Here is a 170,035-nt window from a genome sequence, read left to right on the forward strand (position 1 = left end):
TCACCCTGACACCACCATCTCCTTGCGCCTCAAGCTCAAGCGCGCCGGGTGGAACGATGCCTTTCTTTTTGAGCTCCTCGGCCACATGCGATAGCCCTGCCCTTGAGGGGGTGGGTCGGTTCGCATGAAATGCGAACCGGGGCGGGGCGACAGACCATCCTGTGAGCAGGTGCTGGCAAGGTTCGTATCCCGGCGAGAGTCTTCGTGCGGCTCACCCCACCCCGCCCGCGCTTCGCGCGAGCGACCCTCCCCCACCAGGGGAGGGTGACAGCCGAGTGCTCGCCCTACCGCTTCTTCCTATTCGCAAACGCGTTGAACGCAGCAATCGCCTCTTCCGACTTGAGCCGCTCGCCGAACAAATGGGCTTCCTGGTCGATGCGGCGGGTCAACTCCTCCGGCGGGGCGCGCAGCAGTCTGCGCGAGGTCGCGACCGCCTCGGCCGGCAGCCGGGAGATCTCGCGCGCCACCTTGCGCGCCTCGACCTCGGTGTGTCCGGGCGAGACCACGGTGTTGACGAAGCCTGCGGCATGCGCCTCCGCGGCGGAAAAAGTCCGTCCCATCACCAGCATCGCGAAGGCGCGCTGGTAGCCCATCGTGTTCGGCACCAGCAGGCTGGCCGCGCCGACCGGGACGAGCCCGAGATCGATGTAGGGCGCGGAGAAGGTCGCAGCGTTCGAGGCGAGCACATAGTCGCAGTGGAACAACATCACGGTGCCCATGCCGATCGAGACGCCGTCCACGGCCGCGATGATCGGCTTGGCATTGAGGGCGAGCGAATAGAGAAACTTGGCCCCGTTCGACAGCATTTCGGGGTGCGAGGCGTCGGCCTTCAGGAAATCCTCGATGTCGTCGCCGGCAGTGAACACGCCGGAGCCACCGGTGATGATCATGCAGCGGATATCAGGGTTGTTCTGCGCGGTGTCGATCGCGCGGCTCATCTCCTGATACATGTCCTGCGTGATCGCGTTCTTCTTGCTCGGACGACGCAGGGTGATCACGCGCGTTCCACGCTCTTCGGTGACGACGATATTGCCATTCGGCATGAGAGCCCCCTGCGGTCGCCGCGGCGCTTGCCTTTGGCGTGTCTCACGAAAGGTCAGCCTACATCATCTTGCAGGCGTGCCAATGCGCTGCTCAAGCTTTTCGATCCCGATCTTGTGTCGTCAGCACAGGCCGCCGGCCGCATCGTCACGCGCTGTCGCGCGTTGCAACATTGGGCTACAATGGTTCACTTGAAAAACTGCTGGTTGTGGGACATGATCGCGCCTGGTGCCGTTTCCTTTGACTGATTGCTCGATCGATGATTGTCGCAGCGGCTGTCGCTGACCGGCAGCATCGGCTTCCGTTCCGCGATGCTGACCGCCACGCTCGCGATAATGGGGCTGGTGTTGCGGGTGGTCGTGACGTTCATCGGTCGGCCCGCCGGGACCTCGCTGGCATCGGCGGGACATCCGTCCGGTGACGATGCGGCCGTACCGAGCCACTCGCGAACTAAGGGAAGGTCCTCGTCAAAAACGCGGTGCCGTCCCGACGAAGGCCGGGACACATTGGTTGTGGGGTAGGCAGCCGCCGCCTTATCCCAGCAGCACCGCATCCGCCGCCGCAACCGATTCCGCGCTCTCCGTCACCGTGCGCTCGAGCGAAGGCGCCTGCACGGTGATGTTCTCGGCGAAGAAGCGGGCGAGCGAGACGTAACGTGCGGCGTCCGTGATGCCGTCGGCCTTGGCGGCGAGCGCTTCGGAGGCCAGCATGCAGCCGCCGAGCGTGGCGCCGAACTGCTGCAAATAGGGCGTAGCTCCCGCGAGCGCCTCGTTCGGTGCGGACGCAACCCGCTCCAAAAGCCATTTGCTGGTGCGCGTCAGCGCCTCCAGCGCCTCGCGCAGCTTGGTGGCCGTGGTGCCGAAGGCGGGATCGTTGGAAGCCTCGACCTGGCTGACGGTGGCCGAGAGCTCGTCGAGCAGCGCCCATACCGACGCGCCGCCATTGGCCGCGAGCTTGCGCGTGACGAGGTCGATCGCCTGGATGCCGTTGGTGCCTTCGTAGATCGCGGTGATGCGGGCATCGCGATAATGCTGCGCCGCGCCGGTCTCCTCGATGAAGCCCATGCCGCCATGGACCTGCACGCCGAGATAGGCGACCTCGTTGCCGATGTCGGTGGAATAACCCTTGGCGATCGGCGTCAGCAGCGCCGCGCGTGCGGCCGCATCGGCCCGCACCTTCGCGTCCTTGGCGCGGATGGAAACGTCGATCGCGACGGCGGTCGCATAGCAGATGGTTCGCGCCGCGGCGGTCTGCACCCGCATCCGCATCAGCATGCGCTTGACGTCGGGATGGACGAAGATCGCATCCGCGCCGTCGCCCTTGCTGCCGACGGCGCGGCCTTGCTTGCGCTCCTGGGCGTAGGACAGCGCCTGCTGGTAGGCGCGATCGGCGACCCCGACGCCCTCCAGGCCGACGCCGAGGCGGGCCTGGTTCATCATCGTGAACATGCAGCGCATGCCCTGGTTCTCTTCGCCGATCAGGAACCCGATCGCCCCGCCGTGATCGCCCATGGTCATGGTGCAGGTCGGCGAAGCATGGATGCCGAGCTTGTGCTCGACGCCGCTCGCATAGATGTCGTTGCGCTGCCCCAGCGAACCGTCTTCGTTGACCATGAACTTCGGCACGAGAAACAGCGAGATCCCCTTGGTGCCGGCGGGCGCGTCAGGCAGGCGCGCCAACACGAAATGCACGATGTTGTCGGTCATGTCGTGCTCGCCATAGGTGATGAAGATCTTCGTCCCCTTGATGCGATAGGTGCCGTCGGCCTGCCGCTCGGCGCGGGTGCGCAGCGCGCCGACGTCAGAGCCGGCCTGCGGCTCGGTGAGCTGCATCGTGCCGGTCCATTCGCCGGAGACGAGCTTCTCGAGATAGATCTTTTTCAGCTCGTCGCTGCCATGCGCCTCCAGCGCCTCGATCGCGGAGGCCGTCAGCAGCGGGCAGAGGCCGAAGGCGACGTTGGCGGCGCTCCAGATCTCGGTGCAGGCGGCGTTGATCGCGATCGGCAGGCCCTGGCCGCCGAAATCTTCGGGGCCGGACACTGCGTTCCAGCCGCCCTCGGTCCAACGCTTGTAGGCGTCAGGCCACCCCGGCGCGGTCGTGACCTTGCCGCCCTCGAGCTTGATGCCGTGCTCGTCGCCGATCTTGTTGAGCGGCGCCAGCACGTCGGATGCGAACTTCCCCGCTTCCTCCAGCACGGCCGCGGCAATGTCGGCGTCGAAATCGCCATAATGGCCGGCCTCCACGGCGGCCTTGAGGCCCGCGCCATGGTTGAGCGACAGCAGCATGTCAGAGATCGGCGCGCGGTAGGTCATGGCTCACTCCCGTGGACAAATATTGGTGCCGTATTCCCATGAAACGGGGGCGGTCTCAATGGCGGGAACGGATGGCGCTGGCCGGCGGGGGGCCCCGGCGGTTGTCGGGCCTCATAATAGAGTAGAGCGAGACGCGGATCCTTCGGCCGGTCTTCCCAGGCCGCGGTATTTTGCCCCTCCAGGCGGTTGAAATGCCGCCCCGCTCCCTATAGACCGGCTGCGACCCCGAGGGAATCTGCGGTAGCCAGTTCTTCCGCCCGCCCCCGGTCGCCAGTTGGGGCGTAGCCAAGCGGTAAGGCAGCGGATTTTGATTCCGCCATTCGGAGGTTCGATCCCTCCCGCCCCAGCCAGAAGCTCCGCTTGATTCGATCCTGCCCCGCTGCGCTGAATCAACCAGCGGCGAACCGGTGTTCGGCAAGTCCCTGCGCGATGCCGTGAATGGCGAGCAGATGGCCGGCTTCGGACTCTCGGTCCAATTGCATGGGATCGAGGAATTTTCTTGCGGTGGTGACGAACATGGTCGTCAGGTCACGGCCGCCGAAGCAGACGCATGTCGGATTGGTCACGGGGAGGGGAATGATCGTGTCGATCCGGCCGTCCGGCCGATAGCGCACGATCCGGCCGCCGGAGAAGAACGCGGTCCAGACCCCGCCATCGACGTCGACGCAGGCGCCGTCCGGTCGCTCTTTCGAGGCGGTATAGTCTGCGAACAGTCTTCTGTTGCCGATCACGCCATCATCGAGGTCGAAGTCGAACTGCCAGGTGCAGTATCGCCGCGTATCGGTGAAGTAGAGCGTGCGATTGTCGGGCGAAAACGCAATTCCGTTGCTGACGATGACCTCCGCGAACATCGGCGTGGCTGTACTGCCGTCGACGCGATAAAGCGAGCCGTTCGGCCGGTGCAGATCATTGTCCATCGTCCCGATCCACAGGCGGCCCCGCGCATCGACCCGTCCGTCGTTGAGCCGATTGTCGCGCCCCGTCTCGATTTCGCAGAAGCGGCTCGATTCCCGGCTTGCAGCATCGTAGCGAAACAGCCCCAGATCCTGCGCGAGGATGTGTGAGCCGTCCGACACCAGCGCCTGGCTTCCGAGAAACCGGCCATCGTGGCGAGTTGTCCGGTGAGCGCCAGTCGACGGATCGAACGATTGATGAAGCCGGCGGTCGATATCGATCCACCACAGCTTGTTTAAGCGGCTGCACCACAAGGGCGTCTCGCCCAGCACGTCGCCTGCCGGCACTGCGGTTTGAACCTTGTCGGCAGCGATGATCCTCGCCGTCACCGCGCACTCCTTCAGCGCAGCGAGCTGTTGGCGAGCGCATCGGCAACGCAGTTGTTGACATGCGCGCAGAGCACCTTCTGCGCCGTCTCGGCGTCGCGCCTCAGCGCGCATTCGAGCAGTGCCCTGTGCTGCTCGGCCGGCTCGGCGCCACGATAGCGGAAAGCCACCATCTGGTAGCGGAAGTATTTGTCGAAGACGAGGCTATGCGTTTCCATCAGCAGGCGCGACCCGCAATTCGAGATCAGCGCCTGGTGAAACTCGCCATCATAGCGCTTCCATTGCTCCGGCTCGCCGATCCCCGAGTCCATCAGCCGCTCCGTCGAGGCGAGCTTGTGATGGGCCGAGACGACGCGCCCCTCCCATTCGACGTCGGCGCTGGCGAAAGAGACCGCCATGGCGTGCGACTCCAGCAGCAGCCGCAAGCCGGCGAGCTCGCGCAGATTATCGGCGGACACCCCGGCAACTTCGAAGCCGCGCTTGCCTTCTGCGGCCACGAAGCCTTCCGCCGCCAGCCGGCTCAGGATCTCGCGCAGCGTGCTGACGCTCACGCCATAGCTCTCGCGCAACGCTTCGAGCCTGAGCCGATGGGCTGGCTTGAGCCGTCCGAAAACGATGTCAGCTCGGATTCTGCGATAGCAGTCCTCGCCGATCGCCGATTCCTCTTTGTCAATCAAGGGCATCGTCTGGTCTCCCGTCGTAGTATATGATAATCTAAAATTCATATGATGAAAACGATTTCCTCCTTTGACTCCGATAATACCCTATGTTTATGCTCGCCAAAAGGCGCGGCCTCAGACCGCGGCGTGATCGAGGGAGGTGGGCATGCAGAGGAAAATGCTGGGCTGGGCCGTCATCGCGGTGGGGGCAGTTCTCGCCGTGCTACCTGCGGCTGCGCAGGTGCAGGAGCGGACGATCCGCTGGGGGCACCTCAACAACACCGACCACCCCGTCAGCCTCAGCGTGCAGAAATTTGCCGAGGTCCTGGCCGCCAAGAGCGGGGGCAAGCTGAAGATCCGCGAATTTGCCGCGTCCCAACTCGGAAACGAATTGCAGCAGCAATCGGCGGTCCGGGGCGGCACCCAGGAAATCTTCTCGGCGTCGACCACCTCGCTCGCCAGCGTCGTCAAGGATCTTGGCCTGTTCGATTTCCCCTTCAGCGTCGCCAACTTCGACCAGGCGACCGCGCTTGCCGATGGACCGTTCGGCAAGACGATGATGGACCTCCTGCCAGGGAAGGACCTGATCGCGCTCGGCTATTGGGGCCTGGGCTTCCGCAACGTCACCAACAGCAGAGGGCCGGTGGCGAAGCTCGAAGATCTCGCCGGCCTGAAGCTGCGTGTGATTCCGAACCCGGTCTATTTGGAGACCTTCAAGGCCTTCAAGGCCAACCCGGTGCCGATGGCGTTCGGCGAGCTCTACACCGCCCTCGAGAATAAGACGGTCGACGGCCAGGAAAATCCCTACAGCGTCATCCTGTCCAACAAATTCTACGAGGTGCAGAAATACGTCTCGGCGACCAACCACACCTTCACCCAGAACATCATCATCGTGAGCAAGAAGTTCTGGGACAAGCTGTCGCCCGAGGAGCAGAAGATGTTCCGCGACACCTACGCGGAGACGGTCCAGTATCAGCGCGAGCAGACCAAACTCGCCGCCGATCGGGCGCTCGGCGAGCTGAAGGCCAAGGGCATGCAGTTCAACGAGATCGCGCCGGCGGAATATGCGCGGATGCAGGAGGCGGTGAAGCCCGTCATCGAGAAGTTCTCCAGCGAATACGATCCCGACAAGGTGAAGCTCTTCAACGCCGAGCTCGCGCGCATTCGCAGCACCATCAAGTGACGGGACGGTAGATAAGGCGAATGGCAAAGATCCTCAACGCTTATTGCGACGTGTTGAAGGCGGCGGTCGCCGTTTGCCTTGCTGCGATGGTGGTGCTCGTGTTCAGCAACGTGGTGCTGCGCTACATCTTCAATTCGGGTATCGCGGTATCCGAGGAGCTGTCGCGCTGGCTCCTGGTCTGGCTGACCTTTCTCGGGGCCATCGTTGCACTGCGCCAGCACGCACATCTCGGCGTCGATACGCTCGTGCGTGCGCTGCCGCCGCGAGGCAGGATGCTCTGCTTCGTGGTCAGCTACCTCCTGATGCTCTATGCCGATTGGCTGCTGACGCTCGGAAGCTGGAAGCAAGCCGTTCTGACCTTCGGCGACACCGCGCCGGCGTCGGGTATCTCGGTCGGGCTTTTCTTCTACTCATCCGGGCTCGTCTTCGGCGTCTCGGCGGCCGCCATCCTCGCTTACGACCTCTTCCAGGTCGTCATCGGCGCGGCGAGCGGCGAGGACCTTATTGCTGTGAAGGAAAGCGACGGGCACAGCTGAGCTCCGCAAGCCCTGTTCTCGGCCGGATTGCACCATGACGATTGTCGTCTTCACAGTCTCGCTCCTCGGCGCCATGGCGCTGGGCATGCCGATCGCGTTTGCCCTGATCGTCTGCGGCATCGCCTTGATGCACTTCCTCGACATATTCGACTCCCAGATCGTCGCGCAGAACATCATCAACGGCGCTGACAGTTTCCCGCTGATGGCGGTACCGTTCTTCATGCTTGCCGGCGAAATCATGAACAAGGGCGGGCTTGCCAGGCGAATCGTGGACATCGCGTTCGCGGTCGTCGGCCACGTGCGGGGCGGGCTCGGCTATGTCGCGATCCTGGCATCCTGCGCGCTCGCCTCGCTGTCCGGATCGGCGGCGGCGGATGCTGCGGCGCTGGCCGCCCTGCTGGTCCCAATGATGGTCGCGGCAGGCCACAAGAAGATGTACGCGGCCGGGCTGGTCGCGGCGGGAGGGATCATCGCACCTGTCATCCCACCGAGCATCGGCTTCGTCTTGTTCGGTGTCGCCGGCGGCGTCTCGATCTCGAAGCTGTTTCTCGCCGGCATCGTGCCCGGGCTGCTGCTCGGCCTCGGCCTTTGTGTTGCGTGGTGGTGGGTCGCCCGTGACGAGAACATCGAAAGCCCGCCCCGCAAGTCCTTGCGTGAGATAGCGAAAGCGGTGACCGACGGATTTTGGGCGCTGATGCTGCCGGTCATCATCGTCGTCGGTTTGCGTTTCGGCATCTTCACGCCGACCGAAGCGGCAGTCGTGGTGGCCGTCTATGCGTTGTTCGTCGCCACCTGCATCTACCGGGAGCTGAAGCTCTCGCAACTCTACGAGGTGATGGTCTCGGCGGCGCTCAGCACAAGCATCGTGATGTTTCTGGTCGCCGCAGCGCTGGTCTCGTCCTGGCTCATCACGGTAGCCGAGATCGCGACCCAGGTCGTCGATCTCGTGCGCCCGTTCATGGGCAGCCCGACGCTCTTGATGCTCGCGATCATGATCCTCGTCGTCATCGTCGGCACCGCGCTCGATATGGCGCCGACTATCCTGATCCTGACGCCTCCTCATGCCCATCGTCAAGCAGGCCGGGATCGATCCAGTCTATTTTGGCGTGCTGTTCATCATCAACAATGCGATCGGCCTGATAACGCCGCCAGTGGGCGTCGTGCTGAACGTCGTCTGCGGCGTCTCGCGGATCAGCATGGAGGACGTCATCAAGGGCGTCTGGCCCTTCCTGATCGCGCAACTCGCCGTGTTGCTTCTGATGGTGCTTTTCCCCCAATTGGTCACGGAGCCGGCAAAATGGTTCGGTGGCTAGTCACGTCCTGTCGAAAGGAGCGGCCCCATGGCCACGCGGATCATGATCCTGAACGGCCCCAATCTCAATTTCCTCGGCATCAGGGAGCCACACATCTATGGCTCAACGACCCTTGGCGAAATAGAGGCAAGCTGCCTGGAACTCGCCAAGCTTCTTGACGTCTCGCTGTCGTTTCATCAATCGAATATCGAAGGTGAGCTCGTCGGCCTGATCCAATCGGCTCGTGGCAACGCGGATGCGATCATCATGAACCCGGCGGCGTTCTCGTTCACTTCGATTGCTTTGATCGATGCCTTGAAGATCTTCGATGGCCCCACGATCGAAGTGCACATCTCCAACATTCACGCCCGCGATGAGCTGCACCGGCATTCGATCACGTCCAGCGCCTCGACGGCCGTGATCTGCGGGCTTGGTCCTTACGGCTATATCGCCGCCATTCTGGCGGCCGTTCAGCGGCTCGGACGATTGCCCGATGGCGTTCCGGCTGCATTGCACGGCTTGAAGCCGAGGAGCAAGGCGTAGAGCAGGGAGGAGCGGATGCGCGGTGCGGGATTTCTGGCAATCTGGAGCGATATCGCGTCTGAGGACCTGACAGACTATCGGCATTGGCTCACCCGCGAGCACACGATGGAACGTGTGACGACGCGGGGCTTTCTCGCCTGCCGTGTCTTCCGCGCGTTGCGCGCCGATATGAACCGCTTCTTCATCTTGTACGAGCTCGAACGCCTGACGTCCTGGACGGCCCGGCCTATCTGGCGCGCCTCAATTCACCGACGCTCTGGTCGCAGCGCATCATGCCCCGGCTGGGCAATTTCGTTCGCGGCGGGGGCAATGTGACAGTTCGCGCCGGGCGCGGCGAGGGCGCCACCGCGATAGTGCTGCGGATCGACCGGCCTCTGGACGATCCGGCAGGGTTTGCCAATGCCATTGCCGGTTGCGACGGCGTGGTCGCCGTTCAGATCGGTGCGACGGATCAGGATCGCACGTCAGTTCCGACGGTCGAAAAAGGCATGCGGACGAGCGAAGGCCTGTTTGCCGGCCTGCTGATGGTCGAGGCTCTCGACGAGACGGCGCTCCAAGCCGCTTGGCACAAGGCCGCCGAACTGGCGCCTGATGTCGGTGGCCGCCTTGGGGATCCGGAAATTTACCAAGGCATTTTCGCCCTCGATGCGCGTATCGCGGATTTCAACTGATGCGGTCGAGCGGGCGTTCGCAACCCGACGGGCCTGACACCAGGATGGATAGCGATGACGCGCGCGTAGTGTCTCCTTCAGGAGAGTTGGCGATAGGCGCGCGCAGCGGCGTGATTGTGTCCTTGCGCGCAACGGTACGCCGCTGCGCAGGCTCTACGCCGTGGGCAATGATGCGGCAGGCTTAGCCTATCCCTCATACTGATCCGGCCCCATCGCCCAGGCCGCCTCGTCATGCCCGTACGCATAGTTCCGGTTGGTCAGCGCCGGGTTGCGATTGACCATCGGCCGCATGAACATCGGGTGGGTCGCGCTGCGCACCTCGTGCTCGACAGTGAAGAGGTGCTTGCCGCTATCGAGGTCGACGATGTCGCAAAACCGGTACTGGTATTGATTGTCCTCGCGGGAAATCAGGTCGCGCGCCAGGAGCTTGCGATAGGGGCCGGAGAAGTCGGTGATGTAGATCTGCACATGGTGGCCGTCATAGTCCGGCTGCGGCCGATCGGTCTCGCGGAACAACAGGTGCTGGTCGCGGCCCGTCTTCACCGCGGCCACCTTGCCGCCGCCGTTTCGCAAGTCGGCGGGCATGCCCATGACTTCAGGATAGAACGCGCAGATGCCGGTTGCCGATCCCGCCGGCACGTTGAACTCGACATAGGGAATCCCGAGCGCGATGCGCCCGAAGCGCGCGGCGTCGGGCTCGTAGCAGCGCAAGCGGTTGCCCCATGGACAAACCGCCTCGACATGGTCGTTGCGCTCGGCGAAGGTGAACGCGGTGCCATCGAGCTTTTTGGCGACCGAAGCCAGCCGCGCGAGCAGTGCCTCGCGGCCGGCGATGACCAGCCCGACATGGCCGCGCAGCACCTGCGGCCTGCCGCTCGGCAAATGAAACTGGCTCCGTCCGGCGTTGATCCACATATTGGTGTCGGACACCATCAGATAGGGATCGCGGGTCAGCCCGAGTCCTGCCACGTAGAACAGGGTGGCGAGGCGCTGATCGGGGACCTGGATGTTGACGTGCTCGAAATGGATCGCGTTGCCGAGATCTTCCTTGGAGCGATCGAATGGCTGCGGCATGGATGGGGGCACTGGCTGGGGCACGGAGTTCATATTAAAGCAAACTTCTCCGCCGGTCGAAATTGTTCGCGCAGGGGCATCATGTCCACCGCCAGCCTTGCTGGGATCGCCAGTCCCTGCAAGTCGCACCGCGCGAGCAGGGGCCGGCGTGTGAGGGGAAAATTTTCGCGCAGCCCCCTTGAACAAAGATCGACTTGTTCCTAGGTCGTTTGCCGCCCGGGGGCCGGTTCCGGACCCGGATTTTGGACATCGCTGAACCTAGCAAGGAGGATGTGCATGCATTTCCGCCCGTTGCACGACCGTGTGCTCGTGCGCCGAATCGATGCCGAGGAGAAGACCGCCGGCGGCATCATCATTCCCGACACCGCCAAGGAGAAGCCGCAGCAGGGCGAGATCATCGCCGCTGGGCCGGGGGCGCGTAACGAGCAAGGCCAGCTCGTGCCGCTCGACGTCAAGGTCGGTGACCGGGTGCTGTTCGGCAAGTGGTCGGGCACCGAGGTCAAGATCGACGGCGAGGAGCTCTTGATCATGAAGGAAAGCGATCTTCTCGGCGTGGTCGAGCAGGCCGGCACGCTGAAGAAGGCGGCGTAACACTGACAGTCATCGAACGGAAAGGAGTTTGCAAAAATGGCTGCCAAGGACGTGAAGTTCGCGACCGAGGCCCGCGAGCGCATGCTGCGGGGCGTCGACACACTGGCGAATGCGGTGAAGGTCACGCTCGGTCCAAAGGGACGCAACGTCGTCATCGAAAAATCGTTCGGCGCGCCGCGCATCACCAAGGATGGCGTCACCGTCGCCAAAGAGATCGAACTGGAGGACAAGTTCGAGAATATGGGCGCACAGATGGTGCGCGAGGTCGCGTCAAAGACCAATGATCTTGCCGGAGACGGCACCACGACGGCGACCGTGCTGGCGCAGGCCATCGTCAAGGAGGGTGCCAAGGCAGTCGCCGCCGGGATGAACCCGATGGATCTCAAGCGCGGCATCGACCTTGCCGTGGACGCCATCGTGACCGACCTCAAATCGCACGCCAAGAAGGTTACCTCGAACGACGAGATTGCCCAGGTCGGCACCATTTCCGCCAATGGCGATACCGAGATCGGGCGCTTCCTGGCCGAGGCCATGCAGAAGGTCGGCAATGAGGGCGTGATCACGGTCGAAGAAGCCAAGAGCCTCCACACCGAGCTCGAGGTGGTCGAGGGCATGCAGTTCGATCGCGGCTACGTCTCCCCCTACTTTGTCACCAATCCGGAGAAGATGCGGGTCGAGCTCGAAGACCCCTATGTGCTGATCCACGAGAAGAAGCTGTCGGGCCTGCAGACGATGCTGCCGCTGCTCGAACAGGTCGTGCAATCGGGCAAGCCGCTGCTGATCATCGCAGAGGAGGTCGAGGGCGAGGCGCTGGCGACATTGGTCGTCAACCGTCTGCGTGGCGGCCTGAAGGTTGCCGCCGTCAAGGCGCCGGGCTTCGGCGACCGCCGCAAGGCAATGCTGGAGGACATCGCGATCCTCACCGGCGGCACCGTGATCTCCGAAGATCTCGGCATCAAGCTCGAGAACGTCTCGGTGAAGATGCTGGGCCGCGCCAAGAAGGTCGTCATTGACAAGGAGAACACCACGATCGTCGACGGGGCCGGCGCCAAGAAGGACATCGAGGCGAGAAGCCAGCAGATCAGAACCCAGATCGAGGAAACCACCTCGGATTACGACCGCGAGAAGCTCCAGGAGCGGCTGGCCAAGCTCGCCGGTGGCGTCGCGGTGATCCGGGTCGGCGGCGCGACCGAGGTCGAGGTGAAGGAACGCAAGGACCGCGTCGACGACGCGCTGCATGCGACCCGGGCTGCGGTCGAGGAGGGCATCCTGCCTGGCGGCGGCGTGGCACTGCTGCGCTCCCTCAAGGCGCTCGAGGGCGTCAAGACCGCCAATGCCGACCAGAAGGCCGGCGTGGACATCGTGCGCCGCGCAATCCAGGTGCCGGCTCGACAGATCGTGCAGAATGCAGGCGAGGACGGCTCCGTCGTCGTCGGCAAGCTCCTCGAGAACCAGACCTACACTTGGGGCTTCAACGCGGCGAGCGGCGAGTACCAGGACATGGTGCAGGCCGGCGTGATCGATCCTGCCAAGGTGGTGCGCACGGCCTTGCAGGACGCGGCCTCGGTTGCTTCGCTGCTCATCACGACCGAAGCGCTGGTGGCCGACAAGCCGAAGAAGACGGAAGCGGCAAGCGCTCCCGCGATGGACTTCTGAGACGAGCGAGCCCGGCCCAGCGGCCGGGCTCGTTCTCCATGAGCTGTCACGATCAATTGCATCTGTTTTCGAACGATAGGAGGATGAGATGATCAAGGATCGTACGTTCTCCGCTCGCGCGGAGAACGCCCGAATAATGTTGCGGCACCTCGCCGCGTTGGCCGTTGGTGCCGGCCTTTCCCTCGTGCCCTTTGCGGCCTACGGCGCCGAAAGTCCCGGTTCTATCAGGAACGCGGCAGACAGTTTCGAACAGCTCGCGTTGCCGCCGATCCCATACCTGGACACGATGCCCTGGCAGAATTGGGAGCGGGCCAGTGCAACCATGAAGGTGGATACGTTGCTGTCGCCGGTCCTGGGGCCATCAGGTATCCGGCTCGATCTCGCGCCGTCGGATCGGGTCCGACCACAGCCTGCCATGAGCTGACAGCGGAGCGGCCGGCCGGCCGCTCCGGACGTAACGAGGCCGCGAACCGAAAGGAGGATGATCAGAGATGAGAGGCGTTATCGCTGCCATTGCCTTGTTGGGGATGGTCAATGCGCTTCAGGCCAAAGAGGCGGACTCTCCGCGCGCAGAGGCGCGGATTTCGGCCGAGCCCGCCCGGCAGCTCGCTACCAGTTCCGTTGCAACGTCTCGCAGCAATGCTGAAAAAGTGCGCCAGAATGGGCGCAGAAGCGCTGACTTTTCGGCCGAACGTATCGTCCCCGACATCTGCAGAGGATGCTGATCGGCCTTGGCCGATCAGCATCCGTTTCGCGCTCATCTAATGTATTGTCGCGAGGTTCGGATCGGCCAGGCCCGCGCAGACCTTCGCCTTGATCCGTTGCAACGCGCGCTGCTCGATTTGGCGGATTCGCTCGCGCGAGATGCCGAACTTGCCGGCGAGCGAGTCCAATGTCTTGTGCGGCTCGTCCAAATATCGTGCTTCGATGATGCTGCGCTCCCGTGGCGACAGCGCAGCAATGGCGTCCGTGAGGGCAGCTTTCTTTCGTTCACGATCGGCGGCTTCCAGCAGCAGACTTTCAGGATCGGGGGAGGGATCCACGAGACGATCCTGCCATTCATCGCCTTCTGTCTCGACGCTGAGCGGCACGTTGAGCGAGATGTCGCCGCGCAGCCTGCCATTCATCTCGACCACGTCATCCTCCTTCACCTCGAGACTATCGGCGATATATCTGAGCTGATCGGCGCGCAGATCGCCATCCTCGGCCACGCCAAGCCTGCGCTTCAGCTTGCGGAGATTGAAGAAAAGCTTCTTCTGCGCCGCGGTGGTGCCCAGCTTGACCAGCGACCATGATCTCAGGATGAATTCCTGCACTGATGCCCTGATCCACTAGGAGGCATAAGTCGCAAGCCGGAAGCCTTTCTCCGGATCGAACCGCTTGACGGCGAGCATCAGTCCGACGTTAGCCTCCGAGATGAGGTCGGCGATTGCCAGGCCGTAGCGGCGATGCTGGAGCGCAATCTTGGCCGCCAGCCGCAGGTGGCTCGTCACCAGCCGATAGGCCGCGTCACGATCGCCGCAATCGCGCAAGCGCCGGGCATATTCGGCTTCTTCCGACGGCTCGAGCAGCGGAAATCGATGGATCTCCTTCAGGTAGCGGGATAGCCCGCCTTCGGAATGGATCGCGGGAAGTGATGAGGCAACTAACATCGCGCACCCCCCTCACGAACATCGTTCGCGCCGATCGGGGGCGCGCTGCTGATCAATGTGGGAGTGGCGAAGAAGCGCCGAAAGCGGCACAGCTGGGAGCGCGGCGATTTTGGCGGGCCGCGCGGTCGTAGCGCAGGCAGGTTTCATGTCCAAATCCTCAATCGAGCAAGATGGTCAGAATCACCACCAGCCTCACTCGCTGAGCCCGAACTTGGCACCCAGACGCTCTCAGGCCGGTGGACGCATTTAGAATTTGAAAATCGGCGGAAGGTTCCGACTTGAATGTTGGATGCTGAAATTGGCAAGGAGAGGCCCGCCCCTTTCTCCGATGCAGACAGCCTCTTGAAACCTGAAGCCTTCGTTCCAATTTGGTCCACGCGCGCGGTGGAGTTCTTCGAATGCCATTCGCGTGCCCGGCAGGTTGGTCGGCCCCCTTCGCCTGGTGCGCATGTCTGGTTAGTGGGATGGATGATTATCGTGATCTTGTCAGCGCGGCTCTTGCGCTGTTCTGCGCCGGCGTGATCTTGGTGGCCGGCCACCTCTTGATCGAATGGCACGCCAGGCATGCCGAGCCCGGCATAGAGGTCGAGGCGCCGAAGAGCGGAGGCTCGCCTTCGCCGCTCCTCTCAAACGGCTCGCCGCCAAATAGGAAGATGATCGAACTCTCAACGGAGGTCAGGCGGAAGCGGCCTACTTAAAGCTGTCTTGCGTCATGAAGCTCAAATCGCACGCAGCCCCTCCTTGGGCATTTCGTGGATCAGCGCATCGATATCGCTCTGCTCCAGTGTCTCCCGTTCCAAAAGCTTCTTCGCGGCGCGGTCCAGGATCGGCCGCCGCGTGTTCAGGATGCCTGGGTGCGCTGGAAGACCTGATCGACAATGGCTTTCACCTCGCGGTCGACTGCGGCCGCAGTTTCTTCCGCATAGTCGCGCTCGCGAACCGGATAGGGACGGTCGGCGCCGGCAAGGAAGTTGCCGGGATCGCGTTCATAGGCGACGCTGCCCAGTCTCTCGGACATGCCGTAACGCGTCACCATGCTGCGGGCGATGTCGGTTACGCGCCGCAGATCGTCGGCCGCACCGGTGGACAGGTGTCCGAACACGATCAGCTCCGCGGCGCGGCCGCCGAGCAGCACCGCCATCTTGTTCTCCAGCTCCTCCTTGGTCATCAGGAAGCGGTCTTCGATCGGTCGCTGAATGGTGTAGCCGAGCGCGCCCACACCGCGCGGGATGATCGAGACCTTGTGCACGGGATCCGTGCCCGGCAGGGAGAGCGCGACGAGGGCGTGCCCCATCTCGTGGTAGGCGACGATCTCGCGCTCCTTGGCGTTGAGCAGGCGATTGCGCTTTTCGAGGCCCGCGACCATGCGCTCGACCGCATTGTTGAAGTCGCTCATGCTCACCGCGTCAGCCGCGCGGCGCGTCGCCAGCAGCGCGGCTTCATTGACGAGATTGGCGAGGTCCGCACCCGTGAAACCCGGGGTGAGCGCGGCAACGGCGTCCGCATCGACGCCTGCCGCCAGGCGCACTTTCTTCATGTGCACCTTGAGGATCTCTATGCGGCCCTTTTTGTCGGGCCGGTCGACCAGCACCTGCCGGTCGAAGCGTCCGGCGCGGAGCAAGGCGGGATCGAGGATTTCGGGCCGGTTGGTGGCGGCGAGGATGACGAGCCCGGAGCGCGAATCGAAGCCGTCGAGCTCGACGAGCAGCTGGTTGAGCGTTTGCTCCTTCTCATCGTGGCCGCCGGCGAAAGGGCCGATGCCACGGGCCCGGCCAAGCGCATCGAGCTCGTCGATGAAGATGATGGCCGGCGCCTTTTCATGCGCCTGCTGGAACAGGTCCCGCACGCGTGCGGCGCCGACGCCGACGAACATCTCGACGAACTCCGAACCCGAGATCGAGAAGAACGGCACTCTGGCCTCGCCGGCGACGGCCTTGGCCAGCAGGGTCTTGCCTGTGCCCGGCGGGCCGACCAGAAGCACGCCTTTCGGCATGCGGCCGCCGAGGCGGCCATAATCGGTCGGGTTCTTCAGGAAATCGACGACCTCGCGAAGCTCGTCCTTGGCTTCGTCGACCCCGGCGACGTCGGCAAAGGTGACGCCGGTATTGGACTCGACATAGACCTTGGCCTTGCTCTTGCCGATGGCCATCAATCCGCCGCCGATCCCGCCGCCTTCCGCCATGCGGCGGCCGATGTACCACCACAGGCCGAAGAACAGGAGCACGGGCATGACCCACGACAAAAGGTCGCGCAGGAACGTGCTCTCGATCTGCCCGGTGAAACGGACGTTGTATTTCTCCAGCTCCTGCGCAACGTCCTGGTCGACACGCGTGGTGACGAATTGCTTCTGGCCGCCCGGCAGCGGCTCCTTCAGCGTGCCCTGCAGGGTGCGGTCGGAGATGCCCACGCTATCGACTTTCCCCTGACGCAAGAGCTGCTGGTATTCGCTAAAGGGGATCACGGCTATCTGGTGGGCCGCGGAGATCAGGTGCTGGATCAAGAAGACCGCGAAGATTGCGGCGACAGCATACCCAAGATTGAAGCGGACATTCTTGTTCATGCGAAAGCCAGGTCCGATATCGTTGCGCAGCCGGGTAGCCTCGAGGCGCGTTTTTTAGCGCGCTCGTTTGGGCCCGGTACGCATCCGGACCTGCATCGTACCGACAGAACTTTTCCCGCCGCCATCTGTTCCTGGCAGACCAACTGCGCCCTCAGTGAGAGGTACTCGCATCCGCAGGGGTGCGTTCAGGCGATGGCGACGCAAGATAGCGATAAGGCCCGGTTGCAGGCCGGGCCTTATCTCAGCTCACCAGGGATACCAATAGGGATATGCCGCTGGATAATAGCGGACGGTCCGATAGTATCGGGGTCCATAATAGACCGGCGGACCATAGACCGGCTCATAGTAGACCGGCGGTGCAGTCGCGGCGGCCAATGCTCCGGTGAACAGGCCGAGCGCGACGGCGGGACCGATGCCTGGACCACCCCAGTGATGGTGGCCTCGCCAGTGGGCCGAAGCCGGCGCAACCGTTCCGATGAGGAGCGTTGCTGCCGCGGCGATTGCAAGAGCAAGCTTTCTCATGTGACTTCCCTCGAATACGCGCCCGCGAAGCGCGGGCTTCCCAATCCTCTGCATGAGTTCCGTTTTGCCGAACACGCGGCCCGGCAGCATCAAAACTTAGGAATGGCCGCGGCGAGTTCAAGTCTCGTGCTTCGGCTCCTTTGCGGATCCGACGTTTGGTCGCACTGGCGAACGTGCCCGGCCTCCCTTGCCGTGGCCGCCAGCCCCTGTAATTTGGAGCGCAAACATCAGGGGGGAAGCGATCGATGGGAGGAGTTCTGGAAGGCGTCCGCGTGCTCGATTTCGGGCGCTATATCGCGGGGCCCTATTGCGCGACATTGCTGGCCGAATTCGGCGCCGAGGTCATTCGGGTGGAAAAGCGCGACGGCAGCGAGGATCGCTTCGTGGCACCGGTCGGCGACGATGGCGAAGGCGCGCTGTTTCTCCAGGTCAACCGCAACAAGAAATGCATTACGCTCGATCCGATGAAGGAGGAGGGGCAGGAGGTGATGCGCCGCCTGATTGCCACCGCGGACGTTGTCGTCGCCAATCTGCCGCCGCAGACCCTGCGCGCGATGAAGCTCGACTACGCGTCGTTGCAGACGATCAAGCCCGACATCATTCTGACCACGGCGACCGCGTTCGGCGGGCCGGGGCCCTGGTCCGACCGGGTCGGCTTCGATGGCGTGGGGCAGGTGATGTCGGGGGCGGTGTACATGACCGGCGCAGGCGATCCGCCGTATCGGGCCGCGGTGAATTGGGTCGATTTCGGCACGGCGCTGCACTGCGCGTTCGGAACGCTTGCCGCGCTGATCGAGCGCGGCAAATCCGGGCGCGGGCAGATCGTCGAGGGCGCGCTGCTCGCAACCGCTTTGTCCTTCACCAATGCCACCTTGATCGAGCAGGCCGTCATCAACGTCAATCGCGTGCCGACCGGCAACCTCGGCCAGACCGCGGCGCCGGCCGACATCTACCGCACCAAGGACGGTTGGGTGCTGTGCCAGGTCACGGGTCAGCCGCTGTTCAAGCGCTGGGCGAGGCTGATGGGCGAGGAGGAGCTGTGGCTGAACGACCCGCGCTTTGCCGACGACATCAGCCGCGGCAACAACGGCCCTGTCATCAGCGAGCGGATGGCGCGCTGGTGCGCCGAGCGCACCACGCAGGAGGCTGTCGACACCCTGGGCAAGGCCATGATTCCGACCGGACCTGTCCTCAGCCCGCAACAGGCGCTGAACCATCCGCACATTCGCGCCGCCGGCTTCATGCAGGACGTCGACTATCCGGGCCTGCCGAAGCCCGCACCGACCGCCCGCGCGGCCGTGCGGCTGTCGAAGACGCCGGGCGAAATCGCAACGCGCCCGCCGACGCTGGGCGAGCACACCGATCTCGTCCTCACCGAGCTCGGCTACGACGAGGCCGCGATCGCGGCGCTTCGGCGAGATGGCGTCATCTAGACCATGACACGAGGCGCAGCCAATCCGAACGGCTGCGAGTACGCCCCCCTCCGAACACCCCGCGGCGAAGAACGAATTAGAGCGGCGCAAAGGTCTTGCAAGGGGGAAGCGAAAATAATCGATCGCGGACGCTCGCGTCCGGCGGACAAACGGAACGAGGCGGGGAGCGGCGAAGGAGCATCTTGACACCGTAACAAGCCGGAATATTTTTCACGCCGGAAGAACTATCTTTCGATATATCGAAATCAAGAGGACCGTGGAGAGACCGTCAGGAGTGACGATGATGCTTGACCAGGATCTGGCCCGCATTCGTGCGCACCGAAGCAACCTCCAGCGATATCGGCGCCTGCTGAAGACGAAGCTCTCAGATATCGAACGCCAGTTCATCGACCGACGGCTCGCCGAAGAGCAGGCCGCGCTCGAGGCGCTCGCCGCCGATGTCTTTCCCGCCACGTTCACGCTCCCGAATATGCAATCGGCTTCCGCCGCGATGGGAGCGGAACGATGAGCGACGTCCGCAACCTCCTCATCCGCGGCAGCGAGAAGGTGATCCAGCACTATCGCCTGCTGCTGGCCAGCGCGAAGACCGAAAGCGAGCGCCAGCTCTATCGGAGCCGGATCGAGCGAGAGCAGCGCCTGCTCGAGACGCTGCAAGACGGCGTCCCGCAGCGATCGGCGGCATGAGGTCCCACCCTGGTGTAGCGACAATCAGGTGCAGCGCAGTGTGGCCGGGCGCTACAGCAATTGCTTCAACGTCCGGGCATCGGCCGGCGCCGCGCTCTTCTGGTCGTTGTCGAAATAAACATAGACGTCGCAGCCCTGCCGCTTCCATGACTTGATACGCCGCGCCCATTGCGCCAGCATGGTCTTGGTATAGTGCCCGTGATAGCGCCCGCTCGGCCCGTGTCCGCGCACATAGACGAAATCCGCCGTGCGCTTCCATGGCGCCGGCGCATCGTGATGATCCGACAGGCACAGCGAGATGTTCTCGTCGGCCAGCATGCGCAGGATGCGCGGCTGGTACCAGCTCGGATGACGGAATTCGAAGCTATAGCGCCGTTTCCTCGACAATAGCTTGAAGAAGGCGGCGAGGCGGTCCGCGTTGGCCTCGAATTGCGGCGGGAGCTGGAACAGGATCGGCCCCGCCTTGCCGCCCAGCGTTGAAATACGATCCTCCAGCAGCTCGAGGCTGTTGACGGAGCGGTCCGACAGGCGCTTCCAATGCGTGATGAATTTCGACGCCTTCCAGGCGAAGACGAAATCGCGGCCGGTCTGCTCGCGCCACCCTTTCACCGCTTCCGGCGTCGGCGTGCGGTAAAACACGCCGTTCAGCTCGGTGGTATCGAACTGTCCGGCGTAGTAGCCAAGCTGCTGCTTCAGCGGCAGGCCTTCGGGAAAGAACGGTCCTCGCCAGGAATCGTAGTGCCAGCCGGAGGTGCCGATCAGAATGCGCGCCATGTTTCACGTGCCATCCGTTGCCATTTGCCGGAGGGAACGTCCGCGCGGCCGATACGTTGCTCGTGAGCTTGATCAACGCAGGACTGAACCGATGTACGCGCTGTTCGAAGGCAACAAGCAGATCGGGGACCCCTTTCCGACCGAGAAAGAAGTGTGGGAGGCCGCCTTGATCGAGGGATTGGTGACCGACGTCCCGGTCGCCGACGAGGAGGGCGGCGGCCGGCTGCTGCCTGCCGGCTATCATGTCGAGCGGGTGGAAGAGGTTTGCGAGCCGCGGCCGGACTGGAAGCTGCCGCGCGAGATCTCCTGAATAGGCCTGCGCCTAATTCGACGCCAGCGCCATCTTGGCGACCTCGGCCATCCAGCCCGATGCGACGGGGAGGATCGCGTCGTTGAAATCGTAGCGCGGGCCGTGCAGCTCCGCGCCATCGCGCAAGTCCCCGTTGCCGATCCAGACGAAGGCGCCCGGCCGCTGCTGGAGATAGAATGCAAAGTCCTCGCCGGCCATGCTGGGCGCGAGATCGCGCCGCACGGGAGCCTGCACCTTCTCCGCGGCGATGCGGGCAAGCTCCGCTTCGGCCGGCGTGTTGATCACCACACCCACACCCCAGATGATCTCTGGCGTGACCGTGACGCCGAAGCTCGTCGCAATCCCGGCGCAGGTGCGCTCGATCCCGTCGAGGATGGTATCCTTGACCGCGTCGCGATGGTACCGCAGCGTGCCGCGGACCACGACGCGTCCGGCGATCTGGTTCGGCGCGGTGCCGCCTTCGATGGTGCAGAGCGAGAGCACTGCGGTGTCGAGCGGATCGACGCTGCGCGAGGTGATCGATTGCAGCGCCACGATCAGGTGGCCGGCCGCCACCACCGGATCGCGCGTCAGATGTGGCATGCCGGCATGTCCGGCATGGCCCTCGATGGTGATGGTGATGCGCCCGCCCGAGGCCATGACGACGCCGTCATGCACCGCGATGGTGCCGGCCGCAAGGCCCGGCCAGTTGTGAAAGCCGAACACCCGCTCCATCGGAAAGCGGTCGAACAGCCCGGCCGCGACCATCGCGCGCGAGCCGCCAAAGCCTTCTTCGGCCGGCTGGAAGATGAAGTCCACCGTGCCGCTCCAATCGGTGTCGGCGGCGAGCAGTGCTGCCGCGCCGAGCAGCGAGGCGGTATGCCCGTCATGGCCGCAGGCATGCATCACGCCGGGAGTTTTTGAGGCGTAGGGCAGGCCGCTGTCCTCGGTGATCGGCAGCGCATCCATGTCGGCGCGCAGGCCGACGCGCCTCTGCGCATGCCCGCGCATCAAGGTCGCGACGATGCCGTGGCCGCCAAAGCCTGAGACGAAGGAGATGCCGAGCTCGGTGAGCCTGTCCTGCACGAAGGCAGAGGTCTCCTTCTCCTGCAGGGACAATTCGGGATGCGCATGCAGATGGCGGCGCCACGCGGTCAATTTCTGGTGCAGCTCGGGTGTCAAGATGGGGGTCTTTCGCAGGGGATTGGCGGCGGCACCATAGCGGAATATCCGTGCCCTGCATCAAGCGCCATGGAATGCCTCACTTGCAGCCGCATCGTCATGGCCGGGCTTGACGGAGCACTCTACGCCGCCAGCTTCGCCAGCCCCTTCCAGTCAAAACCGACGCCGTGGCCGGGACGGTCCGGCGCCAGTGCCATGCCGTCCTTCAGCACCAGCGGATGCTCGATATAGGTGTCGAGCCCGAAGCCATGCGCTTCCAGATAGGAGCGGTTCGGGCACGCCGCGAGCAGATGCACGGTGATGTCGTGCGCGCCGTGGCTGGTGACGGGCAGGTTGAAGGCCTCCGCCAGCCGCGCGATCTTCATGAACGCACTCACGCCGCCGCAATTGGTGACGTCGGGCTCGGGATAGGACACCGCGGCATTGGCGATGTAGTTCTTGAACTCCCACAGCGAACGCAGATTCTCGCCCGCTGCGATCGGCACACAGCCCTCCTGCATGATCCGCGCATGGCCTGCGACGTCATCGGGGATGATCGGCTCCTCGAGCCAGGTGAGGTCGAAGGGCTGAAGCGCGCGGGCGGCGCGGATGGCCTCCTCGACGGTCCATTTCATGTTGGCGTCCGCCATCAGCGGAAAACCGTCGCCGAGATGCTGTCGCATCGCGGAGACACGCCCGATGTCGGATTTCAGGTCGGGCCGGCCGACCTTCATCTTGATGGCGCGAAATCCCTTGGCGAGATTGCCGTCGGTCTGCTTGAGCAGCGCCTCGACCGAAAGATCGAGATCGATGCCGCCGGCATAGCACGGCACGGCAGCGTCAAAACCGCCGAGCAGACGGAACAGCGGCAGCTTCGCGCGCCGCGCCTTCAGATCCCACAGCGCGATGTCGAGCGCGGAGAGCGCCAGCACCACCGGCCCGCCGCGGCCGCCATAATGCAGGGCCCACCAGACATGATGCCATATCGCCTCCGTGTCCTCCGCCTCGCGGCCCTCGACGAGCGGTGCAATTTCGCGCTTGACGATGTCCGCAGTCGCCCCGCCATTGCGCCCGACCGTGTAAGTGTAGCCCACGCCTTCGGCACCGTCAGCATCGCGGATGCGGCAGGTGATCAGCTCGAACGCCGCCATCTCGCCATGCATGGAGTCGGAGAGCGTAACGGGCAGCGGGATTCGGTAGAGTCCGGTCTCGGTCGTTGCAATGCGCGCCATGTTTCCTTCCTGCGCTTTTCCCGCAGGCTAGGGCGATGTGCGGGCCCCCGCAAGCGCGCACCGTGCAAGGCAGCTCACCGCATCGTCGCGAGCTGCAGGGCCAGCGCACAGGCGCGGTCGTATTCGTCGAGATTGATCCACTCGTCGATGGTGTGCGCCTCGTTCTGGCCGGCGCCGAAGGTCACCGTCGGAATGCCGTGGCGGACCATCCAGTTGGCATCCAGGCCGCCATTAGCGGCGCGGACGTTCGGGGTTCCCCCGACCGCGGACACCGCCGCGATCGCGCGTTTGACCACGGGCAGGCTCTCCTTCATGCGGAACGGATAATAGTCGGTCTCCGCCTTGAATTTGACGCGACCGGACTTGCCTTGCGCGTTGGTGACCTTCTTGGCGGCCTTCTCGAACGCGGCCTTGTAGGCCCTGGTGATCTCTTTGAAGAATTTTCCGTCGTGGCTGCGGCTCTCGCCGCGCACATGCACGTAGTCGGTGACCACATTGGTGGCATCGCCGGCGGGGCGGCCCTCGCCGCCGGTGACGGGACCGACATTGCTGGTGCCTTGCCGCTTGCCCTTCACCACCTTGCCGAACCAGCCGCCGGCCTTCACCTCGGCAAGCGCGAGCGCCATGATCATCGTCGAGGAGATGCCGCGCTCCGGCGCGACGCCAGCATGGGAGGCGCGGCCGAAGATCTCGACGGTCCAGCGGTCGGCGCCGACCGCGCCGATGACGACGTTGGAGGCCGAGCCGCCGTCATAGTTGAACGCCATCTCCGGCGCGCCGAGCTCGTCGAGCTTGACGTGGCGCGCGCCGTAGAGCCCGCTCTCCTCGCGCACGCAGAACAGCAGCGTGATCGGCGGATGATCGGGCTTCTGCCTGGCAAGCTCCGCGGCCAGCGTCACCAGCACGCCGCAGCCGCAGCGATTGTCGCCGCCGAGCGCGGTCCTGGCGTCGTTGACGATCTTGCGCCCCGATTTCTTCGGCTTGGCGCCGGCGCAGAGCGGCACGGTGTCCATGTGGGTCATGAACATGATACGCGGCTGGTTGTGCAGAGCGCCGCGGCCGGGCAGGTCGACGATGAGGTTGCCGGTCTCGGTCGGCACGGGAATGCGCGTGTTGGCATCGTCGAGCCGGATCGCCTTCGCCGGCACGCCGCTCTCCTTCAGCGCGGCCGCGAGCTCACGCCCGATCGCCGCCTCCTGTCCCGTTACGCCCTCGACAGAGAGGAAGCGCATGAGGCGGTCGGTGGCGGCTTTGGTATCGACAGGCATGAATGATTCCTTTGGCGAGCGGGCGCGTCATCCTATGGGCTTGGCGAGGTGTAAGCCAAGAAGATCAGCACGCCGAATGCGAGCATGGCAGCCATGAACAGCAGCACCGCCGGCAGCCCGGCGAGCGCCGCCACCGCACCGGTGACCGACTGCATCAAGGCCGCGCCGAGAAAGAACGCGAGGTTCACGGCTGCGAGCGCCTTGCCCGCTGTCTGCGCATCGACCAGCTGCCGGGACATGCCGAACAGCAGCGGCTGCGCAGAGGTCGCAAGGCCAATGAGCACGAACAGCACGAAGTCGTATTGCGGCGGCATCACCGGAAGGCCGAACAGCACGGAAACCGCGTGATGCGGTGCCCCCAATGCCATCAGCGCCAATAACAGCGCCCCGGCCATATGCGTGCCTGCCACAAGCGCGCGGCGGCGGCCCAGCCTGCGGTCGATCATACCGATGCACAAGGGGCCGGCGATCATCGCCAGCGTGAACGCGCCGAGCTGATTGCCGGCTTCGACCCGCGACAGGTCCTTGACCTGCATCAGCCACGGCCCGCCCCACAGGCCGCGCAGCACCAGCGAGGTCGCCAGCGACACCAGCGCCAGTGCGATCAGGCCGCGCAGGGGCCGCGACAGTCCGAGCCGGAGCACCTCGATCATCTGCGACAGTGGCGAGGACTCGTCCTTGTGCTCGGCCGCCTGGTGCGGCACCAGCGCGAACACGGCGAGCGCCACCGCGACGCCGCCAGCCGCGGAGATCCAGAACCCTGCGCGCCAGCCCCAAGTGTCGACCACGAAGGCGAGCGGGCTCGACGACAGCAGCATGCCGATATTGCCGATCGAGAGGATCGCGCCAGACCATAGGCCGAAGCGACTTGCCGACAATTGCTTGGCCGCCAGCGTCATCGGGCACATCAGCATGCCCGAGGTGGCAACGCCGAGCAGCACCTGCCCGACGGCAAAGCTCGCAGGTCCGGCCGCAAACCCCGACGCGATGGCGCCGATGACGGTTCCCGCGAGCAGGCTGAGCGAAACGGGGCGCACACCGAAGCGGTCCATCGCCGCCCCGACCGGGATCTGCGCCGCGGCAAAGGCGAAAGGATAGACCGAGGTGAGACTGGCGAGCGCCTGCGGCTCGATATGGAAATCCGCCGCCATCAGGTCGAGGCTGACCGCAGGAATCGTGCGCAGCAACGTGGAAAGCATGTGCCCGCAGGCGAGCGCGAGCAGCGCGAAGATCAGCGCGCGGGTGCCATCTCCCGTGGCAGCGGTCGTCATGAGCGTCCCGTCCCTGGAAGGTTTCGGATCGGCGTACATGATCGTCGGGCGGACGCCAATGGCGGCAGCGGGACCCCCTCATTCCGGAATGTGGCTTCTTGATCACCGCGCGAAATGACCAGGTGCAGACAGCCGGCAATCAGCATGGCGCTTGCCGAGCGCCGGCCGTCACGACGACGCGCTTGGCAGGCGTTCAGGCCTCGGACGGTTTGTGAACCAGGACGGCCGCCAGGACGTTATACTCAGGAAAAACGTGGTATCCTGCCAGGCAGGTGCGCCATGATCTGCGGCGGCAGCGGCAATGTCTTCATCCGAGAGTCCAAGTCAGACGACCAGCGACGCGGCCCGCCGAGAGCGGAGAAGGAGCAATTCCTTACTGTTGGTCCTCGCCGTTGGATTTCTTGTTTTTGGCGTTGCGGCGGGTGCACTCTATTACGCGTTACGGCCGGACATTCTGCGGATCGCCGTCGGACCGCCCGGCAGCGACGACTACAGAACAATTCAGGCGATGGCCGATGCCTTCGGCAGCGAAAGCCGAACGACCAGGCTGGCTCTGATCAAGACCGAAGGGGCGGTGGAGTCTCTCGCCCTGCTTGGGGCAGGCAAGGCAGATCTTGCCGTCGGCCGCGGCGATCTGGAAATGCCCGCCGAGGCGCAGACCGTTGCAGTCGTGCGTAAGAATTTCGTCGTGCTATGGGCGCCGTCTGGACTTGCCGGCAAGAGCTCCAAAAGAAAACCCTCGCCGAAAATCAAGGAAGTCGCCGATCTCGCCGGACGCCGTGTCGGCGTGATCGGGCGGACCCCGGTGAACGCCGCGTTGCTGCGGGTCATCCTGAGCGCGTCCGGAGTACAGGCGGACAAGGTCGCGGTCGCGCAATTTGGCACTGACCAAATCGAGGAACTAGCACGCGATCTCACCCTCGATGCATTCATGGCGGTCGGGCCCCTCGACAGCAAGATCACATCCGATGCCGTGGCCGCAACGGCGCGGGTGCGCGGCGAGCCGAAGTTTCTCCCCATCGAGACATCGGAAGCGATCGCCCTGAAGCACCCCCGCTATGAAACCGAGGAGATTCCGCCCAGCGTCTTCAATGCGGATCCGGCTTGGCCGGATGACAAAGTTGAGACGGTCAGCGTCAGCCACCTCATCGTGGCGAGAAAGACCTTGTCCGAAACGACGGTCGCCGCGTTTTTCCGGCAGCTCTTTGCCGTTCGTCAGGCGATTGCGAGGCAGGTCCCCGGTGCGGCACACATCACCAAGCCGGACCTCGAGAAGGACCCCGAGCTGCAGGTACATCGGGGAGCGGCGGCCGTCATTGATGGCAACGAACGCACCTTCCTCGACCGCTATGGCGATTACTTCTGGTTCGGGCTCCTGCTTCTCTCCGGAATCGGCTCGGCCGCCGCCTGGTTGCGCCGCTATTTGAACCGCGACGAAAGGGACGATAACACCAGCCATCGCAAGAGAATCCTGGCCATGGTTTCCAGCGCGCGGACCGCGGAATCCAACCAGGAACTACTTGCCCTGCAGCGTGAGGCCGATGCCATCATCGCCGAGACGCTCGAGTGCTACGATGACGGTGCTATCGAGGAAGAGGAGCTCGCGGCATTCGGGCTGGTGCTCGACCTCTTGAGCAATGCCATTGCCGAGAGGCGAGCCGCGCTGCAACGGGCTACCTTCGAAACCGTTCGCGGCGCGGCAACAGGCCATGGCGTTACGCCGCGCGGATAACGGCAGCCATCTGAACCTGTCGTAGCGGGCTCCGCGGCGCCCGCGACGGCTGCCATTCGCCGCCTTGCCGTACTCAGCTCTTGAGTGGCCTTCCGATCGGCGGACGATAGGAACCAAAAAGACATCGTCGCTCTTACCTCGGTCAGGAGACCTACTCATGCTGTCCTCAAAACCGCCACGGCCCATTCGCACAACGCTCGATCTTGCGAACGCAGAGCAGGTCAAGTCTGTACGCAGGCGGCTTCGCATCTCAGCTACCGATTTGGTCAGGATCGTCGACAAGATCGGCAACTCTCTAACGGCCATAGAGAAGGAAGTGGAGCTCGAGAAGCTGGCCGTTCAGCAGTGTAATGCCAAGAACGCGCCCACGACTCTCGAATAAATTCGAGTCATCCCGTCGAAAAGGAGAATTGCGATGAACGGCCTGATTTACCTCATAGGGCTAGTCGTTGTGATCGCGGCCATTCTTTCGTTCTTTGGCTTGCGATGACCGTCTCGGTCCTGCAGGCTGACGCACCGCCGATCCGGTGAAGTCGTTCGCAATTTCGCGTGCAGCAAATGGTTGATCCGCACCAGGTGAATACCATCATAGCCACGACGATTTGTGCGTTCTTCAAGGGACATCCTGACGCCCAAATCGGAGCCGAAGAAGCCAAGCTGCTGGCCAAGCAGATCACTGAAGCGCTGAACGGGGCTGGGCTGCAGATTGCTGCCGTCAATGAGATCACGCCGCGCTAGCCCTGCCGCTGGCGAGCGCATGACTTAGCTCGATGTATGGAGATCGGGCTTGAGGCGGCGAGGGGCAGCCGTGCATCGTTCAGCACGAGATCGGACATGTGGCCGCACCGTTTGGGGCACCCTCGGGTCGTTTGTCGACCAGGATCGTCGGATCCGGGGCTGAGCGCTAGCTCCGTTCGAACGTATCGACGTTCGTTGTAACGGCGCGCCACCAATTCACCGGTTTCAGCTTCGCCGGCTCGCCCTCGCTGGAGGCGCTCAGCGCTTGGTCTGTAATCACGAACCAGGCGGTCTCCATCTTTCCGTGACGCAACAGTCCGGTATAGGAGACGGCCCGATCGCCCGTCGCAGACGAGCCCACCGCGACAAAGGCGATGCAATTGCCCTTGTGAAACCCGGTGATCGGCACCGCTTGCCCGTAAAAGCCGCTGTCTTCGAGCGCGGTCTCGAAATTCCCCTCGATGCGGCCGTTCGCATCATTAGTGATGCGCAAGATGGAGCCGAATTGATTTCGCCAATTGCCGACCCAGGCGATCTCGGTTCCCATGCCGGTTCTCCTACGCTCGTCGATTTGGTTCGGCGCGCAGCCGGGCAGCCTGTCCAGTTCCTTCGCGACGCCGCCTGACTGTGGCTGATCTTGCTGCCCCTTCAAACGCCTCGGGAGGCGCGACGGTGCTTCAGCCGGAGATCGCGCCCGCGTGCGGTCCGCCTGCCTGTGAAATCCCGTGCAGCGCCTTCGCGGCACCGTCGCCCGGCTTGCACACGGCGATGTCGCCGAGCGAGATGATGCCGACCAGCCGCTTGTCTCGATTGAGCACGGGCAGCCGCCGCACCTGGATGTCGGCCATGTTGCGGGTGACCTCGTCGATGTCCTGGTCCTCGAAGCAATATTTGACATCTGCCGTCATGACGTCACGGACCGGCGCATCCGGTCCCAAGCCCATCGCGACACCTCGCGTGGCGATATCGCGATCCGAGATCATTCCGACCAGGCGGTCATCGTCGGTGACGGGCAACAGCCCGACATTGAGCGCCGCCATCGCCTCGGCGGCCTCCCTGATGGTGTCTTGGGGTGTGCAAAGCTGCACGTCGTGGGTCATTGCGTCGCTAACTCTCATTGGAAACCTCCATCCCTGATAGGCCGCCACAAAAATCGCTGGCGGTCGTTCCTCCGGAGCAGGTCGCCGAAGGCGACGAATTCATGACGTGGCGATGGCGTGCCCATGGCACGATTCTCGGGAGCGACAGCGCATCTGACTGACCTCCCACGGACCATCTGACACGTCGGGCGCACGCAACTTACTTTAGGTCATTCAGAAGCTTCCATGCTTCATCCAGCAAGACCTGAACCTGCCGTCGCTCGGCGGCGCTATCCTTTGTGAACATTCCATGCTTCCGCGCATTCTGATTTCCCTTCGGCGCGCCGGATCTCCGTGCGCCGCCGTGCATGCGGCAGCGGACCTTGCCGTGCATTGCCGGCGCACGACAGACGGTGCCGCTGCGCGTCCGTGCGCCGCAGCGCAGGCTCGACTGCATTGCATCCGTGTTGCGGACGTGTTCGCTGCTCATGCGCTCGCGTCGTTTTCCACGCCGAGTCCGCCTTGTCCGCCCTCGCGTGCCGGGACCGCTTCTGCCTCGGCCGCGCCTGGCTGCGCAACGATCACGCTCGCATGCTGGGTGACGTTGCCCACAATAGCGCTGCCGCCGTCCTGCACCGACACGTTCTGCACCGTGATGGCGCGCTCGCCATTGCTGCGGTGGCGGCTGAGCGCCTCGGTCTGGGCTGCAAACGTGCGGGCCAACCGGGTCAATGCACGGGTGATGCCTTCCTGCTGCTGAAGATTCTCGGTGAGAGCGAGGCGAAAGGCGGAGCGCATCGCCGCGACGTGGACGGACACCATCTGCGCCATCAGCATGGTTTCGATGGAATCCCTGGGCCCGATGCTCTTCATCATCGAGATCATGAAGGCGAGATTGGCCTCGTCCGGCTTTTGGTTGATCACGCTGGCCTTGAGCAATTGCTTGAGAATGCCATGCAGCGCGTCGCGATCGACGGCACCGAGCGCCTCGGCCAGCAGCCGCTCGCCAGCTTGCGGGTCGGGATGTTGGATCGTCAAGCGCCGTCGGGTGAGCTTGATGCGAGGCGTGGCTCTGCTGCGATCCGTTGTTGCCGCGGTGGGTGCCGTGCTGGTGCAATTGAGAGATGTCGTCATGTCCTGGGTTCCTTGCCGGAAGAGGCGCGAGCGCTTGCCGCGCGAAGGCGGGTCGCGCTCGGCGCGCGGTGATTGCGATTTTCAGATGTCGATGAAGGGCTTACGCGCAGCCAGCTCGATGTGCCCGGGGGCTGGACCGGCCTGGACTTCGCGCCGCTCACCACCGTGGTCTCGGCGCCGCTCGTGCTCGTCGTCAATCCCGAGAATCCCAAGACGGCGAACATCAAATCGGTGGCCGATCTCGTCGCCGCCGCGAAGGCCGCGCCCGGCGCGCTCGCCTACGGCTCGGGCGGCAACGGCAACCTCGCCCATCTCGCCATGGAGCTGCTCAGCCAGAAGGCCGGCATCAAGATGATCCATGTGCCCTATCGCGGAGGTTCGGCGTCCGAGGTCGGCCTGCTCGCTCAGGAGGTGCTGGCGGTGTTTGATCCGCTCTCCGCGGTGCCGCTGGTGAAGGCCGGCAAGCTGCGCGCCCTCGCGGTGTCCTCAGCCGAGCGGCTGCCGTCGCTGCCTGATGTGCCGACCGTCGCGGAAGCCGGCTATCCCGGCTTCGACATCTCGTTCTGGGTCGGCTTCTTCATGCCGAAGGCGACACCCGCCCCGATCCTTGAGACGCTGCACCGGGAGATCATCACTGCTGCCAAGGATCCGTCGGTCGAGGATAAGCTCGGCTCGCAGGGCGTGGTCTCGGTGCTCAGCCCGACTGAGTACGCCGCCAAGATCGCGAAGGAGACCAAGGAGCTCGCCGACGTCGTGGCGGCCGCGAGCATCAAGGCGGAATAGGGAGGCTTGCGTTTGCGCATGATCGCGCTGCGGGCCTCCCTTAACCGCTTCCGCTTGCGGGAAGGTCGGCGCGTAGCGCCGGGTGAGGGCATTTTCCTCTCGGGGACTCCCAATGCGGAGACACCCTCTCCCCAACCCTCTCCCGCAAGCGACGACAAGCCGGTCTGAGCGGCGCGCCTATTCGCCGCTGGCCAGTCGCTTCAGCCGATCAAGCAGCGGGCGTTGTCCTGCGTTGATCCTCTCCTTCGCCTCTTCGAGCGCGAACCATTCGGCACGGTCGACCTCCGGGAAGGTCTGCCGTTTGCCGCTGCGTGGCGGCCATTCAATCTCGAACGTGTTGCTACGCATGCTGCGCGTGTCGATGTCGAACTCGGCTGCGAACGCGGTGACGAGCTTGCCGCCGCGCTGCCTGACCTCTCCAAGCGCGATCAGCGGCACGGACAGCTCGAGTCCAAGCTCCTCGGCAAACTCCCGCCGCGCGGCGATTTCCGCATCTTCTTCGCCCGCATACTCCCCCTTCGGGATCGACCATGCACCGAGATCCTTGTTGCGCCAGAACGGGCCTCCGGGATGAACGAGGAGAACCTCGAGTCTGCGGCCCTTCCGATAGGCGATGATTCCGGCGCTCTTCGATGGCATCGCAGTTCCGTGGCGGCGGTCTGTCCTTCTCTCGGGAAAAAGTGGAACAGAGCGTTTTAACGCAAGTTAGTAGCCAATGTTCATTTGATAAAATGGAGTGAACCATGATCCGCCTGTTGGCAACCACCGCCTTAGGGCTGGTGCTGGCGAGCGCCGCTCTTGCGCAATCGCCAAGCACGACCACGAAGTCCGAGCAGACACCGCAATCCCAATCAAATTCCACCGCGCCGTCCACCACCTCGCCATCGGGCGCGGCTGACAAGCAGTCGACCACATCGCAACCGCAGCAATCACCGCCGACAGGAAGCTCGGCGCAGAATGCGCAGACAAGCGCACCGCCTTCCGGGTCTGCGAACTCCGGTTCCGGCACCTCAAATGCTGCCAACAGCGCGGACACGTCCACGCGGCCGCAGAGCGGCGCGGCAGGCTCGAACACGGCCGGCAACCAGCCTGCGACGCAGCAGGGCGCCAACCCGCCACCGGCGAACACGAACCAGGCGCAGGATCGGTCCAATCCGCCGCCGGCCAATCAGGCTCAGCAGGCGCCCGCGGCATCTGGGGCCAACCAGGCGCAACAGTCGCCGAATGCGCCAGCCAGCAATCAGGCGCAGGGCGAGCGGTCCGGCACCAATTCACAGGCGGCCGCTCAGACCGACGTCAACCTCAACAAGCAGCAGGAGACCAAGATCAGTACCTCGATCTCGCGCCTGAACGTGCGGCCGCTGACCAGTGTGAATTTCTCGCTGAATGTCGGCACCGTGGTGCCGCGCGACGTGCATCTCTCGACATTGCCGCCTGACGTCGTCGAGATCGTGCCGCAATATCGCGGCTACAGCTTCGCGCTGGTGAAGGATCAGATCGTCGTGGTCGATCCGGCGACCTACAAGATCGTGACGGTGCTGCCATATTCGGGGCAGTCCACCGCAACAACGACGACCACGCGCGAGCGTAGCGCCAGCAAGTTCTCAGATCGCGATCGTGAAGCGATCCGCAAGCATGTGAAGACCCGCACCGAAGGACGGAGCGAACGGCAGACCACCGGCAGCACGGCACGCACCGAGATTCGTGTCGGCGACCGCGTTCCTGAGAGCGTCGAGGTGGAAGAATTTCCGAGCACCGTCTATCACGATGCGCCGGACCTGCGGGAATATCGCTACATCCACCGTGACACGCGCACCTACGTCATCGAGCCGCGCGAGCGTCGCGTGATCGAGGAGATCGACTAGCCTCCCGCCGATCGGAAGTCGCTCTGTCGAGCGACTTCCGAATCAGAGCATCAGCCCGAAGTCCGTTCGCGCGCCGCGAAACGGATAGCGCGGGTCTTCGCGCTCTTTCCGGCCGCGCGTGCTGCAATCATGCTGCGCGCGTTGCCGTGAGCCGAAGTGTTCTTCCGGAGCAAGGTCGCGAACCGCTTGCGGGCGCGGTTCGCGGTCAGCCGTGCGGCAAGCTGTTCGCCCTTGCGAATGATGGTCGTGACCGAAGGCGTCAGGTTGACCGGAACCCAGGCGACATCCCTGGCTTTCGAGAGGCTGCCGACGCCTTCGCACGGCGCTTCGCGCGGCAGGTCGATCCGAATCGCAAGCGCTTCCGCGCGCTCGGTCCAGTCGTCGGCCCTGGTCCCGGTGATGATGCGGACATAGTCGCGTGTCTCTCGCGGCAGCTCGCTCTCCTTCGCAAGCCACTTCTGGATGCGGCCGGGGCCTGCGTTGTAGGCGGCGGCTGCGAGGCCCAGATTGCCGAAATCGTCACGGAGCTTGCGCAGGAATTTTGCCGATGCCGGCAGCGCCTTCATGGGATCGAACGGATCGTCGAGCCCGACTTCGGCGGCGGTCTCGGGCATGAATTGCGCGACGCCCTGCGCGCCGGCGTGGCTAACCTCGTTGGACTTGAAGCGGCTCTCCTGCCAGATGAGGCGCGCGAAGAACGGCACCGGAATGCCGCTGGTTTCGGCTGCCTCACGAAGCGCGTGGCAGAACCGGTCTGTCGGTGAAACGGGCCCCTCGGCGACGGTTTCGCTCGCGCGTGGCGGATCGCTCTTCTCCTCATAGGCCGCGCGTGCATTGGCGAGCTCGATGGCCTGCACGCTGGCAAGGAAGAGCTCGACCACCGGAACAAGTGGCAAGGCATGATTGTTCTGAAGAACAGTGGTGTCGAATGTTGATGTTTGCCGGGACGCCGACGGATCGAGATCGCACATCAGAATTAGAAATGCGGCGCAAGCCGCGACGACAAATCGCATTACTGGGGCAACCTCGAACTGTGGGGTGAGCGGCCAGCGATGCGCCGGCGATAAGGAGTTCTTAACCGCGCGATTGCGGCAAAGCTGCGGTCTTATGGGTTCCGTCGGTGCTACTACGGTGTTCCTGATGAGAAACTCTCCGCGGCTTTGCGGATCGCTGTTGCGAGCTGGGAAGAGCGATCATGGTGCGATGGATGCTTGGCGCGGTGATGTCGCTCTGGTTGCTCTGCCCGGCATTCGCGGGCAATTTTGACGCAGCAGCGGTGAACGATGCTGCGCGTCCTGAAAAGCAGCCGGCGACCGACAAGATCAACGCTTCGGTGTTGAAGCTTCAGATCCTGCTCGATCGTGCCCAATTCTCTCCCGGCCAGATCGACGGCAAATTCGGCGAGAACGCGCAGAAGGCGCTGAAGGCATTCGCCGAGCAGAACGGGATCGCATCCGACGCGGGCATAGCACCGGAGCTCTGGGAGAGGCTGAGCACGGCGAGCGAAGGTCCTGTCGTCGTCGACTACAAGATCACCGAAGCAGATGTGAAGGGGCCGTTCCTCAAAAAGCTGCCGGCCAAGCTCGATGACATGAAGTCGCTGGAGGCGCTGAGCTACACCAGTCCGCTCGAAGGGCTCGCGGAAAAATTCCACATGAGCGAGGAGCTGTTGAAGGCGCTCAATCCAAGAAAGGCCTTCGACAAAGCCGGCGAGACGATTGTCGTGGCCAATGTTCCGGCGCGACGGGAGCTTCCGCGGATTGCGCGGGTCGAGATCGACAAGACGAACGCAACACTGAAGGCGTTCGACGAGACCGGTCGTCTCATCGCGTTCTATCCGGCGTCAATCGGCAGTCCGGACCGCCCGACGCCAACGGGGACGTTGAAGGTAACCGGCACCAACGAGCAGCCGACCTATCACTACAATCCCGAGTACAAGTTCAAGAGTGTCAAATCCAAAAGGCCGTTCGACATCAAGCCGGGGCCGAACAATCCGGTGGGTTCGTACTGGATCGGCTTGTCGGCGCAGGGCTACGGCATTCATGGAACGGCAGAGCCCGACAGGGTCAGCAAGTCCGCGTCTCACGGCTGCATCAGGCTCACCAATTGGGACGCTCGTGTGCTCGGCGAGAACGTGAAGCGCGGTACACCCGTCGTCTTCCTCGATGCGCCGACGGAATCCTCCTCCAAGCAGCGGAGCAGACCGACCGGCGGGCGGACCTCGAACTGATCTTTGGGAAAATCCTTGCGCATCGCGATCTCGGCGGCGTCGCCGGGCCGCAGCACGGTCTGGAAGGCCGGTTGCGGCCTCGTCATGATGTCGTAGAGCGAGGTGGCCTTGATCGGCTTGCCCCTCAACTCGCGGACGCAGTCGGCGAGCGTGCCGCTGTAGACGAGATAGGGCGGGCCTCGGTCCTTCTGCCTCTACCCTTTCGCCGACGGCCACTTCTTCGGCTCGGCCGGCGCGTCATAGGCGATCGCCGATCCCTCTTTGAACATGCGCTTGGACCCTGAACGCTAAAGAATTGGTTCAGATCGGCCGGCAACGAAGGCGAGCAGGGTGCCGTTGGCCTTGGCCGGCGGCACGCAGATGGCGCCCCCGCTGCGCATGGCTGCCGAACCGAGCGCCTTCTCGGTTGCCGCGAGGTCGCCGCTGATGAGCACCAGCGCCGCGCCGCCGCGCTCGGAGAGGCCCGCGAGCGGCACACCGGGATAGCGTTTGGCGAGCTGGTCCAGCGTCAGGTAGACGAAGTCGGCGCGATCGCCGCCGGAGGGCACGGTGACCGCGCCGTCCGCCTCTGCCTTCGGCTCGCGGTCGATCAGTTGGCCGAGGTGCGCAGCTTCTTTCGCGGGCTCAGGCGTTGCGATCAGCGTCTGCTTGATCCGCCTGGCTGCATTGGCATGCTTCATCAATTCAGGAATCCACACCGTCTCGCGGGTCTTGTGCTGGCAGGCGAAGATGCGGACGCCGCCCGGCGCCTCCACGGTCGGCCACATGAAGGTGCGGAATTTTGCCGCCGAGACCGTGCCATTCGGCAGCGTCACGGGCCGTTCGAAATCGGTCGGGCCGATCGGCTCCAGGCCCCGTGCACGGATCTCTTCGGCACCTGCGGCCGAATCGACCGCGGTGAAGGCGATGCGCTCGATGCCTTCGCCGTGCTTGTCGAGGAAAGCGCGCGCCGGGGCATTGAGCTCGGTCGTAGCGAGCACGCCGAGCAGCTCCATATAGTCGGGATCGAACATGATGGTGTAGTTGCCCGTGCCCATATGGACGCTGTGGGTGCCGCGCGGGGAGACGGTGAAGCCGAGCTGCCGATAGTTCTCGGCGGCCTTGTCGAGGTCCTTCACCATGACCACGGCGTGGTCGATACCGATGACGTTCTTGAGGGCCACTGTTCTTTCCCGATTGCGAGCTGAATTGGGCCGCTCCGGCGGCTGCCGGTCATGTCTACGCCTGATAGACGGTCAAGTCATTTTCAATTCAGCGAAACATGCGGAAATTTCATTCTGCGAAATGCTGTCGATGCGCGGCGGCATCAACGGGCCTGCTCGATGTAAGCGGCGAGGATGGCGCGCTCCTCACTGGTCATCTCGGTGATGTTGCCCGGCGGCATCGCATTGGACCAAGCCGCGACGCGGCCGATCAGCCGGATGTTGCGATGGATGTGCTCGGGCGCGTCGAGCAGTATCCCTTTCGGTGCGGCGACGATACCGGCCCAGACCGGCTCGGCGGCGTGGCACATGCTACAGCGGGACATCACGATCTCCTCGACATTGGCGAGCGTCGGCTGCGCCGGCAGGGCGCTGGTCTTGACGTCGCGCGGTCCGGCGGCGGAGAGGAACAGGATCGCGATCACGCCAACCGCTGCCACGCCCCACACCCACCACGGCGATTTGCGCCCCGCATGCCGCGCGTTGAAGAAGTGGCGGATCACGGGGCCGAGTGCCAGGATGATCGCGACGATGATCCAGTTGAAGCGCGTGGCGTAGAGCAGGGGATAGTGGTTGCTGATCATCAGCACGACCACGGGTAGCGTCAGATAGTTGTTGTGGACCGAGCGTTCCTTGCTGGCCTTGCCGAGCCTGGGATCAGGCGCCTGTCCCGCGATCAGGCTGGCTACGATCTTCTTCTGGTTCGGGATGATCAGCGCGAAGACGTTGGCGACCATGATGGTGCCGATGATCGCGCCGATCTGGTTGAAGGCGCCGCGGCCGCTCAGCACATGCGTGAAGGCGTAGGTCAGCGCGACCAGGAACAGATAGCCGCCGATGGCAAAGGGCAGCTCGCGCCGCGCAAGCCCAGTGCGACAGGCAGCCTCATAAAGCAGCCACGCCAGCGCGAGGCTGAAGAAGCTGAACAGGCCCGCCTGGAATGGCGTAAGGTCGAGGATCGATCTGTCGACCAGGAACAAATCGGCCTCGAGATAATACACCACCACCATCAGCGCGAAGCCGGACAGCCAGGTGGTGTAGGCCTCCCATTTGAACCAGGTCAGCTCGTCCGGCATCTGGCTCGGTGCGACCAGATATTTCATGATCCGATAGAAGCCGCCGCCATGGACCTGCCAGGCTTCGCCCTGCACGCCGTCAGGCAGGTCGCCCGGCGGGTCGCTCTTGGGCCTGAGACCGAGGTCGAGGGCGATGAAGTAGAAGGAACTGCCGATCCAAGCAATCGCCGCCACCACGTGCAGCCAGCGCAGCAGCAGGCTCGCCCATTCCGATATGACGGATCCCCACATGATCACCCCGATCAGTCGCGACACCAATGCCGCAGCTTTGAACAACCGGCAATCGCGCCCCACCAATGTGTCGCACCGATCAGCCGCATTTTCCAGTACGATGGGCCGCGGCTGATGCCCATCGTGCGGGCATGAACTGATGTCGGATTCGGCAGGCGCATGACCTGCCGCAGAACGTTTGCGGATCGTCGCATGTTGACGTTGAGACGCGCAGGCCGGGAGAAAGACGTGAAAGACAGAATATGGTCCGTTGCGATGTTCGCGGGATTGCTGGTCGCGGCTGCCACCAGCGCACAAGGTGAGCCGGTGCTGCAGGGCAAGGATGCCTACGGCGATTGGCGGGCCGACAAGCCCGGCACGGTCAGGTTGATCCGGCCACAGGATCTGGTCAGGCCCGGCGCGACGCGCTCCGTTGCGAGCTCGTCGCGTGTGGTGCCGCGCCCACCGGAGGCCGCGCTCCGGGTCCCGGCCGGATTCAAGATCGAGCTGTTCGCCGAAGGCCTGCGCGCGCCGCGCATCGTGCGGGTCGCGCCGAATGGGGATGTCTTTGTCGCGGAGACACGGGCCGGCACCATCCGCGTGCTGCGCGCGGGCGATGGCGGCAAGGCCGCGACCAACGAGGTGTTTGCCGGCGGCCTGAGGCAGCCGTTCGGCATCGCCTTCTTTCCGGACGGTGACAACCCGCAATGGGTCTATGTCGCCAACACCGACAGCGTCGTTCGCTTTCCCTACCAGGCCGGCGATCTCAAGGCACGCGGCAAGGCGGAAACGATCGTGGCAAGCCTGCCGCATGACGGCGGACATTCCACCCGAGACATCGTGTTCACGCCCGACAACAAACGCATGCTGGTGTCGGTTGGCTCACTCAGCAACGTCGCCGAGGGCATGGGCACGCCGCCGGGTGGATTGGAGGCGTGGTCGAAAGCGCAACCGCTTGGCGCTGCCTGGGCCAGCGAGACGGAGCGCGCCGCCGTGCTGGCCTTCAATCCCGATGGCAAGGAGCGGAAGATCTACGCCACGGGCCTCCGCAATTGCGTTGGTCTTGCGATCCAGCCGCAGACTGGCCTGCCCTGGTGCTCGACCAACGAGCGCGACGGCCTCGGCGACGATCTCGTGCCCGATTACGTGACCAGCGTGAAGGAGGGCGGCTTCTACGGCTGGCCCTGGTTCTATATCGGCAACAATGAAGACCCGCGCCACGCCGGCGCGCGGCCGGACCTCAAGGACAAGGTGACCGTCCCCGACGTGCTGATCCAGCCGCATTCGGCCTCGCTCGGCATGACCTTCTATCAGGGCACGCAGTTTCCGCCCGAGTACCAGGGCGACGCCTTCGCCGCCGAGCACGGCTCCTGGAACAGATCGAAGCGCACCGGCTACAAGGTGATCCGCATCCGCATGAAGGACGGCAAGCCGACGGGCGAGTACGAGGATTTCGTCACGGGGTTCGTCGTGAGCGACACTGAAGTGTGGGGACGGCCGGTTGGCGTTGCCGTGGCGAAGGACGGATCGCTGCTGGTGTCGGAGGATGGCAACGGCACGATCTGGCGGGTGACGTATTCGCGCTGAGCGCGCCGCGTGACGCTGCCCCCTCTTCCCTTGTGGGAGAGGGTGGCTCGCCGCGAAGCGGCGTGACGGGTGAGGGGTCTCCATCCTCACGAACGGTTGGGCGATTGGAGAGAACCCCTCATCCGGCGCTTCGCGCCACCTTCTCCCACAAGGGGAGAAGGAGAAAGAGAACCCTACCCCCGTCTCACGCTCGCACCGCCATCCACCGGCAGCGTCACGCCGGTGATGAAGCTCGCTTCATCTGAAGCCAGGAACAGCGCGGCATTCGCGACGTCCCATCCGGTGCCCATCTTCCTGCGCAGCGGCACCTTGCTGTCGCGTTCGGCTTCGACTTCGGCGCGGGTCTTGTGCCATTCGCGGGCGCGGGTATCGACGGCCATCGGCGTGTTCATCAGGCCGGGCAAAATGACATTGGCGCGGATGCCGTATTCGGCATTCTGGTAGGCGAGCTGTTCGGTGAAGGCGATCATCGCCGATTTCGTCGCCTTGTAGGCGACGTAAGGGTAGGTCGTGATCGCCGCCATCGAGGAGATGTTGATGATGGCGCCGCCTCTCTGCGTGCGCATGATCGGGATCACCTCTTTCGCGGCGAGAATGCAGCTCTTCAGATTGATGGCGACGACGCGGTCGAACGCTTCTTCGGTCAGTTGCAGCAATTCTGCATCGCCGCCGGCGAGGCTGACGCCGACATTGTTGTGCAGCACGTCAATCCGGCCCCAGCGCGATTGCGCGTCCGCGACCATCGCCTTGATGTCGGCGGCTTTGGTCACGTCGGCCTTGAAGGCTGCGGCTGTGCCCTGCTTCGCCGTGATCATCGCGACCGTCTCCTGCGCCGAGTCCAGATGATGATCGACGCACAAGACCTTGGCACCCTCCCGCGCGAACGTGAGCGCAGTGGCGCGGCCGTTGCCCATGCCCTCGCCCGGGCTCTGCCCCGCGCCGACGACGATCGCAACCTTGTCCTTCAAGCGCATCTCGGTTTACTCCCGGGCCCGGATCCTGTTGATCCAATATTTTCGTGCAGATTAGCAATCGCCTCGACCGGAGAGAAGGGCGCCGCTCCCGCTTTCATGTCATTGACATCACATGCGATTGCATGTTGCGGCCGGCCGACCGCGCATGGCTGACCCCAGCGGTTCAGGAACCGTTCTGAGGTCGCAGCGTTTGTTGCGGAGCCTTTCCCGCGCTAGGCTCTGTCCCGGGGCTTCCCAACCGCCAGTGGCTTGCCGATGAATCTGCTCGATCCGCAAGGGCCTGTGGCTGCGGCCAACAGCACCATCCTGATCGATTCCGTCTTCATCATGCTCGTGATCGTGGTGCCGACCATCGTTGCGATACTCGGCTTCGCGTTCTGGTTTCGCGCGTCCAATCCGAAAGCGCGCTACCAGCCCGACTTCGTCTATTCCGGGCGCGTCGAGATGGTGGTGTGGGCGATCCCTGCGCTCACTGTCATCCTGCTCGGCGGCGTCGCCTGGATCGGCTCGCATCAGCTCGATCCCGCGGCACCCGTGCCGGGCACCGGCAGCCCGGTGCGCATCCAGGCCGTCTCGCTCGACTGGAAATGGCTATTCATCTATCCGGATCAGCGCATCGCCACCGTCAACACGCTAACGGTACCAGCCGGCGCCGAGCTGAACTTCCAGCTGACGTCGTCGAGCGTGATGAACACGTTCTTTATCCCGCAGCTCGGCAGCATGATCTACACCATGAACGGCATGGTGACGAAGCTGAACCTGCGCGCCGACCACGAGGGCAGGCTCCAGGGCCTGTCGGCGCATTTCTCCGGCGACGGCTTCCCCGACATGATGTTCGACGTCAACGTGATCTCGCCGCTCGCGTTTCCGGATTGGGTGGCGGGCACGGCGAAGACCGATGCCGTGCTGAATGAGGACAGCTACAGGACCCTGATGCAGCAGGGAATCGAGAAGAGCCGGCCGACTTATCGGCTCGAGGATCCGCGCCTGTTCGATCTGATCGCAACCCAGCACATTCCGCCGGGTCCTGGGCCGGAGCTGGCATCCGAAGCCGGCCGGTCGCACAGTGGAGGCCACGATGCTCGGTAAGCTCGATTGGTCCGCCATTCCGTTCGATCAGCCGATTCCGCTCGTCGCCGGCGCGGTGGTGCTGGTCGCCATCCTGGGCGTGCTGGCCTGGGTCGTGGTGAGGGGGCATCTGCCCTATCTCTGGAGCGAATGGATCACCAGCGTCGACCACAAGCGCATTGGCGTCATGTATGTGCTGCTGGCCTCGGTGATGCTGCTGCGCGGCGGCAGCGACGCCATCATGATGCGAATCCAGCAGGCGGTCGCCTACCAATCGCAAGGCTATCTCCCGCCCGAGCACTACAACCAGATTTTTTCCGCGCACGGCACCATCATGATCTTCTTCGTGGCAATGCCGTTCGTGATCGGGCTGATGAACCTGATCGTGCCGCTCCAACTCGGCGTGCGCGATGTCGCGTTCCCGACGCTCAATTCGGTCGGGTTCTGGCTGACCGCGACCGGCGCACTGCTGGTCAATATCTCGCTCGTGGTCGGCGAATTCGCGCGCACCGGTTGGCTCGCCTTTCCGCCGCTGTCGGAACTGTCCTACTCGCCCGGGGTCGGCGTCGATTACTACGCCTGGTCACTCCAGATCTCCGGCGTCGGCACGCTGGTCGCCGGCATCAATCTCGTCACCACCGTGCTGAAGCTGCGCACCAAGGGCATGAACTATCTGCGCATGCCGATGTTCTGCTGGACCACGCTGGCCTCGAACCTCCTCATCGTCGCCGCGTTCCCGATCCTCACCGCCACGCTGGCGATGCTCTTGCTCGACCGTTACCTCGGCTTCCACTTCTTCACCAACGAGGCCGGCGGCAACGTCATGATGTTCATGAACCTGATCTGGGCTTGGGGGCATCCCGAGGTCTACATCCTGGTGCTGCCGGCCTTCGGCATCTTCTCCGAGGTGGTTTCGACCTTCTCCGGCAAGGCGCTGTTCGGCTATCGCTCGATGGTGCTCGCCACCATGGCGATCTGCGTCATCTCCTTCATGGTGTGGTTGCATCATTTCTTCACGATGGGTGCCGGCCCCGACGTCAACGCCATCTTCGGCATCGCTAGCATGATCATCGCGGTGCCGACGGGGGTGAAGATCTACAATTGGCTGTTCACGATGTATGGCGGCCGCATCCGTTTTGCGACGCCGATGCTGTGGGCGGTCGGCTTCATGGTGACGTTCATCGTCGGCGGATTGACGGGCGTCCTGCTCGCGGTGCCGCCGGCCGACTTCATGCTTCACAACAGCATGTTCCTGGTGGCGCACTTCCACAATGTCATTATCGGCGGCGTGCTATTCGGCGCCTTCGCCGGCTTCGAATATTGGTTTCCGAAGGCGTTCGGCTTCCGCCTCGACGAACGCTGGGGCAAGGCTGCGTTCTGGTTCACCTTCCTCGGCTTCTTCATCACCTTCATGCCGCTCTATGTCGCCGGCATGCTCGGCATGACGCGGCGCATGCAGCATTACGATGTCGCGGCCTGGCGGCCCTGGATGCTGGTGGCGGCGGTGGGCATGGCGGTGCTGACGATCGGCGTGATCTGCCAGATCGTGCAGATCGTGGTCAGCATCCGCAACCGCGAGGCCTTGCGTGACCGCACCGGCGATCCCTGGGACGGCCGCTCGCTGGAATGGGCGACCTCGTCGCCGCCGCCGGTGTTCAATTTCGCCTTCCATCCCGACGTGCGCGGCGAGGACGCCTATTGGGAGATGAAGGCGCATGCCAAGCAGCAACTGCTCGAGCACGAAGAGCCGGAATATCAGGACATCGAGATGCCCCGGAATTCTCCCACCGGCTTCGTCTGCGCGTTCTTCGCCACCATCATGGGCTTTGCGCTGATCTGGCACATCTGGTGGATGGTGATCCTGGGCGGCCTGGGTGCCTTCGCGACCTTCGTCGTGTTCGCCTGGCGCGACCATGACGAATACGTCATCCCGGCCGATGAGGTCGCCCGCATCGACCGCACCAATCTCGAGGAGCGGCGCAGCCTCGTCAGCATGGCGGGGGCAGTCTGATGTCGATGACCGCCACGGCCGGCCGCGCCCACGCCGATCCCCATCACATCGGGCTCATCATCGAGCATCCCGGACCCGCGCCGAAGCGGATCGTGACCGCCTACGGCTTCTGGATCTTCCTGCTCTCCGACATCGTGATGTTCTCCTGCTTCTTTGCGGCCTATGCGGTGCTGGCCGGCCAGACCGCCGGCGGCCCGAAGGGCTCGGAGATCTTCGAGCCGAAGAACGTCGCGATCGAAACGGTCTGCCTGTTGCTGTCGAGCTTCACCTGCGGCATGGCCAGCATTGCCGCCGACGTGCGCAACCGGTTCTGGTTCTACCTTGGCATGGCCGTGACCTGTGTGCTCGGCCTCATATTCCTCGCCATCGAGTTCCGCGAATTCGCCGACCTCGTCGCCCGTGGCTATGGCCCATCGCGCAGCGCGTTCCTGACCGCGTTCTTCTCGCTGGTCGGGTGTCATGGCCTGCACGTCTCGGCCGGAGTGCTGTGGCTGCTCACCATGATGGCCCAGGTGTTCGCCAAAGGCTTTCGCGCCGACATATTGCGGCGGATGATGTGCTTTGCGCTGTTCTGGCACGCGCTCGACATCATCTGGGTCGCGGTGTTTTCCGTGGTCTACCTGCTCGGGAGCGCGCCATGAGTGATCAGACCCATGGGTTGGTGAAACACGACCTCGCGCCCGGCGAGGAAGAGCAACACAGTGTCGGCACCCGCATCCTCGGTTACGTCGTCGGTCTTGTCTTGGCCCTGCTGCTCACGGCGACGTCGTTCTTCATCGCCGGTACGGATCTGGTCTGGCAGCCGTCGATTCCTGTTGCGCTGATCGTGCTCGCGATCGCACAGATGGGCGTGCATCTCGTGTTCTTCCTGCACATCACCACAGGTCCGGACAACACCAACAACGTGCTGGCGCTCGCCTTCGGGCTTCTGGTCGTCTTCCTGGTGGTCGGAGGAACGGTCTGGATCATGGCGCATCTGAACGCCAACATGCCACCGATGGACCACATCATGCAGATGCGGAGTTAGGACCCGCCCAAAAAGAAAGAGCCGCTTGGATGGCAAGCGGCCCAAGTCTAGGGAGGAAACGCCCGAGCAAGGCAATCGGACCGAAGCCGGATTGCTGCCAAAGGAAACGCTCGCGCAAGGCGCTTGCGTACGCATACAAATGACGCAACTCCCGATAGACTTCAATTCCGGATCAATACGGTCTTGGACTACTACTCACGGATGTGTGAAGGAATTGTTCACTTCGGCCGACGGCAATTATAGGCCTTGCGGAAGCCGGCGGCCTGGGCGTCGTCCTCCGAGCAGAACCAGCGGTCGGGCTTAGTCGTCGCCGGATAGCTCGGACAGCCCCGCAAATGATAGATGCCGATATTGCCGGTGACGCGTGCGCGCACCGCGAGCTTGCCCTTGATGCTGCAACTCGGCGGCATCGTCAGCTCCTCCGGGAACAGCACGGCGCGGATTTCCTTGTCCCGGTCTGGGCGGCACGCGGCGCCGAGAAGCGCGCCATCCCTCTTGCCGGCGCGGAAATCTTGCGGTGCAACAAAGCAGCCCTTCCAGATCCCAGCGGCCGCCGTCTTGGCCTCGGTGGCCGCCGGTTTGACGTTGGCCTTGATCGGCTCGCGCGCGAGGGCAAAGCCGAGCTTGATCAACTGCTCGTTCAAGCTGGCCTTGTCGCCCTCGGCCGTGCAGATGGCGCGGTGCCGCTTGCCAAAACTCTTTTCCGGTCCGACGTCGTCGCAGCGCACCGTCCGTTTTCCGATCAGTTTCGTCAGCTGGTCGCGGGCCTCGATGCCGCAGCTCCAGGAATCGGCGTGCTCGTCGATGCAGACCTGATCAAGCTCGGGCGCATCAACGCCGTCGAGCCGATAGGTGACGTCGCCGACCTGGATGGAGTTGCCGTCGCGGGCTGTCGCGGCGGCAGTCAGCGCGGAGGCTGGTCCGGGCGAGACCAGAAGTCCGGACAAGGCGAAAAATGAAGCGAGCGCAAAAGCGCGGGCGGGGGCAAAGAAATTTCGGAAGGACATACGATCTCGCTATCGATGGCTCGTGCGGCCCTGTTCCTAGCATCCGGATGTGGCGAGACCAATGGTCTGCGCCCTGCGAAGTGCGACATTCCGGCCTCGCGGCTTTACTCAGCCGTTGCTCTGATCCTATCGTTCGCCGGCCTCGCGGACCGCAGGGCCGAATCGCCCGGAAAGCGGCGAGGGGAGGAAAAGGTTGCAATGAAAGACCCCGTGGACGTCCTGATCATCGGCGCCGGCGCTTCCGGCGCGGCGGTGGCGTGGTCGCTGGCCGAGACCAAGATGCACATTCTCTGCCTGGAGCAGGGCGGCTGGATGAATCCGGCGGAATATCCCAGCACCGGGCGGGACTGGGAAGCCAAGTTCTACGGCGAATGGTCGTCGAGCCCCAACGTCCGCGGGCGGCCCGAGGACTATCCGATCAACGACGACAATTCGCCGATCAAGGTCGTCAACTACAATGCAGTAGGCGGCTCGACGGTCATGTACACCGCGCACTGGCCGCGGCTGCATCCCTCCGATTTCAAGGTGAAGACGCTCGATGGCGTCGCCGACGACTGGCCGATCGACTACGATGCGCTGACCCCGTTCTTCGAGGAGAACGACCGGATGATGGGGACCTCCGGCCTGTCAGGCGATCCGCTTTCGCCGCTGACGCATCCGCCGATGCCGCAACAGCCGCTGGGATTGTCCGGCGCCATCATCGGCAAGGCCATGAACAAGCTCGGCTGGCACTGGTGGCCGTCTGACACGACGGTCGCGACAATGGACTATGAGGGCCGGGCGCGCTGCATCAATCTCGGCCATTGCACGCCGGCCTGCGCGCAAGGCGCAAAGTCTTCCACCGACATCACCTATTGGCCGCATGCGATCCGTGCCGGCGTCGAGCTGCGCACCCATTGCCGCGTGCGTGAGATCACCACCGACGAGACCGGCATGGCCTCGGGCGTGGTCTATTACGACAAGGACGGCATCGAGCAATTTCAGCCCGCCCACGTCGTCATCATCGCCTGCAACGGCGTCGGTACGCCGCGATTGCTGCTGAACTCGGCCTCGGGGCGTTTTCCGAATGGACTTGCCAATTCGTCCGGGCTCGTCGGCAAGAACCTGATGTTTCACCCCTATGCGCAGATCTACGGCTATGTGAAGGAGCCGACGGACAGCAACCGCGCGCCGCCGACCTGCCTGTGGAGCAAGCAGTGGTATGACACGGACCTGTCGCGCGGCTTCGTGCGCGGCTACGGCGTGCAGTTCGTACGCGGGGCAGGACCGGTGTTCGAGGCCGTCGTCAGCGAGCAGAAGGGCATTTTGCCCTGGGGCGCCGACCATCACCGCGTCTTCCGTAAGCTCAATGGTCATCGGCTGGGTTTCTCCGCGATCTGCGAGGACCTGCCCGAAGAGCATAATCGCGTCACGCTCGATCCGGTGCTGAAGGACAGCCACGGCATTCCCGCACCGAAGATCGATTATACGATCAGCGAGAACAGCCGGAAGATGATGGAGCATGCGCTCGCCCGCGGCCGCGAGGTTCTCGAAACGGCGGGCGCGACCGACATCTGCATCAATTCGCCGATCCCGTGGGGCGGCTGGCACCTGCTCGGCACCGCGCGGATGGGCACCGACCCCGAACGCTCGGTCGTCAACGAATGGGGCCGCACCCACGACGTCAAGAACCTGTTCATCGTCGACGGCAGCATCTTCGTCACTTCGGGCGGGGTAAACCCGACCTCCACCATCCAGGCCCTCGCGCTTTATATCGCCGATCAGATGAAGCAGCGCCTCGCCAATTTGTTCGATTGAGGGCCCGTGATGGATGCACTGAACCCGCCACGAATTCGCTGCACCTCTCCCGCTTGCGGGAGAGATCGCCGCGCTCGAAGAGCGCGGCGGGCGAGGGCTCTCCCCTCTCGAGGAGTCTCTCTGCGGAGATACCCTCTCCCCAACCCTCCCCCGCAAGGGGCCCGCAAGCGGGGGAGGGAGCAGACCTTCATCGCGGCGTTAGAAGAGCGCACAATGACTGATCAACTCTCCCTCACGCCGCGTCAGCGCGGCGACCTCCGCACCATTGCCGCGATGATCATTCCGGCCAGCGAAGAATACCGGGTCCCGGGCGCCGACGATCCCGCGATCCAGGCCGACATGTTGGCCACGCTCGGCCGCGACACCAAACAGGTGGCGGCGGCGCTAGATCATTTGGCGCGGCTCGCCGGAGCGCCGCTCGTCGAGCTCGATGCCGCCAGGCGCGATGCGGTGGCGCAGGATTTTCGCAAACATGGCGGTGTCGCCGCCGCAACGCTCGTCCGCGTCGTGCTGCAATGCTATTACCGCGACGACCGCGTGCTGGGCTCGCTCGGGCTCGAGCTGCGCGCACCATTCCCCAAGGGCCATGTGCTCCCGGATGGAGACTGGTCGCTGCTCGATCCGGTCAAGGCGAGAGGCGGCTCGCTGAGGCGGGCACCCTAGCAGCCCAGCCTTGCGCCGCGGTCGGGCCACTTGCGCGAGAGAGAACAGGCCACCATCTGTGTGAGCCTCAAGGACTCTTGCCATGTTGGACTTCACCTCAGATGTCGCCGATGACGCATCGTCATCGCGAACGACGGCGTCTGCTCCGGTCGATGACCGGGCTCTGCTGGACGCCTATTCCAATGCCGTGATCGACGTGACCGACCGCGTCGGCCCTGCGGTCGTGCGTGTCGAGACCGGGCCGAAAGTGCCGAACGGCCGCGAGCGCGGCGGGCTCGGCTCGGGCACCGTGATCTCGCCTGATGGACTCGTGCTCACCAACAGCCATGTGGTCGGCTCGTCAAAAGAGATTCGGCTGCGCGACGTTGAGGGGCACGTCGGCGACGCCCAGGTGCTCGGTGTCGATCCCGACACTGACCTCGCGCTCTTGCGCGCCAACGGCGTGCGCCATTTGCCTTATGCCGCGCTTGGCAACTCCAAGAGCCTGCGGCGGGGCCAACTCGTGATCGCGATCGGCAATCCGCTCGGCTTCGAGTCGACCGTGACCGCCGGAGTCGTCTCGGCGCTCGGCCGCTCGATCCGCTCGGTCAGCGGGCGCACCATCGAGGATGTGATCCAGACCGATGCCGCGCTCAATCCCGGCAATTCCGGCGGACCACTGGTCTCGTCGAATGCCGAGGTGATAGGCATCAACACCGCCATCATCAACGGGGCGCAGGGCATCTGCTTTGCGGTCGCCAGCAACACTGCGCAGTTCGTGCTGTCGGAGATCATCCGCCACGGTTATGTCCGCCGCGCCTATATCGGCGTTGCCGGGCAGACCGCGCCGGTCCCGCGGCGGCATGCGGTGCTGGCCGGTGTCGAGAACAAGATGGGCGCGCTCTTGATGCAAATCGAGCCGGACGGCCCGGCGGCGAAGGCGGGCCTGTTGCCCGGTGACGTCGTGATCAGGCTCGACGGCATCGAGATCAACGGTGTCGACGATCTGATCCGCGTGCTCGACCGCGACCGGATCGGCCGGCGGTTGTCCATGGACGTGCTGCGGCTCGGCCGCCTGCGGGCGATCGATATCGATCCGATCGAACGCAAGCCAGCGCGCTAGCGCGGTTCCCCTTGGGCGAGGTACGACGGTGTCATGCCTTGTCCTCGGAAGCCCGCCGCATGATGCCGGCACATCAAAGCTACGACATCATCGGCGCCCGTGCCGGCGGCATGACAGCTGCGGCCGTCGCTGCGGGCCGAAGGGCTGCGCGTGGACGCGCGGCCAAACTGTCAGTGATGTGTCCGAACAGGCGTCAGCCATGTCTGCGGTCTAAACACTTCGCGGGCGATGATACTCAGTGTGTGGCGAGGCGCATTCCACCATCTCCGTCGTTGCGAACGTAGCGAAGCAATCCAGAGTCTTTCCGCGGGGGTTAGTCTGGATTGCTTCGTCGCAAGGGCTCCTCGCAATGACGCGGGGCGAGAGCTTCGCGCTCTCGCCACTACTCGGCCGCGGCGGCAAAGCGGCTGTTCTCCAGCTCCGCTTCCAGCCGCGCCGTCTCGGTCGAGGCAAGTTTGATATTTGCTTCCTTGACGTGGCCGAAGCCGCGGATCATTTCCGGCACGCGCGCAAGCCGCACCAGCAGCGGGATCTGCTCTGCCTTCAGTCCCGCGATCCGCTGATCGATCATGCCGAGATAGTCCTCAATCAGCTTGCGCTCTGTCTTGCGCTCATCGGTACGGCCGAACGGATCGAACGTGGTGCCACGCAGGTACTTGAGTTTCGCGAGAACGCGGAAGGCGTGGATCATCCAGCCGCCGAACTCCTGCTTTTGAAGCCGGCCCGTCTTGTCGCGTTTCGCGAAGATCGGTGGGGCAAGATGGTATTTCAGCGTGAAGTCGCCGTCGAATTTTTCCGACACCTTCTTGGCGAAGCTGCCATCAGTGTAGAGCCGTGCGACCTCATACTCGTCCTTATAGGACATCAGCTTGAACAGGTTCTTTGCGACTGCCTCGGTCAGCTCGGTGGAGCCCGGCGTGGCCGCGCTCTCCGCCTTGCGTACCTTGGCGACGGCTGCGAGGTAGCGCTCGGCATATGCCCTATTCTGATAGCCAGTCAGGAACTCGGCGCGGGTCGCGGTGATGTCGTCGAGCGACTTGGTCGGTGCGGCCGCCCTGTTCTTGAACTGGAGCACGCTGCGCACCCGCGACATGTCGTGGGCGGCGAGACGGCCCCAAGTGAAGGCGAGCTTGTTCATCTCGATCGCGGTGCCGTTGATCTCGAAGGCGCGGAGCAGGGCCTCCAGCGACAGCGGGATCGCGCCCTTCTGGAAGGCGAAGCCGAGCATGAAGGGATTGGTGGCGATGCTGTCGCCCATCAGCGCGGCGGCAACGCCCGTCGCGTCGATGATGTCGAGATTCTTGTCCCCGACGGCATCGCGCAGCACCGTCTGCATCGTTCCCATCTCGAAATCGAGATCCGGGTTTTGCACGAAGCTCGCGGTCGGCTGCAGATCGGCGTTGATGTAGGCCTTGGTCACGCCGCGCTCGGCGCGGCTCAGCGCGGTGGCACCGGCCGAGACGATCATGTCGCAGCCGAGGATGACGTCGGCGCCGCCGGTCGTGATGCGGACGGCGGAGATATCCTCCGGCTTCGGCGCGATACGGACATGGCTCATCACCGCGCCGTTCTTCTGCGACAGTCCGGTGAAATCGAGCGCCGAGCAGCCGCGGCCCTCGACATGGGCGGCCATGCCGAGCAGCGCGCCGATGGTGATGACGCCGGTGCCGCCGATGCCCGTAACGAGGATGTTATAAGGGCGGTCCAGCTCGCGCATTGGGGGCAGCGGCAGGTCGGCGAACAGTTGGCCGGAATCGACCGCTGACGTCTTCATGCGCTTCAGGCTGCCGCCATACACGGTCACAAAACTCGGGCAAAAGCCCTCGACGCAGGAAAAGTCCTTGTTGCAGTTCGACTGGTCGATCTGGCGCTTGCGGCCGAACTCGGTCTCCAGCGGCTGCACCGAGACGCAGTTGGAGGCCTGCGAGCAGTCGCCGCAGCCTTCGCAGACGAGCTCGTTGATGAAGGCGCGCTTGGCGGGATCGGGATAGAGCCCGCGCTTGCGGCGGCGGCGCTTTTCTGCCGCGCAGGTCTGGTCGTAGATGATGACCGTGAGGCCCTTGATGTCGCGCAGCTCGCGCTGCACGGCGTCGAGCTCGCGGCGGTGGTGGATGGTCGCGCCTTGCGGGAAGTAATTTCCTGGCGGATACTTGCTCGGATCGTCCGAGACGATCGCGAGGCGCTTGACCCCTTCGGCCCAAACCTGATGCGCGATTTGCGCGACGTTAAAGCTGCCTTCGGCTGGCTGGCCCCCGGTCATGGCGACGGCATCGTTGTAGAGAATCTTGTAGGTGATGTTGATGCCGGCAGCCGAAGCGGCGCGGAGCGCCAGAAGTCCGGAATGCGTATAGGTACCGTCACCGAGATTCTGAAAAATGTGCTTCTCGGTGGTGAAGGGCGATTGGCCGATCCAGTTCACGCCTTCGGCGCCCATATGCGAGATCAGATCGGTGCGGCGCGTCGGCATGCTCAGGGCCATGCCGTGGCAGCCGATGCCGGCCATGGCGCGGCTTCCTTCGGGCACGCGCGTCGAGGAGTTGTGCGGACAGCCCGAGCAGAAGAACGGCGTGCGCGCAAGCTTGATCGGCGTGATGGTGGTAACAGGGTTGTCAAACGCCTCGAGCCGCGCGAGGCGCTGCTCCAGCACCGGGCTGTGATGGCCGAGCTTACGTAACCGCGCCACCAGCGCAGAGGCAACGATGGTGGGCGTCAGCTCGCCCTCGCTCGGCAGCAGCGGCGCGCCGCGCTCGTCGCGCTTTCCCGTGACAGTCGGGCGTTTCGAGGCATCGATGTTGTAGAGGATGCGCATCAGCTGGTCTTCGATGAAGCCGCGCTTCTCCTCGACCACGAGCACGTCCTGAAGACCCTCGGCGAAACGCTTGGCGCCGCTCTCTTCCAGCGGCCAGGTCATCGCAACCTTGTAGATGCGAAGGCCGAGGTCCTGCGCGTCCTTGTCGGTGATCCCTAAGTCGGCGAGCGCTTGGCGCAGATCGAGATAGGCCTTGCCGGTCGCGACGATGCCGAGCCGAGCCGGCTTGGAATCGAGCACGATACGGTCGAGTTGGTTGGCTCGGGCGAAAGCCTGCACCGCTTCCATCTTCGGCCCGAACAGGCGCCTCTCGGCCTCCAGCGGCGGATCAGGCCAGCGGATGTTGAGACCGCTGGCCGGCATCTCGAAATCGTCGGGAAGCCTGATCTGGATGCGCTCGGGGTCGCTATAGATCGAGGCCGAGCTCTCGACAGTTTCGCTGATGGCCTTGAAACCGACCCAGCAGCCGGAGAAGCGCGACAGCGCAAAGCCATAAAGGCCGAGGTCGAGATAATCCTGAAGCGTGGCGGGATTGATCACTGGGATCAGCGCTGCCGCGAACACCTGCTCGCTCTGATGAGCCAGCGTCGAGGACTGGCAGCCATGATCGTCACCGGCCAGCGCCAGCACGCCGCCATTGAGCGAGGTGCCAGCGGCGTTGGCGTGCTTGAGCGCATCGACCGAGCGATCGACGCCGGGGCCCTTGCCGTACCAGATGCCGAACACGCCATCGACCTTGGCGCCGGGAAACAGCCCGACTTGCTGGCTGCCCCAGACCGCGGTCGCCGCGAGGTCCTCGTTCAGGCCGGGCACGAAGGCGATGTCATGCTGCTGCAGATGCGATTTCGCGCGCCACAGCGCGTGGTCATACATCCCGAGCGGGGAACCGCGATAGCCCGAGATGAAACCGCCGGTGTTAAACCCCTGAAGCCGGTCGCGTTCGCGCTGCAACATCGGCAAGCGGACCAGGGCCTGGGTGCCGGACAGGAAGATCCGCTTCGATTCGAGCCGGTATTTATCGTCCAGCTCGACCTGCATTAGCGTCATTTCGGAAGTCCTCGTCTTCTTGCTCGGCGCGGGTCTGTGCTGCGGGAGGGATTGCGCGGCGCGACGCGAATTGTGACAGTCAAAGCATGGGTCGGCGAAGTCAATATCGCTGGCCGCATCCGTGGCGCTCCTGCTAGTCATGGCTACTTGTGGAGAACACCATGGCTGCAAACGCATTCGACACCGAGATCACTGAGACGGCCCAGGCGTTGATCGGACCGTGGCGCCGGCCGCGCCAGATGCTGCAAGCGCAAACTTACGAGGCGCACGCCTCGATCCATGACGACGCCACGGCGCAGAAGCTCGGCTTCAAGGGCGGCACTATCGAGGGGCCCACGCATTTCAGCCAGTTCGCACCGCTCGGCGAACGGCTGTGGGGGCGCGCTTGGTTCGAAACGGGGTGCCTCTCCGCGCATTACCGCAGCGTCTGCTATGAGGGTGAGGAGGTGCAGGCAATCCTGTCGAAGCCGCTGCCGGCTACCCGCCAGTGCCAGATCCAGATGGTCAAGCGCGACGGCACCGAGGTGCTGCGCGGCACCGCCTCGGTCGGCGAGCCGCACGTAGCGACCGCGCTCGAGACGCGCCTTGGCGAGCTCAAGCCGCTGACCGATCCCGTGATCCTGCGCGACGTGAAGGTGGCGCAGACCAGCAAACGGCAGACTGTCCGCATGGCATTTGATCAGAATATGGGCGATCTCTACCCGTTCTCGCTGCGGCAGAAACTCGCGGTCATCACGGAGAGCTCTCCGTACTACTCTGGCGCCGACAATCCATGGCGCAAGCCTATCATCCCGATCGAGATGCTCAGCGTGCTGTTCCAGTACCGCTCCAAGGACGATCCGCTGCCGGCCAAGGGGCCCGCGGTCGGCCTGTTCGCCGATCAGGAGATCCGCCTGCTGCAGGGCCCGCTCTTCGTCGGCGAGGACTATGAGGTGGAGCGCGAGGTGGTCGCACTTTCCGGCAGCCGGCGAACCGAAAGCGCCTGGGTCAAGACGCGCGTGTTCGACAAGGCGAATGCACAGGTCGCCACCATGCTGCTGAACATGGCGACGCTGAAGGAGTCGTACGCGCCATACGAGGACGAGTATCGGCAGCTGTATGGGGCGGGAGGGTAGCGGCGAGCGGTGGCGTCCGCCTCTCCCGTGAGAACGGGAAGCAAGACCAGAGAGCGTCGCTTCGAATGGCACGGCGCTTGCACAAGTTTGCGGCACAGCGTTCGGGCAAGGGGGCATCATGCTGAACTCAACCAAGCCGGCACGGGGAATCATCAATGCCGAGCCCGAGCCGATCGAGCTCGACTGGCTCGTCACCGCGCTCCTCATCATCGACATGCAGCGCGACTTCTTGGAGCCAGGCGGTTTCGGTGAGACGCTGGGAAACAACGTCAGCCAGCTCGCGCGCGCGGTGAATCCGATCGGCGCGGTGCTGAAGGCGGCGCGCGACACCGGCATGCTGGTGATCCACACCCGGGAAGGCCATCTGCCGGATCTCTCCGACGCACCGCCGGCGAAGCTCGAGCGCGGCGCGCCGTCCTTGCGCATCGGCGATCCCGGCCCGATGGGGCGTATTCTCATTCGCGGCGAGGCCGGGCACGATATCATTCCCGAGCTCTATCCGCTTGACAGTGAGATCGTGATCGACAAGCCGGGCAAGGGTGCGTTTTACGCCACCGAGCTCGGCGACGTCTTGGAGAAATACGGCATCGAAAACTTGCTCGTATGCGGTGTCACCACGGAGGTCTGCGTCAACACCACCGTGCGCGAGGCCAATGACCGCGGCTATCGCTGCATCGTGATCTCCGACGGCTGCGCATCTTACTTTCCCGAGTTTCACGAGATGGGCCTAAAGATGATCAAGGCTCAAGGCGGCATCTTCGGCTGGGTCGCGGATTCGGCCGCCATCCTGGTGGCGATGAAGACTTTGACGGGCTAGACGACGGCCAGTTTCAGATTCGTTATGACCTACGGCCGCACCGCCGGCGTCTCCATTGGCAAGCCGCGCGCCCGCGACATCAGATAGAGCTCGAGCGCAACGAGCTCGGGCGAGCCGTAATCATAAGCCTGGGCGCGCACGCCGGTCATGCAGCTGCGCAGCCGTCGCTCCAGTGAACCCAGCGTCTGCCATTCCAGGCGATAGAGTGGATATCCGGTCGGCTGTCCCTGCGTGATCGGCGCACCGGCGAGACGTTTATCGAAATTGTCGTCATGGCAGTTGGAGCAGGCAAGATTGAGCTGGCCCTCGCGCTGCATGAACAGGTCGCGGCCCTGGTCGACGAAGGGTCTTACTTGCGGATCGTCGCCGGCGGTGATCGGAACGCCGCGCGATTGATGGGCGACGAAAGCGGACAACGCCAGCAGGTCGCGGCTCTCGTATGGCAGTGGCGTAGCCTGCTGGTGGTTGCTGCGGCAGAGATTGATGCGTTGGTCGAGCGTGACGGGGCGGCCGAGCGCCTTGTCGAAGGCGGGATAGCGCGCCGCGACGCCCTTCATGCTGCCGCGGGCATCGCCATGGCAGTCGGCGCAGGAGTTCTGCGCACGGCCGGTCTTCTTCCCCCACAGCGCCTCGCCGTCGAGCACGAATAGCATGCCCGGATTGGAGGTGTCGTCATCCTGCATCGCGCGCGTGTCGGGTCCCATGAAGGAATAACCGGAGCGACGCGCCTCGGGCGGGATTTCACCGGCGAGCAGGGCAGGGACCGTGGCGGTCAGCGCCACCGCTATCGCGCGCCAAAACCTCATTCGACTAGGATGGACACCGATGCGGTGGACGAATAGCCGTTGTCGCCGATCCATTCGAATTCGAACTTGCCGCTGTCCTTGGCGACCGTGAAGAACGACAGATAAGGGTTCGCGGCGATCGCCGGGAACAGATCCGCGCGGAAGATCTCGGTGCCGTTGTAGCGGCACGTGAAGCTCGTGATGATGTCGCGCGGCACCAGCGCGCCGGCTGCGGTGTGGCGGAAGCCGGTCTCCATGATGTGTGAAGTCAGCGTGCGGATCTCGATGATCTCGCCGCGTTTGGCCTTGGCCGGAACATTGATGAGCGCTGCCATCAGTTCATCTCCTCTGTGCAGGCGGCCAGCGTCACGACGACGTCGGCGGCGACCTGCCAGAAGGTGTCGTCGGAAAGGCGCGCGATCGCGACCACCTTCTGGCTGTCGGCGAGCCGGATCCGAGTCGAGACCTGGGCGCGGCCGGAGGAGGGACCGAGATGGAAATTGCCAATGTTCGGCTGCGGGTTCTTCTCGTTGAAGACGTGGATGCTCTTGACGTAGTCCGCGTCCGTCATTGGACTTGCGACGCTCACCGTCAACGGCACGGTATTGCCGTTCTCGACCAGCGGCGGGATGTCGAGCTTGATTTTGCCGGTGCGAATCTGTGCCTCACCGACGACGTTGCGGATCGCGGTGTTGAGCATTGGCGGTGTCGCCTCGACTGGCCGCAGCGTGACGATCGGGATCGTGCCGGCGGCCGTCAAGCTGCCGGCGAGGCTTAAGAATTGTCGTCGCGTGGTTGGCATGAGCGATCCTAGTCTCGGAGCGTTGCAAGATAGGCCACGATGTCCTCGATCTCGACGGCCGATAATATCGGCTCGCCGGCGAAATTGCGCCCGACGCGCACAAGCCCGTCATGGCGATAATAGGACGGCATGATGGTCTGCGGGTTGAAGCGCGAGGCATCGACCAGACGAAGCCGCAACTGACTCGCCGTCCACCGGTTCCCGGCACCGGTGAGATCGGGCGCGAGATCGCCCTGGAACGGCGTTTCCGGGAATGGACCGGAATGGCAGAGGATGCATGTCGTCGTGCGCGCCAGCACCAGCGCGCGGCCGCGCACGGCATCGCCGGGCGAGCCGGTGAGCGAAGCCGGAATGCCGTCGCCGATGATTGTGTAGGGCGCGAGGCTTTCGGCTTTCGCAACACCCGCGAGTGCAAGACTTGCTGCGACCAGCGCAGCGACAGTCAAGCGATTGTGTGAAGAGAAATCTAGCCGCGAACCCCTTTTACCTCTCCCGCTTGCGGGAGAGGTCGCGCCGAAAGCGCGGGTGAGGGCTCTTTCCTCTTGGGGGTTCTTGATTGCGGAGACACCCTCTCCCCAGCCCTCCCCCGCAGGCGGGGGAGGGAGCGCACCGTGTTCGTGGCTGGCAAGCGGACCGAATCTCATCCAAAGGTGTCCGCCGTGATGCTTTGAAACCAATGCTCGGCCTCAATCGCCTCGCGCGCACGCAGCTCGCGCGGCGCGTCAACGGGGCTGGTCGCGCCGCCTTCGACCTCCGCAAAGATGTCGCCCTTCGGCTGGTAATTGCCGGCAAGCGAAAAGCCGTAGCCGGGAGCGACAATGTTGTAGCAGACGCCGGTCAGCCGTGGCGTCTCCGGCGCACGGCCGGCAAGGAGGTTCACGATGGCAGCGGCGCAAGCCCTGCCTTGCGCGCTTGCAGCGGAAGCCGATTTGGGAATGCCGCCGCCGAGGCAGGCGTCGCCAATGACGTGGACATTCTTGACGAGCTTTGATTCGAAGGTGACGGGATCAATCGGGCACCAGCCGGTCGCGTCCGCAGCGCCTGCGATTTCGGCAATGCGCCCGGCGCGCTGCGGCGGAATAACGTTGGCAACATCAGGGGTGTAGTTGCCGAATTCGGTGACGATGGTTCTGGTTGCGGCATCGACCGAGGTGACGCGACCGCCTTGCGACAGCGCGACGCGATCGATCATATCGCCGTAGAGCTCCTTCCATGCCTTTTCGAACAGCCGCTGCTGTGAGAAACTGTCCTTGGCGTCGAGGATCAGCACCTTCGAGCGCGGCTTGTTCGTCTTGAGATAATGCGCAATCAGGCTGGCCCGCTCGTAAGGTGCTGGCGGACAGCGCAAGGGATTGGCGGGAATTGCGATCGCGACGGTGCCGCCGTCCGCCATCGCCTCCAATTGCCTGCGCAGCAGCAGGGTCTGCGCACCCGCCTTCCAGCCGTGCGGCATCTTTTCCGATGCGGCGTCGTCGTAGCCGGGCAGCGCTTCGACATGGAAGTCGATGCCTGGGGATAGCACGAGATGGTCATAACCGAACGCTTCCCCATCGGCCGCCGTCACGCTGCGCTTTTGCGTGTCGATGGTCGTCGCAGCCTGGGCGACGACGCTGATGCCCTGGGCGGTGAGCTTGTCGTACCCGAACTGCTGCGCCTCGATCTCGCGCAGGCCCGCGATCACCTCGTTGCTGAAGGGGCAGGAGATGAAGATATTGTTCGGCTCGATCAGGGTCACCTGCAATTTCGTATCGACACGCTTGAGCGCGCGGGCACAGGCCGCGCCGCCAAAGCCGCCGCCGACCACGACGACGCGGCCCGCCGATTGCGCCCGCAGGATCGAAGGTGCGGCGAGCGATGTGGCCGCAGCGGTGATGCCGAGGACGGCATTCCGCCGTGTCACCGGCGCATTCATGAGACTTGTCCGGAAAAATGCTGCGGCTGCCGTTGTGGCAGCCGCAGCGCTCTCTTAGGCGAAGGTGATGTTCTGGTCGCGCAGCGGCACCGAGCGGATGCGCTTGCCCGTTGCCGCGAAGTAGGCGTTGAGCACCGCCGGCGCCGCGACGCCGATGGTCGGCTCGCCGACGCCGCCCCAGAACCCGCCGCTCGGCACCATCACAGTTTCGACCTTCGGCATCTCGTTGATGCGCATCGAGTTGTAGGTGTCGAAGTTGGTTTGCTCGATCTTGCCGTCCTTGACGGTGCAGCCGCCGTAGAACAGCGCGGAGAGGCCATAGACGAAGGAGCCAGCGATCTGCCGCTCCACCTGCGCCGGATTGACGACATAGCCGGGATCGGTGGAGGCGACGATTCGATGCACCTTGATCTTGCTGCCATCGGTCACCGAGATTTCGGCGGCGCCGGCGACATAGCTGCCATAGCCCATGACCTGCGCGATGCCGCGATAGACGCCCTGCGGCGCGGGCGTGCTCCAGCCGATCTTCTCGGCAACGGCGTTAAGCACCGGGAGGTGCTTGGGGTGATTGCCCATCAGCTTGCGGCGGAATTCGAGCGGGTCCTGGCCTGCGGCCTCGGCCAGCTCGTCCATGAAGCATTCCATATAGATCGCGTTGTGATTGACGTTGACGCCGCGCCAGAAGCCGGGCGGGACGTGCGGGTTACGCATCGCGTGCTCGATCAGCAAGTTCGGCACCGAGTAGCCGAACGCGGCCTCGCCGGATTGGGCGACGCCCTGGAATGCGGCCGGATCCATGCCATTCTGCAACGCTTCGGGGCGCAGCGAGAACAGGATCGATTGGCCGGACAGGCGGTAGTGCAGCGCGACCAGATTGTTGTTGGCGTCGAACGCGCCGGTCATCTTGCACTGGGTGATCGGGTGATACTTGCCGTGCGCCATGTCCTCTTCGCGCGACCACAACAGCTTGATCGGTGTGCCCGGCATCTGCTTGGCGATCATGACCGCCTGGCGGACATAGTCGGTCTGGCCGCGCCGGCCGAAGCCGCCGCCGAGCATCACCTTGTGCACGTCGCACTTCTCCGCCGGCAATCCCGACGCCTCCAGCACCGCCGCGAACGCAGCCTCGCCATTCTGCGTGCCGCACCAGACCTCGCATTTGTCCGCGGTGTAGAGCGCCGTGGCGTTCATCGGCTCCATGGTGGCATGGTTCTGGTACGGGTAGCTATAGACGGCCTCGATCTTCTTGGCGGCACCGGCGATTGCCGCTTTGGCGTCGCCGTTCTTGTTGCCGACATAGGCCGGCTGCGCGTCGTCGAGGCCTTCAGCCAGCCATTTCGCAATGGACTCGCTGGAGACCTTGGCGTTGTCGCCCTCGTCCCAGACGATCGGCAGCGCCTCCAGCGCGGTCTTGGCGTGCCACCAGGTGTCGGCAACCACGGCAACCGCGGTATCGCCGACCTTGACGACCTTCTTGACGCCCTTCATGCCGGAGACCTTGGCTTCGTCAAAGCTCTTCAGCTTGCCGCCGAACACCGGGCAGTCCTTGATTGCGGCGTTCAACATGCCCGGCAGCTTGACGTCGATGCCGTAGATCATGGCGCCGGTGGTCTTGTCGGCGGTGTCGAGCCGCTTCACGCCCTTGCCGATCAGCTTCCAGTCCTTCGGATCCTTCAGCTTGACGTCCGCCGGTGGACTAAGCTTGGCCGCAGCCTCGGCGACCTTGCCGTAGGTCGTCGTCCTGCCCGAGGGCGTGTGGGTAATGACGCTGTTCGCGGCCGTGCATTCGGATGCCGGCACTTTCCACGCATCGGCGGCGGCCTGGATCAGCATCACGCGCGCGGTGGCGCCACCCTTGCGGACATAGTCCTGCGAGGAGCGGATGCCGCGGCTGCCGCCGGTCGAGAAATCGCCCCAGACACGCTTGCGGGCGACGCTCTGGCCCGGAGTTGGATATTCGGTCGTGACCTTGGTCCAGTCGCATTCGAGCTCCTCGGCGACGAGCTGGGCGAGGCCGGTCAGCGAGCCCTGACCCATTTCCGAACGGGCGATGCGGATCACGACCGTGTCGTCCGGCCGGACCACGACCCAGGCGCCGACCTCAGGCGAGCCGTCGGCGGCGCGGACCACGGCGGGGCCGCCGAACGGGATGTCGAGGCCGATTGCGAGGCCGGCGCCGACCGCGGCCGTGCCGATGACGAAGGCGCGGCGGTTGAGCCGCGGCGAAACATGCTTATTCATGTGGGATTTCCTTACGCGCTTGCGATCGTGTGAATCGCCTCGCGCACCTGGGCGAAGGTGCCGCAGCGGCAAATGTTGGTGATGGCCTCGTCGATGTCGGCGTCGGTCGGCTTCGGCTTCTCGTTCAAGAGCGCGGCCACCGCCATAATCATGCCGCTCTGGCAATAGCCGCATTGCGGCACGTCCTGGGCGATCCAGGCTTCCTGCACCTTGTGCAGCGAATCTCCGGAGGCGAGCCCTTCGATCGTGGTGATCTTCTTGCCCTCGGCCTCACTGACGGAAACGCCGCAGGAGCGCATCGCCACGCCATCGATGTGAACCGTGCAGGCGCCGCATTGTGCAATGCCGCAACCGTATTTGGTGCCGGTCAGGCCAGCGTTCTCGCGGATCGCCCAGAGCAGCGGCGTATCCGGCTCGACGTCGAGTGTGAAAGTTTTTCCGTTGATTGTTAGATTTGCCATCGCAAGTCCCCTGATTGGCCCAATCCACCGATTGAACTCAGGGACGCAATGTGTCGGGCAAACTGGAACTGTTCAAATCAACAGTCCGAGGGTATCTGTTGCGCTGCCGCTCGAGAGGATGGACCGGAGCGCTGTTTTGCCTCATCCCTTCTCGATCGATTCGGGTTGACGCCTCTTCGGTGGGCGCCAATCCGCGGCTGAAGGCGACGTCCGGCCGTGAACGCCGGTTCCGGGCCGGACCGCCGCCGCACAGCGGCGACAGTTTGTCCCTTTTGCGGGATGCAAGACGCAGGCACTTTGGTACACTGCGCCGCCGCCAACAGGAGTTCCATGAACGTGCCGAGTCCCTGCAACGTACTGATGCTCTACCCGCTGTTCTCGGCAGAGTCCTTCTGGAGCTTTGGCGAATCCTGCAAAGTGCTGGGCGTCAAGCGACCTGCCGCCCCTTTGGGCCTGATCACCGTCGCCGCAATGCTCCCCAAGAGCTGGACGGTCCGGCTGATCGATTGCAACACGGCGCCTTTCAGCGACGACGATCTCGCTTGGGCCGACGTCGTCTTCACCGGCGGAATGCTGCCGCAGCAGGCCGACACGCTGCGCCTGATCGAGCTCTGCCGCGCCGCCGGCAAGCCGGTGGTCGTCGGCGGTCCCGATCCCACCTCGAGCCCCCACATCTATGAGCGGGCCGACTTCCGGGTGCTCGGCGAGGCCGAGAGCGTCATCGACGAATTCATTGCGGCCTGGGACAACGGCGCCCGGTCCGGCGTCTTCACCGCGCCGAAATTCCAGGCCGACGTCACCACGACGCCGGTTCCGCGTTTCGACCTGCTCAAGTTCGAGGACTACCTCTATCTCGGTGTGCAGTATTCCCGCGGATGTCCGTTCACCTGCGAGTTCTGCGACATCATCGAGCTCTACGGACGCGTGCCGCGGACCAAGACCAACGAGCAGATCCTGCGCGAGCTCGATATGCTCTACCAGATGGGCTATCGGGGCCATCTCGACTTCGTCGACGACAACTTCATCGGCAACAAGAAGTCGCTGCGGCTGTTCCTGCCCCAGCTCGCCGAATGGCAGCGCGCCCACGGCTATCCGTTCGAATTCTCCACTGAAGCCTCGGTCAACCTCGCCGACGATCCGGAGCTCCTGGAGCTGATGGGGGCGGCCAATTTCTTTGGCATCTTCGTCGGCATTGAGAGCCCTGATCCGGCGACGCTGGTCGCGATGCGGAAGAAGCAGAACACGCGGCGCAATATCGCCGAGAGCATCCACAAGATCTACGCCGCCGGCATTCTCGTCACCGCGGGCTTCATCGTCGGATTCGACAACGAGAAGGTCTCGATGGCGGAGGCGATGATCGATTTTATCGAAGAGGCAGCGATCCCCGTCAGCATGGTCGGCCTGCTCTATGCCTTGCCGAACACGCAGCTGACGCGCCGCCTGGAGCGGGAAGGCCGGCTACACCCGGGCCACGATGTGGCGCCGACCATCGGCGCCGATCAGTGCACGGCGGGGATCAACTTCGATCCGGTGCGCCCGCTGCGCGACATCCTGACGGATTACAAGCGGGTACTCGAGCACATCTACAGCCCTTCGGCCTATGCAGGACGCGTCGACCGCCTGATGACGCTGCTTGACCGTTCGCGGCAGCGCCACGAGCTCGCGGAAGGCGACAAGCGCGCCAAGCTCGGCGCGATGGAAACGGTGCACCGTGTGGTCACCGCCCTTCCCGAGGCGCGCGGGCCGCTGTGGCAGACCTTCATGAACTGCGCCAAGCGCGATACCTCATCGGCGCGCATCGCCGTGCAGATGATCGCCGCCTACGCCCATCTCGGACCGTTCTCGCGCAAGGTCATCGCTGCCATCGATGAGCGCCTGGCGGCGCTGGACAACGAAACCGTCACTCCGGCGACTGCCGACGTGACGGCGGCTTGACCCCTGGGCTCGGGAGCTTACTTCACCGCCAGACGCAGGAAGCTCATCACGCTGCCGAGCGCGGCAAAGCCTGCGCCGAGCGCCAGCGCCAATGTCGCGCCGTCGTGGCCCGCGAGCGCGAAGCAGGCCGCGGCGAGCGCCGCGCCCGTGGTCTGCCCGGTCAGGCGCGCGGTGGCGACGATGCCGGAGGCGCTACCGCTGCGATGCGGCGGCGCGCTCGACATGACCGCCTTCATGTTCGGCGCCTGGAAGAAGCCGAATCCCATGCCGCAGATCACCATCCGCCAGATGATGTCGGCAATGGCGGGATTGGCCGGCAGCATCGCCAGCAGCGCCATGCCGAGGCCGAGCAGCACGAGGCCGATGCCGCCGAGCAGCCCGACCGCGTGGCGGTCGGACAGGCGCCCGGCGATCGGCGCCATGATGCCGACCACCAGCGGCCATGGCGTCATGAAGAATCCGGTCTCGACCTGCGAGCGCCCGAGCACGTCCTCGAAGTAGAACGGCAGCGAGACGAAGGCGAGGCCCTGCACGGCGAATGAGCACACCGCGGTTGCCGCCGACAGCGCGAACATCGGCCGGCTGAACAGGTCGATCGGCAGCATCGGCGCGGGATGGCCGGCATGGCGGCGCGTCAGGATGATTCCGAGCGCGAGCGCCGAGACCAACTCGATGCCGACGACCACCGGCGACAAATTATGCGCGGCGCTGCCGATCCCGGTGATGAACAGGCCGAGACAGGCGGACGCCAGCATCGCGCCGAGAAAGTCAAAACCGTGGTCGGCGCGCGGAGTCTTCGGCAGCATTGCAAAGCCGATGCCGATCGCGACCAGGCCGAACGGGATATTGACGGCGAACAGCCATGGCCACGGGCCGAGCGCGAGGATCGCCGACGCAATGGACGGCCCGAAGGTGAAGGCGGTCGCAACCACCAGCGCGTTGTGGCCGAAGCCGCGGCCCTGCATCCGGCCGGGATAGACGAAGCGGACCAAGGCAGTGTTGACGCTCATGATGCCGCTGGCCCCTAGGCCTTGCAGCGTGCGCGCGACGAGCAGGCTGTCCAGCGACCAGGCCACCGCGCAGAACAGCGAGGCGATGGTGAACAGGATCAGGCCGCCGAGATAGATGCGCTGGTGCCCGACGATCTCGCCGAGCGCCCCGAGCGGCAGCAGCGTCGCCACCAGCGCGATCTGATAGACGTTGACGACCCAGACCGATTGCTCCGGCGTGACATGCAGGTCGGCGGCAATGGCGGGCAGGGCGATGTTGGCGATCGCGGTGTCGAGCGAGGCCATCGCCAGCGCGGTGAAGATCGCGGCGATGGCCCAGCGCCGCTGCGCGGCCGGCAGGCCATCGGAAATGGTGTGATCGGGCTTGCGCGCTGCGGCAGGTAACGTGATTGTCATTGCGTTATTGTCATTGCCTTGCGCATTGCACCGGCGGCGTGTTGATGGGCTTTCGGCATGTACTACGGCCGGGCCGCCTGCCACAGAGACAAGCACGCATGCTGTGTATGCGCACGCCCGCAGCTGGGCGCTCAGACAAAAAGTGCGAAAACAACCCCATGCACAGTAGGGATGGGTTTGATCGACAAGGGGTTTTCCAACTGCACCGGGACGACATCTGCCGTCGCAGCGACGTTGACACGTCGGGCAAAACACCGGCAGGATGCTATCCTGCCATCGATGGGCACAGGCGCGCATTGGTTCGCTGGAATGCGCGGTCCGCTTCGCGAGCAGCATATCCGATCATCTCGTCGCCATGCGCCCGACTGATCGGATGGTCGCTGTCGTCAGCTGATCCGAACAACCATCTTCCCGAGGGCGGAGCGCGTCGTCATCGCCGCGAAGGCATCCCGGAATTCCTCGAAAGGGAAAACCTTTCCGACAACCGGAATAAGCGTCTTGTTGCTGAGCCAGTCGAACAATTGGGCAACCGAACGGTCTCGTACCTCCGGCTCTCGACGGCCGATCTGGGCCAGGTCCACGCCCAGCAGCGCACCCCCTTTCAGGAGGGGCAGATTGAACCGCAGCGCCGGAATGGTCCCTGAGGCAAAGCCGATCACGAGGTGCCGGCCGTTCCACGCGATCGACCGAAACGCCTGAAGGCTCAGGTCGCCGCCGACCGGATCATAGATGACATCGGCGCCGTGACCGCCTGTCAGCTCGCTGAGCTCGTCGCGCCACCTCTCACCCGTGTAGTCCAGGGCGGCATCCGCGCCGAACCTGATCGCAAACCTTCGCTTGTGATCGGTCGATGCCGCCGCGATCACCCGCGCGCCCAGCAACTTTCCGACCTGAACGGCGGCTATGCCGACGCCGCCCGCAGCACCTAGAACCAGAAGTGTCTCGCCCCTGACCAGCTTGGCCCGCGCACTGAGCGCATAGAGCGCCGTGAGATAGTTGGCAAAGAAGGCGGCTCCCGTTTCTGGATCGATGCCATTCGGCGTCACGAAGAGGTCTGCGGCCCGAACGCAAATATAGTCTGCAAGGCCGCCGTTTCGGACCATCCCGATGACCGGCGTCCCTCGTGCAAAGCCCACCACATCGGAAGCCGCCTCATCGACGACGCCCGCAAATTCCGAGCCGGGCGTAAAGGGCAGAGGGTCCTTGGTCTGGTAGAGGCCCTGCACCTTCAAGCCGTCCACGAACCCGACCGCGGCCGCCTGGACCCGAACCCTGACGTGCCCTGGCGACAGCTCCGGCCTCGCGACCTCCTTGATGGCGATGTTTTCAATGCGATCGTAGTTTTCGACGACAACTGCTCTCATGACTCATTCCCAAACCTGGCGTCGGGCGAGGACGAAGCTCCGCTGCCGCTCGAAAAGCAAATGGTATTGTTCGCTTCCTATTCCGGCAATAGCGCCCATCGCTTGCCTTCGAACTTCATCAAACGGACCTTCTTGATCAGGCGATAATCAGTCTTGCTGTTTTCGAGAGCGATTCCGGGAAGGAGCACGGGAACGCGAAAATCGACGCTCGTCGCTCTCGCCATGATGTTCTTGCGCGTAAGGTGCGGGCCTGCCTGTTCGAGGATCTTCACCAGGCACCAGGCCTGAGCGTAGGCGCAGACGTTGAGGTAATCGTTGACGTCGCCCTGCGGATGGTACTTCGACATCCAAGCCCGCCAGTCCTTCATCTCCTGATCGTGGGCCCATTGCGGGTCGCTGGCGTCCTTGAGATATGCCGAACTCACGATGCCTTGGGCGGCTTCGTAACCCGCCGGCGCCAGGACTCCCGCGACACTGCTCGCCGTCTGAGCGACGAAGGTCGCCGGCTTCCAGCCCAGTTCGTAAATCCCCTGATGATCTGGGCGCATCCGCCGAGACGGACCAGACTTGCGGCAATGCGCTGATGCGATCCGTGCCCGCATGCATGATTTAATTTGACTTTTGTATAGCGTCAAAATTATATGGTTAATACATTTAAATATTTAATAATTATAAGCGGTTATTTCGATCTAAGCGTGTTTTGGGCGAGGACTGAAACCATGCGAACAGGCCGAAGTATTCGCCGCAACGGACTCGCTGTCGAACGAGGCCTGATCCATGCGCCGACCAATTGATACTGCACCGAGGAACGGAGAAGGCATCTGGGTGGAAGATGCGACCGGGGCTGTTGAGGTCGGCCATTGGTCATCGGAGGCGGGCAAATGGGTCTGGCAGGACGGCTCTCCCATCAATCCTGCGCCGACCCATTGGTGTCCGGCGATCGAGGAAGCCGATCCAGAGGAGGAACGATCGGGCAGTTGGCTGGTGGCGGTGGCAATTTTTGTTCCTATCATCCTCGTTGGCGCTTCCCTGCTCGGTGTGTTCGAGCCCTTCAATGCGCAAACGTTTCCGGACATGACGCGCATCGGCAGTGAGAGCGCCCTCAGCCTCGATCAGCGGCCGGAAATCACGACCGGATCGCTAGCTCCCCTTCAGAACGAAACGGCCGGAGCCCTGATGCACGCGGAGCCGGCAAGCGTGGTTCGAGCTCAGCAGCGGCTGGACGAAAACGCTCCGCGCGTTGAAGCACTCGCCAATCAGCTGGCCGAGGCGCACCGAGAGCTCGACGAGACAGTCCAGCGCACGCAGGCGGCGGAAATCGCCGCGGAGGAGCTGCAGAAATCACTTCAACAGGAGCAAGCCCACAGCGCCGCGCTCGTGAACGAACTTGCCGAAGCGCGCCGCGAGATCGATGCTGGTAAGGCACAATCCCGAAAGGCGGACGAAGTGGCCGCGCAGCAGAGAGAGGCGGCGGCGGGCGAGATCGCAGAACTGCAGCAGTCCCTTCAGCAGGAGCGGCAAAGAAGCGGCCTGCTCGTGAAGCAGGCGAACACCGCGCAGGCAGCGGCGGCGAGCGCTGAGCAACAACGCCACGAGGCGCAGGCACGCGCCGCCGCACTCGCGAGCGAACTCGCCGGAATACCTCGCGGATCGCTCATGGCGGAAGCTGCGGCAGCGGAGCAAAGCGAGGCGGCGGAGCGGGAGATTGCGGAGCTGCGGCAGTCTTTGCAAGACGAGCGGCAGAAGAACGCCGACCTCGTCGCCGGGACCAAAGCAGCGCAAGCGATGACGGCCAATGCCGAACAACAACGGCGCGCTCTCGAAGAGGCCCAGGCGCATGCAAGCGCGCTCGCGAGAGAACTTGCGGAAACGCGCCGTGAGATCGAAACGCGGAACGTGCAATTGCGCGAGGCGGCCGATGCGGCCTCGCAGCAGAGACAGGCAGCGACGCGCGAGATTGCCGAGTTGCGGCAGTCGCTGCAACAGGAGCGGAGCGCGGTCGAAGCTCGGGAAAGAGCCGGCGCATCGGCAAGGGGCCTGACCGATGTGCGCCTTCCGGTGGAGCAAACGAATGAAGGCGTCATCTTGCCGGCGAGGCAGAACGTGGAAGTGACCGTACCGGAGCCGCCGACAGCCGCAAATCAAAACGAGGCGGAGGCCCGATTGATCCCGCGCGCCAGGGCATTGCTCGACCAGGGAAATATCGGTGCAGCGCGGATTGTCCTCGAGCTCGCGGCTGAGAAGGACATTGCGCAGGCAAGCTTCATGCTCGCGGAGACATATGATCCGGCGGTCTTAACCGCCTGGGGGACTTATGGAACGCGCGGCGAAGCGGCCAAGGCTCGAGAACTCTACGCGAAGGCACACCGGGGCGGTATTCGCGAAGCGAAGGAACGGCTGGATGCGCTGCGGCGCTGAGAATCGGCCCGTTGCATTTCGGCGGGACAAAAGGTTGCGACAGATGATCCAGAAGGGAACGACATGAACAGGGTGCCAAATTCAACCTCGTTGCTTCTGCTCGCCGCGCTGACGACATTCGCCTCGATGCTTCAGCCGGCTCGCCTGGAAGCGCAAACCGGAAAAAGCGCCAGGGCCGAGGCACAAATGGTCCGACGGCCGCTCCCGCTAGAGAACGAAAAAGACCGGATGAACGCCTGGACGGTCGGGCTCGCCAGCGGCCTGCTCGAGGGCGCGCCGATCCGCCTCGCCGCAGAAATGGCTCGCGTCGTCGATGACGGAGCAGACCTGCATCTCCTGCCGATCGTCACCCGGGGCGCCACCGACAATCTGAATGCGCTGCTCTATTTGCGTGGCGTGGATACCGCCATCATCAATTCCGACGCACTCGAAGAGTACAAGGTTCAGGCACCGCAGATCCGAAGCCGCATCACGTATCTGCTCAATCTCTTCCCATCCGAGCTGCACATTTTCGTGCGACCGGAAATCGCGAGTCTGCAGGATCTTGCCGGCAAGAAAGTGAACTTCAACACTCTGGGCACCGCAGCCGCCTATTCAGGACCACTGATCTTCAGCCGCCTCGGCATCGATGTCGACAAGACATTCATTCCGCATCAGGTTGCCTTGGAACAGATGCGCAAGGGCGAGATGTCGGCCGTCGTGTTCATCACATCGAAACCGGTCGACGCCTTCGTAAAGGGCCGCTGGGAGGCTGGATTCAAGTTCCTCCCGGTCCCTTACGACAGCAAGTTCGAGGACTATTATCTGCCCGCGAGCCTTGACGCCAATGAGTATCCCAATCTGATCAGGCAAGGCGAGCGGGTCTCGACCATCGCGGTGCCAACAGCGCTCGTTGCCTTCAACTGGCCGCAACGTTCGAATCGCTACCAACGCGTGGCGCGCCTTGTCGAGTACCTGTTCTCGCGAATCGACCGCCTGCAGGCTCCAGGCTTCGATCCGAAATGGCAGTCGATCAATCTCGCGGCAGAGGTTCCAGGGCTCACCCGATTCCAAGCTGCGCAGGTATGGCTGGATCGCAAGGCTCGCAGCGTACAGGCGAGGCCATGAAGACTGCCGCTCCTCCGATTGCCCTCGCCCTGAACGTCGCCTGTGGAATCGCTTACGCGCAAAACACGAGCGATCCCATGGAAACACTTCGGGCTTGTTCGGCGATGGAGGGGGCAGCCCGGCTGGAATGTCTACAAGATCTGTCCCGCAAGATTCCGCCGCCCGGCCGGCGGGCGTCGGACGATAGCTGGCTGGTCAGCGAGACCACTTCGCCGGTCGACTATTCACCGATCGTCACCGCCACCACCTCTTCCATTGGCGGCTCGGATGGCGCGGCGATGCAACTCGCAATCCACTGCCGCAAAGGCCGGACGGAAGTCATGGTCGCAGGACCGACGGTGTCGCGCAATGCAAACGAATACGTCGTCTCCTTTCAGCTCAATGCGGAGCCGCCAATGCAACTCACGGCAGCCTCGCCGTCATTCGGCTCTGGCGTTGCTTTCGGCGGCGACGTCGTGCAGTTGCTGAGGTCGCTACCCGATGACGGTTACATCGATGTGCGTCTTTCCACCCGTACTGGCGCGGTGCAAGAGGGACACTTCCTGCTCAGCGGATTCAAGAATGTGCGCAAAAAAATGGGGGCTGCATGCAAATGGCCACATGCCGTCGCCAGACCAGGAAGGTGATGGTCAGGGAACGGGAGACACGAGATGATTAATCCAAAGTTGACGATGGCAGTCATCAGCGGCCTGGCGATGCTGCTTCTGATCGGACCAAGCGCGCAGGCGCAGCAGGACAACCAGTGGCTCCCGCAGGCGAGTGCGAACAGTCACGCGAGCTACCCGAAGCATCCGGCTCGACAGAAGCCGGCGAGAAAGCCGGAGCATAACCACACAAGCAAGCAGGCCGCTGCGAACAACACGATGATGACGCAGGCAACAAAAACCGAGAGCGCCAGCAAGCCGCACCGGCTGATCCTGCAGGTCAATTCCAACGAACCTGCGATGATGAACCTCACACTCAACAATGCGACCAACGTCGCGCAATACTACCGCGATCGCGGTGAACCAGTATCGATCGAGGTTGTCACCTTTGGTCCAGGTCTTCACATGCTGCGTGACGACACCTCGCCGGTGAAGCCTCGGATCGAGGTGCTAGCGATGAGCAATCCCGAAATCGCCTTCAAGGCTTGCGGCAACACGCAGGAAAACATGCGTAAGGCGGAGAACAAGGACATAAGCCTGATTCCACAGGCCACGCTTGTCAAATCCGGTGTCGTCCGCGTCATGGAGCTGCAGGAACAGGGCTGGAGCTACGTCAAACCGTGAGGTCCGCCCGCAACCCAGGGCAATCCCATATGGCAAGCAGCATTCTTTGCGGCCCTTCCTTCGAGACCCCCCGCTTTGGCGGGCTCCTCAGGATGAGGCGGAGTGTGCGGCAGCAGTTTCAACGGGCCCGATGCCAATTAGCCTCATCCTGAGGAGACCGCTGGAAGCGGTCGTCTCGAACGACGAGGCGCTTGCTCAAGCCGCTCCAAGAGATCATATGCGACAGCCCTGCCAGCAAACCGGACCCCGCATGCATTCGCGGGCCGAGCGGATTCAGCAGCCCGCCCTTAAAACTGATATCTCCGCAAGCCCCCGTCCACCGGGATCACCGTGCCCGTGATGTAGCGCGCCACCGGTGATGCCAGGAACACCGCGAGCGCAGCGAGATCTTCCGGCTCGCCCCAATAGCCGACCGGGATCTCTTCCTCGGCAAAGCGCTCGCGATAGTCCGGCGGGTAGTTGCGGCGGATCTGCTCGCTCATGATGCGGCCGGGCGGGATGCAGTTGATGGTGATGCCGTGCGCGCCGATCTCGCGTGACAGGCCCTTGGCCCAGGCATGCACGGCGGCCTTGGCGGCGAAGGCGGCGTTCAGGCCCTCCGGCTCGGACTTGCCGGTGATATTGACGATGCGGCCCCATTTGCGTTCGATCATCTGCGGCAGCAGCGCGTGCGCGATGCGGCGGTAGCTGGTGAAATTCAGCGCGATCGCCTCGTCCCATTTGCTGTCGGGCGCATCAACGGGCAGCGGACGGCTGCCACCGGCATTGTTGACGAGGATGTCGACATGGCCGAGCTCGCTCACGGCGAAGGCCGCGATGTTCTCGGCGGCGTCCTTCGCCATCACGTCCTGCTCGAACGGAGCAATCAACCCGCCGCCGACTTCTTTCACCAGTTCGGCGAGAAGGTCGTTCCGCCGCGCCACGCCCACGACGCGCACGCCTTCGGCAGCAAGGCCCTTGGCGATGGCGCGGCCGATGCCGATGCTCGCGCCCGTGACGACAGCGGTTTTCGATTTGAGCCCGAGGTCCATGGTCACACGCTTTCTTAATTGCTTCTGGCTGTTGCTTTCGTTTCCTGCCCGGTCCTGCGGGCTTTGCGAATTGCCCGACCGGGACGAGCAGTGGTAACCAGAAGCTTCGGCGAAGGAAATACGAAAAAGAAAAGGCGCGAGCGATGGTTTGGGACCCGCAGCAATATCTGAAGTTCTCCGGCCACCGGCTCCGGCCCGCCCTAGACCTGTTGATGCGGATTCCGGATTTCGCTCCGCGCGCGATCGCCGATCTCGGCGCCGGCGCCGGCAACGTGACCAAACTGATTAGGGAGCGTTGGCCTGAGGCCACCGTGACGGGAGTCGAGGGCTCGGCCGAGATGGTCGCGGCCGGCCGCAAGACCGCGCCCGAGGTGGAATGGTCGCATGAGGATCTCGGCCATTGGCGCCCTGCCCAACAATACGACTTGATCTATTCCAATGCCGCACTGCACTGGCTGCCCAATCACGCGGCGCTGTTTCCGTCGGTGATGGAGAAGGTGACCCCCGGCGGCATGCTCGCGGTGCAGATGCCGCGCAACTTCACCGCACCGTCGCACGTGCTGATCGGCGAGACCGCGCTGAATGGTCCCTGGCGGTCCAAGGTCGCGCATCTCGTTACGCCACCGCCGGTCGAAGCGCCGGCCTTCTATCATGATCTGCTTGCACCGATGTCGGCCTATATCGACATCTGGGAGACGGAATATCTGCAGGTGCTCGAAGGCGAGAACCCCGTGAAGGAATGGACCAAGGGGACCTGGCTGACGCGCTATCTCGATGTGTTGCAGGGCGATGAGAAGGCCGCGTTCGAAGCGGCCTATGGGATGCGCGTTGCCAAGGCCTATCCGAAGAATGCGGCGGGGCAGACGCTGTTCCCGTTCCGGCGTCTCTTCATGGTCGCCCAGCGCAAAAGCTGATGGCGCTGCCGCAATGCGGCATAAGCGCTCGTTTCCTTGCACTGTAGCGGCTCCGGGTTGCGCACCCGGCTGCCGTCAAGTTAGCTTGGCTGCGGCAAATTGGGCTTAGGTCTAGTTGTTCGGGTGGCAGATTGCTGCCACTACTGACCTGAAAAACAAAAAGAACCCGGCTTTCGAGGTTGTTGGGAGGTTACTTCATGCGCAAGCTGCTTCTTGCGGTCGCCGCCACGGCCATTCTCGTGGCCTCCGCCGCTGCCCAGGCCCAGAACCCCGTCGTCATCAAGTTCAGCCACGTCGTTGCCAACGATACTCCGAAGGGCAAGGGCGCGCTGAAATTCAAGGAGCTCGCCGAGAAGTACACCAACGGCAAGGTCAAGGTCGAAGTCTATCCGAACTCCACGCTATACAAGGACAAGGAAGAGATCGAGGCGCTCCAGCTCGGCTCGGTGCAGATGCTCGCGCCGTCGACCGCGAAATTCGCGCCGCTCGGCATCAAGGAGTTCGAGGCGCTCGACTTGCCGTGGCTGTTCAAGGACGACCAGACCTATGCCAACGCGATGAAGGGTACGGTCGGCAAGTGGCTGTTCCAGAAGCTCGAGGCCAAGGGCATCACCGGGCTCGCTTATTGGGACAACGGCTTCCACATGGTCTCCGCCAACCGGCCCCTGATGAAGCCGACCGATTTCCAGGGCCTCAAGTTCCGCATCTCGGGATCGAAGATTGCCGACCAGTATTTCCGCCTGGTCGGCTCGATCCCGCAGATCATGGCGTTCTCCGAAGTCTACCAGGCGCTCCAGACCGGCGTGGTCGACGGCTGCGAGAACACGGCGTCCAACTATCTGACGCAAAAGTTTTACGAGGTGCAGAAGGACATCACCGTGTCTTATCACGCGCATCTGCAATATGCCGTCATCGTCAACTCGAAATTCTGGTCGGGCTTGCCGCCCGACATCCGCACCCAGCTCGACAAGGCGATGGCGGAGGCGACCGATTACACCAACTCGATCGCGCGCCAGGAGAACGAGGACGCGCTGGCCGAGATCAAGAAGACGGGCAAGACGACGCTGCATTACCTCAGTGACGCCGATCGCAAGGCGTGGCAGGAGGCGATGCAGCCGACCTACAAATGGGCGAAGGGCCGGGTCGGGCAGGAGGTGCTCGATCTCCTCGCCAAGGAACTCGACGTCAAGATGAACTGACGGCCGCGGCCTAATAAGGACAATAACAACGGTCGGGGGTGATCGCACTCCCGGCCGTTTCGCTCTTGAATGGACGAGCCAATGCTGGGGGGACCAAGTTGCTGCGGGTGCTGAATCGTTTTCTCAACCATCTCGAGGAATGGCTGATCGCGACGATGATCGCGGCTGCGACGTCGCTGATCTTCGTCGCCGTGCTGCACCGCTACGGGGCAGGGCTGTCGATCGATATCGCCAAATGGGCCGAAGCCCGCAACCTGGCTTTCCTCGCCGTACCCGCGCGCGCTGCGTTCGTGTGGCTTGCCTCGCTCGACCTGTCCTGGGCGCAAGAGCTCTGCATCTACATGTTCATCTGGATGGCGAAGTTCGGCGCGGCCTACGGCGTGCGCACCGGCATCCATGTCGGCGTCGACGTGCTCGTCAACATCCTTCCGGGCGGATCGCGCCGTCGCGTTATCACCTTCGGTCTGTTGTGCGGCGCGCTCTTCACCGCCATCGTGGGCTATTTCGGGGCCGCGTTCGTCGGCCAGATGTGGCAGACGGGCCAGCAGTCCAACGATCTCGAAGCGCCGATGTGGATGGTCTATCTCACCATTCCGCTCGGCTCCGGCCTGATGTGCTTCCGCTTCCTGCAAGTGGCGTGGTCGTTCTACCGCACCGGCGAGCTGCCGCATCACGACATGGCGGGCGTCGAGGGCGTCGAAGCGGATCCGGTGCATCCGGCCCCGGTCACCCCCAGCCAGGTCGCCCGGGACGAGCGCAGCCCGCTCGGCTGGATCCTGATGCTGCTGCCGATTCTGATCGTCGCCCTGTGCTTTGCGCATGCCGGCCACATCATCACGCTGCCGCAAGGCCTGCGCGTCGCCATCGTGTTCGCGCTGCTGCTGTCATTGATGCTGACGGGCATGCCGATCTCGATCGCGCTTGGTCTGACCGTGCTCAGCTTCATGTTCACGCTGACCGACGTGCGCACGGAATCGGTGGCGCTGAAGCTGTTCACCGGCATCGAGAATTTCGAGATCATGGCGATCCCGTTCTTCATTCTCGCCGGCAACTTCCTGACCCATGGCGGCGTGGCACGCCGGATGATCACGTTCGCGACCGCGCTGGTCGGCCATTGGTACGGCGGCCTCGCACTCTCCGGCGTGGTCGCCTGCGCGCTGTTCGCGGCGATTTCCGGCTCCTCGCCGGCGACCGTGGTGGCGATCGGCTCGGTGATCCTGCCTGCGATGGTCGCGCAAGGATTTCCCAAGCGGTTCGGGGCGGGGGTGATCACGACCTCCGGCTCGCTCGGCATTCTCATTCCGCCGTCGATCCCGATGGTTCTCTACGCCGTCTCCACCAACAGCTCGGTGGGCAAGCTGTTCATCGCCGGCATCGTGCCGGGGTTGGTGCTGGCCTCGCTGCTTGGGGCGACGACATTCTATCGGGCCTGGCGCAACGACTATCCGCGGATGCCGAAGGCTACGTTCCTTCAGCGTCTCGACGCATTTCGCAAATCGATCTGGGGCATTTTGCTGATCGTCATCGTGATCGGCGGCATCTATAGCGGCCTGTTCACGCCGACGGAAGCTGCCGCCGTCAGCGCGGTCTACGCCTTCATCGTCGCAGTGTTCATCTACAAGGATCTGAAGCTGCGCGATGTGCCGCGGGTGCTGCTGTCGTCGGCGAACCTATCGGCGATGCTGCTCTATATCATCACCAACGCGGTGCTGTTCTCGTTCCTGATGACCTACGAGAACGTGCCGCAGGCGCTGGCACAATGGATGATCGACCAGGGCTTGGGCTGGATCGGCTTCCTGCTGCTCGTCAACCTCCTGCTGCTGCTGGCGGGCAACGTGATGGAGCCGTCCTCGATCATCCTAATCATGGCGCCGATCCTGTTTCCGGTCGCGGTCAAGCTCGGCATCGATCCGATCCATTTCGGCATCCTGATGACGGTCAATATGGAGGTCGGGCTGTGCCATCCGCCCGTCGGCCTCAATCTCTACGTCGCATCAGGTATCGCCAAGATGGGCATCACCGAGCTCACCGTCGCGGTGTGGCCCTGGCTCCTGACCATGTTGGGATTCCTCGTGGTGGTGACGTATTGGCCAGGTCTGTCGTTGTGGCTGCCAAGGCTGCTGGGGATGTAGCTGATAGCCCTCTCCTTGCGGGAGAGGGTGGCTCGCCGCGCAGCGGCGAGACGGGTGAGGGGTCTCTCTGCGCGTGAGGCTCGCGCAATCGAGTTCGCGGAGAGAGACCCCTCATCCGGCGCTTCGCGCCGCGGTCTTTCACACAAGGGACGAAGGGAATGAGGCACCGTCCGGGAGGAGAGCAACATGGCTGAAGCCAACAACGAGTCGAAACACGCTTCTCCCTCTGTCATCGCGCAGCATGACGCCATGCTGAACGCGCTGCCGTTTTCAGACACGCGCGATTTCGACGATGCCGCGCGCGGCTTTCTCGGCACGATCGAGAACGCGACAATCACAAATCCGCAAGGGCGGACGGTCTGGAGCCTGGAGCCTTACGGCTTTCTCTCTGCTGAACGGGCGCCGCCCACCGTCAATCCGAGCCTGTGGCGGCAGTCGCGGCTCAACATGCATCACGGCCTGTTCGAGGTCGTGCCCGGCGTGTATCAGGTGCGCGGGCTCGACATCGCCAACATGACGCTGATCGAGGGCGACAGCGGCGTCATCGTCGTGGATACCCTGACCTCGATCGAGGGCGCGCGCGCCGCGCTCGATCTCTACTTCAGCCATCGTGGCAAGCGCCCGGTCGCGGCCGTCATCTTCACGCACACCCACACCGATCATTGGGGCGGCGCGCGCGGCGTGCTGGAGGAGGAGGCGCTGGCGACTAGCCGCGTGCCGATCATCGCGCCGAACCTGTTCATGGAGCACGCCGTCTCCGAGAACATCATCGCCGGACCGGCGATGCTGCGCCGGGCGCAGTACCAGTTCGGTCCCTTTCTCGCGAAGGGCGTGCGCGGGCAGGTGGATTGCGGGCTCGGCAAGTCGATGGCGGCGGGATCGGTCGCACTGCTGCGCCCGACCGATTTGATCATGGCGACCGGCGAGACGCGTGTCATCGACGGCCTCGAGTTCGAATTCCAGATGGCGCCGAACAGCGAAGCGCCGGCGGAGATGCATTTCTTCGTCCCGCGCTACAAGCTGCTGAACCTTGCCGAGAACTGCACCCACAATTTCCACAATCTGCTGCCGTTCCGTGGCGCCGACGTGCGCGATGCGCTGGCCTGGTCGAAATATCTGGGCGAGGCCCTGCTGCTTTGGGATGACAAGGCGGAGGCGATGTGCGGCCAGCATCACTGGCCGGTGTGGGGGCGGGAGCGCATCGGCACCATGATCCGGCAGCAGCGCGATCTCTACAAATTCGCGCACGACCAGACCATCCGCCTGATGAACCACGGCCTCACCGCCGCCGAGATCGCCGAGACCATCCAGCTGCCGAAGAGCCTTGAGTCCGCCTGGCACGGCCGCGGCTATTACGGCCACATCCGGCACAACGTGAAGGCGATCTACCAGAAATATCTCGGCTGGTACGACGCCAATCCGGTCAATCTCGATCCGCTGCCTCCGGTAGAATCAGGCAAGAAGTATGTCGAATACATGGGTGGCGCGGATGCCATCCTGGCGCGGGCACGGACGTATTTCGACAAGGGCGAGTTTCGTTTCATCGCGCAAGCGCTCGGCCATCTCGTCTTCGCCGAGCCGGACAATCAGCCGGCGCGCGCGTTGCTGGCGGATACGCTCGAGCAGCTCGGCTATGCCGCCGAAAGCGCGACCTGGCGCAACGCCTATCTGTTCGGCGCGCAGGAGCTGCGAAACGGCATGCCGAAGGCGCCCCAGCGCCCGCCAATGCCGCGCGAAACGCTGGCCGCATTGCGCACCTCGCAGCTCTGGGACCTGCTCGGCATCCGCCTCAACGGCCCGAAAGCGGAAGGCAAGCACATCGTGCTGAACTGGAGTGTTTCCGACACCGGCGAGACCTTCGTGCTCAATCTGGAGAACTCTGCGTTGACCTATGCCGAGGGCGTGCAGGCGGAGCGCGCGGATGCCAGCTTCACGCTGGCACGCGCGACGCTCGACGAAGTCATTGCAAAACAGACGAGCTTTCCGGAGGCGGTCGCCGCCGGCAAGATCAAGCTATCAGGCAATCCGATGCGGCTCGCCGAGCTGATGGGCCTGATGGATGAATTCCCGCGCATGTTCGAGATCGTCGAGCCGAAGCGGGCGTTGGTGAGCTAGGCGCGCGGTCTGTTGGCTCTGACCTCTTTCCTTCTCCCCTTGTGGGAGAAGGTGGCGCGAAGCGCCGGATGAGGGGTCCGTTTCCGCGGAGAGATTTTTCCTTGGCGAGGCCAACCCCTCACCCAAGCGAGTGTGCCGCGTGGGTCTTGAGCCCTCTCCCACAAGGGGAGAGGGCACTTCGACCAGCAGCGTTGCTTGAGGCGCTACTCCGCGCTGCTCACCAGCTTGATTCGCGGCGCCTGTGCCTCGGTCAGGCTGCGATACGCCGCGAGATAGTCCAGTGCCATGCGCCGCGCCGTGAAGCGGGTCTCGAACTGCTTGCGGATTGCAGTGCGGTCCAGTTGCGCGAGGCGTTTGACCACTCCCGCTGCGCTGATGACGTCCTCGACGATGAAGCCGGTGAGGCCCTCGTCGATGATCTCCGGCACCGAGCCGCGGTTGAAGGCGACCACCGGCGTTCCGCACGCCATGGCTTCGATCATCACCAGACCGAACGGCTCCGGCCAGTCGATTGGCAGCAAGAGACCGAGCGCGCCGCTCAAAAAGTCCGATTTCTCGTGATCGCTGATCTCGCCGATGAACTCGACCAGCGGATTGTTCTCGATCATCGGCCGGATCAGTTCGTCATAATAATCCTGGTCGGCGCGATCGACCTTGGCGGCGATCTTCAGCGGGATGCCGCAATGCGTCGCGATCTTGATGGCGCGGTCGACGCCCTTCTCGGGCGCGATGCGGCCGAGCACGGCGAGATATTCCTGCTTGACGGGTTTCGGCGTCAGCAGATTCTCTGGCAGGCCGTGATGAATGGTGGTGACCCAGTTCGCCTGCGGCACGGGCCGCCGCTGCGCATTGGAGATCGAAATAACCGGCATTTTCGAGAAAGTGTTGAAGACCGGCTGGTGCTCCGGCAGGTCGAGACGGCCGTGCAGCGTGGTCACGAACGGCGTTGGCTGCCGGTAGAACAGCGACCAAGGATAGTAGTCGAGGTGGAAGTGGAGGAAGTCGAACTCCTCGTCGTCACATTTCTGCCGCACGCGCTCCAGCAACACCATGTGCAGCGCATTGGGATCACGCACGGAACCATCCAGGCGGAGCGCCCGCGGCCATAATGCATCCAGCTTTGCCGAGGTTTGCGAGTCGCCGCTGGCGAACAGCGTCACATCGTGTCCAAGGGCCACCAGCTCTTCCGTCAACCAATGCACCACCCGCTCGGTGCCGCCATACAGTTTGGGTGGAACAGCCTCCGTCAACGGAGCAACCTGCGCGATGCGCATCTCACCATCTCCTCTGTGCGATCATGTATTGAAACCCCCCGCCTGTACGGCACCGGCAATGCCAGACAAAGGAACGTTCCCGCACCTGCGAAGTTCCTCCCTCCGAACGTTACATATTCGACACGTCAGGGGGACGTCTCGATGCTGCCACTACATCTTCTCAGATCGTCCGCATCCGCATGTCGTGATCGCCGGGCCCGGGAACCGAGGCGAAGTGGTCGCTGTTCACTCGACCAGTAACGAATTGAAAATCAGCATAACGGGGCGATAGCCATATGGATCAGCTTTCTGGATACGCGCGCAGGCCATTTGCCTTTGTCTTGCGCTATCTCCGGCGTCGTCTCGCGTCACACCTGGTGATTCTGACCGCTGTCGTGGCAGCGGTTGCCTGCTCCGTGGGCACCCAGTACGGCGTCAAATCCCTGGTCGACAGCCTGTCCGCCGGACCATCTCATGGCGGGAGCGTATGGCTGGCATTCATTCTGCTCATGTCACTGATCGCCGCCGACAACTTTCTGTGGCGGATCGCGAGCTGGACGGCGAGCTTCACCTTCGTCCGGGTCACCGGTGATTTACGCCGCGACATATTTCGTCATCTGACCGGCCACGCGCCGAGCTATTTCTCCGATCGCATGCCGGGCATGCTGACGAGCCGCATCACGGCGACTTCCAACGCGGTGTTCACGGTCGAGAACATGTTCGTCTGGAACGTGCTGCCGCCCTGCATCGCCACAATTGCGGCAATCACCCTGATCGGAACCGTGAGTCCGTATATGGCGCTGGGCCTGATCGTGATCGCCGGCGGCATGGTGGTCGCGATGTTCCACTTGGCCGCCGCCGGCAAGCCGCTGCATGATGATTTCGCCGACAAAGCCGCGGTGGTCGACGGCGAGATGATCGACGTGATCAGCAACATGCCGCTGGTGCGCGCCTTCTGTGGCATCAGCCACGAGCATGAGCGGTTCGATGCGACGGTGAACCGGGAGCTCACCGCGCGGGGCCGCAGCCTGCGGTACCTGGAGAAGCTGCGGATCACACATGCCGGCGTAACCGTCGTGCTGACCGTGGCGCTGATGGCCTGGGCGATCACGCTGTGGCAGAAGGGCGAGGCGACCACCGGCGACGTCGTGCTGGTCTGCACCCTCGGCCTGTCCATTCTCAATGCGACGCGCGATCTCGCGGTGGCGTTGGTCGACGTCACCCAGCACGTCGCGCGGCTGACCGAGGCGATCGCCACCCTGCTGGTGCCGCACGAGCTGCGCGATCACCCCGAGGCCGAGCCTCTGGTCAAGAGCGGCGCCGCGATCGCGTTCAATAACGTCACCTTCGGCTATCCCGGCGGCGAGAAGATTTTCGAGCGGTTCAGTCTACGCTTGCAACCCGGCCAGCGCGTCGGCCTGGTCGGTCAGTCCGGCGGCGGCAAATCGACCCTGTTCACGCTGCTGCAGCGCTTCTACGACGTCGATGAGGGTAACATCACCATCGATGGCCAGGACATTTCCAAGGTGACGCAGCTGAGCCTGCGCGAGGCGATCTCAGTCGTGCCGCAGGACATCTCCCTGTTCCACCGCTCCATCCGCGAGAACATCCGTTATGGCCGGCCGAACGCCACTGACGACGAGGTGCTGCGCGCGGCGATCGCGGCGCGCTGCGATTTCGTCGAGAGCTTGCCGGAAGGTCTCGATACCATGGTCGGCGACCGCGGTGTGAAGATGTCGGGCGGCCAGCGCCAGCGCATCGCGATCGCGCGCGCTTTCCTCAAGGACGCGCCGATCCTGCTGCTCGACGAGGCGACCGCAGCGCTCGACAGCGAGTCGGAGGAGGCTATCCGCGAGGCACTGTCGCGGCTGATGCGCGGCCGCACCGTGGTTGCGATCGCGCATCGCCTGGCGACGCTGCGCAATTTCGATCGCGTGGTCGTGCTCAAGGCCGGCAAGATCATCGAGGATGGCGCGCCCGACCGGCTGATGCAGGGTCACGGCCCCTACCGTGAGCTGGTGACGCAGGAGATGAGCCGGCTCGCGAAGGTCGCCGCGTAGATCGAGCAGTCGCGTTCGCGTTGGTTGCGTTTCGAATCAAGGCGCAGGGGAGCAGCTCATGGCAGCCGAAACCGTAACCCAGATCATTTCCGTGTCCCAGACGGTGGAGGCCGTCGCGGAGCAGACGTTCTACATTCCGATGACGGGACCCGCCGCCCGGCCGCGGCGGTCCCTCAAGCACGACGATACCTTCGTCGTGCTCGACAGCCACGGCGACATCGGCGCTTCGGCGGGCGGGCCGGACGGGCTGTTTCACTACGACACGCGCTACCTGGCGCGGCTGGAGCTCGTGCTCGACGATCTTCAGCCGCTGCTGCTCGGCTCGAACCTCCGCGACGACAATTCGGCGTTGACGGTCGATCTCACCAATCCCGACATCTACCGTCAGGGCCGCCTCGTGTTCCAAAAGGATCTGCTGCACATCGTGCGCACGATCTTCCTGTGGCGCGGTAGCGCTTATCAGCGCATCGGCGTGCAGAACCACGGCGACGCACGCGCCAGCTTCGAGCTGACGCTGCTGTTCGACAACGACTTTGCCGACCTGTTCGAGGTCCGCGGCGAGCGGCGCCCGCGCCGTGGCACCGGTACGAGCCGCTTGTTAGGTCCGACCGACGTGTTGTTCGAGTATCGCGGCCTCGACGAGGCCGAGCGCATCACTGGCCTGCATTTCGATCCGCGTCCGACGCGGCTGTCGGTCAATGCTGCGACTTGGCAGCTCGAGCTCGACCCGCACGAGGCCAGATCGCTGTTCGTTGCCGTCTCCTGCAACCGGCCCGTGACCGAAAAGCCGGCGCGATTCTTCCCCGGCCTCTTGGCGCACCGCCGCGAGATGCGGCAGTCGACCATGGGCGCCGCTAGCATCGAGACCTCCAACAACATCTTCAACGAGGTGCTGTGCCAGGCCATGGCCGACCTCAACATGCTGATGACGGAGACGCCGCAAGGGCGTTATCCCTATGCCGGCATTCCCTGGTACTCGACGACGTTCGGCCGCGACGGCCTGATCACCGCGCTCCAGATGCTCTGGGTCGATCCGCGCGTCGCCAAGGGCGTATTGCGGCGCCTTGCGCACTTCCAGGCGAAGGCGGTCGATCCGCTCGCCGACGCCGCGCCCGGAAAGATCCTGCACGAGATGCGCGGCGGCGAGATGGCAGCGTTGGGCGAGGTGCCGTTCTCCCAATATTACGGCAGCGTCGATTCGACCGCGCTATTCGTCCTGCTCGCGGGAAGCTATTTCGAACGTACCGGCGACGAGGCCACGTTGATCGAGCTGTGGCCGGCGATCGAGGCCGGGCTCGCCTGGATCGACGGCCCCGGCGATCCCGATCAGGACGGTTTCGTCGAATACCAGCGCGCGACGGAGAAAGGACTCGCCAACCAGGGCTGGAAGGATTCCTACGACGCGATCTTCCATGCTGACGGCCAGCTCGCGGAAGGCAACATCGCGCTCGCCGAAGTCCAGGGCTACGTCTACGCGGCCAAGCAGTCGGCGGCGCGCTGTGCTCTGCGGCTCGGCAAGCCGGACCGCGCGCGCCAGCTCGAGGCCGAAGCCAAGGCGCTGGCCGAGCACTTCGAGAAGGCGTTCTGGTGCGAGGAGCTCGGCACCTATGCGCTCGCCCTCGACGGCAAGAAGCGCCCCTGCAAGGTGCGGACCTCGAATGCCGGGCAGGTGTTGTTCAGCGGCATGATCCGCGAGGACCGCGCCCGTCTGGTCGCCGCCGATCTGATGCGGCCGCATTTCTACTCGGGCTGGGGCATCCGCACCGTCGCGCAAGGCGAGGTGCGCTACAACCCGATGTCCTATCATGACGGGTCGATTTGGCCGCACGACAACGCGCTGATCGCGCTCGGGCTCGCGCGCTACGGCCTCAAGCATTCGGTGGCGCATGTCTTCAAGGGGCTGTTCGACGCGGCGACCTATATGGATTTGCGTCGGCTGCCCGAATTGTTCTGTGGCTTCCGGCGTGAGAAGCGGCGCGGTCCGACGCTGTATCCGGTCGCCTGCGCGCCGCAGGCCTGGGCCAGCGCGACGCCGTTCACGTTGCTGGAGGCGGCGCTCGGCATCGAGTTCGACGTGGCGCGCGGGGAGATTCGCCTGCGCAATCCGCATCTGCCGGCGTTCCTGAACGAGGTGATCCTGCGCGATGTGCGGCTGGGCGAGTCCAGCGTGGATCTGCGCGTCAGCCGCCACGCCGATGACGTGGCGCTGGAAGTGTTGCGCACGCGCGGCCAGATCCAGGTCTCGATCGTGCTGGCGCGCTAGCGGCGTGCCGTGAGGAGGGTGTGATGCGTGCCATCGGAGCGCTGATCATGGGCGTAGCCATCGTCGCGGGCCTGGCGGCTGCGCCCTCGCACGCCGCGGAGGATCAGCCCGCGAGCCAGAGCGAAGCGAATGCGCCGCCGCCGGCACAGCCGCCGGCCTCGACCGTTCCGGTCACTCCGAAGGATGCCGCCCCGCCGCCCTCGGTAACCATCATCGGCGCGAGCGAGGCGCATGGCGTCCTCGGCCGCGACGTGCGCAGCGCCGCCGGCGAAGACATGGGCCGTATCGTCGACGTCATCGTCGATCGCACCGGCCATGTGCGCGCGGCGGCGATCGATTTCGGCGGCTTTCTCGGCGTCGGCAGCCGTAAGATCGTGGTGGACTGGAACGCGCTGCGCTTCGGCAAGATCGCCAACAAGAAGGACAGCATCACGCTGGAATTGACCAAAGCGCAGGTCGCGGCCGCGCCGGAATACAAGGAAGACACGCCGATCGTGGTGCTCGGCGCGTCCGGCAGCCTTCAACCGCTGCAAGCGATTCAGTGAGGTGCCCGGAGGGCTGACCGCCTGTGCTGTTGTCGAGCAAGCCGAAACATGCAGATCGCGACGGCCCCGTTGAGCAGGACCACGTCGCCGCGCTACCGGCTGTAGGCCTTCCGGCACCGTCGCGCCAGAGCCTGCGCGGGCTCGACTGGTTCATCTTCTTCCTCGCCGATGTGCAGACCGGATTTGGTCCGTTCATCGCGGTTTACCTCACGACGCAGAAATGGACCCAGGTCGAGATCGGCCTCGTGCTGTCGATCGGCGGCATCGTCGCCCTGATCGGGCAGATGCCGGGCGGGGCAATCATCGATGCGGCGAAATCGGAACGGCTGGTGGCCGCGCTTGCGATTGCCACCATCGGCTGCTGCGCGCTGGCCTACGCCGCGATGCCGATCTTCCCAGTGGTGGTGACCGCCGCCACCCTGCATGCGATGGCGAGCTGCGTGCTGGGGCCGGCGATTGCCGCGATCAGCCTCGGCCTCGTCGGTCCGCTCGCGATCGGCGAGCGTCTTGGCCGCAATGCGCGCTTTGCCTCGCTCGGCAACGGCGTCGCGGCGGCAGTAATGGGCACCGCCGGCTATCTGCTGTCGAGCCGCTCGGTATTCCTGGTCACCTTCCTGCTCGCGATCCCGACCCTGATCGCGCTTTCGCGCATCCGCGAGCACGAGGTCGACATCGCGCGCTGTCACGGTGAGATGCCGCCTGAGGCAGCCGATCGCGGCGACACCAATGTCTGGCACCTGATTCAGCAGCGTCCGCTGATCGTGTTCGCGCTGAGCGTGCTCTTGTTGCAGCTCGCGAACGCGGCGATGATGCCGCTGATGGCGAGCGCGGTGACGGCCCGGTCGAGCCAGTGGGCGACGGTGCTCGTCGCCTTTTGCATCGTCGTCCCGCAGGCGATCGTGGCGCTGCTGTCGCCGACCGTCGGGCGCAAGGCACAACTCTGGGGCCGGCGGCCGCTGCTTCTGATCGGATTCGGCGCGTTGACGATTCGCGGTCTGTTGTTCGCAACCGTGCGCGATCCCTATCTACTCGTGCTGGTGCAGGTGTTCGACGGCCTCACCGCGGCCGTGTTCGCGGTGATGATTCCGCTGATCGTCGCCGACGTTGCCTTCGGCAGCGGTCACTTCAACCTGGCGCAGGGCATCGTCGGCACTGCGACCGGCATCGGTGCGTCCTTGAGCACCGCGCTTGGCGGCTATGTCAGCGACAAGTTCGGCAACGCCACCGCATTCATCGGACTATCCGGGGTCGCCGCGACGGGGCTTCTGCTGATTCTGTTCGTGATGCCGGAGACGCGGCGCGCGGGTATGACTGCAGCACCGGATCGTCCATCCTGGTGATGCTCAATTCGTTGCCGGCGTAGCGCCCACGCCGGCCACGCAAGCGTGCCAGCCGAAAGCGTCGAACAGTCGCCCCAGCACGGCCGTGCCGACCAGTCCGCCACAGAAATAGCAGGCAAGATAGGTGCCGCCGGCGATGCCGCGGTTGTCGGAGGCCGCCTGTCCGACGAAGCCGATATGGACGCACTGCCGATTGCGGCGGACTGAGAGCCTTGTTCGTCATTGTTTTGCGCGATGGCGATTTCGCAGGCGCGCGGTCCGGGCTATTGTCGCCATGTCTTCGTCGCGAGGCTTGCAATTGGTTGGTGAAAAAGATCTGGAGGCGTCGCTCGATAGGCTGCGCGCGAACGCGGCGGGACCGGTCGCAGGCGTGTTCGGTCCGGCCTCACTGACCTGGCAGATCGACCGGGAAGCCGTCATCTTCCTCGGCGCCGGCCGTGCGCTGCTGCTGCAACTGGCGCATCCATGGGTCGCGGCGGCGATCGCCGAGCATTCGCGCACTCTTGCCGATCCGATCGGCCGCTTCCATCGCACTTTCGACGTCGTCTTTACCATGGTGTTCGGCTCGCTGGACCGGGCGCTGCGGTCGTCGCGGCAGTTGCACCGGCGCCACAGCATGATCGTCGGCGAGATGCCCGAGACCGTCGGTCCGTTCGCGGCCGGCTCGCGCTACTGCGCCAACGACATTCCCTCGCTCCGCTGGGTCCATGCGACGCTGGTCGAGACCGCGCTGATGGCGCATGATCTGGTGCTGCCGCCACTCTCGGCGGAGGAGCGCGAGCGCTATTGGAGCGAGGCCCGGCTGTACGGCGCCCTGTTCGGACTGACGGGGGATGATCTGCCGGCGGACTGGTCGGGCTTTGCAGCCTACACCAAGGCGATGGCGCAGTCGGACACGCTGACCGTCAGCCCGGCGGCGCGCGAGATCGCGGAGCAGATCTTCAGCGGCGCCCGTCCCTGGTTGCGGCCGCCGCGATGGTATCGCGCGCTCACGGCGAGGATGCTGCCGGAACGCTTGCGAGCCGGCTTCGGATTTGAGCTCGATGAGCGGGACATCACAACTGCCGATCACGCGCTGAAATGGATACGGCGTGTCTATCCGAGATTGCCCGACAGGCTGCGCTATGTCGGGCCCTATCAGGAGGCGCAGGCGCGGCTGCGCGGCGAGCCGCAGCCCGACTGGCTGACCCGATGCCTCAACAGAGCCTGGATCGGGCGGCCGCAGATGGATGTGCGGGGGAAGTAGAGTCTCAAAGCCAAGTGTGTCCGGTCGTGCCGTTCACGGGGTGCCGTTATTCCTCCGTCATTCCGGCGGTACGATGGATTCCGGGCTGGCGCCAAGAGGCGCGCCCTGGAATGACAGTGTCGCCTCACACCGACGCCAGCTTCCGGTATAGCGCGCTGTAGCTGCCGGCCGAGATGCTCCAGGAGAACGATCGTCCCATCGCGCTGCGACGCATGGTATCGAGCTGGTCCTGCGCCATGAACGCCTCGAACGCGCGGCGGACGCCGCCGAGGAAGGATTCACGCGAGGGTCTTGAGAACAGGAAGCCGGTCTCGCCGTCAGTGATGGTTTCGGCAAGGCCGCCGGTCTGGTGTCCGATCGGCAGCGAGCCGAAGCGCTGCGCGTACATCTGGCTGAGCCCGCATGGCTCGAAGCGTGAGGGCATCAGGGTGAAATCGCTGCCGGCGAAAATACGGCGGGCCTGGGCGTCGTTGAAGCCGATCACGACCCCGATGGCGTCGGGGCGGCGCCGGTGCGCGTCGATCAAGGCTTGCTCGAGCGCCGGCTCACCGGAGCCGGTGACCACGATCTGCCCGCCGGCATCGACGATCTCGTCGGCGGCCGACAGCACGAGGTCGATGCCCTTCTGGTGCACAAGGCGGGCAACGATGCCGAACATGGGACCGCGTGAGACCGCAAGCCCGAACTGCTTGCGCACGTAGTCCGCATTCGCTTTCTTGCCGACCCAGTCGCCCGCGCCGAATTGCTGGGCGAGCTGTGCGCAGGAGCGTGGGTCCCAGCTCTCGTCGATGCCGTTGAGGATGCCGGTGAGCTCGGCCGCGTCGGAGCGGACGCGAAGCAGGCCTTCGAGGCCGCAGCCGTATTCGGCCGTCGTGATCTCGCGCGCATAGGTACCGCTGACCGTGGTGAGGTGAGAGGCATAGACCAGCCCCGCCTTGAGGAACGAGACCTGGTCGTAGAATTCGACGCCGTCAATGTGGAACGAGCTCTCCGGAGCGCCGATCCGCCGCAGCGAGTCCTTCGGGAAGAGACCCTGATAGGCGAGATTGTGGATGGTCAGGATCGACGGCAGCTTGGCGCCGCGCCAGGCGAGATAGGCCGGCACGAGCGAGGCCTGCCAGTCATTGGCATGGATCAGGTCTGCTGCCCAATTCTTGTCCAGCGTGCCCATGGCCAGCTCAGCGGCGGCCGAGGCAAGGCGCGCGAAGCGGATGTCATTGTCGGGCCAGTCGCGCCCGGATTCGTCGCCATAGGGATTGCCGGGCCGGTCGTAGAGCTGTGAGCACAACAGCACGTAGACCGGCAGGCCATCCTTGGTCGCGGCCCGTCCGAGCGAGCAGGCCGGCATCTCCGCAAATGCCGGACAGCGGCCAACGATTTGAATGTGCGTGAGTTGCTCGATGATGTCGCGATAGCCGGGCAGCATGATCCGGATATCGGCAAAGGAGCGAAGGGCGCGAGGAAGGGCCGCGGAAACGGCGCCAAGTCCGCCGACGCGGACGAAGTCGTCCATCTCTGTCGTGACGAACAAGACCCTCAAGAACAGCTGCCCTCTGCCGAGCCCGCTTGCCTCTATGCAAGAACGGGTCCAGTTGCCGTCACACTCAAATCCCCGCCCACGCGGCCTGACCGTTCGGTAAAGACTTTCCTACTCAGCCGCCGCCCTCTAGGGTCGGCGCATCAACAACAAAGAACACTGAAGGTTCCATGGGGCTCCGCGGATGCAGCTAGCAGATAAGCATGAGGGGAAGACGACAAAGGCCTTTGCGGGCCTGCGGGTCCTGGATTTTTCGACCACGATTGCCGGTCCCCATTGCACGCGGATGCTCGCCGATATGGGCGCTGAGGTCATCAAAATCGAGAGCGACGGCGGAGAGACGATGCGGACCCGACCACCGCTCCGCAAGGGTTGCAGCACCACGTTCGGCCAGCTCAATGTCGGCAAGAAGAGCGTGGTGCTCGACCTCAAATCCGAGGACGGCAAGGAGGCGGTGCGCCGGCTGGCCGCGACATCAGACATCCTCGTCGAGAACTTCCGCCCGGGGGTGATGCGCCGGCTGCGGCTCGACTACGACAGCATGCGTCAGATCAACCCAAGGCTGATCTACTGCTCGATCTCCGGCTACGGCCAGACCGGGCCCTCGGCCGAACTGCCGGCCTATGCGCCGGTGATCCATGCGGCCTCGGGCTACGACATGGCGCATCTCGCCTACCAGCCCGGCCGCAGCCGTCCCGACTATTGCGGCATCTACCATGCCGACGTCGTCACTGGCACCTACGGCTTCGGCGCGATCGCGTCCGCGCTCTATCAGCGCACCGTGACGGGCCTTGGCCAGCATATCGACGTTTCCATGCTGGAAACGATGCTGTCGCTGACGCTGACCGAGTTGCAGAGTTCGCAATTCGCCGTGAAGCCGCCGCCGCGCCCGATGTTCGGGCCGACGGAGACGGCCAGCGGCTACGTCATGATCACAATCGCCAGCGAGAAGACCTTTCGGGGTCTGATGGAGGTGATCGGCCGCCCCCAATGGATTTCCGATCCGCGCTTTTCGACCTACGCCGCGCGCCGCGAGAACTGGGCCGAGATGATGGACGGCGTCGAAGCCTGGTCACGGCAGCTCACGACCGATGCATGCCTTGCCGCGCTCGGCGCGGCCGGCGTCCCCGCCTCGGCCTATCGCACCGTGTCCGAAGCGCTGGCTGATCCGCAGCTCGCGCAACGGCAGGCGCTGTCCGAGGTGCGGGATGAAGGCGGCTCCTTCCAGGTGCTCAATTTGCCGTTCCGGATGTCGGGCGCGGACACCGCGCCAGCCGAGACGATGGCCGTGCTCGGCGAGCACACGGATGCGCTGCGCGCCGAGATCGGCCTTGCGAGCGATGCGCCAATTCCGTCAGGCAAAACGGCCGCGACGCGCTGAACGCAACGCGCCGCGGCATGCGGCGCTCGAACCCTCGTGCGTTCCTCTTGCCGTGGCGGACATTTGTCGCCAATCTCGCTCCCGAGTCATTCAACGATCCGAAACATCGGACGAGGGATCCTGGGAGGAATCATGACGAAGGCGGCTGCACTCGCACGCAAGCGCGTGCCGATTTTCCTCGTCGCGGCATTTGCTCTGGCCGCGCCTGCGCAAGCGCAGAAATCGGGCGGCAGCATCACCGTCGGACAGGAGTTGGAAATTGCAGGGTTCGATCCGCTCAAGGTCGGCGTCTACGACACCTCCACCTTCACCGCGGCCGCCGCAATCTTCGACACGCTGACGACGCTCGATGAGAAAGGGGAGGCCGCGCCAAAACTGGCGGTGTCCTGGACCCATTCCGATGATTACAAGAGCTGGACCTTCAAGCTGCGCCAGGGCGTGAGATTCCATGACGGCACGCCGTTCAACGCGCAGGCTTTCAAGGAGAATTTCGACCGGCAGAAGGACCCCGCCAACAAGTGCCGCTGCGCCTTCTACATCACCAACGTCAAGGAGGTGCTGGCGCCCGACGAGTACACCATCGTCTATAATCTCACCGATCCGGCCGTGAACCTGCCGGCGACGATAACCATCCAGAGCCAGAACAACGTCGTGCATTCGCCGACGGCCTGGAAGACCAAGGGCGACGACTATAATCGCAATCCCGTCGGCACCGGCCCCTACATGCTGAAATCCTGGACTGCGGGCGACCGCATGGTGCTGGAAAAGAACCCCGATTACTGGGACAAGGGCCGTCCCTATCTTGACCGCATCATCCTAAAGCCGCTGCCGGACGCGCAGTCGCGCTTCGCCTCGCTGCAATCCGGCGAGGCCGACATCATCTGGGACGACGAGAACGACGCCGACAACATCATGAGGGCGCAGAAGGATCCCAAGCTCACCGTGCACACCTACAAGGGCTCGGGCGCGCAGGTCTATGCCTTCAACACCAAGGTCGCGCCGTTCGACGACGTCCGCGTGCGGCAGGCGCTGGTGATGGCGATCGACCGTCCAAAAATGTCGCAGGCGATCAGCAACGGCCTGAGCCGACCCGCGAGCAATCCCTATGGCGACGGCTCCTGGGTCAAGTGCAAGGACGACGGTGCGCTGCCGTTCGATGTCGAGAAGGCCAAGGCGCTGCTCAAGGATTATGGCAAGCCGGTCGAGTTCAAGATGCTGGTGACCGCAACGCCGCGTGGTCGCATGATCGGCCAGGTGCTCCAGCAGTTCTGGAAGCGCGTCGGCGCCAACATGGAGATTGAGCAGGTCGACCAGGCCACCATTCCGTCGCGCGCCTTCGCCCGCCAGTTCCAGCTGACGCCATGGCGCATCGTCGATCTCGCCGATCCCGATCCGCAGATGTATGCGAATTTCCGCAGCGGCAGCCCACTCGCGCTCGCGGGCTTTTCAGATCCCGAGCTCGACCGGCTGCTCGATCATGCCCGCGTCACCGCTGATCCGGCACAGCGCACAGAGGATTATTGCGCGATCAGCCGCCTGATCAACAAGGAGGCGATCTGGTTCTGGACGTTCCAGAACACCTATTACGCGCTGTCGAGCGCCAAACTGAGAGGCTTTCCAAAAATCTACAACGGCGTGATCGACGTCTCGAGCACCTGGCTGGAATGAAAGCGCGATGCTGAACTTCGTCGTTCGGCGGCTCCTTGCCATCCTGCCGGTTCTGCTGGCCGTCTCGTTGCTGACCTTCCTGATCGCATCGCTGCTGCCGGGCGATCTCGCTTTGGTCATCCTCGGCGACCAGGCGACGCCGGAGAACGTTGCGGCGCTGCGCCGTGACATGGGGCTCGACCAGCCGCTGTGGTGGCGTTACCTGAGCTGGCTCGGTCATGTGTTGCAGGGCGATCTCGGCCGCTCCTTCCGCACCGGACAGACGGTGCTCCAGGCGGTGGCCGAGCGCATCCCGGTCTCGCTCCAGCTGATGCTGATGGCGGAGTTCATCGGGCTCCTGATCGGCGTGCCGCTCGCGATCGCCTGTGCCGCGCGCGCCGGCGGCGCCTTCGACCGCTTCATGACCGGCAGCGCCTTTGCCATGCTGTCGATGCCGTCCTTCCTGACCGCGATCCTCCTGATCTATCTGTTCGCGGTCGAGCTGCACTGGCTGCCGGCGACCGGCTATGTGCCGTTCACGGAGGCGCCGCTGGCCAATCTGCGCTTCTTCGTGCTGCCCGCGCTGACGCTGGCGCTGGCGGAATGGCCGGGCATCATGCGCGTGCTGCGCTCCGACATGATCGCGACCTTGCAGGAGGACTATATCGCGTTGGCCAAGGCCAAGGGCCTCAAGCCAGCGCGCATTCTGTTCGTGCATGCGCTCAAGCCGTCGTCGCTGACGCTGGTGACGGTGACCGGGATCAATATCGGCCGCTTGCTCGGCGGCACGCTGATCGTGGAATCGATCTTTGCGCTGCCTGGCATCGGCCGGCTGCTGGTCGGCGCGATCTATACCCGCGATCTTGTCATTCTCCAGGGCGTGGTGCTGCTGGTCGCCTGCGGCTTCGTGCTCGTGAACTTCATCGTCGACATGCTCTACGCCGTGCTCGACCCCAGGATTCGCCATGGCCACGCTTGAGCTCTCGATGCAGGGGGATGCGACGTCCGCGCCCGCTCGCGGCAGGCATAAGTTCGGCCTGCTGTTTTGGCTCGCGAGCGGCTGGCTCGCGATCGTTCTTGCGCTCGCGATCCTCGCGCCGGTGCTGCCGCTGCAGAACCCGACCGACATGGACATGCTGGAGCGCCGCGCGGCGTTCTCCGGAGAGCACTGGCTCGGCACCGACGGGCTCGGCCGCGACGAGTTCGCTCGCCTGATCTTTGGCGCGCGGGTGTCGCTGACAGTCGGGCTGATCGCGCCGATGATCAGTCTCGTTTTCGGCGGCGCGCTCGGCCTGCTCGCCGGCTATTTCCGCGGCCGGTTCGAGATGCTGGTGGTCGGCAGCATGGACGTGTTGCTGGCCTTTCCGCCGCTGATCTTCGCGCTGGCCGTGACCGCCTATCTCGGCCAATCCGTCCCCAATCTCACCTTGATCCTCGGCGTGCTCGGCATTCCCGCCTTCATGCGGGTGGCACGCGCGGCAACGCTGACGCTGGCGCGGCGGGAATTCGTGATTGCAGCAGAGGCGCTCGGCGCCAGCCATGCCCGCATCATCTTGCGCGAGCTGCTGCCGAACGTGATCCTGCCGCTGCTCGCCTTCTTCCTGCTCGGTGTCGCCGTCACCATCGTGGTCGAGGGCGCGCTGTCCTTCCTCGGTCTCGGCGTGCCGCCGCCGATGGCGAGCTGGGGCAGCATGATCGGCGAAGGACGCGACAGTCTCGACATCGCGCCGCGGCTCGCCTTCCTGCCGGCGGCGGCGCTGTTCCTGACCGTCCTGGCCTTCAACCTTGTCGGCGATACCTTGCGGGCGCTGACCGACCCGCGTCAGGGGGCATTGTGAGCGCGCCGCTCCTGAGCATCGAGCACGTCGCGGTCGAGCTGCCGACACCGCGCGGCAATCTGCGTGCTGTGGATCACGTCGACCTGTCGCTGGCGGCCGGCCGCACGCTCGGCATCGTCGGTGAGTCTGGCTGCGGCAAGACCATGCTGTCGCGCGCGGTGCTCCAGCTGCTGCCGAAGAAGGCGAAGCTCACCGGCCGGGTGATATTCGACGGCGAGGATCTGGTGCGGCTCGATGCGGAACGGCTGCGGCGCTTGCGTGGGCGCGATCTGGCGGTCGTGTTCCAGGATCCGATGACCTCGCTCAATCCGGTGCTCACCATCGGCACCCAGCTGATGGAGACGATCCAGGAGCATCTCGAGCTGGATGCCGCGGCGGCACGGAAGCGCAGCATTGAGCTGCTGGCGGCCGTTGGCATTCCGGCACCGGAGCAGCGGCTCGCGCAATACCCGCATCAATGCTCCGGCGGCATGCGCCAGCGCATCGCGATCGCGATCGCGCTGTCCTGCGAACCGAAGCTGCTGATCGCGGACGAGCCCACCACGGCACTCGACGTGACCATCCAGGCGCAGATTCTCGATCTCCTGGCGCGCGAGCAGCGCCGCCGTCACATGGCGATGATCATCATCACCCATGATCTCGGCGTGGTCGCCGGCCGGGCCGACGAGGTCGCCGTGATGTATGCGGGCAGGGTGGTGGAGCGCGCACCGACGTCGGCGCTGTTCAAGCGCATGCATATGCCCTACACCGAGGCGCTGCTGGCGGCGATTCCGAAGTTGGACACCGCGCCGCATACGCTGCTGCCTGCGATCTCCGGCCGTCCGCCGGACCCGACACGGCCGCTGCGTGGCTGCTCCTTTGCGCCGCGCTGCCGCTATGCCGCGGGGCGCTGTCACGAGGCCAAGCCCGAACTGAAGGGCGCGGAGATGCCGGAGCATCTCTATGCCTGCTTCTATCCGATCCGGATGGCCGAGGGGATCGGCGCATGATGCAGCTTGCCGTGCGCCCCGAGCCGCTGCTGAACGTCGACAATCTCGTCGTCGAATATGGTCTCGGCAACAAGACGGTGCATGCCGTCTCCGGTGTCAGCTTCGAGGTCGCGCGCGGCGAGACGCTGGGGCTGGTCGGTGAATCCGGCTGCGGCAAGTCGACGCTGGGGCGTGCGGTCCTGCAATTGCGTCGCGCCAGGTCCGGGCGCGTGATGTTCGACGGCCAGGATCTGACGGCGATGGAGGGCGAGGCGCTGCGCAAGATGCGCCGCCGCGTGCAGCTGATCTTCCAGGATCCGATCGCCTCGCTCAACCCGCGCCGGCGTATCGGCGACATCGTCGCCGAGCCGCTGATCATCGCCGGCGTCAAGGATGCTGCCGAGCGCAAGCGGCGCGTTCACGAGGTGCTCGTCGCGGTCGGGCTCGATCCCGATATCGTGGCGGGCCGTTTGCCGCATGAATTCTCCGGCGGGCAGTGCCAGCGCATCTGCATCGCGCGGTCGCTGGTGCTCAATCCTGAGTTCATCGTCTGTGACGAGCCCGTCTCGGCGCTCGACGTCTCCATCCGCGCGCAGATTCTCAATCTGCTGGAGGAGATGAAAGCGCGCTTCGGCCTGACGCTGCTGTTCATCGCGCATGATCTCGCGGTGGTCAAAGCGGTCAGCGACCGTGTCGCGGTGATGTATCTCGGCCGGCTCTGCGAGGTCGGGCCGTCGGAGCAATTGTTCGCAAGGCCTGCGCATCCCTACACGGACCTGCTGTTGCGGGCGATCCCGGTGCCGGATCCGGACGTGCGTCCCGCCGAGAGTGTGGCGACCGGCGAGCCGCCATCGCCGATTGCGCCGCCGTCCGGCTGCCGCTTCCGCACCCGCTGTCCGCGCGCCGATCAGCAATGCAGCGCGCAGATACCGGAGTTGCGCGAGGTCGCAATCGGCCAGTTCGCGGCTTGCCATCATCCGCGGGCCTAAACTAAGACGACTTCGGGGTTTGTCTCGTCGCGTCGGCCATGGCATGGTGGCGCGACAACAAGAACATGCCGGGAGGATGTCGATGAAGAGCTTCAAGGTCGCCGATTTCAAGGCGCCGCTGCAGGAGGTCGACGAGCCCACGCCGCAGCCGTCGGGTACCCAGGTTCTGATCAAGGTCAAGGCGGCCGGCGTCTGCCACAGCGACCTCCACATCTGGGAGGGCGGCTACGATCTCGGTCACGGTCGTAAGCCGCTGTCGCTGAAGGACCGTGGCATCAATTTGCCGCTGACGATGGGCCACGAGACGGTCGGCGAAATTTTGGCGTTCGGTCCCGACGTGAAGCCGACCGACCAGGGCGACCTCAAGCTCGGCGATGTCGGCCTGGTCTATCCCTGGATTGGTTGCGGCAAATGCGCCACCTGCCTCGGCGGCGACGAGAACATGTGCCTGACGCCGCGCTCGCTCGGCGTCTATTGCGATGGCGGTTATGCCGATCACATGCTGGTGCCGCATCCGCGCTATCTGCTCAATCTCCGGGGGCTCGATCCCGCGACAACCGCCCCCTACGCCTGCTCGGGCGTCACCACCTACAGCGCGCTGAAGAAGGTCGAGCAGCATTTCGACACGCCGATCGTGATGTTCGGCGCCGGCGGCCTTGGCCTGATGGCGCTGTCGCTCTTGAAAGCGATGGACGGCAAGGGTGCGATCATGATCGACATCGATGCGAAGAAGCGCGAGGCGGCGGAAAAGGCCGGTGCGCTCGCGACCGTCGATCCCAAGGCGTCGGATGCGCTGGAGCAACTCGCCAAGAAGGCGGGCGGTCCGATCCGCGCCGTGATCGACCTCGTCGGCAACGCCGCGACGACGCAGCTCGGCTTCGACTGCCTGACCAAGGGCGGCAAGCTCGTCATCGTCGGCCTGTTCGGCGGCGGCGCGACCTGGGCGCTGCCGCTGATTCCGATCAAGGCCGTGACGATCCAGGGCAGCTATGTCGGCAATTTGCGCGAGACGCAGGAATTGCTCGATCTGGTGCGAACGAAGAAAGTGCCACCGATCCCGGTGACGCCGCTGCCGCTCGCCAGGGCCAACGACGCGCTGGTGCAATTGCAGCAGGGCGCGGTGGTCGGGCGCACCGTGCTGACGCCGTAGTTTCACATCGTCGTTCCGGGGCGATGCAAAGCATCGAACCCGGAACCTCGAGATTCCAGGTTCGGTCCTGCGGACCGCCCCGGAATGACATCCCTGGATCAGGAACGTCCATGTCCGCAAATAACGCCTTCCACATTGCCGTGCTGGCCGGTGACGGCATCGGACCCGAAGTCATGGCGCCGGCGATCGAGGTGCTGCGCAGGATCGAGCAGAAATCGGATTTGAGCTTCCGCTTCACGGAGGCCCCGGCCGGCGCCAACAATTATCTCGCGACCGGAAAGTCGATGCCCGACACCACGATCAAGCTGTGCGAGGAGGCGGACGCGATCCTGCTCGGTGCCTGCGGGCTGCCGTCGGTGCGCTACCCCGACAACACCGAGATTGCGCCGCAGATCGAGCTGCGCTTCATCTTCGATCTCTATGCCGGCGTGCGTCCGGCGCGGCTCATTCCGGGCGTGCCGAGCCCGATCGTCGGCGCCGAGCAACGCGGCATCGATCTCGTCGTGATCAGGGAGTCGACCGAAGGCCTGTTCGCCTCGATGGGCAAGGGCATCGTCACCCATGAGGACGCGCGCGAGACCATGGTGATCACGCGCAAGACGTCCGAGCGACTGTTCGAGTTTTCGTTTCGCCTTGCCGAGCGGCGCAGGGCGCGCGGCAAGCCCGGTGCACTCACCTGCGTCGACAAGGCGAACGTGTTTAAGGCTTTTGCCTTCTTCCGCGGCATCTTCGACGAGATCGCCAAGACGCATCCGGAGGTGAAGACCGACCGGCTCTATGTCGATGCCTGCTCGGCGATGCTGGTGAAGCGTCCCTGGGATTTCGACGTGATGGTGATGGAGAACATGTTCGGCGACATCGTCTCCGACATCACCGCGAGCCTGATCGGCGGCCTCGGCATGGCGCCGTCGGCCGATATCGGCGACAAGTACGCGGTGTTCCAGCCCTGCCACGGTACCGCGCCCGACATTATGGGGCAGGGCAAGGCCAATCCCACCGGCATGATCCTGTCGGCGGCGATGATGCTGGACTGGCTCGCCGACAAGCACGGCATCGAGAGCGCGGCTGAGGCCGGCGAGACGATCGAGCGTGCGGTGGACCAGGTCTATGCCGGCGGCATCAAGCCGATGGAGTTCGGCGGCAGCAACGGCACGGCGGACATTACGAAAGCGGTGCTCGCGGCGCTGTAGCCAAAGAAAGGGCCCCCTTGGGGCCCCTTTGTCGTTCACCAGCGGCGCCAGTGGTGGTGACGCCAGCCCCACGGACGCGGACCGTAGAAGCGCGGACCGCCGTAAAAACCGTAGGCGCGGTAATAGTTCGGACGCCACCAGCAGCGGCCCCAGGGGTTACAGACCCAGCGCACCTGTTCGACTTCAGCGGCCGGGCCGCTCGCAATCTTGTCCGCCTGCGGAATGCCGTTCGGCATTGCCGCGAGCGCGGGGCCCGAGGCGAGCGCCGCACCGCCCAAGGCAGCCAGACCAAGCACAGCAAATTTGAGTGTCATCGCAATCTCCCTCATTGGTGGCGGGAGAACTTTCGACAGATCAACTGGTTGCTGATGCATTGAAAAGCGCGAGGAATTTAATCTTCCTGAACGTCGGTTCAGCTTCAGCGCCCCTGGAACTTGGGCCTGCGCTTTTCCATGAAGGCCTGCCGGCCCTCACGAAAATCCTGGGAGTCCATGCAGGCGTTACCGATCGTCTTGATCGTGTCCATGTCGCGCTGGCTCTCGTCCTTCAGAACTTGCGCGATGGTGATCTTGGCGGCCTTGATTGCGAGCGGCGCGTTTTCGGAAATGGTCTGCGCGATTCCCATGGTCTCGCCCCAGAGTTGATCGTCGGGGATCACGCGCTCGACGAGGCCGATGCGCAGCGCCTCGGAGGAATCGATGCGCATGCCCGTGTACATCAACAGGCGCGCCCAGGACGGGCCGACCAGCGACACCAGGTGCCGCAAGCCTTCATAGCCATAGGCGATGCCGAGCCTGGCCGCGGGAATGCCGAACTGGCTGTCGTGCGAGGCGATGCGGATGTCGGCAAGCATCGCGACCTGCATGCCGCCGCCGAGGCAAAAACCCTGGATGCAGGCGATGGTCGGCTTGGGATAATCAGCGAGCAGCGCGCGCTGGGCGGCGCTGCGCTTGGCGTACTCCTCGGACGCCGCCGCGTTGTGCCGCGTCTTCTCGAACTGGCTGATGTCCGCGCCCGACACGAACGCCTTGCCGCCGGCACCGCGGAGGATCACGACGCGCACGGTCTCGTCGTCGCGCAGGCTGGTCAGCGCCTCGCCAAATCCCTCCCACATCTCCAGCGACATCGCGTTGCGTTTGTCGGGATTGTTGAAGGTGATCACGCCGACGCCGCCGGTCGTGTGCTTGAGGATCTTGCGGTCGGCGTAAGCGGTTTCTGTCGTGTCGGTCATGTCGGACATCGCGCGCTCGCTGTCGTTGGCGAGGCAATGTGCGGCGCGGGCGCCGCCGCGGTCAACCGGGTAGGGCGAGGTGTATTGCATCCGCCTGTGCTGCGATCGCATGGCGCGGCGAGGGGGCAGCAAAACCCGCGGGCGAGTGGCAGTAATTGCATGAAAAAGGAGCGGTCATGCCGCCCCGAGAAGGCCGCGCGCACCCCGCGCGGGCTCAGATACAGCCAATCCGCTCGTTCAATCCGGCCGCGCCCCGTGACGCGACGGATTGAACATCGGCCGTTGAGGCCAGAGCGTCGATCGAATCAGGCTTCGTTCGCTGCGATCGATTCCATCAGCGAGACGAGCTGACGCTGCACCGTCTGGTCCTTGATCTTGCTGTAGGCGCGCAGCAGCCGGAGGCTGAAGGCGCTGTCGAGGAAGAGCAGGCTCTCCACTTCGCGCGCCTTGTTGTCGCCGTCATAGAAGAAGGTCACAGGCACGTCGAGGGCGGTGGCGATCTGCTGAAGCCGCGCCGCACCGACGCGATTGACGCCCTTCTCGTATTTCTGGACCTGCTGGAAGCTGACGCCAAGCTTCTCGCCGAGCTCGGCCTGCGAGATCTTCATCTCGACGCGCCGCAGACGGATCCGCTTGCCAAGCTCAATGTCCGGCTTGCCGGCACTGCGCTGCTTCATTCTCTTCGCCGCTGTTTTCATACTTCTCACCGTTGTTCTTCGGTTGAAAATCCCCCGAAGAGCTGGGTCAGGGGTTCGCCCATATACGAGTCGTTGAATTCATGCGGATGCACGAACTCTTCCTTAAACCACGGGAAGCGAGCCGGATTGAAAGCCTCGATCAGCCAGTCAATCATGTGCCGCACGCGCGGAATCCGGCCGCTACCGGGATGGTAGGACAGCCAGATGTCCAGCGGTCGGTTCAGCTCGACCTCCAGTGGAATCAACTTCCCGCCAAGCGCAATGGCGTAGCTCGGAAATACGCCGATTCCGGCGCCATTCGCGACCGCCCAGTAGTTAGCGCTCGAGACGTTGGTCTTCATGACCAGAAGGTCACGCTCCGACACGCCCGGGAAGAAACTCTCGAAAGATTCCTTGGCGGCGAGCTGGTCGGCGAATTGGAGCACCAAGCGGTGCTTGATCAATTCGGCTGCCGAGCGCGGCGCGCCATGTTTTGCGATGTATTTCTCCGAGGCCCAGAACATCAGATGCATACGGCCGAGCCGCACCAGCTTGACGTCGAGGGCCGAGGGACGCGACAGATGGATGGCGACGTCGGCCTCGTGGCGGGAGACGTCGGCCGAACGCATCGCGCAATGCAGGTCGACCAGGATCTTCGGATAGGCTTGCTGGAATTCAACCAGCCGCGGTGCGAGCCAGAACGTCCCTAGTCCCTCGGTGACGGCGACGCGGACTTCGCCGGACAGGGCATTGGCCGTCGAATCGCTGGTCCGCAGCACGTCGAAGGCCGCCGCCTCCATGCGCTCGACGGCGGAGACCACCGTCGCACCTTCGTCGGTCAGATGGGTGCCGTGGACGTCGCGGGTGAACAGGGTGGTGCCGGTCTGACGCTCGAAATCATCGATCCGGCGACGGACGGCGTTGATCGACAGCGACAGGCGTTCGGCCGCCGAGCGGAAACTTCCACATCGGACGACTTCCAGGAATATGCGGGCCGCGTCCCAATCGGAGAGGCCGCTGATATTTGTTTTTGGGCGTTCTTCCAGCGGAACGCCCCTTTCCGCCAAGGAGTGCATACAATTCCCTTCGGTTTGCTAAACTGGCAGAATCTGGCGCAAACTACAACCACGGCGGGTTGCGGGGTGATGAGTTTTGAACGTCATCCTTACTGCGGCGCGAGCGGTATTTGAGTGCTGCCGGGGTTGGAATCGGGCAGACTGTTGCTCGTTTGAGGGGTCATTGCGTGAGTTCCGTTGCGAGCCTTGAGATGGCTGCGGGATTGTCGGAGCTGTCCGCAATGGACGTTCATGCGCGCGAGCCGTTGCCATCGTCCCGGATGGATCAATCGCTGCACACCAGACGTTTGGTCCCGGATCGCTCCGATGGTTGCCGGTGGCGTCGTGGGACGATGTTGGCGGGAACCGCGGTTTCACCGCAGAGACACACTGAAATCGTGTTCAGAGGCTCAGAGGCCTCATGTTATCCTTGTCGCTCCACGGGGGCCGAAGGGGTCGTCACAACCACGTCTCGCAGGCCGATTTAACGGAAAGAACGCCGGTGTCGCATTCAGACGAACATTTGCAGTCGGTGCTGGAAACGCTCGAGGAGTGCCGCAGGGTTCTCAATGCGAGCAACAGCCGCGAGTCGGCCGAGCTGCTGTCCATTGTCATTCTCGACGTCAGGATGAAGCTAAAAGGCATTGACGATGCCGATCTCAAGGCATTGTGCGACGAAATGCTGCGGAGCGCTGCGAGCGAACCGCCGTCCCCTTCCAAGCAGACGCAGGTCCAGCCCCGGCGTCCGCTGCTCCGCGTGGTGAAGTAGCCGCGCCGCCGAGTCTCGCTTTTCGGCGAGATTTGAGCGCATCCCGATGCCGCATCTGTGATCAGGGGCGGCATCGGGAGGAGCCCTGGATTTCGCGCACCTCTGTTGCGCATTCTTAGCCATCGGTTACACCAGAGCCGGTTCGGTCCGGTCCGCGCGCGTTCCCCGCGCCTCGTGCCGGGCCTGAGATGGCTCCGACTGCATCATGCAAAATGTTTCGATTCCGGCGGCGCTGATTGCCGGCCTGGTCAGCTTCCTCTCGCCGTGCGTCCTGCCTTTGGTCCCGCCCTATCTGATCTATCTTACGGGCGCCACGATCGAGCATGTCGAAAGCGACCAGCCGGCCGCGGCGTCCAAGCGCGCGATCATGATGTCGGCACTCCTGTTCGTGCTTGGCTTCTCGACCGTGTTCGTGGCGCTCGGTGCCAGTGCCTCGCTGATCGGAGGCCTGATCCGCGCCTGGTCGGCCGAGCTGTCGATTCTCGCAGGCATCGTCATCATCATCATGGGCCTGCACTTCCTGGGACTGACGCGGATCGGCCTGTTGATGCGCGAGGGCCGGCTGCCGATCCCGAAGCCCGTCGGGCTCTGGGGCGCCTACATCATGGGGCTCGCCTTTGCGTTCGGCTGGACGCCCTGCATCGGCCCGATCCTCGCCGCGATCCTGTCGATTGCCGCGGCCGAAGCGACGGTCACCAAGGGCGCGGGCCTGCTCGCTGTCTATTCCGCGGGCCTCGGCATTCCCTTCTTGATCGCCGCCCTGATGATCGAGCAGTTCTCCGCGCTGTTCGCACGGATGAAGGGCCAGCTCGTCAACGTCGAGCGCGCCATGGGCGTATTGATGGTGATCACCGGCATCGGCTTCCTCACCGGCGCGGTGTCGAACGTGAGCATCTGGCTGCTGGAGACGTTCCCGGCGTTGCAGACGATCGGGTAGATTGGCTATTTCTCGCTGCAGGTCAGGCAACCGCCCGACTGATGAAAGCCTGACATCAGCTCTGTGAACATGAAGACGGCGCTGAGACGAAGCAAAGACGCTACGGAGTTTGTACGATCCGAGCGTTTTCGTTTTCGCGCTTCTCAGCAGGGGTCGCAACGCTCTGATCAACAGAGCGAGGACGCCCGCCAGGCGGCGAAAGCTTTTGCTTCGAGGATCTGCACATGGTTGATTCTCATCGCCGATGCCCCTTCATTCCGTTCACCGCATCTCATCCAGCGCGCACGTCACCGTGCAGACGACGCCGCGCGGCAGGAAGTCGACGGTTGCCTCGCCGCCGAGCTGGTCGCGCGCGCTGCGCTCGATCAGGCGCGAGCCGAAGCCGCGTTGCACTGGGGCCGTCACCGGCGGTCCGCCGATCTCGGTCCAGATCAGCCGCAGCCGCGGCTTCGGCGCATCGGCGATGACCTCCCAGTCCAGGGTCACCCGGCCGGTCTCGTTGGACAGCGCGCCGTATTTCGCGGCGTTGGTGGCGATCTCGTGCACGATCATCGACAGCACCACGGCGAGCCGCGGCGACAGCGGCACAGCCGGGCCGGCCATGCGGATGCGGTCGGGCTTGGCGAGCAGGAACGGCTGAATTGCGCGGGCAATAACGCCTCTCAGCTCCGAGCCCGCCCACTTCTCCTGGCTCAAGAGATTGTGCGCTTCGGCCAGCGCGCCGAGCCGTCCCTCGAACTTGGTCCGCTCGTCCCGGCTGGCGCTGCGGAAGGTCTGCACCGCGATCGCCTGCATCAGGGCCAGCGTGTTCTTGACCCGGTGGTTGAGCTCCTCAATCAGCAGATTGTGCAGCATCTCACCGCGCGCAATCGTGGTCGCCATCCTGACTGCGAAGGTCAGGCCGGTCAGCAGCAGGATGCCGCCGATCAGGCTGGTGATGGCGATGTTGTGCCAGAGCGGCGCGATCAACGAGCTCTCGGCGACGCCAGCCACGACCGTCCAACCGGTTAGGTGCGACCTGGTAAAAGCTGAGGAGAGCGCGATCCCGTCGAGCGAAACGGTCGAAAGGGCTGCCTCCGACGTCCGAGACATCGCATCGTATAGCGCGCCGGAAGCCTGCTTGCCGACCGTCTCGGCAGGGTTCGGTGCGCGCGCGAATACGACGGCCTTGGTGTCGAGCAGGGCCACTGTCCAAAGCCGGTCGGGGCGCTGCTTCTCCAGCAGCTCCTGAAAGATGCTGATCGGCGGGCTGAAGCAGAGATCGTAGATCACCTCGCCATCGCGCAATACCGGGACCTCGACGGTGAGCACCTGCCGCCCGTTGATCGCGCCGGTGAACAGGTCGGAATATTGCGGCGACCTGGTTGCGAATACCTTTTCGATGATCTCCAGATTGCCGCGCCGCGGCAGGCTCGCGATGTCGTCCGTCGTCGAGGAGAACAACAGCCGGCCCTTGCGGTCGGAGATCAACACGAGACCGCCCTTGCCATACTGGTCGAGGAAGCCGAGCGCGATGCGGCGGAAGTTCTGGAAGTCGTCGTTGCGCAGCGAATTCGTCAGCGCCAGGACCTGCAGGCCGCCGGTCATCCGCTGCACTTCGGAGTCCAGCACAAGGCGCATGCTGCGCACGTTCTCCAGCACGCGGCTGGTCGCGTCAGTTCGATCCTGCTTGTAATTGTAGACGGCGATGCCGACCGCGAAAATGATCAGCGGCAACATCGTTCCCGCGACCAGGAGAGCGAGCCGGACCGGCAGGGTAAGCTTTGACAAACGCGGGCGTCCCGATTCCAGCGCAGCGGCGCTAGATTATGGTTTTGGCAAGACCATAAGGGCAGCACTTCTCCGGCGCCACGATTTTTCGCATCCGCGAGCAGGCCGGGAGATTTTGGGATGCAGCCGGGGCGGGGGTCAGATCATCGCGATCGCGGTCAATAGCAGGCACGTGGCGTAGACAGCCGCCAGACTGAGCCCGGCGATCCGGGCCTCTCGATGCGATTTCATGCGGTCAACTCCAAGTGGGCGGCCGCCGCTGGCGACAGCCGCCGGAGGTCACGTCGTGATCAATCGATTTCCTGAACGACCGTGCGTGAACCCGGATCCACCAGCATCACGCGATCGCCGAAATAGACATAGCGGTACTTCGTCAGCGACGGCCCCCAATCCGCCGGAACGGCCTCAAGCTCGACGTCACCCGGCACCGTCGCGCCGACGACAATCTTTTCCTTCGTCGTCACCGGACGGACGCGGTGCTCGGTGATGTAGGATTTGATCTTGGTCCGGTATTGCGGCTCGATCTGAACTGTCGCCGCGTGACCGGTTCCGGTGGTGGTCACCACAGTGGACTGCGCGAAAGCGCTGGTCGAAATCAGGACCGCCGCAGCGGACAGCAGGAACAGTTTTTTCATCTCGTTCTCCTCAAAAGAATTAAGTGTGCCACCAACAACTTGGGGTGAGCGAGGTTCCCAGCCCAGGGAACAAGTTGCCGCTTTTTCCCGTTGTAAATTGACCGGGCCAAACTGCCCGGAAGTTGGAGGAGGAAAACATGAAGCTGAAGATTGCGACCGCAGCACTGATGGTTGCTGCTTTCTCCATGCCAGCGTTCGCGGCCGACGAGTTCTACGTCGTCCAGGACGTCAAGACCAAGAAGTGCACTGTCGTCGATAAGAAGCCGACAGACGCCTCCATGACCGTCGTCAGCCCTTCGGGCACGGTCTACAAGACGCGTACCGAGGCTGAGAGCAGCATGAAGACCGTCAAGGTCTGCACATCCAATTAGGGAGAGTGTTGATGCCCGTATTTATTCTCTGGGCCGTGCCGGCGATCGTTGTGATCGGCGGCGGCATCTATCTGATTGGCCACATGCACTAGGCCTCTCGCGGGAGGCGGGCGGACCTCTGCGTGCAGCGCACAGGCCCGCAAGCCTTCCGCTTTTACGAGAGCCGGAAGTGGCGCATGCGGCCTTGCGCCAGCAGGAACGCGAGTTGCAGTGCAACAGATCGCGCAGGCGCAGCTCTGCGACGAAGAGGAGCGACAACGTACGCGAAATGACTTCCGTCCCGCCGTAGTTTTTCATACGCTCCCCGAACGCCGGCCGTAAGCCGGCCGCGCTCACGCCCCGGCCACAGGGGCGGAGCATCAAAGGGAGGGGAGACGATGAAGCGAAGGTCATTTCTCGCTGGTATCGGTGCGACCGCTGCGGCGGCTACGATCGGCATGCCGTCGATCCTCAGGGCGCAAGCACCGATCACGCTGAACGGCGCCGTCCAGTTCAACGACGATCATGCCTTCAACCGGGCGCTGATCCGGTTCGAGGAGCTGGTGAGGAAGTACTACGGCAAGCCCGTCAACTTCACGCTGCACAAGAACTCCTCGCTCGGCCTCGAGAAGCAATATTTCGAGTATATGTCGCAGGGCAAGGCGGTCGATTACGGCATCGTCTCGCCGGCCCATATGTCGACCTTCGCCAAGGCGGCCCCATTCATCGATGCGCCCTTCGTGTTCAAGGGCATCGAGCACATGAACAAGGTCGTCGAGGCCAATATCCTGACACCGATCGCCGACGAGGTCGCGGCGAAGGCCGAGGTCGTTCTGATCGGTTATGCCGGCGGTGGCATCCGCAACATCTTCGCCAACAAGCCGCTCAAGAATCTCGCCGATCTTAGGGGTCTCAAGGTTCGCGTGCAGGGCGCGCCGATCTGGTCGAAGACGTTTGCGGCGGTCGGCATGAGCCCGACGGTGATCGCCTATAACGAGATCTACAACGCGATTCAGAATGGTGTGATATCGGCCGGCGAAAACGAGGCGGCCGGCGTCGAAGCGATGAAGTTCTATGAAGTGGCCCCGCATCTCAGCCTGACGCAGCACGCGGTGTCGATCCGGCCGATCTGCTTCTCGGTGAAGACGCTGAAGACCTTGCCGAAGGATCTGCAGGACGCGATCATGAAGGCCGGCAAGGAGGCAGGCGACTACGGCCGTCAGCTCGAGTCGAGCGAAGAGGTCGTCAAGCTCGACACGCTCGAGAAGGCCGGCAAGCTCAAGCGCGTTCCCTTCGAGGAGCGCGACGCCATGAAGAAGCTCGCCGATCCCGTGATGGCCACCTACGCCAAGGAAATTGGTGCCGAAGCCATTTTCGAGAAGATCAACGTCGTCTGAGGTCGCTCTGTCCGCCGACATTAGTCCGGGCAGGCCCCGCTTCTTGCCCGGAAGGCGGATGAACTGCCGCAGGGAGCCCCAATGTCTGAAATGCCCGTCCCGTCCGCACCGTCGTTGTGGCGTCGCGTCACGGCGGCCTATGGGAAGCTGCTGGAATTCCTGCTGGCCGCCAGCGTCGGTATCCTGGTTCTTCCGGTCACGCTGCAAATCATCTCGCGCTACACGCCCTTCATTCCTTCCTACATCTGGACGGAGGAGATGGCGCGGTTTCTCTTCATCTGGACGATCATGATCGGGGCCATGGTCGGTGTGCGGGAAGCGCAGCATTTTGAGGTCGACGTGTGGCCCAATCTGTCGCGGCGATCGGAGGCCGCGGTGCGGATCCTCGCCCGTCTCGGCGTGCTGGCATTGGCGCTGGTGTTCCTATTGGCCGGCATGGAGTTTACCCGCTTCGCCTGGAACAGAACTTCGGAATTGGCCGATCTGCCGCTTTGGTTGATTCACATTGCCTGGCCCGTGACCGGCGCGACGTGGATCGTCTTTGCAGGCGAACAGATCATTGATGAAATGCGCGTTCTGGTTGGGGCGGGGCGATGAGCGGCAATGTACTCTCTGCTGGACAGGCCGCGATGGTGCTGTTCGGGGTTTTCATCGGCCTGCTCATCGTGCGCGTGCCGGTCGCTTTCGCGCTCGGCCTTGCCTGCGTGCCGATCCTGCTGATCGAGCCGCACCTGTCACTGATGACGCTCGCGCAGGAGACCTTCAACGCGTACAATTCATTCATCCTGCTCGCGGTCCCGTTTTTCCTGCTGACGGCGAATCTGATGAGCATCGGCGGCATCACCGACCGCCTGGTGGCGCTATCGCGATCGTTGGTCGGGCACTGGCCGGGATCCCTGGCGCAGATCAACGTCGTGCTGTCGGTGTTCTTTGCAGGAATCTCCGGGTCCTCCACCGCCGACGCGGCGAGCCAATCAAAGATCTTCATCGATGCACAGACCAAGGAAGGCTACGATCTCTCCTTTTCCATCGCCATCACCGCGGTTTCTGCGGTGCTGGCTGTCATCATCCCGCCGTCGATCCTCATGATCGTCTGGGGCGGGCTGATCTCGACCTCGATCGCGGCGATGTATCTGGCCGGCATCGTGCCGGGCCTGCTGATCGCGGGCGCGCAGATGGCAACGGTGCACGTCTATGCCGTGCGCCGCGGCTACCCGACCTATCCGAAGGCGACCTGGGTCGAGATGCGATGCGCCATTTGGCGGTCGATACCAGCGCTGATGACTCCGTTCATCATCGTCGGCGGCATTCTGCTCGGGTGGTTCACTGCAACCGAGTCCGCCTGCGTCGCGGTGCTCTATTCCGTCGCGCTCTCGGCGTTCTTCTATCGCGAGACAGGCCCGCGCGAATTATACAAGGCCCTGCTCGATACCGGGCGCCTTTCCGGCGTGGCGCTGTTTTGCGTCGGCACCGCGAGCGCGTTTGGCTGGCTGCTTGCCTATTACAGGATCCCGCAAGAGCTGCTGGCCAACGTCTCGACATGGGGCATGGGCAGCGTCGGGGCCGGCTTCTTCATCGCCTTCTGCTTCCTGGTGGTGGGCTGCTTCCTCGACGCCATCCCGGCGATCATCATCGTCGGCACGGTGCTGGAGCCGCTGGCTAAATCCGTCGACCTCCATCCGGTCCAGTTCGCGATCATCTCCATCGTCTCGCTGGCCTTCGGACTGGTGACGCCGCCCTATGGTCTATGTCTGATGATCGCCTGTTCGATCGCGGGCGTGCGGCTGCGTTATGCTCTGAAGGACACGGTGATCATGCTGATTCCGATGCTGCTCGTGCTGGCGGCGCTCATCGTTTGGCCGAGCGTGTCGCTGTTCTTGCCGCGTCTGATCGTGCCGGAGATGCTCAAATGAGCGTCTGATGGCGCGATCCCGCGGCCAAGGCCGCGGGATCCATTCCATCCCTTACAGATTGCTCTCGGTGATCGCGGCGTAGACCATGCTGCGCAGCTCGCGACGGATCGGATAGGCGCTCGAGGGCAATACCTGCGTCATGAAGATCGTGATCAGCTCTTCGGCGGGGTCGATCCAGAACGAGGTCGTCGCCGCGCCGCCCCAATTGTATTCGCCGGGGCTGCCGGCGATCAGCGTGTCGGCCGGGCGCATGGTCACGGCAAAGCCAAGGCCGAAGCCGATTCCGTTATAGGCAGCTTCCGAAAACAGCGAGCGTGACACCTCGGGCAGGAAGCGTCCGCCCGGAATGTGGTTGCTCGTCATCAGCGCCAGCGTCTTCGGCCCGATCAGCCTGACGCCGCCGAGCTCGCCACCGTTGAGCAGCGCGCGGCAGAAGGTGAGATAATCGGCGACCGTCGAGCACAGCCCGCCGCCGCCGGAGATGAAGGAGGGCGGCGACAGGAACGAGCTGGTTGCCGGATCATCCTGGAGCGTCAGGCCCTCGCGCCGCTGGCCGGCATGGAACGTCATTCCGCCGCCTGGATCGGCGGAATAGCAGGCCGCGAAACGATGCGCCTTCGAGGCTGGCACGTGGAAGTCGGTGTCGGTCATGCCGAGTGGATCGAGGATGCGCGCTTTCAGGAACTGCTCGAACGGCATGCCTGAAATCTTGGCGACGAGATAGCCGAGCACGTCGGTCGCGACCGAGTAGTTCCAGGCCTCGCCCGGCGAGAACTCCAGCGGGATCTTTGCAAGGCTCTCGATCATGGTCTGGAGCGTGCCGGACTTCTCGACCTCCCCGATCTTCTCGGCGCGATAGGCGGCATCAACATTGGAGCGCTGCTGGAAGCCGTAGGTGAGGCCGGAAGTATGGCGCAGGAGGTCGACGATCAGCATCGGCCGGGACGGCGGCCGGGTCAGGAAGGCCGGGTAGGTGCCGGCGACGAATACGCCGAGATCCTTCCATTCCGGAATGTACTTGGCGACAGGCTCGTCGATCGCGACGAGACCTTGCTCGACCAGCATCATGAAGGCGATGCTGGTGAGCGGCTTCGTCATGGAATAGATGCGGTAGATGGTGTCGTCCTTGACCGGCACTTTGCGCTCGACGTCGGCAAGGCCCTGAACCGAGCTGTGTGCGACCTTGCCGCGGCGGTAGACGAGGAGATGCGCGCCGGGGAACCGGCCCGCGTCGATGTACCGGTTCTTCAGATGCGTATCGACGCGGTCCAGTGCGGTCTTAGACATGCCGACGCATTCGGGCGAGGCGGGTGTGGGCGCGAGCATCTGTTCCTCCGGGCAGTTTTTGTCGCTCCGTTGATAGCCGAAATGGCGGGCTCATTCCAAGCTGGTCGCGCTTAACGCCGGGCGGCCGGTTAGTGTAGGCTCCAACCTGGAACGCCTCCAAGCAGCCCAAGAGATCCCAACGGGCCAACGAGAAAACGCAGGCAAACGCACCATGACCCAGTTCAACGAGACCGAGCTCACCGAAGCCGTCGTCCGGAGCTTTGACCAGACACCCGACCCGCGCGCGAAATTCCTGCTCCAGGAATTGGTGAAGTCGCTGCACGATTACGTGAGCAAGACCGGTCTCACCTTCGAGGAGTGGGAATACGCCATCGATTTCCTGACCCGCACCGGCCAGAAATGCACCGACACCCGCCAGGAGTTCATCCTGCTATCCGACGTGCTCGGCGTCTCCATGCTGGTCGACGCAGTCAATCACCGCGACCGCGAGGGCGCCACCCAGACCACGGTGCTCGGCCCGTTCTACGTCGGCGAGCACAAGGTGACCGCGCACGGCACCGACATCTCGCCGAACAATCAGACCGGCGAACGGATGTTCGTGCAGAGCCGCGTCACCGATCTCAAGGGCAAGCCGCTCGCGAATGTCCCCGTCGACGTCTGGCATGCCGACGATGACGGCTTCTACGATTCACAGAAGCCGAACTATGACGAGGTCGGCGCCTCAGCGCGGGCGCGCTTCATCACCGATGACGACGGCCGGTTCTTCTTTCGCACCATCCTGCCGTGCAGCTACCCTATCCCGACCGACGGTCCGGTCGGCGAGATGATCATGCAGACCAACCGCCACCCGATGCGCCCGGCGCATGTCCATTTCCTGGTCAATGCAAAGGGTTATGAGCCGCTGATCACCCACGTCTTCATGGATGGCGACAAATACCTGGATTCCGACGTGGTGTTCGGTGTGAAGGACGATCTGGTGGCCAAGGTCGAGCCGCGCAACGACCTTGAGATGCCCGACGGCACCAGGGCGAACGGGCAGTGGCACCTGATGAGCTATGAATTCCACCTCAAGCCGGGCGGCGGTATGGCGCCGAAGCCGCTGGGGACGAAGGCGGAGGAGCCGGCCTGACGGTCAGGCGCGAGCAGCGCGCGCCGCCTCTCAGCGCCCGATGAAGGCCGCCAACTCGTCAGGCGTCCCCATCGGAAAGGCTTCTTTCATGAAGTCGAGGAAGGCGGATACGCGCGCGCTCAAGAGCCGCCGCGATGGATAGAGCGTCCACAACGCGATCTCTGGTCCGTCGATGTTGCCCCAATGCACCAGCGTGCCGGCAGCCAGGTCGTGACTGACCAGTGACACGGGAAGGCGCGCGGCGCCGACGCCCGCCCGGACTGCATCGCGGACCATGACGAGCGATGACAGGCGAAGGACCGGATCAACCGTGATGCGCGATCGTCCGCCTGGCACCGTCACCTCCCAGGTTGTTAGCTGGTCGCCCGCTCCGCGCATGACAGCCGGCACAGCGATACCGTCCCGCGGTCGCTTCAAATCCGGGCTCGCCACGACCACTAGCCGGTCGCGCAGAAAGATCCGGCCCACAAGGCTCTCGTCCGGAGCCGGATTGACCCGAATGACGAGGTCATACCCTTCCTCCACCATGTCCACGGAGCGATCTTCCGTCGTGACCTCAAGACGGACCTCCGGATATCTGAGCGCGAACCCGGCCGCGAGATTCCCCATTGCAGTTTGCGAAAACAGCAAAGGCGCGCTGATCCGCAGGCGACCCCGCGGCCTGTCCCCACCCGAAGCGATTGCCGCGGCCGCCTCGTCGAGCTCGACGAGCAATGCCCCCGTCCGCTCGTAAAGGGCGCGTCCTTCCTGCGTGAGTTTCAGGGCGCGCGCGCCGCGCTCGAACAGGCGCAGGTCGAGCGCGGCCTCCAGCTCGGCGACCCGTCGGGACAGGGTGGCTTTCGGGCGCCCGGCGGCCCGTGCGGCGCGTCCGAACCCGCCGTGTCGGGCGACGAGGTTGAAATCGGCGAGTGCGAGCAGGTCCATCGTTCCACCAGTGAGACGGTCAGTCTACATATATCGTCTATCGGTTCAAATGTGGATCACTAATTTCCCTTGTGTCTTCTGCACCCAACCCGGAGTGATCCCATGACCATCCTCGTTACCGGCGCAACCGGCACCATTGGCCGCCACGTCGTCGAACAACTCGTCAAGCGCGGCGCCGATGTCCGTGCTCTCGCCCGCGATCCTGCAAAGGCAAACCTCCCGACAGGCGTCAATGTCGTGCAGGGCGACCTGCTCGATGTCGACGCGCTCCGCGGCGCGTTTAGCGGAGTCTCGACCCTGTTCCTGCTCAACGCAGTGGTGCCGGATGAATTCACGCAGGCGCTGATTGCGCTCAACGTGGCCCGCGAGGCCGGCGTCGAGCGGGTCGTCTACCTCTCGGTGATCCACAGCGATCGCTACGTGAACGTGCCGCACTTTGCCGGCAAGTTCGGTGTCGAGCGGATGATCGAGCAGATGGGCTTCAACGCCACCATCCTGCGCCCCGCTTACTTCATGAACAACGACGTCACGATCAAGGACGTGGTGACCGGATACGGCATCTATCCGATGCCCATCGGGAGCAAGGGACTCGCCATGATCGATGCACGCGACATCGGCGAGATCGCCGCCATCGAACTGATCCGTCGAGAGCGAGCCGCAGCCTCGCTGCCGCTCGACCGCATCAATCTCGTCGGTCCCGAAACGCTGACCGGCGCGAAAGCCGCCGCCGTCTGGTCGGAGGTTCTGGGTCGCACCATCGCCTATCCCGGCGACGATACCGCCGGCTTCGAGAAGAATCTCAGGCAGTTCATGCCGAGCTGGATGGCCTTCGACATGCGGCTGATGAGCGAGCGTTTCCTCACCGAGGGAATGGTGCCCGAGGCCGGCGACGTCGAGCGTCTGACCGCGCTGCTGCGCCGTCCCCTGCGCTCCTATCGCGACTTCGTCTCCGAGATCGCCGCCTCCGCCTGACGATACGGCACGCCCCAATCCTCACAAGGAATTCGATCATGATCGCTTCGACCGGCGCCGTTCCGGCGAATCCGGAGGGCGCAGCGAAGATACTGGTACTTGGCGCCACCGGCGCCACCGGCCGGCTGATCGTCAGCCAGGCGGTGGCGCGGGGGTACGAGGTCACCGTGCTGGTGCGTTCCGCCGAAAAGGCGAGTGACATCACGGGGGCGAGGAGACGCCCGCGACGAAACAGTTTTGCTCGAAGCCCTCGAAGGCCGTGACGCCGTCGTCAGTGCGCTGGGTACACCGGTAAGCCCGTTCCGCAAGGTAACGCTTCTCTCGAGCGCGACGCGCGCGCTCGTGAGCGCGAGTGAAGGCCAAACATGTCTCCCGTCTGGTTTGCATTACGGGGATCGGCGCCGGCGACGGCGCCGGGCACGGCGGCTTTCTCGCCGACAATGTGATCTTTCCGCTCCTCCTGAAGAAGGTGTACGCCGACAAGAACCGGCAGGAAGCCATCGTCAGAGACAGCGGGCTGGACTGGGGTCCTGGTTCCTCCTTCCGCCCTGAACAACAAGCCCGGCCGCGGCTCGGTGCGGGCCCTGACGGATCTTTCGGACTTCCATGGCGGCAGCATAGCGCGCGCAGACGTCGCAAAATTCGTGCTGGATCAGGTGCGCGCCGATGCATGGCTGCATCAGTCTCCGCTGATCACGTGGTGAGCCCTGCGAGGCCACGCCCCTGATCAGCGCGCGTGCAATATCGCCAGCAGCACGACGACCGCGCAGGCGAGCGCCGCCGTGGTCAATTTCCAGAACATCAGCGGACTGCGCTCCAAAAGCGGCGTGATCCGCGTGTCGAGATAGACCGGATTGGGCGTGCGGAGCTCGTAGACGAATTCGGACAGATCCTCGTGCCGCTTGTAGGGATCGGGATGTAGCGCGCGCCTGAGCGCGCCGTCGACCCAGGCCGGCACATTGCGGTCCTCGTCGGCCGGGCGATACTGAAGTCGCCGCACGTCCGCCTTGCGCCGAATTCGGGCAACCTGGGTGCCATAGGGCAACTTCCCCGTCAGCATCTGGTAGCAGATCACAGCCAACGAAAACATGTCGGAGCGCGGCGAGCCGCCTTCGCCGAGAAAGTACTCCGGCGCCGTGTACTGGACCGTTCCCAGGATGTCGTCGGCCTCGTCTCGCGGCGCCGCTTCCGCGACGCCGGCCACCCTGACCGATCCGAAGTCGATGATCTTGGCGGTGCCGGTCTTGTCGATCAGGATGTTGTCCGGCCTGAGGTCCTGATGCAGCATCTCCATGCGGTGGAAGGCGCGTAAGCCCGCGGCGACCTGCTCGATCAGGCCGCGGACGGTTTCGAGATCGGGGCGTGGATTGTCGGTCATCCACTGCTTCAAGGTCTGGCCTTCGACGAATTCGGTCGCGATGTAGAGATAGCTGCGCCGTCTCGACTGTGACCGCGGCTTCAGCACGTGCGGGCTGTCGATCCGGCGCGCGATCCATTCCTCCATCAGGAAGCGCTTGAGATAGGCGGCGTTATCGCGCAGGTCGACCGACGGCAGCTTGAGCGCGACCGGCTCCTCGGTCTCGGTGTCGACGGCAAAGTAGATATGACTGCGGCTGCTGCCGTGGATCTCGCGGATGATCCGGTAGCCGTCGAAGATCGCGCGCGGTTCCGGCAGCGGAGGCAGCGGCAATTGGGACGTCTGATTGAAGATGCCGGCCGGCTCGCGCTGGGGCACTGCATCGATGCGCAGGATCTGGACCGTGATGTTGTCGTCGCTGCCGCGCCGGTAGGCTTCCTCGACGATGGCCTTGGCCGCCGCGTCGAGCTCGCCTGCGTGCTCGTTCAGCGCGCTCGTGACGAAGCGCGCGTCGACGAATTCGTAGGCGCCGTCGGTCGCCAGCAGAAAGGTGTCGCCCGCCTCGATCTCGAAGGCCTGATAGTCGATCTCGAGCTGCGGATTGATGCCGAGTGCGCGGCCGAGATAAGTCTGCTCCGACGACACGATGATCCGGTGATCGTCGGTCAGTTGCTCGAGCGCCTTACCGGCGACGCGGTAGACGCGGCAGTCACCGACATGGAAGATATGCGCGGTGGTCGCCTTGATGACCATGGCGGTGAGGGTGCAGACATAGCCCTTGTCGCGATCATAGGCGTATTGACTCTTGCGCGTCTGCGCGTGCAGCCAGGAATTGGTGGCATCCAGCACGCGGCGGGCAGACGTCTTCACCGTCCAGGATTCCGACGTGCAGTAATAGTCCATCAGGAAGCTCTTGACCGCCGACTCGCTGGCGATCTGGCTCACCGTGCTGCTCGAAATGCCGTCGGCGAGGACGGCGGCGATGCCCTTCAGGCTGAGCAGCGGCTCCTCTGGAATGAGGACGCCGTGAAAATCCTGGTTGAGGGGCTTGCGACCCTTGTCGGAGTGCTGGCCGACCGAAATCAGGAGTCCGGGGGTCATCGTCGTCACCAGGAAAGAGGAGCCTCACCCTGCGCAGGCGAGGCTCCTCTGTCGAGACGTATTCGATCAGGCCGCAACGCGGGGCTTCGTAGCCTTGCCGACCTCGCGCTTCGGCAGGGTCATGACGTGCGTAGCGTAGAGGGTCATGCCGGTGAAGGCCAGGCCGCCGACGAGGTTGCCGAGCACGGTCGGGATCTCGTTCCAGATCAAATAGTCCAGGATCGAGAACTTTGCGCCGAGCAGCAGTCCTGACGGGAACAGGAACATGTTCACGACCGAATGCTCGAACACCATGTAGAAGAACACCAGGATCGGCATCCACATCGCAATAACCTTGCCGGGGACCGAGGTCGAAATCATCGCGCCGACGACGCCGGTCGAGACCATCCAGTTGCAGAGCATGCCGCGCATGAACAGCGTCGCCATTCCGGCCGCACCATGCGCGGCGTAGCCGAGCGTCCGGCTTTCGCCGATGATCCCGATGGCGGTGCCGACCTTGTCAGGCGGCTGTGTGAAGCCGAAGGTCGTGACGAAGGCCATCATGAAGGCGACCGTGAACGCGCCGGCGAAGTTACCGACGAACACCAAGCCCCAATTGCGCAGCACGCCGCCGAGTGTGACGCCGGGACGCTTGTCGATCAGGGCGAGCGGCGAGAGCACGAACACACCGGTCAGGAGATCGAAGCCCAGGAGGTACAGCATGACGAATCCGACCGGAAACAAGAGCGCGCCGACCAACGGCTGGCCGGTGTTGACGTTGATCGTGACAGCGAACCATGCGGCGAGCGTGAGGATGGCGCCGGCCATGTAGGCGCGGATGATGGTATCCCGGGTGGACATGAAGATCTTGGACTCGCCCGCATCCACCATCTTGGTGACGAATTCCGAAGGCGCGAGATACGACATCAATGGATCCTTTTGCTTCGTAAGTGAGATCGACACACCCTCATGGAGAGCGCGCTGAACGTCTTGGCGTCGTGCGGGCTGGCCTGCCGCGCACGAGGGCTATGGAGTTGGAAGCCTTGGGAATCGCGTCACGACGAGCGAGAGGACCGCGAAGCAGTTGAGCTTCCGGAATGCAGCCGCCAGAGGCTGCAACCATGCGGCAAGCCGCAGTCTTCGTTGACGCCCAAGTAAATGCAAGTTGCGTGCCGCTCGTGCGCGGAGGAAAAATGAAGCGATATCAGCGGGATGTGTCTCTGCTCAAACGGTCCCCGAAGCGCCTGTCGGCCTCCTGCTTGAGCTGCTGCACAAGGTTTGTGCGTCGCACAAAGATTGAGCAGATCGCAAGTTTCACATGCGAAGCGGTGATGCGGCAGCCTGCCGCAATTCCAATAACATGTTGATTGTTCTTACCTATTATGGCCATCAGGCTTGGCACGAAGCTTGAATAGTTCCGTGCCGACGCCATTGAAGCCGTCCCGCGAGACTTCTCATCCGACTTGCCGACGCCACCGGACGGGGGTTTCCCCGGTCGTGCGTTCGCATGCGCCAAATACGGCGCCGCCGGACGGACGGGCTGATCGTGTGCACTGAAGCCATCAATTCTGCAACGACGCAAAGGACGACCTGCCTATGACCAAGCGCACCCGCCGGCCCTCGGATAACGGGCTTAGCCGCCGCCAATTGATGAAGGCGACCGGCGCTACCGCCGCACTTCTCGCCGCCGCAAAACTGAATTTTCCCGCCGGCGTCTTCGCGCAGGAGGCAGGCCCTGAGGTCAAGGGCGCCAAGCTCGGCTTCATCGCGCTCAGCGACGCTGGCCCGCTGTTCGTCGCCAGGGACAAGGGGCTGTTCGCCAAGCACGGCATGCCCGACGTCGACGTGCAGAAGCAGGCCTCCTGGGGCACGACGCGCGACAACCTCGTGCTCGGCTCCGAAGGCAATGGCATCGACGGCGCACATATCCTCACCCCGATGCCGTATCTGATCTCGGCCGGCAAGGTGACGCAGAACAACCAGCCGACGCCGATGTACATCCTGGCCCGGCTCAATCTCGATAGCCAGTGCATCTCCGTTGCGAACGAATATGCTGACCTCAAGCTCGGCGTCGATGCGACGCCCTTCAAGGCTGCGCTGGACAAGAAGAAGGCGTCCGGCAAGGCCGTGAAGGCGGCAATGACCTTTCCCGGTGGCACGCATGATCTCTGGATCCGCTACTGGCTCGCCGCCGGCGGCATCGATCCCGACAAGGACATCGAGACCATCGTCGTGCCGCCGCCGCAGATGGTGGCCAACATGAAGGTCGGCACCATGGACTGCTTCTGCGTCGGCGAGCCCTGGAATCTGCAGCTGATCCATCAGAATATCGGCTACACCGCGGTAACGACCGGCGAGCTCTGGAATAAGCATCCGGAGAAATCCTTCGGCATGCGCGCCGCCTTCGTCGACAAATACCCAAAGGCCGCCAAGGCGCTATTGATGGCGGTGATGGAAGCCCAGCAATGGGCCGACAAGGCCGAGAACAAGGCCGAGCTTGCCGCCATCATGGGCAAGCGGCAGTGGATGAACTGCCCGGTCGAGGACGTGCTCGATCGTACCGCAGGCAAGTTCGACTACGGCATCCCCGGCAAGGTGGTGGAGAACTCTCCACACATCATGAAGTACTGGCGCGACTTCGCCTCGTACCCCTTCCAGAGCCACGATCTCTGGTTCCTCACCGAGGACATCCGCTGGGGCAAGTACGAGGCGAATTTCGACACCAAGGCGCTGATCGCCAAGGTCAATCGCGAGGACATGTGGCGCGATGCGGCCAAGACGCTCGGTGTCGCGGCCTCCGAGATCCCGGCCTCCACCTCGCGCGGCAAGGAAACCTTCTTCGACGGCAAGGTATTCGATCCGGAAAATCCGGCTGCTTATCTGAAGTCGCTCGCGATCAAACGTGTCGAAGTCTGATGGGGGCCAGCGGCCGCCTTTGCGCGGCCGCATCGTCTTTTGAAGCCGGAGAGAGATTGCAATGAATATGTCCGCCGCCAAGATTGAGATTGAAACGGCGACGCCTGCGGCCAGCGCCGCGCCGGTCGTCGCGATGACGCCAAAGCGTCCCCCGCGCACCGAAGCTTACGCACGCATGGCGCGGCAGACGGCCGCGCGCGTGATCCCGCCGCTGGTCGTGATCGCGCTGCTGACGCTGGTCTGGGAGCTGGTCTGCCGCCGCGCCGGCTCGGCGCTGCCGCCACCATCAAAGGTGTTCAAGGACACCAAGGAGCTGATCCTCGATCCGTTCTTCGACCATGGCGGTATCGACAAGGGCCTGTTCTGGCATCTCTCCGCAAGTCTCCAGCGCGTCGCCTTCGGCTATTCGCTCTCAGCGATCGCCGGCATCGCGTTGGGCGTGCTGGTCGGACAGTCGGTCTGGGCGATGCGCGGGCTCGATCCGCTATTCCAGGTGCTGCGCACCATCCCGCCGCTCGCCTGGCTGCCGCTCTCGCTCGCCGCCTTTCGCGACGGCCAGCCCTCGGCGATCTTCGTCATCTTCATCACCTCGATCTGGCCGATCATCATCAACACCGCGGTCGGCATCCGCAACATCCCGCAGGACTATCGCAACGTCGCGGCCGTGGTGCAGCTCAATCCGCTCGAGTTCTTCTCCAAGATCATGATTCCGGCGGCCGCGCCCTACATTTTCACCGGCCTGCGCATCGGCATCGGCCTGTCGTGGCTCGCGATCGTCGCCGCCGAAATGCTGATCGGCGGCGTCGGCATCGGCTTCTTCATCTGGGACGCCTGGAACTCCTCGCATATCAGCGAGATCATCCTGGCGCTGTTTTATGTGGGCATCGTCGGCTTCGTGCTGGACCGCCTGATCGCGGGCATCGGCAAGTTCGTCACCCGCGGCACCGCGCAGAATTGAGAGGAGGGCACATGACCGCCTATTTGAAGCTCGACCACATCGACAAGGTCTTCACCCGCGGCGCGGCCACCACGGAGGTGCTCAAGGAGATCAACCTGACGATCGAGAAGGGCGAATATGTCTCGATCATCGGTCATTCCGGCTGCGGCAAGTCGACCCTGCTCAACATCATCGCAGGCCTGACCGGCGCGACCACCGGCGGCGTGCTGCTGGAGAATCGCGAGGTCAACTCGCCGGGGCCCGATCGCGCCGTCGTGTTCCAGAACCACAGCCTGCTGCCGTGGCTGACCGTCTACGAGAACGTCAGGCTCGGCGTCGATAAGGTCTTTTCCAGGACCAAATCCCGCGCCGAACGCGACGCCTGGGTGATGCACAATCTCAGCCTGGTGCAGATGGCCCACGCCAGGGACAAGCGTCCTTCCGAAATCTCCGGCGGCATGAAGCAGCGCGTCGGCATTGCGCGGGCGCTGGCGATGGAGCCGAAGGTGCTGCTGCTCGACGAGCCGTTCGGCGCGCTCGACGCGCTGACCCGAGCGCATCTCCAGGACTCCGTGATGGCGCTGCATCAGAAGCTCGGCAACACCATCCTGATGATTACTCACGACGTGGACGAGGCGGTGCTGTTGTCCGACCGCATCGTCATGATGACAAATGGGCCGAGCGCGCGCATCGGTGAGGTGCTGGAGGTGCCGCTAACGCGGCCGCGCAAGCGGCTCGAGCTTGCGACCAGCGCCACCTACTTGAAGTGCCGGCAGCGCGTGCTCGAATTCCTCTACGAGCGCCATCGCTTCATCGAGGCCGCGTAACCGAAGCGTTAACGCGCGACATGCGCGCGCCTAATTAATTGACATGTCGCTCAATCCTTGTGCGTCGCACAAGGATTGAGCGAATCGCAAATTTAGCGTGCGGAAAGGCCTTGCAAGAAATTCGGGCAATACGAATAACGTACTGAAATCCCTATATTTCCAGCGTGCGCGCAACTGGCACGGAAATTGAAATGTGATTGCGCGACGCCAACGACGACGTCCCTCAACATCATCAATCAGCATCGTGAACTCGCCACCGGGGTGACGCCTCGGAGCGTGCCTCCGTGGCCGGAGGCTGAGCCTGCAACGACGCAGCGGTGAGCCTAGAAGGGATACTCAATGACGAAGAATCCAACCTGGATTTCAGACTGGCGCCCCGAAGATGAGGCGTTCTGGAATACGACTGGCAAGACCATCGCGCGACGCAACCTGATCTGGTCGATCGTGGCCGAGCATATCGGCTTCTCGGTCTGGCTGATCTGGAGCATCGTCGCCACCAAGCTGCCGCAGGCGGGCTTCCACTACACCACCGACCAGCTGTTCCAGCTCGTCGCCGTGCCGGGCCTGATCGGCGCCCTGATGCGCTTCCCCTACACATTTGCCGTGACGACCTTCGGGGGCCGCAACTGGACCGTCTTCAGTGCAGCGATCCTGTTTATTCCGACGCTGTCGCTTGCCTATTTCGTGAGCCAACCCGACACGCCGTTCTGGCTGATGCTGCTGGTTGCCTCGGCCGCGGGCCTTGGCGGTGGCAATTTCGCCTCCAGCATGACCAACATCTCCTTCTTCTTCCCCGACCGGATGAAGGGATGGGCGCTCGGCCTCAACGCCGCCGGCGGCAATATCGGCGTCTCCAGCGTGCAGCTCTTGACCCCGATCTTGATGACGCTCGCGGTCATCAACCTGTTCCAGGCCACGCCCGTCGACGGCGTCTTCCTCCAGAACGCCGGCCTGATGTGGGTGCTGCCGATCGCGATCGCGGTGTTCGGCGCCGTGTTCTTCATGAACAATCTGACCTCGGCGAAATCGTCGGTGAAGAACCAGCTCGCGATCGTCAAGCGCAAGCACACCTGGATCATGGCGTACCTCTATATCGGCACGTTCGGATCCTTCATCGGCTACTCCGCCGCGTTCCCGCTGCTGATCAAGACGCAATTCCCGGCCGTGACGATCTCGATCGCGTTCATGGGACCGCTGGTCGGCTCGCTCTCGCGCCCGCTCGGCGGCTGGCTTGCCGACAAGATCGGCGGCTCGATCATCACCTTCTGGAACTTCATCATGATGGCGGGCGCCACGGTTGGCGTGCTCTACTTCGTGGGACAGAAGGATTTCATCGGCTTCCTGTCGATGTTCCTGATCCTGTTCGTGACGACGGGCATCGGCAACGGCTCGACCTATCGCATGATCCCTTCGATCTTTCGCGAGGAGAATCTGTTCAAGGTGCGCGGCAAGGGTGATACGGCGCGCGCACTCGCGCTGAAGACGGCGAGCATCGAGAGCGGCGCGGCGGTCGGCTTCATCGGTGCGATCGGCGCGGTCGGCGGCTACCTGATCCCGACCGGCTTCGGCAAGTCGATCGCCCTGACCGGCGGACCGCAGCTCGCGCTCGCGATCTATCTCGCCTTCTACGCCTCCTGCCTCGCTCTGACCTGGTGGTTCTACCTGCGTCGCAGCCCGCAGGGTGAAGGCGCGTCGAGCCTTGCGGAAGCAAGAGTGTGACACTCGGTACGAAGCTCGCTTCTCCCCGTACGCGGGGAGAAGCTCCACCGCAGGCTATGGAATAGGGAATTGCCATGAGTGAACCGCTCGTCATTGTCGGTAACGGTATGGCGGCCGCGCGACTGGTCGATGAGCTCGCCAAGACCGCGCTCGGCCGCTACGCGGTCGCCGTCATCGGCGAAGAGCCGCGGCTCGCTTACAACCGCGTGCTGCTCTCATCCGTGCTGGCTGGCGAGACCGGCTCGCACGAGATCGAGCTCCGGCCGGCCGATTGGTGGCGCCATCGCGGCGTCACGGTGCGCTACGGTTATCGGGTCACCGAGATTGATACCGGCCGCCGCGAGCTCAAGATCGCCGGTGAGGAGAGCATGGAATATTCCAAGCTGGTGCTCGCCACCGGCTCGACGCCGCTGCGGCTTAACGTGCCGGGCGCCGATTTAGCCGGCGTGCACACTTTCCGCGATACGCGCGACGTCGATCTGTTGCTGACGCTAGCTGCGGCGAAGAAGCGCGTCATCGTGGTCGGCGGCGGCCTGCTCGGTCTCGAAGCGGCGTATGGACTTGCCAAGGCCGGCGCGCCGGTGACGCTGCTGCATCTGATGGACCGGCTGATGGAGCGCCAGCTCGATGGGCCGGCCGCCGATCTGCTCAAGACGCTGGTCGAGCGCAAGGGCATCCGGATCCTGCTCAATGCCTCGACCGCCCGCATTCATGGCGAGGGCCGTGTCGAGGCCGTCGAGCTTGCCGATGGCAGCCGTATCGAGGCCGACGCCGTGATCTTCGCCGCCGGCATCAAGCCGAACGTTGCACTGGCCGAGGACGCCGGCATCGCTGTCAACCGCGGCGTCGTCGTCAACGATGTGATGCAGACGGCTTCGCCCGACATCTTCGCGCTGGGCGAATGCGCCGAGCATCGCGGCATCTGCTATGGCCTGGTCGAGCCGGCTTACGAGCAGGCGCGGGTGCTGGCGCGGCATCTGGCCGGCCGTCCGGCCGCCTACCAGGGCAGTGTGGTCTCGACCAATCTGAAAGTCTCTGGCGTCGGCGTGTTCTCGGCCGGCGACTTCATGGGCGGCGAGGGCAGCGAGAGCCTCGTGCTCACCGACCGCAGGCGCGGCACCTACAAGAAGCTCGTCATTGCTGACGGCCGGCTCACCGGTGCCGTGCTGATCGGCGATACCGTCGATGCGCTCTGGTATCTCGAACTGATCCGCAATCGCGACAAGGTGGCGGCGATCCGCACCGACATGATGTTCGGCCGCGCGCTAGCGCGTCCCTCCAAGGCGGCTTGACAAGGCGGCTTGATAAGGCAGTTCGATATGACGGCGATCGATCCCGCGCTCCGCACGACCAAGACGACCTGTCCCTATTGCGGCGTCGGCTGCGGCGTGTTGGCGACGCCGGACGGCAAGGGCGGCGCGGCTATCGCGGGCGACCCCGAGCATCCCGCCAATTTCGGCCGGCTGTGCTCGAAGGGCTCGGCGCTGGGCGAGACCGTCGGCCTCGAAAGCCGTCTGCTCTATCCGATGATCCGCTGCAAGGGCGTGCTCGAGCGCGTCGCCTGGAGCGATGCGCTCGATCACGTCGCCCACCGCATGCAGCACATCGTGGCGCGCGACGGCACCGACGCAGTCGCGTTCTATCTCTCCGGCCAATTGCTTACCGAGGACTATTACGTCGCCAACAAGCTGATGAAGGGCTTTGTGGGCACCGCCAATGTCGACACCAATTCGCGGCTGTGCATGTCGTCCTCGGTCGCCGGTCATCGCCGCGCCTTCGGCGCCGACACTGTGCCCGGCTGCTACGAGGATCTCGACCAGGCTGACCTGCTGGTCTTCGTCGGATCGAATGCGGCCTGGTGCCATCCCGTGCTGTTCCAGCGCATGCTGAAGAACCGGCAGGAGCGTGGTGCGCGGATGATCGTGATCGATCCGCGCCGCACCGACACCGCTGATGACGTCGATCTGTTCCTCGGCCTCAAGCCCGGAACCGACACCGCGCTGTTTTCCGGCTTGTTCATCCATCTCGCCGACAACGGCGCGCTGGATCAGAACTACATCGCGAACAACACCTCGGGTTTCGACGATGCGCTGGCTCGCGCGCGCAACATTGCTGGCAGCGTCACTGCGACCGCGCTGGCCACGGGCCTCTCCGAACAGGATGTTGCGGCCTTCTTTCAGATGTTCCGCGACACGCCGCGCGTCGTCACGCTCTATTCGCAGGGCGTCAACCAGTCGGCGCAGGGCACCGACAAGGTCAACGCGATCCTGAACTGCCATCTTGCGACGGGACGCATTGGCAAGCCGGGCGCTTCGCCGTTCTCGCTCACCGGCCAGCCCAACGCCATGGGCGGCCGCGAGGTCGGCGGCCTCGCCAATATGCTTGCCGCCCATATGGGCTTCACGCCGCCCGACATCGATCGTGTCAGACGGTTCTGGAAGGCGCCGCGCATCGCCACCCATGAAGGATTGAAGGCAGTGCAATTGTTCGAGGCGATCGACTGCGGCGAGGTCAAGGCGCTTTGGGTGATGGGCACCAATCCCGCGGTGTCGCTGCCCGATGCCGACTTCGTGCGCGAGGCGCTGAAGAAGCTCGAGCTGTTCGTGGTCTCCGAGAACGTGCTTTCCAACGACACGGTTGAGGCGGGTCCGCATGTGCTGTTGCCGGCGCTCGCCTGGGGCGAGAAGTCGGGCACGGTGACCAACTCCGAACGCCGCATCTCGCGCCAGCGCTCGTTCCTGCCGGCGCCCGGCGAGGCGCGCCCCGATTGGTGGATCCTGAGCGAGACCGCAAAACGTCTCGGCTTCGGCGACAGCTTCAACTACAAATCGGCCGCCGAGATTTTTCGCGAGCACGCGGCGCTCTCGGCCTTCGAGAACGACGGCAGCCGTGATTTCGACATCGGCGCCCTGACCTCGCTGTCGGACGACGCTTTCGATGCCCTCAAGCCGGTGCAGTGGCCGGCGCGCCAAGGCGAGGCGCCCGGCGCGCGCTTCTTCGCGAATGGCGGCTTCTTCACCAATGACGGCAAGGGCCGCTTCGTCGCGCCGGAAGTGCCGGCGTTGCGCAGCGAGACCGGCGCCTCGCGTCCCCTGAGGCTCAATACCGGACGCATCCGCGACCAGTGGCACACCATGACGCGCACGGGCCTCAGCCAGCGGCTCGGCGCGCATCTGCCCGAGCCGTTTGTCGAGATCCACCCGGACGACGCCAGCAAATACGGCATCGTCGATGACGGCTATGCCCGCGTCAGCACTGATTACGGCCAGTGCATTCTGAAGGTCGCTGTCACAGAACGCCAGCAGCGCGGCACGCTGTTTGTTCCGATCCACTGGAGCGCGATGAATGCCTCGCATGGCCGCGTCGGGGCGTTGGTGCAGCCGTTCACGGATCCGTTCTCCGGACAGCCCGAGTCCAAGGCGACCCCAGTCGCGATCGCGCCTTACGAATACGTCTTTCGCGGCTTTGCGCTGTCGCGACAGCAGCTCGATCTGCCGCCGAACCTGTTGTGGACCCGCGTCACGGTCCCCGGCGGTTTCGGCTATCTGTTCGCCGACAATGCGGATCTATCGCGCTGGCCGGCCTGGCTCGACGGCGTCGCCGGCGAGGACGTTGCCGAATATCGCGATTTCGGCGGCGGCATCTATCGCGCAGCCTCGTTCGCGGGCGATCGCATCGAGGCCTGCCTGTTCGTCGGCCCCGGGCATGATGCCGGCGATTGGGAAGTGGTCAGAAATGCCTTTGCCTCCGATCACGTCACCGACGAGCAGCGCCGCATGCTGCTGGCAGGCAAGTCGACGGAGGGCGCGGCCTCGACCGGGCCGATCGTCTGCGCCTGCTTCGGCGTCGGCCGCGGCACCATCTGCGACACCATCGCCGCCGGGGCGCGCACCGCGGCCGAGATTGGCGGCAAGCTCAAGGCCGGCACCAATTGCGGCTCCTGCATCCCCGAGCTGAAGCGGTTGATTGCAACGACGGAAGTGCCGGCGAAGCAGGGCAAGCTTGCGGGGGCGGCGGGGTAGCGGCGCGCTGCTCCCATCTCATCGCGCGCGGAACAGAACTGTCGCCACCGTCTTCTGTAACAACATCTCCCTGTGGTAATGGCTTTCGCCAGGACGACATAGGCAGCGGAGATGAGGATTGCAGATGAAATTAAACTCGTTCGGCACGACCGGCGCCAACGTCTCCGTCATCGGACAGGGCACCTGGTATCTCGACCGTGGCGACCGCAACCGCACCATTGCCGCGCTTCAGCGCGGGCTCGATCTCGGCATGACCCACATCGACACCGCCGAGATGTATGGCGATGCCGAGCTCGTCATTGCGGAGGCGATTGCGGGCCGTCGCGATGAAGTGTTCCTCGTCTCAAAAGTGCTGCCGAGCAACGCCTCGCGCCGCGGCACGATCACGGCGTGTGAGCGTTCGCTGAAACGGCTGAAGACCGATCGGCTCGACTGCTATCTGTTGCACTGGCGCGGCTCCTATTCGCTCGAGGACACCGTCGCCGCGTTCGAAGAGCTGGTGAAGACCGGCAAGATCAAGTCCTGGGGCGTCTCCAATTTCGACGCCGGGGATCTTGACGAAATACTCGAGGTTGCGGGCGAGGGGCGGATCGCATGCAATCAGGTGCTCTATCATCTCAAGGAACGCGCGATCGAGCATGCCGTGATTCCCTGGTGTGAGCGGCATGGTGTCGCCGTGGTCGCCTATTCGCCGTTTGGTCATGACGATTTCCCGGACGCGCGCAGCAAGGGTGGTGCCGTGCTCGGGCGCATTGCGGAGGCGCGTGGCGTGACGCCGCGTCAGGTCGCACTAAGCTTCCTCACCCGTGCAACTACGGTGTTCGCGATTCCGAAAGCCTCGTCCGCGGAACATGCCGGCGAAAATGCGGCTGCCGGCGATCTCGTGCTGACGAAAGACGAGATTGCGGCGCTCGATGCGGCGTTTCCGCGCGGGCCGAAGCCGCGCAGCCTGCCCATGTTGTAATGCACAAACGCTCATTATTAATGGAGTATTGACGCGCGCGGGCGTCAGCGCATATCGGCATCCTGTTTTCGGAAGTTGCGGGCGCGGCGCATTTGTCGTTTTTTACGAGCGTTCTCGATTCGCATTTTCCCGGGTTCCAGCCGTGACACCGCCGCCCGCCGCAGCCGCAAGGCTCGACAATATTCCCATGCCCGTGCCGGAGAAGAAGCAGGAAGTTCGCCGCGCGCCCGCGCGCGTCGATCATCCCTTCAAAGGCATTGCGCTGGTGTTGCTGTCGACGGTGTTTCTCGGCACATCCGACGTCACCGCGAAATATCTCTCGACCAGCCTGCCGTCGATCGAGATCACCTGGATCCGCTTCGTCACCTTCGCGCTGATGTTCACGCCGGTGATGCTGCCGGGCTCGCCGCTGCATGCGATGCGCACCGAGCGCCTCGGCTTGCAATTGATGCGCGGCGCCGCGCTGCTCGGCTCCTCCCTGTTCTTCATCACCGGTCTCCGCTTCCTCCCCATTGCGGAAGCCTCCGCCACCGGCTTCGTCTCACCGCTGTTCGTCACCGCGCTGTCGATCATCTTCCTGAGCGAGAAGGTCGGATTGCGCCGCTGGATCGCCACCGCGATCGGCCTGACCGGCGTGATGATCATCCTGCGCCCGGGCTCCAGCGCATTTCATGCCGCGGCGTTCTTCCCGATCATCTCGGCGTTCTGCTGGGCTGCCGCGCTGATCCTGACGCGCATGATGAGCGGTCGCGAGGCGGTTCTCACCACCATGGCTTACTCGGCGCTGACGGGCGTTGCGATCCTTTCCGTGATGGTGCCGTTCGTCTGGGTCACGCCGAGCTGGACCGCGATCGGGCTTGGCATCGTGATCGGAGTTGCCTCTACCGTCGGCCAGTGGATCATCGTGCTGGCCTATCGCTATGGCGATGCCTCGGTGCTGGCGCCGTTCTCCTACACCCAGCTGCTCTGGGTCAGCATTCTGGGCTTCTTCATCTTCGGTGAGGTGCCTGACCTCTGGACCATCGTGGGCGCGGCCTTCATCGTCGCGAGCGGCCTTTACATCGCCCATCGCGAGCGGGTGCGCCGCGCCCAACTCCTGGTGCTGGAAGAGCGCTCCCCGAACCCCTGAGGCAAGATCGCGCGTCGCGCGTCGTGGTACCAATGGCTCCAACACCACGGGAGGAGCCGGATGCGCGCTGCGATTTTCAGGAACGGTGAGATTGTTGTCGACCGGATGGCGGAGCCGACGCCGGGTCCCGGCCAGGTTCTGGTCAAGACGCTCGCCTGCGGCATTTGCGGGTCCGATCTGCACGCACGCCAGCACGCCCATCGCATGGTGGAGATGGCGCGGAAGACCGGCCGCAAGCCGATGGATCTCAGCCGCGACGTCGTGTTCGGTCATGAGTTCTGCTGCGAGATCGTCGACTACGGACCGGGCACCGAACGCAAGCTTAGGCCGGGGACGCGGGTCTGCTCGCTGCCGGCCCTGGTGACGCCGCAGGGCATTGAGGGCATCGGCTATTCCAACGACAATATCGGCGGCTATGCCGAGGCGATGCTGCTCAGCGAGCCGCTGCTGCTCGAAGTGCCAAACGGCCTTGCGCCGGAACATGCTGCGCTGACCGAGCCGCTCGCCGTCGGCGTCCATGCCGTCGCAAAAGCCAATATCCGTGGCGGCGAGGTGCCGCTGTCGGCGTGCCCGGCCTGTTACAGCAGGTGTTCGAAGGCGCGCCGCGCGATGCGCGCGTTGTCGTGGTCGGCGTCTGCATGGAAACCGACAAAAGCGAGCCGATGCTAGGCATCATGAAGGAGCTCAACGTCCAGTACGTGCTCGGCTACACCCCGGACGAGTTCGCAGCGTCGCTGCGTCTCATCGCGGAAGGGCAGGTGGATGCGGCGGCGATGGTGACCGCGGAGGTCGGTATAGACGGCGTCGCAAAAGCGTTCGCCGATCTTGCCAATCCCGAGGCGCACACCAAGATCATCGTGCAGCCGTGGCGGTGATACGCTACACCGGCAGCGCAATCGAATACTTCACTTGGCTCAGCGCAAAGCTCGATTCGATCGAAGCGATGCCGTCGAGCCGGGTCAGCTTGGTCTTCAGGAACGTCTCGTAGGAGGCGAGGTCGGCGGCCACCACGCGCAGCAGATAGTCGCGATTGCCGGTCATCAGATAGCATTCCAGCACCTCGTCCCATTTCGAGATCGCGCGGGCGAAGCGGTTGAGGTCTTCCTCCTTCTGCCGCGCCAGCTTGATCGAGATGAAGACGCTGACGTGTAGCCCCAGCGCCTTCTGGTCGACGGTCGCAACGTAGCGCGAGATGACGCCGCGTTCCTCCAGAAGCTTGACGCGGCGGTGGCAGGGCGAGACCGAGAGCCCGACCTTGTCGGCAAGCTCCTGCATGGTCATGCGGCTGTCGGTCTGGAGCAGCGCGAGGATTTTTCGATCGATGGTGTCGAGCTCGGGCATTGGGATCAAACCTGTATATTTGGCCTTCCGTTGGTAAAGTATCCCAAGACAAGCGGGTATGGCGCGAAAAATTGAGAAGTCTGGCGCGGCCGGCAGGCGTATCATCGGCCGACCTGTTTCCGGGAGCATTGCCATGCCCGTTGATTCCGCCCGCCTCGACATCCTGACCGCCCTTAGCCGCAAAGCGCTGTGGCTCTCGTCTTGGACCATCCACCACGCCAACCACATCCGCCCGAGCGGGGACGGCCTCAAGGTCGGCGGCCACCAAGCCTCATCCGCCTCGCTCGCCACCATCATGTCGGCCCTGTATTTCAGCGTGCTGAGACCTGAGGATCGCGTCGCAGTGAAGCCGCATGCGAGCCCGGTGTTCCATGCCATCCAATATCTGTTCGGCCGGCAGACCCGCGAGAAGCTGGAGAATTTTCGCGGCTTCAAGGGCGCGCAGTCCTATCCCTCACGCACCAAGGATGTCGACGACGTCGATTTCTCCACCGGCTCGGTCGGCCTCGGCGTCGCGCAGACGCTGTTCGCCTCGCTGGTGCAGGATTACGTTAAGGCGCATGGCTGGATGAAGGATCGCCGCGAAGGGCGGATGATTGCGCTGGTCGGCGATGCCGAGATGGACGAGGGCAACATCTTCGAAGCCCTTGCAGAAGGCTGGAAGCACGGCCTGCGCAACACCTGGTGGGTGGTCGACTATAACAGGCAGTCGCTCGATGCCGTCGTGCGCGAAGGGCTCTGGGAAAAGTTCGAGACCATGTTCCGCAATTTCGGCTGGGACGTGGTGATCGTGAAATATGGCCGGCTAATGCGCGAGGCCTTTGCCGAGCCGGGTGGCGAGGCGTTGAAGCGCTGGATCGATAATTGTCCGAACGCGCTCTATGCAGCGCTGTGTTTTCAGGGCGGCGCGGCGTTCCGCAAGCATCTGCACGATGAGATCGGCGACCAGGGCCCGATCACCAAGCTGATTGACAAGCGCAGCGACGACGAGCTCTTGGCGCTGATGTCGAATCTCGGCGGCCACGACATGGCGAGCATGCTGGAGGCGTTCGAGTCCATCGACCACGATCACCCGGTCTGCTTCATCGCCTACACCATCAAGGGCGTCGGCCTGCCGTTCCAGGGTCACAAGGACAACCACGCGGGGCTGATGACGGTCGCGCAGATGGAGAAGTTTCGCGACAGCCAGAACATCCGGCCCGGGCATGAATGGGACAAGTTCGAGGGGCTCGCGCAAGACCCGGCCGAACTCGAAGCTTTTCTGGCGCGGGTGCCGTTCAACCAGGATGGCCGTCGCTTGAGCGCACCCGTGGTCGAGGTGCCTCAGCAGCTCGCGTTCAAGCCGTCACCGCAGATGTCGACCCAGCAGGGCTTTGGTCTCGTGCTGAACGAGATCGCGCGCAGCGACAGCGAGCTCGCGAAGCGCATCGTCACGACCTCGCCTGACGTGACCGTCTCGACCAATCTTGGCCCCTGGGTCAATCGCCGCGGCCTGTTCGCCCGCGCGGAGAAGGCGGACTTATTCCGCAGCGAGAAAATTCCTTCGACCTATAATTGGGATGCTTCCCCCAAGGGGCAGCATCTCGAGCTCGGCATCGCCGAGATGAACCTGTTCATCATGCTCTCGGCGCTCGGCCTGTCGCATCAGATCAACGGCGAGCGGCTGCTGCCGGTCGGCACGCTCTACGATCCCTTCATCGAGCGCGGTCTCGATGCGCTGAACTATGCCTGTTATCAGGATGCGCGCTTCATGGTGGCGGCAACGCCATCGGGCATCACGCTTGCGCCCGAAGGGGGCGCACACCAGTCGATCGCAACGCCGTTGATTGGGATGGCGCAGGATGGGCTCGCCTCATTCGAGCCGGCCTTCGTCGACGAGCTCGCGGTCATCATGGCTTTCGGTTTTGAGCACATGCAGCGCGAGGCCGGCGAGGGCGGCTCGATCTATTTGCGGCTGTCGACGCGCAGCATCGAGCAGGCGCAGCGCATCATGACTCCGGAGCTGAGGCAGGGCATCACCGAGGGCGCCTATTGGCTGCGCAAACCGGGGCCGAATGCCGAAGTCGTGATCGCCTATACCGGCGCAGTCGCGCCGGAAGCGATCGAGGCGACCGGCTTCATCGGCGAGAGTCGCCGCGATGTAGGCCTGCTCGCGATCACCTCGGCCGACCGTCTCCACGCTGGCTGGACCGCCGCGCGAAGATTGCGGCGCGACCGCCGCGGCGTGCAGCATCTCAGCCACATCGAGAAACTGCTGGCGCCGTTGCCGCGCGACTGCGGCATCGTGACCGTGATCGACGGCCATCCCGCCGCGCTCGGCTGGCTCGGCAGCGTCCGCGGCCACCGCGTCGAGGCACTCGGCGTCGAGCAGTTCGGTCAGACCGGCACGATCGCCGACCTCTACCGGCACCACGGCATCGATGCCAACGCCATCATCGATGCGGCCGAAAGCCTCACCACCGGCGCACCGGTGCTGCACCGGAAGATGGCGGTATAGTTGAGTTGACTCCGCTGTCATTCCGGGGCGCACGTTAGCGCGAACCTCAGGTGCGCAATTGCGCACCGGGGAATCTCGAGATTCCGGGTTCGGCTCTTCGAGCCGCCCCGGAATGGACGATCGAGAGAACCTTGCCACGTTCCCACCGCCGGCTCATATAGCCTCAGTCCGCCGCAACGCTGGCCCCGCATATGGCGGGTTCAATTGCCGGCGCTTTCGTGCAAGGATGCCTGCCGAAACGCCCCCTCCAAGCCCCCAAGAAGAGGTTAACGATGGTCAATCGCATGCAATTCTATATCGACGGCGCCTGGGTCGATCCCGCCGTCAAGAAGTCCACCGCCGTGGTCAATCCGGCGACGGAAGAGGCGATGTACGAGGTTGCGCTGGGCTCCAAGGCCGACGTCGACAAGGCCGTTGCCGCCGCCAAGCGCGCCTTTGTAACGTTCTCCCAAACCAGCCGCGAGGAGCGCGTCGCGCTGCTCACGAAAATCATTGAGATCTACAAGGGCCGCCTCAAGGAGATCGGCGCCGCCGTCTCTGACGAGATGGGCGCGCCGCTGCCGATGGCAGAGAAGCTCCAGGCCGGCGCCGGCCTCGGCCATCTCATGACCACGCTCGACGTGCTCAAGAACTACCATTTCGAGGAGCCGGTCGGCACCGCCATGGTGCTGCGCGAGCCGATCGGCGTGGTCGGCATGATCACGCCCTGGAACTGGCCGCTGAACCAGATCGCCTGCAAGGTTGCGCCTGCGCTCGCCGCCGGCTGCACCATGATCCTGAAGCCGTCGGAGTTCACACCGACCTCGGCGCTGATCTTCGCGGAGATCCTGCATGAAGCGGGCGTGCCGAAGGGTGTGTTCAATCTCGTCAACGGCCTCGGCCCCGAGGTCGGCGCCGCCATGAGCGAGCACCCCGATATCGACATGATCTCGTTCACCGGCTCGACCCGCGCCGGCATCGACGTGGCGAAACGCGCAGCTCCGACCGTCAAGCGCGTCAGCCAGGAGCTCGGCGGCAAGTCGCCGAACGTCATCCTCGAAGGCGCCGACCTGCAGAAGGCGGTGACCGGCGGCGTGATGCATATGTTCAACAACTCCGGCCAGTCCTGCAACGCGCCCTCGCGCATGATCGTGCCGCTGTCGAAGATGAAGGAAGTCGCCGCGATCGCGAAGGCTGTCGCCGACAAGACCAAGGCAGGCGATCCCCGCGCCGAAGGCACCACCATCGGTCCGGTCGTCAACCGCGGCCAGTGGGACAAGATCCAGGCGCTGATCAAGAAGGGCATCGACGAGGGCGCGACGCTCGTTGCCGGCGGCCCGGGCCTGCCCGAAGGCGTCAACAAGGGCTTCTATGTCCGCCCGACCATCTTCGCCGACGTCACCAGCGACATGACGATCGCCCGTGAGGAAATCTTCGGACCGGTGCTGACCATCATCGGCGCCAAGGACGAGGCGGATGCGGTGAAGATCGCCAACGACACGCCATATGGTCTTGCCGGCTACGTCTCGGGCGCGACCGTCGAGGACGCCAAGCGGGTGGCGCGTCAGATCCGCGCCGGCAACGTCAACCTTCAGGGCGTGCCGAACGACCGCACCGCGCCGTTCGGCGGCTACAAGCAGTCCGGCAACGGCCGTGAGTGGGGCAAGTACGGCCTGGAAGACTTCCTCGAAGTGAAGGCCGTCGCCGGCTTCAACGCGGCGTAACCTTTATCGTCTGAACCAAATTTGACGCCGGAGCGGGAAACCGCTCCGGCGTATTTCGTTTCCGTCATTGGGAGGAGCCCTTGCGACGAAGCAATCCAGGCCGTCTCCGGGGAAACAGTCTGGATTGCTTCGCGGAGCCTGTCATCGGGCCGCGCTGCGCGCGGACCCGTTGGCTCGCAATGACGACCGGAGCACCTATCCCCCGAGCGCACCTTGCGTGTTCACGTACAACGCGTAGATCGACTGGCTCGCCGCCATGAACAGGCGGTTGCGCTTGACGCCGCCGAAGCAGAGATTGGCGCAGCGCTCGGGCAGCGCGATGCGGCCGATCATGACGCCGTCAGGCGCGAACACGACCACGCCGTCGAGCTCGGGATCCCCCATGCCCCAACCGCACCAGAGATTGCCGTCGATGTCGCAGCGCATGCCGTCCGGCGTGCCGGGACCTGCATCGATGTGGACGCGCTTGTTGGCGACCGTGGTGCCGTCCGCCGCGACGTCATAGGCGAGAATCTTTCGATTCGGCACGCCGCGCGATTCCACGACGTACAGAATCTTCTCGTCCGGCGAGAAGCACAGCCCGTTCGGTCCGAGCACGCCTTCTGCGACGATGGTCGCCTTGCCGCTCGCAGGATCGAGCCGGTAGACGTTCGGTTCGATCTCGGGCTCGGCCTTGTAGCCCTCGTAATTACCGAGCAGGCCGAAGGTCGGATCGGTGAACCAGATCGAGCCGTCGGACTTCACCACGACGTCGTTCGGCGAGTTCAGCCGCTTGCCATTGAACGAATCCATCAGCACGGTGATGGTGCCGTCATATTCGGTGCGGGTCACACGGCGGCCGCCATGCTCGCAGGTGACGAGCCGGCCCTGGCGATCCCTGGTGTTGCCATTGGCGAAATTCGAGGGTTTCCGGAACACGCTGACGGTGCCGGTTTCCTCCTCCCATTTGATGATGCGCTGGTTCGGGATGTCGCTGCACAAGAGGTAGCGCCCGTCGCCGAACCACACCGGCCCCTCGGCCCAGCGCAGGCCGGTCGCCAGCCGCTCCACCGCCGAAAGTTTTAGCCAGTATTTTTCGAAGCGGGGATCGAGTGCACGTATTGCCGGATCGGGGTAATAGGTCGCCGGCCGCCAGCCTTGTGTGTGGGACGATGCATCGTTCATGTGCAGGTCTCGTTGTTGCGTTCCCTCTGTGCAAGTCTGCTAGCATCAGATATCTACGGCCGCAAATCGGTCGCTACATACGAGGAACGACATGCCGCGCATTTTGATGACGGGAGCTTCGGGCGGGATTGGTACGCGGCTGCGGAAATTGCTGCCGCCGATCTACCCGGACCTGCTGCTCAGTGACATCCGCAAGCCTGCCGATCTCGGCCCGAATGAGCAGTTCAAGGCCGCCGACCTCTCCGACATTTCGCAGGTCGAGGCGATCTGCGAGGGCGTCGACGGCATCATCCATTTCGGCGGCTATTCGGTCGAAGGCCCCTGGGACGGCATCCTGCAGGCCAACATCATCGGTTGCTACAATCTGTTCGAGGCCGCGTACCGCAAGGGCGTCAAGCGCGTGGTGTTTGCCTCGTCGAACCATGCCGTAGGCTTCTATCCGCGCCACCACAAGATCGGTACCGACGTCACCCCGCGCCCCGACGGCCGCTATGGCGTCAGCAAGGTGTTCGGCGAGGCCGTCGGCGCGCTCTACGCCGACAAGCACGGGCTGAAGGTGACTTGCCTGCGCATAGGCAATTTCGGCGACATGCCGCTCGACCATCGCCGGCTCGCGATCTGGCTCAAGCCCGACGACCTCGTGCAGCTCTGCCAGATCGGGCTCGAGCATCCCGACATCCATTTCGAGATCTTCTACGGCGTGTCCCTGAACGAGCGCGCCTGGTGGGACAACCACCGCGCCTACGAGTTCGGCTATCGCCCCACTGGCCGCTCTGAGGATCATGTGGCGCACGCAATGGCCGAGCAGGCCAAGCTCAAGCCGGATCCGATCGGTGATCACTATCAAGGCGGCGCCTTCTGCAGCAACGAGTTTGACGGCGACGCGAGCCGGATCATCGACTGGAATAAGCGGTAGACGGGTTTCCCATGCCTGACATTTGCTGCAGTCGGACCAAGCGCCCGGCTGCGGCTCAAGGCGGGCAATTGTAGCCGATCAACGCATGTCCGCGAGCGCCGCGGGCAAATCGTTCGTGACGTGCTCGAACAAGGCGGAGCCCGTGTGATCGCATGAGCTGGCCCACGTCATTTTGCAACCCGCGCTTCCTGTTTCTTGGTCACGTGCCAGAGCACCACATGGTAATGCGGCACATCCACGCCGGGGTGACCCGCGTTGAAGTAGAGGCTGACATGATCAACCGGTGCCGCGGACCCCGCCCCGTCCAATGACTTGCGATCTTCGATGTCCTTGTTCGGGACCATGTACACGGTCGCCACCAAGCGATCCCTGCGATCGAAGCACAGGAACGGCCCCAGCGGTAAAGCGTCGGGCTTGACGAAGATGATGCCGAGGCCCGGAAAGAACTTCGGGAAATTCACGAGATCGCTGACCCGCTTGTATCCGTTTTTTTCGGCGACCTTCCGCTGATTTGGCGGCCGACGAACGACTTCGTGCTTCTCTTCGTGCTTCCTATCCGCCTTGCTGCTTCGGTGAGGGGCTGTCCTGGTTTGCTCGGTCGTGTCGGCCGGCGGCGCGGTGGTCGGTGCGAACGTCTGCGGCGCTGGCGGAAAGAAGGGAGCAAATTGCGCTGCAGGATGCCTCACGTCGGCGATCAAGGCGAGCAACGCAGCCAAGGCTGTGCTCACAAGCGCGTTGCGCATCGACACCTCCCGAAATTTGCCTGCCAAATTTTGCTCACTTATCCGGATTGCGTTCTCGCCAGCGCAGGAAATCCCGGAACAATTCTTCGCGGTCTGGCGGATTGGCGGTTGGCTTTCCCTCGAGGAACCGGCCGAACGCCTTGCGAAGCGCGGCCTCGCCGCCGGATTGCTGCTGGAGCCAGCGCTCTGCCGGTCGGAATCGTTGCCATCCAGGGAGGAGCGCGGCCAGGTTGACCTCGCGCCATTTGGGGTGATGTGCGTCGCCGAGAAATTCAGGAAAACGCGTGAACAGTGTCTGGACGAACAATTCCAGCAGCCGAAACCGTTCGCTGCGTGGCGGCCAGTTGTAGGCGAACAGAGCGGATTTGATCGCGATCGTGTCCACAGCTGCATTGACCCCGATGAGATCTGGGTAATCCTCGTGGCGAAGCGTCGATGGCAGATAGTTTTGCTGCAGCAGCTCGTTGGAATAGGGGATGGGCAAGAAGTGAATGCCCTTGGCCTGCCCGGCCCATGCGAGGAAGCTGACTGGTTTTCCTGAGACCAGCAGGGCGGCCGAGATGTCTCCCTTCCGCATCCCCTCCAGCGCGGCGTCCGGCCCCAGGTTGGATTCGCTGATCTTGACGCCCAGACGGTTCAGCACCTCGCGGCCAAGCACGGCGCCCGCACTGCCGTCCTCGCCAAGATTGACCCTCTTCCCCGCAAGATCCGTCAGGCTTGCGATCTCCGGCCGTGCGAGGAGATGGAACTCTTCGACATGGAGCGAGGCAATGTAGGCAAGCTTATCGGAGATGTCTCCGAACGTCTTTGCCTCTCGGAGCCGGTCGACCAGGATAACAGGTGCGATCGCCACGTCGGCACCTGCCAGAGTGAGCACGTCGAGGATGCTGCGGGTGCCGCCGTTTCCCACGATTGGCACGACCCGCAAAGCGACTTCGCCATGCGGACCCGTCTCCTGGCCACTGGCCAGTGTGGTCGCAATGTCCTGAGCTATTGCGAATTCAGTGCATTGCGGCGTACCGGTGACGAAGCCCACCGTAAATGGGTCCGCAGGTCGTCTCGTTTCTTTCCGGGGGGCGCTTTCTTTTCGCGGAGACGCTTTCCCGGATTCACTCGGAGACGCGGAAGGTTGCCGTTGTGCGAGGGACTCCTGGACCTGTCCGCCGAGCCAGGCCGCTGCAATCAGTGCGAAGAACAAACCGGCCCGCATCGCTCCGCAGACCCTTATGTTCAAACCTGTGCGGTAGCCAGCCCTCCCTTGGGCTGACATGTTCCGATCGATCGTCACCCGGCTACGCGCGCGCATGAATCTCGCTCGAGCCTTCCAACGCGCCCCGGCTAGCGGCGTTCCTTTTTGGACGTATACGGCTCGTTCGTGGCAGGTACTTGCTCACCTAGAGTCCGGCCCCATCATCGGCGATGCGCTTGAGGTAATCTTTCTTGCTGAACTGCATGTGATCCACGCAGAGTTGCGCGAGCGCCCAACTGTCGCGGCCCTTGAGCAGCTCGATCATCAGTTCGTGCTGGCGCCGCGATTGTGCGAGGCCCTCGCGATCGGCGAGGTTCTTCGCGCGCATCGGCAGCGTCAGGTTCATGTAGTCCTGGAGCGAGCGCACCAGATAGGGATTGCCGCAGGCCGAGAACAGCGCAAGGTGGAAGGCGTCGTTGGCCTCGTGAATGCCGCGCAGATCCTGCGCGTCGGCCCTTGCGCAGTATTGCCGTTGCAACGCGGAGAGTTCGTCGATCAGGCCTTGCGGCGCGGGCAGGGGGATCATCAGCGCAGCCTGCCGCGTCAGCATCTCCCGCACCTCGTAGATCTGATGGACTTCCTCGGCCGAGTAGAACCGTACGGTGGCGCCGACATTCTTCTCACGACGGATGATGCCGCGCCGCTCCGCATCCAGCAGCGCTTGGCGCACGAAGTGCCGCGAGGTGCCGTAGCGCGACATCAGCGCGTCCTCGGTAAGGCGCGCGCCCGGTGCAAGGCGGCCGAAGATGATGTCCTCTTCCAGGCGCGCGACGACGTCGTCCGGATCGTCGCGCCGGACCGGAATTGCCTCAGGAGTGCGAATGTCGGACATGCCCTTAGCCTCCCGGCGGTCGGCCGGTTCGTCCTGTGGAGCAGGGGAGGCTTGGATTGTCAATAATCTGCACAGCAAGAGACGCCAAAGCCCAGAAAGTGCGACAATATTGGCCAATCTTATTGACAATCGTGGGCGAGAATGTACCACGATGGCAACTCGGAAGGAGTGGCATGATGACGAGTGGCCTGCGCAAGGGTTTGACGAGCTATGGCGATGCCGGCTTCTCGCTGTTCCTGCGCAAGGCGTTCATCAAGGCCATGGGCTATTCCGACGATGCGCTGGAGCGCCCGATCGTCGGCATCACCAACACTTATAGCGACTACAATCCCTGCCACGGCAACGTCCCGCAGATCATCGAAGCCGCCAAGCGCGGCGTGATGCTGTCCGGCGCGATGCCGTTCGTATTCCCGACCATCTCGATCGCCGAGAGCTTTGCCCATCCGACCTCGATGTACTTGCGAAATCTCATGGCGATGGACACCGAGGAGATGATCCGCGCCCAGCCGATGGATGCGGTGATCGTGATCGGCGGCTGCGACAAGACTCTTCCTGCGCAGGTGATGGCGGCGATCAGCGCCGATCTGCCAACCGTGGTCATCCCCGTGGGGCCCATGGTGGTCGGCCATCACAAGGGGGAAGTGCTGGGCGCCTGCACCGATTGCCGCAGGTTGTGGGCAAAATACCGCGCCGGCGACATGGGCGATGCCGAGATCGAAGCAGTCAACGGCCGCCTCGCGCCGTCCGTCGGCACCTGCATGGTGATGGGCACGGCCTCGACCATGGCCTGCATGATCGAAGCCATGGGCCTGTCGCTGCCGATGAGCGCGACGATCCCGGCGCCGCACGCCGAACGTTTCCGTCTTGCGGAGGCCAGCGGCAAAGTCGCCGCCGAGATGGCAAAGACGAAGGGGCCGAAGCCGAGCGAGTTGCTGACGCCGGCCTCGTTCCGGAACGCGCAGGTCGTGCTTCAGGCGATTGGCGGCTCGACCAATGGCCTGATCCATCTGACCGCGATGGCGCATCGCTCGCCGTACCGGCTCGATCTCGAAGTGTTCGACCAGATCGGCCGCGAGGTGCCGGTGCTGGTCGATCTCAAGCCGTCCGGCGAACATTACATGGAGCATTTCCATCACGCCGGTGGCGTGCCGAAACTGCTGGCGCAGCTCGGTGATCTCGTCGATCTCGATGCCGGGACGATCAGCGGCCAGACGCTACGCGACGTCGTGGCGAATGCGGAGCACGTGCCGGGCCAGGACGCGATTCGTTCGCGCGACAATCCGATCAAGAAGGAGGGCGGTCTTGCCGTCCTGCACGGCAATCTCGCGCCGCGCGGTGCGGTCATCAAGCAATCGGCCGCCAGTCCAAAGCTGTTGCAGCACACCGGGCGCGCGGTGGTTTTCGAATCCGTCGAGGACATGACCCTGCGGGTCGACGATCCCGACCTCGATGTCACGGCTGACGACGTGCTGGTGCTGCGCAATGCCGGCCCGAAGGGCGCGCCGGGCATGCCCGAGGCGGGCTATCTGCCGATCCCGAAGAAGCTCGCGCGGACCGGCACCAAGGACATGGTGCGCATTTCGGACGCACGCATGAGCGGCACCGCGTTCGGCACCATCGTGCTGCACATCACGCCGGAATCTTCTGTCGGCGGGCCACTCGCGCTGGTGCAGAACGGCGACATGATCCGCCTCGATGTGGCCAAGCGCAGCATTGAGCTGTTGGTCGATGCCGCCGAACTCGAGCGGCGCCGCGCCGCGTTGAAGCCGGCCGCAGCGCCGGAAGAGGCCCGGCGCGGCTACGCTTGGTTGTTCAATGAGACCATCATGCAGGCCGACGAGGGCTGCGACTTCGATTTCATGCAGAGGACTGGACCAAAGACTGAGAAGGAGTGAGGGACCAGCCCCACGGCAGCTACTTGCCCTTGCTGGTGAACTTCTTCACGGCGGCGCGGAACTCCTCCGTGTTCATCGCCATGATGATCTTGTGCTCCTCGGCATCCAACTGCTGCTTCACCGGCGTGGTCGCGGCCTGGTAGACGAGCGATTTGGTGCCGGTGATCGCCGCCGGCGGGTTTTGCGCGAGACGCTCGGCGAGTTTTTGCGTGGCTGCTTTCAGATCAGCGGCGGGAACGATCTTGGCAACCAGGCCCCACTCGTAAGCCTGCTGCGCGGTAAAATTATCCTCGGACAGGAAGATTTGTAGCGCGCGGCGGGAGCCGACCGTGCCGACGATGCCGACCGTGGAGCCGCCGTCCGGCGACACGCCGATCTTGGCATAGGCCGGCGTGAACTTGGCGTCGTCGGCGGCAATACAGAGATCGGTGACGAAGGCGAGCCCCATGCCGGCGCCGGCGGCAGAGCCGTGGACGCTGGACAGCGAGATCTTGGGCATGCGGCGGATGATCTCGATGAAGGCGTGATAGTGCTTCAAGAGCTCGCCGACCACGGGCGCCACCGTGCCTGCTTCGGCGGCTGCCCCGATCGTCTGAAGATCGCCGCCGGCCGAGAAGGCGCGGCCTTCGCCTTCGAGGACAACGACCTTGATGTCGTCCGCGCCTTCGATATAGGCCGCGAGCTGCTCGAGCTTCTGCGCGATCGCCAGGTTGATGGAGTTGAACGCGGCAGGGCGGTTGAGCGTGATGGTCGCGATCGGGCCTTCGATCCGCAGCAGGGCGGGATCATCGGGCTGGGAGATAGGAGCTGGCATCTGAGAATCCCCGGCAAAAGGTTCGTTGCTGCAACTAAATCGCAGAAGGCGAGGGGTGACAATCCCCGCCCGCCGCTCTTGCGCTGGGCGGAACGATAGGCTCAAATGGGCCCGCCTTCGCCAAGGAACGGACACGAGCGCCGGCTCCTCGTCAGGCCAGCAAACCAAAATCAGCGAGAGAGGAGACGACATGGGTCACGCTCGTGTCTTGCGGAAGTGGGCTGTCCAATGACGGATGGTCCGGTGATCATCGTCGGGGCCGGCCATGGCGGCTATCAGGTCGCGGCATCCCTGCGCCAGGCGGGCTTTTCGCAGCGCATCTGCCTGATCAATGACGAGGCGCATCTGCCCTATCAGCGGCCGCCGCTGTCAAAAGCCTACATCAAGGGCTCGGCCGGGCCGGAGAGCCTGATGTTCCGGCCGGAGAAGTTTTACCAGGACCAGAAGATCGAGCTGATCGCCGGCCGCGCCGTCTCGATCGACCGCGCCGACCGCAAGCTGCATCTGGCCTCGGGCGAGACGCTGCCTTACGGTCACCTCGTGCTGGCCACGGGCGCGCGCAACCGCCTGCTCGACCTGCCCAACGCCAATCTGCCCGACGTGAAATACTTGCGCATCCTCGACGACAGCGAGGCACTGCGCCAGGTCATCCCGTCGAAGGCACGCGTCGTGGTCATCGGCGCCGGCTTCATCGGCCTCGAATTCGCGTCCACCGCGCGGATCAAGGGCCTCGAGGTCGACGTGCTCGAGCTCGCCCCGCGCGTGATGGCGCGCGCGGTGACGGCGGAGGTCTCCGAATATTTTCAGGCGCGGCATCGCGGGGCCGGCATCCGCATCCATCTCGGCGTACAGGCCACTTCCATCGAAGCCGAAGGCGGCAAGGTCACCGGCGTCTCCTTGAGCGACGGACGGCATCTGCCCGCCGATCTCGTCGTGGTCGGCGTCGGCGTGCTGCCGAACATCGAGCTCGCGGCTGAAGCGGGCCTTCCCGTTGCCGCCGGCATCGTCGTCGACGAATATCTTGCGACGGCTGATCCCGATATTTCGGCGATCGGCGACTGCGCGCTGTTCGCAAGCCCGCGCTTCGGCGGTTCGCTGCGGCTGGAATCGGTGCAGAACGCCACCGATCACGCCCGCTGCCTCGCGGCGCGGCTGACCGGCGACAGCAAGCCCTATGACAGCCATCCCTGGTTCTGGAGCGACCAGGGCGAGGACAAGCTCCAGATCGCCGGCCTCACCACCGGTTACGATCGCGTCGTGCTGCGCGGCAACCCCGCGAGCAAGGCGTTTTCGGCGTTCTGCTACAAGGGCGAGACGCTGCTGGGCATCGAGTCGATCAACCGCGCCGGCGACCACATGTTCGGGCGCCGATTGCAGGCCATGGACCGCTCGATCACACCGGAGCAGGCTGCGGACGAGAGTTTTGACCTGAAGAGCGCACTGGCGTGATCAGCTTGCGTCGATCACGGCAGCCACTTCCTTTGCCGTCGGCATCGACGGCCCCGCGCCCATCCGCTGCACGCTGATCGAAGCGGCCGCGTTGGCAAACGTGAGCGCGTCGCGCAGTGTCGCGCCGTCAGCCAGTTGCGCCGCGAGCGCGCCGACGAAGCAATCGCCGGCGCCGGTAGTGTCGACCGCCTTCACCGTGCGCCCCTGCACCGAAATTTCCTCGCGCCCCGCCAGCGCGAGCACGCCGCGCTTGCCGAGCGTGACGCAGATGGTCTGGTCCCGCCGCGCCTGAAGTTGTCGCGCGACGTCGATGATCCGCGCGGCCTCGTTGCCGTCGGAGAGCTCGGTCCCGGCGAGCAAGCCGAGCTCGGTCTCGTTCAGCACGAGGATATCGACCAGCGCGAGCAGCTCGCCGGGCATGGTTTGCGCCGGTGCCGGGTTGAGCAGCGTCGTGGCTCCGGCGGCGCGTGCCCGCTGGAAGAACGCGGCAATCGCCGGCAGCGGAATTTCGAACTGGCTGACCGCAACGTCGCCCTCCAGCAGCGGCACGACGCTGACGTCATCAGCGTCGACCAATGCATTGGCGCCGGGGATGACGACGATGGTATTGTCAGCCTCCGCCACCGTGATGATGGCCGTACCGGTGTGCGCGTCAGCCGTCTGCTGCACGTAGCCGAGATCGATGCCCTGACTGCGAAGGAAAGCCTTCAGCTCGGTCCCAAACGAATCCTTTCCCAGCCGCCCGATCAGCGTGGTCCTGGCGCCAAGCCGCGACGCGGCGACCGCCTGGTTCGCGCCCTTGCCACCCGGAAAATACAGCACCTGCTTGCCAGCAACGGTCTCGCCGACGCGTGGATGGCGGTCGGCTGTTGCCACCACATCCATGTTGATGCTGCCCGCGACGAAGACGCGACCCATGACACACCCTTCGAACGCTAGACCCTGACCTCGAATTCGTGCCTGACCTTGGCGATGTCGACGAGCGTCGGCAGGCCGGCCTCGTTGCCGAGGCGCTGGATCTTGAAGGTGGAGGCGGCGCGGGCGAAATCAAAATGCTCGCGCCAGCTTTTGCCGGGATGGGCGAGGTAGGAATAGACATAGGCGCCGTGGAAGACGTCGCCGGCGCCATTGGTGTCGATCACGCGCTCGCGCGGGATCGGCATCGCCGGCATCACCTGCACCGTCCCGGTCTCGTCGTACCAGAAGAGGCCCTTCTCGCCCATGGTGACGCCGCCGATCTTGCAGCCGCGGCTCTTGAGGTAATCGAGCATCTTCTCCGGCGTCAGGTCCATCTGCTCGCACAGCCGCTCGGCGACGATGGCGACGTCGATGAACTCCAAGAGCTCATGCGTGTTGGTGCGCAGGCCGCCGCCGTCGAGCGAGGTCAGGATGCCGGCCTCGCGGCAGACTTTTGCGTAGTGGATCGCGGCATCCGGCTGATGGCCGTCGACATGCAGCGCGCGGCAGCCGCCGAGATTGAGCATCGGAAACGGATGGATGTGCTCGTCGTCGCGGCAGCGGACGATGGCACGCTTGCCGTCCTTGGGCATGATGAAGGAGAGCGAGGACTGGTTCACCTTCCGCCCGTGCAGCGAGATTGCGTATTTCGCGCACATGTCCTGGAACATGCGCCCCAGCCAGTCATTGGCGACGGTTGCGATGAGATCGGGCACGATGCCGAGCTTGGCGCAGCAGAACGCCGCCGTCACCGCGTTGCCGCCGAACGAAACCGCGTAGTCCGAAGCTACGTGCTTCTCGTCGCCGGTCGGCATGTGGTCGGTGATGAAGACGACGTCGATATAGGTCTGTCCGATGAAGAGAGCCTGCATTGCTTGTCCGTGATGCGCTTGTGGTCCCGGCCGGCGCGTTTACTCTAGCACCGGTTCCGCTCCGGAGGGACGCTGAAATTATTCGCAAATCTGCCGCCCGGAGCGCTTGAGGTCAGCATGGTGCCGGAATACGACCATGACAGGCCAATGCCAAGCCCGGACAAACGCCGTCTTTCGGCCCAGGGGTTCCAGGTCAATTAAGAGTCGATAAAGGGGGGAAGATGATCATCGGGCTCGATCACGTCGTCGTCCTGGTCAGGGATATCGGTGCGGCCAAAGCGGCCTATCAGACGCTGCTCGCCCGCGCGCCGGCCTGGCAGAACTCCGGCGAGGGCGCCGACCGGGTCCTGTTCACATTGGACAACATGACGATCGAATTGATGGCGCCGAGCGGCTTCAGTGTCGCCGCCGACCGCATGCGCGCGCTGCTCGACGATCAGGAGGGCGTGCTCGCCAGCCTGTGCTTTCGCGTCGCAGACATGAGCAAGACGCACCGCCGGCTGGAGCGCGTGGCCCTGAGACCGGATCCGGTCGCGGAGGTCGAAAGCAGCGATGCCGCATCCGATGCCGTGCTGCACTGGAAGCGCACGCGTGCCGCCACGGAGCTCACGCGCGGCGTGCGCATTTTCTTCCTCGAGCTCGCCGACGAGCGCCCCAAGTCCGTTGCGACCGACATCGCGCCGATCGAGGCGCTTGATCACGTCGTGATCACCACGGAAGATTCCGAGCGCGCCGCCGCTCTCTATGGCGCGCGGCTCGGGCTCGATCTGGCGCTCGACCGCTCCCACCAGGATTGGGGCCAGCTGATGTTCTTCCGCTGCGGCGATCTCATCGTCGAGGTGGTGCGCCGCCCGGTGGCAGGCGGCGATGCCGCGCACGACCTGCTCTGGGGCCTGAGCTGGCGGGTGGCCGACATCGACGCCACCCGCGCCCGCCTGATCGCTGCCGGTCTCGAGGTCTCCGAGGTCCGCAACGGCCGCAAGCCGGGCACGCGGGTGATGACGGTGCGGAACGGCACCTGCGGCATCCAGACCGTGCTGCTGGAGCGTTCGCCGAAGCCGGTGGATTGAGGGAGTCTTTCCTCCGTCATTGCGAGCCAACGGGTCCGCGCGAAGCGCGGCCCGATGACAGGCTCCGCGAAGCAATCCAGAAGCCCTCCGCGGCGGCAGTCTGGATTGCTTCGTCGCAAGGGCGCCTCGCAATGACGACTTCCTCGTGGTACACGCTGATCTGAGACCACCCAGCGAGCAACCGGTTTGGCGAAGGCAAAGCGAACTCTGAAATGGCAGCGCGATCCCGAGGGGATGCGGCTGCGTATTCTCGAGGCCGCCAAGCAGGAGTTTGCGGCCCACGGGCTCGCCGGCGCGCGCGTCGACCGCATCGCCGCCAAGGCCGGCGCCAACAAGCGTATGCTCTACTACCATGTCGGCAACAAGGACGAGCTCTATCTCGCCGTGCTTGAAGGTGCCTATGACAAGATCCGCAGCGAGGAGCGCGGGCTCGATCTCGAGCATCTCGACCCGCCCGAGGCGATCCGGCGGCTGATCGAATTCACCTGGAATTACTTCCTGCGCAATCCCGAATTCCTGTCGCTGCTCCAGACGGAGAATCTCGCGCGCGCAAAGCACCTGAAGCGCTCGACCAAGGTCAAGTCGATGCACTCGCCCTTCGTCGAGATGATCCGCACCGTGGTGCGCCGCGGCGTCGACAGCGGCGACTTCCAGGTCGCGGTCGATCCGGTGCAGCTCTACATCTCGATCGCGGGACTCTGCTTCTTCTATCTCTCGAATTCGGCGACGCTCAGCGTGATCTTCGGCCGCGATCTGCTGGACAAGAAGGCCAAGGACGAACGGCTGGCGCACATGGTGGGCCTCGTGCTGGCTGCGCTGACGGGTCAGTCCCTGGCGCTGTTCGAGATCGCGAAAGCGCCGAAATCGCGCAGCGTGGTGGTTCAGACAGCGTAGCTGCGCGTCCCCGCGCCCTGGCGGATTTGGCATTCGCCGTTCCTCAATCTCCGCTGTCATTCCCCGCTTTCGCGGGGAATGACACCGAGATTTTTCGCGGCAGTCCCGCTACGCGGCCCTTCACACGACATCCTTCACGTTCAGCGACTGGAACCCGCCCAAAAGGTCACAGGGAAAGCTCTGGACAGTATTTATCCAACGGGTTAATTTCTCCGCCAACGACAAAGATTGTCGGGAGTGAGACGTGGCTGAGTTGAAGCCGCAGAGTGCGGTGTCCAAGATGCTGAATGCGGCCTGGGTTCGGCCGTTTTTGTTCCTGGTCTTCATCGTCGTGGCTTGGGATCTGGCGATCCGGCTGTTCAAAATTCCCCCCTACCAGATCCCGTCGCCTGCCGACGTCGTGGCGGTGCTGCGCACCGAATGGCCGGAACTGCTGCGCCAGTCTTGGCCGACCACCTATGCGACCGTGTGCGGCTTCGTGCTGTCGGCGCTGTTCGGCATTCCCGTCGCAATGCTGATTGCCGGCTCCAAGACGGTGGAGAGCTACGTCTATCCGCTGCTGGTGTTCTCGCAATCCGTGCCGAAGATCGCGATCGCGCCGCTGTTCGTGGTCTGGTTCGGCTTCGGCATCATCCCGAAGGTGATCTCGGCGTTCCTGCTGGGCTTCTTCCCCGTCGTGGTCTCGGCCGTGCAGGGCTTTAAATCGGTCGATCCTGATATGGTCGATCTCGCCCGCGCCATGCAGGGCAGCCGCTTCCAAGTGTTCCGCGCGGTGAACCTGCCGCATGCGCTGCCCGCGATCTTCTCCGGTCTCAAAGTCTCGGTGACGCTCGCCGTGGTCGGCGCGGTCGTCGGCGAGTTTGTCGGCTCCAATTCCGGCATCGGCTACGTCATGCAGCGCTCGATCGGCACCTTCGACCTGCCGACGATGTTCGCTGCCCTCGTGATCCTGGCACTACTCGGCGTGGTCCTGTTCTGGATCGTGGACCGGATCGAGAAGCTGGTCATCCCCTGGCATGTCAGCCAGCGTGAGGACGTGATTTTCGCCTCTTAAGCAATTCTCGGCTCTGAAGTGAAGCAACGAACGGCCGCCAACGGCCGACGCAATAACGACAAGGGAGAGTAACGATGAAGCGGTGGATAGGGGTCGTCTCGGCAGCGCTGATGGTGTTTGCGGCGATGCCGGCACAGGCGGCCGATAAGGTCGTGCTGATGCTGAACTGGTACGTCTATGGCGAGCACGCGCCGTTCTATTACGGCAAGGCCAAGGGCATCTATGCGGCCGAAGGCATCGACCTCGAGATCCAGGAAGGCCGCGGCTCGGCTGCGACCACGCAGGCCGTCGCGGCGAAGACCGCCGATTTCGGCTATGTCGACGTTCCCACCATGATGCGGGCCGCAATCAAGGGTGCGCCGGTGGTTGCGACCGGCGTGCTGCTCCAGACCAGCCCGATGTCCGCCATGGGCTTCGTCGACAAGAACATCAAGAAGCCCGAAGACATCAAGGGCAAGACGGTGGCGATCACGCCGGCCGATTCCATGACCCAGATCTGGCCGCTGTTCCTGAAGAAGACCGGCCTGAAGGAGAGCGACTTCAAAACCGTTGCCGGCGACGGCCAGACCAAGCTCAACGCCGTCATCAACGGTCAGGCGGATCTCTTGCTCGGCTACGTCATGGACCAGTCGATGAAGATCAAGGACGCCACCGGGAAGGACGTCTATCCGATCAAGTTCGCCGACTACGGCATCAACATGGTTTCGTCAGGCATCATCGCCAACACCGACTATGTGAAGGCCAATGCCGATCTGGTTCGCCGCTTCATGTCGGCGACGACGAAAGCGGTCGAGGCCGCCGAGAAGGAGCCGAACGCCGCGGCGCAATCGATTCTCGATGCTAATCCCAAGGGCGGCAAGATCGATACGCTGACACAGGGCTTCGAACTGACCATCCCGCTCTACCGGACCGCGGACACCAAGAGCAAGCGGCCGTTCCAGGTCACCGACCAGAACATGACCGAGACCGTCAATCTTCTCGTCGAATATGGCGGCCTCGATGCCAAGGCCAAGGAGAACCCGAAGGCGTTCTACACCAACGACTATTTGCCGAAGAGCGGATCGTGAAGATAACAACACCGTCATTCCGGGATGGTCCGAAGGACCAGACCTCAGGTGCGCAATTGCGCACCGGGGAATCTCGAGATTCCGGGTTCGGCCTTCGGCCGCCCCGGAATGACGGCTCACATTGTCGAGTGGACTTGACGAGATGACCCCAGCAACGAAGGTGGTAGGTGACATCCAGCCGGCCGCGCATCTGCGTCTGGTGTTAGGCCGTGCCGGCGATGCGTCGGGCATCAAACTGTCCGGCGTGTCCAAGACCTACCGGACGCGCGACGGCGACGTGCCGTCGCTGCGGCCGCTCGATTTCAACATCAATGATGGCGAGTTCTTCGTCGTGGTCGGCCCAAGCGGCTGCGGCAAGTCCACGCTGCTCAAGCTGATCTCGGGATTGCTGCCGCCGACTACGGGCGAGATCCTGGTCGAGGGCGAGAGGGTGACGACGCCGCACGGCAATGTCGGCATCGTCTTCCAGAACGCGTTGCTCCTGCCCTGGCGCAACATCCTCAACAACGTCATGCTGCCGATCGACATGAAGCGGCTGGCGCGGGACAAATATCTCGCCCGCGCCAAGGATCTGTTGAAGCTGGTCGGGCTCGAAGGCTTCGAGAAGAAGCTGCCATGGCAGCTCTCCGGCGGCATGCAGCAGCGCGCCTCGATCTGCCGAGCGCTGGTGCACGATCCCAAGATCATGCTGATGGACGAGCCGTTCGGCGCGCTCGATGCGCTGACGCGCGAACGCATGAACGTCGAATTGATGCGGATCCAGCGCGAGACCAGGAAGACGGTGCTGCTGATCACGCATTCGATTCCGGAAGCCGTCTTCCTCGCCGATCGCGTACTGGTCATGACCGAGCGCCCCGGTGCGATCGCCGCGATCTATGATGTGCCGCTGCCGCGTCCGCGCTCGCTCGACGTGATGGCCGATCCCGTGTTCACCGAGCTCGTGCAACGCATCCGCAAGCATTTCTTCTCCCAAGGTGCATTGGACTGAAGCCATGGGATATCTCGGTCGCGACCACCAAGCCGGTGCGCTCCCTCCCCCGCCTGCGGGGGAGGGCTGGGGAGAGGGTGTCTTGGCTGGCAAGAATCCCCAAGAGGATAGAACCCTCACCCGGCGCTTCGCGCCGACCTCTCCCGCAAGCGGGAGAGGCGCGTCGCCCGCGGCCATACCGCTCGCACCAAGTTCAACTCGTTTTGTCATTAGACCATGTCACCCCGTCTGAAGCTGCGAGATATCGCATTCTTCGAACGTCCCGTGCATTTCGCGCGGCCGTTCCGCTTTGGCGCGATTGCCATCAGCGCGACGCCGCAGCTGTTCGTGCGGGTCGAGATCGAGGTCGAGGGCAAGGGAAGCGCGGTCGGCGCCAGCGCCGAGCTGCTGGTGCCGAAATGGTTCGACAAACGGCCGGAGCTGTCGCCGGCGCAGACGGTCGATGGTTTGCGACGCTCGCTGGAGATTGCGCGCGGACTTTATCTGGCGCGGACTGGATATTTGACGGCGTTCGATCTGCATGCCTCGTGCATCGGCGCCCAGGTCGCGACCTGCGCGAAGAAGAACATTCCGGCGCTTGCCGCGGTCTATGGTCCAGCGGAAATCGACAAGGCGATCCTCGATGCCCTGCTCCGCGCCGCCGAGACCAGCTTCTTCGATGGGATGGCCGCTAATATCGCGGGCATCGATGCGCGGCTGTCGCCTGACCTGAGCGAAAGGGACATCAGAACGTTTCTCTCGAGCCGGAAGCGGCTGGAGCGTGTTGCCATCAGGCATACCGTCGGCCTTGATGATGCCGTTGAAGGTGAGGGCGGAGTTGCCGACTCACGCGAGAACGCCGGTGCTCGCTATTTCAAGCTCAAGCTGTCGGGCGATCCCGCCGCCGACGCGGCGCGGCTGGCGCGGATCGGCAAGGAGCTCGATACGCTCGGACATGATTACAAGGCGTCGCTCGACGCCAACGAGCAATACGCCGATCTCGCCGCGTTGCAGGCGCTGGTGGATCGCCTCGATCATGATCCCGCGTTGCGGCCGATCGCCGCGCGCCTGCTCTATGTCGAGCAGCCGATGCCGCGCGACATCACGAGGCAATCGCCACTGGGCTCGCTCGGCGCGCGCGGTTTCATCATCGACGAAGCCGACGATAGCTACGATGCGTTCCCCACAGCGCGGGCCCTTGGCTATCGCGGTATCTCCTCGAAATCGTGCAAGGGTCTCTACAAGGCCATCGTCAACGCCACGCGCGCGGCGAAATGGAGCGCGGAAGGCGAGGCGTTCTTCGTCACCGCCGAGGATTTGACCTGCCAAGCCGGCCTTGCCGTGCAGCAGGACCTTGCGCTCGGTGCCCTGATCGGCGTCACTCATGCCGAACGCAACGGCCATCACTATGTCGACGGCTTTGGCGATACGCCCGCCGCTGAAGCTGCGGCCTTCGCGGCGTTGCATCCCGATCTCTATGCCGATGCCGGGCAGGGCATCCGTCTCTCCATTCACGACGGCGATCTCCTGACGGGATCGCTTCATGCTGCGGGCTTCGCCACCTCGGTCCATCCGGACTGGTCGGCGCTTCGCCCGCTCGAACAGCCAAAATCACTTCAGGAGCAATTGGCATGACCACTCAACGCCTCGGCCTCATCATGAACGGCGTCACCGGCCGCATGGGGCTCAACCAGCATCTGATCCGCTCGATCGTCGCGATCCGCGACCAGGGCGGCGTCCGCTTGAAGAACGGCGACCGCGTGATGCCCGACCCGATCCTGGTCGGCCGCAGCGCCGACAAGGTCGAGGCCCTAGCCAAGCGCTACAACATCACGCGCTGGACCACTGACCTCGACGCCGCGCTCGCCGACAAGAACGACACCATGTTCTTCGACGCCGCGACCACGCAGGCCCGGCCGGGCCTTCTGACCCAGGCCATCAATGCCGGCAAGCATGTCTATTGCGAGAAGCCGATTGCGACGAATTTCGAGGCGGCCGTCGAGGTCGTGAAACTCGCTAACGCAAAGGGCGTCAAGCACGGCACGGTGCAGGACAAGCTGTTCCTGCCCGGCCTGAAGAAGATCGCCTTCCTGCGCGACTCCGGCTTCTTCGGCCGCATCCTCTCGGTGCGCGGCGAGTTCGGCTATTGGGTGTTTGAAGGCGGTTGGCAGGAGGCGCAGCGGCCGTCCTGGAATTACCGCGACGAGGACGGCGGCGGCATCATCTTGGACATGGTCTGCCACTGGCGCTACGTGCTCGATAATCTCTTTGGCGAGGTCGAGAGCGTGAGCTGCATCGGCAACACCGACATTCCCGAGCGCTACGACGAGCAGGGCAAGAAATACAAGGCGACTGCGGACGACTCGGCTTACGCGACGTTCCAGCTCAAGGGCGGCGTCATCGCCCACATCAATATGTCCTGGGTGACGCGGGTCTACCGCGACGACCTCGTCACTTTCCAGGTCGACGGCACGCTCGGCTCCGCGGTCGCAGGGCTCACCGATTGCGTGATCCAGGCCCGGCAGGCGACGCCCCGTCCGGTGTGGAATCCCGATGAGAAGCGGCTGCACGATTTCTACGGCGACTGGCAGAAGATGCCCGACAACGTCTCCTACGATAACGGCTTCAAGGAGCAGTGGGAGATGTTCATCCGCCACGTCTACGAGGATGCGCCATACAAGTTCACGCTGCTCGAAGGCGCCAAGGGCGTGCAGCTCGCCGAGTGCGCGTTGAAGAGCTGGAAGGAGCGGCGCTGGATCGACGTCGCCCCGATCACGGCCTGAAGTCGAGTCCTAGTGTCAGTTGAGCCGTCATTGCGAGGAGCGAAGCGAAGCAATCCAGACTTTCTTTGCGGAGACGTTCTGGATTGCTTCGCTTCGCTCGCGATGACGGAGAGAGGTCAAAAATCATGAACAAGCCCGTCCAGCCCAAGCCTGCGCCTTCAATGTCGTCATTGTCGCTCAAGCTGCCGAAGGCCGATCGTTCGATCGAGACCTACCGGCTCGCGGCCTCGCGCACGTTTCCCGCAAAGCTCGAGGGCCCGCTGAGCCGCATCGCCTTCTCGGCCGTGCACACGGTCGCCGACCCCTTCGCCGACAACGATCCCTGGCTTTCGGTCGCTGTCGACTGGGACAGGACCATCGCCTTCCGCGAGCACGTCTGGGACCTCGGTCTCGGCGTTGCCGAGGCGATGGACACCGCGCAGCGCGGCATGGGGCTGGACTGGCCGACCTCGCTGGAGCTGATCACACGGTCGGTCGCTGCCGCCAAGCGTCGCAACGCACTGGTGTTCTCCGGCGCGGGCACCGACCATCTCGCGGTCGAGGATGCCAAGACCATCGACGACGTGATCCGCGCCTATGAGGAGCAGATCTCGGCGGTCGAGAAGGTCGGCGGCCGCATCATCCTGATGGCGTCGCGGGCGCTTTCCAAGCTCGGCCGCAATGCCGATGATTACGCCAAGGTCTATGATCGCGTGCTCTCGCAGGTCCGAGAGCCCGTGATCATCCACTGGCTGGGCGATATGTTCGATCCGGCGTTGACGGGCTATTGGGGTACCAAGGATCTCGACAACGCAATGGATATTGCGGTCGCCATCATCAACGCCAACGCTGCCAAAGTCGACGGCGTCAAGGTCTCGCTGCTCGACAAGCAGCGTGAAATCGATATGCGCCGACGCCTCGACAAGCGCATCAAGATGTACACTGGCGATGATTTCAACTATGCGGAGCTGATCGCCGGGGACAGCGAAGGCTTTTCGCATGCGCTGCTTGGCATCTTCGACGCCATCGCGCCGGCAGCATCCTACGCGCTGTCGCGGCTGGCGGCCGGCGATGAAGCCGGCTTCCACGACGTGCTGGGACCGACCGTTCCCTTGTCGCGCCACATCTTCAAAGCGCCGACGCGCTTCTACAAGACCGGGGTGGTGTTCATGGCTTATCTCAACGGCCACCAGGACCACTTCACCATGGTGGGTGGCCAGGAGAGCGCGCGCTCGATGCTGCATCTGGCCGAGCTGTTTCGCCTTGCTGACCAAGCGGGCCTGCTCGCCAATCCGGAACTCGCGACACAGCGGATGAAGACTGTGCTGGCCTCGCACGGACTTGAATCCTGATGCGCGATTTCTCGTCCGACCATCGCTGGCTGTCGCTGAACACGGCGACGGTCCGCAAGCAGGGTGACCTCATCGAGATCATCGATGCCTGTGCGAAGCAGGGCATCCGCGCCATCGATCCCTGGCGCGACCAGGTTGCTTCTGTCGGGCTCGACCGCGCGGTACGCGCCGTGCGCGACGCCGGCCTCGATCTCTCAGGTTATTGCCGCGGCGGCATGTTCACCTCGGATTGTTCGCGCCGGGGCGAAGTGCGCGACGACAACCGGCGCTGTGTGGATGAGGCGAAGGCGCTCGGCGCGCCCTGCATCGTACTCGTGGTCGGCGGCCTGCCGCAATATTCGCGGCCGGGCAGCAAGGCCTCGAAGGACATCGCCGCAGCGCGCGGGCAGGTCGAGGAAGCGCTGGCCGAGATGCTCGATTACGCCAAGCAGGCAGGCCTGCCGTTGGCGATCGAGCCGTTGCACCCGGCCTATGCAGCCGACCGCGCCTGCGTGAACACCACAAAACAGGCGCTCGACATCTGCGACCGGCTCGACCCCGGCCGCAGCGGCATGCTCGGCGTTGCGCTCGACGTCTATCACATCTGGTGGGATCCGGAGCTGATGGGCCAGATCGCGCGCGCCGGCCAAGATCGCCTGCTCGCCTTCCACGTCTGCGATTGGATGGTGCCGACCAAGGACATCCTCAACGACCGCGGCATGATGGGCGACGGCGTCATCGACATCAAATCCGTGCGTCAAGCGGTCGAAGCGCAGGGTTTTGCCGGCTATTCGGAGATCGAAATCTTCTCCAATGACTGGTGGGCCAAACCGATGGACGAGGTGCTGCGCACCTGCATCGCGCGGCACAAGACGGTGGTGTAGGTCACGCGCGCGCTGCCCTTACTGTCCTGCAACCTGTTGCAGCGTATTGAAGCGCGCCTTCTGCTCGCTGCTCAGCGTCGCGTAGAACTCGTCCAGTGCGGGTTGCACCAGCTTGGCGGCGGCGAGCATGGCTTGGAGACGATCCGCCATGGCTTCCAGGCGTCCGACTGGTGTCAACGGCACACTGTCCGGGCAGACGGCTTGCAGTGCTGCGACTGCCTGCTTCGTCGCATCGTCCAAGCGCTCGAGCGCATCCTTCTGCTTGCCTGCCGGACGGACAACGGCGTCGATGCGTTCGATCGGCAACTGGGTCAGGCCGGACTTCGGATCGCCGCAACCCTCGGCACTGGCTTCCTGCTGCTGTGACGAGCGGTCGCCGACAGGGGGCCCAAGCGCGTTGAAGCGCGCTTGCTGTTCGTCGCTGAGCGAGTTGTAGAATTTCTCCAGTGCCGGTCGCACGATCTTGACCGCTTCCAGTGTCGCGCTGATGCGATTCATCATCGCGCGCAGGCGGCCAGGCGGCGTCAATGCATAAGTCTCCGCGCAGGAATCCTTGAACACGGCGGCCGCGTTGGCCGCCGCGGTCTTCAACTCGTCGAGCAGCGCGCGTTGCTCCGGCGTCGGCTGCACTGCTTTCGCGATATCGGCAAGCGGCCAAGCCGTCACGCCCTTGTCTGGTGTGCCGCACAATTGCTGTAGCGTCTGCGGGCTCACGCTGGCGCGCGGGCGCGCCCGGCGGCCGCCGCCGGCTTGCGGATAGTCATACGGGTTGGTGCTGGCATAGGCGGAATAGGGGCCGTCACCGCCCCAGAACACGGTGTCGACGAAATCGTCATACGCGTACGCCCAATAGCCGGGCTCATAAGCATAGGACCAGAACGTGTAGTTGAAAATGTCGGAATAGGCGTATGGCCAGAACACCGGCCCAAGCCACGCCACGAAAGCCGCGGGATGGCGGTGACGCCAGGCCTGCCGGGGAGCCCAGCCGCTCTGGCGGGTGAGGAGGGCCGCTTGGGTCTGCGGATTGGCCTGCTCACGGAAGCGCGCGGCAAACCGCCCGCGCTCAGCAGCCTGCGCGGTGGTCGTGGTGGTCGGGGTGCGCGCGGCCGGGGCCTGGAGGCCAAGCCGCTGCTGGCGCGCCAGGTCGCTCTGCTGCGCGCGCTGCTCACGATCAAGCAAGCGGTTCTGCGCCTGGAGCGTCCTTTGCTGCAGGCGTTGCGCCCGCACGCTTTCCGGCTTTTGCGATTGCAACTGCTGCACACGCTGCTGGAGTCGTTCGATACGGGTCTGACGCTCCGTCGTCTGGCGGGACAGCATCTCGCGCTGCCGCTGCTGCACCATCTGCTCACGCTGCTGGACTTGCTGCTGGCGCTGTTGCGCGCGCTGTTCAATCTGATCCCGCCGCGACAGCCGCTCGCTCGCGGCCGGCGGTCCGCTGGGGCGCGATGGGGCCGCGATGTGCGGCATTGGCCGAGGCGCCATGGCCGGACGTTGCGGTGCTGCCGGCGCCCGATGGAATTCAGGCCGCGGTGTCACCACGTGCGGGGCTGCCCGCGGCGGTGCAGCGAAATGTGGGGACGGGCGCGGTGGCGGTGAGGCAATACGCGGCGCCGGATGTGGCGCCATGGCTGGTCGCTGCGGCATGGCCGGCCGCTGCATGGCCGGGGGATGATGGAAAGCCGGCGCTGCGGGGCGTGCCATGGCTGGCGGCGCCGCCGGATGGGCCATGGCCGGTGGTGCTGCTGGCCGAGCCGCCGGTGCTGCGGCCGGACCGGGTGGTCCGCCCCTTCCGTGTCCGAGTCCTTGGGCGAAAGCGCCGGCGCTCGTCGCCAGCACCGAGACACCAACTAAAAAAGCCGTAAGGCAAACGCAACGCGGAAGCATGGTTCTAGCTCCCAGCTCGTCATCGCCCACGAACTTCAACGCACAGATGGCGGGATCGTTCGTTCTTGACCGCGGCCGGCATTGCGATCTTCCGACGCAGGCAGCCTCAAGAGAAATCCTGGGTCAGGGTGGTGGCGAGCCGCTCCAGCGCCCAGTCGACCTGGTCGCTGGTGATCACCAGCGGCGGGGCGATGCGGATCGTGTATTCATGAGTATCCTTGGCGAGGATGCCCTTGCCCTGGAGCGCCTCACAATAACGGCGTGCTCCCCCGGCCTCTGGATGCAGCTCGACCGCCAGCATCAAGCCGCGTCCGCGCACCTCGCGGATCGTGTTGGCACGGATGCCCTTCAAGCCTTCGAGAAAGCGCGCGCCCTGCCTGGCCGCGTTCTCGATCATGCCTTCCTCGACCAGCACGCGCATCGCCGCGCGCGCCACCGCGCAGGCAAGCGGATTGCCGCCAAAGGTCGAACCATGCTGTCCGGGTCTCAGCGTCCCGAGCACGTCGTTATTCGAGAGCACGGCCGACACGGGGTAGAAGCCACCGGACAGGGCCTTGCCGAGCAGCGTCACGTCCGCCTCGATTCCCTCGTGCTGTTCGGCGAGCAGCTTGCCGGTACGGCCGAGCCCGGTCTGGATCTCGTCGAGCACCAGCATCACGTTGTTGGCCGTGCAGAGCTGACGCACCTTCGTGAAATAGCCGGCTGGAGGAATGACGACACCGGCTTCGCCCTGGATCGGCTCGACCAGAAAGGCGACGGTGTTCGGCGTGATTGCGTCTTCCAGCGCCGCGGCATCCCCGAACGGGATGATCCTGAAGCCAGGCGCGAACGGACCGAAGTGTGTGCGTGTCTCGGGATCGGTGGAAAAGCTGACGATGCCCAGCGTGCGTCCATGGAAATTGTTGGCGCAAACGATGATCTCGGCCTGGCCGTCCGGCACGCCCTTCACCTCGTAGCCCCATTTGCGGACCGACTTGATCGCGCTTTCGACCGCCTCGGCGCCGCTGTTCATCGGCAGCACCTTGTGGGAGCCGGTGAGCGCCGCGATTTCCTCGTAGAATAAGGCGAGCTGGTCGTTGTGAAAGGCGCGCGAGGTCAGCGTCAGCCTGTGCGCCTGTTCGACCAGTGCTGCCAGGATTTTGGGGTGGCAGTGGCCCTGGCTGACCGCCGAATAGGCCGAGAGGCAATCGAGATAACGGTTGCCTTCGGTATCCCACACCCAGACACCTTCGCCGCGGGACAGGACGACCCCGATCGGCTCGTAATTGTGGGCTCCAAAGCGTGCTTCTGTTGCGATGAAATCAAGGACCGACGAGCTCATCTGTCGTCACTCCATTGCCGCGCACGGGGGCGTCAACCGACTGCACCGCCGGCGGCCCTCAACTTGATCTAGGTATCAGCTTGCCGCCTCGGAAGCCTTCATGCGTCCGATGGTTGGCCCCTCCCGATTGCCAGAAATATCAGAGGGTTCCCTACTGTGCATGGGGTTGTTTTCGTCATTTTTGTTTGGAGGCTTCATCCGATCGCGCAGGGCACGCTCAAAAAGCCGCGAAACCGGACCCGCCCGCCCCGCACCGGCTGCCCGGTCACGGCATAGTTCGGGAAGCGCGCCAGGAAGCGCGAGATCGCGATCGCGCCTTCCAGCCGCGCCAGGGCCATGCCCGCGCATTGATGCGCGCCCGTGGCGAAGGCGAGGTGCCGGTTCGGCGTGCGCGCGATGTCGAAGCGTTCGGGCTCCGGAAACTGTGCGGGGTCGCGGTTGGCCGCGCCAATGCACAGCGTCACCGAGGTGCCGGCGTCGAGCATGACGCCGCCGAGCTCGACCTTCTCCGTGGTCATCCGATTGCCGAGCTGGTTGGAGCTCTCGTAGCGCAGCATCTCCTCGACGGCGGTCTTGATCATGTCGGGGTTGGCGATCAAGCGCTGCTTCTGGTCCAGATTGCGGTGCAGCGCGACGAGGCCGTTGCCGATCAGGTTGGTGGTGGTCTCGTGGCCGGCATTGAGCAGGAAGATGCAATTGTGCAGCAGCTCCTTCTCGGTCAGCCGCTCGCCGTTCTCCTCGCCGTTCCCTTCTCCTTGGATCAGGCGCGTCAGCACGTCGCGCTCGGGATTGCCGGGCTTTCGGCGCCGGCGCGCGACCAGCGTCTCGAGGTAGGCGAGGAAGTCCTGCACCGCTCTGTTGCCGCGCGCGGCCGCTTCGGGCGACACCACCGGTTCGAGCGCACCCAGGATCGCCAGCGACCAGTCGCGCAGCGGCGCGCGTTCCTCGTGGGGCACGTCGAGCAGATTGCCGATCACTTCGATCGGAATGGAGGCGGCAAAGTCCTCGATCAGCTCGCAAGCCCCCTTGGCGGCGATGGCGTCGAGCAGGCCGTCGACCAGCTTGATGAGGTCGCCCTCCATGCCGGCGATGGCGCGAGGCGACAGTGCGCCCATGATCAGGCGGCGCACGCGGGTATGGGAGGGCGGATCGTTGAAGACGAGGCTCGTGGTGTGATGCTCGTAGAGCAGGCTGTCGCCGTATTTCGGCGCGAACTCGCGCTTCTTGTCCGAGCTGAACGATTTGGTGTTCTTGTAGGTGGTGACGAGATCGTCATAGCGGGTCAGGAACACGGTGCCGTTCGGTAGGCGTTTGACCGGTTCGTTCTCCCGCAGTGCACGGTAGGTCGGATAGGGGTCGTCGTAGAACTCAGGCGTCAGCTTCTCGAGATCGAAGCTTGCCGCCAGCTCCTTCGCATCTGCGTTCATTCCGTTATACTCGCCGGTTAAAGCCGATATGCCGTTTTTGTTGTTCTGGCCGACGCGCGCATGCGTCTACAGTCGCGCCGTCTTTGCTAGCTGACCGGACAGGAAAATGCACGCGCGCGCTGACGCTCCCGACACGGCCCCGGAAGCAAGTGTTCTTTGGCCCGACGATATTTTCGCGACATTGCAGCGCTTCGACGTCCGGCAGGTGCCGTACGTGCCCGATGCCGGTCACTCGAAGCTGATCCAGCGCGTGCTGGCTTCCTCCACGATGCGCGGCATTCCGCTGACAACGGAGGAGGAGGGCGTGGCACTTCTCGCCGGCGCCTGGGCGGGCGGACAGCGCGGCGTGTTGCTGATGCAGTCGAGCGGTGTCGGCAATTGCATCAACATGCTGTCGCTGATCCCGATCCTGCGCTTTCCGTTCCTCACGCTCGTGACCATGCGGGGCGAGTGGGGCGAGTTCAATCCGTGGCAGGTGCCGATGGGGTCGACCACGCAGGGGGTGTTCGAGCTTTCCGGCGTCAAGGTGCTGCGCGCCTCGAACCCGGCCGAGGTGCCGGCCGTGCTGGAGGCGGCCGCAGCGCAGGCCTATAACGCACTCACTCCCACCGCCGTCCTTCTGTCGCAGCGCCTGATCGGTGCCAAGGTTTTCACCAAATGAGCAAGGCCAATCTCCTCGACCGCCGCCAAGTGGTGTCCACGCTGCTCGCGGAGCGCAAGGATGTGATCGCGATTGGCGGCTTGGGTGCCTCCACCAACGACATGTGCGCGGCCGGCGACCACGCGCGCAACTTCTATCTCTGGGGTGGCATGGGCGGAGCTGCGATGATCGGGCTCGGGCTCGCGCTGGCGCAGCCAAAGCTGCCGGTGCTGGTCATCACCGGTGATGGCGAGATGCTGATGGGCATGGGCAGTTTGGCCACCATCGGGCTGCAGAAGCAGGCCAATCTCTCCATCGTCGTGCTCGACAACGAGGCCTATGGCGAGACCGGCGGCCAGACCAGCCACACCTTCGCGGCTGCCGACCTCGTCGGCATCGCCCGGGCCTGCGGCATCGAGGACAGCCGGGCCGTCACGACCATGGCCGAGGTCGAGGCCTTCGCCAAAGCCGTCCACGACGTTTCCGCGGGGCCACGCTTTGCCAATGTGAAGATCGACAGCGCCAGCGTTGAGCGGATCTTGCCGACCCGGGACGGGACCTACATCGTCAACCGGCTCCGGGGCGACCTGGGCTTCCGGCCGATTTAGGGCCGGCCTTGCCGATGTCGTCGTCCTGCTCGTGCGCCGTGTGCGCGAGCCAGTTTCGACCCAATCTAGAGGTTGCGATGCAGCATAGTGCTTGACTTTTGCGTGGGTGAGTGCTTACTCACTAGCATGAGCTCATTGCGTATGACGAGCGACCTGAGGCGTCAATTGATCCTCGGTGCCGCGAAACGTTGCTTTGCCCGACACGGCTATAACGGCACCACGACCAAGAGCGTGGCGGCCGCCGCTGCTATTTCCGAGGCGCTGCTGTTCAAGCATTTCCCGTCCAAGGCGGCGCTCTACGCCGAGATCCTGAGCGACGAATGCGAGGCGGATCCGGCCCTGATGGAGCTGCTCGAACGGGAGCCCTCGACTGCCACCCTGGTCGAGGTGATCCGCGGCATGGTCGAGCATTTCCTTCACATCGCCGACGGGCCCGACCAGGAGGAGGCGCAGCGCCTGCGACTGATGGCCACGAGCCATTTGGATGATGGCGAATTCGCCCGTTTGCTATATGCCAAGATCGAGACGCTGATCGGGGCTGTCTTCGTCGCCTCACTCGAGCGCGCGGTTGCCGCGGGGGACGCACGGCCGTGCACTGGCGATCCACTCAACCTGTTCTGGTTCGCGCATCATTCGGTGATGACGGCGGCGCTGACCAGGCTGCCGGCCACGCCCTGTCTCGCTTACGGCAAGGCAAACGATCTGGAGCGGCAGCTCTGTGAATTTCTCCTGAGAGGTATCGGACTTAACGACGCCGCAATTGCTGCGCATCTAGGCCACAATCAGGCCGCGAATGCCGGCAAGACGGCGATTGCAGAAAGTGCATGACATGAACATCGTAGCCGAACACAAGATTTCGGGCCAACCGATCGACAACAAGGCTCCCAAGCGTCCGGTCCGGCCGGTGCTGTGGTTCATCATCGTCGGCGCGCTTCTCGCCGCGCTCGTCGGTGGCCTCGTCTGGTTCAATTATTTCCGCGGCCAGATGATCAAGCAGTTCTTCGCCAACAACAAGCCGCCGCCGACCGCGGTAAGCGCGGCCGAGGCGAAGTCGGAGGTGGTGCCGAACCTGCTCACCGCGGTCGGCAGCCTTGTCGCCGTGCATCAGGTCGACGTCAGCGCCGATGTCAATGGCCGCGTCACCGAGATCAAGTTCGAGCCCGGTACGCGTGTCGAAGCCGGCACGCCGCTGGTGCAGCTGTTCGACGCACCGGAGCAGGGCGATCTCGCCAATTACAAGGCGCAGGCGACCGTCGCGCAGCTGTCGCTCGACCGCGCCAAGCAGCTGGCCTCGCGCCAGTTCGGCCCGCAGGCGACCGTCGATCAGGCTCAGGCTGCCTACGACCAGGCGCAGGCCGGCATCGCCAAGACCGAGGCGCTGATTTCGCAGAAGCTGGTCCGCGCGCCGTTCTCCGGCGATCTTGGCATGCGCAAGGTCGAGGTCGGACAATATCTGACGGCCGGCACGGCGATCGTCTCGCTGACCGACTTGTCCGAGCTGTGGGCCAACTTCACGGTGACGGAAAAGGACTCTGGCAGCCTGAAGGTCGGCCAGACTGTCCGGCTCAGGGTGGATGCCTATCCGGGCCGCACCTTCGAGGGCAAGATCACCACGATCGAGCCGCAGATCGCGACCGATACCCGCAACATCCGCGTGCAGGCGACCATCGCCAATCCGGAGAAGATCCTGAAGCCCGGCATGTTCGTCACCACCACGGTGGTGCTGCCGGAGAAGCCGGCCGTGATCACCGTTCCGGAGACAGCGGTCGACTACACGCTGTACGGCGACTCGGTGTTCGTGATCACCGAGAAGAAGGAAGAAGACGGTAAGACCAGTCTCTCTGCGGTACGCACCTTCGTGCAGACCGGCAATCGGGTCGAAGGTCGCGTCGAGATCGTCAAGGGTCTGAAGCCGGGCGACAAAGTCGTCGCCGTCGGCCAGCTCAAGCTGCAATCGGGCGCCCCGGTGTCGATCTCGACCGACCCGGCCCCGGCAATCCCGGCGCAGCCGCCGCGCTACTGACCCATTACAACATTCGCGTGATCCGGCTCGGCCGGATCACGCTTCTTGAGACATAGAAATCGAGATCGCCGCGATGGCCTTTACCGACATTTTCATCAAGCGACCGGTCCTGTCGGTCGTCGTCAGCCTGCTGATCCTGCTGATAGGCCTGCGCGCGGCGATGGTGCTGCCGATCCGGCAGTATCCGAAGCTGTCGAACACCGTCATCAACATCACGACCGTGTATCCCGGCGCATCCGCGGACCTGATCCAGGGCTTCATCACGACGCCGATCGAGCAGGCGGTCGCTTCCGCCGAGGGCGTCGACTACATCACCTCGTCCTCGGTCCTCGGCACCTCGACGATCCAGGTCTATATCAAGCTGAACTTCGATCCGAACCAGGCGCTCACCGAGGTGCTGGCCAAGACGAACTCGGTCAAATATCTGATCCCGAAGGAATCCAACGACCCGATCGTCACCAAGACCACGGGTCAAACCACGGCCGTGATGTATCTCGGCTTCTCGTCCGAGGAGCTATCAGGCTCGGCGATCTCGGATTATCTGACGCGCGTGGTGCAGCCGGTGCTGTCGACGGTCGACGGCGTGGCCTCGGCCGACATTTTGGGCGGCCAGACCTTTGCGATGCGGCTGTGGCTTGATCCCGTTAAGATGGCCGGCCGCAACGTGTCGCCAGCGGACGTTGCGGCGGCGATCCAGGCCAACAACTTCCAGTCCGCGGCGGGCCAGACCAAGGGCTATCTCATCGTCTCGAACGTCTCGACGAATACGGGCCTGACCGACGTCAACCAGTTCAAGAAGATGATCGTCAAGGCCAAGGACGGCGGCTTCGTGCGGATGGAGGACATCGCCACCGTCGAGCTTGCGGCCCAAAGCACGGACGCGAGCGTTGCCTTCAACGGCGAGCATGCGATCTTCATCGGCGTACAGGCAACGCCGCAGGGCAACCCGCTGACGCTGGTCAAGGGCGTGCGCGCGCTGTTCCCCGAGCTCGAACGCAATCTGCCGCCCTCGATGAAGATGAAGGTCGCCTACGACTCGACCAAGTTCATCCAATCCTCGATCGACGAGGTGGAGAAGACGCTGGGCGAAGCCGTGATCATCGTGATCGTGGTGATCTTCCTGTTCCTCGCCTCGCTCCGCTCGGTCATCATTCCTGTCGTCACCATCCCGCTGTCGATGATCGGCGTCTGCACCCTGATGCTGGCGCTGGGCTTCAGCTTCAACCTCCTGACCCTGCTCGCGATGGTGCTCGCGATCGGCCTCGTGGTCGACGACGCCATTGTCGTGGTGGAGAACATCCACCGCCATCTGGAGGAGGGCAAGACGCCGGTACAGGCGTCGCTGCAAGGCGCGCGCGAAATCGTCGGCCCCGTCATCTCGATGACCATCACGCTAGCGGCCGTGTACGCACCGATCGGCTTTCTTGGCGGTCTCACCGGTTCGCTGTTTCGCGAATTCGCCTTCACGCTGGCGGGCTCGGTGATCGTGTCGGGCGTGGTCGCGCTGACGCTGTCGCCGATGATGTGCTCGGTGCTGCTGAAGAACACCGAAGAAGGCCGGTTCTCCAAGCTTGTGAACCGGGTGTTCGGCGCCATCACGCGGTGGTACGGGCGCAAGCTGGACCGCTCGTTGGATTACAAGGCGATCACCGGCCTGTTCGCGGTGACGATCCTCGGCTTGGTCGGCTTCCTCTACATGCACACCTCGAAGGAGCTGGCGCCGGAGGAAGACCAGGGCATCGTGTTTGCGGTGACCAAAGCGCCGAAATACGCCAACATCGACTATGTCGATTTCTATGGCGAGAAGCTCGACAAGGAATTCCAGAAATTCCCCGAGACCGATCTGCGTTTCGTGCTGAACGGCATCAACGGGCCGCAGGGCGGCATCGCCGGCATGCTCCTGAAGCCTTGGGACGAGCGCAAGCGGTCGTCGATCCAGCTCAAGCCGCTGGTGCAGGCCGAGCTCTCCAAGATCGAGGGCGTGCAGGCCTTCGCATTCAACCTGCCGCCGCTGCCGGGCGGGCCGGGCGGTCTGCCGATCCAGATGGTGATCAACTCCACCGCCGGATTCCAGACGGTCTATGAGCAGATGGAGAAGCTGAAGGACGCCGCACGCAAGAGCGGCATGTTCATCGTCTCCGACAGCGACCTTGCCTACAATCAGCCGAACGTGAAGGTCACGATCGATCGGACCAAGGCGCAGGACCTCGGCGTCAACATGCAGAACCTCGGCTCTACGCTCGCGGTGCTGCTTGGCGGCAACTACATCAACCGCTTCAACCTCGAGGGCCGCTCCTACCAGGTGATCCCGCAGGTGCCGCGCGGCAAGCGTCTGTCGCCGGAATCGCTCGGCGGCTACTATGTGACGACCAACACCGGCCAGCAGCTCCCGCTGTCCACGGTGGTGTCGATCGAGACCAAGACCGACCCGAACTCGCTGACCCACTACAACCAGCTCAATTCGGCGACGTTCTCGGCCGTGCCGATGCCCGGCGTGACCGTTGGTGCGGCAGTCGATTTCCTCGAAGGCGAGGCCAAGAAGCTGCCGCAAGGCTTCAGCCACGATTATCTGGCGGACAGCAGGCAGTATGTTCAGGAAGGTAACCAGCTCGCGATCACCTTCGGCTTCGCGCTGATCATCATCTTCCTGGTGCTGGCGGCGCAGTTCGAGAGCTTGCGCGACCCGCTGGTGATCATGATCTCGGTGCCGATGGCGATCGTCGGCGCGCTGATCCCGCTGTTCTTCGGCGTGGCGACGATGAACATCTACACCCAGGTCGGCCTGCTCACCCTGGTCGGCCTGATCACCAAGCACGGCATCCTGATGGTGGAGTTCGCCAATGAGCTCCAGGTCAGCGAGCGGCTCGACCGCCGCTCGGCCATCGAGATGTCGGCGCGCATTCGCCTGCGCCCGATCCTGATGACCACGGCCGCGATGGTGACGGGTCTGATCCCGCTCCTGACTGCGACCGGCGCCGGTGCGGCCAGCCGCTTCTCGATCGGTCTGGTCGTCGTGGCCGGCATGTCGATTGGCACGCTGTTCACGCTGTTCGTGCTGCCGGCGGTCTACGTGGTGCTGGCGACCGACCATCGCGCGGCGGCCGATTCGGAGCGGAACAAGCAAGTCAACGAGCTCGACCTCGGCTCCAACAAGGCCTTGCGGCCGACCTGAGGCTGTAGGCGCGCGAACCAGAGGGCGGCAGCGGTTTCCGTTGCCGCCCTTTTATTGTGTTTTTTGTGCCCCGGCGCGTAGTGAGGCGCCGCACCGGCCATCGGGCGGCCGCTCCCGGGTGCTTGCGAGAGACAAGGTCCGCTCTTCTTGGTAGTTTCCAAGGGATGAGCCTTTCCGTTGTTCCCGACACCCCGCAAGCCAGGACGCTGCCGACCGCGGCAGCGGATGGTGTCCCTGCCGGCGCGGGGATGGGGCAGGGGATCAGGAGCCGGTTGTTCACCAAATATGTCGCGCTGTTCGTGGCCGTGGTCACCGTCGCGCTCCTCGCCAACGGCCTGTTCGAGGTCTTCTTCTATTATCGCGAACACAAGGCCTCGCTGATCCGGGTCCAGCATGAGCAGGCCGAGGCGGCCGCGGCCAAGATCGGGCAGTTTGTCAAGGAGATCGAGAGCCAGCTCGGCTGGACCACGCAACTGCCCTGGTCGGCGGGCTCGATCGAGCAGCGCCGGTTCGACGCGCTGCGGCTGCTGCGTCAGGTGCCTGGGATCACCGAGTTTGCCCAGGTGGATTCGACCGGCAAGGAGCGGTTGCGGGTCTCGCGGCTGGCGATGGATGCGATCGACAGCGGCATCGACCTATCGAGCGACCCAAAGTTCACCGAAGCAGTCGCACACAAGGTCTATTACGGACCCATCTATTTCCGCAGGGAGTCCGAGCCGTACATGACGCTGGCGCTGGCCGGTGCGCGCAAGGATGCCGGCGTCAGCATCGCCGAGGTCAACCTCAAGCTGATCTGGGACGTTGTGTCCCAGATCAAGGTCGGTGAGCGCGGAGTTGCCTACGTGGTCGGACCGGGAGGGCGCCTGATCGCGCATCCCGACATCAGTCTTGTGCTGCGCAACACCGACATGTCTGGTCTCGCGCAGGTGCGCGGCGCTCAAGCCGGGGGCGGCGTCATGCCGGACGCATTGCAGGAGGCGACGAACATTCAGGGGCAGAAGGTTCTGACGGCCTCCGCCCCGATCGCGCCGCTCGGCTGGACAATGTTCGTGGAATTGCCGGTCGAGGAGGCCTACGCTTCGCTCTACGCCTCGTTACAGCGGCTTGCGATCGTGCTGCTGGCGGCTTCGATTTTCGCGGTGCTTGCGGGGATCTTTCTCGCGCGCCGCATGGTCGGTCCGATCCAGGCGCTGCGCAGCGGCGCCGAGCGGATCGGCGGCGGCGACTTCTCCCAGCGCATCTCGATCAAAACCGGCGACGAGTTCGAAGGTCTCGCCGACCAATTCAACGAGATGGGCGCGCGCTTGCAGGAATCCTACGCCGACCTCGAAAACAAGGTCGAACGGCGCACAGCGGAATTGAGCGAGTCCCTGCAGCAGCAGACTGCGACCGCCGACGTGCTGAAAGTCATCAGCCGTTCGGCGTTCGACCTGCAAGCCGTGCTGAACACGCTTGTTGGCTCGGCAGCCCGCCTGTGTGACGCGGACGAGGGAACGATTTTCCGGCCCAATGATGGCGTTTTCTATTTGGCGGCAAGCTGCGGGCTCGGCGCGGAGCAGGAAAACAAGCTTCGGACTTTCGCGTCTGTACCTGAACGGGGAAGTGTGGTCGGCCGCACGCTGCTCGATGGCAAGACGGTTCATGTCCCGGATGTGCAGGCCGACCCGGAATACGCGCCTTCGTCCGCCCGAAGGCGCGCCAACGTACGTACGATGCTGGGTGTGCCCTTGCTTCGAGAGGGCACACCGATCGGCGTGTTCGTTCTGACGCGACACGAGGTGCGGCCGTTTAGCGCGAAGCAGATCGGACTCGCCACGACCTTCGCAGACCAGGCCCTTATCGCGATCGAGAATGTCCGGTTGTTCGAGGAGGTCCAGGAACGGACCAGAGAGTTGTCGCAGTCGCTCGACGACCTGCGCGCCGCCCAGGATCGCCTGATCCAGACCGAGAAGCTCGCGTCCCTCGGCCAGCTCACGGCGGGCATCGCCCATGAGATCAAGAATCCGCTCAACTTCGTCAACAACTTCTCAGCGGTGTCGACCGAGCTGCTCGACGAGCTCAAGGAGACCCTGCAGTCGGCCGCGCTCGACGGCAAGATGAAGGAGGAGGTCGATGAGCTGACCGGCATGCTCAGGAGCAATCTCGAGAAAGTGGTGCAGCACGGCAAACGCGCCGATTCCATCGTCAGGAACATGCTGCTGCATTCGCGCGAGGGCTCCGGCGAGCATCGCGTCGTCGATATCAATGCAGTCCTGGAGGAGAGCCTAAATTTGGCCTACCACGGCGCGCGCGCCGAAAGACCGGCCTTCAACGTCACGCTCCAGCGCGAACTCGATCCCGCCGCCAGTATGGTCGATATCTATCCGCAGGAGATCACGCGCGTCTTTCTCAACCTGATCTCCAACGGCTTCTACGCAACTGCCAAGCGCAAGGAGAGCGCCGTTGACGCCTTCGAGCCGATCTTGCGCGCGGCAACGAAGAACCTCGGCGAGAGAGTCGAGATCCGGATCCGCGACAACGGCACCGGGATCCCGCCCGAGGTGAAGGAGAAGATGTTCAATCCATTCTTCACCACCAAGCCGGCCGGCGAGGGCACCGGGCTCGGCCTTTCCATGAGCCATGACATCGTCGTGAAACAGCACGGCGGCACGATCGACGTGAACACCGAGCCCGGTGTATTCACCGAATTCATCATCACGCTGCCGCGCATGATGGCGGCAAGTGGAACTACTGGAGACAAGACTTGAACGTTTATATCCTGGTCGTCGATGACGAGCCCGACGTCGAGGCGCTGTTCCGGCAGCAGTTCCGGCGGGAGCTGCGCGCGGGACGCTTCCAGATGGAGTTTGCGTCCTCTGCGCCAGATGCGCTGAGGCGCGCGGCCGAAGTTCGCGATCCCTCGCTGATTTTGATTCTCTCGGACATCAACATGCCCGGCATGAGCGGGCTCGACATGCTGCCGAAGGTGCGTGCCGCGCATCCGGATGTTCCCGTCATCATGATCACGGCCTATGGCGATGCCGAAACGCGCCGCAAGGCGATCGAGCGCGGCGCCGTCGGGCTCCTCACCAAGCCGATCGACTTTGCGCTGTTGCGGCAGGAGATCGACACGAGGCTCGAGCAAGCCGCATGACTGCGACCATCCTCTTCGTCGATGATGAACCGGATCTCGAGGCGCTGATTCTGCAAAAATTCCGCAGGCAGATCCGGGACGGGCTCATCGACATCATGTTCGCGCGCGACGGCCTTGAGGCGCTGCAATCGCTTGAGCGGAATCCGCATGTCGATATGGTGGTCTCCGACATCAACATGCCGCGGATGGACGGACTGTCGCTGCTCACGAAGCTTCAGGAGGCCGAGGACAAGAAGTCGACCATCATCGTCTCCGCCTATGGTGACATGAGCAACATCCGTACCGCCATGAACCGCGGCGCGTTCGACTTCCTGACCAAGCCGATCGATTTCGCCGATCTGGAAGCCACGATCGATAAAACCATTCGCCACGTCGAGATGCTGCGCGAGGTGCGGCGGCGCCAGATGGAAGCCGAGCGCGCCCATGCCTCGCTGTCGCGCTTCTTCTCGCCGGAGATCGCAAGGCGCCTGGCGGCGGATGTCGCCGGCGACGGCATGGAGGTGCAGTGGCGCGACGTCGCGACCATCTTTACCGACATCACCGGCTTCACCTCGCTGGTGGAGAGCGCACCGCCCCAGATGCTCGGCGAGCTCCTCAATGAATATGTCGGCGGCATGACCGAGATCGTCTTCGCACATGAGGGGACGGTCACGAAAATCATCGGCGATGCGATCCAGGTGCTCTTCAACGCGCCGGGGGACCAGCCGGATTATGCGACGCGTGCAGTCACTTGCGCACATGATCTCGACGCCTGGGCGGAGGCCTTCTCGGCGCGTTGGAGGGGCAGAGGCGTGAATTTCGGGACCACTCGGATCGGCGTGCATGCAGGCCCGGCGCTGGTCGGTAATTTCGGCGGCAATCGCTTCTTCGACTACACCGCCTACGGCGACACCATCAATATTGCGGCGCGGCTGGAGGCTGCCAACAAGCATCTGGGAACGCGCATGTGTGTCAGCATCAGCGTCGCCACGTCGGCCGATAACTTTCAAGGCCGCCCAATAGGCGAGCTGATGCTGCGCGGACGCAGCGAGCCGCTGCGCGCGTTCGAACCGCTGTCGGAGGCCAAATTCGAAGCGTCGGAAACGGCGCTATATTCCCAGGCTTTTGCCAAGATGGAGGCCGGCGACGTCGCCGCCATGCCGGCATTCGCGGCGCTGGTCGGCATGAACGCCGACGATCCCCTGGCCGGCTTTCACCTGAAGCGCCTGCTCAACGGCGCCAAGGGCATTCGCATGCAACTGGAATAGGAGTCCGTCATGATTCGTGAGTTCTCTGCCGGCAATTATCGTTTCATTCCGTCCGTGTTCCAGTATTCGGCGGGTGCCGCCGCAGATGACGGCTACGAGATCGAGCGCGTCCGGTTCGATCGCCTGGTGCCGCTTGCGGAAGGATTTGCGCTGGCGGCAAAGCTCATCCAGGAGGCAGGGCGGCCGCTCACGGCGTTCTGTGCCTGCGAATTGCGCTCGCCGGCGGCCTTCAGCGAGGAAGGTTTTCGCGCGTTCAACCTGCACTATGTGAAGACGCTGTCGGAATGGGGGATCTTCGACGGCACCAACAATCCCGTGGCACGCAGCAATGTCTGTCCCGAGATCGATCCGCCGTCGGAGCCGTCGTTCTACGCGTTCTCCTTCACGCGCCCGACCCCGTCGAAATCGCCGAGCTTCGTGATCGCCGGCGGAGCCGAGGCTCGCGAGGGCAGCGGCACCTATGTCGAGCGCACGGTACGTTACCGCGACCTCAGCCCGGAAGGGCTGCGGGAGAAGGTACGCTTCACGACGACCGCGCAGATGGAGAACCGGATGGCGGCCTTCGGCTTCGGCTGGAAGGACACCACCGGCGTGCAGGCCTATTCGGTGCATGACTTCCATCACGCGCTGGTCGACGAGTTGGTGCGCCGCGGCGCGTTGCGCTCCGGCCTCACCTGGCATTTTGCCCGACCACCCGTGGTCGATCTGGAATATGAGATGGACTGCCGCCGCGTGATGCGGGAGATCGTCATTTAAGATCCTCATCCTGAGAGCCTGACCGAAAAAGGGTGAGCGGTTTTGGCCGGCTTGTGATTCCTTCGGATTTGCAAAGATTCGAGGGAGGACACCATGCCGTGGACCAAAACCG

Annotated in this window: 148 protein-coding genes, 1 tRNA gene and 6 pseudogenes; 95 read left to right on the forward strand and 60 right to left on the reverse strand. The window is 64.0% G+C overall.

The window, feature by feature from the left end; translation table 11 throughout:
* Nucleotides 1-284 precede the first annotated feature (284 nt).
* From IVA78_RS23715 to IVA78_RS23725, 3 genes are all read right to left on the reverse strand, one after another.
* Complete coding sequence (locus tag IVA78_RS23715; protein ID WP_247468241.1) at nucleotides 285-1,043, reverse strand: enoyl-CoA hydratase-related protein; 759 nt, start codon at nucleotides 1,041-1,043, stop codon at nucleotides 285-287.
* 185 nt (nucleotides 1,044-1,228) lie between these two features.
* Nucleotides 1,229-1,411 (reverse strand): hypothetical protein, encoded by a 183-nt coding sequence (locus IVA78_RS23720; protein ID WP_247468286.1) that lies wholly within the window; start codon nucleotides 1,409-1,411, stop codon nucleotides 1,229-1,231.
* Nucleotides 1,412-1,574: 163 nt separating this feature from the next.
* The gene (locus tag IVA78_RS23725) at nucleotides 1,575-3,353 is read right to left on the reverse strand and encodes an acyl-CoA dehydrogenase (RefSeq protein WP_247468243.1); all 1,779 of its coding nucleotides are present in this window, start codon (nucleotides 3,351-3,353) and stop codon (nucleotides 1,575-1,577) included.
* A gap of 275 nt (nucleotides 3,354-3,628) precedes the next feature.
* Between IVA78_RS23725 and IVA78_RS23730 the strand changes: the two genes are divergently transcribed.
* Nucleotides 3,629-3,703 (forward strand) — tRNA-Gln (locus IVA78_RS23730).
* A gap of 39 nt (nucleotides 3,704-3,742) precedes the next feature.
* Here IVA78_RS23730 and IVA78_RS23735 read toward each other — a convergent pair.
* Both IVA78_RS23735 and IVA78_RS23740 read right to left on the reverse strand, forming a co-directional pair.
* Nucleotides 3,743-4,636: an SMP-30/gluconolactonase/LRE family protein gene (locus IVA78_RS23735; RefSeq protein WP_247468245.1), complete on the reverse strand. Its 894-nt coding sequence runs from the start codon at nucleotides 4,634-4,636 to the stop codon at nucleotides 3,743-3,745.
* An 11-nt stretch (nucleotides 4,637-4,647) separates the two neighbouring features.
* Nucleotides 4,648-5,316, reverse strand: coding sequence for a GntR family transcriptional regulator (locus IVA78_RS23740; protein ID WP_247449665.1), 669 nt, complete (start codon nucleotides 5,314-5,316; stop codon nucleotides 4,648-4,650).
* Between the two features lie 142 nt (nucleotides 5,317-5,458).
* Here IVA78_RS23740 and IVA78_RS23745 point away from each other — a divergent pair, with 142 nt between their 5' ends.
* The 6 genes and pseudogenes from IVA78_RS23745 to IVA78_RS23770 all read left to right on the forward strand — a co-directional run bounded on the left by IVA78_RS23745 (nucleotide 5,459) and on the right by IVA78_RS23770 (nucleotide 9,517).
* On the forward strand, nucleotides 5,459-6,475 hold the full coding sequence (locus IVA78_RS23745; RefSeq protein WP_247279203.1) for a TRAP transporter substrate-binding protein: 1,017 nt from the start codon (nucleotides 5,459-5,461) through the stop codon (nucleotides 6,473-6,475).
* Nucleotides 6,476-6,495: 20 nt separating this feature from the next.
* Entirely contained in the window at nucleotides 6,496-7,011 is a 516-nt protein-coding gene (locus tag IVA78_RS23750) for a TRAP transporter small permease (protein ID WP_247279204.1), read from the forward strand.
* 34 nt (nucleotides 7,012-7,045) lie between these two features.
* Nucleotides 7,046-8,324: pseudogene (locus IVA78_RS23755) on the forward strand (TRAP transporter large permease subunit).
* Nucleotides 8,325-8,351: 27 nt separating this feature from the next.
* Nucleotides 8,352-8,846, forward strand: coding sequence for a type II 3-dehydroquinate dehydratase (locus IVA78_RS23760; RefSeq protein ID WP_247279206.1), 495 nt, complete (start codon nucleotides 8,352-8,354; stop codon nucleotides 8,844-8,846).
* A gap of 15 nt (nucleotides 8,847-8,861) precedes the next feature.
* Nucleotides 8,862-9,161: a hypothetical protein gene (locus IVA78_RS23765; protein ID WP_247468249.1), complete on the forward strand. Its 300-nt coding sequence runs from the start codon at nucleotides 8,862-8,864 to the stop codon at nucleotides 9,159-9,161.
* Nucleotides 9,119-9,517: a hypothetical protein gene (locus tag IVA78_RS23770; RefSeq protein ID WP_247468251.1), complete on the forward strand. Its 399-nt coding sequence runs from the start codon at nucleotides 9,119-9,121 to the stop codon at nucleotides 9,515-9,517. The genes IVA78_RS23765 and IVA78_RS23770 overlap by 43 nt, the downstream gene beginning before the upstream one ends.
* Nucleotides 9,518-9,703: 186 nt before the next feature.
* Here IVA78_RS23770 and IVA78_RS23775 read toward each other — a convergent pair whose 3' ends face one another.
* Nucleotides 9,704-10,591 (reverse strand): hypothetical protein, encoded by an 888-nt coding sequence (locus IVA78_RS23775; protein WP_247279208.1) that lies wholly within the window; start codon nucleotides 10,589-10,591, stop codon nucleotides 9,704-9,706.
* Between the two features lie 276 nt (nucleotides 10,592-10,867).
* Between IVA78_RS23775 and groES the strand changes: the two genes are divergently transcribed.
* From groES to IVA78_RS23790, 3 genes are all read left to right on the forward strand, one after another.
* Nucleotides 10,868-11,182 carry a co-chaperone GroES gene (gene groES / locus IVA78_RS23780; RefSeq protein WP_247279209.1) on the forward strand — a complete coding sequence of 105 codons (315 nt, stop codon included), beginning with the start codon at nucleotides 10,868-10,870 and terminating at the stop codon, nucleotides 11,180-11,182.
* 36 nt (nucleotides 11,183-11,218) lie between these two features.
* Nucleotides 11,219-12,838, forward strand: coding sequence for a chaperonin GroEL (gene groL, locus IVA78_RS23785; RefSeq protein ID WP_247417413.1), 1,620 nt, complete (start codon nucleotides 11,219-11,221; stop codon nucleotides 12,836-12,838).
* 88 nt (nucleotides 12,839-12,926) lie between these two features.
* Nucleotides 12,927-13,262, forward strand: coding sequence for a hypothetical protein (locus IVA78_RS23790; protein WP_247449674.1), 336 nt, complete (start codon nucleotides 12,927-12,929; stop codon nucleotides 13,260-13,262).
* A gap of 337 nt (nucleotides 13,263-13,599) precedes the next feature.
* On the opposite strand, the pseudogene rpoH reads toward IVA78_RS23790, so the two are convergent.
* The 3 genes and pseudogenes from rpoH to IVA78_RS23805 form a co-directional block, all read right to left on the reverse strand.
* A pseudogene (gene rpoH, locus IVA78_RS23795) lies at nucleotides 13,600-14,490 on the reverse strand (RNA polymerase sigma factor RpoH).
* A 719-nt stretch (nucleotides 14,491-15,209) separates the two neighbouring features.
* Nucleotides 15,210-17,050: pseudogene (gene ftsH / locus IVA78_RS23800) on the reverse strand (ATP-dependent zinc metalloprotease FtsH).
* A gap of 246 nt (nucleotides 17,051-17,296) precedes the next feature.
* Nucleotides 17,297-17,572: a hypothetical protein gene (locus IVA78_RS23805; protein WP_247279212.1), complete on the reverse strand. Its 276-nt coding sequence runs from the start codon at nucleotides 17,570-17,572 to the stop codon at nucleotides 17,297-17,299.
* A 245-nt stretch (nucleotides 17,573-17,817) separates the two neighbouring features.
* On the opposite strand from IVA78_RS23805, the gene IVA78_RS23810 reads away from it, so the two are divergent.
* The 3 genes from IVA78_RS23810 (at nucleotide 17,818) to IVA78_RS23820 (ending at nucleotide 19,689) form a co-directional block, all read left to right on the forward strand.
* Nucleotides 17,818-19,005 carry a CoA transferase gene (locus tag IVA78_RS23810; protein ID WP_247279213.1) on the forward strand — a complete coding sequence of 396 codons (1,188 nt, stop codon included), beginning with the start codon at nucleotides 17,818-17,820 and terminating at the stop codon, nucleotides 19,003-19,005.
* Between the two features lie 283 nt (nucleotides 19,006-19,288).
* Nucleotides 19,289-19,513, forward strand: coding sequence for a hypothetical protein (locus tag IVA78_RS23815; protein WP_247279331.1), 225 nt, complete (start codon nucleotides 19,289-19,291; stop codon nucleotides 19,511-19,513).
* Nucleotides 19,510-19,689: a hypothetical protein gene (locus tag IVA78_RS23820; RefSeq protein ID WP_247279214.1), complete on the forward strand. Its 180-nt coding sequence runs from the start codon at nucleotides 19,510-19,512 to the stop codon at nucleotides 19,687-19,689. The genes IVA78_RS23815 and IVA78_RS23820 overlap by 4 nt, the downstream gene beginning before the upstream one ends.
* Nucleotides 19,690-19,740: 51 nt before the next feature.
* Here IVA78_RS23820 and IVA78_RS23825 read toward each other — a convergent pair whose 3' ends face one another.
* Nucleotides 19,741-20,463, reverse strand: a complete 723-nt coding sequence (locus IVA78_RS23825; RefSeq protein WP_247279215.1) for a DUF72 domain-containing protein — start codon at nucleotides 20,461-20,463, stop codon at nucleotides 19,741-19,743.
* Nucleotides 20,464-20,554: 91 nt separating this feature from the next.
* Here IVA78_RS23825 and IVA78_RS23830 point away from each other — a divergent pair, with 91 nt between their 5' ends.
* Entirely contained in the window at nucleotides 20,555-20,773 is a 219-nt protein-coding gene (locus tag IVA78_RS23830; protein ID WP_247279216.1) for a hypothetical protein, read from the forward strand.
* A 12-nt stretch (nucleotides 20,774-20,785) separates the two neighbouring features.
* Here the strand turns inward: IVA78_RS23830 and IVA78_RS23835 are convergent, their stop codons facing one another.
* From IVA78_RS23835 to IVA78_RS23850, 4 genes are all read right to left on the reverse strand, one after another.
* Nucleotides 20,786-21,934, reverse strand: a complete 1,149-nt coding sequence (locus IVA78_RS23835; protein WP_247279217.1) for an amidohydrolase — start codon at nucleotides 21,932-21,934, stop codon at nucleotides 20,786-20,788.
* A 122-nt stretch (nucleotides 21,935-22,056) separates the two neighbouring features.
* Nucleotides 22,057-23,145 (reverse strand): mandelate racemase/muconate lactonizing enzyme family protein, encoded by a 1,089-nt coding sequence (locus tag IVA78_RS23840; protein WP_247279218.1) that lies wholly within the window; start codon nucleotides 23,143-23,145, stop codon nucleotides 22,057-22,059.
* Between the two features lie 74 nt (nucleotides 23,146-23,219).
* Nucleotides 23,220-24,413: a M20/M25/M40 family metallo-hydrolase gene (locus IVA78_RS23845; protein ID WP_247279219.1), complete on the reverse strand. Its 1,194-nt coding sequence runs from the start codon at nucleotides 24,411-24,413 to the stop codon at nucleotides 23,220-23,222.
* Nucleotides 24,414-24,445: 32 nt separating this feature from the next.
* Nucleotides 24,446-25,684: an MFS transporter gene (locus tag IVA78_RS23850; RefSeq protein ID WP_247279220.1), complete on the reverse strand. Its 1,239-nt coding sequence runs from the start codon at nucleotides 25,682-25,684 to the stop codon at nucleotides 24,446-24,448.
* A gap of 301 nt (nucleotides 25,685-25,985) precedes the next feature.
* Between IVA78_RS23850 and IVA78_RS23855 the strand changes: the two genes are divergently transcribed.
* The 3 genes from IVA78_RS23855 (at nucleotide 25,986) to IVA78_RS23865 (ending at nucleotide 28,154) form a co-directional block, all read left to right on the forward strand.
* Nucleotides 25,986-27,416: a TAXI family TRAP transporter solute-binding subunit gene (locus IVA78_RS23855; RefSeq protein ID WP_247279221.1), complete on the forward strand. Its 1,431-nt coding sequence runs from the start codon at nucleotides 25,986-25,988 to the stop codon at nucleotides 27,414-27,416.
* 157 nt (nucleotides 27,417-27,573) lie between these two features.
* On the forward strand, nucleotides 27,574-27,798 hold the full coding sequence (locus tag IVA78_RS23860) for a hypothetical protein (RefSeq protein ID WP_247279222.1): 225 nt from the start codon (nucleotides 27,574-27,576) through the stop codon (nucleotides 27,796-27,798).
* A 176-nt stretch (nucleotides 27,799-27,974) separates the two neighbouring features.
* Nucleotides 27,975-28,154: a hypothetical protein gene (locus IVA78_RS23865; RefSeq protein WP_247279223.1), complete on the forward strand. Its 180-nt coding sequence runs from the start codon at nucleotides 27,975-27,977 to the stop codon at nucleotides 28,152-28,154.
* Nucleotides 28,155-28,320: 166 nt separating this feature from the next.
* On the opposite strand, the gene IVA78_RS23870 is transcribed toward IVA78_RS23865, so the two are convergent.
* The 4 genes from IVA78_RS23870 to IVA78_RS23880 all read right to left on the reverse strand — a co-directional run bounded on the left by IVA78_RS23870 (nucleotide 28,321) and on the right by IVA78_RS23880 (nucleotide 30,367).
* Nucleotides 28,321-28,806: an avidin/streptavidin family protein gene (locus tag IVA78_RS23870; protein WP_247279224.1), complete on the reverse strand. Its 486-nt coding sequence runs from the start codon at nucleotides 28,804-28,806 to the stop codon at nucleotides 28,321-28,323.
* A gap of 25 nt (nucleotides 28,807-28,831) precedes the next feature.
* Nucleotides 28,832-29,272 carry a CBS domain-containing protein gene (locus IVA78_RS23875; RefSeq protein WP_247468254.1) on the reverse strand — a complete coding sequence of 147 codons (441 nt, stop codon included), beginning with the start codon at nucleotides 29,270-29,272 and terminating at the stop codon, nucleotides 28,832-28,834.
* Nucleotides 29,273-29,453: 181 nt separating this feature from the next.
* Nucleotides 29,454-29,723, reverse strand: coding sequence for an HGGxSTG domain-containing protein (locus tag IVA78_RS34475; RefSeq protein ID WP_346015617.1), 270 nt, complete (start codon nucleotides 29,721-29,723; stop codon nucleotides 29,454-29,456).
* Nucleotides 29,720-30,367, reverse strand: a complete 648-nt coding sequence (locus tag IVA78_RS23880; protein ID WP_247279226.1) for a hypothetical protein — start codon at nucleotides 30,365-30,367, stop codon at nucleotides 29,720-29,722. The genes IVA78_RS34475 and IVA78_RS23880 overlap by 4 nt, the downstream gene beginning before the upstream one ends.
* A gap of 72 nt (nucleotides 30,368-30,439) precedes the next feature.
* Between IVA78_RS23880 and IVA78_RS23885 the strand changes: the two genes are divergently transcribed.
* Nucleotides 30,440-31,150 carry a tripartite tricarboxylate transporter substrate-binding protein gene (locus IVA78_RS23885; protein WP_247468257.1) on the forward strand — a complete coding sequence of 237 codons (711 nt, stop codon included), beginning with the start codon at nucleotides 30,440-30,442 and terminating at the stop codon, nucleotides 31,148-31,150.
* A gap of 177 nt (nucleotides 31,151-31,327) precedes the next feature.
* Here IVA78_RS23885 and IVA78_RS23890 read toward each other — a convergent pair whose 3' ends face one another.
* A complete protein-coding gene (locus tag IVA78_RS23890) occupies nucleotides 31,328-31,789 on the reverse strand; it encodes an NUDIX domain-containing protein (RefSeq protein WP_247279229.1) in 462 nt (153 codons plus the stop codon).
* 104 nt (nucleotides 31,790-31,893) lie between these two features.
* On the opposite strand from IVA78_RS23890, the gene IVA78_RS23895 reads away from it, so the two are divergent.
* Entirely contained in the window at nucleotides 31,894-33,015 is a 1,122-nt protein-coding gene (locus IVA78_RS23895) for a DUF1236 domain-containing protein (RefSeq protein WP_247279230.1), read from the forward strand.
* A 50-nt stretch (nucleotides 33,016-33,065) separates the two neighbouring features.
* Here the strand turns inward: IVA78_RS23895 and IVA78_RS23900 are convergent, their stop codons facing one another.
* Complete coding sequence (locus IVA78_RS23900; protein WP_247279231.1) at nucleotides 33,066-34,028, reverse strand: lytic transglycosylase domain-containing protein; 963 nt, start codon at nucleotides 34,026-34,028, stop codon at nucleotides 33,066-33,068.
* A gap of 182 nt (nucleotides 34,029-34,210) precedes the next feature.
* Between IVA78_RS23900 and IVA78_RS23905 the strand changes: the two genes are divergently transcribed.
* Nucleotides 34,211-35,245, forward strand: coding sequence for a L,D-transpeptidase family protein (locus IVA78_RS23905; RefSeq protein WP_247279232.1), 1,035 nt, complete (start codon nucleotides 34,211-34,213; stop codon nucleotides 35,243-35,245).
* Between the two features lie 287 nt (nucleotides 35,246-35,532).
* Here IVA78_RS23905 and IVA78_RS23910 read toward each other — a convergent pair whose 3' ends face one another.
* Nucleotides 35,533-36,408, reverse strand: a complete 876-nt coding sequence (locus IVA78_RS23910; protein ID WP_247449686.1) for a VOC family protein — start codon at nucleotides 36,406-36,408, stop codon at nucleotides 35,533-35,535.
* A 143-nt stretch (nucleotides 36,409-36,551) separates the two neighbouring features.
* Nucleotides 36,552-37,754, reverse strand: coding sequence for a urate hydroxylase PuuD (locus IVA78_RS23915; protein WP_247279332.1), 1,203 nt, complete (start codon nucleotides 37,752-37,754; stop codon nucleotides 36,552-36,554).
* 228 nt (nucleotides 37,755-37,982) lie between these two features.
* On the opposite strand from IVA78_RS23915, the gene IVA78_RS23920 reads away from it, so the two are divergent.
* Entirely contained in the window at nucleotides 37,983-39,320 is a 1,338-nt protein-coding gene (locus IVA78_RS23920) for a sorbosone dehydrogenase family protein (protein ID WP_247468259.1), read from the forward strand.
* Nucleotides 39,321-39,493: 173 nt separating this feature from the next.
* On the opposite strand, the gene IVA78_RS23925 is transcribed toward IVA78_RS23920, so the two are convergent.
* A complete protein-coding gene (locus tag IVA78_RS23925) occupies nucleotides 39,494-40,294 on the reverse strand; it encodes an SDR family NAD(P)-dependent oxidoreductase (RefSeq protein WP_247279235.1) in 801 nt (266 codons plus the stop codon).
* Nucleotides 40,295-40,549: 255 nt separating this feature from the next.
* Between IVA78_RS23925 and IVA78_RS23930 the strand changes: the two genes are divergently transcribed.
* The 4 genes from IVA78_RS23930 to cyoD are packed head-to-tail and all read left to right on the forward strand — an operon-like array spanning nucleotide 40,550 to nucleotide 44,400.
* Entirely contained in the window at nucleotides 40,550-41,383 is an 834-nt protein-coding gene (locus IVA78_RS23930; RefSeq protein ID WP_247279236.1) for a cytochrome ubiquinol oxidase subunit II, read from the forward strand.
* Nucleotides 41,373-43,373 carry a cytochrome o ubiquinol oxidase subunit I gene (gene cyoB / locus IVA78_RS23935; RefSeq protein WP_247279237.1) on the forward strand — a complete coding sequence of 667 codons (2,001 nt, stop codon included), beginning with the start codon at nucleotides 41,373-41,375 and terminating at the stop codon, nucleotides 43,371-43,373. Before IVA78_RS23930 ends, cyoB begins: the two co-directional genes overlap by 11 nt.
* On the forward strand, nucleotides 43,373-44,014 hold the full coding sequence (locus IVA78_RS23940) for a cytochrome (ubi)quinol oxidase subunit III (RefSeq protein ID WP_247279238.1): 642 nt from the start codon (nucleotides 43,373-43,375) through the stop codon (nucleotides 44,012-44,014). Before cyoB ends, IVA78_RS23940 begins: the two co-directional genes overlap by 1 nt.
* The gene (cyoD, locus tag IVA78_RS23945; protein WP_247279239.1) at nucleotides 44,011-44,400 is read left to right on the forward strand and encodes a cytochrome o ubiquinol oxidase subunit IV; all 390 of its coding nucleotides are present in this window, start codon (nucleotides 44,011-44,013) and stop codon (nucleotides 44,398-44,400) included. The genes IVA78_RS23940 and cyoD overlap by 4 nt, the downstream gene beginning before the upstream one ends.
* A 218-nt stretch (nucleotides 44,401-44,618) precedes the next feature.
* Here cyoD and IVA78_RS23950 read toward each other — a convergent pair whose 3' ends face one another.
* On the reverse strand, nucleotides 44,619-45,407 hold the full coding sequence (locus IVA78_RS23950) for a thermonuclease family protein (protein ID WP_247279240.1): 789 nt from the start codon (nucleotides 45,405-45,407) through the stop codon (nucleotides 44,619-44,621).
* 198 nt (nucleotides 45,408-45,605) lie between these two features.
* On the opposite strand from IVA78_RS23950, the gene IVA78_RS23955 reads away from it, so the two are divergent.
* From IVA78_RS23955 to IVA78_RS23965, 3 genes are all read left to right on the forward strand, one after another.
* Nucleotides 45,606-47,204 (forward strand): GMC family oxidoreductase, encoded by a 1,599-nt coding sequence (locus IVA78_RS23955; protein WP_247279241.1) that lies wholly within the window; start codon nucleotides 45,606-45,608, stop codon nucleotides 47,202-47,204.
* A 213-nt stretch (nucleotides 47,205-47,417) separates the two neighbouring features.
* Entirely contained in the window at nucleotides 47,418-47,867 is a 450-nt protein-coding gene (locus IVA78_RS23960; RefSeq protein WP_247279242.1) for a gluconate 2-dehydrogenase subunit 3 family protein, read from the forward strand.
* A gap of 82 nt (nucleotides 47,868-47,949) precedes the next feature.
* On the forward strand, nucleotides 47,950-48,969 hold the full coding sequence (locus IVA78_RS23965; protein WP_247279243.1) for a trypsin-like peptidase domain-containing protein: 1,020 nt from the start codon (nucleotides 47,950-47,952) through the stop codon (nucleotides 48,967-48,969).
* A gap of 382 nt (nucleotides 48,970-49,351) precedes the next feature.
* On the opposite strand, the gene IVA78_RS23970 is transcribed toward IVA78_RS23965, so the two are convergent.
* Complete coding sequence (locus IVA78_RS23970; protein ID WP_247279244.1) at nucleotides 49,352-52,825, reverse strand: indolepyruvate ferredoxin oxidoreductase family protein; 3,474 nt, start codon at nucleotides 52,823-52,825, stop codon at nucleotides 49,352-49,354.
* Nucleotides 52,826-52,986: 161 nt separating this feature from the next.
* On the opposite strand from IVA78_RS23970, the gene IVA78_RS23975 reads away from it, so the two are divergent.
* Together IVA78_RS23975 and IVA78_RS23980 are read left to right on the forward strand one after the other, a co-directional pair.
* Entirely contained in the window at nucleotides 52,987-53,940 is a 954-nt protein-coding gene (locus IVA78_RS23975; RefSeq protein WP_247279245.1) for a hypothetical protein, read from the forward strand.
* Between the two features lie 118 nt (nucleotides 53,941-54,058).
* Nucleotides 54,059-54,757 carry an isochorismatase family cysteine hydrolase gene (locus IVA78_RS23980; RefSeq protein WP_247279246.1) on the forward strand — a complete coding sequence of 233 codons (699 nt, stop codon included), beginning with the start codon at nucleotides 54,059-54,061 and terminating at the stop codon, nucleotides 54,755-54,757.
* Nucleotides 54,758-54,786: 29 nt separating this feature from the next.
* On the opposite strand, the gene soxA is transcribed toward IVA78_RS23980, so the two are convergent.
* The 7 genes from soxA to IVA78_RS24015 form a co-directional block, all read right to left on the reverse strand.
* A complete protein-coding gene (soxA, locus tag IVA78_RS23985; RefSeq protein ID WP_247279247.1) occupies nucleotides 54,787-55,563 on the reverse strand; it encodes a sulfur oxidation c-type cytochrome SoxA in 777 nt (258 codons plus the stop codon).
* A complete protein-coding gene (soxZ, locus tag IVA78_RS23990) occupies nucleotides 55,560-55,877 on the reverse strand; it encodes a thiosulfate oxidation carrier complex protein SoxZ (RefSeq protein ID WP_247417363.1) in 318 nt (105 codons plus the stop codon). Before soxZ ends, soxA begins: the two co-directional genes overlap by 4 nt.
* A complete protein-coding gene (locus IVA78_RS23995) occupies nucleotides 55,877-56,344 on the reverse strand; it encodes a SoxY-related AACIE arm protein (protein ID WP_247279249.1) in 468 nt (155 codons plus the stop codon). The genes soxZ and IVA78_RS23995 overlap by 1 nt, the downstream gene beginning before the upstream one ends.
* Nucleotides 56,345-56,352: 8 nt before the next feature.
* Nucleotides 56,353-56,790, reverse strand: coding sequence for a sulfur oxidation c-type cytochrome SoxX (gene soxX, locus IVA78_RS24000; RefSeq protein ID WP_247279250.1), 438 nt, complete (start codon nucleotides 56,788-56,790; stop codon nucleotides 56,353-56,355).
* Nucleotides 56,791-56,984: 194 nt separating this feature from the next.
* Nucleotides 56,985-58,256, reverse strand: coding sequence for an NAD(P)/FAD-dependent oxidoreductase (locus IVA78_RS24005; protein ID WP_247279251.1), 1,272 nt, complete (start codon nucleotides 58,254-58,256; stop codon nucleotides 56,985-56,987).
* A 54-nt stretch (nucleotides 58,257-58,310) separates the two neighbouring features.
* Nucleotides 58,311-60,497 carry a molybdopterin cofactor-binding domain-containing protein gene (locus IVA78_RS24010; protein ID WP_247279252.1) on the reverse strand — a complete coding sequence of 729 codons (2,187 nt, stop codon included), beginning with the start codon at nucleotides 60,495-60,497 and terminating at the stop codon, nucleotides 58,311-58,313.
* Nucleotides 60,498-60,508: 11 nt separating this feature from the next.
* Nucleotides 60,509-60,958 carry a (2Fe-2S)-binding protein gene (locus IVA78_RS24015; protein ID WP_247279253.1) on the reverse strand — a complete coding sequence of 150 codons (450 nt, stop codon included), beginning with the start codon at nucleotides 60,956-60,958 and terminating at the stop codon, nucleotides 60,509-60,511.
* A gap of 330 nt (nucleotides 60,959-61,288) precedes the next feature.
* On the opposite strand from IVA78_RS24015, the gene IVA78_RS24020 reads away from it, so the two are divergent.
* Nucleotides 61,289-62,893: a radical SAM protein gene (locus tag IVA78_RS24020; RefSeq protein ID WP_247279254.1), complete on the forward strand. Its 1,605-nt coding sequence runs from the start codon at nucleotides 61,289-61,291 to the stop codon at nucleotides 62,891-62,893.
* 17 nt (nucleotides 62,894-62,910) lie between these two features.
* Here IVA78_RS24020 and IVA78_RS24025 read toward each other — a convergent pair whose 3' ends face one another.
* The 3 genes from IVA78_RS24025 to IVA78_RS24035 form a co-directional block, all read right to left on the reverse strand.
* Entirely contained in the window at nucleotides 62,911-64,299 is a 1,389-nt protein-coding gene (locus IVA78_RS24025; RefSeq protein ID WP_247279255.1) for an MFS transporter, read from the reverse strand.
* 386 nt (nucleotides 64,300-64,685) lie between these two features.
* A complete protein-coding gene (locus IVA78_RS24030) occupies nucleotides 64,686-65,663 on the reverse strand; it encodes an NADPH:quinone oxidoreductase family protein (protein WP_247279256.1) in 978 nt (325 codons plus the stop codon).
* 77 nt (nucleotides 65,664-65,740) lie between these two features.
* Nucleotides 65,741-66,298 carry an ABC transporter substrate-binding protein gene (locus IVA78_RS24035; RefSeq protein ID WP_247279257.1) on the reverse strand — a complete coding sequence of 186 codons (558 nt, stop codon included), beginning with the start codon at nucleotides 66,296-66,298 and terminating at the stop codon, nucleotides 65,741-65,743.
* Nucleotides 66,299-66,488: 190 nt separating this feature from the next.
* Between IVA78_RS24035 and IVA78_RS24040 the strand changes: the two genes are divergently transcribed.
* The 4 genes from IVA78_RS24040 (at nucleotide 66,489) to IVA78_RS24055 (ending at nucleotide 70,456) form a co-directional block, all read left to right on the forward strand.
* Nucleotides 66,489-68,081 (forward strand): hypothetical protein, encoded by a 1,593-nt coding sequence (locus IVA78_RS24040; protein ID WP_247468263.1) that lies wholly within the window; start codon nucleotides 66,489-66,491, stop codon nucleotides 68,079-68,081.
* A gap of 63 nt (nucleotides 68,082-68,144) precedes the next feature.
* Nucleotides 68,145-69,188 carry a TAXI family TRAP transporter solute-binding subunit gene (locus IVA78_RS24045; protein WP_247279259.1) on the forward strand — a complete coding sequence of 348 codons (1,044 nt, stop codon included), beginning with the start codon at nucleotides 68,145-68,147 and terminating at the stop codon, nucleotides 69,186-69,188.
* Nucleotides 69,185-69,814: a hypothetical protein gene (locus tag IVA78_RS24050; protein ID WP_247279260.1), complete on the forward strand. Its 630-nt coding sequence runs from the start codon at nucleotides 69,185-69,187 to the stop codon at nucleotides 69,812-69,814. Before IVA78_RS24045 ends, IVA78_RS24050 begins: the two co-directional genes overlap by 4 nt.
* A gap of 24 nt (nucleotides 69,815-69,838) precedes the next feature.
* A complete protein-coding gene (locus tag IVA78_RS24055) occupies nucleotides 69,839-70,456 on the forward strand; it encodes a hypothetical protein (protein WP_247279261.1) in 618 nt (205 codons plus the stop codon).
* 287 nt (nucleotides 70,457-70,743) lie between these two features.
* Here IVA78_RS24055 and IVA78_RS24060 read toward each other — a convergent pair whose 3' ends face one another.
* Nucleotides 70,744-71,487 (reverse strand): SDR family oxidoreductase, encoded by a 744-nt coding sequence (locus tag IVA78_RS24060; protein WP_247279333.1) that lies wholly within the window; start codon nucleotides 71,485-71,487, stop codon nucleotides 70,744-70,746.
* A 143-nt stretch (nucleotides 71,488-71,630) separates the two neighbouring features.
* Here IVA78_RS24060 and IVA78_RS24065 point away from each other — a divergent pair, with 143 nt between their 5' ends.
* The 5 genes and pseudogenes from IVA78_RS24065 to IVA78_RS24085 all read left to right on the forward strand — a co-directional run bounded on the left by IVA78_RS24065 (nucleotide 71,631) and on the right by IVA78_RS24085 (nucleotide 77,847).
* On the forward strand, nucleotides 71,631-72,401 hold the full coding sequence (locus IVA78_RS24065) for a methyltransferase domain-containing protein (protein WP_247279262.1): 771 nt from the start codon (nucleotides 71,631-71,633) through the stop codon (nucleotides 72,399-72,401).
* A 197-nt stretch (nucleotides 72,402-72,598) separates the two neighbouring features.
* The gene (locus IVA78_RS24070) at nucleotides 72,599-73,600 is read left to right on the forward strand and encodes a DctP family TRAP transporter solute-binding subunit (protein ID WP_247279263.1); all 1,002 of its coding nucleotides are present in this window, start codon (nucleotides 72,599-72,601) and stop codon (nucleotides 73,598-73,600) included.
* A 155-nt stretch (nucleotides 73,601-73,755) separates the two neighbouring features.
* Nucleotides 73,756-74,232, forward strand: a pseudogene (locus IVA78_RS34625) (TRAP transporter small permease); the annotation flags it as partial.
* A 219-nt stretch (nucleotides 74,233-74,451) separates the two neighbouring features.
* Entirely contained in the window at nucleotides 74,452-75,732 is a 1,281-nt protein-coding gene (locus tag IVA78_RS34630) for a TRAP transporter large permease subunit (RefSeq protein WP_247279334.1), read from the forward strand.
* Nucleotides 75,733-75,918: 186 nt separating this feature from the next.
* A complete protein-coding gene (locus tag IVA78_RS24085; protein ID WP_247468266.1) occupies nucleotides 75,919-77,847 on the forward strand; it encodes an alkyl sulfatase dimerization domain-containing protein in 1,929 nt (642 codons plus the stop codon).
* Nucleotides 77,848-78,050: 203 nt separating this feature from the next.
* On the opposite strand, the gene IVA78_RS24090 is transcribed toward IVA78_RS24085, so the two are convergent.
* Nucleotides 78,051-79,121, reverse strand: coding sequence for a glycosyltransferase family 4 protein (locus tag IVA78_RS24090; protein WP_247279265.1), 1,071 nt, complete (start codon nucleotides 79,119-79,121; stop codon nucleotides 78,051-78,053).
* Nucleotides 79,122-79,396: 275 nt separating this feature from the next.
* Here IVA78_RS24090 and IVA78_RS24095 point away from each other — a divergent pair, with 275 nt between their 5' ends.
* The 4 genes from IVA78_RS24095 to IVA78_RS24110 are packed head-to-tail and all read left to right on the forward strand — an operon-like array spanning nucleotide 79,397 to nucleotide 85,308.
* A complete protein-coding gene (locus IVA78_RS24095; protein ID WP_247279266.1) occupies nucleotides 79,397-81,160 on the forward strand; it encodes an ABC transporter ATP-binding protein in 1,764 nt (587 codons plus the stop codon).
* A gap of 58 nt (nucleotides 81,161-81,218) precedes the next feature.
* Nucleotides 81,219-83,423: an amylo-alpha-1,6-glucosidase gene (locus IVA78_RS24100; protein ID WP_247279267.1), complete on the forward strand. Its 2,205-nt coding sequence runs from the start codon at nucleotides 81,219-81,221 to the stop codon at nucleotides 83,421-83,423.
* Between the two features lie 23 nt (nucleotides 83,424-83,446).
* Entirely contained in the window at nucleotides 83,447-83,968 is a 522-nt protein-coding gene (locus tag IVA78_RS24105; protein WP_247279268.1) for a PRC-barrel domain-containing protein, read from the forward strand.
* 23 nt (nucleotides 83,969-83,991) lie between these two features.
* Nucleotides 83,992-85,308, forward strand: coding sequence for an MFS transporter (locus IVA78_RS24110; RefSeq protein ID WP_247279269.1), 1,317 nt, complete (start codon nucleotides 83,992-83,994; stop codon nucleotides 85,306-85,308).
* 3 nt (nucleotides 85,309-85,311) lie between these two features.
* Here the strand turns inward: IVA78_RS24110 and IVA78_RS24115 are convergent.
* A pseudogene (locus tag IVA78_RS24115) lies at nucleotides 85,312-85,482 on the reverse strand (MFS transporter); the annotation flags it as partial.
* Nucleotides 85,483-85,606: 124 nt separating this feature from the next.
* Between IVA78_RS24115 and IVA78_RS24120 the strand changes: the two are divergent.
* The gene (locus IVA78_RS24120; RefSeq protein WP_247279270.1) at nucleotides 85,607-86,554 is read left to right on the forward strand and encodes an oxygenase MpaB family protein; all 948 of its coding nucleotides are present in this window, start codon (nucleotides 85,607-85,609) and stop codon (nucleotides 86,552-86,554) included.
* A 124-nt stretch (nucleotides 86,555-86,678) separates the two neighbouring features.
* Here the strand turns inward: IVA78_RS24120 and glgA are convergent, their stop codons facing one another.
* Nucleotides 86,679-88,094: a glycogen synthase GlgA gene (gene glgA / locus IVA78_RS24125; protein WP_247449696.1), complete on the reverse strand. Its 1,416-nt coding sequence runs from the start codon at nucleotides 88,092-88,094 to the stop codon at nucleotides 86,679-86,681.
* A gap of 181 nt (nucleotides 88,095-88,275) precedes the next feature.
* On the opposite strand from glgA, the gene IVA78_RS24130 reads away from it, so the two are divergent.
* The 8 genes from IVA78_RS24130 (at nucleotide 88,276) to IVA78_RS24165 (ending at nucleotide 97,254) form a co-directional block, all read left to right on the forward strand.
* Nucleotides 88,276-89,472: a CaiB/BaiF CoA-transferase family protein gene (locus tag IVA78_RS24130; RefSeq protein ID WP_247279272.1), complete on the forward strand. Its 1,197-nt coding sequence runs from the start codon at nucleotides 88,276-88,278 to the stop codon at nucleotides 89,470-89,472.
* 132 nt (nucleotides 89,473-89,604) lie between these two features.
* Nucleotides 89,605-91,140, forward strand: a complete 1,536-nt coding sequence (locus IVA78_RS24135; protein WP_247279273.1) for an ABC transporter substrate-binding protein — start codon at nucleotides 89,605-89,607, stop codon at nucleotides 91,138-91,140.
* Nucleotides 91,141-91,147: 7 nt separating this feature from the next.
* Complete coding sequence (locus IVA78_RS24140; protein WP_247279274.1) at nucleotides 91,148-92,098, forward strand: ABC transporter permease; 951 nt, start codon at nucleotides 91,148-91,150, stop codon at nucleotides 92,096-92,098.
* Nucleotides 92,085-92,957, forward strand: coding sequence for an ABC transporter permease (locus tag IVA78_RS24145; RefSeq protein WP_247279275.1), 873 nt, complete (start codon nucleotides 92,085-92,087; stop codon nucleotides 92,955-92,957). The genes IVA78_RS24140 and IVA78_RS24145 overlap by 14 nt, the downstream gene beginning before the upstream one ends.
* A complete protein-coding gene (locus tag IVA78_RS24150) occupies nucleotides 92,954-93,946 on the forward strand; it encodes an ABC transporter ATP-binding protein (protein ID WP_247279276.1) in 993 nt (330 codons plus the stop codon). The genes IVA78_RS24145 and IVA78_RS24150 overlap by 4 nt, the downstream gene beginning before the upstream one ends.
* Entirely contained in the window at nucleotides 93,943-94,914 is a 972-nt protein-coding gene (locus IVA78_RS24155; RefSeq protein ID WP_247279277.1) for an oligopeptide/dipeptide ABC transporter ATP-binding protein, read from the forward strand. Before IVA78_RS24150 ends, IVA78_RS24155 begins: the two co-directional genes overlap by 4 nt.
* Before the next feature lie 82 nt (nucleotides 94,915-94,996).
* The gene (locus tag IVA78_RS24160; RefSeq protein ID WP_247279278.1) at nucleotides 94,997-96,064 is read left to right on the forward strand and encodes an alcohol dehydrogenase; all 1,068 of its coding nucleotides are present in this window, start codon (nucleotides 94,997-94,999) and stop codon (nucleotides 96,062-96,064) included.
* 110 nt (nucleotides 96,065-96,174) lie between these two features.
* Entirely contained in the window at nucleotides 96,175-97,254 is a 1,080-nt protein-coding gene (locus IVA78_RS24165; RefSeq protein ID WP_247279279.1) for an isocitrate/isopropylmalate dehydrogenase family protein, read from the forward strand.
* A gap of 35 nt (nucleotides 97,255-97,289) precedes the next feature.
* On the opposite strand, the gene IVA78_RS24170 is transcribed toward IVA78_RS24165, so the two are convergent.
* The 4 genes from IVA78_RS24170 to IVA78_RS24185 form a co-directional block, all read right to left on the reverse strand.
* Nucleotides 97,290-97,568: a hypothetical protein gene (locus IVA78_RS24170; RefSeq protein WP_247279280.1), complete on the reverse strand. Its 279-nt coding sequence runs from the start codon at nucleotides 97,566-97,568 to the stop codon at nucleotides 97,290-97,292.
* A gap of 104 nt (nucleotides 97,569-97,672) precedes the next feature.
* Complete coding sequence (locus IVA78_RS24175) at nucleotides 97,673-98,494, reverse strand: enoyl-CoA hydratase (RefSeq protein ID WP_247417473.1); 822 nt, start codon at nucleotides 98,492-98,494, stop codon at nucleotides 97,673-97,675.
* Nucleotides 98,495-98,790: 296 nt separating this feature from the next.
* The gene (locus IVA78_RS24180) at nucleotides 98,791-99,162 is read right to left on the reverse strand and encodes a helix-turn-helix transcriptional regulator (RefSeq protein WP_014497036.1); all 372 of its coding nucleotides are present in this window, start codon (nucleotides 99,160-99,162) and stop codon (nucleotides 98,791-98,793) included.
* A 26-nt stretch (nucleotides 99,163-99,188) separates the two neighbouring features.
* Nucleotides 99,189-100,238 (reverse strand): LysR family transcriptional regulator, encoded by a 1,050-nt coding sequence (locus IVA78_RS24185; RefSeq protein WP_247279281.1) that lies wholly within the window; start codon nucleotides 100,236-100,238, stop codon nucleotides 99,189-99,191.
* Between the two features lie 481 nt (nucleotides 100,239-100,719).
* Between IVA78_RS24185 and IVA78_RS24190 the strand changes: the two genes are divergently transcribed.
* Both IVA78_RS24190 and IVA78_RS24195 read left to right on the forward strand, forming a co-directional pair.
* Nucleotides 100,720-100,986, forward strand: coding sequence for a hypothetical protein (locus tag IVA78_RS24190; RefSeq protein WP_346015484.1), 267 nt, complete (start codon nucleotides 100,720-100,722; stop codon nucleotides 100,984-100,986).
* A 205-nt stretch (nucleotides 100,987-101,191) separates the two neighbouring features.
* Nucleotides 101,192-101,923: a cytochrome c biogenesis protein CcdA gene (locus tag IVA78_RS24195; protein ID WP_247279282.1), complete on the forward strand. Its 732-nt coding sequence runs from the start codon at nucleotides 101,192-101,194 to the stop codon at nucleotides 101,921-101,923.
* Between the two features lie 261 nt (nucleotides 101,924-102,184).
* Here IVA78_RS24195 and IVA78_RS24200 read toward each other — a convergent pair whose 3' ends face one another.
* Complete coding sequence (locus IVA78_RS24200) at nucleotides 102,185-103,642, reverse strand: sensor histidine kinase (protein WP_247279337.1); 1,458 nt, start codon at nucleotides 103,640-103,642, stop codon at nucleotides 102,185-102,187.
* A gap of 341 nt (nucleotides 103,643-103,983) precedes the next feature.
* The gene (locus tag IVA78_RS24205) at nucleotides 103,984-104,328 is read right to left on the reverse strand and encodes a DUF1236 domain-containing protein (RefSeq protein WP_247417319.1); all 345 of its coding nucleotides are present in this window, start codon (nucleotides 104,326-104,328) and stop codon (nucleotides 103,984-103,986) included.
* A gap of 137 nt (nucleotides 104,329-104,465) precedes the next feature.
* On the opposite strand from IVA78_RS24205, the gene IVA78_RS24210 reads away from it, so the two are divergent.
* The 4 genes from IVA78_RS24210 (at nucleotide 104,466) to IVA78_RS24225 (ending at nucleotide 107,988) form a co-directional block, all read left to right on the forward strand.
* A complete protein-coding gene (locus tag IVA78_RS24210; protein WP_247279284.1) occupies nucleotides 104,466-104,699 on the forward strand; it encodes a hypothetical protein in 234 nt (77 codons plus the stop codon).
* Between the two features lie 377 nt (nucleotides 104,700-105,076).
* Nucleotides 105,077-106,075 carry a TRAP transporter substrate-binding protein gene (locus IVA78_RS24215; RefSeq protein ID WP_247279285.1) on the forward strand — a complete coding sequence of 333 codons (999 nt, stop codon included), beginning with the start codon at nucleotides 105,077-105,079 and terminating at the stop codon, nucleotides 106,073-106,075.
* Nucleotides 106,076-106,156: 81 nt separating this feature from the next.
* Nucleotides 106,157-106,672 carry a TRAP transporter small permease subunit gene (locus tag IVA78_RS24220; RefSeq protein ID WP_247468270.1) on the forward strand — a complete coding sequence of 172 codons (516 nt, stop codon included), beginning with the start codon at nucleotides 106,157-106,159 and terminating at the stop codon, nucleotides 106,670-106,672.
* Nucleotides 106,669-107,988 (forward strand): TRAP transporter large permease, encoded by a 1,320-nt coding sequence (locus tag IVA78_RS24225; protein WP_247279287.1) that lies wholly within the window; start codon nucleotides 106,669-106,671, stop codon nucleotides 107,986-107,988. Before IVA78_RS24220 ends, IVA78_RS24225 begins: the two co-directional genes overlap by 4 nt.
* A 51-nt stretch (nucleotides 107,989-108,039) precedes the next feature.
* Here IVA78_RS24225 and IVA78_RS24230 read toward each other — a convergent pair whose 3' ends face one another.
* Nucleotides 108,040-109,314, reverse strand: a complete 1,275-nt coding sequence (locus tag IVA78_RS24230; protein ID WP_247279288.1) for a serine hydrolase domain-containing protein — start codon at nucleotides 109,312-109,314, stop codon at nucleotides 108,040-108,042.
* Between the two features lie 172 nt (nucleotides 109,315-109,486).
* On the opposite strand from IVA78_RS24230, the gene IVA78_RS24235 reads away from it, so the two are divergent.
* Nucleotides 109,487-110,404: an intradiol ring-cleavage dioxygenase gene (locus IVA78_RS24235; RefSeq protein WP_247279289.1), complete on the forward strand. Its 918-nt coding sequence runs from the start codon at nucleotides 109,487-109,489 to the stop codon at nucleotides 110,402-110,404.
* Nucleotides 110,405-110,434: 30 nt separating this feature from the next.
* On the opposite strand, the gene IVA78_RS24240 is transcribed toward IVA78_RS24235, so the two are convergent.
* Nucleotides 110,435-111,328, reverse strand: a complete 894-nt coding sequence (locus IVA78_RS24240; protein ID WP_247279290.1) for a LysR family transcriptional regulator — start codon at nucleotides 111,326-111,328, stop codon at nucleotides 110,435-110,437.
* Nucleotides 111,329-111,430: 102 nt separating this feature from the next.
* On the opposite strand from IVA78_RS24240, the gene IVA78_RS24245 reads away from it, so the two are divergent.
* Nucleotides 111,431-112,300 (forward strand): NmrA/HSCARG family protein, encoded by an 870-nt coding sequence (locus IVA78_RS24245; RefSeq protein WP_247279291.1) that lies wholly within the window; start codon nucleotides 111,431-111,433, stop codon nucleotides 112,298-112,300.
* 38 nt (nucleotides 112,301-112,338) lie between these two features.
* A pseudogene (locus tag IVA78_RS24250) lies at nucleotides 112,339-113,004 on the forward strand (SDR family oxidoreductase).
* 23 nt (nucleotides 113,005-113,027) lie between these two features.
* Here the strand turns inward: IVA78_RS24250 and IVA78_RS24255 are convergent.
* Together IVA78_RS24255 and IVA78_RS24260 are read right to left on the reverse strand one after the other, a co-directional pair.
* Nucleotides 113,028-114,758: a bifunctional protein-serine/threonine kinase/phosphatase gene (locus tag IVA78_RS24255; protein ID WP_247279292.1), complete on the reverse strand. Its 1,731-nt coding sequence runs from the start codon at nucleotides 114,756-114,758 to the stop codon at nucleotides 113,028-113,030.
* Between the two features lie 66 nt (nucleotides 114,759-114,824).
* Nucleotides 114,825-115,664, reverse strand: a complete 840-nt coding sequence (locus IVA78_RS24260) for a formate/nitrite transporter family protein (RefSeq protein WP_247279293.1) — start codon at nucleotides 115,662-115,664, stop codon at nucleotides 114,825-114,827.
* A 669-nt stretch (nucleotides 115,665-116,333) separates the two neighbouring features.
* Between IVA78_RS24260 and IVA78_RS24265 the strand changes: the two genes are divergently transcribed.
* From IVA78_RS24265 to IVA78_RS24310, 10 genes are all read left to right on the forward strand, one after another.
* A complete protein-coding gene (locus IVA78_RS24265; RefSeq protein WP_247279294.1) occupies nucleotides 116,334-117,653 on the forward strand; it encodes a CmpA/NrtA family ABC transporter substrate-binding protein in 1,320 nt (439 codons plus the stop codon).
* Nucleotides 117,654-117,714: 61 nt separating this feature from the next.
* Nucleotides 117,715-118,611 (forward strand): nitrate ABC transporter permease, encoded by an 897-nt coding sequence (ntrB, locus tag IVA78_RS24270; protein WP_247279295.1) that lies wholly within the window; start codon nucleotides 117,715-117,717, stop codon nucleotides 118,609-118,611.
* 11 nt (nucleotides 118,612-118,622) lie between these two features.
* On the forward strand, nucleotides 118,623-119,417 hold the full coding sequence (locus tag IVA78_RS24275) for an ABC transporter ATP-binding protein (RefSeq protein ID WP_247279296.1): 795 nt from the start codon (nucleotides 118,623-118,625) through the stop codon (nucleotides 119,415-119,417).
* A 339-nt stretch (nucleotides 119,418-119,756) separates the two neighbouring features.
* Nucleotides 119,757-121,136 carry an MFS transporter gene (locus tag IVA78_RS24280; RefSeq protein ID WP_247279297.1) on the forward strand — a complete coding sequence of 460 codons (1,380 nt, stop codon included), beginning with the start codon at nucleotides 119,757-119,759 and terminating at the stop codon, nucleotides 121,134-121,136.
* A 74-nt stretch (nucleotides 121,137-121,210) separates the two neighbouring features.
* Nucleotides 121,211-122,428 carry an FAD-dependent oxidoreductase gene (locus IVA78_RS24285; RefSeq protein WP_247279298.1) on the forward strand — a complete coding sequence of 406 codons (1,218 nt, stop codon included), beginning with the start codon at nucleotides 121,211-121,213 and terminating at the stop codon, nucleotides 122,426-122,428.
* Between the two features lie 27 nt (nucleotides 122,429-122,455).
* Nucleotides 122,456-125,158, forward strand: coding sequence for a nitrate reductase (locus IVA78_RS24290; RefSeq protein WP_247279299.1), 2,703 nt, complete (start codon nucleotides 122,456-122,458; stop codon nucleotides 125,156-125,158).
* 124 nt (nucleotides 125,159-125,282) lie between these two features.
* Nucleotides 125,283-126,122: an aldo/keto reductase gene (locus IVA78_RS24295; RefSeq protein WP_247279338.1), complete on the forward strand. Its 840-nt coding sequence runs from the start codon at nucleotides 125,283-125,285 to the stop codon at nucleotides 126,120-126,122.
* A gap of 187 nt (nucleotides 126,123-126,309) precedes the next feature.
* The gene (locus tag IVA78_RS24300) at nucleotides 126,310-127,251 is read left to right on the forward strand and encodes a DMT family transporter (RefSeq protein ID WP_247279339.1); all 942 of its coding nucleotides are present in this window, start codon (nucleotides 126,310-126,312) and stop codon (nucleotides 127,249-127,251) included.
* 60 nt (nucleotides 127,252-127,311) lie between these two features.
* Nucleotides 127,312-127,920, forward strand: a complete 609-nt coding sequence (locus tag IVA78_RS24305; RefSeq protein ID WP_247468275.1) for an alcohol dehydrogenase catalytic domain-containing protein — start codon at nucleotides 127,312-127,314, stop codon at nucleotides 127,918-127,920.
* Complete coding sequence (locus tag IVA78_RS24310) at nucleotides 127,890-128,126, forward strand: hypothetical protein (RefSeq protein ID WP_247468278.1); 237 nt, start codon at nucleotides 127,890-127,892, stop codon at nucleotides 128,124-128,126. Before IVA78_RS24305 ends, IVA78_RS24310 begins: the two co-directional genes overlap by 31 nt.
* A gap of 4 nt (nucleotides 128,127-128,130) precedes the next feature.
* Here the strand turns inward: IVA78_RS24310 and IVA78_RS24315 are convergent, their stop codons facing one another.
* Nucleotides 128,131-128,592 (reverse strand): Lrp/AsnC family transcriptional regulator, encoded by a 462-nt coding sequence (locus tag IVA78_RS24315; protein WP_247279301.1) that lies wholly within the window; start codon nucleotides 128,590-128,592, stop codon nucleotides 128,131-128,133.
* 133 nt (nucleotides 128,593-128,725) lie between these two features.
* Here IVA78_RS24315 and IVA78_RS24320 point away from each other — a divergent pair, with 133 nt between their 5' ends.
* Both IVA78_RS24320 and IVA78_RS24325 read left to right on the forward strand, forming a co-directional pair.
* Complete coding sequence (locus IVA78_RS24320; protein WP_247279302.1) at nucleotides 128,726-131,089, forward strand: transketolase; 2,364 nt, start codon at nucleotides 128,726-128,728, stop codon at nucleotides 131,087-131,089.
* 272 nt (nucleotides 131,090-131,361) lie between these two features.
* Complete coding sequence (locus IVA78_RS24325) at nucleotides 131,362-132,792, forward strand: aldehyde dehydrogenase family protein (protein ID WP_247279303.1); 1,431 nt, start codon at nucleotides 131,362-131,364, stop codon at nucleotides 132,790-132,792.
* 195 nt (nucleotides 132,793-132,987) lie between these two features.
* Here the strand turns inward: IVA78_RS24325 and IVA78_RS24330 are convergent, their stop codons facing one another.
* Nucleotides 132,988-133,956, reverse strand: a complete 969-nt coding sequence (locus IVA78_RS24330; protein WP_247279304.1) for an SMP-30/gluconolactonase/LRE family protein — start codon at nucleotides 133,954-133,956, stop codon at nucleotides 132,988-132,990.
* Nucleotides 133,957-134,047: 91 nt separating this feature from the next.
* Between IVA78_RS24330 and IVA78_RS24335 the strand changes: the two genes are divergently transcribed.
* Nucleotides 134,048-134,872, forward strand: a complete 825-nt coding sequence (locus IVA78_RS24335; RefSeq protein ID WP_247279305.1) for an NAD(P)-dependent oxidoreductase — start codon at nucleotides 134,048-134,050, stop codon at nucleotides 134,870-134,872.
* 167 nt (nucleotides 134,873-135,039) lie between these two features.
* On the opposite strand, the gene IVA78_RS24340 is transcribed toward IVA78_RS24335, so the two are convergent.
* From IVA78_RS24340 to IVA78_RS24350, 3 genes are all read right to left on the reverse strand, one after another.
* Nucleotides 135,040-135,615 carry a hypothetical protein gene (locus IVA78_RS24340; RefSeq protein ID WP_247279306.1) on the reverse strand — a complete coding sequence of 192 codons (576 nt, stop codon included), beginning with the start codon at nucleotides 135,613-135,615 and terminating at the stop codon, nucleotides 135,040-135,042.
* Between the two features lie 34 nt (nucleotides 135,616-135,649).
* The gene (locus IVA78_RS24345) at nucleotides 135,650-136,651 is read right to left on the reverse strand and encodes a TAXI family TRAP transporter solute-binding subunit (protein ID WP_247279307.1); all 1,002 of its coding nucleotides are present in this window, start codon (nucleotides 136,649-136,651) and stop codon (nucleotides 135,650-135,652) included.
* A 358-nt stretch (nucleotides 136,652-137,009) separates the two neighbouring features.
* Entirely contained in the window at nucleotides 137,010-137,696 is a 687-nt protein-coding gene (locus tag IVA78_RS24350; protein ID WP_247279308.1) for a GntR family transcriptional regulator, read from the reverse strand.
* Between the two features lie 176 nt (nucleotides 137,697-137,872).
* Here IVA78_RS24350 and IVA78_RS24355 point away from each other — a divergent pair, with 176 nt between their 5' ends.
* Nucleotides 137,873-139,591, forward strand: a complete 1,719-nt coding sequence (locus IVA78_RS24355) for an IlvD/Edd family dehydratase (RefSeq protein WP_247279340.1) — start codon at nucleotides 137,873-137,875, stop codon at nucleotides 139,589-139,591.
* 19 nt (nucleotides 139,592-139,610) lie between these two features.
* Here the strand turns inward: IVA78_RS24355 and IVA78_RS24360 are convergent, their stop codons facing one another.
* On the reverse strand, nucleotides 139,611-140,405 hold the full coding sequence (locus tag IVA78_RS24360; RefSeq protein WP_247279309.1) for an enoyl-CoA hydratase/isomerase family protein: 795 nt from the start codon (nucleotides 140,403-140,405) through the stop codon (nucleotides 139,611-139,613).
* A gap of 228 nt (nucleotides 140,406-140,633) precedes the next feature.
* Here IVA78_RS24360 and IVA78_RS24365 point away from each other — a divergent pair, with 228 nt between their 5' ends.
* A complete protein-coding gene (locus IVA78_RS24365; RefSeq protein ID WP_247279310.1) occupies nucleotides 140,634-141,854 on the forward strand; it encodes an FAD-dependent oxidoreductase in 1,221 nt (406 codons plus the stop codon).
* On the opposite strand, the gene rbsK is transcribed toward IVA78_RS24365, so the two are convergent.
* A complete protein-coding gene (gene rbsK / locus IVA78_RS24370) occupies nucleotides 141,855-142,772 on the reverse strand; it encodes a ribokinase (RefSeq protein WP_247279311.1) in 918 nt (305 codons plus the stop codon). It abuts the gene before it with no gap.
* A gap of 17 nt (nucleotides 142,773-142,789) precedes the next feature.
* Complete coding sequence (locus IVA78_RS24375) at nucleotides 142,790-143,683, reverse strand: sugar kinase (RefSeq protein WP_247279312.1); 894 nt, start codon at nucleotides 143,681-143,683, stop codon at nucleotides 142,790-142,792.
* A 221-nt stretch (nucleotides 143,684-143,904) separates the two neighbouring features.
* Between IVA78_RS24375 and IVA78_RS24380 the strand changes: the two genes are divergently transcribed.
* The 9 genes from IVA78_RS24380 (at nucleotide 143,905) to IVA78_RS24420 (ending at nucleotide 153,712) form a co-directional block, all read left to right on the forward strand.
* Nucleotides 143,905-144,753: a VOC family protein gene (locus tag IVA78_RS24380; protein ID WP_247279313.1), complete on the forward strand. Its 849-nt coding sequence runs from the start codon at nucleotides 143,905-143,907 to the stop codon at nucleotides 144,751-144,753.
* 186 nt (nucleotides 144,754-144,939) lie between these two features.
* Nucleotides 144,940-145,647 carry a TetR/AcrR family transcriptional regulator gene (locus IVA78_RS24385; RefSeq protein WP_247279314.1) on the forward strand — a complete coding sequence of 236 codons (708 nt, stop codon included), beginning with the start codon at nucleotides 144,940-144,942 and terminating at the stop codon, nucleotides 145,645-145,647.
* 244 nt (nucleotides 145,648-145,891) lie between these two features.
* Nucleotides 145,892-146,701: an ABC transporter permease gene (locus tag IVA78_RS24390; protein WP_247279315.1), complete on the forward strand. Its 810-nt coding sequence runs from the start codon at nucleotides 145,892-145,894 to the stop codon at nucleotides 146,699-146,701.
* A gap of 74 nt (nucleotides 146,702-146,775) precedes the next feature.
* Nucleotides 146,776-147,768 carry an ABC transporter substrate-binding protein gene (locus tag IVA78_RS24395; protein WP_247279316.1) on the forward strand — a complete coding sequence of 331 codons (993 nt, stop codon included), beginning with the start codon at nucleotides 146,776-146,778 and terminating at the stop codon, nucleotides 147,766-147,768.
* Between the two features lie 142 nt (nucleotides 147,769-147,910).
* A complete protein-coding gene (locus IVA78_RS24400; RefSeq protein ID WP_247279317.1) occupies nucleotides 147,911-148,756 on the forward strand; it encodes an ABC transporter ATP-binding protein in 846 nt (281 codons plus the stop codon).
* A 216-nt stretch (nucleotides 148,757-148,972) separates the two neighbouring features.
* The gene (locus IVA78_RS24405) at nucleotides 148,973-150,370 is read left to right on the forward strand and encodes a hypothetical protein (protein WP_247279318.1); all 1,398 of its coding nucleotides are present in this window, start codon (nucleotides 148,973-148,975) and stop codon (nucleotides 150,368-150,370) included.
* Nucleotides 150,367-151,518: a Gfo/Idh/MocA family oxidoreductase gene (locus IVA78_RS24410; protein ID WP_247279319.1), complete on the forward strand. Its 1,152-nt coding sequence runs from the start codon at nucleotides 150,367-150,369 to the stop codon at nucleotides 151,516-151,518. The genes IVA78_RS24405 and IVA78_RS24410 overlap by 4 nt, the downstream gene beginning before the upstream one ends.
* Before the next feature lie 125 nt (nucleotides 151,519-151,643).
* Entirely contained in the window at nucleotides 151,644-152,849 is a 1,206-nt protein-coding gene (locus IVA78_RS24415; protein ID WP_247279320.1) for a dihydrodipicolinate synthase family protein, read from the forward strand.
* Nucleotides 152,849-153,712, forward strand: a complete 864-nt coding sequence (locus tag IVA78_RS24420) for a sugar phosphate isomerase/epimerase family protein (RefSeq protein ID WP_247279321.1) — start codon at nucleotides 152,849-152,851, stop codon at nucleotides 153,710-153,712. The genes IVA78_RS24415 and IVA78_RS24420 overlap by 1 nt, the downstream gene beginning before the upstream one ends.
* Nucleotides 153,713-153,730: 18 nt before the next feature.
* Here the strand turns inward: IVA78_RS24420 and IVA78_RS24425 are convergent, their stop codons facing one another.
* From IVA78_RS24425 to IVA78_RS24435, 3 genes are all read right to left on the reverse strand, one after another.
* Complete coding sequence (locus IVA78_RS24425) at nucleotides 153,731-155,179, reverse strand: Spy/CpxP family protein refolding chaperone (protein WP_247279322.1); 1,449 nt, start codon at nucleotides 155,177-155,179, stop codon at nucleotides 153,731-153,733.
* 523 nt (nucleotides 155,180-155,702) lie between these two features.
* A complete protein-coding gene (rocD, locus tag IVA78_RS24430) occupies nucleotides 155,703-156,917 on the reverse strand; it encodes an ornithine--oxo-acid transaminase (protein WP_247279323.1) in 1,215 nt (404 codons plus the stop codon).
* A gap of 194 nt (nucleotides 156,918-157,111) precedes the next feature.
* Nucleotides 157,112-158,344: a cytochrome P450 gene (locus IVA78_RS24435; RefSeq protein ID WP_247449710.1), complete on the reverse strand. Its 1,233-nt coding sequence runs from the start codon at nucleotides 158,342-158,344 to the stop codon at nucleotides 157,112-157,114.
* A gap of 106 nt (nucleotides 158,345-158,450) precedes the next feature.
* Between IVA78_RS24435 and IVA78_RS24440 the strand changes: the two genes are divergently transcribed.
* The 9 genes from IVA78_RS24440 to IVA78_RS24480 all read left to right on the forward strand — a co-directional run bounded on the left by IVA78_RS24440 (nucleotide 158,451) and on the right by IVA78_RS24480 (nucleotide 169,923).
* On the forward strand, nucleotides 158,451-159,005 hold the full coding sequence (locus IVA78_RS24440) for a phosphonopyruvate decarboxylase (protein WP_247279325.1): 555 nt from the start codon (nucleotides 158,451-158,453) through the stop codon (nucleotides 159,003-159,005).
* Nucleotides 159,002-159,592, forward strand: a complete 591-nt coding sequence (locus IVA78_RS24445) for a thiamine pyrophosphate-dependent enzyme (RefSeq protein WP_247468282.1) — start codon at nucleotides 159,002-159,004, stop codon at nucleotides 159,590-159,592. Before IVA78_RS24440 ends, IVA78_RS24445 begins: the two co-directional genes overlap by 4 nt.
* A 126-nt stretch (nucleotides 159,593-159,718) precedes the next feature.
* Nucleotides 159,719-160,420, forward strand: a complete 702-nt coding sequence (locus tag IVA78_RS24450; protein ID WP_247279327.1) for a TetR/AcrR family transcriptional regulator — start codon at nucleotides 159,719-159,721, stop codon at nucleotides 160,418-160,420.
* A 1-nt stretch (nucleotide 160,421) separates the two neighbouring features.
* The gene (locus tag IVA78_RS24455) at nucleotides 160,422-161,615 is read left to right on the forward strand and encodes an efflux RND transporter periplasmic adaptor subunit (protein WP_247279328.1); all 1,194 of its coding nucleotides are present in this window, start codon (nucleotides 160,422-160,424) and stop codon (nucleotides 161,613-161,615) included.
* A 73-nt stretch (nucleotides 161,616-161,688) separates the two neighbouring features.
* On the forward strand, nucleotides 161,689-164,787 hold the full coding sequence (locus tag IVA78_RS24460) for a MexW/MexI family multidrug efflux RND transporter permease subunit (protein ID WP_247449715.1): 3,099 nt from the start codon (nucleotides 161,689-161,691) through the stop codon (nucleotides 164,785-164,787).
* A 164-nt stretch (nucleotides 164,788-164,951) separates the two neighbouring features.
* Complete coding sequence (locus IVA78_RS24465; RefSeq protein WP_247279851.1) at nucleotides 164,952-167,534, forward strand: ATP-binding protein; 2,583 nt, start codon at nucleotides 164,952-164,954, stop codon at nucleotides 167,532-167,534.
* Nucleotides 167,531-167,920, forward strand: coding sequence for a response regulator (locus IVA78_RS24470; protein WP_247279850.1), 390 nt, complete (start codon nucleotides 167,531-167,533; stop codon nucleotides 167,918-167,920). The genes IVA78_RS24465 and IVA78_RS24470 overlap by 4 nt, the downstream gene beginning before the upstream one ends.
* Entirely contained in the window at nucleotides 167,917-169,167 is a 1,251-nt protein-coding gene (locus IVA78_RS24475; protein ID WP_247279849.1) for an adenylate/guanylate cyclase domain-containing protein, read from the forward strand. Before IVA78_RS24470 ends, IVA78_RS24475 begins: the two co-directional genes overlap by 4 nt.
* Nucleotides 169,168-169,176: 9 nt before the next feature.
* Nucleotides 169,177-169,923 (forward strand): hypothetical protein, encoded by a 747-nt coding sequence (locus IVA78_RS24480; protein WP_247279848.1) that lies wholly within the window; start codon nucleotides 169,177-169,179, stop codon nucleotides 169,921-169,923.
* The last annotated feature ends 112 nt before the right edge of the window (nucleotides 169,924-170,035 follow it).

This window comes from Bradyrhizobium sp. 137 (genome assembly GCF_023074095.1).
Classification (GTDB): domain Bacteria; phylum Pseudomonadota; class Alphaproteobacteria; order Rhizobiales; family Xanthobacteraceae; genus Bradyrhizobium.

What these genes read in the sequence shown, in the direction of transcription:
- IVA78_RS23715 (WP_247468241.1), bottom strand. Translation starts at nt 1,043, where the DNA reads ATGCCGAATGGCAATATCGTCGTCACCGAAGAGCGTGGAACGCGCGTG.
- IVA78_RS23720 (WP_247468286.1), bottom strand. Translation starts at nt 1,411, where the DNA reads ATGAACGTCACGACCACCCGCAACACCAGCCCCATTATCGCGAGCGTG.
- IVA78_RS23725 (WP_247468243.1), bottom strand. Translation starts at nt 3,353, where the DNA reads ATGACCTACCGCGCGCCGATCTCTGACATGCTGCTGTCGCTCAACCAT.
- IVA78_RS23740 (WP_247449665.1), bottom strand. Translation starts at nt 5,316, where the DNA reads ATGCCCTTGATTGACAAAGAGGAATCGGCGATCGGCGAGGACTGCTAT.
- IVA78_RS23745 (WP_247279203.1), top strand. Translation starts at nt 5,459, where the DNA reads ATGCAGAGGAAAATGCTGGGCTGGGCCGTCATCGCGGTGGGGGCAGTT.
- IVA78_RS23750 (WP_247279204.1), top strand. Translation starts at nt 6,496, where the DNA reads ATGGCAAAGATCCTCAACGCTTATTGCGACGTGTTGAAGGCGGCGGTC.
- IVA78_RS23760 (WP_247279206.1), top strand. Translation starts at nt 8,352, where the DNA reads ATGGCCACGCGGATCATGATCCTGAACGGCCCCAATCTCAATTTCCTC.
- IVA78_RS23765 (WP_247468249.1), top strand. Translation starts at nt 8,862, where the DNA reads ATGCGCGGTGCGGGATTTCTGGCAATCTGGAGCGATATCGCGTCTGAG.
- IVA78_RS23770 (WP_247468251.1), top strand. Translation starts at nt 9,119, where the DNA reads ATGCCCCGGCTGGGCAATTTCGTTCGCGGCGGGGGCAATGTGACAGTT.
- IVA78_RS23775 (WP_247279208.1), bottom strand. Translation starts at nt 10,591, where the DNA reads ATGCCGCAGCCATTCGATCGCTCCAAGGAAGATCTCGGCAACGCGATC.
- groES (WP_247279209.1), top strand. Translation starts at nt 10,868, where the DNA reads ATGCATTTCCGCCCGTTGCACGACCGTGTGCTCGTGCGCCGAATCGAT.
- groL (WP_247417413.1), top strand. Translation starts at nt 11,219, where the DNA reads ATGGCTGCCAAGGACGTGAAGTTCGCGACCGAGGCCCGCGAGCGCATG.
- IVA78_RS23790 (WP_247449674.1), top strand. Translation starts at nt 12,927, where the DNA reads ATGATCAAGGATCGTACGTTCTCCGCTCGCGCGGAGAACGCCCGAATA.
- IVA78_RS23805 (WP_247279212.1), bottom strand. Translation starts at nt 17,572, where the DNA reads ATGAGAAAGCTTGCTCTTGCAATCGCCGCGGCAGCAACGCTCCTCATC.
- IVA78_RS23810 (WP_247279213.1), top strand. Translation starts at nt 17,818, where the DNA reads ATGGGAGGAGTTCTGGAAGGCGTCCGCGTGCTCGATTTCGGGCGCTAT.
- IVA78_RS23815 (WP_247279331.1), top strand. Translation starts at nt 19,289, where the DNA reads ATGCTTGACCAGGATCTGGCCCGCATTCGTGCGCACCGAAGCAACCTC.
- IVA78_RS23820 (WP_247279214.1), top strand. Translation starts at nt 19,510, where the DNA reads ATGAGCGACGTCCGCAACCTCCTCATCCGCGGCAGCGAGAAGGTGATC.
- IVA78_RS23825 (WP_247279215.1), bottom strand. Translation starts at nt 20,463, where the DNA reads ATGGCGCGCATTCTGATCGGCACCTCCGGCTGGCACTACGATTCCTGG.
- IVA78_RS23830 (WP_247279216.1), top strand. Translation starts at nt 20,555, where the DNA reads ATGTACGCGCTGTTCGAAGGCAACAAGCAGATCGGGGACCCCTTTCCG.
- IVA78_RS23840 (WP_247279218.1), bottom strand. Translation starts at nt 23,145, where the DNA reads ATGGCGCGCATTGCAACGACCGAGACCGGACTCTACCGAATCCCGCTG.
- IVA78_RS23845 (WP_247279219.1), bottom strand. Translation starts at nt 24,413, where the DNA reads ATGCCTGTCGATACCAAAGCCGCCACCGACCGCCTCATGCGCTTCCTC.
- IVA78_RS23850 (WP_247279220.1), bottom strand. Translation starts at nt 25,684, where the DNA reads ATGACGACCGCTGCCACGGGAGATGGCACCCGCGCGCTGATCTTCGCG.
- IVA78_RS23855 (WP_247279221.1), top strand. Translation starts at nt 25,986, where the DNA reads ATGTCTTCATCCGAGAGTCCAAGTCAGACGACCAGCGACGCGGCCCGC.
- IVA78_RS23860 (WP_247279222.1), top strand. Translation starts at nt 27,574, where the DNA reads ATGCTGTCCTCAAAACCGCCACGGCCCATTCGCACAACGCTCGATCTT.
- IVA78_RS23865 (WP_247279223.1), top strand. Translation starts at nt 27,975, where the DNA reads ATGGTTGATCCGCACCAGGTGAATACCATCATAGCCACGACGATTTGT.
- IVA78_RS23875 (WP_247468254.1), bottom strand. Translation starts at nt 29,272, where the DNA reads ATGAGAGTTAGCGACGCAATGACCCACGACGTGCAGCTTTGCACACCC.
- IVA78_RS34475 (WP_346015617.1), bottom strand. Translation starts at nt 29,723, where the DNA reads ATGAGCAGCGAACACGTCCGCAACACGGATGCAATGCAGTCGAGCCTG.
- IVA78_RS23880 (WP_247279226.1), bottom strand. Translation starts at nt 30,367, where the DNA reads ATGACGACATCTCTCAATTGCACCAGCACGGCACCCACCGCGGCAACA.
- IVA78_RS23890 (WP_247279229.1), bottom strand. Translation starts at nt 31,789, where the DNA reads ATGCCATCGAAGAGCGCCGGAATCATCGCCTATCGGAAGGGCCGCAGA.
- IVA78_RS23895 (WP_247279230.1), top strand. Translation starts at nt 31,894, where the DNA reads ATGATCCGCCTGTTGGCAACCACCGCCTTAGGGCTGGTGCTGGCGAGC.
- IVA78_RS23900 (WP_247279231.1), bottom strand. Translation starts at nt 34,028, where the DNA reads ATGCGATTTGTCGTCGCGGCTTGCGCCGCATTTCTAATTCTGATGTGC.
- IVA78_RS23905 (WP_247279232.1), top strand. Translation starts at nt 34,211, where the DNA reads ATGGTGCGATGGATGCTTGGCGCGGTGATGTCGCTCTGGTTGCTCTGC.
- IVA78_RS23915 (WP_247279332.1), bottom strand. Translation starts at nt 37,754, where the DNA reads ATGTGGGGATCCGTCATATCGGAATGGGCGAGCCTGCTGCTGCGCTGG.
- IVA78_RS23925 (WP_247279235.1), bottom strand. Translation starts at nt 40,294, where the DNA reads ATGCGCTTGAAGGACAAGGTTGCGATCGTCGTCGGCGCGGGGCAGAGC.
- IVA78_RS23930 (WP_247279236.1), top strand. Translation starts at nt 40,550, where the DNA reads ATGAATCTGCTCGATCCGCAAGGGCCTGTGGCTGCGGCCAACAGCACC.
- cyoB (WP_247279237.1), top strand. Translation starts at nt 41,373, where the DNA reads ATGCTCGGTAAGCTCGATTGGTCCGCCATTCCGTTCGATCAGCCGATT.
- IVA78_RS23940 (WP_247279238.1), top strand. Translation starts at nt 43,373, where the DNA reads ATGTCGATGACCGCCACGGCCGGCCGCGCCCACGCCGATCCCCATCAC.
- cyoD (WP_247279239.1), top strand. Translation starts at nt 44,011, where the DNA reads ATGAGTGATCAGACCCATGGGTTGGTGAAACACGACCTCGCGCCCGGC.
- IVA78_RS23950 (WP_247279240.1), bottom strand. Translation starts at nt 45,407, where the DNA reads ATGTCCTTCCGAAATTTCTTTGCCCCCGCCCGCGCTTTTGCGCTCGCT.
- IVA78_RS23955 (WP_247279241.1), top strand. Translation starts at nt 45,606, where the DNA reads ATGAAAGACCCCGTGGACGTCCTGATCATCGGCGCCGGCGCTTCCGGC.
- IVA78_RS23960 (WP_247279242.1), top strand. Translation starts at nt 47,418, where the DNA reads ATGACTGATCAACTCTCCCTCACGCCGCGTCAGCGCGGCGACCTCCGC.
- IVA78_RS23965 (WP_247279243.1), top strand. Translation starts at nt 47,950, where the DNA reads ATGTTGGACTTCACCTCAGATGTCGCCGATGACGCATCGTCATCGCGA.
- IVA78_RS23970 (WP_247279244.1), bottom strand. Translation starts at nt 52,825, where the DNA reads ATGACGCTAATGCAGGTCGAGCTGGACGATAAATACCGGCTCGAATCG.
- IVA78_RS23975 (WP_247279245.1), top strand. Translation starts at nt 52,987, where the DNA reads ATGGCTGCAAACGCATTCGACACCGAGATCACTGAGACGGCCCAGGCG.
- IVA78_RS23980 (WP_247279246.1), top strand. Translation starts at nt 54,059, where the DNA reads ATGCTGAACTCAACCAAGCCGGCACGGGGAATCATCAATGCCGAGCCC.
- soxA (WP_247279247.1), bottom strand. Translation starts at nt 55,563, where the DNA reads ATGAGGTTTTGGCGCGCGATAGCGGTGGCGCTGACCGCCACGGTCCCT.
- soxZ (WP_247417363.1), bottom strand. Translation starts at nt 55,877, where the DNA reads ATGGCAGCGCTCATCAATGTTCCGGCCAAGGCCAAACGCGGCGAGATC.
- IVA78_RS23995 (WP_247279249.1), bottom strand. Translation starts at nt 56,344, where the DNA reads ATGCCAACCACGCGACGACAATTCTTAAGCCTCGCCGGCAGCTTGACG.
- IVA78_RS24005 (WP_247279251.1), bottom strand. Translation starts at nt 58,256, where the DNA reads ATGAATGCGCCGGTGACACGGCGGAATGCCGTCCTCGGCATCACCGCT.
- IVA78_RS24010 (WP_247279252.1), bottom strand. Translation starts at nt 60,497, where the DNA reads ATGAATAAGCATGTTTCGCCGCGGCTCAACCGCCGCGCCTTCGTCATC.
- IVA78_RS24015 (WP_247279253.1), bottom strand. Translation starts at nt 60,958, where the DNA reads ATGGCAAATCTAACAATCAACGGAAAAACTTTCACACTCGACGTCGAG.
- IVA78_RS24020 (WP_247279254.1), top strand. Translation starts at nt 61,289, where the DNA reads ATGAACGTGCCGAGTCCCTGCAACGTACTGATGCTCTACCCGCTGTTC.
- IVA78_RS24025 (WP_247279255.1), bottom strand. Translation starts at nt 64,299, where the DNA reads ATGACAATCACGTTACCTGCCGCAGCGCGCAAGCCCGATCACACCATT.
- IVA78_RS24030 (WP_247279256.1), bottom strand. Translation starts at nt 65,663, where the DNA reads ATGAGAGCAGTTGTCGTCGAAAACTACGATCGCATTGAAAACATCGCC.
- IVA78_RS24045 (WP_247279259.1), top strand. Translation starts at nt 68,145, where the DNA reads ATGAACAGGGTGCCAAATTCAACCTCGTTGCTTCTGCTCGCCGCGCTG.
- IVA78_RS24050 (WP_247279260.1), top strand. Translation starts at nt 69,185, where the DNA reads ATGAAGACTGCCGCTCCTCCGATTGCCCTCGCCCTGAACGTCGCCTGT.
- IVA78_RS24055 (WP_247279261.1), top strand. Translation starts at nt 69,839, where the DNA reads ATGATTAATCCAAAGTTGACGATGGCAGTCATCAGCGGCCTGGCGATG.
- IVA78_RS24060 (WP_247279333.1), bottom strand. Translation starts at nt 71,487, where the DNA reads ATGGACCTCGGGCTCAAATCGAAAACCGCTGTCGTCACGGGCGCGAGC.
- IVA78_RS24065 (WP_247279262.1), top strand. Translation starts at nt 71,631, where the DNA reads ATGGTTTGGGACCCGCAGCAATATCTGAAGTTCTCCGGCCACCGGCTC.
- IVA78_RS24070 (WP_247279263.1), top strand. Translation starts at nt 72,599, where the DNA reads ATGCGCAAGCTGCTTCTTGCGGTCGCCGCCACGGCCATTCTCGTGGCC.
- IVA78_RS24085 (WP_247468266.1), top strand. Translation starts at nt 75,919, where the DNA reads ATGGCTGAAGCCAACAACGAGTCGAAACACGCTTCTCCCTCTGTCATC.
- IVA78_RS24090 (WP_247279265.1), bottom strand. Translation starts at nt 79,121, where the DNA reads ATGCGCATCGCGCAGGTTGCTCCGTTGACGGAGGCTGTTCCACCCAAA.
- IVA78_RS24095 (WP_247279266.1), top strand. Translation starts at nt 79,397, where the DNA reads ATGGATCAGCTTTCTGGATACGCGCGCAGGCCATTTGCCTTTGTCTTG.
- IVA78_RS24100 (WP_247279267.1), top strand. Translation starts at nt 81,219, where the DNA reads ATGGCAGCCGAAACCGTAACCCAGATCATTTCCGTGTCCCAGACGGTG.
- IVA78_RS24105 (WP_247279268.1), top strand. Translation starts at nt 83,447, where the DNA reads ATGCGTGCCATCGGAGCGCTGATCATGGGCGTAGCCATCGTCGCGGGC.
- IVA78_RS24130 (WP_247279272.1), top strand. Translation starts at nt 88,276, where the DNA reads ATGCAGCTAGCAGATAAGCATGAGGGGAAGACGACAAAGGCCTTTGCG.
- IVA78_RS24135 (WP_247279273.1), top strand. Translation starts at nt 89,605, where the DNA reads ATGACGAAGGCGGCTGCACTCGCACGCAAGCGCGTGCCGATTTTCCTC.
- IVA78_RS24140 (WP_247279274.1), top strand. Translation starts at nt 91,148, where the DNA reads ATGCTGAACTTCGTCGTTCGGCGGCTCCTTGCCATCCTGCCGGTTCTG.
- IVA78_RS24145 (WP_247279275.1), top strand. Translation starts at nt 92,085, where the DNA reads ATGGCCACGCTTGAGCTCTCGATGCAGGGGGATGCGACGTCCGCGCCC.
- IVA78_RS24155 (WP_247279277.1), top strand. Translation starts at nt 93,943, where the DNA reads ATGATGCAGCTTGCCGTGCGCCCCGAGCCGCTGCTGAACGTCGACAAT.
- IVA78_RS24160 (WP_247279278.1), top strand. Translation starts at nt 94,997, where the DNA reads ATGAAGAGCTTCAAGGTCGCCGATTTCAAGGCGCCGCTGCAGGAGGTC.
- IVA78_RS24165 (WP_247279279.1), top strand. Translation starts at nt 96,175, where the DNA reads ATGTCCGCAAATAACGCCTTCCACATTGCCGTGCTGGCCGGTGACGGC.
- IVA78_RS24170 (WP_247279280.1), bottom strand. Translation starts at nt 97,568, where the DNA reads ATGACACTCAAATTTGCTGTGCTTGGTCTGGCTGCCTTGGGCGGTGCG.
- IVA78_RS24175 (WP_247417473.1), bottom strand. Translation starts at nt 98,494, where the DNA reads ATGTCCGACATGACCGACACGACAGAAACCGCTTACGCCGACCGCAAG.
- IVA78_RS24180 (WP_014497036.1), bottom strand. Translation starts at nt 99,162, where the DNA reads ATGAAGCAGCGCAGTGCCGGCAAGCCGGACATTGAGCTTGGCAAGCGG.
- IVA78_RS24185 (WP_247279281.1), bottom strand. Translation starts at nt 100,238, where the DNA reads ATGCACTCCTTGGCGGAAAGGGGCGTTCCGCTGGAAGAACGCCCAAAA.
- IVA78_RS24195 (WP_247279282.1), top strand. Translation starts at nt 101,192, where the DNA reads ATGCAAAATGTTTCGATTCCGGCGGCGCTGATTGCCGGCCTGGTCAGC.
- IVA78_RS24200 (WP_247279337.1), bottom strand. Translation starts at nt 103,642, where the DNA reads ATGTTGCCGCTGATCATTTTCGCGGTCGGCATCGCCGTCTACAATTAC.
- IVA78_RS24205 (WP_247417319.1), bottom strand. Translation starts at nt 104,328, where the DNA reads ATGAAAAAACTGTTCCTGCTGTCCGCTGCGGCGGTCCTGATTTCGACC.
- IVA78_RS24210 (WP_247279284.1), top strand. Translation starts at nt 104,466, where the DNA reads ATGAAGCTGAAGATTGCGACCGCAGCACTGATGGTTGCTGCTTTCTCC.
- IVA78_RS24215 (WP_247279285.1), top strand. Translation starts at nt 105,077, where the DNA reads ATGAAGCGAAGGTCATTTCTCGCTGGTATCGGTGCGACCGCTGCGGCG.
- IVA78_RS24220 (WP_247468270.1), top strand. Translation starts at nt 106,157, where the DNA reads ATGTCTGAAATGCCCGTCCCGTCCGCACCGTCGTTGTGGCGTCGCGTC.
- IVA78_RS24225 (WP_247279287.1), top strand. Translation starts at nt 106,669, where the DNA reads ATGAGCGGCAATGTACTCTCTGCTGGACAGGCCGCGATGGTGCTGTTC.
- IVA78_RS24230 (WP_247279288.1), bottom strand. Translation starts at nt 109,314, where the DNA reads ATGCTCGCGCCCACACCCGCCTCGCCCGAATGCGTCGGCATGTCTAAG.
- IVA78_RS24235 (WP_247279289.1), top strand. Translation starts at nt 109,487, where the DNA reads ATGACCCAGTTCAACGAGACCGAGCTCACCGAAGCCGTCGTCCGGAGC.
- IVA78_RS24240 (WP_247279290.1), bottom strand. Translation starts at nt 111,328, where the DNA reads ATGGACCTGCTCGCACTCGCCGATTTCAACCTCGTCGCCCGACACGGC.
- IVA78_RS24245 (WP_247279291.1), top strand. Translation starts at nt 111,431, where the DNA reads ATGACCATCCTCGTTACCGGCGCAACCGGCACCATTGGCCGCCACGTC.
- IVA78_RS24255 (WP_247279292.1), bottom strand. Translation starts at nt 114,758, where the DNA reads ATGACCCCCGGACTCCTGATTTCGGTCGGCCAGCACTCCGACAAGGGT.
- IVA78_RS24260 (WP_247279293.1), bottom strand. Translation starts at nt 115,664, where the DNA reads ATGTCGTATCTCGCGCCTTCGGAATTCGTCACCAAGATGGTGGATGCG.
- IVA78_RS24265 (WP_247279294.1), top strand. Translation starts at nt 116,334, where the DNA reads ATGACCAAGCGCACCCGCCGGCCCTCGGATAACGGGCTTAGCCGCCGC.
- ntrB (WP_247279295.1), top strand. Translation starts at nt 117,715, where the DNA reads ATGAATATGTCCGCCGCCAAGATTGAGATTGAAACGGCGACGCCTGCG.
- IVA78_RS24275 (WP_247279296.1), top strand. Translation starts at nt 118,623, where the DNA reads ATGACCGCCTATTTGAAGCTCGACCACATCGACAAGGTCTTCACCCGC.
- IVA78_RS24280 (WP_247279297.1), top strand. Translation starts at nt 119,757, where the DNA reads ATGACGAAGAATCCAACCTGGATTTCAGACTGGCGCCCCGAAGATGAG.
- IVA78_RS24285 (WP_247279298.1), top strand. Translation starts at nt 121,211, where the DNA reads ATGAGTGAACCGCTCGTCATTGTCGGTAACGGTATGGCGGCCGCGCGA.
- IVA78_RS24290 (WP_247279299.1), top strand. Translation starts at nt 122,456, where the DNA reads ATGACGGCGATCGATCCCGCGCTCCGCACGACCAAGACGACCTGTCCC.
- IVA78_RS24295 (WP_247279338.1), top strand. Translation starts at nt 125,283, where the DNA reads ATGAAATTAAACTCGTTCGGCACGACCGGCGCCAACGTCTCCGTCATC.
- IVA78_RS24300 (WP_247279339.1), top strand. Translation starts at nt 126,310, where the DNA reads ATGCCCGTGCCGGAGAAGAAGCAGGAAGTTCGCCGCGCGCCCGCGCGC.
- IVA78_RS24305 (WP_247468275.1), top strand. Translation starts at nt 127,312, where the DNA reads ATGCGCGCTGCGATTTTCAGGAACGGTGAGATTGTTGTCGACCGGATG.
- IVA78_RS24310 (WP_247468278.1), top strand. Translation starts at nt 127,890, where the DNA reads ATGGAAACCGACAAAAGCGAGCCGATGCTAGGCATCATGAAGGAGCTC.
- IVA78_RS24315 (WP_247279301.1), bottom strand. Translation starts at nt 128,592, where the DNA reads ATGCCCGAGCTCGACACCATCGATCGAAAAATCCTCGCGCTGCTCCAG.
- IVA78_RS24320 (WP_247279302.1), top strand. Translation starts at nt 128,726, where the DNA reads ATGCCCGTTGATTCCGCCCGCCTCGACATCCTGACCGCCCTTAGCCGC.
- IVA78_RS24325 (WP_247279303.1), top strand. Translation starts at nt 131,362, where the DNA reads ATGGTCAATCGCATGCAATTCTATATCGACGGCGCCTGGGTCGATCCC.
- IVA78_RS24330 (WP_247279304.1), bottom strand. Translation starts at nt 133,956, where the DNA reads ATGAACGATGCATCGTCCCACACACAAGGCTGGCGGCCGGCGACCTAT.
- IVA78_RS24335 (WP_247279305.1), top strand. Translation starts at nt 134,048, where the DNA reads ATGCCGCGCATTTTGATGACGGGAGCTTCGGGCGGGATTGGTACGCGG.
- IVA78_RS24340 (WP_247279306.1), bottom strand. Translation starts at nt 135,615, where the DNA reads ATGCGCAACGCGCTTGTGAGCACAGCCTTGGCTGCGTTGCTCGCCTTG.
- IVA78_RS24350 (WP_247279308.1), bottom strand. Translation starts at nt 137,696, where the DNA reads ATGTCCGACATTCGCACTCCTGAGGCAATTCCGGTCCGGCGCGACGAT.
- IVA78_RS24355 (WP_247279340.1), top strand. Translation starts at nt 137,873, where the DNA reads ATGACGAGTGGCCTGCGCAAGGGTTTGACGAGCTATGGCGATGCCGGC.
- IVA78_RS24360 (WP_247279309.1), bottom strand. Translation starts at nt 140,405, where the DNA reads ATGCCAGCTCCTATCTCCCAGCCCGATGATCCCGCCCTGCTGCGGATC.
- IVA78_RS24365 (WP_247279310.1), top strand. Translation starts at nt 140,634, where the DNA reads ATGACGGATGGTCCGGTGATCATCGTCGGGGCCGGCCATGGCGGCTAT.
- rbsK (WP_247279311.1), bottom strand. Translation starts at nt 142,772, where the DNA reads ATGGGTCGCGTCTTCGTCGCGGGCAGCATCAACATGGATGTGGTGGCA.
- IVA78_RS24375 (WP_247279312.1), bottom strand. Translation starts at nt 143,683, where the DNA reads ATGCAGGCTCTCTTCATCGGACAGACCTATATCGACGTCGTCTTCATC.
- IVA78_RS24380 (WP_247279313.1), top strand. Translation starts at nt 143,905, where the DNA reads ATGATCATCGGGCTCGATCACGTCGTCGTCCTGGTCAGGGATATCGGT.
- IVA78_RS24395 (WP_247279316.1), top strand. Translation starts at nt 146,776, where the DNA reads ATGAAGCGGTGGATAGGGGTCGTCTCGGCAGCGCTGATGGTGTTTGCG.
- IVA78_RS24400 (WP_247279317.1), top strand. Translation starts at nt 147,911, where the DNA reads ATGACCCCAGCAACGAAGGTGGTAGGTGACATCCAGCCGGCCGCGCAT.
- IVA78_RS24405 (WP_247279318.1), top strand. Translation starts at nt 148,973, where the DNA reads ATGTCACCCCGTCTGAAGCTGCGAGATATCGCATTCTTCGAACGTCCC.
- IVA78_RS24410 (WP_247279319.1), top strand. Translation starts at nt 150,367, where the DNA reads ATGACCACTCAACGCCTCGGCCTCATCATGAACGGCGTCACCGGCCGC.
- IVA78_RS24415 (WP_247279320.1), top strand. Translation starts at nt 151,644, where the DNA reads ATGAACAAGCCCGTCCAGCCCAAGCCTGCGCCTTCAATGTCGTCATTG.
- IVA78_RS24420 (WP_247279321.1), top strand. Translation starts at nt 152,849, where the DNA reads ATGCGCGATTTCTCGTCCGACCATCGCTGGCTGTCGCTGAACACGGCG.
- IVA78_RS24425 (WP_247279322.1), bottom strand. Translation starts at nt 155,179, where the DNA reads ATGCCGCACATCGCGGCCCCATCGCGCCCCAGCGGACCGCCGGCCGCG.
- rocD (WP_247279323.1), bottom strand. Translation starts at nt 156,917, where the DNA reads ATGAGCTCGTCGGTCCTTGATTTCATCGCAACAGAAGCACGCTTTGGA.
- IVA78_RS24435 (WP_247449710.1), bottom strand. Translation starts at nt 158,344, where the DNA reads ATGAACGCAGATGCGAAGGAGCTGGCGGCAAGCTTCGATCTCGAGAAG.
- IVA78_RS24440 (WP_247279325.1), top strand. Translation starts at nt 158,451, where the DNA reads ATGCACGCGCGCGCTGACGCTCCCGACACGGCCCCGGAAGCAAGTGTT.
- IVA78_RS24445 (WP_247468282.1), top strand. Translation starts at nt 159,002, where the DNA reads ATGAGCAAGGCCAATCTCCTCGACCGCCGCCAAGTGGTGTCCACGCTG.
- IVA78_RS24450 (WP_247279327.1), top strand. Translation starts at nt 159,719, where the DNA reads ATGAGCTCATTGCGTATGACGAGCGACCTGAGGCGTCAATTGATCCTC.
- IVA78_RS24455 (WP_247279328.1), top strand. Translation starts at nt 160,422, where the DNA reads ATGAACATCGTAGCCGAACACAAGATTTCGGGCCAACCGATCGACAAC.
- IVA78_RS24460 (WP_247449715.1), top strand. Translation starts at nt 161,689, where the DNA reads ATGGCCTTTACCGACATTTTCATCAAGCGACCGGTCCTGTCGGTCGTC.
- IVA78_RS24465 (WP_247279851.1), top strand. Translation starts at nt 164,952, where the DNA reads ATGAGCCTTTCCGTTGTTCCCGACACCCCGCAAGCCAGGACGCTGCCG.
- IVA78_RS24475 (WP_247279849.1), top strand. Translation starts at nt 167,917, where the DNA reads ATGACTGCGACCATCCTCTTCGTCGATGATGAACCGGATCTCGAGGCG.
- IVA78_RS24480 (WP_247279848.1), top strand. Translation starts at nt 169,177, where the DNA reads ATGATTCGTGAGTTCTCTGCCGGCAATTATCGTTTCATTCCGTCCGTG.